The 230686-nt window shown below is 61.1% G+C and carries 201 protein-coding genes, 5 pseudogenes and 1 riboswitch (2 of these 207 cut by a window edge); of the genes and pseudogenes, 89 read left to right on the top strand and 117 right to left on the bottom strand.

Annotation, left to right across the window (positions count from 1 at the left end):
- Nucleotides 1-510: the 5' portion of an NAD(P)H-hydrate dehydratase gene (locus BUE92_RS16025; protein WP_073524878.1), read on the bottom strand. Its footprint begins 351 nt before the window's first position; 510 of the gene's 861 nt are visible here — the first part of the coding sequence; it begins with the start codon at nt 508-510; the stop codon falls past the left edge of the window.
- A gap of 63 nt (nt 511-573) precedes the next feature.
- On the opposite strand from BUE92_RS16025, the gene queG reads away from it, so the two are divergent.
- Entirely contained in the window at nt 574-1638 is a 1065-nt protein-coding gene (queG, locus tag BUE92_RS16020) for a tRNA epoxyqueuosine(34) reductase QueG (protein ID WP_032904047.1), read from the top strand.
- On the opposite strand, the gene BUE92_RS16015 is transcribed toward queG, so the two are convergent.
- Entirely contained in the window at nt 1635-2252 is a 618-nt protein-coding gene (locus BUE92_RS16015) for a trimeric intracellular cation channel family protein (RefSeq protein ID WP_169913170.1), read from the bottom strand. The two genes, queG and BUE92_RS16015, sit on opposite strands and share 4 nt — an antisense overlap.
- A gap of 191 nt (nt 2253-2443) precedes the next feature.
- Nucleotides 2444-2986 (bottom strand): oligoribonuclease, encoded by a 543-nt coding sequence (gene orn, locus BUE92_RS16010; protein WP_003171343.1) that lies wholly within the window; start codon nt 2984-2986, stop codon nt 2444-2446.
- 108 nt (nt 2987-3094) lie between these two features.
- Here orn and rsgA point away from each other — a divergent pair, with 108 nt between their 5' ends.
- On the top strand, nt 3095-4126 hold the full coding sequence (gene rsgA, locus BUE92_RS16005; protein ID WP_003188044.1) for a small ribosomal subunit biogenesis GTPase RsgA: 1032 nt from the start codon (nt 3095-3097) through the stop codon (nt 4124-4126).
- Between the two features lie 170 nt (nt 4127-4296).
- Here rsgA and motB read toward each other — a convergent pair whose 3' ends face one another.
- Nucleotides 4297-5316, bottom strand: coding sequence for a flagellar motor protein MotB (gene motB, locus BUE92_RS16000; RefSeq protein WP_073524876.1), 1020 nt, complete (start codon nt 5314-5316; stop codon nt 4297-4299).
- Between the two features lie 3 nt (nt 5317-5319).
- Complete coding sequence (gene motA / locus BUE92_RS15995) at nt 5320-6171, bottom strand: flagellar motor stator protein MotA (RefSeq protein WP_003188041.1); 852 nt, start codon at nt 6169-6171, stop codon at nt 5320-5322.
- Between the two features lie 166 nt (nt 6172-6337).
- Here motA and BUE92_RS15990 point away from each other — a divergent pair, with 166 nt between their 5' ends.
- From BUE92_RS15990 to asd, 3 genes are read left to right on the top strand one after another with little or no spacing between them, the layout of a single operon-like run.
- Complete coding sequence (locus BUE92_RS15990) at nt 6338-7873, top strand: HDOD domain-containing protein (RefSeq protein ID WP_073524874.1); 1536 nt, start codon at nt 6338-6340, stop codon at nt 7871-7873.
- A gap of 57 nt (nt 7874-7930) precedes the next feature.
- A complete protein-coding gene (locus BUE92_RS15985) occupies nt 7931-8746 on the top strand; it encodes a rhodanese-like domain-containing protein (protein WP_073524873.1) in 816 nt (271 codons plus the stop codon).
- Nucleotides 8747-8761: 15 nt separating this feature from the next.
- Nucleotides 8762-9622, top strand: a complete 861-nt coding sequence (gene asd, locus BUE92_RS15980; protein ID WP_073524872.1) for an archaetidylserine decarboxylase — start codon at nt 8762-8764, stop codon at nt 9620-9622.
- Nucleotides 9623-9752: 130 nt separating this feature from the next.
- On the opposite strand, the gene serB is transcribed toward asd, so the two are convergent.
- Nucleotides 9753-10967, bottom strand: a complete 1215-nt coding sequence (gene serB / locus BUE92_RS15975) for a phosphoserine phosphatase SerB (protein WP_003188034.1) — start codon at nt 10965-10967, stop codon at nt 9753-9755.
- 133 nt (nt 10968-11100) lie between these two features.
- Here serB and BUE92_RS15970 point away from each other — a divergent pair, with 133 nt between their 5' ends.
- On the top strand, nt 11101-12633 hold the full coding sequence (locus tag BUE92_RS15970) for a HAMP domain-containing protein (RefSeq protein WP_073524871.1): 1533 nt from the start codon (nt 11101-11103) through the stop codon (nt 12631-12633).
- Between the two features lie 127 nt (nt 12634-12760).
- Here BUE92_RS15970 and BUE92_RS15965 read toward each other — a convergent pair whose 3' ends face one another.
- The 8 genes from BUE92_RS15965 to BUE92_RS15930 all read right to left on the bottom strand — a co-directional run bounded on the left by BUE92_RS15965 (nt 12761) and on the right by BUE92_RS15930 (nt 21683).
- Nucleotides 12761-13474 (bottom strand): PqiC family protein, encoded by a 714-nt coding sequence (locus BUE92_RS15965; protein WP_073524870.1) that lies wholly within the window; start codon nt 13472-13474, stop codon nt 12761-12763.
- A 173-nt stretch (nt 13475-13647) separates the two neighbouring features.
- Nucleotides 13648-15912, bottom strand: a complete 2265-nt coding sequence (gene parC / locus BUE92_RS15960; protein WP_073524869.1) for a DNA topoisomerase IV subunit A — start codon at nt 15910-15912, stop codon at nt 13648-13650.
- A 70-nt stretch (nt 15913-15982) separates the two neighbouring features.
- Nucleotides 15983-16978 carry an esterase-like activity of phytase family protein gene (locus BUE92_RS15955; RefSeq protein WP_073524867.1) on the bottom strand — a complete coding sequence of 332 codons (996 nt, stop codon included), beginning with the start codon at nt 16976-16978 and terminating at the stop codon, nt 15983-15985.
- Nucleotides 16978-18882, bottom strand: a complete 1905-nt coding sequence (gene parE / locus BUE92_RS15950) for a DNA topoisomerase IV subunit B (RefSeq protein ID WP_073524864.1) — start codon at nt 18880-18882, stop codon at nt 16978-16980. The genes BUE92_RS15955 and parE overlap by 1 nt, the downstream gene beginning before the upstream one ends.
- 46 nt (nt 18883-18928) lie before the next feature.
- Nucleotides 18929-19537 (bottom strand): YqiA/YcfP family alpha/beta fold hydrolase, encoded by a 609-nt coding sequence (locus BUE92_RS15945; RefSeq protein ID WP_073524862.1) that lies wholly within the window; start codon nt 19535-19537, stop codon nt 18929-18931.
- Between the two features lie 178 nt (nt 19538-19715).
- Nucleotides 19716-20528: a 3',5'-cyclic-AMP phosphodiesterase gene (gene cpdA, locus BUE92_RS15940; protein WP_073524859.1), complete on the bottom strand. Its 813-nt coding sequence runs from the start codon at nt 20526-20528 to the stop codon at nt 19716-19718.
- Between the two features lie 97 nt (nt 20529-20625).
- Nucleotides 20626-21075: a DUF1249 domain-containing protein gene (locus tag BUE92_RS15935; RefSeq protein ID WP_073524857.1), complete on the bottom strand. Its 450-nt coding sequence runs from the start codon at nt 21073-21075 to the stop codon at nt 20626-20628.
- Nucleotides 21066-21683, bottom strand: coding sequence for an NUDIX domain-containing protein (locus tag BUE92_RS15930; protein WP_073524854.1), 618 nt, complete (start codon nt 21681-21683; stop codon nt 21066-21068). Before BUE92_RS15930 ends, BUE92_RS15935 begins: the two co-directional genes overlap by 10 nt.
- Nucleotides 21684-21876: 193 nt before the next feature.
- Between BUE92_RS15930 and BUE92_RS15925 the strand changes: the two genes are divergently transcribed.
- Entirely contained in the window at nt 21877-22623 is a 747-nt protein-coding gene (locus BUE92_RS15925; protein WP_073524851.1) for an RsiV family protein, read from the top strand.
- A 154-nt stretch (nt 22624-22777) separates the two neighbouring features.
- Here the strand turns inward: BUE92_RS15925 and thiC are convergent, their stop codons facing one another.
- On the bottom strand, nt 22778-24667 hold the full coding sequence (thiC, locus tag BUE92_RS15920; protein ID WP_073524849.1) for a phosphomethylpyrimidine synthase ThiC: 1890 nt from the start codon (nt 24665-24667) through the stop codon (nt 22778-22780).
- A 149-nt stretch (nt 24668-24816) separates the two neighbouring features.
- Nucleotides 24817-24922, bottom strand: a riboswitch (TPP riboswitch).
- A gap of 196 nt (nt 24923-25118) precedes the next feature.
- Here thiC and BUE92_RS15915 point away from each other — a divergent pair.
- Nucleotides 25119-26558 (top strand): TolC family outer membrane protein, encoded by a 1440-nt coding sequence (locus tag BUE92_RS15915; RefSeq protein WP_032893875.1) that lies wholly within the window; start codon nt 25119-25121, stop codon nt 26556-26558.
- Between the two features lie 136 nt (nt 26559-26694).
- Here BUE92_RS15915 and waaA read toward each other — a convergent pair whose 3' ends face one another.
- Genes waaA through BUE92_RS28935 form a run of 3 tightly spaced genes read right to left on the bottom strand, consistent with a single transcriptional unit; the run spans nt 26695 to nt 29045 of the window.
- Complete coding sequence (gene waaA / locus BUE92_RS15910) at nt 26695-27972, bottom strand: lipid IV(A) 3-deoxy-D-manno-octulosonic acid transferase (RefSeq protein ID WP_073524847.1); 1278 nt, start codon at nt 27970-27972, stop codon at nt 26695-26697.
- 23 nt (nt 27973-27995) lie between these two features.
- Nucleotides 27996-28886 carry a LysR family transcriptional regulator gene (locus BUE92_RS15905; RefSeq protein WP_073524844.1) on the bottom strand — a complete coding sequence of 297 codons (891 nt, stop codon included), beginning with the start codon at nt 28884-28886 and terminating at the stop codon, nt 27996-27998.
- A 36-nt stretch (nt 28887-28922) separates the two neighbouring features.
- A complete protein-coding gene (locus BUE92_RS28935; protein WP_256673973.1) occupies nt 28923-29045 on the bottom strand; it encodes a hypothetical protein in 123 nt (40 codons plus the stop codon).
- A gap of 42 nt (nt 29046-29087) precedes the next feature.
- Between BUE92_RS28935 and BUE92_RS15900 the strand changes: the two genes are divergently transcribed.
- From BUE92_RS15900 to BUE92_RS15885, 4 genes are read left to right on the top strand one after another with little or no spacing between them, the layout of a single operon-like run.
- Nucleotides 29088-29423, top strand: a complete 336-nt coding sequence (locus BUE92_RS15900; RefSeq protein ID WP_003188013.1) for a DMT family transporter — start codon at nt 29088-29090, stop codon at nt 29421-29423.
- A gap of 55 nt (nt 29424-29478) precedes the next feature.
- The gene (locus BUE92_RS15895) at nt 29479-30654 is read left to right on the top strand and encodes an NAD(P)/FAD-dependent oxidoreductase (RefSeq protein WP_073524842.1); all 1176 of its coding nucleotides are present in this window, start codon (nt 29479-29481) and stop codon (nt 30652-30654) included.
- The gene (locus tag BUE92_RS15890) at nt 30651-31463 is read left to right on the top strand and encodes an aldo/keto reductase (RefSeq protein ID WP_073524839.1); all 813 of its coding nucleotides are present in this window, start codon (nt 30651-30653) and stop codon (nt 31461-31463) included. Before BUE92_RS15895 ends, BUE92_RS15890 begins: the two co-directional genes overlap by 4 nt.
- Nucleotides 31464-31504: 41 nt before the next feature.
- Nucleotides 31505-32464, top strand: a complete 960-nt coding sequence (locus tag BUE92_RS15885; protein ID WP_073524836.1) for a metal ABC transporter ATPase — start codon at nt 31505-31507, stop codon at nt 32462-32464.
- 27 nt (nt 32465-32491) lie between these two features.
- On the opposite strand, the gene hldE is transcribed toward BUE92_RS15885, so the two are convergent.
- Complete coding sequence (hldE, locus tag BUE92_RS15880; protein ID WP_073525036.1) at nt 32492-33916, bottom strand: bifunctional D-glycero-beta-D-manno-heptose-7-phosphate kinase/D-glycero-beta-D-manno-heptose 1-phosphate adenylyltransferase HldE; 1425 nt, start codon at nt 33914-33916, stop codon at nt 32492-32494.
- Between the two features lie 229 nt (nt 33917-34145).
- Nucleotides 34146-35951 (bottom strand): lipid A export permease/ATP-binding protein MsbA, encoded by a 1806-nt coding sequence (gene msbA / locus BUE92_RS15870; RefSeq protein ID WP_073524832.1) that lies wholly within the window; start codon nt 35949-35951, stop codon nt 34146-34148.
- A gap of 158 nt (nt 35952-36109) precedes the next feature.
- Between msbA and BUE92_RS15865 the strand changes: the two genes are divergently transcribed.
- Nucleotides 36110-37951, top strand: coding sequence for an O-antigen ligase family protein (locus BUE92_RS15865; RefSeq protein WP_073524831.1), 1842 nt, complete (start codon nt 36110-36112; stop codon nt 37949-37951).
- A gap of 120 nt (nt 37952-38071) precedes the next feature.
- Here BUE92_RS15865 and BUE92_RS15860 read toward each other — a convergent pair whose 3' ends face one another.
- The 6 genes from BUE92_RS15860 to BUE92_RS15835 all read right to left on the bottom strand — a co-directional run bounded on the left by BUE92_RS15860 (nt 38072) and on the right by BUE92_RS15835 (nt 44723).
- Complete coding sequence (locus BUE92_RS15860) at nt 38072-38953, bottom strand: glycosyltransferase (protein WP_073524830.1); 882 nt, start codon at nt 38951-38953, stop codon at nt 38072-38074.
- Entirely contained in the window at nt 38950-40098 is a 1149-nt protein-coding gene (locus BUE92_RS15855) for a glycosyltransferase family 4 protein (protein ID WP_073524829.1), read from the bottom strand. Before BUE92_RS15855 ends, BUE92_RS15860 begins: the two co-directional genes overlap by 4 nt.
- Before the next feature lie 85 nt (nt 40099-40183).
- Nucleotides 40184-41590, bottom strand: a complete 1407-nt coding sequence (locus BUE92_RS15850) for a PIG-L deacetylase family protein (protein ID WP_073524828.1) — start codon at nt 41588-41590, stop codon at nt 40184-40186.
- Nucleotides 41587-42483: a GNAT family N-acetyltransferase gene (locus BUE92_RS15845; RefSeq protein ID WP_073524826.1), complete on the bottom strand. Its 897-nt coding sequence runs from the start codon at nt 42481-42483 to the stop codon at nt 41587-41589. Before BUE92_RS15845 ends, BUE92_RS15850 begins: the two co-directional genes overlap by 4 nt.
- Complete coding sequence (locus BUE92_RS15840; RefSeq protein ID WP_014716634.1) at nt 42484-44241, bottom strand: carbamoyltransferase family protein; 1758 nt, start codon at nt 44239-44241, stop codon at nt 42484-42486. It abuts the gene before it with no gap.
- Between the two features lie 149 nt (nt 44242-44390).
- Nucleotides 44391-44723 (bottom strand): YceK/YidQ family lipoprotein, encoded by a 333-nt coding sequence (locus BUE92_RS15835; RefSeq protein WP_073524824.1) that lies wholly within the window; start codon nt 44721-44723, stop codon nt 44391-44393.
- Nucleotides 44724-44939: 216 nt separating this feature from the next.
- Between BUE92_RS15835 and BUE92_RS15830 the strand changes: the two genes are divergently transcribed.
- Nucleotides 44940-47021, top strand: coding sequence for a TonB-dependent receptor family protein (locus BUE92_RS15830; RefSeq protein ID WP_073524821.1), 2082 nt, complete (start codon nt 44940-44942; stop codon nt 47019-47021).
- Between the two features lie 98 nt (nt 47022-47119).
- On the opposite strand, the gene BUE92_RS15825 is transcribed toward BUE92_RS15830, so the two are convergent.
- From BUE92_RS15825 to glnE, 8 genes are all read right to left on the bottom strand, one after another.
- Nucleotides 47120-48571: a lipopolysaccharide kinase InaA family protein gene (locus BUE92_RS15825; RefSeq protein ID WP_073524819.1), complete on the bottom strand. Its 1452-nt coding sequence runs from the start codon at nt 48569-48571 to the stop codon at nt 47120-47122.
- Nucleotides 48571-49323 carry a lipopolysaccharide kinase InaA family protein gene (locus BUE92_RS15820; RefSeq protein ID WP_073524818.1) on the bottom strand — a complete coding sequence of 251 codons (753 nt, stop codon included), beginning with the start codon at nt 49321-49323 and terminating at the stop codon, nt 48571-48573. The genes BUE92_RS15825 and BUE92_RS15820 overlap by 1 nt, the downstream gene beginning before the upstream one ends.
- Nucleotides 49320-50054 carry a lipopolysaccharide kinase InaA family protein gene (locus tag BUE92_RS15815; protein WP_073524817.1) on the bottom strand — a complete coding sequence of 245 codons (735 nt, stop codon included), beginning with the start codon at nt 50052-50054 and terminating at the stop codon, nt 49320-49322. The genes BUE92_RS15820 and BUE92_RS15815 overlap by 4 nt, the downstream gene beginning before the upstream one ends.
- Nucleotides 50054-50860 carry a lipopolysaccharide core heptose(I) kinase RfaP gene (gene rfaP, locus BUE92_RS15810; protein WP_073524816.1) on the bottom strand — a complete coding sequence of 269 codons (807 nt, stop codon included), beginning with the start codon at nt 50858-50860 and terminating at the stop codon, nt 50054-50056. Before rfaP ends, BUE92_RS15815 begins: the two co-directional genes overlap by 1 nt.
- Nucleotides 50857-51981, bottom strand: a complete 1125-nt coding sequence (locus BUE92_RS15805) for a glycosyltransferase family 4 protein (protein WP_073524815.1) — start codon at nt 51979-51981, stop codon at nt 50857-50859. Before BUE92_RS15805 ends, rfaP begins: the two co-directional genes overlap by 4 nt.
- Nucleotides 51981-53042 carry a lipopolysaccharide heptosyltransferase I gene (waaC, locus tag BUE92_RS15800; RefSeq protein WP_073524814.1) on the bottom strand — a complete coding sequence of 354 codons (1062 nt, stop codon included), beginning with the start codon at nt 53040-53042 and terminating at the stop codon, nt 51981-51983. Before waaC ends, BUE92_RS15805 begins: the two co-directional genes overlap by 1 nt.
- A gap of 1 nt (nt 53043) precedes the next feature.
- Nucleotides 53044-54078, bottom strand: a complete 1035-nt coding sequence (gene waaF / locus BUE92_RS15795) for a lipopolysaccharide heptosyltransferase II (protein ID WP_073524811.1) — start codon at nt 54076-54078, stop codon at nt 53044-53046.
- Between the two features lie 193 nt (nt 54079-54271).
- Nucleotides 54272-57211, bottom strand: coding sequence for a bifunctional [glutamate--ammonia ligase]-adenylyl-L-tyrosine phosphorylase/[glutamate--ammonia-ligase] adenylyltransferase (glnE, locus tag BUE92_RS15790; RefSeq protein WP_073524809.1), 2940 nt, complete (start codon nt 57209-57211; stop codon nt 54272-54274).
- Nucleotides 57212-57594: 383 nt separating this feature from the next.
- On the opposite strand from glnE, the gene aceE reads away from it, so the two are divergent.
- From aceE to msrA, 4 genes are all read left to right on the top strand, one after another.
- Nucleotides 57595-60240 carry a pyruvate dehydrogenase (acetyl-transferring), homodimeric type gene (gene aceE, locus BUE92_RS15785; protein WP_073524806.1) on the top strand — a complete coding sequence of 882 codons (2646 nt, stop codon included), beginning with the start codon at nt 57595-57597 and terminating at the stop codon, nt 60238-60240.
- Nucleotides 60241-60251: 11 nt separating this feature from the next.
- Complete coding sequence (aceF, locus tag BUE92_RS15780; RefSeq protein ID WP_073524803.1) at nt 60252-61898, top strand: dihydrolipoyllysine-residue acetyltransferase; 1647 nt, start codon at nt 60252-60254, stop codon at nt 61896-61898.
- Between the two features lie 393 nt (nt 61899-62291).
- Nucleotides 62292-64985, top strand: a complete 2694-nt coding sequence (locus BUE92_RS15770) for a putative bifunctional diguanylate cyclase/phosphodiesterase (protein ID WP_073524799.1) — start codon at nt 62292-62294, stop codon at nt 64983-64985.
- Between the two features lie 72 nt (nt 64986-65057).
- Complete coding sequence (gene msrA, locus BUE92_RS15765) at nt 65058-65705, top strand: peptide-methionine (S)-S-oxide reductase MsrA (RefSeq protein WP_073524798.1); 648 nt, start codon at nt 65058-65060, stop codon at nt 65703-65705.
- Between the two features lie 10 nt (nt 65706-65715).
- Here the strand turns inward: msrA and BUE92_RS28930 are convergent.
- From BUE92_RS28930 to putP, 5 genes and pseudogenes are all read right to left on the bottom strand, one after another.
- Nucleotides 65716-65802 (bottom strand): annotated as a pseudogene (locus BUE92_RS28930) (outer membrane lipoprotein carrier protein LolA); the annotation flags it as partial.
- Between the two features lie 18 nt (nt 65803-65820).
- The gene (locus BUE92_RS15760; RefSeq protein ID WP_032893901.1) at nt 65821-66657 is read right to left on the bottom strand and encodes a 23S rRNA (adenine(2030)-N(6))-methyltransferase RlmJ; all 837 of its coding nucleotides are present in this window, start codon (nt 66655-66657) and stop codon (nt 65821-65823) included.
- A gap of 96 nt (nt 66658-66753) precedes the next feature.
- The gene (locus tag BUE92_RS15755; protein WP_073524797.1) at nt 66754-67479 is read right to left on the bottom strand and encodes a DUF4123 domain-containing protein; all 726 of its coding nucleotides are present in this window, start codon (nt 67477-67479) and stop codon (nt 66754-66756) included.
- The gene (locus tag BUE92_RS15750; protein ID WP_073524796.1) at nt 67479-69500 is read right to left on the bottom strand and encodes a type VI secretion system Vgr family protein; all 2022 of its coding nucleotides are present in this window, start codon (nt 69498-69500) and stop codon (nt 67479-67481) included. The genes BUE92_RS15755 and BUE92_RS15750 overlap by 1 nt, the downstream gene beginning before the upstream one ends.
- A gap of 216 nt (nt 69501-69716) precedes the next feature.
- On the bottom strand, nt 69717-71201 hold the full coding sequence (gene putP / locus BUE92_RS15745) for a sodium/proline symporter PutP (RefSeq protein WP_073524795.1): 1485 nt from the start codon (nt 71199-71201) through the stop codon (nt 69717-69719).
- Nucleotides 71202-71662: 461 nt separating this feature from the next.
- On the opposite strand from putP, the gene putA reads away from it, so the two are divergent.
- Both putA and BUE92_RS15735 read left to right on the top strand, forming a co-directional pair.
- On the top strand, nt 71663-75616 hold the full coding sequence (gene putA, locus BUE92_RS15740) for a trifunctional transcriptional regulator/proline dehydrogenase/L-glutamate gamma-semialdehyde dehydrogenase (RefSeq protein WP_073524794.1): 3954 nt from the start codon (nt 71663-71665) through the stop codon (nt 75614-75616).
- A 228-nt stretch (nt 75617-75844) separates the two neighbouring features.
- Nucleotides 75845-77647, top strand: coding sequence for an acyl-CoA dehydrogenase (locus tag BUE92_RS15735; protein ID WP_073524792.1), 1803 nt, complete (start codon nt 75845-75847; stop codon nt 77645-77647).
- Nucleotides 77648-77650: 3 nt separating this feature from the next.
- Here BUE92_RS15735 and BUE92_RS15730 read toward each other — a convergent pair whose 3' ends face one another.
- Both BUE92_RS15730 and BUE92_RS15725 read right to left on the bottom strand, forming a co-directional pair.
- Nucleotides 77651-77944, bottom strand: coding sequence for a cell division protein ZapA (locus BUE92_RS15730; RefSeq protein WP_003187971.1), 294 nt, complete (start codon nt 77942-77944; stop codon nt 77651-77653).
- Entirely contained in the window at nt 77941-78171 is a 231-nt protein-coding gene (locus BUE92_RS15725; protein WP_073524790.1) for a hypothetical protein, read from the bottom strand. The genes BUE92_RS15730 and BUE92_RS15725 overlap by 4 nt, the downstream gene beginning before the upstream one ends.
- A gap of 278 nt (nt 78172-78449) precedes the next feature.
- Between BUE92_RS15725 and BUE92_RS29310 the strand changes: the two are divergent.
- From BUE92_RS29310 to selO, 5 genes and pseudogenes are all read left to right on the top strand, one after another.
- Nucleotides 78450-79172 (top strand): annotated as a pseudogene (locus BUE92_RS29310) (MCP four helix bundle domain-containing protein); the annotation flags it as partial.
- A 30-nt stretch (nt 79173-79202) separates the two neighbouring features.
- Nucleotides 79203-80075 carry a methyl-accepting chemotaxis protein gene (locus tag BUE92_RS29305; RefSeq protein ID WP_371915192.1) on the top strand — a complete coding sequence of 291 codons (873 nt, stop codon included), beginning with the start codon at nt 79203-79205 and terminating at the stop codon, nt 80073-80075.
- Between the two features lie 265 nt (nt 80076-80340).
- A complete protein-coding gene (locus BUE92_RS15715) occupies nt 80341-82083 on the top strand; it encodes a potassium/proton antiporter (RefSeq protein WP_057975415.1) in 1743 nt (580 codons plus the stop codon).
- A gap of 49 nt (nt 82084-82132) precedes the next feature.
- Nucleotides 82133-85516, top strand: coding sequence for a mechanosensitive channel MscK (gene mscK, locus BUE92_RS15710; protein WP_073524784.1), 3384 nt, complete (start codon nt 82133-82135; stop codon nt 85514-85516).
- Nucleotides 85517-85564: 48 nt separating this feature from the next.
- Nucleotides 85565-87028 (top strand): protein adenylyltransferase SelO, encoded by a 1464-nt coding sequence (selO, locus tag BUE92_RS15705; protein ID WP_073524783.1) that lies wholly within the window; start codon nt 85565-85567, stop codon nt 87026-87028.
- Nucleotides 87029-87032: 4 nt separating this feature from the next.
- Here the strand turns inward: selO and BUE92_RS15700 are convergent, their stop codons facing one another.
- Nucleotides 87033-87434, bottom strand: a complete 402-nt coding sequence (locus BUE92_RS15700) for a helix-turn-helix domain-containing protein (RefSeq protein ID WP_003187963.1) — start codon at nt 87432-87434, stop codon at nt 87033-87035.
- Nucleotides 87431-87727, bottom strand: a complete 297-nt coding sequence (locus tag BUE92_RS15695; RefSeq protein ID WP_073524782.1) for a type II toxin-antitoxin system HigB family toxin — start codon at nt 87725-87727, stop codon at nt 87431-87433. The genes BUE92_RS15700 and BUE92_RS15695 overlap by 4 nt, the downstream gene beginning before the upstream one ends.
- A 222-nt stretch (nt 87728-87949) precedes the next feature.
- Between BUE92_RS15695 and trxC the strand changes: the two genes are divergently transcribed.
- Nucleotides 87950-88384 carry a thioredoxin TrxC gene (gene trxC / locus BUE92_RS15690; RefSeq protein WP_073524781.1) on the top strand — a complete coding sequence of 145 codons (435 nt, stop codon included), beginning with the start codon at nt 87950-87952 and terminating at the stop codon, nt 88382-88384.
- 137 nt (nt 88385-88521) lie between these two features.
- Here the strand turns inward: trxC and BUE92_RS15685 are convergent, their stop codons facing one another.
- Nucleotides 88522-88740, bottom strand: coding sequence for a DUF6124 family protein (locus BUE92_RS15685; RefSeq protein WP_073524780.1), 219 nt, complete (start codon nt 88738-88740; stop codon nt 88522-88524).
- Between the two features lie 463 nt (nt 88741-89203).
- A complete protein-coding gene (locus tag BUE92_RS15680; RefSeq protein WP_020301660.1) occupies nt 89204-89974 on the bottom strand; it encodes a ParA family protein in 771 nt (256 codons plus the stop codon).
- Nucleotides 89975-90290: 316 nt separating this feature from the next.
- On the opposite strand from BUE92_RS15680, the gene BUE92_RS15675 reads away from it, so the two are divergent.
- Genes BUE92_RS15675 through BUE92_RS15580 form a run of 20 tightly spaced genes read left to right on the top strand, consistent with a single transcriptional unit; the run spans nt 90291 to nt 107602 of the window.
- On the top strand, nt 90291-91010 hold the full coding sequence (locus BUE92_RS15675; RefSeq protein ID WP_073524779.1) for a beta-ketoacyl synthase chain length factor: 720 nt from the start codon (nt 90291-90293) through the stop codon (nt 91008-91010).
- Nucleotides 90986-91798, top strand: a complete 813-nt coding sequence (locus tag BUE92_RS15670; protein ID WP_073524778.1) for a lysophospholipid acyltransferase family protein — start codon at nt 90986-90988, stop codon at nt 91796-91798. The genes BUE92_RS15675 and BUE92_RS15670 overlap by 25 nt, the downstream gene beginning before the upstream one ends.
- Nucleotides 91776-92045, top strand: a complete 270-nt coding sequence (locus BUE92_RS15665; protein ID WP_073524776.1) for a phosphopantetheine-binding protein — start codon at nt 91776-91778, stop codon at nt 92043-92045. The genes BUE92_RS15670 and BUE92_RS15665 overlap by 23 nt, the downstream gene beginning before the upstream one ends.
- 9 nt (nt 92046-92054) lie before the next feature.
- Nucleotides 92055-92309 (top strand): acyl carrier protein, encoded by a 255-nt coding sequence (locus BUE92_RS15660; RefSeq protein ID WP_003187949.1) that lies wholly within the window; start codon nt 92055-92057, stop codon nt 92307-92309.
- Nucleotides 92306-92851, top strand: a complete 546-nt coding sequence (locus BUE92_RS15655) for a hypothetical protein (protein ID WP_073524774.1) — start codon at nt 92306-92308, stop codon at nt 92849-92851. The genes BUE92_RS15660 and BUE92_RS15655 overlap by 4 nt, the downstream gene beginning before the upstream one ends.
- Nucleotides 92848-94518, top strand: coding sequence for an acyl-CoA synthetase family protein (locus BUE92_RS15650; protein WP_073524773.1), 1671 nt, complete (start codon nt 92848-92850; stop codon nt 94516-94518). The genes BUE92_RS15655 and BUE92_RS15650 overlap by 4 nt, the downstream gene beginning before the upstream one ends.
- Nucleotides 94511-95245, top strand: a complete 735-nt coding sequence (locus tag BUE92_RS15645; protein ID WP_073524772.1) for a glycosyltransferase family 2 protein — start codon at nt 94511-94513, stop codon at nt 95243-95245. The genes BUE92_RS15650 and BUE92_RS15645 overlap by 8 nt, the downstream gene beginning before the upstream one ends.
- Entirely contained in the window at nt 95242-96177 is a 936-nt protein-coding gene (locus BUE92_RS15640; protein WP_073524771.1) for an LpxL/LpxP family acyltransferase, read from the top strand. Before BUE92_RS15645 ends, BUE92_RS15640 begins: the two co-directional genes overlap by 4 nt.
- On the top strand, nt 96161-97702 hold the full coding sequence (locus BUE92_RS15635; RefSeq protein WP_073524770.1) for an HAL/PAL/TAL family ammonia-lyase: 1542 nt from the start codon (nt 96161-96163) through the stop codon (nt 97700-97702). The genes BUE92_RS15640 and BUE92_RS15635 overlap by 17 nt, the downstream gene beginning before the upstream one ends.
- Nucleotides 97695-98120 carry an acyl-CoA thioesterase gene (locus tag BUE92_RS15630; RefSeq protein WP_073524769.1) on the top strand — a complete coding sequence of 142 codons (426 nt, stop codon included), beginning with the start codon at nt 97695-97697 and terminating at the stop codon, nt 98118-98120. Before BUE92_RS15635 ends, BUE92_RS15630 begins: the two co-directional genes overlap by 8 nt.
- A complete protein-coding gene (locus BUE92_RS15625; RefSeq protein ID WP_073524768.1) occupies nt 98117-98800 on the top strand; it encodes an outer membrane lipoprotein carrier protein LolA in 684 nt (227 codons plus the stop codon). The genes BUE92_RS15630 and BUE92_RS15625 overlap by 4 nt, the downstream gene beginning before the upstream one ends.
- Complete coding sequence (locus BUE92_RS15620; RefSeq protein ID WP_073524767.1) at nt 98772-101102, top strand: MMPL family transporter; 2331 nt, start codon at nt 98772-98774, stop codon at nt 101100-101102. The genes BUE92_RS15625 and BUE92_RS15620 overlap by 29 nt, the downstream gene beginning before the upstream one ends.
- 33 nt (nt 101103-101135) lie before the next feature.
- The gene (locus tag BUE92_RS15615) at nt 101136-102383 is read left to right on the top strand and encodes an NAD(P)/FAD-dependent oxidoreductase (protein WP_073524766.1); all 1248 of its coding nucleotides are present in this window, start codon (nt 101136-101138) and stop codon (nt 102381-102383) included.
- Nucleotides 102380-103129: a class I SAM-dependent methyltransferase gene (locus tag BUE92_RS15610; protein ID WP_073524765.1), complete on the top strand. Its 750-nt coding sequence runs from the start codon at nt 102380-102382 to the stop codon at nt 103127-103129. The genes BUE92_RS15615 and BUE92_RS15610 overlap by 4 nt, the downstream gene beginning before the upstream one ends.
- A complete protein-coding gene (locus BUE92_RS15605; protein WP_073524764.1) occupies nt 103126-103608 on the top strand; it encodes a hypothetical protein in 483 nt (160 codons plus the stop codon). The genes BUE92_RS15610 and BUE92_RS15605 overlap by 4 nt, the downstream gene beginning before the upstream one ends.
- The gene (locus tag BUE92_RS15600; RefSeq protein ID WP_073524763.1) at nt 103605-104771 is read left to right on the top strand and encodes a beta-ketoacyl-[acyl-carrier-protein] synthase family protein; all 1167 of its coding nucleotides are present in this window, start codon (nt 103605-103607) and stop codon (nt 104769-104771) included. Before BUE92_RS15605 ends, BUE92_RS15600 begins: the two co-directional genes overlap by 4 nt.
- A complete protein-coding gene (locus BUE92_RS15595) occupies nt 104768-105229 on the top strand; it encodes a hotdog family protein (RefSeq protein ID WP_073524762.1) in 462 nt (153 codons plus the stop codon). Before BUE92_RS15600 ends, BUE92_RS15595 begins: the two co-directional genes overlap by 4 nt.
- Entirely contained in the window at nt 105226-105954 is a 729-nt protein-coding gene (gene fabG, locus BUE92_RS15590) for a 3-oxoacyl-ACP reductase FabG (RefSeq protein ID WP_032893932.1), read from the top strand. The genes BUE92_RS15595 and fabG overlap by 4 nt, the downstream gene beginning before the upstream one ends.
- Nucleotides 105954-107180 (top strand): beta-ketoacyl-ACP synthase, encoded by a 1227-nt coding sequence (locus BUE92_RS15585; RefSeq protein WP_073524761.1) that lies wholly within the window; start codon nt 105954-105956, stop codon nt 107178-107180. The genes fabG and BUE92_RS15585 overlap by 1 nt, the downstream gene beginning before the upstream one ends.
- A gap of 26 nt (nt 107181-107206) precedes the next feature.
- Nucleotides 107207-107602: a hypothetical protein gene (locus BUE92_RS15580; protein ID WP_073524758.1), complete on the top strand. Its 396-nt coding sequence runs from the start codon at nt 107207-107209 to the stop codon at nt 107600-107602.
- Nucleotides 107603-107804: 202 nt separating this feature from the next.
- Here BUE92_RS15580 and BUE92_RS15575 read toward each other — a convergent pair whose 3' ends face one another.
- Together BUE92_RS15575 and BUE92_RS15570 are read right to left on the bottom strand one after the other, a co-directional pair.
- The gene (locus BUE92_RS15575; protein ID WP_073524756.1) at nt 107805-108191 is read right to left on the bottom strand and encodes a type II toxin-antitoxin system PemK/MazF family toxin; all 387 of its coding nucleotides are present in this window, start codon (nt 108189-108191) and stop codon (nt 107805-107807) included.
- A gap of 87 nt (nt 108192-108278) precedes the next feature.
- Complete coding sequence (locus BUE92_RS15570; protein ID WP_073524753.1) at nt 108279-109172, bottom strand: LysR family transcriptional regulator; 894 nt, start codon at nt 109170-109172, stop codon at nt 108279-108281.
- 181 nt (nt 109173-109353) lie between these two features.
- Between BUE92_RS15570 and BUE92_RS15565 the strand changes: the two genes are divergently transcribed.
- Nucleotides 109354-110565 carry an MFS transporter gene (locus BUE92_RS15565; RefSeq protein ID WP_371915191.1) on the top strand — a complete coding sequence of 404 codons (1212 nt, stop codon included), beginning with the start codon at nt 109354-109356 and terminating at the stop codon, nt 110563-110565.
- Here the strand turns inward: BUE92_RS15565 and BUE92_RS15560 are convergent.
- From BUE92_RS15560 to pilM, 23 genes and pseudogenes are all read right to left on the bottom strand, one after another.
- Nucleotides 110489-111082 carry a cytochrome b gene (locus BUE92_RS15560; protein WP_073525035.1) on the bottom strand — a complete coding sequence of 198 codons (594 nt, stop codon included), beginning with the start codon at nt 111080-111082 and terminating at the stop codon, nt 110489-110491. The genes BUE92_RS15565 and BUE92_RS15560 overlap by 77 nt on opposite strands.
- Nucleotides 111083-111147: 65 nt before the next feature.
- Nucleotides 111148-111579, bottom strand: coding sequence for a type II secretion system protein GspM (gene gspM, locus BUE92_RS15555; RefSeq protein WP_073524748.1), 432 nt, complete (start codon nt 111577-111579; stop codon nt 111148-111150).
- A complete protein-coding gene (gene gspL, locus BUE92_RS15550; RefSeq protein ID WP_256673972.1) occupies nt 111576-112580 on the bottom strand; it encodes a type II secretion system protein GspL in 1005 nt (334 codons plus the stop codon). Before gspL ends, gspM begins: the two co-directional genes overlap by 4 nt.
- Before the next feature lie 92 nt (nt 112581-112672).
- Complete coding sequence (locus BUE92_RS15545) at nt 112673-113533, bottom strand: general secretion pathway protein GspK (RefSeq protein WP_073524743.1); 861 nt, start codon at nt 113531-113533, stop codon at nt 112673-112675.
- Complete coding sequence (locus BUE92_RS15540; protein WP_073524741.1) at nt 113530-114078, bottom strand: type II secretion system protein GspJ; 549 nt, start codon at nt 114076-114078, stop codon at nt 113530-113532. The genes BUE92_RS15545 and BUE92_RS15540 overlap by 4 nt, the downstream gene beginning before the upstream one ends.
- On the bottom strand, nt 114071-114466 hold the full coding sequence (gene gspI / locus BUE92_RS15535) for a type II secretion system minor pseudopilin GspI (RefSeq protein ID WP_256673971.1): 396 nt from the start codon (nt 114464-114466) through the stop codon (nt 114071-114073). The genes BUE92_RS15540 and gspI overlap by 8 nt, the downstream gene beginning before the upstream one ends.
- Entirely contained in the window at nt 114456-114917 is a 462-nt protein-coding gene (gspH, locus tag BUE92_RS15530) for a type II secretion system minor pseudopilin GspH (RefSeq protein ID WP_073524737.1), read from the bottom strand. Before gspH ends, gspI begins: the two co-directional genes overlap by 11 nt.
- Nucleotides 114918-114921: 4 nt before the next feature.
- The gene (gspG, locus tag BUE92_RS15525; protein ID WP_073524735.1) at nt 114922-115356 is read right to left on the bottom strand and encodes a type II secretion system major pseudopilin GspG; all 435 of its coding nucleotides are present in this window, start codon (nt 115354-115356) and stop codon (nt 114922-114924) included.
- Entirely contained in the window at nt 115357-116562 is a 1206-nt protein-coding gene (gene gspF, locus BUE92_RS15520; RefSeq protein WP_073524733.1) for a type II secretion system inner membrane protein GspF, read from the bottom strand.
- 2 nt (nt 116563-116564) lie between these two features.
- Nucleotides 116565-118013 carry a type II secretion system ATPase GspE gene (gspE, locus tag BUE92_RS15515; RefSeq protein WP_073524732.1) on the bottom strand — a complete coding sequence of 483 codons (1449 nt, stop codon included), beginning with the start codon at nt 118011-118013 and terminating at the stop codon, nt 116565-116567.
- Nucleotides 118010-119878: a type II secretion system secretin GspD gene (gene gspD / locus BUE92_RS15510; RefSeq protein WP_081372190.1), complete on the bottom strand. Its 1869-nt coding sequence runs from the start codon at nt 119876-119878 to the stop codon at nt 118010-118012. The genes gspE and gspD overlap by 4 nt, the downstream gene beginning before the upstream one ends.
- A gap of 4 nt (nt 119879-119882) precedes the next feature.
- On the bottom strand, nt 119883-120380 hold the full coding sequence (locus BUE92_RS15505; protein ID WP_073524731.1) for a type II secretion system protein N: 498 nt from the start codon (nt 120378-120380) through the stop codon (nt 119883-119885).
- 182 nt (nt 120381-120562) lie between these two features.
- Nucleotides 120563-122023, bottom strand: coding sequence for an N-acetylglucosamine-binding protein GbpA (gbpA, locus tag BUE92_RS15500; RefSeq protein WP_073524730.1), 1461 nt, complete (start codon nt 122021-122023; stop codon nt 120563-120565).
- 325 nt (nt 122024-122348) lie between these two features.
- A complete protein-coding gene (gene hemE / locus BUE92_RS15495; RefSeq protein WP_073524729.1) occupies nt 122349-123416 on the bottom strand; it encodes a uroporphyrinogen decarboxylase in 1068 nt (355 codons plus the stop codon).
- A gap of 242 nt (nt 123417-123658) precedes the next feature.
- Nucleotides 123659-125077, bottom strand: coding sequence for an FAD-dependent oxidoreductase (locus BUE92_RS15490; RefSeq protein ID WP_003187920.1), 1419 nt, complete (start codon nt 125075-125077; stop codon nt 123659-123661).
- A gap of 32 nt (nt 125078-125109) precedes the next feature.
- Complete coding sequence (gltB, locus tag BUE92_RS15485) at nt 125110-129555, bottom strand: glutamate synthase large subunit (protein WP_073524728.1); 4446 nt, start codon at nt 129553-129555, stop codon at nt 125110-125112.
- Between the two features lie 352 nt (nt 129556-129907).
- Nucleotides 129908-131485, bottom strand: coding sequence for an SPOR domain-containing protein (locus BUE92_RS15475; RefSeq protein ID WP_073524726.1), 1578 nt, complete (start codon nt 131483-131485; stop codon nt 129908-129910).
- A gap of 9 nt (nt 131486-131494) precedes the next feature.
- Nucleotides 131495-132595, bottom strand: coding sequence for a 3-dehydroquinate synthase (aroB, locus tag BUE92_RS15470; protein WP_073524724.1), 1101 nt, complete (start codon nt 132593-132595; stop codon nt 131495-131497).
- Nucleotides 132596-132721: 126 nt separating this feature from the next.
- Nucleotides 132722-133240 carry a shikimate kinase AroK gene (aroK, locus tag BUE92_RS15465; RefSeq protein ID WP_003187914.1) on the bottom strand — a complete coding sequence of 173 codons (519 nt, stop codon included), beginning with the start codon at nt 133238-133240 and terminating at the stop codon, nt 132722-132724.
- A gap of 4 nt (nt 133241-133244) precedes the next feature.
- Nucleotides 133245-134501 (bottom strand): annotated as a pseudogene (locus BUE92_RS15460) (type IV pilus secretin PilQ); the annotation flags it as partial.
- A gap of 138 nt (nt 134502-134639) precedes the next feature.
- Nucleotides 134640-135611: a pilus assembly protein PilP gene (locus BUE92_RS15455; RefSeq protein ID WP_073524720.1), complete on the bottom strand. Its 972-nt coding sequence runs from the start codon at nt 135609-135611 to the stop codon at nt 134640-134642.
- Nucleotides 135608-136159, bottom strand: coding sequence for a PilN domain-containing protein (locus tag BUE92_RS15450; protein ID WP_073524717.1), 552 nt, complete (start codon nt 136157-136159; stop codon nt 135608-135610). Before BUE92_RS15450 ends, BUE92_RS15455 begins: the two co-directional genes overlap by 4 nt.
- Nucleotides 136156-136812: a type IV pilus biogenesis protein PilM gene (gene pilM, locus BUE92_RS15445; protein WP_073524715.1), complete on the bottom strand. Its 657-nt coding sequence runs from the start codon at nt 136810-136812 to the stop codon at nt 136156-136158. Before pilM ends, BUE92_RS15450 begins: the two co-directional genes overlap by 4 nt.
- Before the next feature lie 233 nt (nt 136813-137045).
- On the opposite strand from pilM, the gene BUE92_RS15440 reads away from it, so the two are divergent.
- Nucleotides 137046-139508, top strand: coding sequence for a penicillin-binding protein 1A (locus BUE92_RS15440; RefSeq protein ID WP_371915190.1), 2463 nt, complete (start codon nt 137046-137048; stop codon nt 139506-139508).
- A gap of 213 nt (nt 139509-139721) precedes the next feature.
- Here the strand turns inward: BUE92_RS15440 and BUE92_RS15435 are convergent, their stop codons facing one another.
- From BUE92_RS15435 to rpmE, 3 genes are all read right to left on the bottom strand, one after another.
- Nucleotides 139722-140990 (bottom strand): malic enzyme-like NAD(P)-binding protein, encoded by a 1269-nt coding sequence (locus BUE92_RS15435; RefSeq protein ID WP_073524709.1) that lies wholly within the window; start codon nt 140988-140990, stop codon nt 139722-139724.
- Between the two features lie 182 nt (nt 140991-141172).
- The gene (locus BUE92_RS15430) at nt 141173-141979 is read right to left on the bottom strand and encodes a thermonuclease family protein (protein ID WP_073524707.1); all 807 of its coding nucleotides are present in this window, start codon (nt 141977-141979) and stop codon (nt 141173-141175) included.
- Between the two features lie 14 nt (nt 141980-141993).
- The gene (rpmE, locus tag BUE92_RS15425) at nt 141994-142224 is read right to left on the bottom strand and encodes a 50S ribosomal protein L31 (protein WP_049710411.1); all 231 of its coding nucleotides are present in this window, start codon (nt 142222-142224) and stop codon (nt 141994-141996) included.
- A 214-nt stretch (nt 142225-142438) separates the two neighbouring features.
- Here rpmE and BUE92_RS15420 point away from each other — a divergent pair, with 214 nt between their 5' ends.
- Nucleotides 142439-144658, top strand: a complete 2220-nt coding sequence (locus tag BUE92_RS15420) for a primosomal protein N' (RefSeq protein ID WP_073525033.1) — start codon at nt 142439-142441, stop codon at nt 144656-144658.
- Between the two features lie 54 nt (nt 144659-144712).
- Here the strand turns inward: BUE92_RS15420 and BUE92_RS27995 are convergent, their stop codons facing one another.
- Nucleotides 144713-144910 (bottom strand): hypothetical protein, encoded by a 198-nt coding sequence (locus BUE92_RS27995; RefSeq protein WP_125969396.1) that lies wholly within the window; start codon nt 144908-144910, stop codon nt 144713-144715.
- Between BUE92_RS27995 and argS the strand changes: the two genes are divergently transcribed.
- The 9 genes from argS to BUE92_RS15375 all read left to right on the top strand — a co-directional run bounded on the left by argS (nt 144881) and on the right by BUE92_RS15375 (nt 155370).
- A complete protein-coding gene (gene argS, locus BUE92_RS15415) occupies nt 144881-146617 on the top strand; it encodes an arginine--tRNA ligase (RefSeq protein WP_073524704.1) in 1737 nt (578 codons plus the stop codon). The two genes, BUE92_RS27995 and argS, sit on opposite strands and share 30 nt — an antisense overlap.
- 1 nt (nt 146618) lies before the next feature.
- Complete coding sequence (locus BUE92_RS15410; RefSeq protein ID WP_073524702.1) at nt 146619-147320, top strand: SPOR domain-containing protein; 702 nt, start codon at nt 146619-146621, stop codon at nt 147318-147320.
- Nucleotides 147321-147575: 255 nt separating this feature from the next.
- Nucleotides 147576-148106, top strand: a complete 531-nt coding sequence (gene hslV, locus BUE92_RS15405; RefSeq protein WP_003171209.1) for an ATP-dependent protease subunit HslV — start codon at nt 147576-147578, stop codon at nt 148104-148106.
- A gap of 37 nt (nt 148107-148143) precedes the next feature.
- Nucleotides 148144-149481, top strand: coding sequence for an ATP-dependent protease ATPase subunit HslU (gene hslU, locus BUE92_RS15400; protein ID WP_044270712.1), 1338 nt, complete (start codon nt 148144-148146; stop codon nt 149479-149481).
- A gap of 150 nt (nt 149482-149631) precedes the next feature.
- Nucleotides 149632-150009 (top strand): gamma-butyrobetaine hydroxylase-like domain-containing protein, encoded by a 378-nt coding sequence (locus tag BUE92_RS15395; protein ID WP_032893968.1) that lies wholly within the window; start codon nt 149632-149634, stop codon nt 150007-150009.
- Nucleotides 150010-150258: 249 nt separating this feature from the next.
- A complete protein-coding gene (phaC, locus tag BUE92_RS15390) occupies nt 150259-151938 on the top strand; it encodes a class II poly(R)-hydroxyalkanoic acid synthase (RefSeq protein ID WP_073524700.1) in 1680 nt (559 codons plus the stop codon).
- A 164-nt stretch (nt 151939-152102) separates the two neighbouring features.
- On the top strand, nt 152103-152948 hold the full coding sequence (phaZ, locus tag BUE92_RS15385; RefSeq protein ID WP_003171205.1) for a poly(3-hydroxyalkanoate) depolymerase: 846 nt from the start codon (nt 152103-152105) through the stop codon (nt 152946-152948).
- A 90-nt stretch (nt 152949-153038) separates the two neighbouring features.
- Complete coding sequence (phaC, locus tag BUE92_RS15380) at nt 153039-154721, top strand: class II poly(R)-hydroxyalkanoic acid synthase (protein WP_073524698.1); 1683 nt, start codon at nt 153039-153041, stop codon at nt 154719-154721.
- A gap of 28 nt (nt 154722-154749) precedes the next feature.
- Entirely contained in the window at nt 154750-155370 is a 621-nt protein-coding gene (locus BUE92_RS15375; protein ID WP_073524697.1) for a TetR/AcrR family transcriptional regulator, read from the top strand.
- 32 nt (nt 155371-155402) lie between these two features.
- Here BUE92_RS15375 and BUE92_RS15370 read toward each other — a convergent pair whose 3' ends face one another.
- Entirely contained in the window at nt 155403-156065 is a 663-nt protein-coding gene (locus BUE92_RS15370; RefSeq protein ID WP_073524696.1) for a response regulator transcription factor, read from the bottom strand.
- 372 nt (nt 156066-156437) lie between these two features.
- Between BUE92_RS15370 and BUE92_RS15365 the strand changes: the two genes are divergently transcribed.
- The 6 genes from BUE92_RS15365 to BUE92_RS15340 all read left to right on the top strand — a co-directional run bounded on the left by BUE92_RS15365 (nt 156438) and on the right by BUE92_RS15340 (nt 162908).
- Nucleotides 156438-157019 (top strand): fimbrial protein, encoded by a 582-nt coding sequence (locus BUE92_RS15365; protein WP_073524695.1) that lies wholly within the window; start codon nt 156438-156440, stop codon nt 157017-157019.
- A 100-nt stretch (nt 157020-157119) separates the two neighbouring features.
- Nucleotides 157120-157887, top strand: a complete 768-nt coding sequence (locus BUE92_RS15360; protein ID WP_256673977.1) for a fimbrial biogenesis chaperone — start codon at nt 157120-157122, stop codon at nt 157885-157887.
- A gap of 8 nt (nt 157888-157895) precedes the next feature.
- Nucleotides 157896-158663 carry a fimbrial biogenesis chaperone gene (locus tag BUE92_RS15355; RefSeq protein WP_073524691.1) on the top strand — a complete coding sequence of 256 codons (768 nt, stop codon included), beginning with the start codon at nt 157896-157898 and terminating at the stop codon, nt 158661-158663.
- A 167-nt stretch (nt 158664-158830) separates the two neighbouring features.
- On the top strand, nt 158831-161419 hold the full coding sequence (locus BUE92_RS15350) for a fimbria/pilus outer membrane usher protein (protein ID WP_073524690.1): 2589 nt from the start codon (nt 158831-158833) through the stop codon (nt 161417-161419).
- A 2-nt stretch (nt 161420-161421) separates the two neighbouring features.
- The gene (locus BUE92_RS15345; protein ID WP_073524688.1) at nt 161422-162366 is read left to right on the top strand and encodes a fimbrial protein; all 945 of its coding nucleotides are present in this window, start codon (nt 161422-161424) and stop codon (nt 162364-162366) included.
- 17 nt (nt 162367-162383) lie between these two features.
- Nucleotides 162384-162908 carry a fimbrial protein gene (locus tag BUE92_RS15340; protein WP_073524685.1) on the top strand — a complete coding sequence of 175 codons (525 nt, stop codon included), beginning with the start codon at nt 162384-162386 and terminating at the stop codon, nt 162906-162908.
- An 84-nt stretch (nt 162909-162992) separates the two neighbouring features.
- Here BUE92_RS15340 and BUE92_RS15335 read toward each other — a convergent pair whose 3' ends face one another.
- The 3 genes from BUE92_RS15335 to BUE92_RS15325 all read right to left on the bottom strand — a co-directional run bounded on the left by BUE92_RS15335 (nt 162993) and on the right by BUE92_RS15325 (nt 164728).
- Complete coding sequence (locus BUE92_RS15335; protein WP_073524682.1) at nt 162993-163913, bottom strand: phasin family protein; 921 nt, start codon at nt 163911-163913, stop codon at nt 162993-162995.
- 12 nt (nt 163914-163925) lie between these two features.
- The gene (locus BUE92_RS15330; protein WP_073524680.1) at nt 163926-164348 is read right to left on the bottom strand and encodes a phasin family protein; all 423 of its coding nucleotides are present in this window, start codon (nt 164346-164348) and stop codon (nt 163926-163928) included.
- A gap of 104 nt (nt 164349-164452) precedes the next feature.
- The gene (locus BUE92_RS15325; RefSeq protein ID WP_073524677.1) at nt 164453-164728 is read right to left on the bottom strand and encodes a polyhydroxyalkanoic acid system family protein; all 276 of its coding nucleotides are present in this window, start codon (nt 164726-164728) and stop codon (nt 164453-164455) included.
- 145 nt (nt 164729-164873) lie between these two features.
- On the opposite strand from BUE92_RS15325, the gene ubiE reads away from it, so the two are divergent.
- The 12 genes and pseudogenes from ubiE to BUE92_RS15270 all read left to right on the top strand — a co-directional run bounded on the left by ubiE (nt 164874) and on the right by BUE92_RS15270 (nt 175009).
- Nucleotides 164874-165644: a bifunctional demethylmenaquinone methyltransferase/2-methoxy-6-polyprenyl-1,4-benzoquinol methylase UbiE gene (gene ubiE / locus BUE92_RS15320; RefSeq protein WP_003171186.1), complete on the top strand. Its 771-nt coding sequence runs from the start codon at nt 164874-164876 to the stop codon at nt 165642-165644.
- Nucleotides 165644-166267 carry a ubiquinone biosynthesis accessory factor UbiJ gene (locus BUE92_RS15315; RefSeq protein WP_019820017.1) on the top strand — a complete coding sequence of 208 codons (624 nt, stop codon included), beginning with the start codon at nt 165644-165646 and terminating at the stop codon, nt 166265-166267. Before ubiE ends, BUE92_RS15315 begins: the two co-directional genes overlap by 1 nt.
- Nucleotides 166264-167868: a ubiquinone biosynthesis regulatory protein kinase UbiB gene (gene ubiB, locus BUE92_RS15310; protein WP_073524675.1), complete on the top strand. Its 1605-nt coding sequence runs from the start codon at nt 166264-166266 to the stop codon at nt 167866-167868. Before BUE92_RS15315 ends, ubiB begins: the two co-directional genes overlap by 4 nt.
- Nucleotides 167869-167909: 41 nt before the next feature.
- Nucleotides 167910-168302, top strand: coding sequence for a phosphoribosyl-AMP cyclohydrolase (gene hisI / locus BUE92_RS15305; protein WP_073524674.1), 393 nt, complete (start codon nt 167910-167912; stop codon nt 168300-168302).
- 2 nt (nt 168303-168304) lie between these two features.
- Nucleotides 168305-168637, top strand: a complete 333-nt coding sequence (locus BUE92_RS15300) for a phosphoribosyl-ATP diphosphatase (protein ID WP_003187881.1) — start codon at nt 168305-168307, stop codon at nt 168635-168637.
- Nucleotides 168638-168663: 26 nt separating this feature from the next.
- On the top strand, nt 168664-168942 hold the full coding sequence (locus BUE92_RS15295) for a twin-arginine translocase TatA/TatE family subunit (protein WP_073524673.1): 279 nt from the start codon (nt 168664-168666) through the stop codon (nt 168940-168942).
- Nucleotides 168943-168952: 10 nt separating this feature from the next.
- Nucleotides 168953-169351, top strand: a complete 399-nt coding sequence (gene tatB, locus BUE92_RS15290) for a Sec-independent protein translocase protein TatB (RefSeq protein WP_073524672.1) — start codon at nt 168953-168955, stop codon at nt 169349-169351.
- Complete coding sequence (gene tatC, locus BUE92_RS15285; RefSeq protein WP_034125559.1) at nt 169348-170139, top strand: twin-arginine translocase subunit TatC; 792 nt, start codon at nt 169348-169350, stop codon at nt 170137-170139. The genes tatB and tatC overlap by 4 nt, the downstream gene beginning before the upstream one ends.
- Nucleotides 170136-170843, top strand: coding sequence for a 16S rRNA (uracil(1498)-N(3))-methyltransferase (locus tag BUE92_RS15280; RefSeq protein ID WP_056782678.1), 708 nt, complete (start codon nt 170136-170138; stop codon nt 170841-170843). Before tatC ends, BUE92_RS15280 begins: the two co-directional genes overlap by 4 nt.
- A gap of 206 nt (nt 170844-171049) precedes the next feature.
- Nucleotides 171050-172108: pseudogene (locus BUE92_RS29300) on the top strand (methyl-accepting chemotaxis protein); the annotation flags it as partial.
- Nucleotides 172094-172966 (top strand): methyl-accepting chemotaxis protein, encoded by an 873-nt coding sequence (locus BUE92_RS29295; protein WP_371915189.1) that lies wholly within the window; start codon nt 172094-172096, stop codon nt 172964-172966. The pseudogene BUE92_RS29300 and the gene BUE92_RS29295, both read left to right, overlap by 15 nt.
- A gap of 135 nt (nt 172967-173101) precedes the next feature.
- A complete protein-coding gene (locus tag BUE92_RS15270) occupies nt 173102-175009 on the top strand; it encodes a methyl-accepting chemotaxis protein (protein WP_073524670.1) in 1908 nt (635 codons plus the stop codon).
- A 113-nt stretch (nt 175010-175122) separates the two neighbouring features.
- Here BUE92_RS15270 and BUE92_RS15265 read toward each other — a convergent pair whose 3' ends face one another.
- The 22 genes and pseudogenes from BUE92_RS15265 to hutC all read right to left on the bottom strand — a co-directional run bounded on the left by BUE92_RS15265 (nt 175123) and on the right by hutC (nt 201635).
- Nucleotides 175123-175857: an amino acid ABC transporter ATP-binding protein gene (locus tag BUE92_RS15265; protein ID WP_073524668.1), complete on the bottom strand. Its 735-nt coding sequence runs from the start codon at nt 175855-175857 to the stop codon at nt 175123-175125.
- Nucleotides 175850-176809 carry an amino acid ABC transporter permease gene (locus BUE92_RS15260; RefSeq protein WP_073524667.1) on the bottom strand — a complete coding sequence of 320 codons (960 nt, stop codon included), beginning with the start codon at nt 176807-176809 and terminating at the stop codon, nt 175850-175852. The genes BUE92_RS15265 and BUE92_RS15260 overlap by 8 nt, the downstream gene beginning before the upstream one ends.
- Before the next feature lie 146 nt (nt 176810-176955).
- Nucleotides 176956-177753, bottom strand: coding sequence for a transporter substrate-binding domain-containing protein (locus tag BUE92_RS15255; RefSeq protein ID WP_073524666.1), 798 nt, complete (start codon nt 177751-177753; stop codon nt 176956-176958).
- Between the two features lie 219 nt (nt 177754-177972).
- Nucleotides 177973-178773 (bottom strand): transporter substrate-binding domain-containing protein, encoded by an 801-nt coding sequence (locus BUE92_RS15250; RefSeq protein WP_073524665.1) that lies wholly within the window; start codon nt 178771-178773, stop codon nt 177973-177975.
- Between the two features lie 179 nt (nt 178774-178952).
- Nucleotides 178953-181531: pseudogene (mdoH, locus tag BUE92_RS15245) on the bottom strand (glucans biosynthesis glucosyltransferase MdoH); the annotation flags it as partial.
- A complete protein-coding gene (locus BUE92_RS15240; RefSeq protein ID WP_073525032.1) occupies nt 181524-183260 on the bottom strand; it encodes a glucan biosynthesis protein G in 1737 nt (578 codons plus the stop codon). The gene BUE92_RS15240 and the pseudogene mdoH, both read right to left, overlap by 8 nt.
- A 267-nt stretch (nt 183261-183527) precedes the next feature.
- Entirely contained in the window at nt 183528-183965 is a 438-nt protein-coding gene (gene dtd / locus BUE92_RS15235) for a D-aminoacyl-tRNA deacylase (protein ID WP_073524663.1), read from the bottom strand.
- Nucleotides 183962-184933, bottom strand: a complete 972-nt coding sequence (gene pip / locus BUE92_RS15230) for a prolyl aminopeptidase (protein ID WP_034125552.1) — start codon at nt 184931-184933, stop codon at nt 183962-183964. Before pip ends, dtd begins: the two co-directional genes overlap by 4 nt.
- Before the next feature lie 103 nt (nt 184934-185036).
- Nucleotides 185037-185966: an alpha/beta hydrolase gene (locus BUE92_RS15225; protein WP_073524662.1), complete on the bottom strand. Its 930-nt coding sequence runs from the start codon at nt 185964-185966 to the stop codon at nt 185037-185039.
- A 74-nt stretch (nt 185967-186040) separates the two neighbouring features.
- Nucleotides 186041-186976: a choline ABC transporter substrate-binding protein gene (locus BUE92_RS15220; RefSeq protein WP_073524660.1), complete on the bottom strand. Its 936-nt coding sequence runs from the start codon at nt 186974-186976 to the stop codon at nt 186041-186043.
- A gap of 212 nt (nt 186977-187188) precedes the next feature.
- On the bottom strand, nt 187189-187989 hold the full coding sequence (gene hutG, locus BUE92_RS15215; protein ID WP_073524658.1) for an N-formylglutamate deformylase: 801 nt from the start codon (nt 187987-187989) through the stop codon (nt 187189-187191).
- 12 nt (nt 187990-188001) lie between these two features.
- Nucleotides 188002-189207, bottom strand: a complete 1206-nt coding sequence (gene hutI, locus BUE92_RS15210) for an imidazolonepropionase (RefSeq protein ID WP_073524656.1) — start codon at nt 189205-189207, stop codon at nt 188002-188004.
- Nucleotides 189208-189222: 15 nt separating this feature from the next.
- Nucleotides 189223-190632: an amino acid permease gene (locus BUE92_RS15205; RefSeq protein ID WP_034125549.1), complete on the bottom strand. Its 1410-nt coding sequence runs from the start codon at nt 190630-190632 to the stop codon at nt 189223-189225.
- Nucleotides 190633-190793: 161 nt separating this feature from the next.
- A complete protein-coding gene (gene hutH, locus BUE92_RS15200) occupies nt 190794-192332 on the bottom strand; it encodes a histidine ammonia-lyase (protein ID WP_143169988.1) in 1539 nt (512 codons plus the stop codon).
- Between the two features lie 26 nt (nt 192333-192358).
- Complete coding sequence (hutH, locus tag BUE92_RS15195) at nt 192359-193867, bottom strand: histidine ammonia-lyase (protein ID WP_073525029.1); 1509 nt, start codon at nt 193865-193867, stop codon at nt 192359-192361.
- A 136-nt stretch (nt 193868-194003) separates the two neighbouring features.
- A complete protein-coding gene (locus tag BUE92_RS15190; protein ID WP_073524655.1) occupies nt 194004-194828 on the bottom strand; it encodes a quaternary amine ABC transporter ATP-binding protein in 825 nt (274 codons plus the stop codon).
- Complete coding sequence (locus BUE92_RS15185) at nt 194825-195676, bottom strand: ABC transporter permease (protein ID WP_043047273.1); 852 nt, start codon at nt 195674-195676, stop codon at nt 194825-194827. Before BUE92_RS15185 ends, BUE92_RS15190 begins: the two co-directional genes overlap by 4 nt.
- 71 nt (nt 195677-195747) lie before the next feature.
- Nucleotides 195748-196713: an ABC transporter substrate-binding protein gene (locus tag BUE92_RS15180; RefSeq protein ID WP_073524654.1), complete on the bottom strand. Its 966-nt coding sequence runs from the start codon at nt 196711-196713 to the stop codon at nt 195748-195750.
- A 69-nt stretch (nt 196714-196782) separates the two neighbouring features.
- Nucleotides 196783-198228: a purine-cytosine permease family protein gene (locus tag BUE92_RS15175; RefSeq protein ID WP_073524653.1), complete on the bottom strand. Its 1446-nt coding sequence runs from the start codon at nt 198226-198228 to the stop codon at nt 196783-196785.
- A gap of 130 nt (nt 198229-198358) precedes the next feature.
- A complete protein-coding gene (gene hutU, locus BUE92_RS15170; RefSeq protein ID WP_073524652.1) occupies nt 198359-200032 on the bottom strand; it encodes a urocanate hydratase in 1674 nt (557 codons plus the stop codon).
- A gap of 335 nt (nt 200033-200367) precedes the next feature.
- Complete coding sequence (locus BUE92_RS15165) at nt 200368-200928, bottom strand: HutD/Ves family protein (protein WP_073524651.1); 561 nt, start codon at nt 200926-200928, stop codon at nt 200368-200370.
- On the bottom strand, nt 200925-201635 hold the full coding sequence (gene hutC / locus BUE92_RS15160; RefSeq protein ID WP_256719619.1) for a histidine utilization repressor: 711 nt from the start codon (nt 201633-201635) through the stop codon (nt 200925-200927). Before hutC ends, BUE92_RS15165 begins: the two co-directional genes overlap by 4 nt.
- 147 nt (nt 201636-201782) lie before the next feature.
- On the opposite strand from hutC, the gene BUE92_RS15155 reads away from it, so the two are divergent.
- Nucleotides 201783-203147: a formimidoylglutamate deiminase gene (locus BUE92_RS15155; protein WP_073524646.1), complete on the top strand. Its 1365-nt coding sequence runs from the start codon at nt 201783-201785 to the stop codon at nt 203145-203147.
- A gap of 124 nt (nt 203148-203271) precedes the next feature.
- Here BUE92_RS15155 and BUE92_RS15150 read toward each other — a convergent pair whose 3' ends face one another.
- Nucleotides 203272-203841 (bottom strand): lipocalin family protein, encoded by a 570-nt coding sequence (locus tag BUE92_RS15150; RefSeq protein ID WP_034117302.1) that lies wholly within the window; start codon nt 203839-203841, stop codon nt 203272-203274.
- A gap of 30 nt (nt 203842-203871) precedes the next feature.
- Complete coding sequence (locus BUE92_RS15145; RefSeq protein ID WP_003187823.1) at nt 203872-204126, bottom strand: hypothetical protein; 255 nt, start codon at nt 204124-204126, stop codon at nt 203872-203874.
- Nucleotides 204127-204346: 220 nt separating this feature from the next.
- Here BUE92_RS15145 and BUE92_RS15140 point away from each other — a divergent pair, with 220 nt between their 5' ends.
- Both BUE92_RS15140 and BUE92_RS15135 read left to right on the top strand, forming a co-directional pair.
- Nucleotides 204347-204619 (top strand): type II toxin-antitoxin system Phd/YefM family antitoxin, encoded by a 273-nt coding sequence (locus tag BUE92_RS15140; RefSeq protein ID WP_003171142.1) that lies wholly within the window; start codon nt 204347-204349, stop codon nt 204617-204619.
- The gene (locus BUE92_RS15135) at nt 204616-204939 is read left to right on the top strand and encodes a type II toxin-antitoxin system RelE/ParE family toxin (RefSeq protein WP_073524644.1); all 324 of its coding nucleotides are present in this window, start codon (nt 204616-204618) and stop codon (nt 204937-204939) included. The genes BUE92_RS15140 and BUE92_RS15135 overlap by 4 nt, the downstream gene beginning before the upstream one ends.
- A gap of 57 nt (nt 204940-204996) precedes the next feature.
- On the opposite strand, the gene BUE92_RS15130 is transcribed toward BUE92_RS15135, so the two are convergent.
- On the bottom strand, nt 204997-206007 hold the full coding sequence (locus tag BUE92_RS15130; protein WP_003187818.1) for a class 1 fructose-bisphosphatase: 1011 nt from the start codon (nt 206005-206007) through the stop codon (nt 204997-204999).
- Between the two features lie 217 nt (nt 206008-206224).
- Nucleotides 206225-208675: a glycogen/starch/alpha-glucan phosphorylase gene (locus BUE92_RS15125; protein WP_073524642.1), complete on the bottom strand. Its 2451-nt coding sequence runs from the start codon at nt 208673-208675 to the stop codon at nt 206225-206227.
- A gap of 237 nt (nt 208676-208912) precedes the next feature.
- Between BUE92_RS15125 and BUE92_RS15120 the strand changes: the two genes are divergently transcribed.
- Complete coding sequence (locus tag BUE92_RS15120; protein ID WP_003187815.1) at nt 208913-209347, top strand: YkgJ family cysteine cluster protein; 435 nt, start codon at nt 208913-208915, stop codon at nt 209345-209347.
- A gap of 198 nt (nt 209348-209545) precedes the next feature.
- On the opposite strand, the gene typA is transcribed toward BUE92_RS15120, so the two are convergent.
- On the bottom strand, nt 209546-211366 hold the full coding sequence (gene typA, locus BUE92_RS15115) for a translational GTPase TypA (RefSeq protein WP_014716526.1): 1821 nt from the start codon (nt 211364-211366) through the stop codon (nt 209546-209548).
- A gap of 139 nt (nt 211367-211505) precedes the next feature.
- A complete protein-coding gene (thiI, locus tag BUE92_RS15110; protein WP_073524640.1) occupies nt 211506-212960 on the bottom strand; it encodes a tRNA uracil 4-sulfurtransferase ThiI in 1455 nt (484 codons plus the stop codon).
- Nucleotides 212961-213294: 334 nt separating this feature from the next.
- On the opposite strand from thiI, the gene glnA reads away from it, so the two are divergent.
- From glnA to ntrC, 4 genes are all read left to right on the top strand, one after another.
- The gene (gene glnA / locus BUE92_RS15100; RefSeq protein ID WP_003187811.1) at nt 213295-214701 is read left to right on the top strand and encodes a type I glutamate--ammonia ligase; all 1407 of its coding nucleotides are present in this window, start codon (nt 213295-213297) and stop codon (nt 214699-214701) included.
- Nucleotides 214702-214899: 198 nt separating this feature from the next.
- On the top strand, nt 214900-215436 hold the full coding sequence (locus BUE92_RS15095; RefSeq protein WP_073524639.1) for a chorismate mutase: 537 nt from the start codon (nt 214900-214902) through the stop codon (nt 215434-215436).
- Between the two features lie 363 nt (nt 215437-215799).
- Entirely contained in the window at nt 215800-216885 is a 1086-nt protein-coding gene (gene glnL / locus BUE92_RS15090; protein ID WP_014716523.1) for a nitrogen regulation protein NR(II), read from the top strand.
- Nucleotides 216882-218318: a nitrogen regulation protein NR(I) gene (gene ntrC / locus BUE92_RS15085; protein WP_073524638.1), complete on the top strand. Its 1437-nt coding sequence runs from the start codon at nt 216882-216884 to the stop codon at nt 218316-218318. The genes glnL and ntrC overlap by 4 nt, the downstream gene beginning before the upstream one ends.
- A gap of 452 nt (nt 218319-218770) precedes the next feature.
- Here ntrC and BUE92_RS15075 read toward each other — a convergent pair whose 3' ends face one another.
- Nucleotides 218771-219211, bottom strand: a complete 441-nt coding sequence (locus tag BUE92_RS15075) for a hypothetical protein (protein ID WP_073524637.1) — start codon at nt 219209-219211, stop codon at nt 218771-218773.
- Between BUE92_RS15075 and BUE92_RS15070 the strand changes: the two genes are divergently transcribed.
- Nucleotides 219210-219665, top strand: coding sequence for a tRNA (cytidine(34)-2'-O)-methyltransferase (locus BUE92_RS15070; protein WP_003171120.1), 456 nt, complete (start codon nt 219210-219212; stop codon nt 219663-219665). The genes BUE92_RS15075 and BUE92_RS15070 overlap by 2 nt on opposite strands.
- Before the next feature lie 118 nt (nt 219666-219783).
- Here the strand turns inward: BUE92_RS15070 and secB are convergent, their stop codons facing one another.
- Genes secB through BUE92_RS15055 form a run of 3 tightly spaced genes read right to left on the bottom strand, consistent with a single transcriptional unit; the run spans nt 219784 to nt 220974 of the window.
- A complete protein-coding gene (gene secB / locus BUE92_RS15065) occupies nt 219784-220263 on the bottom strand; it encodes a protein-export chaperone SecB (protein ID WP_014716520.1) in 480 nt (159 codons plus the stop codon).
- Between the two features lie 41 nt (nt 220264-220304).
- Nucleotides 220305-220559, bottom strand: coding sequence for a glutaredoxin 3 (gene grxC / locus BUE92_RS15060; protein WP_003171118.1), 255 nt, complete (start codon nt 220557-220559; stop codon nt 220305-220307).
- 1 nt (nt 220560) lies between these two features.
- Nucleotides 220561-220974 carry a rhodanese-like domain-containing protein gene (locus BUE92_RS15055; RefSeq protein ID WP_073524636.1) on the bottom strand — a complete coding sequence of 138 codons (414 nt, stop codon included), beginning with the start codon at nt 220972-220974 and terminating at the stop codon, nt 220561-220563.
- Between the two features lie 151 nt (nt 220975-221125).
- On the opposite strand from BUE92_RS15055, the gene gpmI reads away from it, so the two are divergent.
- The 4 genes from gpmI (at nt 221126) to BUE92_RS15035 (ending at nt 226327) form a co-directional block, all read left to right on the top strand.
- The gene (gpmI, locus tag BUE92_RS15050; protein WP_073524635.1) at nt 221126-222652 is read left to right on the top strand and encodes a 2,3-bisphosphoglycerate-independent phosphoglycerate mutase; all 1527 of its coding nucleotides are present in this window, start codon (nt 221126-221128) and stop codon (nt 222650-222652) included.
- Between the two features lie 259 nt (nt 222653-222911).
- The gene (locus BUE92_RS15045; protein ID WP_003187792.1) at nt 222912-224207 is read left to right on the top strand and encodes a murein hydrolase activator EnvC family protein; all 1296 of its coding nucleotides are present in this window, start codon (nt 222912-222914) and stop codon (nt 224205-224207) included.
- A gap of 30 nt (nt 224208-224237) precedes the next feature.
- On the top strand, nt 224238-225551 hold the full coding sequence (locus BUE92_RS15040; protein ID WP_073524633.1) for a S41 family peptidase: 1314 nt from the start codon (nt 224238-224240) through the stop codon (nt 225549-225551).
- Nucleotides 225552-225553: 2 nt separating this feature from the next.
- Complete coding sequence (locus BUE92_RS15035; protein WP_073524630.1) at nt 225554-226327, top strand: divergent polysaccharide deacetylase family protein; 774 nt, start codon at nt 225554-225556, stop codon at nt 226325-226327.
- 103 nt (nt 226328-226430) lie between these two features.
- Here BUE92_RS15035 and BUE92_RS15030 read toward each other — a convergent pair whose 3' ends face one another.
- The 7 genes from BUE92_RS15030 to BUE92_RS15000 form a co-directional block, all read right to left on the bottom strand.
- On the bottom strand, nt 226431-227186 hold the full coding sequence (locus BUE92_RS15030) for a substrate-binding periplasmic protein (RefSeq protein ID WP_073524628.1): 756 nt from the start codon (nt 227184-227186) through the stop codon (nt 226431-226433).
- 66 nt (nt 227187-227252) lie between these two features.
- Nucleotides 227253-228023, bottom strand: coding sequence for an imidazole glycerol phosphate synthase subunit HisF (gene hisF, locus BUE92_RS15025; RefSeq protein WP_003171107.1), 771 nt, complete (start codon nt 228021-228023; stop codon nt 227253-227255).
- Between the two features lie 9 nt (nt 228024-228032).
- Nucleotides 228033-228770 (bottom strand): 1-(5-phosphoribosyl)-5-[(5-phosphoribosylamino)methylideneamino]imidazole-4-carboxamide isomerase, encoded by a 738-nt coding sequence (gene hisA, locus BUE92_RS15020; RefSeq protein WP_016972250.1) that lies wholly within the window; start codon nt 228768-228770, stop codon nt 228033-228035.
- A gap of 39 nt (nt 228771-228809) precedes the next feature.
- Entirely contained in the window at nt 228810-229067 is a 258-nt protein-coding gene (locus BUE92_RS15015) for a DUF2164 domain-containing protein (protein ID WP_073524626.1), read from the bottom strand.
- Nucleotides 229068-229706 carry an imidazole glycerol phosphate synthase subunit HisH gene (gene hisH / locus BUE92_RS15010; RefSeq protein ID WP_073524625.1) on the bottom strand — a complete coding sequence of 213 codons (639 nt, stop codon included), beginning with the start codon at nt 229704-229706 and terminating at the stop codon, nt 229068-229070. It lies immediately after the preceding gene.
- Nucleotides 229706-230302: an imidazoleglycerol-phosphate dehydratase HisB gene (hisB, locus tag BUE92_RS15005; protein ID WP_003187781.1), complete on the bottom strand. Its 597-nt coding sequence runs from the start codon at nt 230300-230302 to the stop codon at nt 229706-229708. Before hisB ends, hisH begins: the two co-directional genes overlap by 1 nt.
- 237 nt (nt 230303-230539) lie before the next feature.
- Nucleotides 230540-230686 carry the final stretch of an OFA family MFS transporter gene (locus tag BUE92_RS15000; protein ID WP_019819976.1) on the bottom strand. Its footprint extends 1515 nt past the window's final position, so 147 of the gene's 1662 nt are visible here — the last part of the coding sequence; its start codon lies off the right edge, out of view — the gene reads right to left on this strand; its stop codon occupies nt 230540-230542.

The raw sequence follows: 230686 nt of genomic DNA, 5'->3' as shown, positions 1-230686 counted from the left end.
GGCTGTCGACAGCCCCAACAAACGCGCAGCTTCGCCCGGATGAGGGGTAATCACACAGTTGGCCGGCAGCTCGACGCTGCCAGTGGCCAGTTGATTGAGCGCATCGGCATCCCACACCTGCGGCACGCTGGCATTGGCCGCGACCGACAACAGGCTCTTGCCCCAGGCGGCATCGCCCAGGCCTGGGCCAATGACGATCACCGAGATTTTTTCCAGCAGGCCCATCAACTGGTTGGCCGAGCTCACGCCGACGGCCATGACCTCCGGCAGCCGAGCCAGAGCGGCCGGCACGTGTTCCGGCCGCGTCGCCAGCGAGACCATGCCGGCGCCGCTGCGCAGGGCACTTTCGGTGCTCAGCAACGCCGCGCCGCCAAAGCCACGGTCACCACCGATGACCAGCAGGTGGCCGAATTGGCCCTTATGGGCGTCCGGGGAACGCGCAGCCAGTTGCGGCAAATGGCCGGGCAACAACAGCTGAACGTCGGTAATTGGGTGTTTTGTCTGAGGCATGCGTCTTCAAGCTCCGATGTCTGGCAGAATTATACGCATCTAACCTGTGGTTTCCCGTGTCTCATGCCTGCTATTACCTCCGATCTGCCCGCCCTTGCCCAATCGATCAAAGACTGGGGTCGCGAGCTGGGCTTTCAACAAGTCGGCATCAGCGGCCTCGACCTGGCTGAGCATGAACAGCACCTGCAACGCTGGCTCGACGCGGGTTACCACGGCGAGATGGAGTACATGGGCGCCCACGGCAGCAAACGCTCCCACCCGGACGAGCTGGTGCCCGGCACCTTGCGCGTGGTGTCACTGCGCATGGACTACCTGCCCGGCGATACCCAAATGGCGCAATTGCTGGCCCAGCCAGAAAAAGCCTACATCTCGCGCTACGCCCTGGGCCGCGATTACCACAAGCTGATCCGCAAGCGCGTGCAGCAACTGGCCGACCGTATCCAGGCGCAGATCGGGCCGTTTGGCTTTCGCGCTTTTGTCGACAGCGCGCCCGTCCTGGAAAAAGCCATCGCCGAACAAGCGGGCCTGGGCTGGATCGGTAAAAACACCCTGGTTCTCAACCGCAAGGCTGGCAGTTATTTCTTCCTGAGCGAACTGTTTGTCGATTTGCCGTTGCCGGTAGACCCGCCCCACGCCACCGAACACTGCGGCCGCTGCACGGCGTGCCTGGACATCTGCCCCACCAACGCCTTCGTCGGCCCTTACGTGCTGGACGCCCGGCGCTGCATTTCCTACCTGACCATCGAACTCAAAAGCGCCATTCCCGAGGACTTGCGCCCGTTAATCGGTAACCGCGTGTTTGGCTGCGATGACTGTCAGATCGTTTGCCCGTGGAATCGTTTCGCCCGACCCACCGCCGAAAGCGATTTCAAGCCACGGCACAATCTGGATAACGCTGAACTGGCCGAATTGTTTATGTGGGACGAGGATAAATTCCTCAGCAGCACCGAGGGCTCGCCCCTGCGCCGCGCCGGTTACGAGCGCTGGTTACGCAACCTGGCGGTGGGCCTGGGCAATGCGCCCTCCAGCATTCCAGTGCTGGAAGCCTTGAAGGCGCGGCGCGACTACCCGTCGGAGTTGGTACGCGAACACGTGGAATGGGCGCTGGAGCAACACGCTGCGCGCTAGTGCACATCGTCGTTGTAGACGAACTTGGGCATTTCCCAGTGAAAACGGATCGCCAGCAGGCGCAACAGGAAGCCACTGAACAGCGTCAGCAGAATCGCTTGCTCGCTGGGCAGCTCCAGGTACAGACACAGCAGGTAGAACCACGCTGCCAGGAAAGACACGCTGGCATACAGCTCGCGGCGGAAGATCAGCGGGATGTCGTTACAGAAGATATCCCGCAGGATGCCGCCGAATACCCCGGTGATGACCCCGCTGACCGACGCCACCAACATGCCGTGGCCCATTTCAAGTGCGGTCATGCAGCCGATCAGGGTGAACGCCACCAACCCCACCGCATCCAGCGCCAGGAACAGCGAGCGCAGGTGGCGCATCAAGGGCGCGATAAAGATCGTCACCAACGCCGCAACGGAGGTCAGCACCAGGTACTCCGGGTGTTTGACCCAGGTCAGCGGGTAGTGGCCAAGCAACACATCGCGCACCGAACCGCCGCCCAAGGCCGTCACGCAGGCGATCAGCACCACGCCAAACCAGTCCATGCCACGCCGGCCCGCGGACAGCGCGCCGGTCATGGCTTCGGCGGTGATGGCGACGAGGTAGAGCATCAGCAACATGATGGCGATCCTGACAGAGAGGCCGGCAGTCTAATCATTTGCCGAGGGCACCAAAAGGGGGCGTTTGGCTAAAGACCGCGTCGCGCCCTTCGCGAGCAAGCCCGCTCCCACACTTGACCGAGTTTTCATGACGAACGGGGAACATATGTGGGAGCGGGCTTGCTCGCGAAGGCGTCGGGCCAGGCGCTACATCTTCAAGCCTTGATGAAATGCTTGCGGTAATGCTGCAACTCGGCAATCGACTCGCGAATATCATCCAGCGCCAGGTGCGTGCTGCCTTTATGGAAGCTGTCCTTGACTTCCGGCGCCCAACGCGCAGCCAGTTCCTTCAAGGTCGACACGTCCAGGTTGCGGTAGTGGAAGTAACTTTCCAGCCCCTTCATGTGCGTATAAAGGAAGCGACGATCCTGGCAGATGCTATTGCCGCAGATTGGCGACTTGCCCTTGGGCACCCATTTTTCCAGGAAGGCGATGGTTTCGGCTTCGGCTTCGGCCATGCTGATGCGGCTGTCGCGCACGCGCTGGGTCAGCCCGGAGTTACCGTGGGTGCGGGTGTTCCACTCGTCCATGGTGGCGAGCACGGCGTCGCTGTGGTGGATGGCGATCACCGGACCTTCGGCCAAGGTGTTGAGGTTGCTGTCGGTGACAATGGTCGCCATCTCGATGATGACGTCGGTGTCGGGGTTCAGACCGGTCATTTCCAGATCGATCCAAATCAGGTTCTGTGGGTTTTGCATGGCTTGATTCTCTTGGCACCTTGGCGTAGCCGGGCAGTTTAGCAGGCGGGGGCGTGCTAGACTCGCGACCGTTTTACCCAACTTTTGCATTATCGACACGGAACACCAATGGCCAAACGCCAGCTCAACCGTCGCCAAAACTGGCGCATCGAAAAGATTCAAGGTGAACGCGCTGCACGCGCCGCCAAACGTGAATCCTCCGCCGTGGAAGCGCTCGAGGGCGGCGACCTGGGGCCCGAACAAACCGGCCTGGTGATCGCGCACTTTGGTGTGCAGGTCGAGGTCGAGGCGCTCGAAGGCGAACTCGCAGGCCAGGTGTTCCGTTGCCATTTGCGCGCCAACCTGCCTGCGCTGGTCACTGGAGACAAGGTCGTGTGGCGTGCCGGCAACCAGGGCATCGGCGTGATCGTCGCCCAGTTGCCGCGCAGCACCGAACTGCGCCGCCCCGACAGCCGTGGGCAGCTCAAGCCGGTGGCGGCCAACGTCGACATGATCGTGATCGTGTTCGCGCCACTGCCCGAGCCCCATGCCAACCTGATCGACCGCTACCTGGTCGCGGCTGAGCATGCCGGCATCCGCCCGCTGCTGCTGCTGAACAAATTCGACCTGATCGACGAGCAGAACGCCCCGGCGCTCAATGCGTTACTGGCGGTCTACCGCACCCTGGGCTACCCGGTGCTGGAAGTATCAGCCCATCACGGCAACGGTATGGAACAACTGCAACAGCAATTGGACGGGCGTATCAGCGTGTTCGTCGGCCAGTCTGGCGTGGGCAAGTCGTCGCTGGTCAACAGCCTGTTGCCGGAAGTCGAAACCCGCGTGGGGCCGCTGTCGGAGCTGTCCGGCCAGGGCACCCACACCACCACCACCGCACGGTTGTTCCACTTCCCGGGCGGCGGCGAGTTGATCGACTCGCCGGGCATTCGTGAGTTCGGCTTGGGCCACGTCAGCCGCAGCGATGTGGAAGCGGGCTTTATCGAGTTCAACGACCTGATCGGCACCTGCCGCTTCCGCGACTGCAAACATGACCGCGAGCCGGGTTGTGCGTTGCTCAAGGCGCTGGAGGATGGCCGCGTGCAGCAGCAGCGGATGAACAGCTATCGGTCGATTATTGCGAGCTTGCCTGAGAGCAGCTACTAACCTACCGCCAGTTCTGTAGGAGCGAGCTTGCTCGCGAAGATCCCAAGCGCAACGCGGGCATCCTGGATACACGCGTTATCGTTGACGTTTTTCGCGAGCAAGCTCGCTCCTACAATGACAGCGCAGATACAAAAAGGCCGCGATCATCGCGGCCTTTTTGTATCTGGAGCTTAGGAGGCCGGTGCAGGCACCGTAGGATCCTTGACACCCCCATCATCAAACAGGTTCAGCTTCTGGCGCAGCTCATGGGCTGGCAGCGGTTCCTGCTCAGGCGGCAGCGCGTTGGGGTCGGCCGGCACTTCGCCTGGCGCACCCTCGCCTTGGGTCGGTGCCGGTGGCGGTGGTTGATCGCCCTCAATCGCACGCTGGGCTTTTTTGGTCAGCACCACGATGTCGATACGGCGGTTGACCGGGTTGAACGGGTCTTGGGGATCAAACAGCTGCGAGGAGGCAAAGCCCACCACCCGCGCCACTTGCGGGTCTGGATAGCTGCCAGCTACCAGCGCACGGCGGGCGGCGTTGGCGCGGTTGGCCGAGAGTTCCCAGTTGCCGAAATCACCCTGGCCCGCGTAGGGCTTGGCGTCGGTATGGCCGCTGATGCTGATCTTGTTCGGCACTGCCTTGATGGTGTCAGCCATGGCCAGCAGGATGTCTTCAAAGTACGGCTTCAAGCGCGCACTGCCAGAGTCGAACATCGGCCGGTTGGCCGCATCGGTGATCTGGATGCGCAACCCCTCGGGTGTGATCTCGAAGGAAATCTGGTCCTTGAACTTCAGCAACTGTGGGTTTTCTTCGACCTTGTTCTGCAATTCTTGCAGCAACAGCTCCAGGCGCTCCTGTTCGACCTGCTCGGCCATGGATTCGACGGTGTCGCGCTCAATCGGGATTTTTTCCTGGGGCGACTCAGTTTGCACTTCTGGATTGATGGTGCGCTCGGGCGCCAGTTCTGGCGAGCCGCCCAGGTCAATGACAAACGGCGTGCCGCTTTCCGAAAAGCCAATCGGGTCCTTGAAGTAGCCAGCGATGGCGATCTTCTGTTCCGGCGTAGCGGTGGACATCAGCCACAGCACCAGGAAGAACGCCATCATCGCCGTGGCAAAGTCGGCGAAGGCGATTTTCCAGGCACCGCCATGGTGCCCCGCAGCGAAGCGCTTGACGCGCTTGATGATGATCGGCTGGTTGTTTTCCATGGCTTAGCGACCGCGAACCGCTTGTTCCAGCTCGGAGAAGCTTGGGCGATGTTTCGGGTACAGCACCTTGCGCCCGAACTCCACGGCCAGCGACGGCGGCATGCCCGAGGCCGATGCCACCAGGCACGCCTTGATCGCTTCGTAGAGGTTGATCTCTTCCTTGGCATCGTGGGCCAGGGAGGTGGCGAGCGGGCCGAAGAAACCATAGGCGGCGAGAATACCGAAGAAGGTCCCCACCAGCGCCGCACCTACGTGCATACCGATGGCCGCCTGATCGCCTTCGCCCAGGGAGGCCATGGTCACCACGATACCCAGTACCGCCGCGACAATACCGAAACCGGGCATGCCGTCGGCGATGCCGGTCACGGCGTGGGAAGGATGCTCCAGCTCTTCCTTAAGGCTGAACAACTCCATGTCGAACAGGCCTTCCAGCTCGTGGGGCGCCATGTTGCCGGAGGACATGATGCGCAGGTAATCACAGATATACGCGGTCATGCGCTCGTCTTTGAGCACGGCCGGGTACTTGGCAAAAATCGGGCTGGCCGCGGCGTCTTCGATGTCGCCCTCGATCGCCATCATGCCTTCGCGGCGGCTTTTGTTGAGGATCTCGTAGATCAGCCCCAGCACTTCCAGATAAAACGTGTGGGAGAAGCGAGAGCTGAACATGCCCAGGGACTTCTTGACCACGTGCATGGTCATATAGCCTGGGTTGGCCTGCAAAAATGCGCCGAACGCGGCACCGCCGATAATCAGCACTTCGAAAGGCTGGATCAGTGCGGCGATTTTACCGTGGGAGAGGACGTACCCTCCGAGCACACTTGCGATGACGACAATGATGCCGATAATTTTAGCCATAGGAGAGGGGTACTTGCGCCGTCGGGTTCATGGACATATGGGGTGTTGCACAAAACTCTTGTTCTACTTATCGGCAAAACTGCGCCAGACTATAGCCCGTTAAGGCGAAAAGCCAATTCGGCCCGTTCCGGGCGTGTTGAACGCAAGTGATGATCGCGCCCCAATCATGGCAATTGAAACGACAGTCCCAACAAACCGCCCCACTACCCTCGCCGCTTGGATCAAGTGCCTGGACGACGTGCTGCTGCCCGTGCCCCAGGCCAGCCATGAACGCGTGTGCAAAGCCATTCGCGATAGCCGCAGTTCATTGCGAGATATTGCTGAGTTGATGCAAAACAGTCCGGCCCTGGTGCTGAGTGTGATGCGCGAAGCCAACAGCCAAGCCCACGGCAGCCTGGCCGAACCTGCGGAAAACCTTGAAGTCGCGCTTAACCGCCTGGGCCTCAAACGTGCCGAGGAGTTGTTGGCGCGCCTGCCTTCGGTACCCGCCCAGGAAATCCCCGTGGCCTTGCGTCAGCTGTTGCTGATCAGCCAGCACGCATCACAGCAAGCCAACGGTTTGTTCGGCAGTCGCCTGGCGCGGCTGTGGCAGGACATCCACTGGGGCAGCCTGCTGTTTCTGTCGCCGCTGTGGCCGATGGCCGTCGCCTACCCCAAGCTCCTGGAGGAGTGGGAGTTGCGGGTGATCCATAAAGGCCAATCGGTGCGCCAGGTCGAGCAACAGCTGTTCGGCGTGCGTTTGCTTGACCTGTGCCTGGGCTTGACCGAAGCCTGGCACCTGCCGATCTGGGTTTCGCAAGGCTACAAGTTGCTGTTGGCCGAGCAACGCCTGCTGGTCAAGGCGCTGCACATTGCCCGTCAAGACGATGCCCTGCGCCACCAGCAATTGCTCGATGCCGAGCCCAACCTGCGGCGCTGGCTGAACCAGCCGGCCAACACCGTGTTGCTGGCCAACGGCCTGGCGATGTCGGCCCAGGAATCCTGGACCTGCCCGCACACCGAGCGCTGGCAATACCTGACGGCGCTGTACCTGCAAACGCCGTTGAGCGATGTGCAACAGCAAGCCCACCAGCAAGCGGTGACCAGTGCTCGTACCACCTTGATGCCCGACCTCTGGCACCCGGCGCTGTCGCTGATCTGGCCGTGGCACGTACAGAAAGTCCATCGCGGCTTGCTGCCTGCACCGCCTCCGACTGCCGAAGCGTTGGCCGTGTGGCGCACGCGTTGCACCGAGCTGCTGGTGGAGCCGAGCCGCTTTGCCAACGCCATGCACCTGACCACTTGCGCCAAGGAAGCCCTGGTCGCCAGTGGCATGCAGCGGGTACTGATATTCATGGCAGATCGCGCCTTGAGCACCTTGCGCGTACACCAAGCCGACGGCCTGCCCAAGGACGCGGCTCACCTGAGCCTGGATGTAATGAACAGCACGTTGCTGCAACGCTTGCTGGAAAAGTCTGCTCAGGTACGCCTGAACCCCGACAACCATGCGCAGTTTTCCGCATTGCTGCCACCGATCCTGCGTCGTCTGTTTATTGGCGAGCACCTGCTGTTGCGCTCACTGAGCTGCAACGGTCGCGTGGTCATGCTGATCGTGGCGGACCAGGGGGGAGGGCCGCTCTCGGAAACCACCGTGCAGGCGTTCGGCAAAACCGCCCAATGCATCGAGAAAGCCCTGCACAGCTTTACCAACCGCAGCGCCTGATGCTTGCGCTACAATCACCGGCCTTTATCGCCAACATTTGTGCCCAGGAGACCTCACATGCCTGACTTCTCTGGCTTGCCGCTGGTGATCGAATCCGCCGACCTGTTGGGTCGCCTCGATTCCAAGCACTTGATACTGGTAGACCTCACCAATGTCGCCCGCTACGCCGAAGGGCATATCCCCGGCGCGCATTTCGTTGACCCCAAGCGCACCCAACTGGGCCAGCCACCGGCACCCGGCCTGCTACCGAGCAAGGCCGACCTGGAAAAACTGTTCGGCGAACTGGGCCACACCCCGGACGCCACCTATGTGGTCTATGACGACGAAGGCGGCGGTTGGGCCGGGCGTTTTATCTGGATGCTCGACGTAATCGGCCACCAGAAATATCACTACCTCGACGGCGGCCTGCTGGCATGGCTGGAGGAAGGACACCCGCTTTCCACCGATGTGCCCCCAGCAGCCGGCGGCCCGGTCAGCCTTACGCTGCACGACGGCCCTACCGCCACCCGCGAATACCTGCAAAGCCGCCTCGGCGCGGCCGACCTGGGGATCTGGGACGCTCGTGGCCCGCTGGAGTATTCCGGCGAGAAAGTGCTCGCAGCCAAGGGCGGCCACATTCCCGGCGCGGTGAATTTCGAATGGACCGCCGGCATGGACAAGGCACGCAACCTGCGTATCCGCCGTGACATGCCGCAAATCCTTGAAGGCCTCGGGCTGACCAAAGACAAAGAAATCATCACCCACTGCCAGACTCACCACCGCTCTGGCTTCACCTACCTGGTGGCCAAGGCGCTCGGTTATCCGCGAGTCAAAGGTTATGCCGGTTCCTGGGGCGAATGGGGCAACCACCCCGACACCCCCGTTGAGATTTAAGGTTTAAGGACAGTTATGAAAAAGCAGTTGTTTATCCTCAGCCAGTACTTGCTGCCGCACCACTTGCTGTCGCGCCTGGCCGGCTGTATCGCCGAGTGCCGCGTGCGCTGGTTCAAGAACGCCTTCACTGCCTGGTTCGCCAAGCGCTACCAGGTGGACATGTCCCAGGCCCTGGTGGAAGACCTGAGCGCCTACGAGCACTTCAACGCCTTCTTCACCCGCGCGTTGAAAGACGGCGCCCGCCCGTTGGATCCAACCCCAGGCGCAGTGCTGAGCCCCGCCGACGGTGCGGTCAGCCAGCTAGGCCCGATCGAACATGGCCGTATCTTCCAGGCCAAGGGCCACAGCTTCAGCGTGCTGGAACTGCTCGGTGGCGATGCGGCAATGGCTGCGCCGTTCATGGGCGGCGACTTCGCGACTATTTACCTGTCGCCCAAGGACTACCACCGGGTGCACATGCCGCTGGCTGGTACCCTGCGCGAGATGGTGTATGTGCCAGGGCGGATTTTCTCGGTCAACCAGACCACCGCCGAAAACGTGCCGGAGCTGTTCGCCCGTAACGAGCGTGTTGTCTGCCTGTTTGACACCGAACGCGGCCCGATGGCCGTGGTGTTGGTGGGTGCGATGATTGTTGCTTCGATTGAAACCGTGTGGGCAGGCTTGGTAACGCCGCCGAAACGTGAGCTGAAAACCTTCCGCTACGACGAAGCGGCCCGTGCGCCGATTCATCTGGAAAAGGGTGCGGAACTGGGTCGTTTCAAACTGGGATCGACCGCCATCGTGTTGTTCGGGCCGGATCAAGTGAAGTGGGCTGAAGAACTGGCAGCGGGTACGCCGGTGCAGATGGGCCAGGGTATCGCACTGCCGAAAGCTTGATCGACACAGTCCCTGTAGGAGCGAGCTTGCTCGCGAAGCACTCAAGAACACCGCGGACATCCAGAATGCCCGGGGAATCGTTGACGATTTTCGCGAGCAAGCTCGCTCCTACAGTGGTTTGTGTGATGCTCTAGAGCTGACCGTCGCGGTCACGCAAGCCCAGCAGATACAGCACGCCATCCAGCCCCAGTGTCGAAATCGCCTGCTTGGCTGACTGCTTGACCAACGGTTTGGCACGGAACGCCACGCCCAACCCGGCAATCGCCAGCATCGGCAAGTCATTGGCGCCGTCGCCGACCGCAATGGTCTGTTCCAGGCGCAAGCCTTCCTTGTGGGCCAATTCCTTGAGCAGGTCGGCCTTGCGCTGGGCGTCGACAATCGGCTCCACCGCGACGCCAGTCACTTTGCCATCCACCACTTCCAGCTCGTTGGCGAATACATAGTCAATGCCCAGCTTGGCCTGCAACTGCTTGGCGAAGTAAGTGAAGCCGCCGGACAGGATGGCGGTCTTATAGCCCAGGCGTTTGAGTTCGGCGAACAGGGTTTCGGCGCCTTCAGTCAGGCGCAGCGACGCGCCGATCGAGTCCAGCACGCCCACGTCCAGGCCCTTGAGCAGCGCCAGACGCTCCTTGAAGCTGGCACGAAAATCCAGCTCGCCGGCCATCGCGCGCTCGGTAATCTCCGAGACTTGCTCGCCTACACCGGCCGCCTTGGCCAGTTCGTCGATGACTTCGGCTTCGATCAAGGTGGAGTCCATGTCGAACACCGCCAAGCGGCGGTTGCGACGGAACAGGGAGTCTTCCTGGAAGGCGATATCGACATTCAGTTCCTGAGCCACGCTCAGGAAATCGGCGCGCAGCGCTTGCGCGTCAGCCGGTTCGCCACGCACGGAGAATTCGATGCAGCCCTTGCCCTTGTCAGCCGGGGTGTCCAATGGCATGCGACCCGACAGACGGTCGATATGGTCGATATTCAATCCGTATTGCGCGGTGATCGAACTGACGCGCTGCAACTGCTCAGCCGTTACCTTGCGGGTCAACAGGGTGACGATATGGCGCTTTTTACCCTGGCCTTCGACCCAGTGCTGGTAGTCAGCTTCGGACACCGGGGTGAAACGCACCTGTTGATCGAGCTTATACGCGGTAAACAGAATGTCCTTGAGCACCGAAGAGGCCTGTTCGGTGCTGGGGATTTCCACCAGGATGCCGAACGACAAGGTGTCGTGGATCACCGCCTGGCCGATGTCGAGAATGTTCACACCACCCTGGGCCAGGACGCCGGTAATGGCTGCGGTGAGACCCGGTCGGTCTTCACCCGTGATGTTGATCAGGACAATTTCGCGCAAAGCGCACCCCCAGGCTGGAAAAAAACCGCATTCTACCCACTTTCAGTGACCATCGGGCACAGCCAGCGCTTTGCCGGCCATGGGCCTGTCGCTATACTGCGCGTCAACTTCACGGACCAAGAGCCGAGCGCAAGTGAACCGGCCCACGCCAGTAAAAACCGATAACTTCTTCCTGCTGATCTTCCGCGCACTGCGTCACCGCCGTGTACCGATCGCATTACGCATCGCCAGCCATAACGTGATCCTGGTCGCTCTGGCCCTGGTGATCTACGCCTGCGTGATGGGTTTGCAGTTCAAGCAGGCCATGCACGAGCAAGCTGACGCCCTGGGCGCGAGCCTGACAACCCAGACTGCCACTTCGGCGACTGAGTTGCTGGTGTCCAACGACATCCTCAGCCTCAACGTGCTGCTTAACAACCTGACCAAGAACCCGCTGGTGGCCCACGCCGCTATCTATAGCGTGGACAACCGGATCATGGCCGAAGCCGGGCAACGCCCGAAGAATGGCCTGTTGGGTGAAGCCGAGGGTCTGTACCAGAGCAACATCACCTTTCAGGATGTGAAGGCCGGCCAACTGCGTATCAGCCTCGACATGCAGCAGTTCCAGCAGCCAATGACCATCAGCCTGCAAAGCATGGGCATTTTGAGTGCGATCCTGCTGGCCCTGGCCCTGGCCTTGAGCCTGCGCCTGGGTCGGCATATCTCCACGCCGTTGATGCAACTGCGCATCTGGCTGCGGGATATCGACGAACACACCCCGGCCACCGATCGCCAGGACGAAATCGGCGACCTCGCGCGCCAGCTCCACGCCAGCTTTGCCCCGGAGCCAAAAGCGCCTGAGATCGAGCCCGAGCCTGAGTATGACGACACCGAGGATTACAGTAACGAGCCTGAGTTTGAAGTGCGCGACCTGCGCGACCCAGGCTTCGACGAAAGCGCCCCGGTGGCCGGCCTCAAGCCTGCGCCGCGCCATGTGATCAAGGCCGAGGAAGATGAACTGGACGACGAAGACCCGTTCGCCGACCTGCGCGACACCTCGGCAGTAGCACCGGTCGCCGCACCGAAACCGGTTGCGGTCAAGAACGCCGAGCCACAGCACAGTGCCGTACTCGCCGTGCAATTGGGTGCCCAGGAACAACTGCGCCGCCTGCCCCGTGCCCGCCTGACCGAACTGCTCGAACGCTACCGCGACTGCCTCGACCAGGCCGCTTCGCTCTACCAGAGCGAACTGCACACCCTGAACGATGGCAGCACGCTGATGCTGTTCCACAGCGAAGACAGCGGCGAGGACTACCTGACCAATGCCATCTGCTGCGGCGAGCTGTTGCGCGCCCTGGGCCATGCCCTGCAGATCGAAGTGGCCGACAGCGGCATTACCCTGCAACTGCAGTTGGGTCTAACCGTGGGTGACGACCTGTTTGGCATCAGCCAGATCGACCTGCTGCTGACCGAAATCGCCCAGGATGCTTTGGCCTTGTCTCAGCACAGCCGCAATCTGCTGCTGGTGGAGCGCAAGATCAGTGAAGATTCGCTGATCCGCCAACGCGCCCGTATCCGCCCGATTGCCAGCCCTGAAGGAGCCAGTTGTGTGGAGCGGTTGATGGAGCCGTATCCGTCGATGCTGGAGCGGCAGTTGGCGCGGATGCATGAGACCCGCAAGCCCTGAGGCTAAGGTTTTTTGTAGGAGCGAGCTTGCTCGCGAAAAACTCACAGACGCCGCGTTCATTCAGGAAGTACAGCCCAACAAAAAGGCCCGCTTATTCAGCGGGCCTTTTATTTGTGCGCCATTCAGATCAGAACCTGAACACTTCCAAGTCCGTACGAATCGGCGTGGCCATCGGCATCTTCGGTTTTTCCGGGGCCGCAGGCTTGGACTGGGCGGGGGCCTGTTTACGCGGCTGCGCTTCGGCAATCGGCGGCTGGTTGGCCAATGGTTTGAGCGCCACCGACAACTGCTGTGCCAAGTGCTGCAACAGCACACCCTGGGCCTGGACCTGGGACGCAGTGGTGCCGGCGTGTTCTTCCTGCAGGTGCACAATGCGGTTGTCCCGCACCTGCCCGCGACGGTCGATCAGGCGCCACTGTGCATCCAGGATCGCCGGTTGCGACTTGCCGGAATCCAGACGCGTAATGGTCAGCAGCACCTGTACATCCGGGGTGAACCCGGAGGGTCCCGGTGCCAGGACCACACGCTGGCTGTCTAACTGGCCGGCGACCTGACGCAACATCAACTGGTTGATATCCGACGACAGGCTACCGGCCCAACGACCATCTGTGGAACCTTGCAGGCTGCCGTCGTTCTGACGTTGAAGCAGGGTTTCGCGTTGCAGGTAATCGGCAACGACTACCGGCCCCAGCAATACTGCCATGCCAGCGGTTTGGGCTGGCTGAGCCGGACTTCCGCTGTCCAGCTGGTACAGCGACACCGGTTGATGTGTGCTGCAACCCGCCAACCCCAAAAGGCCAGCGAGCATCAAAAATAGAGGAAGGCGTGGAGCAGTCATCATCCCATCCAAGTGGCTGCCACAAGGCGAACCACAATGTAATACTAAAAATAACCTGAACACGCTCGGCCACGCCGGCGCTGGAAAGGCCATATCATCCGTGAATATGCGCCATGACTCCAGCGCGAAAGCATCGATCTACGCGTTAAATCGTAGATCGAGGCCTCTAGTACCGCTTAAACCGGTGTTTCGACCAGCAAGGCATCCACTCGCTGGAAGCCTCGTGGCAGTTTGTTACCTCGCCGGCCACGCTCACCCTTGTAGTGTTCAAGGTCGTCAGGGCGCAATGACAACGTGCGCTTGCCGGCCTGGAGCACCAGGGTAGAGCCTTCCGGGACCACGGCGATGTCAGTCACATACTCCTCGCGACTGGCCACGCGGTCACCGGGAATCCCGATAATCTTGTTGCCTTTACCCTTGCCCAATTGCGGCAAGTCGCTGATCTTGAACACCAGCAAGCGCCCTTCGGTGGTCACCGACGCCAGCCAGTTGCTTTCACGGTTATCCACCGGCCTTGGGAGGATCACCTTGGCATTGTTCGGCAGGCTCAACAGCGCCTTGCCCGCCTTGTTCTTGGCCTGCAGGTCTTCACCCTTGACCACGAAACCGTAACCGGCGTCGGAGGCGATGACATACAGCGAATCATCGTCCGGCAACAGCACGCACTCGAAATTCGCCCCCGGTGGTGGCGTGAGGCGCCCGGTCAGCGGCTCGCCCTGCCCCCGTGCAGACGGCAGGGTGTGGGCCGGCACCGAATAACTGCGCCCGGTCGAGTCGATAAACACCGCAAACTGATTGGAACGCCCGGCGGCGGCGGTCTTGAAGCCATCACCGGCTTTGTACGAAAGGCCGGTGGCGTCAATATCATGCCCTTTGGCGGAGCGAACCCAACCCTTTTCCGACAAAACGACGGTAATTTTCTCGTTGGGCAACAGCTCGGTTTCGGTCAGGGCCTTGGCTTCAGCACGCTCGACGATAGGCGAGCGACGGTCATCGCCATAGGTTTGCGCGTCTTTGATCAGCTCACTGCGCACCAGCTTCTTGAGCTTGGCTTCGCTGCCCAACAGGGCTTGCAGCTTGGCTTGCTCCTTGAGTAGTGCATCCTGCTCGTCGCGCAGCTTCATTTCTTCCAGGCGTGCCAACTGGCGCAAGCGAGTGTCGAGGATATAGTCAGCCTGGATTTCGCTCAGCTCGAAACGCGCGATCAGCTCGGCCTTCGGGTGCTCGGCGGTACGGATGATATGGATCACTTCATCCAGGTTGAGGTAGGCGATCAGCAAGCCATCCAACAGGTGCAGGCGGCGCTCGACCTTGTCGAGGCGGAATTGCAGGCGGCGGCGCACGGTCCGTACGCGGAACTCCAGCCATTCCACCAGTAGATTACGCAGGTTCTTCAGCTGCGGCTTGCCGTCCAGGCCGATGATGTTGACGTTGACCCGGTAGCTGGACTCCAGGTCGGTGCTGGCGAACAAGTGCTGCATCAGCACTTCGTGATCCACCCGGCTATTGGTCGGGATGATCACGATGCGGCACGGGTTCTCGTGGTCAGACTCGTCACGCAGGTCGGCCACTTGCGGCAATTTCGACGGCTTGGCCTGCATCAACGCGGCGATCTGCTCCAGCACCTTGGCACCCGATACCTGGTGCGGCAGCGCGGTCACAATAATGTCGCCGTCCTCGATGTGGTACACGGCGCGCATACGCACCGAGCCCTTGCCCGTTTCGTACATCTTCAGCAGGTCGGCGCGCGGCGTGATGATTTCTGCTTCGGTCGGGTAATCCGGGCCCTGGATATGCTCGCAGAGCTGCTCGACCGTAGCCTTGGGCTCATCGAGCAAGCGCACGCAAGCGGTGGCGACTTCGCGCAGGTTGTGCGGCGGCACGTCGGTGGCCATGCCGACTGCAATACCGGTGGTGCCATTGAGCAGGATATTCGGCAAACGCGCCGGCAACACCAGGGGTTCGTCGAGGGTGCCGTCAAAGTTCGGCCCCCAGTCGGCAGTGCCCTGGCCCAGCTCGCTGAGCAGCACTTCGGAATAACGCGACAGCCGCGCCTCGGTGTAACGCATGGCGGCGAAGGATTTGGGGTCATCCGGTGCACCCCAGTTACCCTGGCCGTCCACCAGGGTATAGCGGTAGCTGAACGGCTGGGCCATCAGCACCATGGCTTCATAGCACGCCGAATCGCCGTGGGGGTGGAACTTACCGAGCACGTCACCGACGGTACGCGCCGATTTCTTGTGCTTGGAATCGGCGTCCAGGCCCAACTCACTCATGGCATAGATGATGCGCCGTTGCACGGGCTTCAGGCCGTCGCCGATATGCGGCAAGGCACGGTCCATGATCACGTACATGGAGTAGTTGAGGTAGGCATTTTCGGTGAATTCAGCCAGCGACCGGCGTTCTACGCCATCTAAGCTGTCTGCGAGGATGTCACTCATGCGGGCCTCATCATGGGGTAAGGCACAGCGGAACTGCCGCTGCGCTGATTCAATTCAAAAAAATCTCGACTCATGGCTGGGCACTCCAGCCGCTATCCGGAGCGGCAAAACGATAGACCATCGGACGTTTTTCACCATCTGCACGCGGGCCAAAATTGTTGTCGATCCCGACCCAGGCACCGTCGGCATCCACCAACAGGGCCTCAGCCAGGCCATACGACTGTGGGTAACGTCGCTGTGGCGTCAGGGTTTCGTCGGCAAACGACCAGCACAGCTCAACCTTGGCCGTGAGCGGGTCGCGCCGGCAGATCTGGAACGCATTGCGCTCCAGGGTAAACAGCTTGCCGTTGAACAGCGACAAGTCGGCAAAGTCCTTGGACACGGCCTTGGCGTTGGGGAACTGCGCCGGTTGCACTTCCTGGCCGGCCTCGCTCAACAATACACAACGACCATCGCAATCCCATACGCTCTGCCCACGCTTGATAGAGACCAGGCCACGGCGTTCGCGCTCGGCAGCCAGCCAGATCTGATTGCCTTCAAGGTTTACCGCAAGGCCCTCGAACAAGGCATTAAAGTGCAGCAACATGCCACTGGCCCTGGCTTCGCGCACCATGCCCGGCGCGATTTTCAACCACTCCGGCGCGCCCGTCGCGGGCACCTGCAACACCGCGGCATGGGCTTCGCTGACAATGTAGCGGTTGCCTGCGGCATCACAGCTGATGCCTTCAAAGTCCAGGTCGCCGCCACGTATGAACGAAGCGGCCTTGGTGCGCGAACGCAAGCCCCAAGGCAGGCCGGACTCGGGCACGGGCGGCACGTCGATCTTCAGCGCTTGCGCGCTCCACGTCGGCGCACGGGTATCCAGGCGGTAGATCTGGTCGTCATCGCGGTCCGAAACCGTCCACAGCTCGTTGCCACACAACGCCAGGCCCGACAGGTTCCCACCGCGCATGCCGTCAACCGGGTGTTCCGAGACCAGCTTGAGCTCTGCCACGCCGGCTGCGGCCACCTGGGTGACCGCCAGCGTGCTCAACATCAGGATCGCCAGGGCGAAGCCTGTGCGCATCAGCCCAGAACCTCGGCCAGGTTGCCTTTGGATTCAAGCCAGGTCTTGCGGTCGCCAGCACGTTTCTTCGCCAGCAGCATGTCCATCATTTCCGAGGTGGCGGCGAAGTCTTCCAGGGTCAACTGCACCAGGCGCCGGGTGTTCGGGTCCATGGTGGTTTCGCGCAGTTGCGGCGGGTTCATTTCACCCAGGCCCTTGAATCGCGTGACCTGTGGCTTGCCGCGCTTCTTCTCGGCCACCAGGCGGTCGAGGATACCATCGCGCTCGGCTTCGTCCAGGGCGTAGAAAATTTCCTTGCCCAGGTCGATGCGGTACAGCGGCGGCATGGCGACGTAGACGTGACCGGCATCCACCAACGGGCGGAAATGCTGGACGAACAACGCGCACAGCAAGGTGGCGATGTGCAGGCCGTCGGAGTCGGCGTCGGCGAGGATGCAGATCTTGCCGTAGCGCAACTGGCTCATGTCCGCCGCACCCGGGTCGACCCCGATGGCCACGGCGATGTTGTGCACTTCCTGGCTGGCGAGCACTTCGCTGCCATCGACTTCCCAGGTGTTGAGGATCTTGCCGCGCAGCGGCAGGATCGCCTGGAACTCCTTGTCCCGCGCTTGCTTGGCGGAACCGCCGGCGGAGTCACCTTCGACCAGGAACAGCTCGGAACGCATCGGGTCTTGCCCGGCGCAATCGGCCAGTTTGCCCGGCAGTGCCGGGCCCTGAGTGATGCGCTTGCGCTCGACCTTCTTGCTCGCCTTCAAGCGCCGGCCGGCGTTGTTGATCGCCAGCTCCGCCAGGGCCAGGCCCAGCTCGGGATGCTCGTTGAGCCACAGGCTGAACGCGTCCTTGACCACACCAGAGACAAACGCCGACGCTTCACGGGACGACAAGCGCTCCTTGGTCTGGCCCGAGAATTGCGGCTCCTGCATCTTCATCGACAGCACGAACGCGATACGCTCCCACACGTCTTCCGGCGCCAGCTTGACGCCGCGCGGCAGCAGGCTGCGGTATTCGCAGAACTCACGCATGGCATCCAGCAAGCCTTGGCGCAAACCGTTGACGTGGGTGCCGCCCTGGGCCGTGGGGATCAGGTTGACGTAGCTTTCCTGCACGCTGTCGCCACCTTCGGGCAACCACAGCAGCGCCCAGTCCACCGCTTCTTTATTACCCGACAGGCTGCCGCAGAACGGCTCGTTGGGCAGGCGTTCGAAGTCGCTGACCGAGTCTTCCAGGTAGGAGCGCAGACCGTCTTCGTAGTGCCACTCGACCTTCTCGCCGGTGCCTTTGTCTTCAAAGCTGACCAGCAGCCCCGGGCACAACACAGCCTTGGCCTTGAGCACGTGCTTGAGGCGGCTGATGGAGAATTTGGGCGAATCGAAATACTTGGGGTCCGGCGCAAAGTACACGCTGGTGCCGGTGTTGCGCTTGCCAACGGTGCCGATCACTTCCAGGTCGGTGGCTTTGTAGCCATCGGCGAAAGTCATCTGGTACTCGTTGCCATCGCGCTTGACCTTGACCCGCACCAGGGTCGACAGCGCGTTGACCACGGAAATACCCACGCCGTGCAAACCGCCGGAGAACTGGTAGTTCTTGTTGGAGAACTTGCCGCCGGCATGGAGCTTGGTAAGGATCAGCTCGACGCCCGGCACACCCTCTTCGGGGTGTATGTCCACCGGCATGCCACGACCATCGTCGGACACTTCCAGGGAATGGTCGGCGTGAAGGATGACTTGCACCGACTTGGCGTGCCCGGCCAAGGCTTCGTCGACGCTGTTGTCGATGACTTCCTGGGCAAGGTGGTTCGGCCGACTGGTGTCGGTGTACATGCCGGGGCGTTTGCGCACCGGGTCGAGGCCCGAGAGGACTTCGATGGCGTCGGCGTTATAAGAGCTAGCGCTGGGAGTGGCCATGGGGTCTCGTCGTGAGTCGTTCGATTAAAAAGTGACCTGCGATTTTCTACAGTGACGAAAAATCGAAGGATTGAAACTGATCTGCGCCAATACCGGCAAAGCACAACAGTGCCGGCAATTGCTGGGCGAACCCCTGGTAGCCATGGTCGCCACCGGCCTGGATGCGCAAGGCACAGGCCCGGTAATACTGTTGGGCCAGGCGATAATCCAGGGTTTCGTCCCCGGTCTGCAACCACACCTGATAACGCGCGGCATCCCGGGGAGCCGGTACTTCCAGCTCGGCCAGCGCCGTGACGTGGTCCTGTGTCAATTCCCAGGTCTCATCGGTGTAGAGGTTCTTCTGGGTGCCCAGGTAACCGTCGAACATCCGATGGGGACTGACCGCCGGGTTGACCAGCAGCGCCTTGAGGCCATGGCGTTCGGCAAGATGGGTTGCATAGTAGCCGCCGAGTGAGCTTCCGACCAGCAGTGGCCGGCCCAGTTGCGCAATCGCTTGCTCCAATTGAAGAATCGCCTGACGAGGGTGGTGATGCAGCGCCGGTACGCGTAACTGGTCGGACAGGCCAAGGGTGCCCATCACGGTGGTCAACTGGCTGGCCTTGTTGGAAGCCGGCGCACTGTTGAAACCGTGGATATACAGGATCGAAGCGGACATGCCGGGCTCTCCGTGCTTGGGCCAAAGAGGCGCAGTTTACAGGGAATGCAGGCAGAAGCGGACCCAATGTGGGAGCTGGCTTGCCTGCGATGGCGGCGATTCAGTCAACGAGTCAGCGCCAGGTACACCGCCATCGCAGGCAAGCCAGCTCCCACCCTTTGATCAGTGTTTGCAGGTCTTAATAGCCGTTGCTGCCGTAATCGACGGTGAATGCGAAGCCCACCAAACGCTCCACCCCCGTTTCCAACCGTCCGTCGCCATGCAAGCGCAACCAGCGATAACCCGGCGCCTGCTCGCTGACCTGGAAATCCTCACTCCCCGGCGCAAACTGGATACAGGTGGACGGCGAAGCCAGCAGTCGCACACCGTTGCGGTCGCCGTCGATCTCCTGATGCACATGGCCCCAGAGCAATGCCTTGGTCTGCGGGAAGCGCTCAAGCACGGCAAACAGTGCCTCGGGGTTGCGCAGGCCGATCGGCTCCATCCACGCACACCCAATGGGCACCGGATGATGGTGGAAACACACCAGGTGATGGCGGTCCGGCGCTTCGCTCAAGGCCTGCGCCAGCCGTTGCAGTTGCTCGTCTTGCAAGTAGCCCGGCACCGACCCGGGTACCGCCGAATCCAGCAGGGTGATACGCCAGTTGCCGATATCCACCACCGGTTCGAGCAAATCACTGTGCATGGCAGCCTGGGCCATGACCTGCGGTTCGTCGTGGTTGCCGGGAATCCAGCGCGCCGGGGCGCCAAGGGGAGCGGTCAAATCGCGAAACTGCTGATAGGACGCCAGCGTGCCGTCCTGAGACAAGTCGCCGGTCGCCAGTATCAGGTCGATGGCTGGCTGTTGCGCGCGCACCAGCTCGACCACCCGCTGCAGGCTTTCACGGGTGTTCATGCCCAGCAGCGTGGCGTGAGCGTCGGCAAACAGATGGCTGTCGGACAACTGCACCAGCAACACGGCATCAGGATTCACGGCGGATACGCTCGGCAAGGCGCTCTCCCTGGCAACTACAGGAATGGACATTTGGCGCGATTATGCTGGGACAGGACACAAAGAGGAAACCTAAGGAAGCAGACGCAGTTCACATCTACCGCACCACTTCAAACTCATGGCCCAAGGCCAGGCAGTGGCTGAGCCATTCGCCGAGGAACACATTGAGCTGTGCTTTCTCATCGGGCTGGTGCATGAACACATTCGGGTAAGGATAGATGCTGCGAAAGCGTCGCGCGTGCTCGGCGCTGATCACTTCGGCCATACGGGCGTCGTGGTACACCTGTACCTCCAATTGCGGTACCGGCAACCACGGCAGGCTGTGCTCCTGGCGTACCCGCAGTGTGGTGGTGTATGGGCAGGTGAGAATGACTTCCAGGGTCAGCACGCCAAGCATCTGGTCTCCATGGGTCACGGCGATTCGCCGCGCCTGGGGGGTGTGACGCATGTCCGGGAGCAGGCGCATCAGCCGCGCATAGTTGGCCTCGCAGGCCGCTTGCAGCCCGATCAGGTCAACTCGATAACGTTCCCGTGCCTTTACTGCCATAACCCCCTCACTTCCGCGCGATTAAGCGCAAGCCATTGCAGGGCGATAATGCTGGCTGCGTTGGAAATCTTGCCATCGCGCACCGCCTGCAAGGCATCTTCGAAGGCCCAGGCGGTGACGCGGATATCTTCTGCTTCTTCTTCCAATCCATGGATGCCACCCGCGCCCGAGCTGTCGCATCGGCCCAGGTACAGGTGGACAAATTCGGTACTGCCGCCCGGCGACGGGAAATACTTGGTGATCGGCCACAGCGCGGAGAATGTCAGCCCAGCTTCCTCTTCGGCCTCGCGGTGTGCAACCTCCTCGGGTTGCTCATCCTTGTCAATCAGGCCGGCGACCATCTCCACCAGCCAGGGGTTATCGGCGCGGCCCATGGCGCCGACGCGGAACTGTTCGATCAGCACCACCTCATCGCGCAGCGGGTCGTAGGGCAGCACGCACACGGCGTCATGACGCACGAACACTTCGCGGTTGATCACTCGGCTCATGCCACCGTCGAATTTCTCATGGCGCAGTTGCACGCGATCGAGCTTGTAGAAGCCTTTATAGGCATTGTCACGCTGAACTATCTCGATCTTGTTCGGCGTCGACTTCGCGATGTCCGTCATGGTGTCCCTCGTTAAGCTCGTGCAATGGGCGCCATCCTAACGCGCCGACGCTCGTTGATGCAGCCCCTTTCCGGTTGCCGGGAGAGGCGGCGAGCGTCAAACTCGCTGCAATCAGTTTAGTGGCGAACTGGCGGCCACGTTGGCAGTCCAAGCGCTACTCTTTTCGCTTTCCATCGATTTACGAAGGACACACATGTCGCTTTTAAAAATCGCCTCCGTGGCCTGTATTGCCTTGACCCTGGGTGCTTGCCAGAGCCTGTTCCAACCCGCCTATCTCAAGCCGCTGGACGTTACCACCGACAAATCGGAGCAGATCAAGCCCGGCTGTGAGAGCCCAGCCTGCCCGCTGGTGAACATCGACACCGTGCATTTCCCCAGCGAGCCACAACTCGACAGCCTGGTGGAACAGCGTTTGCTGCAAATGACCCGCACCACGCCTGGCGCCAGCGTACCGGCGAGCCTGAACGCCTACCGGAACACCTTCCTGCGTGAGTCGCCGGACCGCCACGGCATGTACTTGCAAGCCAAGGTACGTGACCAGCATGACGGACTGGTGATCGTTGAAGTATCCAGTTACCTGGACACCGGCATCGCCCACGGCGAGCCAGGCCGCGGGTTTATCAATTATTCACGGATTCTGCACAAGGAACTGACCCTGGCCGACATGCTGCTGCCCGGCCAGGAGCAGGCCTTCTGGAATACCGCGAAAGTTGCCCACAACAGTTGGTTGATCAGCACCAAGATGGACCGCGATCCGGAGTTCGTGAAGAGCTGGCCATTCCAGAAAACCCCGAACGTGGCCCTGACCAGCGGCGGTGTGGTGCTCAAGTACAACGTCAGCACTATCGCCCCTTACGCACAGGGACTGATCGAAATCACCCTCCCCTATACGCGCCTCACCGGCGTGATCAAGCCTGAACTGGTGCCGGCACGCCGCTAACAGTCGGGTATCGCAACGGGGTGATCTCTGAAAGGTAGTTGTTGTTTAGGCGATCGCCTTCGCGAGCAAGCCCGCTCCCACAGTTGGAATGCATTCCAATTGTGGGAGCGGGCTTGCTCGCGAAGAGGCCAGTAAAGGCGCCGACGATCCCGGATCAGACCTTCTTGTAGAGCTGGCTACCTTCCTGCTTGAACCGCTCAGCCTGCTCGGCCAAACCCTTGGCCACATCCACATCCACCGCATCAATGCGCTGGTTGGCCGCGTACTCACGCACTTCCTGGGTGATTTTCATCGAGCAGAACTTAGGCCCGCACATCGAACAGAAATGCGCGACCTTGGCCGAGTCCTTCGGCAGGGTTTCATCGTGGTACGAACGTGCGGTATCCGGATCCAGGCCGAGGTTGAACTGGTCTTCCCAGCGGAATTCGAAACGCGCCTTGCTCAAGGCGTTATCGCGAATCTGCGCGCCAGGGTGGCCTTTGGCGAGGTCGGCCGCGTGGGCCGCGATCTTGTAGGTGATGATCCCGGTCTTCACGTCATCCTTGTTCGGCAGGCCCAGGTGTTCCTTGGGCGTGACGTAGCAGAGCATGGCGCAACCGAACCAGCCGATCATTGCCGCGCCGATACCCGACGTGATGTGGTCGTAGCCCGGCGCGATGTCAGTGGTCAGTGGGCCGAGGGTATAGAACGGCGCCTCGTCGCAGCATTCCAGTTGCTTGTCCATGTTCTCCTTGATCAGCTGCATCGGCACGTGGCCAGGGCCTTCGATCATGGTTTGCACGTCGTGCTTCCAGGCGATCTTGGTCAGTTCGCCAAGGGTCTCCAGTTCGCCGAATTGCGCAGCGTCGTTGGCATCGGCAATCGAACCCGGGCGCAAACCATCGCCAAGGGAGAAGCTGACGTCATAGGCCTTCATGATTTCGCAGATTTCGTCGAAATGCGTGTAGGTGAAGTTCTCTTTGTGGTGGGCCAGGCACCACTTGGCCATGATCGAACCGCCACGGGAGACGATGCCGGTCACGCGCTTGGCAGTCAGCGGCACGTAACGCAGCAATACCCCTGCGTGGATGGTGAAGTAGTCGACGCCCTGCTCGGCCTGTTCGATCAAGGTGTCGCGGAACAGCTCCCAGGTCAGGTCTTCGGCTGCCCCCCCGACTTTTTCCAGGGCCTGGTAGATCGGCACGGTACCGATTGGCACTGGCGAGTTGCGGATAATCCACTCGCGGGTTTCGTGGATGTGCTTGCCGGTGGACAGGTCCATCACCGTGTCCGAGCCCCAGCGAATACCCCAGGTGAGTTTCGCCACTTCTTCTTCGATGGACGAACCCAGGGCGCTGTTGCCAATGTTGCCGTTGATCTTCACCAGGAAGTTACGGCCGATGATCATCGGTTCCAGCTCGGTGTGGTTGATGTTGGCCGGGATGATCGCGCGCCCCCGGGCGATTTCTTCGCGCACGAATTCAGGCGTGATGATTTTCGGCACGCTGGCACCGAAGCTATGACCGGCGTGCTGCTGGTCCAGCAGGCCACTGGCACGGGCTTCTTCAAGCTTCATGTTTTCGCGGATGGCGACGTATTCCATCTCGGCCGTGATGATGCCTTTGCGCGCGTAATGCATTTGCGTGACGTTGGCACCGGCCTTGGCGCGGCGCGGGTTCTTCACATGGGCAAAACGCAGGGCGGTCAGCTCGGCATCGCTCAAGCGTTGCTGGCCGAAATGCGACGTGAGGCCGGGCAGACGCTCGGTGTCGCCGCGTACTTCGATCCACGGCGAGCGCACATCGGCCAGGCCTTTGCGCACGTCGATAATCACATTCGGGTCGGTGTAGGGGCCTGAGGTGTCGTAGACGGTGACCGGCGCGTTGATTTCACCGCCGAAATCGGTGGGCGTCACGTCCAGGCTGATCTCGCGCATCGGCACGCGAATATCCGGGCGGGAGCCCTGCACGTAGATTTTCTGCGAGCGGGTAAACGGCTGCACGGAGCCGGAATCGACCTTGGCCGATTCACTCAGGTGCACGGTATTTTTTAGTTTTGTACTCATCACGGGCTCTCCAACTTATCCAGGCGGTGGATTTTTGTCGGAGCGAACCTGTGACGGACGGACGCACTGGAACCAGTGCTGTGCTTGGCGCACGAGGGCTGTTCGATTGTCGAACAACATCCCGGACGAAGCACAAGAGGACTCGCCGGGTGACGAGAAATCTTGTTCCCTACGCAGGCGCTAACCTGATCAGGTTCAACGGGATCCGGTATTTACCGATCTCAGCCTTCCAACAAGGCACCCCGACAAGAACGCGGCCAGTCTAGACCATGGCGTGGGCAAATTGCCAATAGCGGTGCATTCAGCGTGATGAATGGCGTGATCGTGGGATTGTTGTGTGAAGGTCCGGCCACTACACTCGGGCACGGCCTCAAGGCTTGACGCCAGGCATGGCCAGCCTTAGCCTTGGGCGCTAAATTATCATCGTAATATTCATACTAGGGATCGCCTCATGCTGCGCAAACTCTCACTGGCTGTTGCCGTGTCTTGTGCGACCAACGGACTGGTCTGGGCAGCTGAAGCGCCCTTGTCCGCCAATACCGACCTGGTCAGCGTCTATCAGGAAGCGGCGAACAACAACGCCGACCTGGCCGCTGCCCGTGCCCAGTACGGCGCGCAAAAAGAAGTGGTGCCCCAGGCCCGCGCAGGCTTGCTGCCGAACCTGTCGGCCGGTGCCGACAGCAACAACGTACGCACCCAGATCGACCAACCGGCCGCCACGGCCAACCGTGATGCCCATTCCTGGCGGGCCACCCTGAGCCAGCCGCTGTTTCGCGCCGACCGCTGGTTCCAGCTGCAAGCCGCCCAAGCGGTCAACGAGCAAGCCTCGCTGCAACTGTCGGCCTCCGAGCAGAACCTGATTTTGCAAAGTGCCGAAAGCTACTTCGCCGTGCTGCGCGCCCAGGACAACCTGGCGTCGACCAAAGCCGAAGAAAATGCCTTCAAGCGCCAGCTCGACCAGTCCAACGAACGCTTCGATGTGGGCCTGTCGGACAAGACCGATGTGCTGCAATCCCAGGCAAGCTACGACACTGCCCGAGCCAACCGCATCCTGGCCCAGCGCCAGGTGGACGACGCTTTCGAAGCGCTGATCACCCTCACCAACCGCCAGTACAACTCGATCCAGGGTATCGTCCACACGCTGCCGGTGCTGCCGCCGGCGCCGAACGACGCCAAGGCCTGGGTCGAAACTGCCGGGCGCCAGAACCTCAACCTGCTGGCCAGCAATTACGCGGTAACCGCCGCCGAAGAGACCCTCCGGCAGCGCAAGGCCGGCCACTTACCGACGCTCGATGCTGTGGCGCAGTACGAAAAAGGCGACAACGACGCCCTGGGCTTCAGCAACCCGAATCAGTTGCCCATCCCGTACGGCGGCGATGTGTCGCAACGCACCGTCGGCCTGCGGTTGAACATTCCGATCTATAGCGGCGGCCTCACCAGTTCGCAAGTGCGCGAATCCTATTCGCGCCTCGACCAGACCGAGCAACAGCGCGAAGGCCTGCGCCGCCAGGTGGTGGAAAACACCCGCAACCTGCACCGCGCAGTCAACACCGATGTGGAGCAGGTGCAAGCCCGCCGCCAGTCGATCATCTCCAACCAGAGCGCGGTGGAAGCCACGGAAATCGGCTATCAGGTGGGCACGCGCAACATCGTCGACGTGCTGGACTCACAGCGCCAGCTGTACGCGTCGGTGCGCAACTACAACAACAGCCGCTACGACTACATCCTCGACAACCTGCGCTTGAAGCAGGCGGCGGGCACGCTCAACCCAGGGGATTTGCAGGATCTGGCGCGCTATCTCAAGGCTGACTACAACCCGGACAAGGACTTCCTGCCGCCGGACCTGGCCAAAGCCGCCGCCGAACAGCTCAAGGCCCGCCCCGGCTATTAAAATGTGGGAGCTGGCTTGCCTCTGTAGGAGCGAGCTTGCTCGCGAAAAACTTACAGGCGCCGCGTTCATTCAGCAAACACGCGTTATCGTTGACGTTTTTCGCGAGCAAGCTCGCTCCTACATTGGGTTGGTGTTGTCAGTGTTTGATCAGTCTGTCCAAGCCATCCAGTAAACGCTTTAACGCGCCCTGATTGGCCTGCATCACCTTGAGCCCCGCCTGCGCCATCTTGCGCGCGTCCTGGGGCAATTCGAACAACTGTTGCACCGCCTCCGCCAGCCCATCGGCATCGTCCACCTCTCGCAACGCCCCAGCATCGCGCATCATCGCGGTGATGTCGAGGAAGTTGAAGACATGCGGCCCCATGATCACCGGCTTACCCAGCGCCGCCGGCTCCAGCGGGTTGTGCCCACCCGTCGGCACCAGGCTGCCGCCGACGAATGCGCTGTCGGCCAGGGCGTAAAGAAACAGCAATTCGCCCATGGTGTCGCCAAGCAGCACCGAGGTTTGCTCGGTGACCGGCTCACCGCTGGAGCGACGCACGGTGGCAAACCCTTGCTGCACGCAGCGCTCAAACGTCGGGCCAAAGCGCTCCTGATGACGGGGCACCAGAATCAGCAGTGCATTGGGATAGTTCGCCAGCAACTGGCGATGAGCTGCCAGCACCACGTCGTCTTCACCTTCGTGGGTACTGGCGGCGATCCAGACCGGGCGTTCGCTGGCGCCCCATTGTTCACGTAGGGCGGTGGCGCGGGCCGTCAACTGGGGGTCGATGCTCAGATCGAACTTGATCGAGCCGGTTACTTCCACGGTTTCAGGGCGTGCGCCCAGACTACGCAAGCGTTCGGCCTCGGTCTCGGTCTGTACGGCGAACAAGCTCATTTCTGCCAGCATCGGCGCCGTCAGCTTGGCAAATCGCGCGTACCCCTTGGCCGAACGCGCCGACAGCCGCGCATTGGCCAGCGCCACCGGGATACCGCGCTGGGCGCAGGCATGGATATGGTTGGGCCACAGCTCGGTTTCCATGATCACCGCCAGCGTAGGCTGCACGCGGTTCAAAAAACGCTTGGCGGCGCAGGGCAAGTCGTACGGCAAATAGCAGTGCTGGATGCGCGGTTCGTTGGCGAACAACGCCTGGATCCGCTCGGAACCGGTGGGCGTCATGCAGGTGACGGTAATCGGCAGCTGTGGATAACGCTCCAACAAGCCGCGAACCATCGGGGCGGCGGCAATGCTTTCGCCGACCGACACCGCGTGCACCCAGATCCCGCCGGGCCGCATCACCGGCAAGCCATAGGAAAACCGCTCGCCCACACGCTTGGCATAGGCCGGCGCCTTGCGCGCACGCAACCACAAGCGTAAGGCCACCAACGGCAGCGCCAGGTAAAACAGACAGCTGTAGAGAGTTCTATTCATGGCGGCGGAGTTTATCGGCTTTTTCAGTCGATCGCCTGCAAGCACTCGGCAAAACGTTTGGCCAAGAAGCGAGCGGCGGGCCCAAGGTGTTCGTCGCGGCGCCACACCAGTTCCACCACGAGGGCGGGCGGCGTCCATTCGCTGGTCAATTCGACCATCTGTTGCTGGTAGGTCGGGTATTGCACGATATGCCGAGGCAGCCAGGCCCAGCCCAGGCCACTCATCAGCCACTCGGCCAATACGTAGAAGCTGTCGGCGCGCCACACCAGGGGGCTGGCCGCCTCGCTGCCGGGGTAGACACTGGTCTGGGTCGACATCAGCAACTGCCGAAACTGGGCCAGGTGTTGGCACGTCACGTAATCCTTCTTGGCCAAGGGGTGGTTCACACCGCACACCGTGACCATTTCCACGCTGCCCACCACCCGTCGCTCCAGGGCTTCGGGAATCTGGTCGTGATAGAACAACAGCCCCAGGTCCGCCTTGCGCTCCACCAGTTTGCGTGCCACATCGCCCTGGGCCGCGCTGGACAACTGCACCTCCAGCAGCGGGTATTGCACGGCCAGCGCCTCCAGGCTATCGAGCACAGGCTGGAACAACATCGCCTCATCCTGGGCCAGGCGCAGACAGGCTTCCTCGCCCCGGGTCAACGATAAGGCCCGGCCCGTGAGGCGCTCACACTGGCGCAGCACCTCACGCGCTTCCTCCAGCAACACACTGCCGGCCTCGGTCAGGCGCGGTTGCCGGCCGCTGCTACGTTCGAACAGGACAACGCCCAAGTCCGCCTCCAGCAGGGCAATGCCATTGCTGACCGCCGATTGCGCCTTGCGCTGCCCACGAGCCACGGCAGAAAACGAACGCTGCTCGGCGACGCTGACAAACAGGCGCATCTGCTCCAGATCCCATTGCACGCTCATGGCTCAACCCATCTCAATTCCAGATAGGTAATGACTTTACCCCATCTGGCAGCCGGCTAGAATGCCGACCACTGTAGGAGCGAGCTTGCTCGCGAAGAACTCACAGGCGCCGCGTTTATTCAGCAAGCGCGGGTTATCGTTGACGTTCTTCGCGAGCAAGCTCGCTCCTACAGTTCTTGAAACCACACCGAGGACTTGCCCATGAATGCCGCCTACTATTACTTGGCCATCGCCATCTGCTCGGAAGTGATCGCCACCGTTTCCATGAAAGCCATCAAGGGTTGGAGCACACCTATTCCTCTGTTGTTGGTGATCGTCGGTTATGGCGTGGCGTTCTGGATGCTGACTCTGGTGGTGCGCACTGTGCCGGTCGGCGTGGCCTATGCCGTATGGGCGGGGATGGGCATTGTGATGGTCAGCATCGCGGCGCTGTTCATCTATGGGCAGAAGCTGGATGTGCCGGCGATGCTGGGGATGGGCCTGATTGTGCTGGGCGTGGTGGTGATTCAGCTGTTCTCGAAAACCGCCGGGCACTGACCGCCACTCAACAGCCTGTATACTGCGCCTCTTGTCTTGAACACTGAGGTCGCCGATGCCATCCGTTATTTCCACCGACGTTCTGATTGTCGGCGCCGGGGTTGCCGGCCTCTGGCTCAATGCGCGCCTGCGCGGCCAGGGGTTTTCCACGGTACTGGTGGAAAGCGCCACCCTGGGCGGCGGGCAAAGCCTGAAGTCCCAGGGGATCATTCACGGCGGTGCGAAATACGCCCTGCATGGCGCCCTCACTGGCGCCTCCGAAGCCATTGCCGACATGCCACGCCGCTGGCGTGAAGCCCTGGCCGGCAACGGCGAGCTGGACCTGTCCGGTGTGCGCGTGCTGTCACAGGCGCATTACTTGTGGTCGCCCGGAACGATTGCCGGCAACCTCACCAGCTTTTTCGCCAGCAAGGCCGTGCGTGGCCGCGTCGATCAGGTCAAGGGCGACGAACTGCCCCTGGCGCTGCAGGACCGTCGCTTCAAAGGCAAGGTCTATCGCCTGGCCGAGCTGGTGGTGGACGTGCCCAGCCTGATCAACCGCCTGGCGCAATTGGCCGGTGACGGTCTGCTCGCCGGTCAGCACATCGAACCGTTGCTGGAGGGTGACAGCCTGGTGGGCTTGAGGGTCGATGGCCGTGAGATCCGCGCCCAGCGCATAGTCTTGAGCGCTGGCGGCGGCACGGCAGACTTGCTCGCCGCCCTGGGCCATAGCCAGCCGGCTATGCAAAAACGCCCGCTGCACATGATCATCGCCAAAGGCCCCGGCCTCAAGCCGCTGTACGCCCACTGCCTGGGCGGTGGCACCAAGCCACGGATTACCGTGACCACCCACCCGGCCGCGGATGGCAACTGGGTGTGGTACATGGGCGGCGATATCGCCGAGGCTGACGGCGTGGCACGTACGCCTGAAGAACAGATCGCCACCGCGCAGAAAGAGCTGGCGCAACTGCTGCCCTGGATCGACATGAGCCAGACCCAGTGGGCCACCCTGCGGGTGGATCGCGCCGAGCCGCTGCAAACGGGGCTGAGCCGTCCCGATAACGCTTTCCTCGCCGAAGACGGCCGCCTGCTGGTCGGCTGGCCAACCAAACTGGCCCTCGCGCCGGACTTCGCCGACCGTGTCCTCCACGCCCTGGATCGCGACGGCATCCGCCCAGGCACCAGCACCCCTCTGCCCGACCTGCCAACCCCGGCAATCGGCCAACCCGCCTGGGAGCAGCTGTTGCCATGAGCCTGCCAACCCTGCACGACCTGCATCGCCCCCTGGGCAGCACCGGCCTGCTGGTATCGCCCCTGGGCCTGGGCACCGTCAAGTTGGGCCGCGACCAAGGGGTGAAATACCCCAACGGCTTTCAGATCCCTGGCGACGACGAGGCACGCATGTTGTTGCGCCAGGCCCGCGAACTGGGTATCAACCTGATCGACACCGCGCCGGCCTATGGCATGAGCGAAGAGCGCCTGGGGCCGCTGCTGCGTGGTCAGCGCAAGGACTGGGTCATCGTCAGCAAGGTTGGCGAGGAGTTTTCCAATGGCGTGTCCCATCACGACTTCAGCGCGGCCCATACACGGATGTCGATCGAACGCAGCCTGAAACGACTTGAAACGGATTTTATCGACCTGGTGCTGGTGCATTCCGATGGCAACGACTTGCATATCCTCAACGATTGCGAGGTTTACCAGACCCTGGCGCAGTTGAAGAAAGACGGCAAGATTCGCGGTTTCGGCTTCTCCGGCAAAACCGTCGAGGGCGGCGTGAAGGCGCTGGACCAGGGCGATTGCGCGATGGTCACCTACAACCTCAATGAACAGGCTGAGAAAGCCGTGATCGACTATGCAGCCGCCCATGGCAAGGGCATCCTGGTGAAAAAGGCCCTGGCCAGCGGCCACGTGTGCCTGGAATCGGGAATGGATCCAATTCAGGCCAGTTTCACCTTGTTGTTTGCGCAAACGGGCGTTGCCAGTGCTATTGTCGGGACCATTAATCCGCTGCACCTGGCCCACAACGTAGCAACTGCTGCCCGGGTCATTCGTCAACTCTGATGCCGCCCACGCGGCCGACCCCGTCGCAAGAAGGAGCCGACATGCCGCGAACGCTCATAAGAAAGAACCCCAGCAACTTCAAGACACTGCCGCTGCACGTCGAAGCCACCCCCGAAGGCTTGAGCTACCAGAGCGTCGGCATGCCGCTCAACTTCGCCCAGACCCTGCAACGGCGCAAGCCGGTCGAGGTGCCAGATGCCGAGCGCTTCGCCCTGGAACTGGCGAACCTCGGCGTCTCGGTACGCCTGACCCTGCACTGGCAAAACAAGGATTACTGGGTGCTGGTGCGCCAACGCCGCCAGGACCGTGGCGACGTGGTGCTCAAGCTGATCTCCGGCTACGTCCCGGCCCATGAACTGAACCTGCCGCTGCACACCGCCATCCAGGAAATCGCCGAGGAATGCCTGCTCGAAACCCCTGAAGGCTGGCTCGGCGGGCGCTTTAACGATACCTGGCTGCCTGCGCCCTACTCCGCCGCCCTGCATTACCGCGAGGCCCTGCCGTTTCGCCTCAGCCCGTTGTCCGGTGCCGCTCGTCCGGTACGTTGCGCCACCACCCAATTGATCGAGCGCCCACGGGCCTACGTTCACTTGCCCACTGCATCGCTGCAATTGATTTATGACCTGCGCCTGGAAGTGCCGAAGGAAGCCAAGTCCCTCAGCTTGTTTCATGTGGATGAACGTTTGGAGGGTGACCAGCTGGTGGCGCGCCTGGATCGCCAGCGTCCGGACCTGTACTTGATGCCACTGAAAGACGGCGAACCGCTTGCGCAGCTGTATACCGTCAAGAAGGATCAGCTGTACCCGGCCAGCACACGCGGCTTGTACCTGGCGGAAAGTTTTGCCCAGCAAGAGGGCTGGCTGGTGCGCGATGAGCGCATTCGCTGGAAGGATTGGCTCAGGCAGCAAGGCCTGGCAGAACCGGAAAAAGACTCCAAGTTCAAGCGCTTGACCGGCAAGGCGCGGCAGATGCTGCGCAAGATCGTGCCGAAGAAAATCTAGGGGCGAGCTGGCTCGCCCCACGGGGTATCACTCGTTGTTGCGGATCTTCTCGACAATCGCAGTGGTGGAGCTGTTTTCAACCAACCCCAGCACTTTGACCGTGCCGCCATAGGCACTGACGATGTCCGCACCGACTACCTGGTCGACGGTGTAATCACCGCCCTTGACCAGCACGTCGGGCTTGACCTGGGCCAGCAGGTTTTCCGGGGTGCCTTCGCAGAAGCTGATCACCCAGTCCACCGCGCCCAAGCCCGCGAGTACCGCCATGCGCCGGTCAACACTGTTGATCGGGCGGCCAGGGCCTTTCAAGCGACTGACCGACGCATCATCGTTGACCGCGACGATCAAGCGATCGCCTTGGGCGCTTGCCTGTTCCAGGTACGTCACGTGCCCGGCGTGCAGGATGTCAAAGCAACCGTTGGTGAACACAATGCTTTCGTTGTGGGCGCGGGCATCGTCAATCGCCAGCAGCAATTGCTCCAGGCCCAGCACACCGCGCTCCGAGCCTTCGGAACGCTGGATCGCACGGCGCAACTCAGGTGCGCTGATGGCGGCAGTACCCAGCTTGCCCACCACAATGCCCGCCGCCAGGTTGGCCAAGGCCACGGCATGGGGCAGTTCCTCACCGGCGGCAATGGAGGCTGCCAGAGTGGAAATTACCGTGTCACCGGCACCGGTGACGTCAAACACTTCACGGGCACGCGCCGGCAGGTGCATGGCTGGGTGGCCTGGACGCAACAGGGTCATGCCGTGCTCGCCACGGGTCACCAGCAAGGCGCCCAGGTCCAGATCACTCATCAGCGCCGCGCCCTTGCTCACCAGTTCGTGCTCATCGGCACACCCGCCGACGATAGTCTCGAACTCGCTGAGGTTGGGCGTGAGCAGGCTGGCACCTCGATAAATCGAGAAATCCTTGCCCTTGGGATCGGCCAGCACCGGAATGTTGCGGGCCTTGGCGGCCTGGATCAATACTTGGTGATTCTGCAAGGCGCCTTTGCCGTAGTCGGACAACACCAGCACCTTGATACCGTCGAGCAGCGCGTCGACCTGGTCGCCGAGGGCCAGGGCGTCGGTGGCGAAGGGTTCTTCGAAATCGATACGCAGCAACTGCTGGTGACGGCTCATGACCCGCAGCTTGACGATCGTCGGCTGATGGGCGATGCGCTGGAACAACGCACGCACGCCGGCCCCCTGCAGGCTGTTGGCCAGGCTTTCGGCCGCTTCGTCGTCACCGGTCACACCCACCAGGGAGGCCGGGGCGCCGAGGGCGGCAATATTGAGCGCGACGTTGGCAGCGCCACCTGGGCGGTCTTCGATTTGCTCGACCTTGACGACCGGCACCGGAGCCTCAGGGGAAATCCGTGAGGTACCACCATGCCAGTAACGGTCGAGCATGACATCGCCGACCACCAAGACAGCGGCTTGATTGAATCGCGGCATGGACAACTTCATGGAGCAACCCACATACAAAATGAACAGGGGCGCGATATTAGCACAGGGTTTGCGATGGCTTGCGACCACCGCAGGGCAAATGTGGGAGGGGATTTGCTCTCTGTGGGAGCGAGCTTGCTCGCGAAAAACTCACAAGCGCCGCGTTTATTCAGGAAGCGCGGGTTATCGTTGAGGTTTTTCGCGAGCGAGCTCGCTCCTACATTTCATTTACCCCGTGACGCCGGTTGGATCAGGTGATATCAGCCTGCACCGGTGCATCCAGGCCCATGGCATGCAGGCGGGCGTAGTAACCGTTCTGCGCCAGCAACTCGCCGTGGGTGCCACGCTCGACAATCCGCCCGTCGTCCATCACCAGGATCAGATCGGCCTTCTCGATGGTGGACAAGCGGTGTGCGATCACCAGGGTCGTGCGGCCTTGCATGACCTTATCGAGTGCCGCCTGGATATGCCGCTCGGACTCGGTATCGAGGGCCGAGGTGGCCTCGTCGAGGATCAGCAACGGCGCGTTCTTAAGCAATGCACGGGCAATCGCCAAGCGCTGGCGCTGGCCGCCGGACAACAGCACACCGTTCTCACCCACCTGGGTATCGAAGCCCTTGGGCAACTGATCGATGAAGTCCTTGGCATTGGCATCCGCCGCCGCCGCTTCCACATCGGCACGAGGTGCACCGGCCAGGTCGCCGTAGGCGATGTTGTTGGTCACAGTGTCGCTGAACAGGGTCACATGCTGGGTGACCTGGGCAATGTGTTTGCGCAGGTTGAGCAACTTGTAGTCTTCAATCTCGATGCCATCGAGCAGGATTTCACCGCTTTCATGATGGTAAAAGCGCGGGATCAGGCTGGCCAGGGTCGACTTGCCACTGCCCGAACGCCCCACCAGCGCAATCATCTGCCCAGGCTCGACGGTGAAGCTGATGTCCTTGAGCACATGGCGATCGGTGCCAGGGTAGGTGAAGTTCAGGTGACGCACTTCCAGGCGACCGCTGACCTTGTCGCGTTCGAGAGTGCCGTGGTCGACCTCAACGTCTTCGTCCAGCTGTTCAAAGATGCTTTCGGCGCCCGCCACACCTTTCTGGATGGTCGAGCTGACCTCCGAGAGCTGGCGGATCGGCTTGGGCAGCAAGCCCGCCAGGGTGATGTAGGCCACCATGTCACCCGCCGAGGCGTCGCCACGCAGGTACAGCACCAGGAACATCAGCACGGCCATGGCGGAGTAGATCACCAATTGCAGCGCCGGGGTGTAGATCGCCCCGGTGCGGGTCATGCGCAGTTGCTTGTTGGTGTTGCTCTGGCTGGCCTTGAAGAAGCGCTTCTGTTCGTAGACTTCCCCGCCGAAGCTGCGCACCACGCGGTAGCCCTGGATAGTCTCCGAGGCCACGTGGGTCACGTCGCCCATGGCTACCTGGATTTTCTTGCTCTGCTTGCGGAATTTCTTGCTGGCGGTACTGACCATCACGGCAATCAACGGCAGGATCGCGATCATTACCAACGTCAGGCGCCAGTTCATGTACAGCAAGGAGGCGAACAGAAAGATCACCGTCATGCCTTCGCGGATCACCACCTTGATAGCATCGGTCGCGGCACCCGTGACCATGGTCACGTTGAAGGTGATGCGGGAAATCAGATGCCCGGAGTTGTGATTATCGAAGTAGCGGTTGGGCAGCGTCAGCAGGTTGTTGAACAGTTGCACCCGCAAGTCGTGGACCAGACCCAGGGAGACCTTGGCCAACAGGTAGTTGCCCAGGAACGAACCAAGGCCTTGCCAGGCCGCGATCAGGATGATCAGCAGCGGCACTGCCTGCAGCAATTGCAGGTCGCGCAAAAAGGGCACGGTCGGGAACAGCACCGCTTGCGGATTGGAAAGACCGTCGACAAAGTACTTGAGGATGTAACCCAGCATCGGTTGGGTCGACGCGAAAATCAGAAATCCAAGGATACTCAACGCGAACAAGCCCATATAGGGCTTAACGTAACTGAGCAGGCGGAAGTATATTTTCAAGCTCGAAGGGCTTGCGCTCGGACTGGAGTCGGTCATATCACGCGGCGTTTTGAAAAAGGAGGCTGACTTTAGCACAGCTTCTCTGTTGTACTTGCACCCGGCGTAAGCCGCGGCCCGGTTGGATCCTACCGGCGACATTACTTAGCCACTAGCTTAAGATGGTCGGCTTTCTCTTTCTGGAATGGCTTTACTGTATGCACTCCAAGCGCCTTACCTATGGCTCAAATCGCGTTTTCGACTTCCTGGTCCTATGGATTTTGCCCGTTGGCTTGCTGCTGCTCCTGAGTGCACTGTTCTTTGTCGGCAATCGCAATGTACTGCACCGAATTGTCTACATCCTGTTCAGCGTACCAACCTTGTTTCTGTTGTGCATGCGCCCTCGGGAGTTCAAGGACCTGCTGCGCGAGCCCCTGGCGATCGCGTTCCTGGCGTTCTCCGCCTGGGCATTGACCAGTCTGCTCTGGAGTCCTGAACCCAGTTCCGATACCGACCTGTTCAAGCGGCCGTTGAATACCTTCATGCTGTTTGGTGGCTGCGCACTGCTGCTTCATTATCGCAACGAACTCTTCAAGCCAGTCTTCTTCAGCGCTGCGGTGATTGCGCTGGTGGTGAGCCTGGGTAATCTGGTCGCGTTCGCCAAGGGTTATTCGCCCGGCATGCGCATGATCGGCGGCCTGGGCGCCCTCGATAATCCGTTGCTCAGCTCGCACTTATTTGGCTTTTTCACGGTGTACTGGCTGTATGTCTGCATGACCACCCAGCGTCTCAACATACTGTGGTTCAGCGTGCCGGCCTTGGCAATCATGACCGCCGCGGTGCTGGCGACCGGCTCACGCACGCCGCTGGTGGCGTTGGGGCTGGCCATACTTTGGATGAGCTTTGTCAGCCGTAACCGCCGTGCGGCGCTACTTATCACCGGCATGGTCCTGGGCGCCGCCGGACTCCTGTTGTTCTTCCCCGAAATGATCACTGGACGCGGCAGTTCGTTCCGCATTGAGCTGTGGACTATGACATTGCAGCTTATTGCCGAGCACCCTTGGATTGGGCATAGCTACGATTCCGAGCTTTACCTAATGGTGGCGAATGACTACCAACTGCGCGAACCCCACAGCTTTGCCCTCGGCGTGCTCTATTACGTCGGCATCATCGGTTTCATCCCATGGGCCTTCATGCTCGGCTGGGGCCTGTATAAAGGCCTGCAGCAACGCGCACAGCCGCTGTTCATCCTGGCTTCTTCGCTGCTGGCTTACGGTATCGGCGCGGGCCTGACCGAAGGCGGCGGCATTCTGTCACGGCCCAAGGAACATTGGTTCCTGCTGTGGATTCCCCTGGCAATTATCACCGGCCTGAGCCTCGCCCAGCGCCATCGCAGCCTGCTGCGCATGCCAGTGCAGAACCTCAAGCCCGCCGTGTTTGAACAGCTGTGCAGCAACGCCCATGTGATTGAAGCCGATGGCCTGGGTCCCAAAGTCCTGCGCCTGGAGGACGGCAGTTTCCTCAAGCTGTTCCGCCCACGCCGCTGGTACACCTCCGGCAGCTTCAATCCGTACTCCGAGCGCTTTGCCAGCAACAGCGAGCAACTGCGCACCCTGGGCATTCCTACGCCGCACATCCTCGGGCTCTACCGCCTGAGCGACGCCAGCAGTGCAGTGAGCTACACGCCGTTGCCCGGCCTGACGTTGCGCCAAGCGCTGCAAAGCCTGGACAGCAGCCTGCGTGAATCACTGGTTGAGCGCTTTGGACGGTTCATGGCGCAACTGCACGAGCGCGGTGTGTACTTCCGCTCGCTGCACCTGGGTAACGTGTTGTTGATGGACGACGGTGAGTTCGCCCTGATCGACGTGGCTGACCTGCGCATCTACCCGTCTTCACTGCGTTACGCCTTGCGCCAACGTAACCTGCGCCACATGCAACGTTATCCTCAGGATCGCAACTGGCTGTTCGAAACGCACTTCGAACAACTGGTCAAGGGTTACGCCTCGGTGGCGAGCCCAGCCGCCACTGCAAAAATCCGCGAGCAGGTCCAGAGCCTGTAAACATCTGTAGGAGCGAGCTTGCTCGCGAAAAACTCACCGGCACCGCGTTTATTCAGGAAGCACGCGTTATCGTTGACGTTTTTCGCGAGCAAGCTCGCTCCTACAGGGTTCGGCGTTGGTTCAGTTCTTGAGTGGCGCCAGATACAACCGCACCAGCCCACGCAAGGTCTTGCGCCCCCAGAACTTCAACGGGATCTGCTTGAGAACCTCCCGCGCCAACGGGCGGTCGCGGTCGGCGGTCTTGAGGAACATCGAGTTCAGGAAGTTGTAGCGAACCGCGTCGTAGGCCGGGTGCTCGCTGAACTTGGCGTAGGTCTTGAGAATGTTCTGGATCATGTAGCGGTGGTTCTTGTACGTGTTGCTGGCGTGCTGGCGATACTTGGCCATCACTACATCAAGGGCGTCGATGGTGTAGCCCGCCGCCGTGATCTTCAGTTGGATCAGCAAGTCTTCCAGGGGAATCTGCGGGTCGAAACCGCCGACCTCCTCCAGCACTTCGCGACGAATCAGCATGGTCGGCGCCGGTGGAAACGGCTTGCGGTCCAGGAACAGGTCGTCGAAGTCCAGACGGCGAAACGGCACGTCGCGACGCTGTTTCTTCTCCGGGTGCAGGCTGCCGTCCCCGTCGATCAGCTCGATATTGCCAGCACACATGCCCACCTTCGGCTTGCCGTCCATATACGCCACCTGGGTGGCAATACGGTCCGGCAACATGATGTCATCCGAGCCGAACGGTGCGATCAAGCTACCCTTGGCGCGAGCAATCGCACCGTTCAAGGTAGCGCTGAGCCCTTGGTTCTGCTGCACCTGGAAATCAAAGCCGTGCTCGGCCTGCAAGCGCTGGATGCGTTCGACGCTGTCATCCTTGGAGCCGTCGTCGACCACCAACAGCTCGATATTGGGGTAGGTCTGCCCAAGCACGCTAAGAATGCTTTGCTCGATGTACTGGCCATGGTTGTAGGAAGCGATGATCACCGAGACCAGGGGTTGTTGCTGATTCATGCTCTACCTACTTCACGCAAACCGGTTTCAATCAGGGTCAGGTACTTGTGCTTGAACTCGTCGAGGGTGTGGTTGGCCTCCAGATAGCGGAACACCTCCTCACCCTTGGCGCGCAATTGTTCATCGCTCAAGGCCAGGTAAGTATCCAGGGCCGCAGCCAGTTGTTCGACATTGCCCGGGTCGTGGGACAAGCCGCCCGCGCCCTGCACCAGCGGCAGCATCGCCGGGCCGTTTGAGGCGATCACAGGCAGATGGCCGCTCATGCCTTCCAGCAAGGCCAGGCCCAGGCCTTCGAACAGCGACGGCATGGTCCAGATATCGAAGCCGCGCACGTACTTCATGCCGTCTTCGCGAAAGCCCAGCAAGTGCGCACGGCCGGTCAGGCCCAGGCGCTCGATGTCGGCACGCAGGTCCGCTTCGGCACGGCCGGAACCAATGATGCCCACCTGCGCCTCAGGGTATTTATCCTTGAGCGTGGCGAAGGCTTGCAGCAGATGAGTGTGGCCCTTGATCGGCACCAGGCGGCCCAGGGCGCCGATCATCCGTGCATCCATTGGCAGGCCAAGGGCCTTGCGCGCGTCTTCACGGGACAGTTGCAAGGCTTCTGCCTGAGGAATGTCGATAGCGTTGGTGACGTACGTGGTGTTCTCGTGGGTGAACCCGCAGTTGAGGTCTACCAGGTAGTCCTTGACCGCTTCCGACACACCGACAAAGCGCCACGCCGAGCTGACCCAGCGCTGGGTCTGACGCCGACGGTAACCACGGGCGTACTCGCCAAAGCCGTGGGAGATGCCGACGCACAGCGGGATCTTCAACCAGCGGTTGAGCGACAGCATCATGTTCACCGACTTGAAGCGGTTACAGATGACCACGTCGAACTTCTGCTCGCGGCAGTACTTGTAGATCTGCCACATGGCACCAAAGCGAATGCCCTTGAGGGACTTCTCCGGCAGCTCGAAATAGTGGGAGTGCTCGGCCACGCTCAGCGGCTGGCCAGGCAGCGGGCGCCCGCTGAGAAATCCGGAGGTCACCTCGAAACGCTCAGCCGGCAGGGATTTGACGATCTGCTCCCCCAAGTCCGCGAAGTCATGGGTCTTGACGTTGTAGTCCGGCTGTAACTGCAAAACCTTGAAACGAGGCTTCATAACTCTCCATGCAGCGATCTGGCTACGGGCACGCAGCCCGGTAAAAAGGGCGACAGGCGCATAACGGCCTGCCTTCAATCGGCTCTCAGTCCTGCTTCAGGACCCACAACAGCTCGTGACGGCGCACGGCCTTGCGGAAGAATTCGTTCTCGCCATAGGGCGATGGACTACGGCCCGCCAGCAGTTGCTGCAACCACCTACGCACCCGACGCTTGAACGGCGCTGGCGGCTGCAGGTCGTGCATCATGCCCAGGGCCATCGCCTTGTCCTGCTGCTGGCTCAAGGCGAGGGCGAAACTGCACGGCACCAGTTCCACAGCGCCATCGAAACGCGGCGGCAGCGCCACGCCAGCGCCGGAATCGCCCATGGGCCAGCGGTCGTTATCATGCAGGTGATTGGCGTAGCCGAGCAATGTGTCGGGCTGCCACTCCAGGCCCTGCAAGGCTTCCAGCACTGCCGCGTGGGCGCAGATATGGTCGGCGTGAGGGTCCAGCAACGGCGTGGGCAAGACGATGACCTGGGGCCGCGCCTTGAGCAGCAGTGCCCGCAGGTCGGCGATCAGGTTATGCCAGGTCGGTGCACCATCAGCATCGCCAGGCAGGGCAAAACCGTTGAACTGACGAAACAGCCGCGTATCGGCCAAATCGGCTTCGCGGGAGGCTTGAGGCTGATCCGGCGCAGCCTGCATGGCTTGCAACTGCATGCAGAAGTACCCCAACTGCACGCACTGCGCCTGGGGCACGCCCGCCCAGCGGGGCACGGCGACGCTGTCCCAGGCTCGCAAACGGCCCTTGAGGCGCGCAGCTTCAGCCTTGGGCAGGCCCATGTGCTGATAATGCTCGGCCTCGATTTCACCGGCCGTCAGCGTGACGATCCAGCTTTCAGTCGCCTGGCTGTAAAGGCTGAACGCAGCCAGTTCGGCATCGTCGGCATGGGGCGCGATCACCATCACACGTTGCTGGCGATAGTCCGGCTGGCGAAAGCGCCACAGCGTCGGCTGCCCCTTGATCCGGCAAAAACGCCCGCGCAATGTGAGCTTGCCCGCGGCCAAGGCTTGGGCCGCGCCGGTCAGGTTCAGATAACGACGCCCAGCGACGCCGCGCTCGAAGGCTTGCCGGTCCGGGCTTTGCAGGCCCAAGAGGTCCACCGCAGGGTCGAAAAAACGCCCCAGCCAAGTACTTTTCAATTCAATACCGACGATCAGGGTTTCATCCGCCGCCAACGGCGCATCCAGCAACAGCCGGCCCGCCTCCAGGCGCAAGCCGGGCTGTTCGCTGGCGGCCGGGAACGCATACTCATAGCTGTCTTTGGGCGAGTAAAACAGGTGATCGGCAAACCAGGCTTCATGGGCGGCCCACAGCAGCACCGCGAGGATCAGCGGCAACCACCAGGCGACCAGTACGCCGGTGGCGACCAGCACCAGCACGCCGATCAATAGCGCAATACGCTTGTTACGCCGATGGCGCTTGAGCAGTTGCTGTTTACGGCTCATACACTGAACACCGGCACCGGGTTGCACCAGCGCTCCTTGTATTCACGGTCGGAACGCCCGAAGGAGAAGCGCAGTGACTTGTTCGCCGCCCGCGCCTGTTCCCAGGCACTTTGGGTATTGAGAAAACTCAGCACGCTGCCGGGGCTGAATGCGCGGGTTTCAGGGTCTACGCCGCCGTTGACGTACTCGGCGCTGAACCATTCGTTGGACTGCACCTGATACACCAATTGCACCGCAATCGGCGCGCCGTTCAGAAACAGCACCGAGCCGAAGAGGAATTCCTTGAGCAACTCCAGCACCTCGGCCAGACGCGCCGCGCCCGCCGCCGGGAAACCCCAACGACGCTGGAACAGGTCGCAATAAATCGCCGCCAGTTCTACGCTGGAAAACTCACTGACCGCCCTTACCACGCCGCCCGCCTCTTCCAACAGGCGCAGTTCACGCCGCTGGTTGTAGCGAAACTTCTTCGACAGGTCTTCGGGAGTACGCGCCATGGCCAATTGCTCGGCCTGGGGCTTGAGGGTGCTCACGCGCCCCTCGTTCAGCGCCGAGAGGTAGCGCGCACGATGCCGCAACGGTACCTGCGCATCGGCAGCAATCGGCAGGATGATCTCGGCGTTGCCCAGGTCAAACAGGCCTTTCTTGCCGCTGCGCTTGAGCACATCCTTGGACAGCGCCAGGTCGCGCGCCCAGGTGGCGATCGCCCCCTTGAGTTCACCACCGTGCTCCCAGCCCAGGTAGCGCACAGGTATCTGCGCCAGCCCGGCCAACCGCTCGATCACTTGGGGATGGGTCGCCACACTGCCGCCGTAACGCTGCCAGGCCTGGGCGTAAACCTCGGCCTCGACAGGCGCCCAGCCACGTTCACGCCAGCCCTGGAAGCGGTTCAGCATTTAAACCACGGCGTCATAAGGGTCCACGCCGTCCTTGACCACCAGGATGTCTTCCATGATCAGGTACTGCAGGTCCGAGCCGAAGAACATGTTCAGCGCGTCGGTCGGCGAGCAGATCATCGCTTCGCCACGACGGTTGAGCGAGGTGTTCAGGGACACGCCGTTACCGGTCAGCACTTCCAGCTCTTTCATCATGTCGTAATAGCGCGGGTTGTACTCGCGCTTGAGCACCTGGGCACGGGAAGTACCGTCTTCGTGCACCACTTCCGGTACGCGAGTCTTCCACTCTTCGGCGACTTCGAAGGTGAAGGTCATGAACGGCGCCGGATGATCGACCTTGATCATCTGCGGAGCAACGGTGTCGAGCATCGACGGGCAGAAAGGCCTCCAACGCTCGCGGAACTTGATCTGGTGGTTGATGCGATCCGCCACGCCGGTCGCACTTGGGCAACCGATGATCGAACGACCGCCCAAGGCACGCGGGCCAAACTCCATGCGGCCCTGGAACCAGGCCACCGGATTGCCGTCGACCATGATCTTGGCAATGCGCTTAGGCATGTTCTCGATCTTGCGCCAGTTCGGCTTGCTCTCGTGCTTGGCGCACGCGGCGATCACGTCTTCGTTGCTGTAGGACGGGCCCAGATAGACGTGTTCCATCTTCTCGACCGGTACACCACGAGCATGGGACACGTAGGCCGCCGCACCGACGGCGGTGCCGGCATCGCCGGAAGCCGGCTGTACGAACAGCTCTTTGACGTCGTCACGGGCAATGATTTTCTGGTTCAGCTTGACGTTCAGCGCACAGCCGCCGGCGAAGGCCAGCTTGCCGGTGTCCTTGAGGATATCGCCCAAGTAATGGTCGATCATCTGCAAGGCCAGTTTTTCGAACAGCGCCTGCATGCTGGCCGCGTAGTGGATGTACGGCTCGTCGGCGATGTCGCCTTCGCGTTTCGGCCCCAGCCACTCGATCAGTTTTGGCGAGAAGTAGAAACCCTTGCCCTTCTCTTTGTAGCGGCGCAGACCGATGACGTTGGCGTAGTCGGTGTTGATCACCAACTCGCCGTTTTCAAAGGAGGCCAGGCGCGAGAAGTCGTATTTGCTGGCATCGCCGTACGGCGCCATGCCCATGACCTTGAACTCACCGTCAAGCATCTCGAAACCGAGGAACTCGGTGATTGCGCCGTACAGGCCGCCGAGGGAGTCCGGATCGTAGAACTCCTTGATCTTGTGGATCTTGCCGTTTTCGCCGTAGCCAAAGAAGGTAGTGGCGTACTCGCCCTTGCCGTCAATGCCCAGGATCGCGGTTTTTTCCTGGAAGCCCGAGCAGTGGTAGGCGCTGGATGCGTGAGCCAGGTGGTGTTCTACCGGCTCGATCTTGATTTTCTTCGGATCGAAGCCCAGTTGCTCCAGGCACCAGACGATCTTGTTGCGATAGCGTTTGTAGCGACGGTTGCCCATCAGGATCGCGTCGAGGGCGCGGTCCGGGGCGTACCAGTAACGCTTGGCGTAGTGCCAGCGCGCCTCGCCGAACAGGCTGATCGGGGCGAACGGGATCGCCACCACGTCAACGTCCGAAGGCTTGATGCCGGCCTGCTCCAAGCAGAACTTCGCCGACTCGTAGGGCATGCGGTTCTTTGCATGTTTGTCGCGTACGAAGCGCTCTTCTTCGGCGGCCGCAATCAGCTTGCCGTCGATATACAGGGCTGCGGAAGGATCATGGCTAAGGGCGCCGGACAGGCCAAGAATCGTCAATGCCACTGGGGTCTAGCCTCTTTTAGTCTGCATGCAGGCGCATCGCGCCTGAAAAAAGTGTGTTTCCCGCCGGGGCAAGAAACAGCTAAAGGGCGGGATTATAGCTTAAAAGCAGTGGGAAGCTGTTAGCGGCAAGCGCCAAGCTCAGCAGGCGCTTAGAGTTCAATGCTGCCATCGGCGCTTTGCCGGTAGATGGTGTACGGCAGCAGCAGCGTGTCCGTGATACCGGAGAGAGGGATGTCAATGAGCGTCCAGGGCACACTGTTTACTATCACATCGCTACCGGAGTTCGGCGGGCCATTCAGGACACACAGGTTATAAGTCACCCCGCTGTAGACACGTGGAACGGACTGGCAATAGGTTTTGCTGGCCTTGAGCGACCGAACAGTGACGGCATCGTCACGGAACGCGGTGGTAACAGTTCCGCAGCCAGCCATGGTTAATGCGATGCTTCCCAGCACCAGTAGCTTCATGCTCGTTGTGCGCATGTTTTCGGCTCTTCTTTTTTTGGAGGAACCGAAATCTAGCAGCTCCAGCTTCGCTAACCCAACGAATCAGGAGCCTACAGGCGCCGTCGCAACGCGTGGGAAACTTCCTGTTCCGCCCAGTGTTGTGAATTCGGAAAAAATCCAGGGGAACCGTTAAACTGGCGGCATTTGCGCCTACGCCATTCAGTTGCGCTGCGCCACAGACCCGGCCCCCTCATGACATCATCCACTCCCTCCCGCCTTGCCCTGCTCTTGCTGGGCCTGTGCAGTAATGCCCAGGCCGACGATGCGCCGCTGATACTTGACCCCAGCGTGGTCACCGGCTCACGCAGCGCCAGCCCAACGTTCGATTTGCCCTATTCCGTGGACGGCATCAACCGCGAGCAGATCAGTGACGGCCAGCTGGGCATTAACGCCTCCGAAGCCCTCTCCCGCGTGCCCGGCCTGGTGGTGCAGAACCGCCAGAACTATGCGCAGGACCTGCAAATTTCTTCCCGAGGCTTCGGCGCCCGTTCGGCATTTGGCGTGCGCGGCATCAAGCTGATCGCCGACGGCATCCCCGCCAGCACCCCGGATGGCCAGGGCCAGGCCGCGACGTTCAACCTCGACACGGCCGAGCGCATCGAAGTGCTGCGCGGCCCAGCGGCGACGCTGTATGGCAGCAACGCCGGGGGCGTGATCCAGATGTTCTCTCGCGACGGCGAAGGCCCGCCGCGTATAGGCGCCGAAACCCTGGTGGGCAGCGACGGCCTGAACAAGAACCACCTCAGCGCCGAGGGCGCGGTGAATGGCGCCGGGTTTGTGCTGGACGCCTCGCGCATGGACACCAACGGCTACCGCGATCACAGCAGCGCACGCCGCGACCAGACCTTCGCCAAACTCAACTTCCAGCCGGATGACGACAGTAAGCTGGCCCTGATCTATAGCAGCCTGGAGCAGAACGGTACGCAAGATCCATTGGGGCAGACCTGGGCGGCGTACAAGGCCGACCCGCGTTCGGTAAGCGCCAATGCGCTGAACTACAACACGCGTAAAAGTATCGATCATCAGCAATTGGGGATGAATTACGAGCGGTATTTCGGTGCTGCGACCTTGCAGGTCAATGCCTACACCGGGCGGCGCAGTGTGATCCAATACCTGTCTATCCCCAAGGGCACGCCCGCCAACGAACGCGGTGGTGGCGTGGTGCAATTTGACCGTAAGTTCTACGGCGGCAGCGTGCGCTGGATGCAGCCCATCGAAAGCGCGCCTGGCGAGCTGATGATCATTACCGGCCTGGACTTCGACCAAAGCGAAGACAGCCGCCATGGCTATCAGAACTACAGCGGCAACACCCTCGGCGTGAAAGGCCAACTACGCCGCGACGAAATCGATACGGCTCGCAGCCTCGACCCGTATATCCAAGCCAACTGGGCCCTCGACCGCTGGACCCTGCAAGCCGGCCTGCGCCACAGCACGATGCAGATGGACGTTGACGATCAGTTCCTCAGCAATGGCGACGCCAGCGGCAACAAGACCTACCAGAAAAACACACCTTCGATGAGCGTGATGTATGCGTTCACACCCGACCTGCACGGCTACATCAGCGCAGGCAAAGGCTTTGAAACCCCGACTCAGGCCGAACTGGCCTATGCACCGGGCAACACCGAGGGCTTCAACTTCGGCTTGAAGCCGTCTGAAAGTACGCAATATGAAATGGGTGTGAAAGCGCAACTGAACAACACGCGGATCAACGCCGCCGTTTTCCAGATCACCACCGAGGACGAACTGGTGGTGCAGCAATCCATCGGTGGCCGTACCAGCTACCAGAACGCCGGTCGCACATTGCGCCGCGGCTTCGAACTGGGTGTTGAAAGCCAGCTGAGCGACCACTGGAGCACCAGCCTGGCCTACACACGCTTACACGCAACCTACGACAGCGACTTTGCCAGCGGTGCCAACACCATCGACAAAGGTAACTATCTCCCCGGCGTGCCACAAACCACCCTGTTTGCAGAACTGAACTGGAAACCACGGGACTGGGTCAGCACCGCCATCGAAGGTGTGTACCGCAGCAAGGTTTATGTAGAAGACACCAACCAGCAACATGCCGCACCAGCCTACAGCGTCTTCAACTGGCGCGCACGGTTTGAGCAGAAGGTAAAGCACTGGACCTTTCACCAGACCCTGCGCCTGGATAATCTGCTGGATCGTCAGTACGTGGGGTCGGTGATTGTGGGAGATGGCAATGGCCGCTACTACGAAGCGGCGCCGGGGCGCTCGTGGTATGCGGGGGCTGGGGCGCAGTACCAGTTCTGAATGCAGCGCCTGGACGGGCGCCATCGCGGGCAAGCCCGCTCCCACATTTTGACCGCGTTCACAGATCAAGTGTGGGAGCGGGCTTGCCCGCGATAGGTTTAACTGCCGACACCCGCCTCTTTGGGCAAGCGCTGGTCAATCACCTGGTACAGCGCACTGCCCTGCGGCCAGTTACGCATAAACCTTGCACGGTCTCTGGCATAGGCCGGCGCAAAGCTGGCAGCGGATGAGTGCTGGCACATGGCATCCAGGTCAATCATCGCCCAGCGCCCGTCATTCCAGAACAGGTTATGGCCCTTGAAATCCCCATGGCTGATGCGCTCGCGGATCAAGTCGGCAAACAACTGGTCCAGCGCCTGCAACTCGCTCTCGGGCGCATTGCCGCTTTCCACATACGGCGCAAAGCGTTCGATGATGTCCGGCCCCGGCAGGTATTCGGTGACCAGGTAGGCACGGCTGCGCAACCACAGGAACCGTTTCTCCAGCACCGCCAGCGGCTTGGGTGTGGCAAAGCCCAGGAAGGCCAGGCGGTTGCCTTCACGCCAGGAGTGCCAGGCGCGGCTCGGGCGCCAGAAGCGCTTGAGCCAATGGGCAAAGCCCTTGATGTTGTAGCGCTTGATCACCAGCGGCCGGCCGGCCACGTCGACCTTGGCCACGCTCGCCGCGCCACCGGTCTTGTACAGGTGCCCCTGGTCGAGCAACGCATCGGCTTGCTCAAGCACCGGCACCATGGCGGCTTCTTCTTCGCGGCGGATCGCACGCAAGCCAAAAGCGCCGCGCACCACACTGAACAACGTGCATTCGCGGCCGGTCTTGTCCAGGTAGTCTCTCAAGCGCCAGGCGCTGACTTTACGCACCTGTTTTTCCAAGGCTTGCATTGGCAAGGCGTGTTCGCCGTTGGCCAGCAAGTAATACACCAGCAACTCTTCGGTAAAGGGCTCGAGGTTTTTCGGCAGTTGGGCGAAGAACACACCGAGGTTCTCCAGCACCCGATTGCGCGACAGCGGCTTGCCCGCCTCTTCGACACGAATGCCGGCGCCATCGATCAAATACAGCTTGCCGTCCTTGCGCAACAAGTTGTCCAGGTGCAGGTCTTCTTGCCATAGGCCCTTGGCATGCATCTGGGCAATCGCGCCCAGCGCTTCGGCGAGCACAGCGGTTTGTTCGTCCGCCAACGGCGGCAGGTTTTCGACGGCGAGCCAAGCATCGGACAGGCTTTGGGCCCCCTCGATAAATTCAAACAGCAGCCAACCACCCTCGCCGTCCTGCAAGCCATCGGCCAGCAGCAACGGCGTGGTCAGGCCCTGCTCAGCCAACAGACGCACACCCGTGAGCTCACGCTGAAAATGCCGCGCCGCCTTGCTGCCCACCAACAACTTGGCCAACACCGGGCGCCCACGCCACACAGCGGCACCCACGTAGCGCTGCCCCGGCAACACCCGCAGCAGGCTCAGCAATTGCAATTGCCCAGGGCCGGCGGCATCCGCCAGGTCGAGGGTCAGTGGCAGGCTGGGGGTACGCCCGGCCTTTTTCAGCTCGGATAAACGCATCAGCGGTTCTCCTTGTGGCTACGGCGCGCGGTCAGGCGCTGGTGCCAAGTGGACACCAGGGCACTGTCCTCGGGCTGCTCAAGGTACGCCGCCAGCAGTTGGCGCGCCTGCGCATCCGACCATTGCGGCGCGCGGCGCAGCAGCGGCTCCAGGTCCTTGACCCGGTCACGCCAGCCAAACAACAGCGGGCGGGTTTTCTCCAGGTCGATCAATTGTGCGGCATAACCCTCACCGGCAGGCTGCAGGAAAATATGCTTGGGGTAAAAACAGCCATGCACCTGCCCGACGCTGTGCAGATGACGCGCCAGCTTGCCGCACGCCAACAGGATCGCACTGTGCTGGGCTGCGCTCAATTGCGCCCACTGCTCCAACAACGAATCCAGGTCATTCCAGCCATCCAGCGCACGTGTGAGCAGCATCGCCCGGCGCTCGCCCTTGACCTTGCGCTCACCGAAGAACGCCGCTTGCAGGGCCGGGATGCCGAGCTTTCGATACAGACTGATGTTGCGAAACTCGCGGGCAAAACTGGGCTCGCCAAACGGCCGATGCAGGGTGCGCGTGAGGTAGTTGCTCTGGCGCTTGAGGTAGTAACCCTGCCCCTCAAGCTCCAGGCGATACACGCTGCTCCAACCGTCGCCGCTGGTGTTCGGCTCGTCTACCGCATCCAGTTGCTTGGCCCACAGGGCGTCGAAGGTCGCCAGGCCGTTGCGCTCAAGCAGAGCGCGGTCTTCGGCCGCCAGGAAGTCACTCATTCGCGCCCCTCGAAAAACTTCACCACATGGCGAATTCGCTGTTTGTCCGACGCGGTCAGGTGCGCGCGCTGGCGATATTGCAGGTAGAAGCGCAGGCGCTGGGTGGCCGACAAGTGATACTTGGCGACTTTGTCCAGGCAGGCCAGGTCCTTGGTGATGCGGTACTTGAGCCAGAAACCGCGCCAGAAATCACCGTTGGGGCAGTCGATCAGGTACAGGGTGCGCTGGTCGTCCACCAGCAGGTTGCGCCACTTCAAGTCGTTATGGGTAAAGCGGTGATCGTGCATGGTGCGCGTGTATTCGGCCAGCTGACGGCTGATGCCATCGACCCACCGGGGGTCTTTGAGGCGCTCATCGTGACGCTCGGCCAGCACCGACAGATCTTCGGTCCTGGGCAATTCACGGGTGATCATGGCGCCACGGTTATAGGCCATACCCTTGCGGTCCAGGCCCCAGGCCACCACGTCGGCGGTGGGGATGCCCCACTTGGCGAAGCGCTTGAGGTTCTGCCATTCGGATTTCACCCGCGGCCGGCCCAGGTAACGGCGCAGGCCCTTGCCGGCACCTACGTAGCGCTTGACGTAATAATTGACCCCGCCACGCTCCACCCGAATCACTTCCGACAACGGGTCGCGGGTCAGCCGCTCGCCTTGCAGGGCGAACACCGCGTCCAGGCTTCCAAAGTCATCCGCCAGGGCGGCGTAGGCAGGTTCCAGATTCCAACCCGCCATCAGATCGCATCCCCGTATCGTTGTTTACGCGCATACAGCTTTGCTGCCATGCGTTCCAGCGCAGATAACAACGCGGTTTGCTCCGCCAGGATCTGGCGCAGCGGCTGCTGGAAGTAGGCCTTGAGAAAACGCAGCTTGTCGCGCTGGGTCAAGCCGATCTCCAACGCGGAGTAATACAGGCCGGCCAGGTCTTTGTTGCGCCAGCGCACGGGGATCGTCGCACGCACCTGGGCACGGTGCAGGTCGATTACCGACAGCTTGAGGCTGTCGACGCTGATGGGCCGGTCGGTGTGCAGCAGGAAATGGCAGAGGTAGCAGTCACGGTGGTTGACACCGCCGCGGTGCATCGCGCCGACGGTACGCGCCAGCTCAAGGGTCAAGGCATGCTTGATGGCCGGCACGGGCGGCTGCTTGACCCAGTCCAGGGTCAGGTCTTCCAGGCTGACGATGGGGGTCAGTTCCTGGGTGATGATGAACGAGTGCTGGTCGGCCGGGTTGCTGCCTTTTTCACCGAACGCCACGGCGGTCATGGTCGGTACGCCAAGCGCCTGCAAGCGCTGGATCGCCACCCACTCCTGGCCCGCACCCAGCACCGGCAATTTGGCAGTAACCAGGTTCTTGAGGATTTCGCCCCAGCCGATCCCACGGTGAATCTTCACAAAATAAGGCTGGCCCTCGACCACCGTACGCAACGTACGGCGAGCGGCCAGCTCGCGGAACACCTGGCCTTCCAGCTTCTCGACCTCGGCGAACGCATCGCGTCCGGCCCAGAGGGTCTTGAAGGGTTCGGCTAGAATCAACTTCATCGGTTTGGCTCCGCCAGAATCAGGTCCGCAGCGTACTGCGGCATGCTAAAGAGGTCGGCCGTCTCGGCGAAGGCCAGACCATTGCGACTCCAGGTCGCACGCGCTTGTGGGTCGTCGAGCATATCGACCAGATACTGGTTGAGCTGGGTTTGCTCGAACGGCTCGTCCAACACCCGGCCGCTCTGGGCCTTGTCGATGTAGAACGCATAGCCGCACACCTGGCTCACCAGTACCGGGAGGCCGGCGACCACCGCTTCGACCAGCACCATGCCGGCCGCCTCGTTGTACGCGGGGTGAATCAACAGGTCCGCCCCCAGCAGGAAACGCGGAATATCGTTGCGGCCCTTGAAGAACTGCACCTGGTCGCCCAGGCCCAGCGCCGCGCTCTGCAATTGGAATACTTTGGGGTCGTCCTGGCCGATTACAAATAGCCGGGTGCGTTTCTTCAGCCGCGAAGGCAGTGCGGCCAGCGCCTTGAGGCTGCGGTCGACGCCCTTGGTCTTGAACCCCGAACCGATCTGCACCAACAGCAGATCATCTTCAGCCAAGCCGAATTCAGCGCGGAACTCGGCACGGATTTCGGCGGCGTTCGGCGGGGCGCGGCGGTCGCGGGCGATACCCGGTGGCAACAGGTGGAAACGCTCGGCCTGGGTGCCGTAATACTGGCTGAAAAGCCGCTGCTGATGCTCGGACAACACCATGATCTGCGTCTTGGCGTTTTTATCGAACACGGCGCGCTCGTATTCGGCAAAGTGCTTGTAGCGTCCAAACCAGCGATACATCGGGTTGCGCAGGGTCTGGGCCTTGTCCTCGAACACACCGTCGGCGGCAAAGTACAGGTCCAGCCCCGGCATCTTGTTGAACCCCACCACGCGGTCCACCGGGCGCTTGGCCAGGTCGGCCTGGATCCAGGCGTAGAGCTTTTCGTTGCGGCGGTGGTTGACCAAGGCCTTGACCGGCGCCACCAGCACCTCAAAGCCTGGCGGGATATCACCTTCCCAGATCAGGGTGTACACCCGAATGCTGTGGCCGCGCTGCTGGCATTCCAGGGCGATGCGCATGAAGTCGCGCTGCAGGCCACCGAAAGGGAAGTACTTGTACAGAACAAAAGCCAGTTGCATCAGTGCTGCTCCTCGGCCAGTAACAACGTGCTCAGCCGGCTTGCGACACGCTCAGGGTTCAGGCGCGTGAAGCACAGGGGCGACTCGCGTGTGATGTCGAACCGCCGCAGGTCGTCGGCAGTGGGTTGATACGTGCATTGTTTTTGCAGGCAGGGCGCACATGGCCAGTCGCTGGCCAAGTGGATCTGGCCTTTGCCGTAGGCACCGGTGAGGCCTGGGTTGGTAGGGCCGAACAGGGAAATGGTCGGCACGTCCAGCGCCGCCGCCAAGTGGCCAAGGCCGGTGTCGACGGCCACGCAGGCACGGGCGCTCGCCAAGACACGGGCCACGCCCGCCAGGTTGAGCTTGGGCAACACTTCGGCGTTGGGCAGGCCCAGGGCCAGGCGCTCGGCCCGCGCCTTTTCGGCGGCGTTACCCCACGGCAGCTTTACGTCCACGCCCAGGCGCCCCATGCGTTCGGCCAGTTCGCGCCAATAGGCTTCGGGCCAGTGCTTGGTGTCCCAAGTGGTGCCATGCAGCAGCAATACGAACGGTTTTTTCGGCGGCAGGCCGAGCAGCTTTTCAACGCTCAGGCCGTAGTCGCCCAGCCGTTGGGGCAGGTCGTAGCCCAGCGCCACGGCGAACAGCTGGCGCAAACGCTCCACCGCATGCTGCCCACGGGCCACGGCCAGGCGCCGCGAATAAAAGCGCGCAGCCATAGGTTCACGCGCAGAATCTTTGTCGAAGCCGGCGATGGGCGCCCGCACATAGCGGGTCAGCCAGGCGCTTTTGAGCAAGCCCTGGGCGTCGATCACCAGGTCATATTTGGTCGACTGCACCGCCTGCTTGAAACGCCGCCATTCACCGCTCTTGACGGTTTGCCAGAGGTTTTTGCGCCAGCGGCGAATCGCCACCGGGATCACCTTGTCGACCGCCGGGTGCCAGGTCGGGATTTCGGCAAAGCCTTCTTCCACCACCCAGTCGAACCGAATGCCGGGAATCGCCCGCGCTGCGTCGGTGAGGGCCGGCAAGGCATGGATCACGTCGCCCAGGGATGAGGTCTTGATTACCAGAACCCGCAACTCAGTGAACCTCGACCACGTCGCCCTGCAAACGCTGCAAGGCATCGGTTACCGGCTGGGGCAGCAATTGGCGCAGGCAGTTGTAGTGGCCGAAACGGCAGGTACGGTCAAAGCACGGGCTGCAATCCAGGCCCAGGCGTACCACTTCGACCTTGTCGGCCAACGGCGGAGTGAAGCCTGGAGATGTGGAGCCGTACACGGCCACCAGCGGACGGTTCAGCGCCGCCGCCACATGCATCAGGCCGGAGTCGTTGGACACCACCGAGTCGGCGCACGACAACAGGTCGATGGCCTCGGCCAGGGACGTGTCGCCACTGAGGTTCACCGCCTCTTCACGCAGGCCGGGGATCAGGCGCTGGCGAATGTCTTCACCCACCGAATGATCGTTCTTGGAGCCGAACAACCACACCTGCCAGCCTTCGCGGATCTTCGTCTCGGCAACTTTGGCGTAATGCTCCGACGGCCAGCGCTTAGACTCGCCAAACTCGGCGCCCGGGCACAAGGCCAATACGGGCCGATCCAGAGTGAGGCCGAACTTGGCCAGCGCCGCGTCGCGGGTTATCGGGTCGATCTGCAAGCTGGGGCGCGGGTACGGCATGGGCAATTGCGCGCCCGGCTCGTAGGCCAAGGCCATAAAGCGTTCGATCATCAACGGGTAACGGGCTTTATCCAGGGTGCGTACGTCATTGAGCAGCACATAGCGAAACTCGCCGCGCCAGCCTGTGCGCTTGGGGATACCGGCAAAATACGGCACCAGCGCCGACTTCAGCGAGTTAGGCAGCAGGATCGCCTGGTCGTACTGGCCGGCCATGGACTTGCCGATGCGGCGGCGGGTCGCCAACTCCAGGGCGCCGTGGCCGAGCGGGAAGCTCAAGGCCTTGCGCACCTCGGGCATGCGCTCAAGGATCGGCCGGCTCCACTCAGGGGCGAGCACGTCGATCTGGCAGTCTGGATAGCGCAGGCGCAGGCACTGAAACAGTGTCTGTGCCATCACCATGTCACCGACCCAACTGGGCCCAACGATCAGAATATTCATGTAGTTTCCACAAACGATGCGGGGAGGCCTATGCCTCCCCGCCTCGATAATTACTGTAGATCACGCTTTGTGTGGGAGCGGGCTTGCTCGCGAAAGCATCACCGCGGTCTGCCAGACAGCCCGCGGCGCCTGTTTCGCGAGCAAGCCCGCTCCCACATAGAGCCCAATTCCACATTCGATGGGCGTCACCCAATTAATTTAAGCCCAGCGCTTGCCAGATTCGCATCACCTGTCGCCGCTCGTCGGCGAACTGGTCTCCGGCTACCGTGCCGGCCTCGTTCTGCAAAGCCTGGCGGTGCGCGGCTGAGCGGTAGGCCTTGTACACTTCACGCAGCAAATGGGCATCGGCGGCGGGCATCAGCCCGACCTGCTCCAGGCCCTCAAGAATGCGGATATTGTCGGTGTAGCGCAGCAACGATGGATGTTGCGCAGACCACGCCAAAGCCGCGTATTGCACCATAAATTCAATATCGACGATACCTCCGGCGTCCTGCTTGAGGTCGAACAGCGCCGTGGCCTCGAAGGCATTGGCGCCTCTGCCGGCCGTCGTGGCCTTGGTGCCCAGGTTGTCACGCATTTTGGCACGCATCTCGCTGACCTCCTGGCGCAGCTTCTCCAAGTCCCGTTCACGCCCCAACACGTTAGCCCGTACCTGCTCGAACGCCTGGCCCACATCCTGGCTGCCCACCAGCACCCGCGCGCGGATCAGGGCCTGATGTTCCCAGGTCCAGGCTTCATTTTGTTGATAGCGATCAAACGCACCCAGGGAACTCACCAACAAGCCGGATGCGCCTGAAGGTCGCAGGCGCATGTCCACTTCATACAGCTGGCCGGAGTTGGTCTGGGTGGTCAGCAGGTGAATGATGCGCTGACCCAGGCGTGTAAAGAATTGCGCGCCATCGATCGGCTTGGCACCGTCCGTCTCGGCCTGGGGGTCGCCGTCATGGATAAACACCAGGTCCAGGTCCGAACCATGCCCCAGTTCGATGCCGCCGACTTTCCCATAACCGACAATGATGAACCCAGGATCGCACAGGGTGCCGTCCAGTCGCTGCGGCGAGCCGTGACGGGCGACCGTCTGGCGCCAGGCCAGGGCCAGCACTTGTTCAAGAATCGCTTCGGCCAGCCAGGTGAGGTAGTCGCTGACCTTCATCAACGGCAGGCTGCCCGCGATTTCGGAAGCGGCCACCCGCAGGCGGTGTGCCAGTTTGAAATGGCGCAACGCTTCCATCTGTTGCTCAAGGTCATCTTCAGGAATGCGCGTGAGGCGCTCGCGCAACTCCGCGGCCAGTTCCGGCGCCAGTGGCGGCTTGAACAAGCGGCCTTCGTTGAGCAATTCATCCAGCAACAGCGGGAAACGGGTGATCTGTTCGGCGATCCACGGGCTGGCCGCGCACAATGTGAGCAGGCGACGCAGGGCGTCGGGGTTCTCGGTCAGCAGCACCAGGTAGGCCGAACGTCGGGCCACGGCTTCCACCAGCGGCAACACGCGTTCCATCACCAGGTCAGGGTTGGCATGTTCAACGGCCTGGGCCAGCAGGCGCGGGATAAACGCATCCAGGCGCTCACGCCCAAGGCGCTGCATGGCGCGCAACTGCGGGCTGGCGCGCAGGCTGGCCAAGGCCTTGAGAGCCTTGGGGGCATCGGTGAAACCGCCTTCACTCAGCTGGCGGCACGCGGCGTCGTCATCCTGGGACTCCTCCCACAGCGGCAGCCATTCACCACCGACCACCAATTCGCTTTCTTCGCCCTCTTCTTCATCAGGGTCGGCAATCACTTGACGAAAGTGCCAGTCCACACGGCCACGCCAGTACATCAGGCGCTCGTGAAACGCGGCCCAGTCACTGAAGCCCAGCATAAAGGCAATGCGCGCCTGATCTTCGGGGCTGTCCGGCAGCATTTGCGTCTGGCGGTCGGCAATCGCCTGGATCGCATGTTCGGTGTAGCGCAGGAACTCGTAACCGCTACGCAGCTCGCTGATCACCGCCGCGGGCAAATAACCCTGGCCTTCCAGCGTGCCCAGCACGTTCAACAACGGGCGTTGCTGCAGGCTGAGGTCGCGGCCGCCATGGATCAGCTGGAACGCCTGGGCGATAAATTCCACTTCACGAATGCCGCCCGCGCCCAGCTTGATATTGTCGGCCATGCCCTTGCGCCGCACTTCCTGCTGGATCAGCTGCTTCATGGTGCGCAGCGCTTCGATGGCCGAGAAGTCCAGATAACGGCGATAGACAAACGGGCGCAGCATGTCGAGCAGTTGCGCGCCAGCCACCTGGTCGCCGGCCACCACCCGCGCCTTGATCATGGCGTAGCGCTCCCAGTCCCGGCCCTGGTCCTGGTAGTACTGCTCCAGCGCGTTGAAGCTGAGCACCAGGGCGCCGGCCGAACCGTAGGGACGCAGGCGCATGTCGACGCGAAAGACAAAACCATCGACGGTCATCGGGTCCAGGGCCTTGATCAGTTTTTGACCCAGGCGAATAAAGAACTCCTGATTATCCAGGGCGCGCTTCACCCCCACCGTCTCGCCGCCTTCGGGGTAGGCGAAGATCAGGTCGATATCCGACGACAGGTTCAGTTCCACCGCACCGAGCTTGCCCATGCCGAGGATGACCATGTGCTGTGCCTCGCCGCTGCGTGCGCCGGTCGGCGTGCCGAACTGGGCGCAGTGGCGCTGGTACAGCCATTGATAGGCCTGGTCGATGCAGGCGTCAGCCATGTCGGACAGATCGCGACAGGTTTGCACCAGGTCGGCCTGGCGTGTGAGGTCGCGCCAGATGATGCGCACCTGCTGGCGCGTGCGTTGGCGGCGCAGCACACGGCCCAGTTCATCTTCTGTTTCGGCCTGTTGCACGGCACCGGCTATCTGACTGCATAGCTCGCCGGGCGCAAAACCGCGGTCCAGCTCGCCCCAGGCCACCAGCTCCAGCAACATCAAAGGGTCACGAACACTCTGTTCAATGACAAAATCACTGGCGGCGCACACGCGGGCGAAGTCGGCCCACCGTTGCGGCGTCCACGCAGAAAGGCCATGATCGTCATCCAGCGCGGCCACCGCGTCACGAAATGACTGCTCGGCCCGGCTGGCGTAAGGCAACAGAATGGCCGGCAGTTCGGCCAGCGTTGGAAGGCTCATGGTCTATCCTTGATCGGCGTGTAAATGGCGTGTAGTTGTGAAGGCAAGAGCCATGCTCGGTGAAGGACTGTCGAACAAAGGTTAGAAATAGCTGAAATTAAATTAATCTTGGCAGGCAACATCAAAGCTTCACCTTTTCTTGTTCGCAATAGACCAACAATAACGATTATGCTCACCAGCAAGACCGAGCCATACGCTCAGTCTTGTGTAGTTTTACTACTCGTATATACATTCGAAAGGCTGAAATGGCCGACGATTTGTAGTAAAACTACAGGACGCCGAAGCAACCTTCGGCCATCCAAGAATTTATGTCGTCTGCCCACAAGGCCAGTCGCAAACTTCAGGCAACCGATTCTGGTAGCCTTTCCGCCCTGGAGCAAGCCATGCAAGACCTCGATCCCGTCGAAACCCAGGAATGGCTGGACGCCCTGGAATCGGTTCTCGACAAAGAAGGCGAAGACCGTGCTCACTACCTGATGACCCGTATGGGCGAACTCGCGACCCGCAGCGGCTCGCAACTCCCTTACGCCATCACTACGCCATACCGCAACACCATCCCCGTTACCCACGAAGCACGCATGCCTGGCGACCTGTTCATGGAACGCCGCATTCGCTCGCTGGTACGTTGGAACGCCATGGCGATGGTAATGCGCACGAACTTGAAAGATTCGGACCTGGGCGGTCACATCTCCAGCTTCGCTTCCAGCGCAACCCTGTATGACATCGGCTTCAACTACTTCTTCCAGGCCCCGACCGACGAACACGGCGGCGACCTGATCTACTTCCAGGGCCACACCTCGCCAGGCGTCTACGCCCGCGCGTTCATGGAAGGTCGCATCAGCGAAGAACAGATGAACAACTTCCGCCAGGAAGTCGACGGTCAGGGCCTGTCGTCCTACCCCCACCCTTGGCTGATGCCTGATTTCTGGCAGTTCCCGACCGTTTCCATGGGTCTGGGCCCGATCCAGGCGATCTACCAGGCACGTTTCATGAAGTACCTGGAAGCCCGTGGCTTCATTCCTGAAGGCAAGCAGAAAGTCTGGTGCTTCCTGGGCGACGGCGAGTGCGACGAGCCGGAATCCCTGGGCGCCATCTCCCTGGCCGGCCGCGAGAAGCTCGACAACCTGATCTTCGTCATCAACTGCAACCTGCAGCGCCTCGACGGCCCGGTTCGCGGCAACGGCAAGATCATCCAGGAACTCGAAGGCGTGTTCCGTGGTGCTCAGTGGAACGTGACCAAAGTCATCTGGGGCCGTTTCTGGGACCCACTGCTGGCCAAGGACGTCGACGGTATCCTGCAACGTCGCATGGACGAAGTCATCGACGGCGAGTACCAGAACTACAAGGCCAAAGACGGCGCGTTCGTTCGCGAGCACTTCTTCAACACGCCTGAACTCAAGGCGATGGTTGCCGACCTGTCCGACGACGAGATCTGGAAGCTCAACCGTGGCGGCCACGACCCGTACAAGGTCTACGCGGCGTACCACGAAGCGGTCAACCACAAAGAACAACCCACCGTCATCCTGGCCAAGACCATCAAGGGTTATGGCACCGGTGCCGGCGAAGCGAAGAACACCGCGCACAACACCAAGAAAGTCGATGTCGACAGCCTGAAGTTGTTCCGCGACCGCTTCGACATCCCGGTCAAGGACGAAGAGCTGGAGAACCTGCCGTTCTTCAAGCCGGAGCCAAACAGCGCCGAAGCCCGCTACCTGAGCGAGCGTCGCACCGCACTGGGCGGCTTCGTGCCACAGCGCCGCGCCAACAGCTTCAGCGTACCGACGCCAGACCTGAGCACCCTCAAGGCTATCCTTGACGGCTCGGGCGACCGTGAAATCTCCACCACCATGGCTTTCGTGCGTATTCTGGCGCAACTGGTCAAGGACAAGGAAATCGGCCCACGCATCGTTCCGATCATCCCGGACGAAGCCCGTACCTTCGGTATGGAAGGCATGTTCCGTCAGTTGGGCATCTACTCCTCTGTCGGCCAGCTCTACGAGCCAGTCGATAAAGACCAGGTGATGTTCTACAAGGAAGACAAGAAGGGCCAGATCCTCGAAGAAGGCATCAACGAAGCAGGCGCCATGAGCTCCTTCATCGCTGCCGGTACTTCGTACTCCAGCCACAACCAGCCAATGCTGCCGTTCTACATCTTCTACTCGATGTTCGGCTTCCAGCGTATCGGCGACCTGGCCTGGGCCGCTGGCGACAGCCGCACCCGTGGCTTCCTGATCGGCGGCACCGCCGGCCGCACCACGCTGAACGGCGAAGGCCTGCAACACGAAGACGGTCACAGCCACATCCTGGCTGCCACCATCCCGAACTGCCGCACCTTTGATCCAACCTACGGCTATGAGCTGGCGGTGATCATCCAGGACGGCATGAAGAAGATGACCGAAGAGCAGCAGGACGTTTTCTACTATATCACCGTGATGAACGAGTCCTACCAGCAGCCAGCCATGCCGGCCGGTGTGGAAGAAGGCATCATCAAGGGCATGTACCTGCTCGAAGAAGACACCAAGGAAGCGGCGCATCACGTACAGCTGATGGGCTCCGGCACCATCCTGCGCGAAGTGCGTGAAGCAGCGAAGATCCTGCGCGACGAGTTCAACGTCGGTGCCGACGTATGGAGCGTTACCAGCTTCAACGAACTGCGCCGCGACGGCCTGGCCGTAGAGCGCAGCAACCGTCTGCACCCTGGCCAGAAGCCAGCCAAGAGCTACGTCGAAGAGTGCCTGGCCGGCCGCAAGGGTCCAGTCATTGCCTCTACCGACTACATGAAACTGTTTGCTGAACAAATTCGCCAGTGGGTCCCGTCCAAGGAATTCAAAGTCCTGGGCACCGATGGTTTCGGCCGCAGTGACAGCCGCAAGAAGCTGCGTCACTTCTTCGAAGTCGACCGTCACTTCGTGGTGTTGGCAGCCCTGGAAGCCTTGGCTGACCGTGGTGAGATCGAACCCAAGGTGGTGGCTGACGCTATCGTCAAGTTCGGGATCAACCCGGAAAAACGCAACCCACTGGACTGCTGAGGAGACTTTTTGTGAGCGAACTCATTCGCGTACCTGACATCGGCAGCGGTGAAGGTGAAGTAATCGAGCTGTTTGTGAAGGTCGGCGACACCGTCGAAGCCGACCAGAGCATCCTGACCCTGGAGTCGGACAAGGCGAGCATGGAAATCCCTGCTCCCAAGGCCGGCGTGGTCAAGAGCCTGAAAGTGAAGCTGGGCGACCGCCTGAAAGAAGGCGACGAACTGCTGGAGCTGGAAATCGAAGGCGCTGCTGATGCAGCTCCTGCGGCCGCGGCTCCGGCCGCCGCTGCACCTGCACCTGCTGCTCAAAAGCCTGCCGCTGCCGAGGCTGCTCCAGCCCCGGCAGCCGCACCTGCCGCCGCGACCGTCCAGGACATTCACGTCCCGGACATCGGCTCGTCGGGCAAGGCCAAGATCATCGAGCTGCTGGTCAAGGTCGGCGACACCGTCGAAGCCGACCAGTCGCTGATCACCCTGGAGTCCGACAAGGCCTCCATGGAAATCCCTTCGCCGGCTGCCGGCGTGGTGGAAAGCATTGCGGTCAAGCTGGAAGACGAAGTCGGCACCGGTGACTTCATCCTCAAGCTCAAAGTACAAGGCGCTGCCCCGGCAGCCGCTCCAGCACCGGCTGCAGCTCCGGCCGCCAAGGCTGAAGCCACTCCGGCCGCTGCTGCCCCGGCACCTGCTGCAAAAGCCGAGGCGGCTCCAGCCCCTGCTGCTGCCGCACCTGCGCTGAGCGGTGCCAAGGTTCACGCCGGCCCAGCCGTGCGTCAGTTGGCCCGTGAATTCGGCGTCGAGCTGAGCGCCGTCGCGGCCAGCGGCCCCCATGGTCGCGTGCTGAAAGAAGACGTGCAGGCTTACGTCAAAGCCATGATGCAAAAAGCCAAGGAAGCGCCGGCTGTCGGCGGCGCTACCGGTGGTTCGGGCATTCCGCCGATCCGTACCGTGGATTTCAGCCGTTTCGGCGAAATCGAAGAAGTGCCGATGACCCGCCTGATGCAAATCGGCGCGGCAGGCCTGCACGCCAGCTGGCTGAACATCCCGCACGTGACTCAATTCGACCAGGCCGATATCACCGACCTGGAAGCGTTCCGCGTTGCGCAGAAAGCCGTGGCCGAGAAGGCCGGCGTGAAGCTGACCGTGCTGCCACTGCTGCTCAAGGCCTGTGCACACCTGCTCAAGGAACTGCCGGACTTCAACAGCTCGCTGGCGCCAAGCGGCAAGGCGATCATTCGCAAGAAGTACGTGAATATCGGCTTTGCGGTCGACACCCCGGATGGCCTGCTGGTACCGGTCATCAAGAACGTCGACCAGAAGAGCCTGCTGCAGCTCGCTGGAGAAGCGGCTGCGCTGGCTGCCAAGGCCCGCGACAAGAAGCTCACCCCGGACGACATGCAGGGCGCCTGCTTCACCATCTCCAGCCTCGGCCACATTGGCGGCACTGGCTTCACGCCAATCGTCAACGCGCCGGAAGTGGCGATCCTGGGGGTGTCCAAGGCCACCATCCAGCCTGTGTGGGACGGTAAAGCGTTCCAACCCAAGCTGATGCTGCCACTGTCGCTGTCCTACGATCACCGCGTGATCAACGGCGCCGCGGCTGCGCGCTTCACCCAGCGCCTGAGCCAGTTGCTGAACGACATCCGCACCATCCTGCTGTAAGCCGCAGGGCCTTCCTTTCACCGGGAAGGCCCTCGCCGCACCGATTTCCGAGCGCCACGCTCGTACCTCAACCCCGCCAATTGGCGGGGCTTTTTTTGCCTGTTTTTTGTAGGAGCGAGCTTGCTCGCGAAAAACGTCAGGGCGCCGCGCTTAACCAGAAGACCTGCGTCATCGTTGACGACCTTCGCGAGCAAGCTCGCTCCTACAGAAGACCGACGTAAACCATCGATCACCTCAACTACAGAAATCCCTCGCGCGGCCGATAACAGGCTTATAGCACTTAGCCTTCATCCTCTCTTGTCACTGCGTGCTGCATGATGCAACCTTGCCACAGTCGACAGCCAAGAGGGCGTGAGCCCAGCGCAGTGCGCATTTTCCCAAGCGAGTTTCCCCATGAAAAGCCAACCCGATGTCGCCCGTATGGCGGCCGAGGTAGTGACGCAATTACCGGTGCCTTCGCGCCTCGGTATGCTGCGTTTCGAGCGGCTTAATGAGGCAAGCTGGGCCCTGCTCTACCTCGATCCCAATTGCGAACGCCAGTTCGGCCTGCCGGCGGTTGAACTCTGCGCCTTGATCGGCACGCCCTACGCCAGCCTGATGGAACCCCAGGCGCGCTACCAGTTGCACGATGCGATCCAGCAACAACTGGCCCACAGCCCCCATTATCTGGTGCGCTACAACCTGCACACCCATGACGGCCCGCTGAGCGTGCTGGAGATGGGCGAGGCCTACAAACAACATAACCGCCACCTGGTGCGCGGCTACCTGATGGTGGTCGAGGGGCTGTTCAGCGAGACCAGCGCGCCCGCCCCGACCGTCGACCTGGAAAACCAGAACAGCCGCCTGCAAATCGCTCTGGAACTCAACCAGCGAGCGCAGCAGGAACAGTTGCAACACCTGGAGCGGGTACGTGCCCAGCAGGAATTGATCCTGCTGCTGGCGCGCCAACGCTACACCACGCCCAACTCTCTGCAAGAAGCGGCAGAACTGATCACGCGCAGCGCCTGCGATATCTACCAGATCGACTGCGCCAGCATCTGGAACCTCGAAGGCCATCACCTGGTACCGATCTCCGCCTATCAGCGCGCCGACCAACAACACCACCTGCCCGAAGCCATCGACGCCAGTGGCTTCCCCGATTACCTGGAAGCCCTGCATTCCAGCCGCGCCATCGACGCAACCCACGCCCTGCGCGACCCACGCACCCGGGAAATGGCCGAAAGCCTGCGCGCCAAGGACATCCACGCGATGCTCGACGCCAGCATCCGTGTCGACGGCCAGGTCGTCGGCGTGCTGTGCCTGGAGCAAGGTGGCAGCCCGCGCGCCTGGCAGTCCGATGAGATCGCGTTCGCCGGCGAGCTGGCAGACCAGTTCGCCCAGGTCATCAACAACCACAACCGCCGCACCGCCACCAGCGCCCTGCACCTGTTCCAGCGCGCCGTGGAGCAAAGCGCCAACGCGTTCTTGCTGGTCAATTGCGACGGCGTGGTGGAGTACGTCAACCCCAGCTTCACCGCGATCACCCAGTACAGCGCCGAAGAAGTCCACGGCCATCGCCTGGCCCAACTGCCAGCCCTGGAGAACCTCAGCGAATTGCTGTTCGACGCGCCTTCGGCCCTGGCCAAAAGCAACAGCTGGCAAGGCGAGTTCAAGAGCCGCCGCAAGAACCTGGAACCCTACTGGGGCCAGCTGTCGATTTCCAAGGTGTATGGCGACAACCGCGAGCTGACCCACTACATCGGTATCTACGAAGACATCACCCAGACCAAGCTGGCGCAGCAGCGCATCGAACGCCTGGCCTACACCGACAACCTGACCAACCTGGGCAATCGCCCGGCGTTCATTCGCAACCTCGACGAGCGCTTTGCCCGCGACAGCGACAGCCCGATCAGCCTGCTGTTGGTGGACATCGACAACTTCAAACGCATCAACGACAGCCTCGGCCACCAGACCGGCGACAAGCTGCTGATCAGCCTGGCCCGCCGTCTGCGCAACAGCTTGAGCAGCGGCGGCAGCCTGGCACGCTTTGCCAGTAACGAATTCGCGGTGCTGTTGGATGATACCGACCTGGAAACCGGCCAGCAGGTGGCCAGCCAGTTGCTGACCACCCTCGACAAACCGATGTTCGTCGACAACCAGTTGATCAGCGTCACCGGCTCCGTGGGCCTGGCCTGCGCGCCGCTGCACGGCCGCGACCCGCAGACCCTGATGCGCAACGCGGGGCTGGCCCTTCACAAGGCCAAGGCCAACGGCAAGCACCAGGTGCAAGTGTTTACCGAAGCGCTGAATGCCGAAGCCAGCTACAAGCTGTTCGTGGAAAACAACCTGCGCCGTGCCCTGACCCAGAACGAGCTGGATGTGTTCTACCAGCCCAAGCTATGCCTGCGCAGCGGCCGCTTGCTGGGCATGGAAGCACTGTTGCGCTGGAACCACCCGGAAAAAGGCATGATCCGTCCCGACCAGTTCATCAGCGTGGCTGAAGAGACCGGGCTGATCATCCCCATCGGCAAATGGATCGCGCGCCAGGCTTGCCGCATGAGCCGGCAATTGACGGCCGCAGGCCTGGGCAACTTGCAGGTGGCCATCAACCTGTCGCCCAAGCAATTCTCCGACCCGGACCTGGTGGCCTCGATTGCCACCATCCTCAAGGAGGAACAGCTGCCGGCCAACCTGCTGGAGCTGGAGCTGACCGAAGGCTTGCTGCTGGAAGCCACCGAAGACACCCGCCTGCAACTGGACCAGTTGAAAAGCTTCGGCCTGACCCTGGCCATGGACGACTTCGGCACCGGTTACTCGTCGCTGAGCTACTTGAAAAAATTCCCCATCGACATCATTAAGATTGATCGCAGCTTTATCCACGAAATCCCGGACAACCAGGACGACATGGAAATCACCTCGGCGGTGATCGCCATGGCCCACAACCTCAAGCTCAAGGTCGTGGCCGAAGGCATCGAGACCGCTGAGCAGTTGGCGTTCCTGCGCCGGCACCGTTGCGACGTGGGCCAGGGCTACCTGTTCGACCGCCCGATCCCGGGTGCCGAGCTGATGCAGAGGCTTAAACGCTACCCGCGCGGGCCAATCGCCTGACAGCGCTGTAACACTCGGGCACACTGGCTGTCTGACAATTTACTGTTACTCAACCTGACGAGAGGACTGATCATGGTCTTGCGCTCGGAAATTCTGGTGAACAAAAACGTGCTGCCTACTCAAGAACAAGCGTTGCCTGGTCGTGAAACCCCGATGAAGTTGCCCGAGACGCACTTCGTCAACGGCAACCCACTGCTGGGCCCGTTCCTGGATGACGTCGGCTTTGCGATCTTCGGCCTTGGCTGCTTCTGGGGCGCAGAACGCAAGTTCTGGCAGCACGACGGCGTGGTCAGCACGGTGGTCGGCTACGCTGGCGGCTTTACCCCCAACCCCACTTATGAAGAAGTCTGCTCGGGCCTGACCGGCCATAGCGAAGTGGTGCTGGTAGTGTATGACCAGGCCAAGGTGAAATACGAAGACCTGCTGAAGATGTTCTGGGAACTGCACAACCCGACCCAGGGCATGCGCCAGGGCAACGACATCGGCAGCCAATACCGTTCGGTGATCTACGCCACCACGCCGGAGCAACTGGCGGCGGCCAAAGCCAGTGCCGAGGCTTATCAGCAAGAGCTGAGCAAGGCCGGCCTGGGTGAGATCACCACGGAAATCGAAGAGGCCCCGACGGTGTACTTCGCCGAGGCGTATCACCAGCAGTACCTGGCGAAGAATCCGCAGGGTTACTGCGGGATCGGCGGCACTGGCGTGACCTGCCCGATCTGACGCCGACCTCTGTAGGAGCGAGCTTGCTCGCGAAAAACCTGAGAGCGCCGCAGGGCGTCAGGTTTCCCGCGTTATCGTTAACGATTTTCGCGAGCAAGCTCGCTCCTACAGTTGCTTATTCGGCGATGAGCCAATCCATCTGCCACCCACCCTGGGTCTGGCCCAGTTGCTTGGACAACCACGGCAGCAACTCCCGCAGTTCTTCTTCCAAGCCCCACGGCGGGTTGGCAATCGCCAGGCCCGAGCCGGTGAGGGTATTGGGCGTGTCCAGAGGATGCACCAGCAACTCCACACGCAGCAGCTTCGGCGCACCGGTACCGGCCAGGTCCTGGTAGAAACGGCGCAACATGCGCTGGTCTTTCACCGGGTACCAGATCGCCGCCACCGTCTGGCGCATACGGCTGACGGCTTCCTTGAGGGATGCCGCGCAACGCTGCATTTCGTCGAGTTTTTCAAACGGCGGGTCGATCAGCATCAGCGCGCGCTTTTCCGGCACCGGCAGCAAGGCCCGTGGCACGTGCCAGCCTTCGCCCAGGTGCACTTTGACGCGGCGATCACCCTTCATGTTGTCCTTGAGCAGCACACCATCTTCGGGGTGCTTCTCGTTGAGCAGTACACGGTCCTGGGGCCGCGTGAGGCGGCGCGCCAGTTCCGGCGAGCCCGGGTAGTAGCGCAACTGGCCATCCGGGTTCATCTCGTGCAGCACGCGCATGTAGTCGGCGGTAAGCGGCGGCAGGTCGCTTGCGCCCCACAGGCGGGCGATGCCTTCCAGGTACTCACCGGTGCGGTTGGCCTGGTCGCCCTGCAAGTCGTACAAGCCAATGCCTGCGTGAGTGTCGAGGTAGGCGAACGGCTGTTCCTTGCGCGACATCAGGGCGATGAGGCGGGTCAGGGTCAGGTGTTTGAAGACATCGGCATGGTTGCCGGCGTGAAAGGCGTGACGATAATTCATGGTTGCTCCTGCGCAGGGGGCGAAGTTTACCTTCTACCGGTGCAAAGGTGCAGGGCCGCATGGCGGGCGGCACGGATGTCACGCTATCACCAGGGTTCAACTTAGTTGCCAGGCAAGGTAATCAGCCAATGCCCCATGGCTGATTTGCGGCCCGCGTGCGAAATAGATGACCTTGTGCTGCAAGGTCGCGGGCGTAAACGCGGTATAGAGTTCAGGGCGCTGCTCCTGGAGCCATTGCAGCAGGTTGTCGACCAGCACCTGTGGTGACTGCTGCGCCATAGCCGCCAGCAACGATGCCGGTACCTGCCACCAGGGGCTGGTTGGGGCCGCAGTGACTGGTTTGGGGGCCACCGACAACGGCTGGCCGTTGATCAAGTAGCGCTGGAACACCGGCAACACGCCCGCGGCCTCGTCGCCTAATGATTGCAGGATCGGCAAAAGGTGCGCACCGTCCCAAAAGCGCAAAAACACCGGTTGGCTTTCCGGCAGGTACACCTGGGTCAAACCCTTCAAATGCGCGATCACCACCTCCAGCGGACTGGATGAGACCGCCAGCCAGCCCCAATTCACCCCTTGGGTAGTGGCTATCCAATCGAGAAAGACACTGCTCGGCTCGACGACGCCAACGTAGGGCATGACCTCATCCCAGTCAGCGTAGGCCGTGCCCGCCCAGATCGGTCGCGGCATCTTTGCAGCGGCCGTGGCTTGCCAGGCGGCGAGCGGCTTGGCGTCGCTGGCATTGCCCAGCACGGCGTACAGGTGTTCATCAGGCTGCAGCGGGTAGTGCGCCAGCCAAGCGTAGGGCGTCGAGGGTTCAGGCATCAGGATGCACTCCGTGCATGGGCGACGATGTCGCACTGGCCGTTCTTGCAGCGCTCGCATTCTTCGCAGAACGGCGCGCTGCGTTTCAAGCTGACCACTTGCGCACGGCTTAACGGCGCGGGAACCACCGTCAATAAAGTCTCTTTCAACCCAGGCATTAACGGCGCCGGCGTCGGGGCAGGCGCGCTGCCGAGCTGGATCGGCACACTGCTGAATATCCCGCCCGCTGACAACGTGATCGACTGCCCACCCGCCTGGATCGTCACGCTGGCACCCGCATCAATGATGATGCTTTGCCCGGCCCCCAGCGTAATGGTTTGCCCGGCACGCATATGCTGCGAACCGCCGACCACCAGATGATCATCCTGCTTGAGCTGCGTCAAACGGTTACCGTGGGTGATGCGCTGCTCTTCGCCCTGCAACTCATGGCGCGACTCGCCGCCCACCTGCACGCGACGCTGGTTATCGACCTGTACCTGCTGGTCGTGCAATACATGCTGGGTCCAGTCCCGCTGGGCGCGCAGGTAGATTTCCTCTGAGCCCTTGCGGTCCTCGATACGCAGTTCGTTGTAGCCACCACCGCCAGGGCTGCTCTGGCTACGCCAGAGACTGCGGGTCTTGTCCGCTGGCAGGTCGAGGGGTACTGGCGTGGCGGCGTTGGGCAGGCACCCCACCACCAGCGGCATGTCCATATCACCATTGACGAACCCCACCAGCACCTCCATACCGACCCGGGGGATCAGCACCACACCATAACGGTCATGGGCCCAGCCACTGGCTACCCGCAGCCAGCAACTGGAATGGTCGTTGTGCTCACCGACACGATCCCAGGCCAGTTGCACCTTGACCCGACCGTACTCGTCACAGTGGATCTCACTGTCAACCGGGCCGGTAACCACCGCGTTCTGATACCCCGATACCATCGGGCGCGGCTGCTCTGGCAAGGGCGGACGAAACACCGCATCCCATGGCGCGGCGACAAATGCGTTGCGATACCCCTGGCGCAGCTCCCCACCGTCTTCCTCGGTGACCGCCTCCTCCAGCACCTGGGGCTGTTTGCCTTCATGGCGCACCTGCGTCACCAGCCACAGGTCATTCCAGTCCTCACGGGGGTGCTCGCGCAACTGCAAAAACCGGCCACTGGCCAACGCCAGCTCATCGCCCTGGCCATAGGCACTGCGATAGTCGCTGCGGTGCCGCTCCAGGCCACGCTGGGCGAGGTATCTGCCATGGGCTCGCTCGGAAAAGTTGCCGGGGTAGTGTTGTGCTTCAAGCTTGGGCAATGACTCGTTGACGGCTGCGCTTTGCAGCTCGACATGGGGTTTGCGAAAGTCGTAATCGCGAAGATTCAACGCCGTGGTGCAGGTCGCCAATTGCAAGGTGAAGCGCTTGATCGCAGGGGTAGCGGCGACCATTCCCGAGCCAGGCCGGTACGGCGTGGGCTGATCAGCCTGGGCAAATACGGTCTGGTCATCGCCAAACACCAGCAGGTGCCCTTCGGGGGAATGCTGGAAGTGATAGTGAATACCCAGCTCGGCACACAGGCGCTGGATGAACGCCAGGTCGCTCTCGCCGAACTGCACGCAATATTCACGCTCAGGGTAATCACCGCTCAACCGGAACTCGAAGCGGTCACTGTGAATCCCCTGCCCGGCCAGCACTTGGGCAACAATCTGCGGCACCGTCTTATGCTGGAAAATACGCTGGTGACTGCTGTGCGCCAGGTACGCCAGATGCGGCGCAAGGCTGAGCTGGTAGCGCGTCAGGCGCCGGCCCGAGTCGCCCTGGGCGACCCGATAAACCAGGCCATGAACGCCATGCCCCTGATCGTCGAAACCCAAGTACACCGGGCGATGCAGCAAGCCCTCCAGGTCGATATCCGGCTGCTCGCAGACCAGCTCGAGTTCAAATCGATAGGGCTGGCTGATGGCCTCGGTGCCGTCGAACGCGAACACCTCGAAATCACTGGGCGCCCCGTCCAGGGCCAGGGTAAATGCAGGTTGGTTGGCAGGAGCGAACATCCGGTGTTTCTCTGCGAAGGGTGGGCGACCGATTCTGCACCAGCCGTTCGCCTGGCCGAGCGCTGCGTCGGCAAATAAGTAAGGTCCTACGTGAGCACCGCTGGAGTCCACGGGCATCAACGGCAATTGCATCAATCAGCCCACACAAGAAAGGCCCAGCGTCCTTCGGACGTGGGCCTTTCTTGTTCGCTCAGCAGGCGTTAAACGCCCAGCGAATTACTTGTTCAGGTTGTAGTCTTTTTCCGCAGCATCAAAACGCTCGACCATACCAACCGTCGGTGCGCCCATCTTGCTCACGAAGTAGATCGCCAGGCTGGCGAAAATGAAGCCTGGGATGATTTCGTACAGGCCCAGCAACTCGAAGTGTTTCCACACGATCACGGTGACCGCGCCGACCAGGATGCCGGCCAGTGCGCCGTTGCGGGTCATGTTTTTCCAGATCACCGAGATCAATACCACAGGGCCGAATGCCGCGCCGAAACCGGCCCAGGCGTAGCTGACCAGGCCCAGTACGCGGTTTTCCGGGTTGGCAGCCATGGCGATTGCGATCAAGGCCACGACCAGTACCATCAGACGCCCGACCCATACCAATTCAAGCTGGGAAGCGCCTTTGCGCAGGAACGCCTTGTAGAAGTCTTCGGTCAGGGCGCTGGAGCACACCAGCAGTTGGCAGCTCAGGGTGCTCATCACAGCCGCCAGAATGGCCGACAGCAACACACCGGCAACCCATGGGTTGAACAGGATTTTGGCCAGCTCGATAAACACACGCTCTGGGTTTTCAGTCACCGGGCCTGCCACTTCCGGGTGCGCCGAGAAGTAAGCGATACCGAAGAAGCCCACCGCCACGGTGCCGCCCAGGCACAGGATCATCCAGGTCATGGAGATGCGACGCGCCTTGGCGATCGACTTAACCGAGTCCGCCGCCATGAAACGCGCGAGGATGTGCGGCTGGCCGAAGTAGCCCAGGCCCCAGCCCATCAGCGAGATGATGCCGATGAAGGTGGTGTTTTTCAGCATGTCGAAGTTGGTCGGATCCTTGGCTTCGATGGCCAGGAAGGTGGTGTCCACACCGCCGGTCGCCAGCAGCACGATGATCGGCGTGAGGATCAGCGCGAAGATCATCAGCGTGGCTTGCACCGTGTCGGTCCAGCTGACCGCGAGGAAGCCACCGATAAAGGTGTAGGCAATAGTTGCCGCAGCACCGGCCCACAACGCGGTCTCGTAGGGCATGCCGAAGGTGCTTTCGAACAGGCGGGCGCCGGCGACGATGCCGGAGGCGCAGTAGATGGTAAAGAACACCAGGATCACCACGGCGGAGATAATCCGCAGCAGGCCGCTTTTATCTTCGAAGCGGCTGGAGAAGTAATCCGGCAGGGTCAGGGCGTCGCCGTTGTGTTCGGTCTGCACGCGCAGGCGGCCGGCCACGAACAACCAGTTGAGGTAAGCACCGACGATCAGGCCGATGGCAATCCAGCTTTCCGACAGACCGGACATGTAGATCGCGCCCGGCAAGCCCATCAACAGCCAGCCGCTCATGTCGGAAGCACCGGCGGACAAGGCTGTCACCACGCTACCGAGGCTGCGACCGCCCAGGATGTAATCGGAAAGGTTGTTGGTGGAGCGATAGGCCATCAGGCCGATCAGCACCATTGCTGCGATGTAGATCACGAACGTGATCAGGGTTGGATTACTAACGCTCATAGGAGTGACGCCCTGGCTTTGTTTTTATGTAGCGACGGTCATGGGGACGGCCACCCGTGGATAACCGGATAGACGAACCTGCATGCCGCGCATTTATGACTGGCGTTTCCCCAGGAAAGCCGCCAGCCGATGAACCCACCCTCAGGGTTGGTTGCACCTTGGTGCGCGAATGCTATTCAACAAAGCAAATAAGGTGCAACCAGTTTCTGCCGATTAAGTTGCACCCAAGTATGTTTTAGGACAAACGCGCTTTTTTTGCTCCTTTTCGGAGCAAGAACAGCCGATCTCAGAAGCAAATGCACCAGCGTGAAGCGGATTCCGTCGTGAGTTTATTTTTTTCCGATCAAGCGTCGAAAATTTAACCAACAAAAGGGTTGCACCCGGTTGCACCTCGGGATGGGCAAAGCTAATCTTGCCGCCAGCAGATGCCACTCGGTAGTGGCACCCATGAGGATAAAAAAATGGCAACGACCACCCTTGGGGTCAAACTCGACGACCCGACCCGCGAACGCCTGAAGGCCGCCGCGACCTCCATTGATCGCACGCCGCACTGGCTGATCAAGCAGGCGATTTTCAATTACCTGGAGAAACTCGAGGGTGGTGCAACCCTGTCCGAGCTCAATGGATTGAGCAGCAAGGAGGCCGATGATGCTGGCGAGGTCCAGGCCGATCACGCCCACCAGTGCTTCCTTGAATTCGCCGAGAGCATCCTGCCGCAATCGGTATTGCGTGCCGCGATTACCGCCGCGTACCGCCGCCCCGAGCCGGAAGTGGTGCCGATGCTGATCGAACAGGCGCGCCTGCCGGCACCGATGGCCGAAGCCACCAACAAGCTGGCCGCGAGCATTGCCGAAAAACTGCGCAATCAGAAGAGTGCCGGCGGCCGTGCCGGTATTGTCCAGGGCCTGCTGCAAGAATTCTCCCTCTCGTCCCAGGAAGGCGTGGCGCTGATGTGCCTGGCCGAAGCGCTGCTGCGTATCCCGGACAAAGGCACCCGCGATGCGCTGATCCGCGACAAGATCAGCACTGGCAACTGGCAGCCACACCTGGGCAACAGCCCATCGCTGTTCGTCAACGCCGCTACCTGGGGCCTGCTGCTGACTGGCAAGCTGGTCGCCACCCACAACGAAGCAGGCCTGACCTCGTCCCTTAGCCGCATCATCGGCAAGAGCGGCGAGCCGATGATCCGCAAGGGCGTCGACATGGCCATGCGCCTGATGGGCGAGCAGTTCGTCACCGGCGAAACCATCGCCGAAGCCCTGGCCAATGCGAGCAAATTCGAAGCCAAGGGCTTCCGCTATTCCTACGACATGCTCGGTGAAGCCGCACTCACCGAACATGACGCCCAGAAGTACCTGGCCTCGTACGAACAAGCCATTCATTCCATCGGCAAAGCCTCTCATGGCCGTGGGATCTATGAAGGCCCGGGCATCTCCATCAAGCTCTCCGCCCTGCACCCACGCTACAGCCGTGCGCAGTACGAGCGCGTGATGGACGAGCTGTACCCACGCCTGCTGTCGCTGACCTTGCTGGCCAAGCAGTACGACATCGGCCTGAACATCGACGCCGAAGAAGCCGACCGCCTGGAGCTGTCGCTGGACCTGCTCGAGCGTCTGTGCTTCGAGCCGCAATTGACTGGCTGGAACGGCATCGGCTTTGTGATCCAGGCGTACCAGAAGCGTTGCCCGTATGTGATCGACTACGTCATCGACCTGGCCCGCCGCAGCCGCCATCGCCTGATGATCCGTCTGGTAAAAGGCGCGTACTGGGACAGCGAAATCAAGCGCGCCCAGGTCGAAGGCCTGGAAGGCTACCCGGTGTATACCCGCAAGGTGTACACCGACGTTTCCTACATTGCCTGCGCACGCAAACTGCTGTCGGTGCCGGAAGTCATCTACCCGCAGTTCGCCACGCACAACGCCCACACCCTTTCGGCTATCTACCACATCGCCGGTCAGAACTATTACCCCGGCCAGTACGAGTTCCAGTGCCTGCACGGCATGGGTGAACCGCTGTACGAACAGGTTGTAGGCAAGGTTTCCGAAGGTAAGTTGAACCGTCCGTGCCGTGTATACGCACCGGTTGGTACCCACGAAACACTGCTGGCCTACCTGGTACGCCGCCTGCTGGAAAACGGCGCCAACACCTCGTTCGTCAACCGTATCGCTGACCAGTCCATCTCGATCCAGGAATTGGTAGCCGACCCAGTGGCCAGCATCGAGCAAATGGCAACCCAGGAAGGCGGTTTCGGCCTGCCGCACCCGCGCATCCCTTTGCCGCGTGACCTGTACGGCAGCGACCGCGCCAACTCGGCCGGTATCGACCTGGCCAACGAACATCGCCTGGCGTCGCTGTCCTGCGCCCTGCTGGCGACCGCCCACAACAACTGGAAAGCCGCGCCGATGCTCGGTTGCGCCTCCAGCAATGAAGCGGCACAGCCGGTGCTGAACCCGTCCGACCTGCGTGATGTGGTCGGCCATGTCCAGGAAGCCACCGTCGAAGACGTCGACAATGCCATCCAGTGCGCCATCAGCGCCGCGCCGATCTGGCAGGCCACCCCGCCCGCCGAACGCGCCGCCATCCTGGAACGCGCCGCTGACTTGATGGAAGGCGAGATCCAGCCGCTGATGGGCCTGCTGGCCCGTGAAGCCGGCAAGACCTTCGCCAACGCCATCGCCGAAGTGCGTGAAGCCGTGGACTTCCTGCGTTACTACGCGGTGCAGGCGCGCAACGACTTTACCAATGACGCCCACCGCCCATTGGGCCCGGTGGTGTGCATCAGCCCGTGGAACTTCCCGCTCGCCATCTTCAGCGGCCAGGTAGCTGCAGCGCTGGCTGCCGGTAACCCGGTGCTGGCCAAGCCTGCCGAGCAAACGCCGCTGGTGGCTGCCCAAGCCGTACGCATCCTGCTTGAAGCTGGCATTCCGGAAGGTGTGCTGCAATTGCTGCCAGGCCAGGGCGAAAGCGTCGGTGCCCGCCTGGTGGGTGATGATCGCGTCAAAGGCGTGATGTTCACCGGTTCCACCGAAGTGGCGCGCCTGCTGCAACGCAATGTCGCCGGTCGCCTGGATGCCCAGGGTCGCCCGATTCCGCTGATCGCCGAAACCGGTGGCCAGAACGCGATGATCGTGGACTCCTCGGCGCTGACCGAACAAGTGGTGATCGACGTCGTGTCGTCGGCCTTCGACAGCGCCGGTCAACGTTGCTCGGCCCTGCGCGTACTGTGCCTGCAGGAAGATTCGGCAGACCGTGTAGTCGAAATGCTCAAGGGCGCCATGGCTGAATGCCGCCTGGGTAATCCGGAACGTCTGTCGGTCGACATCGGCCCGGTGATCGACGCCGAAGCCAAGGCCGGCATCGAGAAACACATCCAGGCCATGCGCGACAAAGGCCGCAACGTTTACCAGGTGGCGATTGCCGACGGTGAAGAGATCAAGCGCGGCACCTTCGTGATGCCGACCCTGATCGAGCTGGAAAGCTTCGACGAACTGCAACGCGAGATCTTCGGCCCGGTACTGCACGTAGTGCGCTACAAGCGCAAAGAGATCGACCAGCTCATCGGCCAGATCAATGCTTCCGGCTACGGCCTGACCCTGGGCGTGCACACCCGCATCGACGAGACCATCGCCAAGGTGATCGACAACGTCAATGCCGGTAACGTCTACGTCAACCGCAACATTGTTGGCGCCGTGGTCGGCGTGCAACCGTTCGGCGGCGAAGGCCTGTCGGGCACTGGCCCGAAAGCCGGTGGCCCGCTGTACCTGTACCGCTTGTTGTCGACTCGTCCTACCGATGCGATCGAGCAGTCCTTCGTACGGGGCGACAAGCTGGCCGCGCCGGATGTGCGCCTGCGTGATGCCATGAGCCAATCGCTGACCGCTCTGAAAACCTGGGCCGACGGCAATAAGTTCAGCGAACTGAGTGCCTTGTGCACGCAATTCGCCGCCCAGTCGCAAAGCGGTATCACCCGCCAACTGGCCGGCCCGACCGGCGAGCGCAACAGCTACGCCATCCTGCCGCGCGAGCACGTGCTGTGCCTGGCCGAAGTGGAAGGCGACCTGCTGACCCAACTGGCGGCGGTATTGGCCGTCGGCGGTTCGGCGGTATGGCCGGAAACCGAGCTGACCAAGGCCTTGTTCCCACGCCTGCCGAAAGAGATTCAGGCGAAGATCAAGCGCGTGGCCGACTGGACCAAGGAAGACGTGGTGTTTGACGCCGTGCTGCATCACGGTGATTCCGACCAACTGCGTGCGGTGTGCCAGCAAGTGGCGCAGCGCGGTGGGGCGATTGTCGGGGTGCATGGCATGTCACAAGGTGAAACGGCGATTGCGCTGGAGCGTCTGGTGATCGAGCGCGCGTTGAGCGTTAACACTGCTGCAGCGGGTGGTAACGCCAGCCTGATGACTATCGGCTAACTGACACAACGCGGTAAAAGTGTGGGAGCGGGCTTGCTCGCGAGTGCGGAGTGTCAGTTTTAGATGTACTGACTGATCTACCGCATTCGCGAGCAAGCCCGCTCCCACATTGAGCGCGTTCGCAACGCCCTTATCTCGTTCTGCCCTTCTATCACTTAAATCAATCTTGCTATCCACCCTCCATTCGCGGACTTAGACTCAGGCCAATTCCTTCAAAGGTACGCCGCCATGTCCGAGACGCTGCTCAGTTCCCGCAATCTGGCTTTCGAGCTGTACGAAGTCCTCGATGCCGAGGGCCTGACCCAGCGCGAGCGGTTTGCCGAACACAACCGCGAAACCTTCGATGCCGCCATCAGCACGGCGCGCAACATCGCAGAAAAGTACTTCGCCCCTCACAACCGCAAGAACGACGAAAACGAACCGCGCTATGAAAACGGCCAGGCGATCCTGATCCCGGAGGTCAAACCGGCGGTGGACGCGTTCCTTGAAGCCGGCTTCCTCAACGCAGCACGCAGCTTTGAAGCAGGCGGCATGCAGCTGCCGACCCTGTTGTCCCAGGCCTGTTTCGCGCACTTCCAATCGGCCAACGCCGCCTCGACGTCCTACCCGTTCCTGACCATGGGCGCCGCCAACCTCATTGAGAGCTTCGGCACCGAGGAGCAGAAACAGCGCTTCCTGCAGCCAATGATCGACGGGCGCTTCTTCGGCACCATGGCCCTGACCGAGCCCCATGCCGGCTCCTCCCTGTCGGATATTCGGACCCGTGCAGAACCAGCGGCTGACGGCAGTTATCGGCTCAAGGGCAACAAAATCTTTATCTCCGGTGGCGACCATTCGCTGTCGGAAAACATCGTGCACATGGTGCTGGCTAAATTGCCGGACGCTCCCGCAGGCGTGAAGGGCATTTCGCTGTTTATCGTGCCCAAGTTCCTGGTCAACGATGACGGCAGCCTGGGCGCTCGCAACGATGTGCTGCTGGCGGGGCTGTTCCACAAGATGGGCTGGCGCGGCACCACGTCCACGGCGCTTAACTTCGGCGATAACGGCAACTGTGTCGGGTACCTGGTGGGCAAGCCACACCAGGGTCTGAGCTGCATGTTCCAGATGATGAACGAGGCACGCATTGGCGTGGGCATGGGCGCGGTGATGCTCGGTTACGCCGGTTACCTTTACTCTTTGGACTACGCCCGCGAACGGCCCCAGGGGCGCCTGCCCGACAGCAAAGACCCGAGCACCGCACCGGTGGCGATCATCCAGCATGCCGACATCAAGCGCATGCTGCTGACCCAGAAAGCCTATGTGGAAGGCGCCTTTGACCTCGGCCTCTACGCGGCGCGGCTATTCGATGACACCACCACCCTGCAAACCGACACCGAGCGCAAGCAAGCCCATGAACTGCTCGACCTGCTCACGCCCATCGTCAAATCCTGGCCGTCGGAGTTCTGCCTCAAGGCCAACGAGCTGGCGATCCAGATTCTTGGTGGCCACGGCTACACCCGCGAATACCCGGTGGAGCAGTACTACCGCGACAACCGCCTGAACCCCATCCATGAAGGCACCCACGGCATCCAGTCCCTGGACCTGCTCGGGCGCAAATTGGCTCAGAACGGCGGCGCCGGCTTGAAGCAATTGATCCGCCTGATCGCCGAAACCGGAGCCCGGGCGCAAAAGCACCCTTCACTCACGGCACTGCAAGAGCCTCTGGAGCAACTGGTAAACCGGCTGCAAAGCGTCACGATTGGCCTGCTGACCGATCTCGCCCAAGGCAAGGTCAACAGCAGCCTGGCGAACTCGGCGCTGTACTTGAAAGTGTTCGGGCACACGGTGATTGGCTGGCGCTGGCTGGAACAGGCGATCCGCGCCGAAGAAGGGCTGGCCAACGGCGAAGCGGCTGACGCGGCCTTTTATAAGGGCAAGCTCCAGGCCGCCCGATACTTCCTGACCTGGGAAGTACCGAGCTGCCATCATGAACTGGCGATTCTGGAGGCACGCGACGATACGTGCCTGGGCATGCAAGACGAGTGGTTCTAGCCCTCAGGGCTGGCCAATCACCTTGGAGATCACATCGACCGTGGCGCTGACTTGCTCTTGGTAACGGTCGAGTTCCTGCTGGTGAGCCTGTTGCATTTCAATCTGCTCGGCGCACAGGTTCAGCGCGGCCAATACCAATAGCTTGTCACCGATCAGGGTCGGGTACTTTTTCTTGGTAACAGCCAGGGAGGCCTTGAGCATGGTCACGGCATGCATCAGGGTCTGATCTTCGCCGGCCGGTGCCTTGATCGAGTAATCCTCTCCGAGAATCGAAACGACCTTTATGCCCTCACTCATGCGCTGACAGGCCCTGCGCTTACACGCTCAACCAGCGCCTGGATGCGGGCGGCGGTGGCGCCGTGCTTTTCTTCCTGTTCCATCAGGTTCAGTTGCAAGCTGTCGTTTTCGTCCTTGGCGCGGGCCAGCTCGGCCTTGAGGGATTCGTTGCTGCCCAGCAGTTCTTGATTCTGCTGTACGAGGTTGCTGACCAGTTGTTCCAATTGGCTGAGGGATGCTTCTAACATTTTGATTTCTCGGGCTTTTAAAAAGGGCGGTGACGATAAAGAAAATTCACCTCGGATGCCAGGGATATCCCCGGCGTGCAGCCCGTTTTATCAGGGCCGGGCCGCACTTTCGAGCCTTAGTGACTGCAATTACCCGATCTGGTTCCTCCAATCCCTCCACCCCTTCGTCAGATGCGACAAAAGCGCGCAGCCTCTTAAGACTTTAGTCGCAGGGCCGATAACGCAGGCACACCTCGTCTCATGGCCGCACGGATCGCGCTTCCCTCCAGGATTCCAGCATGTCTCTTCGTAATATGAATATCGCCCCGAGGGCCTTCCTCGGCTTCGCGTTTATTGGCGCCCTGATGTTGTTGCTCGGTGTGTTCGCCCTGAACCAGATGAGCAAGATTCGCGCAGCCACCGAAGACATCACCTCGGCCAGTGTGCCGAGCATTCGTGCCCTCGACGAATTCACCCAACTGACCCTGCGCCTGCGCGTGCTGTCGTACCGCTTACTGACCAACCGCGAACCGGATGTACAGCAAAAGACCCTGGAAGCCTTCGAGTTGCGCAATCAGCAGATTCGCACAGCCCAGGACATCTACGAAAAACTGATCACCAGCACCCAAGAGCGCAACGCCTACGACGAATACGTGCGCCTGCTGGGCCAGTACCGCCAGATTGAAGAGCGCATGAAGAGCCTGTCGCGCGCCAATCAGGTTGACGAGCTGCGCAGCCTGCTGAACACCGAGTTGCTGAACAACTCCGAGCAGGTCAACGCAGTTCTGACCCGCTTGCTGGATATCAATAACGACGACGCCAACGCCACCAACCAGCGCGCCAAAGACCAATACGACATGGCCTTTGACCTGGTGGTAGGCCTGCTGGTGGTTGCCACGGCGCTGACCCTGTTGTTCGCCTGGCTGCTGACCCGCAGCATCACCCTGCCCATCGCCCGCGCCCTTGAAGCCGCCGAAGCAGTGGCCGAAGGCAACCTGACGCGCCCGATCACCGTGGACGGCAACGACGAAGCCGGGCGCCTGCTCGCGGCCATGGCCAAGATGCAACACAAACTGCGCGACACCCTGCAACGTATCGCCGGCTCCGCCACCCAACTGGCGTCTGCCGCTGAAGAGCTCAATGCGGTCACCGACGAAAGCGCCCGTGGCCTGACCCAGCAAAACAATGAAATCGAACAGGCCGCCACTGCCGTCAACGAGATGACCAGCGCAGTGGAAGAAGTCGCACGCAATGCAGTGAGCACCTCCGAAGCCTCGCGCAACGCCACCACCTCTGCCGGTGATGGCCGTGACCTGGTGCAGGAAACCGTCAGCGCCATCGAACGCATGAGTGCCGACGTGCAGGCCACCGCCTCCCTGATTGGCGACCTGGCCAATGAGTCGCGGGATATCGGCAAAGTGCTGGACGTGATCCGTGGCCTGGCCGACCAGACCAACCTGCTGGCCCTGAACGCCGCGATCGAAGCAGCCCGAGCCGGGGAAGCCGGGCGTGGTTTCGCCGTGGTGGCCGATGAAGTGCGGGCGTTGGCCCATCGCACCCAGCAGTCCACCAGCGAAATCGAGCGCATGATCGGCAGCATCCAGACAGGCACTGAACACGCGGTAGATTCGATGCGCAACAGCACTGAACGCGCCGAATCGACACTCAACATCGCCCGAGGCGCGGGCCTGTCGCTGGACACCATCAACACGGCGATTGTGGAGATCAACGAGCGCAACCTGGTGATCGCCAGCGCGGCGGAAGAACAGGCCCAGGTGGCGCGGGAAGTGGACCGCAACCTGGTGAATATCCGTGACCTGTCGGTGCAATCGGCCACAGGCGCCAGCCAGACCAGTGCGGCGAGCGGTGAGTTGTCGCGGTTGGCGGTGGATCTGAATGGGATGGTCGGAAGGTTCCGTCTCTAACCCCAAAGCCCGCTCAACCCTTGTAGGAGCGAGCTTGCTCGCGAAAAATGCCAACGATAACGCGCGCCTCCTGAATAAACGTGGCGCCTGGGAGTTTTTCGCGAGCAAGCTCGCTCCTACAGAGGGCAAGCCCCTACCAGATTTACCTGTGCGCGAATCAGAAAAAGCTTTTTGACAGCGCAGCAATTCAACAGGTTAGAATCCCTGGCACGCAGACTGCATGGTCAGTTTGCGCCCTGTCTTCCTCTGCCCCGGAGTACTGCCTTTGAATGCGACGACCATCAACAGCCTGTTCTTGATCGGCGCGTTGCTGGTGACTGCGAGCATTCTGGTGAGTTCGCTTTCGTCACGCCTGGGCATCCCCATCCTGGTGATTATCCTGGCCGTGGGCATGACCGCCGGAGTTGATGGCGGTGGCATCATTTTCGATAACTACCCGACCGCCTACCTGGTGGGCAACCTCGCCCTCGCCGTGATCCTGCTTGACGGTGGTTTGCGCACCCGCGTAGCGAGCTTCCGCGTGGCGCTGTGGCCGGCCTTGTCCCTGGCCACGGTGGGGGTGTTGATTACCACCGGCCTCACGGGCATGGCCGCGGCCTGGCTGTTCGACCTCAATATCATCCAGGGCTTGCTGATTGGCGCCATCGTCGGTTCCACGGACGCCGCGGCGGTGTTCTCGCTGCTGGGCGGCAAGGGCCTCAACGAGCGGGTCAGCGCCAGCCTGGAAATCGAATCGGGCAGTAACGACCCGATGGCGGTGTTCCTTACCGTCACCTTGATCGACATGCTCGCCAGCGGGCAGACCGGCCTGCACTGGAGCCTGCTCACGCACCTGATCCGCGAATTCGGCATCGGCGGCCTGGTAGGCCTGGGCGGCGGCTGGCTGATGCTGCAACTGGTCAACCGCATCAACCTGGCCAACGGCCTGTACCCGATCCTGGTGATCGCCGGCGGCCTGTTCGTCTTCGCCCTGACCAACGCCCTGCACGGTAGCGGCTTCCTCGCCGTGTACCTGTGCGGGCTGGTGATCGGCAACCGCCCGGTGCGCAGCCGTCATGGCATTTTGCACATGCTCGACGGCATGGCCTGGCTGGCGCAGATCGGGATGTTTTTGGTACTGGGCCTGCTGGTCACGCCTCACGATTTGCTGCCCATCGCCCTGCCCGCCCTGGGCCTGGCGCTGTGGATGATCCTGTTTGCCCGGCCACTGTCGGTGATGGTTGGCCTGCTGCCATTCAAGGCATTCCACGGGCGCGAAAAAGCTTTTATCGCCTGGGTCGGCCTGCGCGGCGCGGTACCGATCATCCTCGCGGTGTTCCCGCTGATGGCCGGCCTGCCCCATGCACAGCTGTACTTCAACCTGGCGTTCTTTATCGTGCTGGTCTCGCTGTTGGTGCAGGGCACCAGCTTGCCGTGGGTGGCCAAGTTGCTCAAAGTCACCGTACCGCCAGACCCGGCACCGATCTCCCGCGCGGCCCTGGAAGTGCACGTCACCAGCGAGTGGGAGTTGTTCGTCTACCGCCTGGGCGCGGAAAAATGGTGCATCGGCGCGGCCCTGCGCGAGCTGAAAATGCCCGAAGGCACGCGCATCGCCGCGCTGTTTCGTGGCCAGCAACTGCTCCATCCGTCGGGTAGTACGGTGTTGGAAGTCGGCGATTTGCTCTGTGTGATCGGCCATGAACACAACCTGCCGGCCCTGGGCAAACTGTTCAGCCAGGCACCGCAACGGGGCCTCGATCTGCGCTTCTTCGGCGACTTCGTACTGGAAGGCGACGCCCAGCTGGGCGCGGTTTCGGCCTTGTACGGGCTCAAGCTTGAAGGTATCGACCCGGACATGCCATTGAGCCGCTTCATTACCCAGAAGGTTGGCGGTGCACCGGTAGTCGGCGACCAGGTGGAGTGGAACAACACCATCTGGACCGTCGCCGTCATGGACGGGAACAAGATTGGCAAAGTCGGCGTCAGATTCCCCGAAGGAAGTCGCCCGGGCCCCGGACTCTTCCTCTAAACTGCGGGACAACCACGCCCCGATTCTTCACTTTGCAAGACCGGTCTCTATGCCAACCCTGCGTACTTTTCTCGCCACTGCCCTGCTGGGCCTGACCCTTTGTGTTGGCAGCGTATACGCCGCCGACCCGCCCAGCGCCGAAGCCGTCCAGCAAAGCCTGGATAAACTGCCCGACCGCAAGCTGCCTGACGCCGACATGAAGGCGCTGCAGGCGACCCTGCAACAGACCCTGACCTACCTGGGCAATCAGCAGGACTACGAGCAGCGCCTGGCCGACCTCAAGCGCCAGTTGGAAGAGGCCCCGCGCCAGACCAATGAGAACCAGCGTGAGCTGGCGCGCCTCAAGGCCACCAAAATCATCCCGGTGGCCCAACGCTACGCCAGCCTGCCGGTGCCGCAGCTTGAGCAGTTATTGGTGCAACGCAGCACCCAGCAAGGCGACCTGCAAAAAGAACTGGCCGACGCCAACAGCCTGACCATCGCCGCCCAGACCCGCCCCGAGCGCGCCCAGACCGAGATCAGCAGCAGCCAGACACGTATCCAGCAGATCAACGCGACGCTCAAGCTCGGCAAAGACAATGGCAAACCCCTCAGCGGCGACCAGCGCAACCAGCTCAACGCCGAACTGGCGGCCCTTAATGCCTTGATTCCCCTGCGCCGCCAGGAATTGGCCGGCAACAGCCAGCTGCAAGATTTGGGCAACAGCCAGCATGACTTGATCCAGGAAAAAACCGCACGCCTGGAGCAAGAAATCCAGGACTTGCAAACCCTGATCAACCAGAAACGCCTGGCCCAGTCCCAGCAGACGGTGACCCAACAGTCCATCGAAGCGCAGAAAGCCGGCGGCAGTAGCATCCTTGCCAAGGAAAGCGCAGACAACCTGAAGCTGTCCGACTACCTGCTCAAAAGCACCGACCGCCTCAACGACCTGACCCAGAAAAACCTGCAGACCAAGCAGCAACTGGACACCGTGACCCAAAGCGATTCGGCCCTGGACGAGCAGATCAACGTGCTCAAGGGCAGCCTGCTGCTGTCCAAGATTCTCTATAAACAAAAGCAGGCCCTGCCGCGTCTCACCGTGGACAAAGACCTGGCCGACGACATCGCCAACATTCGCCTGTACCAGTTCGAGGTCAACCAACAGCGTGAGCTGATCACCTCTCCCAGCGCCTATGTGGACAACCTGCTGGCCAACCAGCCGCCAGATGAAGTCACCCCGCAACTGCGCCGCACCCTGCTGGAAGTGGCGATCACCCGCAGCGACCTGCTGGAACGCCTGAGCCGCGAACTGAGTGCGCTGCTGAACGAATCCATCACCCTGCAACTGAACCAGAAACAATTGCTCAGCACCGCCAGCACCCTGCGCGCCACACTCGACGAGCAAATGTTCTGGATCCCCAGCAACAAGCCGCTGGACACCGAATGGCTGGAAACCGTACCGGCGCACCTGAGCAAGCAGGTCACCACCCTGCCCTGGGCGTCCAGCGTCAGCGAGCTGTATGACGGCCTGACCCAACGCCCACTGCTGTTCCTGCCGTTGCTGTTGCTGATCGGCGCGCTGCTGTGGCGGCGCAATGCGCTGTATGTGCGCCTGAAAAAGGTCCACCAGGACATCGGCCACTTCAAGCGCGACAGCCAGTGGCATACGCCGCAGGCCATTCTGATCAACATCCTGCTGGCGATGCCCGTGGCCCTGGGCCTGGCACTGTGCGGCTATGCGTTGCAGATCGACGCCCGCGGGCAAAACGCCAACCTGGGCGCGGCCTTGTTGCAGATCGCCCAAGCCTGGCTGGTGTTCTACACCGCCTACCGCATCCTGGCGCCGGGCGGCGTGGCGGAGCTGCACTTTCGCTGGGAAAGGCCTCAGGTCGAATTCCTGCAAGGCTGGATACGCAAGCTCGGGCTGGTGGTACTGGCGTTGGTGGCCGTGGTCGCGATTGCCGAACATCAACCGGCGGCGCTGGCTGACGACGTGTTGGGTATCGCCGTGGTACTGACCTGCTACGGGCTGATGGCCTGGCTGCTGGGCCGCCTGCTGCTGAACAGCCCTACCCACGAAAAGGCCTCGCTGTTTCGCAAAGCTATCGGCGTGGTGTTCACCGCCCTGCCCATCGCGCTGTTTATTGCCGTGTGCTTTGGCTATTACTACACCGCGCTGAAACTCAGCGACCGGCTGATCAATACCCTGTACCTGCTGATGTTCTGGCTGGTGATCGAAGCTACCTTCGTGCGCGGCCTGGGTGTTGCCGCACGGCGCCTGGCCTACGCCCGCGCCCTGGCCAAACGCCAGGCAGCCAAGGAGGCCGGTGACGGCGAAGCGGTCATCGAAGAGCCGACCCTGGACATCGAGCAGGTCAACGAACAGTCCATGCGCCTGATCCGCCTGGCCCTGCTCGGCGGCTTTATCGCCGCGCTGTACTGGGTGTGGTCGGACCTGATCTCGGTATTTTCCTACCTGGACAACGTCACCCTGTACGAATACACCAGCGGCACAGGTGCGAATATCAGCATGGTGCCGATCAGCATCGGCGACCTGCTCGGCGCGTCGATCATCATCGGTATCACCTTCGCCCTGGCGCGCAACCTGCCCGGCCTGCTGGAAGTCCTGGTGCTGTCCAAGCTCGACCTGGCCCAGGGCAGCGCCTACGCCACCACCACCTTGCTGTCCTACATCATTGCCGGCGTGGGCTTTGTCACCACGCTCTCTACCCTCGGCGTGAGCTGGGACAAGCTGCAATGGCTGGTCGCGGCACTGTCGGTGGGCCTGGGGTTTGGCATGCAGGAGATCTTCGCCAACTTCATCTCCGGCATCATGATCCTGTTCGAACGCCCGGTGCGCATTGGCGACACCATCACCATCGGCAACCTGTCGGGTACGGTGAGCAAGATCCGCATTCGCGCCACCACCATCACCGACTTCGACAACAAGGACATCATCGTCCCCAACAAGACCTTCATTACCGGGCAACTGATCAACTGGTCGCTGACCGACACCATCACCCGTGTCACCCTGAAACTGGGCGTGGACTACGGCTCCGACCTGGACCTGGTGAAGGAATTGCTACTCAAGGCCGCGCGAGAAAACCCACGGGTGCTGAAAGAGCCAGAACCCCACGTGTACTTCCTCAACTTCGGCGAAAGCACCCTCGACCACGAACTGCGCATGCATGTTCGCGACCTGGGCGACCGTAATCCGGTGCTGGACGAGGTCAACCGCTATATCAATCGTGAGTTCAAGAAACAGCACATCAACATCTCGTTCCGGCAGATGGAAATCTACCTGAAGAATCTTCACGGCCAGGAATACAAATTGGTGCCGGCCGAAGACGAGCGCAAGACTATTGCCACGCCCCTCGACAAACCCGCCGCCCCGGAGCCACCCGCAGGCAAAGTGGTGGATGCGCCGGAGCCGCCACCCAGCAAACTCGACTAAATGCCCTATCCCCAGCAGAATACTCGGACATTCTGCTGGAGATGGCCGGTGAAAGCCCTCGACGAACTGACCTTCGACAACCGCTTCGCACGCCTGGGCGATGCGTTCTCGACCCACGTATTGCCAGAGCCCCTCGACGAGCCGCGCTTGGTTGTCGCGAGCAAGGCCGCCATGGCCCTGCTTGACCTCGACCCGGCCGTGGCCCAAACCCCGGTATTTGCCGAGCTGTTTGGCGGCCACAAGCTGTGGGCCGAGGCAGAACCACGGGCGATGGTGTATTCCGGGCATCAATTCGGCGGCTATACCCCGCAGCTGGGCGACGGACGCGGGTTATTGCTGGGCGAGGTCTATAACGAGGCCGGCGAGCATTGGGATTTGCACCTCAAGGGCGCTGGGATGACGCCTTACTCGCGCATGGGCGACGGGCGTGCCGTGTTGCGCTCTTCGATTCGTGAATTCCTCGCCTCCGAAGCCCTGTATGCGCTGGGCATCCCCACCAGCCGTGCCCTCTGCGTGATCGGCTCCAGCACCCCGGTATGGCGGGAGAAACAGGAACGCGGCGCCATGGTTTTGCGCCTGGCCCACAGCCATATCCGCTTCGGGCATTTCGAGTATTTCTACTACACCAAGAAACCCGAACAGCAGGCCGAGCTGGCCGAACACGTGCTGAACCTGCACTACCCCGAATGCCGCGAGCAACCCGAGCCTTACCTGGCGATGTTCCGCGAAATCGTCGAGCGCAATGCCGAGATGATCGCCAAATGGCAAGCTTATGGTTTTTGCCACGGCGTGATGAACACCGACAACATGTCGATCCTGGGCATTACTTTCGACTTCGGGCCCTTCGCGTTTCTCGATGATTTCGACGCGCACTTCATCTGCAACCATTCCGATCATGAAGGCCGCTACTCCTTCAGCAACCAGGTGCCGATCGGGCAGTGGAACCTCAGCGCGCTGGCCCAGGCGCTCACGCCGTTCATCAGCGTTGACGCGCTCAAAGAAGCCCTTGGCCTGTATCTGCCGCTGTACCAGGCGCACTACCTGGACCTGATGCGCCGCCGCCTGGGCCTGACCACCGCCGAAGACGCCGACCAGCAGTTGGTGGAGCGCTTGCTCAAGCTGATGCAGAACAGCGGCGTGGACTACACGCTGTTCTTCCGGCGTCTGGGGGATGAATCCGCGGCGCTGGCCGTGACGCGTTTGCGCGACGACTTTGTCGACATGGCCGGGTTTGATGCCTGGGCCGAGCAGTACAAGGCCCGTGTTGCACGGGATGGGGATGACACCCAGGAACAGCGCCGTGAGCGCATGCACGCGGTCAACCCGCTGTACATCCTGCGCAACTACCTCGCGCAAAACGCCATTGCCGCCGCCGAGGCCGGGGACTACAGCGAAGTACGGCGGCTGCATGAGGTGCTTTCCAAACCGTTTGAGGAACAAGCGGGGATGGAGCAATACGCGCAACGGCCGCCGGATTGGGGCAAGCATTTGGAGATTAGTTGTTCGTCGTGACCCCTTAGATAAAGGTCTCCACCGACACCCCGAAACGCTCGGCCAGCCAACGAATCTGGCGCACGTTGAGCTGGCGTTTTCCGCTCAATATCTCCGAGACAACTGATTGCGCCCCAACGCCAGGAAGGTCACTCTGGGTGAGATTGTGCTCGCGCATCATGTAGCGCAGCACATCGACCCCGCTAGCGACGGGCATTGGGCGATGCTCACGATCATAAGCTTCGATCCAGTCGCTCAGAATGTCGACCAGGCTCATTAGCGGGCTGTCCTCGTCTTCACCCACCAGGCTCAATAGCTCATCCAAGCCGCACACCAGTGCGTCGTAGTCTGCGTCGTTTTCCGGCTTGCGCAGCACAGGCGAAACGAACTGCCAGTGCTCCGCCGCCACTCGCATAAGTGCGCTCATCTGATTTTTTCCTTCCATTTGTTCTTCTCATAATCACGGTGGTCAAGCAGGTGTTTGATGTAAACGCGCTGCATTCGATACTGCACCGACGCAATCAACCTCAGCTTGTTACCGCCAATATCAAATACATGAAATTCACCTACCTTGTCGGTGGCGGGAAACATGGCTTTCATTGCGGCAAAGTCCTGGGGGGCGTTGCGTTTGATCACGCGATACCACTGATCCAGAGCCGTTGCCGAGCGTGGCCATTTTCCTTTTGCTTCCCAGATCCTGCTTTCACTGATGACTCGCATGCAACGTCCTTATCGCATCTTGCTATGAAGGTTAAACCTGAATTCGAACTATCGCAATTTGCTATAGCTGCAAACAGACCGGTGGCGCACAACAAAAAGCCTAGTCACACGATTTATCCCAGCGCGGGCGAAACTGTGAGCGAATAAGTCCCCTGACCCAACCTTGATAAACCCCAGTTCCGGCACCAAATACATCTATTGGCCAAACCCCAGGAGCCCCCGATGTCCGAACCTCTTGTCATCCCCTGCCCACATTGCAACGGCCTCAACCGCATCCCCGGCGAACGCCTGGGTGATGCGACCAAATGCGGGCGTTGCAAGCAGCCGGTGTTGTTGAATAAACCCTTTGAGTTGAAACAAAGCGACTACGCCAGCCAGATCAAGGGCGACCTGCCGTTGCTGGTGGATGTGTGGGCCGACTGGTGCGGGCCGTGCAAGTCGTTTGCGCCGGTATTCGAGCAGGCCGCCGGGCAGCTTGAAGGCAAGTGCCGGTTGGCGAAGCTGGACAGTGAGGCTAACCAGCAGCTGTCGGCGCAGTTGGGGATTCGCTCGATTCCCAGCTTGATCCTGTTCAAGAACGGCCGCGAAGTGGCGCGCCAGAGTGGAGCATTTCCGTTGCCGCAGTTGATGAGTTGGTTGCGTAGCCAAGGGATATAACTGGATCTACAAAACAACACTGGCCAAATGTGGGAGCGGGCTTGCTCGCGAAAGGGGTGGGTCAGTCAGCTTGTACGGCGACTGGCACGGCGCATTCGCGAGCAAGCCCGCTCCCACATTTGGATCGCGCTTTACCTTTAGGTCAGCGGGGCTTCGCGGTCCATCATCTGGCCGACCAGCATGACGCCCAGTTCGCTTAGCTGGTGGATGGCCAGCGCTACGTCACGGTGTTCGCCGGTGAGGTCGTTGGACAGGTTGAGTAACAAGGTGCGGACTGAGGAGAAGGTTTCGTAGCTGTTGAGCACGAGGGTTTCGGTGGGGAGGTTGGGTGAAACATTGAAAAGACGGATAGACATGCATTTGTTCCCTGATAGGGCCACTACCGTTTCGCTACTAAACGAAGGGTGGCAGCTGTACGCAGGTTAGTAGACCGGGGAACAAAGCAAAGACCGGCGCACCCGAAGGTGCCCTGCGCACAGCCACCATCAGATAGGCGATAAACGCCATGCTTTTGGAGCAGGTGCACATGCTTTGGTCGGTCGGGCTACTAAACCCGATCACTGAACATTCAGCGACCGGCAAACCTTAGAGACGCCCATCCAGACGCACAAGCCGGCGGATTCTGGCGTAGCTGTAGGCAAGGTTACAAGGCACAAGCCCAATTGCCAGAGCAGTCCTACAGACCCTGTGGGACAAATCCAACTCACCTGCCGAAATGCAAAAAATGTGGGAGCGGGCTTGCTCGCGAATGCGCAGTGTCAGTCGCCGTATAAGCTGACTGACCCACCGCTTTCGCGAGCAAGCCCGCTCCCACAGGAATCAGGCGTTCTCAAGTAAGTTATGCAACTCCACAAACTGCTGCGTCAGCTTATGCCGTGGGTCCAGATGAATCAGCGGCTTGCTCTCCTGGTGCGACTCGCGCATACGCACGGAGCTGGCCAGGTACACCGGCAGTACCGGCAGCCCTTCGGCAATCAGCTCATCAAGAATCTGCTGCGGCAGGCTCGCACGGGCCTGGAATTGGTTGACCACGATGCCTTCCACTTCCAGGCCTTCGTTATGGTCATCCTTCAGTTCTTCGATTTCAGCCAGCAGGCCATACAGGGCCTGGCGCGAAAAGCTGTCGCAATCGAATGGAATAAGCACACGGTCAGCGGCAATCAGCGCCGAAACCGCATAGAAGTTCAACGCGGGTGGGGTGTCGAGGTAAATCCGGTCGTAATCCTCGCTCAACTCATCCAGCAGCTTTCGCAGCTTGTTGATCTTGTGCTTGGCTTCGAGCTTGGGCTGCAGGTCTGCCAGCTCGGCGGTGGCGGTGATCACGTGCAGGTTGTCGAACGGCGTTTCGTAGATATCCACCTTGTTCTTCTTCGAAAACGGTCCGGAAGACAACGTTTGCTTGAAAAAGTCCGCGATCCCCATGGGGATGTCGTCGCCCGTCAGCCCGGTGAGGTACTGGGTTGAGTTGGCCTGTGCATCGAGGTCCACCAACAGGGTTCGATAACCTTCGCTGGCGCTGACCGCCGCCAGGTTGCAGGCGATGCTGGACTTGCCCACGCCGCCTTTTTGATTGAACACCACGCGCCGCATGGAAAAACCTCCGTGTATCAATGAATCCCCCGAGTGTAGAGCGCAAAAGCGCCAGTTAGCTACCTCGTTCATCCTTACGCGTTGCCTGGCCCACAAATGAATGGAAACCGCGCAACAATCGAGTCCGGCCTTCGATCGCCGATAATTTGTAAATTCTTCCAACTTATTTGTGATCAATAGTGAACAAACTTTCACCACTATTTGCTAGAACCCCACGGCACCGGGATAATGCGCGCCATACGGCCATTGCTCCCTGTCCCGGAATCCGGGGCCATTGGCCGCACATGGAAGCCCGCAGGGGCGGGATAACTTCTCAGTGATCAACTTCAACATCGCCCAATGGCGCGCCTGGGCTCCTGGCCTTGAGAGTGCGGACGACTGGTACGCCTGGTGCCGGGACCCGGTGTTGCCGCCTGTCAGCGAAGCGTCCCCCGATGTGTCATTTTTGCCAGCCATGCAGCGCCGCCGTCTGAGCCGGCTGGCGCGCATGGCGTTCAGCGTCGGCTGGCCGCTGGCCGAGGGCCTTGAAGACCTGCCACTGGTGTTTATTTCCCGCCACGGCGAAACCCCGCGCACCCTGGACATCCTCAGCGACCTGGCCAACGAGCAGCCGCTGTCGCCCACTCAGTTCAGCCTGTCGGTGCATAACGCGGTGATTGGCCTGTGGTCGATCCTGCGCAATGAAACCAGCGAGATGACCGCCCTCGCCGCCGCCGGCGATGGCCTCGAACACGGCCTGCTCGAAGCCGCCGCGTTGCTCAACGAAGGCGCCGCCGCCGTATTGCTGGTAATCACCGAAGAACAACCGCCCCACGCCTACGCCAGCTGGATTACGGATGTGCCCTTCCCCTATGCCCTTGGCTTGTTGCTCACGCCGGGCGACGAGTGGCAACTGGAACTCACCACCGGCACTGTCCAACTCACTCAAACCCAGTGGCCCCACGCCCTGAACCTGCTGCGCACCCTGCTGACCGAACAGGGCGCCTGCCAACATGCCTGGAAGAACCGAGTATGGAACTGGCAACGCAAGCCCTGACCCACAAACCACGGCAGGCCTATTATTGGCGCCTGTTCGCCACGGCCCTCAGCTTTTGCCTGTTTGGCCTCGGCGGGCTGTGCCTGCGTTTGCTGGTGTTTCCGCTGCTCAGTTGCCTGCCGGGCGACGCCACCCAGCACCAACGGCGCGCACGCCACACCATCAGTTGCCTGTTCTGGTTTTTCATTCGCCTGATGAAGGGCCTGGGCATTCTCACCTACAGCGTCGAGGGTGCCGAAAAGCTTGGCCGCCCTGGCCAGATGATCGTCGCCAACCACCCGTCGCTGATCGACGTGGTGTTCCTGATCGGCCTGATGCGCCAGACCAACTGCGTGGTCAAACAGAGCCTGTTCCAGAACCCCTTCACCCGCGGGCCGGTGCGTGACGCCGGCTACATCAGCAACGACGGCAGCGCCGACATGCTCGATGCGGCTGCCGATGCCCTGCGCGCCGGCCAGACGCTGATCATCTTTCCAGAAGGCACCCGCACCACGCCGGGCGCGGCTCCGGCCTTTCATCGCGGCGGCGCGGCCATTGCGCTGCGTGGTGCGACAATCGTCACGCCAGTGGTGATCAAGGTCAGCCCCACCACCCTGACCAAGGCCGAACCCTGGTATCGCATCCCCCACCGTCGATTTCACTTCAGTTTGCGCGTGGGTGCCGATATAGAGCCACAAGCGTTTGCCGCAGTCGGGCCTGCGCCCCAGGCTTCACGCAAGCTCAACGATCACCTGCATCACTATTTCATTAAGGAGCTCGCCGAAGATGAGCGACCAACACCGCCTTGAGCACGACATAAAGGCGCTGATCATCGAGGCCCTGGGCCTGGAAGACATCAGCCCCGACGATATTGGCAGCGACCAGACCCTGTTTGGCGAAGGTCTGGGCCTGGATTCAGTCGATGCGCTGGAATTGGGCCTGGCGATCCAGAAAAAATACGGCATCAAAATCGATGCCGACGCCAAGGACACCCGCAATCACTTCACCAACGTGGCCAGCCTTGCGGCGTTCGTCACGGCCCGACAGGCAGCTTGAGACCGTACCATGCAAACTCGTGACGATATCTTCAACACCCTGCGCGACGCCTTGGTGGAACTGTTTGAACTGCCCCCGGAACGCGTCACCCTCGACGCCAACCTGTACCAGGACCTGGAAATCGACAGCATCGACGCCGTGGACCTGATCGACCACATCAAGCGCCAGACCGGCAAGAAAATCGCCGCCGAAGAGTTCAAGGCGGTACGCACGGTGAACGACGTGGTAGAGGCGGTGTACCGTCTGGTCCAGCCCGCCGCATGAGCCGGTTGATCGGCCTTGGCCTGTTATTGGCGGGGCTGCTGTACCCCTTCGCGGTGTATTACGGCACCGAGCACTTTGCACCTTGGCAGTTCGGCTTGCTGCTGGGCAGCCTGTGGCTGTTGCGCGCGCTCACCGCTGCGCGGCGCCCGGGCAGCCGTTGGATGGCGGTGGTGGTGATCGTGTTTTGCCTGGCACTGGCATGGTTCGATAACCCCCAGTGGCTGCGTTGGTACCCGAGCCTGGTCAGTGCGTTCATGCTGGCGCTGTTCGGCCTGAGCCTGAGATACGGCCCGCCGATGGTCGAGCGCCTGGCGCGCATGACCGACCCGCACCTGCCGCCCCACGCGGTTGTGTATACCCGCCGGGTCACCCTGGTGTGGAGTGTGTTTTTTCTCTGTAATGGCCTGCTCGCCGCCGCGCTCACCCTATGGGCGCCGCTGAGCTGGTGGACGTTGTACAACGGCCTGATCGCCTACGGGCTGATGGGGCTGTTGTTTGCCGTGGAATGGCTGGTACGACAAAGGGTTCGAGGCCGCGTATGAAAGGGTTGAAACTTGAGCACTTGCTGCTTGAGCCACTGCAAGATCGCGGGGTGACCGCCGAGCCCCTCATGAATCACGCGCAACTGTGCGAGCACTCCCTGAGCCTCGCCGCAGGCCTGCAGGCCCGGGGTATCCGGCGCCTGGCCGTACACCTGGAAGACGCCGGCCTGCTGGCGATTGCGCTGCTGGGCGCCTGGCGGGCCGGTGCGAGCGTACTGCTGCCCGCCGACCTGCAACCCCAGACGCGCCAGCGCTGGGCCGACGCCGTGGATGCCTGGCTGGTCGAAGCCAGCGACCTGGACGCGCTGTATCAAGCGCCCTTGAGTGCCGCCGCCCTCGACCTGGACAACTGCCAACTGAGCCTGTGCACCTCCGGTTCCAGCGGCGAGCCCAAGCGCATCGACAAGTCCCTGCGCCAGTTGGCCAATGAGGTGGAGGCGCTGGAAGCCCTGTGGGGGAAAGGTCTCAAGGACGCCTGCATCATCGGTAGCGTCGCCACCCAGCACATCTACGGTTTGCTGTTTCGCGTGTTGTGGCCGCTGTGTGCCGGCCGCATTTTTGTGCGCAAGCAACTGGCGTTCCCCGAAGACATGCAGCGCGCCAGCCGTGAGCACCCGCAATTTGCCTGGGTGGCCAGCCCGGCGCTGCTCAAGCGCATGGGCGACAACCTCGACTGGCCGGCACTGAGCCAGGTTGCACGGGTATTTTCCTCCGGTGGCGCGTTGCCTGTTGACGCCGCGAGTAGCCTCTACGACCGCTTGCAGCAATGGCCGACCGAAATCCTCGGCAGCTCGGAAACCGGTGGCATCGCCTGGCGCCAGGGCGCGCAACCCTGGCAGCCGTTTGCCGATGTGCAACTGAGCCAGGATGCCGACGGTGCTTTACGCATCGCCTCAAAGTACTTGCCCGAAGGGCATGTCGAACAGACCGCCGACGCCGTTCGCCTGCATGCCGATGGGCGCTTCGAACTGCTGGGCCGCCTGGACCGTATCGTCAAGCTGGAAGAAAAACGCATCTCCCTGCCAATGCTGGAACAGGCGTTGATCGCCCATGAATGGGTGGCCGACACCCGCCTGGGCGTGGTGCAGGAAAACCGTGCGTCCCTGGGTGCCGTAGTGGTGCTCACCGACGCGGGGCTGCATGCCCTGCGCAACCAGGGCCGACGCACGCTCACCCAAACCCTGCGCCAGCACCTGAGCCAACATTGCGAAGCCCTGGCCTTGCCACGCCGCTGGCGCTTGTTGCGCCAACTGCCGCTGAACAGCCAGGGCAAATTGCCCCAGGCCGATATCGAAGCCTTGTTGCTGGCGCCTCGCCCCAAGGGGCCCGAGGTGTTGGCGCAAGTCGAAACCAAAGGTGAATGGACCTTGCAACTGAGCATCCCACCGGACCTGGCCTATTTCAGCGGGCACTTCCCGGTCACCCCGGTATTGCCGGGGGTGGTGCAGGTGGAATGGGCGTTTAACCTGGGCCAACAGTTGCTCGACCTGCCAACCAGGTTCGCCGGCATGGAAGTGCTCAAGTTCCAGCAGCTGGTGCGCCCTGGCGATCACATCGAACTGCACCTGCGCTTTGATCGGGAGCGTAGCAAGCTGTACTTCGCCTATCGCAATGGGGTTGCAGCGTGCTCAAGCGGGCGGATCGTGCTGGAGGCCGCGCATGCATAACCCCTGCGCCCTGATCCCGGTGTACAACCACGAAGCCGCCGTGCCGGCCGTGGTCCACAGTGTGCTGAAGAGCGGCCTGCCCTGCCTGCTGGTCGACGATGGCAGCAGCGCCGCCTGCGCAGCGGTGCTGGCGCAGTTGGCGACGCTGGATAACGTCACCCTGCTGACCCTGCCCAGCAACCAGGGCAAGGGCGGTGCCGTGATGGCCGGTTTCCGCGAAGCGGCGCGCCTGGGCTATACCCACGCCCTGCAAGTGGACGCCGATGGCCAGCACGACCTGCGCGAAGTCGAGACCTTTATCCACACCTCACGCCAGCACCCCGACGCCGTCATCTGCGGCTACCCCGAATACGACGACAGCGTGCCCAAGGGCCGCCTGTACGCACGCTACCTGACCCACGTGTGGGTCTGGATCAACACCCTGTCGCTTGAGATTCGCGACTCGATGTGCGGCTTTCGCGTGTACCCGCTGGCGCCGACCCTGGCGCTGATGGACTCGGCCTACATCGGCACGCGCATGGATTTCGACTCGGACATCCTGGTGCGCCTGGCCTGGCGCAACCAGCCGATGCGCTGGCTGCCGACCCAAGTGCACTACCCCGCCGATGGCCTGTCGCACTTTCGCTTGTTGCGCGACAACCTGCGCATCAGCGCCATGCACACACGCCTGTTCTTCGGCATGTTGGTGCGTGCGCCGATGATCCTGTGGCGGCGGTGGCAGGTATGAACGACAGCACCAAGCATTGGGCCGACCGCGAAGAACGCGGCAGCTTCTGGCTGATGAAATTCACTGCGGTCGCGGTAAAAGTCCTCGGCCGTCGCCTGTTGAGCCCGTTGCTCTACAGCATCGTCTTTTACTTCTTCCTGTTCGGCCGCACTGCACGCCACAGCGCCTGGCAATACCAGCAGCGCCTGGCGCAGTGGAGCGGGCGCGATGACCTGCTGCCCACCCATCGGAAAGTCTTCGGCCAGTTCATGGCCTTCGCCGACTCCCTGCTCGACAAACTCGACGTATGGAACGGCAAGCTGCGCCTGGAGCAAATCGAGATCAACGACCCGGCGCAGTTGCGCAGCCAACTGCGGGGGGAACGCGGGCAGATGCTGGTGGGCGCGCACCTGGGCAACCTGGAAGTGTGTCGCGCTCTGGCGGAGATCGGTGAACAGGTCACCATGAATGTGCTGGTGCACACCAAGCACGCCGAGCGTTTCAACCGCCTGCTGGGCGAGGCCGGCGCGACCCATTTGCGCCTGATTCAGGTCAGCGAATTGGACCCGGCGACCATGCTGCTGCTCAGCCAGCGCCTGGACGACGGCGAGTGGCTGGCGATTGCCGGCGACCGTATTCCGTTGCACGGCGGGCGCACGGTGCGCGTGGACTTCCTCGGACACACGGCGGCATTTCCCCAAGGCCCATGGCTGCTGGCGGGCTTGCTCAAGTGCCCGGTCAATCTGCTGATGTGCCTCAAGCACCAGGGCCGCTATCGCCTGAGCATCGAGCCCTTTGCCGACGTGATCGAATGGAAGCGCAGCACCCGCGAGCAGGTCATCGCCCTGTGGACCGCACGCTACGCCGCACGCCTGGGCCAGTTTTGCCTGCAAGCGCCCCAACAATGGTTCAACTTTTACCCTTTCTGGAAGACCGATGACGACGCCTCTTGAGCCCATCACCTTTGGTGAACGCCCCCTGCGCATCGAAGACGTGCTGGCCCTGGCCAACCGCCAGGTGCCCACTCGCCTGCAGGACGATACCGCGTACCGCCAGCGCATCGCCAAGGGCGCGCAGTTTCTCGATTCGCTGCTGGACAAGGAAGGCGTGATCTACGGCGTGACCACCGGCTACGGCGACTCCTGCGTGGTGGCGGTGCCGCTGGAACACGTCGAAGCCTTGCCGCGTCATCTGTACACCTTTCACGGTTGCGGCCTGGGCAAGTTGCTGGATGCCCAGGCCACCCGCGCCGTACTGGCGGCGCGTTTGCAGTCGCTGTGCCATGGCGTGTCCGGGGTGCGCGTGGAACTGCTGGAACGCCTGCATGCCTTCCTCGAAAACGATGTGCTGCCACTGATCCCGGAAGAAGGCTCGGTGGGTGCCAGCGGTGATCTGACGCCGCTGTCCTACGTGGCCGCGACCTTGTCCGGCGAGCGCGAAGTGCTGTTCCGTGGCGAACGTCGCCCGGCAGCAGAAGTACACCGCGAACTGGGCTGGGAGCCACTGGTACTGCGGCCCAAGGAAGCCCTGGCCTTGATGAACGGCACCGCCGTGATGACCGGCCTGGCCTGCCTGGCCTTCGCCCGCGCCGACTACCTGTTGCAATTGGCCACGCGCATTACCGCGCTCAATGTGGTGGCGCTGCAAGGCAACCCGGAGCACTTCGACGAGCGCCTGTTCGCTGCCAAGCCGCACCCCGGGCAGATGCAAGTCGCTGCGTGGCTGCGCAAGGACCTGGCCATCGACGCGCCCACCGCACCGCTGCATCGCCTGCAAGACCGCTATTCGCTGCGCTGCGCCCCCCATGTGCTCGGCGTATTGGCGGACAGCCTGAACTGGCTGCGATCCTTCATCGAGATCGAACTGAACAGCGCCAACGACAACCCGATCATCGACGCTGAAGAAGAACGCGTACTGCACGGCGGGCACTTCTACGGCGGGCATATCGCCTTCGCCATGGACAGCCTCAAGACCCTGGTCGCCAACGTTGCCGACCTGCTCGACCGCCAGCTCGCACTGCTGGTGGACGTACGCTACAACCATGGCCTGCCGAGCAACCTCTCAGGCGCCCCGGCTGACCGCGCGATGATCAACCACGGCTTCAAGGCCGTGCAGATCGGCACCAGCGCCTGGACCGCCGAAGCGCTGAAAAACACCATGCCGGCCAGCGTGTTCTCGCGCTCCACCGAGTGCCACAACCAGGACAAGGTGAGCATGGGCACCATCGCCGCCCGCGATGCCATCCGCGTGCTGGAGCTGACCGAACAGGTCGCCGCCGCGACCTTGCTCGCCGCCAACCAGGGCGTGTGGCTGCGCGCCCAGGCCGAGGATGCACGGCCGCTGCCACCAGCATTGGCCGCAATGCACGCAGAACTGGCCCAGGACTTTGCGCCGGTCATCGAAGACCGCGCCCTGGAAGGCGAGCTGCGTCTGTGCCTGCAACGCATCGCTGCGCAACACTGGAGGCTGCATGCGTAGCCCCGGCGTGTTGCACAGCGACACTGAAATCCTCGTGCCGTTTTTCGACATCGACACCATGAACGTGGTGTGGCACGGGCATTACGTGAAGTACCTGGAAGTGGCGCGCTGTGCGTTGCTGGACCAGATCGGCCATAACTACACGGCGATGCTCGAAGCCGGCTACGCCTGGCCAGTGATCGACATGCAGCTACGCTATGTGCGCGGCGCGACCTTCGGCCAGACGATCAACGTGCGCGCCAGCCTGGTGGAATGGGAGAACCGTTTGAAGGTGAACTACCTGATTACCGACCTGGCCAGCGGCGAGCGCTTGACCCGCGCCAGCACCGTGCAAGTGGCGGTGGAAATCGCCAGCCGCGAGATGCAGCTTGCCTCCCCCAAAGTCTTCACCGACGCCGTCGAAAGGGCCCTGAAATGAAATCCCCTGTAGGAGCGAGCTTGCTCGCGAAGATCGCCCATAAAAACGCGGGCCACCTGCCCCCCCGTGGCGCCCTCAGTTTTTTCGCGAGCAAGCTCGCTCCTACAGTGGCTGCGTTGTTGATGAGCTTCAGCGCCCACGCCTTCGACCTGCAGCAGTTGAGCGATCAGCTTGCCAAACCCTCCGTGATCCACGGCAACTTCACCCAGGAAAAACACCTGCGTGCCCTGCCCCAGCCGTTGGTGAGCAAAGGCACCTTCGTGCTCGCCAAGGATCACGGCCTGCTGTGGCTGTTGAAAACCCCGCTGCACCAGGACTACCGCATCACCTCCCAAGGCATTGCCCGCCGCGATGCCAATGGCTGGCAACTACTGCCAGACAAGAGTGCCGGCGCCGAACAGAATCGTTTGTTCCTGGCGGTACTGCAGGGCGACAGCAGTGGCCTGCAGCGCGACTTCGACCTGCATCTGCAAGGCGACGCGCAACAGTGGAAGCTCAGGCTGACCCCGCGTTCGCTGCTGCTCAAGCAAGTGTTCACCCAGATCAATATCGACGGCGGCGCGCTGGTGCACACCATTGAACTGCTGGAAACCCAGGGCGACAGCACGTTGCTGCGCATGCAGGACAGCACGGCCGACCAGCCCCTGAGCGATGCGGAGCAACACGACCTTGCCCAGTGAACGCCTGCTGCCGCGCCTGTTCCTGATCCTGCTGGTGGCCGTGCTGGCCCTGGCAGGCTGGCAATGGCGCGACGGCGCGCCGTTGTCGGCCAACCTGATGGAACTGGTGCCCGGCAGCACGCCGGACGCCTTGGAGCTGCAAGCCGAACAGCGCATGCAAGAGCCGCTCAACCGCGAAATGCTAGTGCTGGTGGGGCATGCCGACCGCCAGCAAGCGGTGGCCGTGGCGCAGCAACTGGGTGAGCGCTGGCAGGCCAGCGGCCTGTTTGAAAAGGTGCAGTGGAACCTGCAAGCCGACTTGCCGGCGCTGCGCGAACAACTGCTGCGTGGGCGCTTGTCGATGCTCTCGGCCAAGGACCGCGAGCAACTGATCGAACAGCCTGACGCGTTCATCCAACAACGCGTGCAATCGCTGTTCGACCCCTTCACCGGCTTCAGCCTGGTGCCAAGCCAGGACGATTGGCTCGGCCTGACCGGGCGCATCCAGAACAGCCAACCGCAACACGGCGCGGTGCAAATGGACATCGGCAGCGGCGCCTTGATCGCCGATGCCGACGGCAAGAGTTGGGTGCTACTGCGGGCGCGCACCACCGGCAACGCCTTCGACATGAAGCTGCCGCTGCAAGTGGCGGACTTGCTGAAGGCCAGCCGCGAGCAAGCCAGCGCACACGGCGCGCAACTGCTCGCCGCCAGCGGTTTGCTCTATGCGGCCAACGGGCAACAGCAGGCCACTCGGGAAATGACCTGGGTCGGCGGCGGCGCCACCCTGGGCATCCTGTTATTGCTGCTGCTGGCGTTCCGACGCTGGCGGGTGTTGCTGGCTTTCGTGCCGGTGCTGGTGGGCATGCTGTTTGGCGCGGTGGCGTGTGTGGCGCTGTTTGGGCATATGCATGTGATGACACTGGTGCTGGGCTCCAGCCTGATCGGCGTGGCGGTGGATTACCCACTGCACTACCTGTCCAAAAGCTGGAGCCTGCAGCCGTGGCGCAGTTGGCCGGCGTTGCGCCTGACCCTGCCGGGCCTAAGCCTGAGCCTGGCCACCAGTTGCATCGGCTACCTGGCGCTGGCCTGGACACCGTTCCCGGCGCTGACCCAGATTGCGGTGTTCTCGGCTGCCGGTTTGGTCGGTGCCTATTTGTGTGCGGTGTGCCTGTTGCCCGCGCTGCTCAAGGGCGTGGAACTGCGCCCGGCGCAATGGCCGCTGCGTGTCGCCCAAAGCCTGTGGCAGCTGCGCACGGCCCTGCTCAAACGCGTGCCCAGTTCGGTACTGCTGGTGTGGGTGCTGCTGTTCTGTGCTGCGGGCCTGTGGCAACTGAACACTAAAAACGATATCCGCCAATGGATCGGTGCGCCGCCGCAGTTGCTGCAGCAAGCCCAGGCCGTGGCGCGCATCACCGGGTTCCAGCCCACCAGCCAGTTTTTCCTGGTGCGAGCGGACAATCAGCAGCAGTTGCTGGAGCGCCAGGCCGCCCTGGGTAAACGCTTGGATCAGTTGGTGCAGATGGACAAGCTCCAGGGCTACCTGGCGCTCAATCAACTGGTCAACCTCCCCGCCGAACAACAACAGCTGCGCGAGGCGCTGAACAACCTGGCGCCACACTGGCAACCGCTACTGGACCTCGGCGTGCCCCTCAGCGCCCTGCAAGCCGAAGTGGCGCAGTTGCAGGCGCTGCCTACCGCAGACATCGACGCCGCACTGCAAGGCCCGCTGGCCGAGCCCTGGCGCACGCTGTGGCTGGGCCCGGTGGACGGCGGCGTGGCGGCCATGGTCAGCCTGCAAGGCTTGAACAACCCGGCGCTGCTGCGGGTGCAGGCACTGGACTTGCCCGGCGTGCAGTTGGTGGATCGCCTGGGTGACTTGAACCGGGTGTTTGCCGACACGCAGATCAGCGCTGCCGAATTGAAGTTGCTGTCTTGCGTGCTGATCGTGCTGTTGCTGATTGCGCCCTTCGGCTTTGGCGGCGCCTTGCGTATCGTCGCCCTGCCGCTGCTGGCCGCGCTGTGTAGCCTGGCCAGCCTCGGTTGGCTGGGCCAGCCACTGACCCTGTTCAGCCTGTTTGGCCTGTTGCTGGTCACGGCCATCAGCGTCGACTATGCGATTTTGATGCGCGAGCAGATCGGCGGCCCTGCCGTCAGCCTGTTGGGAACACTGCTGGCAGCACTGACGACCTGGTTGTCGTTCGGCCTGCTGGCGGTCTCCAGTACACCGGCCGTGAGCAATTTCGGCTTGTCGGTCAGCCTGGGCCTGGCGTTCAGCTTTATGCTGGCGCCCTGGGCCGGCCAACAGAAACACACCTTATGAATGCGATTATCGCCCATGCGGCAAGGAGCCCTCGTGCCTATAGTTGAAATGGAGCGTCGCCAGGTGGTGGTGATCGGTGCCGGGCCTTCCGGTGCCATCGCGGCCGCGCTGTTAAAGCGCAAAGGGCATGATGTATTGATCATCGAGCGCGAGCATTTCCCGCGTTTCTCGATTGGCGAAAGCCTGCTGTCGCACTGCATCGACTTTATCGAAGAAGCCGGCATGCTCGACGCTGTGCAAGCTGCAGGCTTCCAGGTAAAAACCGGCGCGGCCTTCGCCTGGGGCGAGCGCTACAGTGCCTTTGATTTCAGCGACACCTTCAGCAACGGCAAGCCCACCACCTTCCAGGTGCAGCGCGGCGAGTTCGACAAATTGCTGGCCGACCAGGCGGCACTGCAAGGCGTGGAAATCCGCTATGGCCAAACCATTGTCGGCGTGGATTTTTCTGCCGAGAGCCGGTATTTGCATGTGCGCCGCCAGAATGGCAGCGAGTACCACCTCAAGGCCAGGTTCGTGCTCGATGCCAGCGGCTATGGCCGCGTGTTGCCACGCCTGCTGGACCTGGAAGCACCGTCGAATTTCCCGCTGCGCCAGGCCGTGTTCACCCACGTCGAAGACCGTATCGAACACCCAGGCTTTGACCGCAGCAAAATCCTGGTGACCACTCACCCGACCAAGCGCGATATCTGGTTCTGGACCATCCCGTTCAGTAACGGCCGTTGCTCGGTGGGCGTGGTCGCGGCCAAGGAGCATTTCGAGGGCGCCGACAACGACCTCGACGCCTGCCTGCGCAGCTTCATCGATGAAACGCCAAGCCTGTCCACCGTGCTGCAAAACGCCGTATGGGACACCCCGGCGCGCACCATCGGCGGCTACTCGGCCAACGTCAAAACCCTGCACGGTCCAGGCTTTGCGCTGCTGGGTAACGCGGCGGAATTCCTCGACCCGGTATTCTCTTCCGGCGTGACCATCGCCATGCGTTCAGCCAGCATGGCCGCAGCGGTGCTGCACCGCCAATTGAACGGCGAAACGGTGGACTGGCAAACCGAGTTCGCCGAACCGCTCAAGCGCGGTGTCGATACCTTCCGTTGCTACGTCGAGGGCTGGTATGCGGGCACGTTCCAGGACGTGATTTTCCATCCTGGCAGTTCACCGGAGATTCGCCGCATGATCAGCTCTATCCTGGCCGGTTACGCCTGGGATGAACGCAACCCGTTCGTCAGCGAGCCCAAGCGGCGCTTGCGGATGCTGTCGCAAATCTGTGCGAGTGAGCCGGTATGAGCAGCCCTGGGGTTGAAAAAAACTACCTGAGTCAAAACTACGTCGAAGAAACCAAGTTCGGCTTCTGGTTCCTGCGCAGCCACACCTGGCAGCATCACGTGCTGCGCGTGGCGATCAACGACCTGCGCAGCCTGTTCAGCGAGCCGCTGCCGGTGGCGCCGGTGTTGCTGGATGCCGGTTGCGGCCAGGGCAAATCCTTCCAGTTGCTGCATCAGGTGTTTGCGCCTTCGCGCCTGATCGGCCTGGATGCCGATCCTCACAGCCTGGCACTGAGCCGCGCAGAAGCCGTGCGCCTGGGCCTGGACGTCGAGCTGATCGGCAGCGACTGCGCTACCCTCAACCTACCGGATGCCAGTGTCGATATCCTGTTCTGCCACCAGACCTTCCATCATCTGGTGGAACAACATCGCGCACTCAAGGAGTTCTATCGGGTGCTCAAGCCGGGCGGCTATTTGCTGTTTGCCGAGTCCACCGAAGCCTACATCGACACCTGGGTGATTCGCTGGCTGTTCCGCCACCCGATGCATGTGCAAAAGAGCGCCGAAGAGTACCTGGAGATGCTGCGCGAGCAGGGCTTTGAATTCGGTGCACAGAACATTTCGTACCCCTACTTGTGGTGGAGCCGTTCCAGCGACTTCGGCCTGCTGGAACGCTGGGGCCTGCGCAAGGCGCCGCCGGTGGGCCAGCGTGAGGAAACCCTGGTCAACTGCGTCGCGCGCAAACCTTTGGAGACCGCCGCCCCATGATGCGCCAGCTGTTAATGGGCTGCCTGTTGCTGCTGAGCGCCTGCGCCAGCCAGGCACCGTTGCCGGAAAAAATCCCCGCCCTGGCCTTGCCGATGCAATTGCATGTGCAGCGCCTGGCGGACGGCCAGAGCCAGGATTGGCTGCTGGTGATCCAGCGCGAAGGCCGCGCGATTCGCTGGTCGATGATGGACCCGCTGGGCATTCCCCTGGCCCGGCAGAAACTGCTCGATGGGCAGTGGCAGGCGGACGGTTTGCTGCCGCCCAATCCCCAGGCGCGCACGCTGTTCGCCGCGCTGCTGTTTGCCCTGACCTCGCCCGGTGACGTACCGACGTTGTATCCCACTGCCCAGGCGATGGACCTGACGCGTACGCTGCCGGGCCACTGGCAGATCGTCTATCAGTCTTCCCAGGTGTTCAGCGTGAACATGGCCGACCAGCCGTTGAGTTACCGCATCACCCCGCTGGGTGCCAGCCGATGACCGCCTACCTCAATGCCCTCGGTGTGATCTGCGCCCTTGGCCGCGGCCAGGCCGAAGTCAGCCGCAATCTGTTTGCCGGCGACTGCTCAGGGATGCGCGCCGAAAGCGGCTGGGTGCCGGAGCGGGTGGTGCCCGTGGCCGCCGTACGCGGCGAACTGGCAAGCCTGCCCCCGGAACTGGCAGAGCAAAGCAGCCGCAATAACCAGTTGCTGCTGGAGGCGGCGCTGCAGATCGAAGATCAGATCCGTCAGGCCGTCCAGACCTACGGCCCTGACCGGGTCGGGATTGTGCTCGGCACCAGCACCTCGGGCATTGACGAAGCCAGCCGTGGCATTGCCCATTACCTGCAGAACACGCAGTTCCCCGCTGACTACGATTACCAGCAACAGGAACTCAGCGCCCCGGCCAACTTCCTCGCCGATTGGTTGAACGTGAGCGGCCCGGCCTATGTGATTTCCACCGCCTGCACCTCCAGCGCCCGAGCATTGATGAGCGCCCAGCGCCTGTTGGACCTGGGGGTGTGCGATGCAGTGATCTGTGGCGGCGTGGACAGTCTGTGCAAGCTGACCCTGAACGGTTTCACCGCATTGGAGGCGGTCTCCAGCGAGCGCTGCAATCCGTTCTCAGTGAACCGCAACGGCATCAATATCGGTGAAGCGGCGGTGCTGTTCCTCATGAGCCGCGAGCCGGCCCCCATAGCCTTGCTGGGCAGCGGTGCCAGTTGCGACGCGCACCATATCTCCGCGCCCGAGCCCAGCGGCAAGGGCGCGTTGCTGGCCATGCGCAAGGCCTTAGCCTGCGCGAAGCTTTCGCCCGAGCAGATCGGCTACCTGAACCTGCACGGCACCGCGACCCAACACAACGACGCCATGGAAAGCCTGGCGGTCGCCAGCCTGTTTCCCGGCGGCGTGGCCTGTTCGTCGACCAAACCCATGACCGGCCACACCCTCGGCGCGGCCGGAGCCCTGGAAGCCGCGTTCTGTTGGCTGAGCCTCACCCATCGCCTGTTGCCACCCCACGTATGGGACGGCCACCCCGACCCGGCGCTGCCCGCGTTGCAATGGGTGCGCAGCGGCGACACCTGGAAAAAACCCTGCCTGATGAGCAACTCGTTTGCCTTCGGCGGTAACAATGTCAGCCTGATAATCGCAGAGGCCCCATGATCGATTGGCCACTTGCCGAACTGCTGCCCCATGCGGGCGACATGATCCTGATCGACCAGGTGCTGTCGTTCGATGAAGAGCAGATCCACACCCGCGTCACCGTCAAGTCCGGCGGCCTGTTCAACCGTGCCGACGGCAGTCTGCCGGCCTGGGTCGGTATCGAGCTGATGGCGCAAAGCGTCGCCGCTTATGCCGGTTGCCATGCGCGCCAGCAAGGCAAGGCCGTGGAGCTGGGTTTCCTGTTGGGCACACGTAAATTTGAGTGCAACGTGGAACACTTCCCGGCCGGCGCCGAACTGAACATCCACGGCCTGCGCTCCCTGGAAGACGACAACGGCATGGGTGTGTTCGAATGCCACCTCACCGGCGACGGCATCCAGGCCAGCGCGCGCTTGAACGTATTTCGACCGCCCCAGGCGGCCAACTATTTAGATGAATCGAAGGACGAAACGCCATGACTGAATCCGTACTGGTCACCGGCTCCAGCCGTGGCATCGGCCGCGCCATTGCCTTGCGCCTGGCCCAGGCCGGCCATGACATCGTGCTGCATTGCCGCAGCGGTCGGGCCGAAGCCGACGCGGTACAGCTCGAGGTCCAAGCCCTGGGGCGCAAGGCACGCGTGCTGCAGTTCGACGTGGCAGATCGCGCTGCGTGCAAAGAGATCCTTGAGGCCGATGTGGAGCAGCATGGCGCCTATTACGGCGTGGTGCTCAATGCCGGCCTGACCCGCGACGGCGCCTTTCCTGCTTTGTCGGAAGACGACTGGGATGTGGTGATGCGCACCAACCTGGATGGTTTCTACAACGTGTTGCACCCGGTGATGATGCCGATGATTCGCCGCCGCGCCGCCGGGCGCATCGTGTGCATCACCTCGGTGTCCGGGCTGATCGGCAACCGCGGCCAGGTCAACTACAGCGCGTCCAAAGCCGGCTTGATTGGCGCAGCCAAGGCGCTGGCCATCGAGCTGGGCAAGCGCAAGATTACCGTCAACTGCGTGGCGCCGGGCCTGATCGACACCGCGATGCTGGATGAAAACGTGCCGGTAGAAGAACTGATGAAAATGATCCCGGCCCAACGCATGGGCACGCCGGAAGAGGTGGCTGGCGCGGTGAATTTCCTGATGTCGGCTGAAGCCGGCTATATCACGCGCCAGGTGCTGGCCGTGAACGGAGGCTTGTGCTGATGAAGCGCGTCGTCGTCACCGGCATGGCCGGCGTGACCTCCCTGGGCAGCGACTGGAACACCATCGCCGCGAACTTTCGCGCCAACCGCAGTGGCATCCGGCGCATGGATGAGTGGGACCGCTTTACCGAATTGAACACGCGCCTGGCCGGCCCTATCGACGATTTCGTCGTGCCCGCTCACTGGACGCGCAAGCAACTGCGCAGCATGGGTCGCGTCTCGCGCCTGGCCGTGTGGGCGGCGGAACAGGCCTTGCAGGACGCCGGCTTGCTCGGTGACGAGTCGATCAAGGACGGGCGCATGGGCGTGGCCTGTGGCTCGTCCACCGGCAGCACCGATGAGATCAAGGCGTTCGGCAATATGCTGCTCAACTCGGTGGCCGAGGGGCTCAATGCCAACTCCTATGTGCGCATGATGCCCCACACCACAGCGGCGAATATCAGCATCTTCTTTGGCCTCACGGGCCGGCTGATTCCCACCTCCAGCGCCTGCACCAGCGGCAGCCAGGGCATCGGCTACGCCTATGAGGCGATCAAGTTCGGGCGCTTGCCGTTGATGCTCGCCGGCGGCGCAGAAGAACTGTGCCCCACCGAAGCCATGGTGTTTGATGCGCTGTACGCCACCAGCCTGAAAAACGATGCGCCGCAAACCAGCCCGCGTCCCTACGACAGCGGCCGCGACGGTCTGGTGATCGGTGAAGGTGGCGGCATGTTGGTGCTGGAAGACTTGGAGCACGCGTTGGCGCGGGGCGCGCATATTCACGCTGAACTGGTTGGCTTCGGCAGCAACGCCGACGGCCAGCACACCACCCGTCCGGAACAGAAAACCATGCGCCGCGCCATGGAGCTGGCCCTGGAAGACGCAGGTCTTGAACCGTCCGCCATCGGCTACGTGAACGGCCACGGCACGGCCACCGATCAGGGCGACATCGCTGAAACCCTGGCCACCAGCAGCCTGTTTGGCAGCCGTATGCCGATCAGTTCGCAGAAAAGCTTCCTGGGGCACACCTTGGGTGCGTGCGGGGCGTTGGAATCGTGGTTCAGCATCGAGATGATGAACCGCGACCAGTACGTGCACACCTTCAACCTGGACGCGGTCGACCCGCAATGCGGCGAGCTGGACTACCTGCAAGGTGGCTTTCGCCAGATGCACAACGACTACGTGATGAACAACAACTTTGCCTTCGGCGGCGTCAACACCTCGTTGATCTTCCGCCGCTGGGCCTGACTTTTTAATCGACTGGAGAAAACGGAATGTCTTCCCTGCTACGCGCTACCCTGATCACCCTGGCCCTGCTGACCACCGCCGGGTGCACCAGCAAACCGGTGCTCAACACCCAGCACCAGTTGCCGACCACGAGCCAGGTCAGCGAAGAAAAGATGAAGCAAGTGATCGTCGCCGCTCTGCAAAAACGCGAGTGGACGGTACAACGGCTGAGCCCGCAACTGGTGCAGGCCGAGATCACCGTGCGCGGCCAGTTCTACGCCGCCATCGACATCCGCTACACCCGCAACAGCTACGCCATCACCTACCGCGACAGCCGCGACCTGGGCTACAAGGACGGCAAGATCCATCGCAACTACAACCGTTGGGTGAGCATGCTGGATCGGGATATTCTGGCGGGGTTGCGCTCGGCCGGAATGCAGTAAGGCCAGAAACGACAAAGGGCGCCTTTCGGCGCCCTCTTCACAAACAGGTTGGCTTGTCATCGCCGCTTCCTGCCTGGCTCTGCGATGGCTGGTTACCCAGGATCCTCAGAGTCTCACAAGCCCCTTTCGGGAACTCGGCCAGTATGCCTGAAAACAGATTACCTGCAATCAGTGGCAAAACGCCGCCCATCCGTATCCCGCTTTATCGCAACCCAAGCGCGCTGCGCACCGCCGCTTTTATCGCCGAAAACTGATCATGGGTAAGTTCGGCTATTTTGTAAGTTCGTTTGCCATGACGATCTTTACTTTTGATTCGGTCCAATCGGCCCAAGCTTACTGTCGCGACAATATCGCATTTAGCCCAGCAGCTCGGGTTCGCTCCGTGAAGGTGGCTATCAAGCTGCAAATGATGCTCCAGCATCTGCTGTGGAGCGGTAGTACTCAGGGGGACCACCGTTACGAGCAGCTTATTGGTTCGGTGTTTGCGTATCACAATAACGGGTCGAATCTTGATGATTTCCGGCACCTCATAGCCACGAAAATCACAAATCAACACGCTGCCCTCCTTGGGCTGATAGAGAAGTGCCATCCGTATCCACTCGCCTGAAAAAAGCGATTTTGCGCAAATTTAGAGCAAATAACTAAGCTGGTTGCGTTACCTGATATGTGACCCGGCCTACACCGACGCCCTACGCGTCAACAACTCCACAAACCCCTTCGCCATCGGCGTTTGCGCGCCCTTGCGCTGTACCAGCCATACCGCTGTCATCGCCTCTGGGTCCAGCAAGGTGCGATAGACCACGCCATCGATGCGGATGCGCTGGTATGACGCCGGCAATACCGACACCCCCAACCCCGCCGCTACCAGGCCGATGATGGTCATCGCCTCCCCCGCTTCCTGGGCAAAGTGTGGGCTGAACCCGGCGTCGCGGGCCAGGTTGAGCAACTGCGCGTACAGACCGCTGCCGTAACTGCGCGGGAAGAACACAAAAGGCTCTTCGGCCAACTGTGCCAGGTGCAGGCCGCGCTCACTGCCTTGCGCCAACGGGTGGCCGGCGCTCAGTACCGCGACCAAGGGTTCGCGCATCAGCTCGACCACGCTCAACGAGTCCGGCAAGGGCAAAGGCCGCATCAGCCCGACCTGGATCGACTCATCCACCAGCGACTCAGCCACTTGGGTGCTGCTCATTTCTTGCAGGTTCAGATGCACCGCCGGGAACGCCTGGCGGAAGGCAAAGATCGCCCTGGGAATGCTGGCGTTGAACGGCGCAGACGAGGTGAAGCCGATCTTCAACTCACCCAGTTCCCCCAACTGCGCACGCCGCGCCACATCTGCCGCCTTGTCGACCTGGGCCAGCACCAGCCGTGCCTCTTGCAAGAACAAACGCCCGGCCTCGCTCAGCTCGACCCGACGATTGGTACGCTCGAACAAGCGTGCGCCCAGCTCGTGTTCCAGCGCCTGGATCTGCTGGCTCAGGGGCGGCTGCGAGATGCCCAGCACCTGCGCGGCGCGGCCGAAGTGCAGCTCTTCGGCAACGGCGATGAAGTAGCGCAAATGGCGAAATTCCATGCAAGCCTCATTAGGTCGTAAAAGCTATCAAACAGGTCGAACAATATATTGGAAAGAATCATTAGCCAGCTATATTCTTTTTCGTATTGTCAGTCCTGGCAGACTTTCCTCCCCGAGGTCCCTCGTGAATCCTGCTGTTGCTCCACTTGCCCAACACACCCCGCCCTCAGCCCTTGATGACGTGGTGGCGCAGCTCAACGGCGCGTACATCGAAAAAGGCACGCCGATGTTCATGCGCACCGTGCTCGCGCTGTTTTCCGGCGGCTTCGCCACGTTCGCCCTGTTGTATTGCGTACAGCCGATGATGCCGGCGCTGTCCCATGAGTTTTCCATCAATGCGGCGCAAAGCAGCCTGATTCTGTCCGTCGCGACCGCGATGCTCGCTTGCGGCCTGCTGATCACCGGGCCGATATCCGACAGGCTGGGGCGCAAGCCGGTGATGGTCGCGGCGTTGTTCTGTGCGGCGCTGGCCACCATCGCCAGCGGCTTGATGCCGAGCTGGGAGGGCATCCTGTTGATGCGCGCACTGGTGGGCCTGTCCTTGAGCGGCCTGGCCGCCGTGGCCATGACCTATCTCAGCGAAGAGATCCACCCGCAGCACATCGGCCTGGCCATGGGCCTGTACATCGGCGGCAACGCGATTGGCGGCATGAGCGGGCGCCTGATCATCGGCGTGTTGATCGACTTCGTCAGTTGGCACACTGCAATGCTGATCATCGGCGCCCTGGCATTGATCGCTGCCACGGTGTTCTGGAAGATCCTCCCCGAATCGCGCAACTTCCGCGCCAGCAGCCTCAAGCCACGCAGCCTGGTGGACGGCTTTGTCATGCACTTCAAGGACGCCGGCCTGCCGTGGCTGTTTCTCGAAGCCTTCCTGCTGATGGGCGCCTTCGTGACGATGTTCAACTACATCGGCTATCGCCTGCTGGCCTCCCCCTACGATCTGAGCCAGGCGGTGGTCGGCCTGCTGTCAGTGGTGTACCTCTCGGGCATCTACAGCTCGGCCAAGATCGGCTCCCTGGCCGACCGCCTCGGCCGCCGCCGCGTGCTATGGGGCACCATCGTGCTGATGCTCGCCGGCATGGCCCTGACCCTGTTCACATCGCTGTGGCTGGTGGTGCCGGGCATGCTGGTGTTCACGTTTGGATTCTTCGGCGCCCACTCGGTGGCCAGCAGCTGGATCGGCCGCCGCGCGGTCAAGGCCAAGGGGCAGGCGTCTTCGCTGTACCTGTTTTGTTACTATGTGGGGTCGAGTATTGCCGGCACGGCGGGAGGCTTTTTCTGGCACTTTGCCGGCTGGAACGGGATTGGCGCGTTCATCGTCGCTCTGTTGGTTGGCGCCTTGCTGGTGGCGTTGAAGCTGGCGAAGTTGCCGCCGCTGGCCTCAGCCTGAGGTCCTCGGCGAACGACATCCTGGCCATCACCCGATTGCCCCGAAGCTCATGCAGAACAACCGCGCCGATATGCGCCATCAGCACCAGCAGCAATACCACGCAGGACAAGACATGCACGCGAGTGAACGCGGCAATCTCGGCCGGGTCACTGTCGAACGGTGGAATGAAGACCAGATTAAAGATATTGATCGCACGATCCATCATCAACACGCCAGTCACCAGCACCACACCCAATACCCCATACATAGCCTTATGAACCAAGAGCGCCAGCCACTCCTGCGGCGAACGTTTGACGAATGCATCCAGACCGTGGGTAAAGGAGCAATAAACCCTCAAGACAAATACGGGGATATAGAGGGCGGTCAATGACACCTTGAAGAACCCGACCCACGCTTTGACCGATTCAGGAACAGTAAACACAGCTACGTAGAAGCCGGACAGCAATGACCACAGAATGACGATGGCCGAGACCCAATGCAGCCATTTTTGAGTCGCTGAATAACGGGAAGTTTTCATCGTTTGATCACCTGACAATTTCATCCAAGTACACCTGTAAAAATCCAGCCCATAGTTGCCACGAGCTACAGCTCAATGTGAGCCTCAAGACGATCTGCGCGCTTCACCAGCGTGAGCACCTCGAAGGTACCCACGTCTCGCTCCAATACTGCCAACCAGTTGAGCAATGCCTCTGCCTCGCCGTTGAGGCTCAAACGCAGGCGCTCGTTTTGTACCTCGACCTGGGTAACATCAAGCCCCGACGCTTCGGCGCTGTCGTTGATACTCGATGCCGAAGGCTGGACGGCCGCGGGCCCGGTAAGCTGCGGCTGGGCGCGTTGAACCTGCTGCGCCAACAGCAATTGTTGCTGGTGATACCGTTCAGCGTTGGCCAACCGCTCCCGACCAGGTAGCCATAGCGTCTGGAGCAGCAGCACACCGATCAAAAACACTGCCAACCCTTTGAGCAGAAAACGGTCACGCGACGACAATGCATTCCAGGCTTGCAGCCCCCTCATGACGGGTCCTCCAGCATCAGCACGGCTTGAACACGATTACCTTCCTTGCTGGCGCTGCCCATGCGCACCGGCATGCCGCTCTGGCGTCCTTGTTCCTGCAAGCGGGCAAGCGCGCCGAGGTCATGGGCTGTCAACTGGATCTTCCAGCCATCGCCACGCCGAAACTCCATGCGGTGGACTTCCACGTCGGCGCCGCCAATAACCTGTTCGACGAGGCTGACCAGGCGTACCAGCGGCGTCTTTGCCTCGCGCAGGTTCTGGCCCTGCACGGCCTTGAGTTGCGCGGCGAGATCGACAATACGGGCCTGCTGCGGGTACAGCGCCTGGAAGCGCGCCACACTCTGCGCGTAAAGCTGCTGGGCTTGCCCTTCGACGTACTGGATACGCAGCTGCGTGAAGCCCCAATCGAGCACGCACGCCAGGGCTGCCGCCAACACGACGGTTGACCAGGGCCAGGCATATCCGACCCGGCGAAACTCACCTTGCAGCAAATCGATCGTTTGACCCGGGTTGCCCCATAGCGCGCGTTCGATATGAACCCGGCTCTGCTCTTCGTCAGGCCATTGCAGGGGTGCTTCCAGCAATGGCTCCAGCGCCTTGAGGGCCGGAACGGACATCGCCAGGCGCACGGGGTCGCCCACGACCCGACGGCCATACCACTGCACCGCGACCTGGCCGCCATCGCCAAGAAGGTCGGCGTCGACATGCACACTGCGCACCTTGATGCCCAACGTTGCCAGTTCATCCAACAGCGCCTTGAAACGTGCCTTGTGGGTCACCAGCACCGTGAAGCAACCCATTGCGTCACGCTGAGCGAGCCCGGCATGCACGGCCTCCAGCTCTTCGCCCAACTGGTCTTCTATGGCGTAAGCAACAGCCTGGGGGCCGGGCTGGCGCTTGGAGGGCCATGCCTGGCTGCGTAACGCACTGCACATTTCCATTGGCAACAACAAGTGAACAGGCTGCCCTTCCAGGTCGCGAACCGCGTCAGCCAAATGCATCGGTCGACAGTCATCCGGCGCTCGCCAGACACAGCAAGGCCATTCGCCCAACGTTCCCACACGGCCCTCGGGGCTTAAATGAAGCCAGGTTTTCATGATGAGGTCTCGCTCAGTGACGGCGCAGGAAAGCGACGTTGTACGACGCGCCAGCGCCCGGTTTTAAGCTCGCGCTCCACCTCGCTGGCCAGATGAAAGCGGCCGGTGCCCAGGCGCACGTCCACCTTGATCCGAAACCAGCGACTGCTGACGCCCAGCCCATGGCCGCTCACGCCCAACCCGGCAATCAGCGGGTCACGGGTGAATGCCTGCACACTCGCGTAGCCGGTAGCCGGGCGTTGGCTGGCCAAGGCGACGGCAGTGGGTGGCGAGACACCCTCCAGGGTCGCCAGCATCTGCGGCAAGGCGGTGTTGATGTTCAAGCTAGCGTCCCTGGGCAGCAGCGCTACCCACGGATCCAGTCGTCGTAGCGTCTGGCCGTCAATGCCCGGCAGCAGGCGCAACTGGCTGAGTTCACGTTGCGCCGGCACGTCACCTGCGGCCCGCAGGTCCAGCGCCGGTAACCCCAGGGAGGCGAGCAAACGCAACCAGCGCTGCTCGATGACTTGATCCACTTGCCCCGTGCCAAGCAGGGCATTGATGTTCAAGCGTGCAGAAAGGTCTTCGATCTCAAGCGTGACGCGCGCGCCGTGCGCATCAAAGGGCCAGGACGCCCTTGACCATGCCTGGCCGTGGTGGGTCAACGATGATGCGTCATCGTGCGGCGCCATCAGTGTCACCATGGCCCACGCCTCGGCCGACAACGCCAACTGGCGCAGCTGCAACTGGTGGATCTGCCGGGCACTGCTCTGCACCATCAAGTGATGGCTGCGCAGCATGCCCGCAGTGAGCAGCAACGCCAGACTCATGACCAGCAACACGCTGAGTAGGGCGACACCGCGCTGCCGCTGTCTCATGGCGGCCCCTGGGGCAGAAGCAACACGCGGCGTATCTGCTCGAAGCGGCCGACCGACAACACCAGTTCGAGTGCCTGAGGAGGCGTCTGGGCAGCGCCCCTGCCCACCGGCCACACATTGCTCCAGCCGGTGTCGGGGTCAAACAGGCGCCAATTCAACAAGCGCACGTCCTCCAGCAACTTCTGGCGCTCGACCCTTGACGACTCCAAGCCTCGGCTTTCACGCCACAGCACCTGATTGTCCAGGCGATAGAGCACTTGCTGGCGCTCACTGCGTGGCAAGTCCTGCGGGTTACGCCAGTGAGTGCGCAGCAGTTGCAGGGTGGTGGGGCCAAGGGCAAACACCGAGGAAGCCACTTGCAAGGCATCCCGCTCGATGACCGCAATGGCGCGCTGCAGGCGACGCAGTTCCTGTTCATGACTGGCCGTGCCTTGTTGCGCCCGCACCACGGTGTCGAACAGACGCCCGCTGGCCAGCCCAAGCAGGGCGAAAATGGCCAATGCGATCACCAGTTCCAATAGGGTGAAACCCGCCTGCTTATTCATCCTCGGCGCGTATCCAACCCTGGGTGTGATAGACCGGCAAATCACTGCCGACGGGACTCACGCTGATATCGACTTTGAGCAGGCGAGCATCAGTGGTCGGGGTTATCGCCTGGTCGACGAGCCAATCGCGCCCATCGAAGCGCCGCAGCAGTTGCTGATGTCCCGACGCGGCTGGCTGCAAACGCAGTTCAGTCAGTTGGTTGTCCGCCACCCAGGCACACTGTGTCTGCTCTTGCAGTCGTGCATTCTGGCGCAACGAGTAGTGACTGGCGGTGATCACGGCGCCCGCCAGTGTGGCGAAGATCACCAAGGCGATCATGACTTCCAGCAAGGTGAAACCACGATCGCTCGCGTGGTGACTGCGACGCCGCCGGTGCTTAGCTTTCAATGGACAACGCTCCGATCCCATCACTGATAATGCGCGTCCACACCTGCCCTTCGGATACGAAGGACAAGACAAACGCGCTGACTTCATCGCTGCTGAGCATCAGCACTTGCGGCGCGAAGCTTTCAAGGCTCGAACGCCGCCCTTCCTGTTCAAGGTGCAACTGCACGCCTTCCACCAGCCGCTGGACCCCACCCGCAGGGCGCCAACCCTCGGGGTCGAGGCGATAGGCCTGATACTCGTCGCGCTGCACGCGAATGCCGTATTCATGCCCTTCGATCACCGCTTGCTCGCGCAAATGCTCGATCAGTTGCACCAACTGCGAAGCCTCCTGCCGCGCCTGACGGGCGGGGTTATTTCCGGCCACCAGGCTTATCGCGCCCAGCACGATGCCGATCAGTGCAATCACCACCATCAGTTCCAGCAAGGTAAAACCACGGCTATACCTGGGCACTGGATCAGTCTCCCCAGTTACCGATATCGGCGGCATGCCCCTCGCCGCCTGGCGCGCCATCGGCGCCGAGGGAATACAGGTCGTAGCCACCATTGACGGTACGCACGCCCGGGTTCAGGTATTGATAGGGCGTACCCCACGGGTCGACCGGTACACTTTTCAGGTAGCCCTGGGGGTTCCAGTGCCTCGGCGATGGGCTGCCCGCGGGCCGTTTGCTCAAGGCCTCGAGGCCTTGCAGGGTCGACGGGTAGTGCCCATTGTCGAGGCGGTACATCTCCAGGCTGGTGGCGACGGCCTGCACATCGGTCCTGGCCGCGGTCACCTTGGCCTGATCAGGCCTCCCCATGAACTGCGGCACCACAATGGCCCCCAGCACCCCGATAATGACCACCACCACCATGATTTCGATCAGGGTAAAACCGCGTTGTCCCTTGGGCATTCAGTTCACCAGTTGGTTAAGGCTGAGGATCGGCAACAGAATGGCCATGACGATCAGCAGCACCACGCCGCCCATCACCACCAGCATTGCCGGTTCGAACAGACTCACCACCAGCGTGATGCGGGCGGCGAGGCTTTTTTCCTGTTGCTCGGCGGCGCGCGCCAGCATCCTGTCGAGCTCACCGGCGCGTTCGCCGCTGGCAATCATGTGCAGCATCAGCGGCGGTATATCCCCACCGGCCTCGAGGCCTCGGGTCAACGTGCCGCCCTCTCGCACCGACCGCGCGACATCGCACATGCGGCTGCGGATAGTCACGTTACCGATGACCGCCGCGGCAATTTCCAGCGCATCCACCAAAGGCACGGCACTTTTGCCAAGGATGGCCAAGGTACTGGCGAACCGGGCCGCCTCCATCTCACGAAACACACCCCCCAACAACGGCAGGCGCAGCACCAGGCGGTGCCACTGCCAGCGCCAGTGCGGCTGACGCAGGCTCCAACGCAGCAGCAGGCCTGCGCCCGCCAGCATCAGCGCAAGTACCCAGGCATATCCGCGCACACCCTGGCTGAGGGTGATCATCGCGTGGGTCAGCCAGGGCAACGGCTGGCCACTGTCGACGAAGATCTTCACTACATCCGGCACCACATAGCCGAGTAGGAAACCGACGATGGCCACGCAGGCGAACATCAACAGCGCCGGATACACCAGCGCCAACTGGATCTTCTGCCGCGACGCCTGACGGGCTTCGGTATACGCCGCCAACTGCTCGAGGACATGCCCCAAGTACCCAGAGCGCTCACCCGCCGCAATGGTGGCGCGCAACACATCAGGAAAAGCCCTGGGATAGGCGCCGAGGGCCGACGCCAGGGATTGCCCCTCCATCACCCGGTCGCGTACCTGCGAGAGCACCGTGCTGACCCGGCGCTTCTGGCTTTGCTGGGCCACCGCTTGCAGTGCCTGTTCCAGCGGGAGCCCGGCCTGGACCAGGGTCGACAACTGCAAGGTCAGCAGCGCCAGGTCCGCAGCGCTCATTCTCGTCGCCCCGCCCACTCCAGCCCCCATGCGTTCGCTTGCCAGTCGCATGCGGCTCGGCAGCAGGCCACGCTCACGTAGCAATTGCCGGGCATGGCGCGGGCTGTCGGCCTCTTGGCGCCCCTTGCATGAACGGCCAGATCGGTCATGGGCGCGATAGTCATAAGTGGGCATGGCTAGTCTTCCTGGGTTACCCGCAGCAACTCATCCACGCTGGTCAGCCCTTCAAGCACGCACCGACGACCATCCTCGAACAAGCTGCACGAGTACCGCCGTGCCTCGGCCAGTAGCGCCTGCTCACTGGCCCCCTGATGAATCAATGCGGACAGTGCCGGCGTAACCGTGACCAGTTCGTAGATACCGATACGCCCGCAGTAACCCTCGCGGCAGTTTTCGCAGCCCACTGCCTTGAACACACGCGGCGCCTGGGCAGGTTCGAGCCCCAGCCGGCGGCACACCTCGGCATCGGCCACCACGGCGGTCTTGCAGGCGGGGCACAACGTGCGTAACAAGCGCTGCGCCAGTACGCCCACCAGGGACGAAGCCAGCAGGTAAGCGTCTACGCCCATATCCACCAGGCGAGTGACGGCGCCAATCGCGCTGTTGGTGTGCAGCGTCGACAGCACCAGGTGCCCGGTGAGGGAAGCCTGAACTGCAATTTCGGCGGTTTCACTGTCCCTGATCTCGCCCACCATCACAACGTCCGGATCCTGGCGCAGGATCGCTCGCAAGCCACGCGCAAACGTCATGTCGACCTTGGGGTTGACCGGCGTCTGGCCGATGCCCGGCAGGTGATATTCAATCGGGTCTTCCACCGTAAGGATGTTGCGGGTCTGGTCATTGAGATGGGCCAGCGCGGCATACAAGCTGGTGGTCTTGCCCGAACCGGTAGGGCCGGTCACCAGGAAGATCCCGTGAGGTTTGCAAAGCAACTGCTGCAACTGACCGAGGGTACTCGCCGACATCCCCAGGCGCGCCAGTTGCAGGCGCCCGGCATGCTTGTCGAGCAGGCGCAGTACCACACGTTCGCCGTGAGCCGAAGGCAAGGTGGATACCCGTACGTCCACCTCATGCCCTGCCAGGCGCAGCGCCATGCGGCCGTCCTGCGGCACACGCTTTTCGGTGATATCCAGGCGTGCCATGACTTTGATTCGCGACACCAGCAAGGTCGCCAGCTCACGCCGTGGCCGCAGCATTTCGCGCAGTTGCCCATCAACGCGCATGCGTACCACCAGCGTGTGCTCGAAGGTTTCCAGGTGGACATCCGAGGCCTTTGCCCGCACGGCCTCGCTGAGCAATGCGTTGATCAACCGAATGATCGGTGCATCCCCTTGCTGCTCCAGCAGGTCGGCCGTCTGCGGCACCTGGTCCACCAGGCTGAACAAGTCCAGTTCCTCGTCCAAGCCTTGGGCGACCTGCTCGGCTGCCGCCTGCCCCTCGCTGTAAATCCTGGCCAACGCCAGGGCAAACGCTTCGTCAGTCACCAGGCGCGGCGGCAGTTCTTGCTCACACAGGCGCAGGGCCTCGGTAATCGCGCTCAATGGCGTAGCGCCGCGGACCATTAAATGTCCATCGTCGATCAGTACACCAAAACGCCGGGCAAACCCGAAGGGCAATGGCTTCATTGGCTGACCCCGGGACGCTGGCGCAGGTCGAACAATTGCGCCGCTTCATCGGGCAATTGCAGGGCGCCAGGTGGACGCTCGCCGCGCAAGTCCTGATAGCGTTCCTGGCTGAGCCGGGACAAGTCCTGGCCACTGCGTACGATCGTCGGGCGCAGGAAGACCATCAGGTTGCTCTTGACCTGGGTATCACGGCTCCAGCGAAACAACGCGCCCAGGTAAGGAATGTCACGCAACAGCGGCACACCGCTGGTCTGCGTTCGTACGCTGTCCTTGATCAGGCCACCGATCACGATGATCTCGCCATCATCCGCCAGGATCGTGCTTTTGAGCGCGCGCTTGTTGGTGATCAGGTCAGAGGAGTCGACGCCGGCGACCGCAGGCGCGATATCGGACACCTCTTGCGCGACTTCCAGGCGCAGGGTCGAGCCCTCGTTGATATAGGGCTTGATCTTGAGGCTGATCCCGACGTCCTTGCGCTCCACCGTAGTGAAGGGATTATCCGCACCACTGCTGTTGGTCGCGTAGGAGCCGGTCTTGAACGGCACGTTCTGACCGACAATGATTTCCGCCTCTTGGTTGTCCAGGGTCAGCAGGCTCGGCGTTGATAACAGATTGCTACGCGTGTTGCTGGCCAGGGCGGATACCAACGCACCGAATCGATCGCCACCCAGCTTGAGCAGGCCTCCTTCCGGCGCGACGGTTTTATCATCGAACTTGAGCGCGCCCAGGATCGGAATGCCGGTACCGGGGAAATTCACCAGCCCTTGGCTACCACCGCGATTGAAGGCCCATTGCACACCGAGCGCCTCGCTTATATCACCGCTGACCTCAACGATGGCGGCGTGAATCAATACTTGGGCGCGCGGCTGGTCCAGTTCGCGCACGATGCCCTCAAGGGTGGCCAGTTGTACCGCTTCGGCAACGACCACCAGGGCATTCTGGCTTTCATCGGCCCTGACCATGAAAGGCACGTTGGCCGTCGAGTCTTTCAGGGCTGCGCCGGAGGGTTGGGTTTTCATCCCTTGCCCCATGGAGTCCAGCACCTCGGCCAATTGCTTGGCGTCGCTGTAGCGCAGGCGGATGACGCGGGCATTGTCCAGGCGGGCGGGAGTCGCCGTATCCAGGCTACGCGCCAGTTGTACCAAGCGCTGGCGTGCAGCCATCGTCCCCACGACAACCAGACGGTTGCTGCGCGTGTCGGCCAAGACCTGAATGGGGCTGTCGGCACTCTGCTTGCCGATGGACGCCTCCATCAGGCGCGCAATGTCTGCCGCCACTCCGTGCTGCAAGACCACCAGTTCATGCGCATTCTTCGCACCGGAATCCAACTGCCGGACAACATCGCCAATACGACGCACATTGCGAGCGGTATCCGTGATCACCAACGCATTGGCTGATACCGAAGGACCGACGTAACCGTTGGCCGAAATCAATGGCCGCACCAGTCCCGCCAGATCTGCTGCGTTGCTGGCCCCCAAGGCAATGACTTGAGTGACGAACTGCTGTGCAGCCGATACCTGCGCGTCGGCATCACCGGCCTGGCTCTTGGCCTGGGCTGCCGGAATGATGAGCAACTGGTCGCCTTGGTCGATCACCGTAAAATCATGGGCATCGAGCACACTGTAAAACAGTCGTCGCACACCCTCGCGATCCAACGCCTGACGCGACACCACGCTGATGCGTCCCTGGACTTTTGGGTCCAGGATCACCGTGGTGTCGAGGATACTCGACATCTCCTCCACGACATCGCGCAGCTCGGCATCGTTCATCGCCAACTGCCAGCGTTGCTCTGCTGCCAGCGATTGCCCGGCATACCACAACATGCCGAGCATGAACGCCCCGACAGCGCCTTTGAGGGTACTCATGGGCCTAGTGACTCCTGGTTTTTTCGACCGTAGGCCGTAAATGAACGGTGGCGGCCGGGCTCTGCGCCTGCGCAAGCTGAAGAAAACGCCCGGTGCTTGCCCTGTGCAGGTTCAGCGACTCTTCACGCCCCTGGCGCCACAACACCACCTGCGCCGTCTCGATGCGACGCAGCACGCTGCCTCCCGGCAAGCGCTCGCCGGTACGGTAAAACCGCGCCCCGTCAGGGCCGTCCAACAGCGCGCGCGAATCGCTGTCGTTGGCAACCACGATGGCCCGCAGTGTCAACGGCTCGGTACTGTTCAAGCGGCTGCTTTGGGTCGCCAGGCCAAACACTGTCGCCACTGCAAGGGTATTGAGCGTGACGGCCTGCGGTGCCGCGGCCACTGGCACAGGCGCCGTCGGCACAGATGTAATCGACGCTTGGCGCAACTGCCATTCTTGATAGGCGAGCGTGAGCCCATAGCTCAAAGGCAATAGCAGCAACAATACGGTCGGCTTCATAGCGAGAAATCAGCACCTTGGAACAAATAGCATCAAGTAACAGAGGCCCATGAAAGTCCTGGCCGCGGACCAACCCAAGGACGCCATCAATTAATGCAGCCTGTTAAAACAAAAAGTATTCATCCAAAAAAAACACCCAGGCAAGTTCAATACAACTTGCCTGGGTTTAGTCGACTAATGAATCAAAGTTGATCCCACGCCGTCTGCCAGTGATGGCCTACCCCCGGTTCGAAGCCGTTGGCAGTGGGCAGGTATTGTTTGCAGTAACCCGACGCAGGGAACGGTTTGCACTCATAAACTTCACCCGTTTTCGAATGCAATACGCGGGTACCCGCTTCGTAGCTTGCCAGCCCTTCAGGGAAGACGAAGTGATAGTCCTTCGCCCCACCTTCACCCGTCAGGTTCACAGGTTGAGTGTCCTGGCGCGTGGTTCGCCCATCAATCGTGGTGCCCAACAGCGTCATATAATGCGTGCCCGGCTCGCTACGCACATCCATCTCCAGCCAATTGCTGGTGCCCTGCGCGAGGGTCTTGAGCGTGCCGACCGACTTGTTGTTGGCATTGAACAGCGTGGCTTCGACATTCATGTCGCGGTTGGCGATCATGGCAACGCGTACCTTTGCGCGTCCCTTGTCCAATACGTATTCGCTGGCGATTGCGGACAACGCCATGCGCGCCTGCGTGTCCTCCTTGACGTCCAGGGTCAGCTCATAACGAATAACACCGCTGTCCTTTTGAGCGAACAGATTGTTGCTGCCTTTGACAGGGGCGATATTACCTTGCTCATCGCGAATGCCCGCCTGGATCAGGGTCTGGGACTGATTGACCTTTTCAGCCAGCTTGAACGACCAGTTCTGCGGTTGACCCTCGTCGACGCTATCAATCGTGATTTCAACCGAATAGGCCGCGCTCTCGCCAGTAGCAGTGAAAGCCCGGGCCTTGACCTTGTCACCCACCAGCAACGTAGCGGATGGCGCGATGCTGCCAACGGCACTCCAACCGCCCGGCAACTCGGGCTCCGCCAGGATGTTCACATCGACCACGTTATAGAAGGCCGCGTCGGTATCACCGACCGTCCAGACGCCGAGGATCACATGTGGCCCACTCTTATCCTGGGGGATCACACAGGCATGCTTGTCGCCACTGACAGGAAGCACATTGCCACCATCCACCACACAGAATGGCGTACCGTCAAACGATGCACGCTTGAGCGGTTCGTTGGGGTTCCAGCCATTACGGGTAATGAAGTACTCATGTTTGGTGGCCGGGTGAGCCGCCGTGTATTTCCAGTCGAAGTTGATGTTTCTGTCTTTGATTTCGGTCTGGTACCAACGATTGGCGGATTGGGCGTCCATGGCCGAGAACAGGCCGATACCACCGCTGGCGATCTTGCCGTCCACAGGGCCCTGCAACGGAGCACCACCTACGCCGGCGGGAAACCCTTTGAAGGTTTCACCCACACTTTGCGGCTCGTATTGCGCGCCGCCGCAATCTTTGTTCAGGCCTTTCTGGCACTGGAAGGCGCGTGAAGGTGGATCATTCAGATAACCATGCGCCTGTGCACTCTGAGCAGGTATCAACAATGCACTTAACAACGCCAGCGAAGAAACACCGCCCCAACGTGACAGGTCTTTTTTAATCATTAAATTCGAGCCCTACTTAACCAGACAATAAAACCCATATCCGAAAATATGGAATACGTTTTTTAAGGTTTTTGTACTACGAGCGGGATCGAATTTTACGGATATAGAAATTAATTGATGTAGGAATAGTTGAATAATGCCAATCGAATTCTCTCAAAAAACAAAAACACCACGTCAGAACAGGAATAGTCCTAAGCACTTAAACAATTTAAACCAACTGTGGCCAGGCGATGAGAAATCCGCCCAGCCATAAACAGTTTATTCAGGTGACCAGTGACAACATCACCCTCTTGTTGAAAGAGGGTGATGACGTAAATCCTTGGGACTACACGTGATATTGCGCGGACAACTCATGCACCGCCTGCAAGAAAGCCCCGGCATGTTCAGGATTCACTTCCGGCGTAATGCCATGACCGAGGTTAAACACGTGACCGGTGCCCTTGCCATAGCTGGCCAGGATGCGTCCGACTTCGGCGCGGATCGCTTCTGGCTTGGCGTACAGCACGGTGGGGTCCATGTTGCCTTGCAGGGCAACATGGTTGCCGACGCGACGGCGCGCTTCGCCGAGGTCGCAGGTCCAGTCCAGGCCCAATGCATCGGCGCCCGCGTCAGCGATGCTTTCCAGCCACAGGCCGCCGCCTTTGGTGAACATGATCACCGGAACCTTGCGGCCTTCGTGTTCTCGGATCAGGCCGCTGACGATCTTGCGCATGTAGGCCAGGGAGAACTCCTGGTACGCCGCCGCCGACAGGTTGCCGCCCCAGGTGTCGAAGATCTGTACCGCTTGGGCACCCGCCATGATCTGGCCGTTGAGGTAGGACGTGACCGACTGCGCCAGCTTGTCCAGCAACAGGTGCATGGCTTGCGGGTTGTCGTAGAGCATGGCCTTGGTCTTGCGGAAGTCTTTCGACGAACCGCCTTCGACCATGTAGGTGGCCAGGGTCCATGGGCTACCGGAGAAACCGATCAGCGGCACGCGGCCGTTGAGCTCGCGGCGGATGGTGCTCACAGCATCCATCACGTAGCCCAGGTCTTTGTGTGGGTCAGGGATCGGCAGGGCTTCGATATCGGCCAGGGTACTGACGACTTTCTTGAAGCGCGGGCCTTCGCCGGTTTCGAAGTACAGGCCTTGGCCCATGGCGTCTGGGATGGTGAGGATATCGGAGAAGAGGATGGCCGCATCCAGTTGTGGGTAGCGGTCCAGCGGCTGCATCGTGACTTCGCAGGCGAACTCCGGGTTCATGCACAGGCTCATGAAATCACCGGCGTTGGCGCGACTGGCGCGGTATTCCGGCAGGTAGCGACCGGCTTGACGCATCATCCACACCGGGGTGACGTCTACGGGTTGCTTGAGCAGGGCACGAAGGAAACGGTCGTTCTTGAGGGCAGTCATGTCGGCATCCGCAAAAAAAGTGCGGGCATTTTCTCAGAGCGCGACGCAAAAGGCACGGAATGCGCCCTGCCTTTTGTCTATCGAGTTGATTTGCAGCAATGTCTTGAAACTGTACAAATCAAATGTGGGAGGGGGCTTGCCCCCGATAGCGGTGTGTCAGGCAACTAAATTGTTGCTGATGTACAGCTATCGGGGGCAAGCCCCCTCCCACATTTTGATCCCGTTTCAACCTGGGATCGGGATCAGACTTGCAGGTAGTCCAGGATCCCTTCAGCGGCGTTACGGCCCTCGAAGATCGCGGTTACCACCAGGTCCGACCCGCGCACCATGTCGCCACCGGCGAAGATCTTCGGGTTGCTGGTCTGATGCTTGTACTGGCCTTGTTCCGGGGCCACGACACGGCCCTGGCTGTCGGTCTGGATTTCGAACTGCTCGAACCACGGCGCCGGGCTTGGGCGGAAACCGAAGGCGATGACCACGGCGTCAGCCGGGATGATTTCTTCGGAACCCGGAATCGGCTCGGGGCTGCGACGGCCACGGGCGTCCGGTTCGCCGAGACGGGTCTCGACCACCTTCACACCTTCCACACGGTCTTCACCGACGATGGCAATCGGCTGGCGGTTGTAGAGGAATTTCACGCCTTCTTCTTTAGCGTTCTTCACCTCTTTGCGCGAACCGGGCATGTTGGCTTCGTCGCGACGATACGCACAGGTCACCGACTTGGCACCCTGGCGAATCGACGTACGGTTGCAGTCCATCGCGGTGTCGCCACCGCCTAGCACTACGACCTTCTTGCCCTTCATGTCGACAAAATCTTCCGGCGACTTTTCAAAGCCCAGGTTGCGGTTGACGTTGGCGATCAGGAAGTCGAGCGCGTCATACACGCCCGGCAAGTCTTCACCGGCAAAGCCGCCCTTCATGTAGGTGTAGGTGCCCATGCCCATGAACACGGCATCGTATTCGGCGAGCAGTTGCTCCATGGTGATGTCTTTGCCGATTTCGGTATTGAGGCGGAACTCGATACCCATGCCGGTGAACACTTCACGACGGTGGCTCAGTACGGTTTTTTCCAGCTTGAACTCAGGGATACCGAAGGTCAGCAAGCCACCGATTTCCGGGTTCTTGTCGAACACCACTGGGGTCACGCCGCCACGCACCAACACGTCGGCACACCCAAGGCCCGCCGGGCCCGCGCCGATGATCGCGACGCGCTTGCCGGTTGGCTTGACCTTGGACATGTCCGGGCGCCAGCCCATGGCGAACGCGGTGTCGGTGATGTACTTCTCCACCGAACCGATGGTTACCGCGCCGAAACCGTCGTTGAGGGTGCAGGCACCTTCACACAAGCGGTCTTGCGGGCACACCCGGCCGCAGACTTCCGGCAGGGTGTTGGTCTGGTGCGACAGCTCGGCGGCGGCGAGGATGTTGCCCTCGGCCACCAATTTGAGCCAGTTGGGAATGAAATTGTGCACCGGGCACTTCCATTCGCAATACGGGTTACCGCACCCCAGGCAGCGGTGGGCCTGGTCGGCCGAGTGCTGGGGTTTGAAGGGTTCGTAGATTTCCACGAACTCTTTCTTGCGTTGACGCAACAGTTTCTTCTTCGGATCTTTGCGCCCGACATCGATGAACTGGAAGTCGTTATTCAGACGTTCAGCCATGTTAAAACCTCATCAAACTGTTCAGGCGCATATCACTGCGGGTTGGCACGGATGCTGGAAAGCAACGATTTCAGGTTGGCAGCCTTGGGCTTGACCAGCCAGAAACGACGCAGGTAATCATCGAGGTTTTCGGCGAGGTTACGACCCCATTCGCTGCCGGTTTCCTCGACGTACTCGTCCAGCACGTGCTGCAAGTGGTTCCGGTAGGACTCCATGGCTTCGCCGCTGATGCGCTGGATCTCGACCAACTCGTGGTTGACCTTGTCGACGAAGGTGTTGTCCTGGTCGAGCACGTAGGCGAAACCGCCGGTCATGCCCGAACCGAAGTTGTAACCGGTCTTGCCCAGTACCGCGACAAAGCCTCCGGTCATGTACTCGCAGCAGTGATCGCCAGTGCCTTCCACCACGGTGTGAGCACCGGAGTTACGCACGGCGAAACGCTCACCGGCAGTACCTGCGGCAAACAGCTTGCCACCGGTGGCGCCGTACAGGCAGGTGTTGCCGATGATGGCACTGTCCTGGGTCTTGTACACGCTGCCAGCCGGCGGAACGATGACCAGTTTGCCGCCAGTCATGCCCTTGCCCACGTAGTCGTTGGCGTCGCCTTCCAGGTACATGTGCAGGCCGCCGGCGTTCCACACGCCGAAGCTCTGGCCCGCAGTGCCCTTGAAGCGGAAGGTGATCGGCGCTTTCGCCATGCCCTGGTTGCCGTGCTTGCGCGCGATTTCGCCGGAGATGCGTGCGCCGATGGAACGGTCGCAGTTGCAGATATCCAGGGCGAATTCGCCACCGCTGGCGTCGTTGATCAAGGAGCCGGCCATTTCGACCATTTTCTCGGCCAACAGGCCTTTGTCGAACGGTGGGTTGCGGTCCACTTGGCAGAATTGTGGCTTGTCTGCCGGGATGTGATCGCTGCCCAACAGCGGTGTGAGGTCCAGATGTTGTTGCTTGGCGGTCTGGCCTTCGAGGATGTCCAACAGGTCGGTGCGACCGATCAGCTCTTCCAGCGAACGTACGCCCAGCTTGGCCAGCCACTCACGGGTTTCTTCGGCGACGTAGGTGAAGAAATTCACCACCATGTCGACGGTGCCGATGTAGTGATCCTTGCGCAGTTTTTCGTTCTGAGTCGCCACGCCGGTGGCGCAGTTGTTCAGATGGCAGATACGCAGGTATTTGCAGCCCAGGGCGATCATGGGCGCAGTGCCGAAGCCGAAACTTTCGGCGCCGAGGATTGCGGCCTTGATCACGTCGAGGCCGGTTTTCAGGCCACCGTCGGTCTGCACCCGCACCTTGCCGCGCAGGTCGTTGCCGCGCAGGGTCTGGTGGGTTTCGGCCAGGCCGAGTTCCCAGGGTGCACCGGCGTATTTGATCGAGGTCAGCGGCGAAGCGCCGGTGCCGCCGTCGTAGCCGGAGATGGTGATCAGGTCGGCATAGGCCTTGGCCACACCGGCAGCAATGGTGCCGACGCCAGCTTCTGCTACCAGCTTCACCGAGACCAGGGCCTGCGGGTTGACCTGTTTCAGGTCGAAGATCAGCTGCGACAAATCTTCAATCGAGTAGATGTCGTGATGCGGCGGTGGCGAAATCAGGGTCACGCCCGGTACGGCGTAACGCAGCTTGGCGATCAGGCCGTTGACCTTGCCGCCTGGCAGCTGGCCGCCTTCACCGGGCTTGGCGCCCTGGGCGACCTTGATCTGCAGCACTTCGGCGTTGACCAGGTATTCCGGGGTCACGCCAAAACGGCCGGTGGCCACCTGCTTGATCTTCGAGCTTTTGAGCGTGCCGTAGCGCGCCGGGTCTTCGCCGCCTTCACCTGAGTTGGAACGCGCGCCCAGGCGGTTCATGGCTTCGGCCAGGGCTTCGTGAGCTTCCGGCGACAAGGCGCCCAGGGAAATACCGGCGGAGTCGAAGCGCTTGAGGATCGACTCCAGCGGCTCGACCTGGCTGATGTCCATCGGCGTGTCCAGGGTCTTCACTTTGAACAGGTCGCGGATCATCGACACCGGGCGGTTATCCACCAGGCTCGTGTATTCCTTGAACTTGGCGTAGTCGCCCTGCTGCACAGCGGCTTGCAGGGTGTTGACCACGTCCGGGTTGTAGGCATGGTATTCGCCACCGTGCACGAACTTGAGCAGGCCACCTTGCTGGATCGGCTTGCGCGCGCTCCAGGCTTCGGCGGCCAGGGCTTTTTGCTCGGCTTCGATGTCGACGAAACGCGCACCCTTGATGCGGCTCGGTACGCCACGGAAACTCAGCTCGCAGACTTCTTCGGACAGACCGATGGCTTCGAACAACTGAGCGCCACGGTACGAGGTGACCGTGGAGATACCCATCTTCGACAGAATCTTCAGCAAGCCCTTGGTGATGCCCTTGCGGTAGTTCTTGAACACCTCATAGAGGTCGCCCAGCACTTCACCGGTACGGATCAGGTCACCCAGCACTTCGTACGCGAGGAACGGGTACACCGCCGAAGCGCCGAAACCGATCAGCACCGCAAAGTGATGCGGGTCGCGGGCAGTGGCGGTCTCCACGAGGATGTTGGAGTCGCAGCGCAGGCCTTTTTCGGTCAGGCGGTGGTGCACCGCACCGGTCGCCAGGGACGCGTGGATCGGCAACTTGCCAGGCGCGATATGGCGGTCGGTCAGTACGATCTGGGTACGACCGGCACGCACAGCTTCTTCAGCCTGGTCTGCGACGTTGCGCACAGCGGCTTCAAGGCCCAGGCTCTCCTCGTAGTTCAGGTCGATGATCTGGCGGTCGAAGCCCGGACGCTCCAGGGTCATCAGCGAGCGCCACTTGGCCGGGGAAATGACCGGCGAGCTGAGGATCACGCGGGAGGCATGCTCAGGCGATTCCTGGAAGATGTTGCGCTCGGCACCGAGGCACACTTCCAGGGACATCACGATGGCTTCACGCAGCGGGTCGATCGGTGGGTTGGTCACCTGGGCGAACTGCTGGCGGAAATAGTCGTACGGCGTGCGCACGCGCTGGGACAGCACGGCCATGGGCGTGTCATCGCCCATGGAGCCGACGGCCTCGTAGCCTTGCTCGCCGAGCGGGCGCAGTACCTGGTCGCGCTCTTCGAACGTGACCTGGTACATCTTCATGTACTGCTTGAGCTGGTCGACGTCATAGAAAGCCGAACCGTGGTCGTTGTCTTCCATGGTCGCCTGGATACGCAGGGCGTTCTTGCGCAGCCACTGCTTGTACGGGTGACGGGACTTCAAGCGGTTGTCGATAGCGTCGGTGTCGAGGATCTGCCCGGTCTCGGTGTCCACGGCCAGGATCTGGCCAGGGCCGACACGGCCTTTGGCGATCACGTCTTCAGGCTTGTAGTCCCACACGCCGATTTCCGAGGCGAGGGTGATGAAACCGTTGGTGGTGGTCACCCAACGCGCCGGGCGCAGACCGTTACGGTCGAGCAGGCACACCGCGTAGCGGCCGTCGGTCATGACCACGCCGGCCGGGCCGTCCCACGGTTCCATGTGCATCGAGTTGTACTCGTAGAACGCACGCAGGTCCGGGTCCATGGTCTCGACGTTCTGCCACGCTGGCGGAATGATCATGCGCACGCCACGGAACAGGTCGATGCCGCCGGTGACCATCAGTTCGAGCATGTTGTCCATGCTGGAGGAGTCGGAACCCACGCGATTGACCAGCGGGCCGAGCTCTTCGAGGTCCATCAAATCGTTGGCGAACTTGGTGCGACGGGCCACAGCCCAGTTGCGGTTGCCGGTGATGGTGTTGATCTCGCCGTTGTGGGCGAGGAAGCGGAATGGCTGGGCCAGCGGCCATTTCGGCAGGGTATTGGTGGAGAAGCGCTGGTGGAACACGCAGATTGCGGTTTGCAGGCGCTCATCGCTCAGGTCTGGATAGAAGGCGGTGAGGTCCGCCGGCATCATCAGGCCTTTATAAATGATGGTCTTGTGGGAAAAGCTGCAGATGTAGTGGTCGGTGTCGGCGGCGTTGAGCACCGACGAACGACGACGGGACGTGAACAGCTTGATCGCCATGTCCTGGTCGCTCAGGCCATCGCCTGCGATGAACACTTGTTCAATCTGCGGCAGGCGCTCCAGGGCCAGGCGGCCGAGTACGCTGGTGTCGATGGGCACTTTGCGCCAGCCGACGAGTTGCAGGCCGGCGGCGGCGATCTCGCGGTTCATGTTCTCGCGAGCGGCTTCGGCTTTTACCGGATCCTGGTTGAAAAACACCATGCCCACGGCGTACTGCTTGGGCAGTTCGACCGCGAATTGCTCTTTGGCGACAGCGCGCAGGAACTGGTCGGGCTTTTGAATCAGCAAGCCACAGCCGTCACCGGTCTTGCCGTCGGCGTTGATCCCACCGCGGTGGGTCATGCAGGTCAGGGCCTCGATGGCCGTTTGCAAAAGGGTATGACTGGGCTCGCCCTGCATGTGGGCTATCAGGCCGAAACCGCAGTTATCCTTGAATTCATCGGGTTGGTACAGACCTGCTTTCATAGACACTTTCTCACCAGGCTGCCTCTTATATCGAGACAAATTTCTTTTCAATTCAACCGGTTACCTTCCACGCCGAACGTACGCCGGCTTAGCGGGGGCAAAAGGGAGGTCATTGTACACACCGACACAGACGCTCACAAATTTAGCGACGACATGTCGCAAATCTATGTCGCATTTATGAAAGGTTTAAAGCGATATGCTGTGCTAGTCAAAACTTTTTTAATTCTGACCGCTACGACTCAAAAGCCACTGTGACGCAGACACCACAAAGCGCGCGGTCTCGGGAGACTGCACGCACTTGCGGATTTTTTTGAGGTGCCGGGAGGGCGGCCTGGGTAAGGCCGCCGGATCTTCAGCGAGTTGCTGCCAGTTCTTGTTGAACGCTGGCAACAGTGCGAGGCCAAGGTTTACCAGCCTGAACCTTCGCTGGCAAGGCCTTGATGGCAGAATCGGCTGCGGCGCGGCTTGGGAAGCTGCCGTAGGTGATCACGTAGAGAGGCTTGCCGTTGAGCACTTTCTTGAAATAACGGTACTGGCCGCCCTGCTCTTTGACGAACGCCTGGGCGTTGGCTTCGGAGCTGGTGCCGAGGATCTGCACCACAAAGTTACCGGTAGGCTGGCTGCTGTACCAGCTGCTGCCAGCAGCGCCGGCCTTGGCAACGGTGGCGGCTGGTTTTTCCGCAGGCTTGGCGGCCGGGGCTGGTTTGGCGGCTGGCGCTGGTGCGACAGGCTTGGTCACCGGAGCAGGCTTGGCGGTAGCAACGGTGGGCGCCGGCGTCGGAGCCGGCTTGGCGACCGGAGCAACCGGCGTCGCTGGCACACCGGCCGGTACGCCTGCAGGTGGTGCGGTGGTGGTCACGGTCGGCGGCGTGGCGCTGGAGCCTTCCACCGGCACACCGTCGTCACCTTCGGAGATGCCACCGGCTTCTTCGGCCAGAGGGCCGCGCATCACAGGTTGGCCGACCATCGGTAGGTTGGTCGGTTGGCCGGAGTTGGCAAATTCGACGTTTGGCGTGGGCTTGCCCAGTGGCAACTGCGCCTGTTCGGTTGGCGCGCCGGTGGTTGTCGGTGCTTTGTTGCGGCCCGGGATCAACCAGGCGGCGGCAACAGCGACCACGACAACGGCGGAAATAGCCAATACGTGCTTTTTAGGCATAGTGAACCCCATCTTTGGACGCTTGACCGCAGAGCGGCTGGCAATCATGGCTTCGATCATGGCATCGCGGGCAACCTGGTTGATGTTTCCAGGCCAGCCATCGGAGCTTTCGTGAATATCAGAGATCTGCGCAGCGGTGAAAAGTTCGATACCCGCCCCTGCGCCTTCAAGACGTTGTGCCAGGTATTCGCGGGTTTCTTCCTCTTCGTACGGCTGCAACTCGATGACGTGAAACAGCTCCTGCTCACCGCTGATCTGCTCCAGATCGGCGATCAACGACGACTCACCGAACAGGAACACATGCGGGCGACCTTCCGGCGTACCCGCTGCCAACGCCAGCAGGGCTTCCAGGGCGGATTCGTCGAGCTGCTCGGCGTCGTCTACCAGCAGGTAGACTTCCTGGCCGGTCAGGCCCAATTGCACCACCTGCTTGAGAATCGCGTTCGGCTCGGCGCTGGAGACGCTCAACGCTTGCGCCACCTCGCGCAGTACGCCGGCCGCATCACCGGCACCGCGGGCCGATACCACCACGCTCTGCACCGATTGTTTATTGGTGCTGGCCACCAGCGCCTGGCGCAGCAAGGTCTTGCCGCTGCCCAGAGGGCCGGTCACCACCAGCAGCAACTGACTGTAGCGCGCGAGGTGATGCAACTGCCCAAGTACCGGCTTGCGCTGGGCGGGGAAGAACTTGAAACCCGGCACCCGTGGAGCGAAGGGGTCGTGGCTCAAGTGATAATGGCCGAGGAACGCCTCGTCGGCATGCAAACTAGTCATCGGGTCTTATTAACCTTTGAGCTGGGCCAGGGCGCGGTAATCCGCTCCCAGCGTGGCCTGTAGAATCTCTTTTGGATAATCGTCGGTCACCACGGCTTCGCCGATATGGCGCAACAGTACCAGTCGAAGTCGACCGTCGATCACTTTCTTGTCTATCGCCATATGTTCAAGGAAGTCCGCCTCGGTCATCTCCGTGGGCGGAACGACCGGCAAACCGGCACGCTGGAACAGGCGGATACCGCGATCGCGCTCCTGGGCGCTGATCCAGCCCAGGCGCTGCGACATATCCAGTGCCATCACCGTACCAGCCGCCACGGCCTCCCCATGCAACCACACACCATAGCCCATGTGCGTTTCGATCGCATGGCCGAAGGTGTGGCCCAGGTTCAGCGTGGCCCGCACGCCGGACTCGCGCTCGTCGGCATTGACTACCAGTGCCTTGGCCGCGCAGGAGCGGGAGATCGCTTCGGTCAGGGCTACCTGATCGAGGGCGCGCAAGGCGTCCATGTGTTCTTCCAGCCACGTCAGGAACGGCTCATCGCAAATCAGGCCGTACTTGATGACTTCCGCCAGGCCCGCCGACAGCTCGCGCGGCGGCAAGGTGTTGAGGGTAGCGGTGTCGATCAGCACAGCCTGGGGCTGGTAGAACGCGCCGACCATGTTCTTGCCCAGCGGGTGGTTGATACCGGTCTTGCCACCCACCGACGAGTCGACCTGGGACAGCAAGGTGGTCGGCACCTGGATAAAATCCACGCCGCGCTGGTAGCAGGCCGCGGCAAAACCAGCCATGTCGCCAATCACACCGCCGCCCAGGGCGACCACAGTGGTTCGACGATCATGGCGCGCGGTCAGCAGCCCATCAAAGATCAGTTGCAGGGTTTCCCAGTTTTTGTGGGCTTCGCCGTCAGGCAACACCACGCAGGTCACCGAGTACGCCGCCAGGCTGCGGCTCAAACGCTCAAGATACAGCGGCGCGACCGTTTCGTTGGAGATGATCGCCACCTGTCGGCCGGCAATATGCGGCGCAAGCAGTTCGGGCTGGTCCAACAGACCTGCGCCAATGTGGATCGGGTAGCTGCGCTCGCCTAGATCGACCTTAAGTGTCTGCATGTGTCCCCGCGTTGAAGATGGAGTGACGACCGGCACTGTCGATATCTCGACACCGCCTGATGGCTCTACGCCATACCTCACAAGGTCATGGCGCGCCGCCGAGAATAGCGCATTTCGGGCCAGGCTTTAACGGGGTGGCAACCGTTGCAGGCGCTCAAGAATGTCGAGCACGACCATCCGAGGCGGCCGCTCATCGGTTTCCACCACCAGATCGGCGATTTCCCGATACAGCGGATCGCGCAGCGCCAGCAGGTCCCGCAGGGTCTTGGCCGGGTCGGCGGTGCGCAGCAACGGGCGATTGCGATCACGGGCAGTCCGGCCCACCTGCTGTTCGACCGACGCGTGCAGATACACCACCCGACCACCGGCATGCAGCGCCCGACGGTTTTCATCGCGCATGACGGCGCCACCGCCGGTCGCCAATACCACGCCATCGCAGCCGCACAGCTCGGCAATCATCGCCTGCTCGCGGTCACGAAAGCCCAGCTCGCCTTCTTTATCGAAGATCCATGGGATATTGGCACCCGTGCGCAATTCAATTTCCTTGTCGGAATCTTTGAACGGCAGGCGCAGCTCTTTGGCCAGCAAACGGCCGATGGTGCTTTTTCCAGCCCCCATCGGCCCTACAAGAATCAAATTTCGCACAGAATCAACGACTCACAGCAATCGCCTGGTTATTCATGATACGCGGAGTCAGGAATACCAGCAGCTCGGATTTTTTCTCCGCCAGCACATCGCGCCGGAAAAGGCGGCCAAGATACGGCACATCGCCCAAAAATGGCACTTTATCTACCACTTTGCTTTGGGTATTGGAGAAAACCCCGCCAATGACGATGGTCTCGCCATCCCTGACCAGAACCTTGGCGTTGACCTCGTTTTTCTTGATCGGCGGCACGTCATTGAGCCGGTTCAGGTAGTCGGGCTCATCCTTGGTGACCTTGACAGCCATGATCACATGGTCGTCGGGCGTGATTTGCGGCGTGACCTCCAGCGACAGCGAAGCCTCCTTGAACGACACAGAGGTCGCGCCCTGGGAGGTGGATTCCTGGTAAGGAATCTCGGTGCCTTTGAGGATGCGTGCAGTCTCTTTGTCGGAGGTGACGACCTTGGGCTGCGAGACGATCTCACCGTTGCCGGTTTTTTCCATGGCGGTCAGCTCAAGGTCCAGCAACAGGTTGTCGGTGATATAGGTGATCCCCAGGCCCGAGGTTCCGGCCAGCGCCCCCAAGTCAACAAAGGGTGAACTGGGTGGGTTTTGCGGCGGCTCGGCACCCTCCGCCAACGGCTTGGCAACACCGCCAACGCCGCCGTTGCCGCGGGTGAGCCGCCCACCCCAGCGCACACCCAGGCTTTTGTCGTAGTCGACATTGGCCTCCACAATCCGCGCCTCGATCATGACCTGGCGTACCGGGATATCCAGTTGCGCCACAATGCGCCGCAACTCTTCGAGCCGCTCGCCAGTCTGGTAGGCGATGATGTTGTTGGTGCGGTCATCCACTGCCACCGAACCGCGCTCATCGGTGGCGCCCTCAAAGCCGGTCACCGACTGAAACAGCTTGGCCAGGTCGGCGGCCTTGGCGTAATTGACCTGCAGCAGCTCCCGACGCAAGGGCGCCAGCTCGGCCATCTGCTTGCGCGACTCCAGCATCAACAGCTCGCGAGCAGCCAATTCATCGGCGGGCGCCACCAGCAACACGCCCGCCTTGACTCGCTTGTCCAAGCCCTTGGTTTGCAAAACCAGGTCAAGCGCCTGGTCCCAGGGCACATCCTTGAGCCGCAGGGTGATCGAGCCCTGCACCTCATCGCTGGTCACCAGGTTGAGCCCGGCGACATCGGCAATTTGCTGCAAGACCGCGCGCAGGTCGATGTCCTGGAAATTGAGGGTCAGTTTGGCGCCTGTATAGCTGACCGGCTGGGCACTGTCGGGCGGCGGCAGTTGGATAAGGTCCAGGCGATTGGGCACAGCAGCAGCCATCGGTGCCGTGAACGCTATCCATAGCGCCACACCGAAGGACGAGAAGGTCCTTTTCATTGTTTGATTCCGTTATGAGTTGACGTTCAGCACAAAGGTTCGCGGGCGTTCCAGCCAGGCGCCCTGACCATCGGGAAACCGCTCGACCAGCTCGACAGCAGCGTCTTGAATGGCCGTGACCTGGCCATGGTCCGGCCCCAGGTAATCACCCACCGCCAGCCGATACACCCTGGCCCCAGCCCGCAGCAAGGCAAAGGCCTGCGCACCACGGGACAACGTGCCGACCATTTCGAACTGATCGAGGCGCATACCCTCCAACAGTCCCCGTGGCCGGGTGAAATCCGGGGCAAGGGCCGGCCGCCCCGGCACGTGGGCTGCCTGCAAGGCGGGCGGCGTGAAGGGGTCGCGCAAGGACGAGGGCTCGTAGACAAATTGCGGCCTTGGGTCGAGCACCTGACGGGCCTTGCCGTTTTTCAGGGTGCTGCGATAGGTCTTGGCGAGCATGTCCAGACGCAGCAAGGCGCCCTGATGCCCAAGCGCAACATCCTGCACGGTAACGACCCGCGGCAACCCACCCAAGGCACTGACAAACGTCGCCAGGTCGTGGTAAACCCCGGAGGCGCTTATCTGCATGGGTTGTTCGATATAAAGCTGCCGAGGCGCTTCATCCTGCACAGTGATGCCTTCGACCCACACCCCATGGGCAGCCGCCAGCCGGGCGATGTCTTCCAGCACGGCAGGTACTTCGGACTCGCTGGGCAATTGCCCTAGAAGGCTGGCAAGGTTGTCTTCCATGCTCCGGACTTGCTGGGTGCGCAGCTCAAGGCTCGCAGCCAGGCCGGTCTTTTCTGTGAGTTGCTGCTGCAGCGCCTGCTCCCGCGCCTCAAGCCCGTGCAATCGCTCCCGCTGCGCGCCCCCATGCGAAACCTCGCCTATCACCAGCACCAGGCCGGCCAGCGCACAGCCAAGCAGCACCTTGCCCGGCAGGGACCATTTGGCAGCGTTGTAAGAGAGCGTGGAAAAATCGAGCCTGGGCAGGCTCATGGTTGCGCCTCGCTGGATTCTCCCTGGCGCACCATCAGCTGAAATTCACTCTCGCCGCGCGCACCTTCGGCCTGCACGCGCTGCAGACGGGTCGAACTGGAACCGTGGGTTGGCTTGAGCTGCTGCATCAAACGGGCGATATCCTGGTTGCTTTCAGCCGTGCCGCGAATGCTGATGGTGTCGCCGTTCGCAACCACCTCATGCAGATGGACACCTTCAGGCACCGCGCGAGCCAATTGCTCGAACAATCGGGCCCCGGAAGAGCGGGCATCGTGCAGGTCCTGAACCACCTTCATGCGTTCGGCCAGTTGCTGGCTTCGCTCCTGCAAGTCGTCGATGGTCCTGATCCGCGAGTCCTGGGTAGCGATGTGCTCTTCCAGGCGGCTGTTGCGGCTTACCTGCCGGTCTATCGCCTGATCGATCACTTGATCAGCCAACCACAGTGCCGCGAGCGCCACGCAGGCAAACGCCAGCAACAGCACCAACAGGTATTTGCGTCTGCGCTCCGCCAGGGCCTGGCGCCAAGGCAAAAGATTGATTCGTGTCATCCAGCGAAACTCCTCAGGGCCAGCCCGCAAGCCACTCCCATCCCTTGGGCATCCAAGGCCCATTGTGCACCATCGACTCTGTGACCCGGCGTGAAGCTGGCAAAATCCTGAAGGCAAGCGCGCTCCAATGCAAACCCTTCTACATCGACCACCCGCGGCACCAGCCCCGCCAGGGCCAAAACCGCCTCGCGCGCTTCGACCTGCTCACGCAGGCACGCCGCCAGCATCACCTCTACCCACTGCGGGCCTTGAGCCGATGGCCCTTGAACCTGAAAGTCGATGGCCACCTCGTCCAATGGATAGGGGATGAACTGGTCGGCTTCCATCTGGATCTTCCAGGCCATTTCCTCATCACTGAGGCCGGCGTCCATGTCAGTCAGCCGGGTAATTACCGACGGGCCCGCAACCGCCACGGCGGCGTACCGGGCCGAGGTACCCAGGCGCGACAGTGCCTGTTGCAGCACACGGCCCACACCCTCAAGGTCCAGCAGGGTGCCGTCCACCACCGCCTGGGGCGGCAGCATTTGCATAACGTAGCCCTGGACGCTGAAACCGCCCGATGAACGGCCCAGCTCGATCAGCTTGATGCCGCTGTCATTGATATCGACCCCCAACACCGTGTCGACTTTTCGCCTGAAAAATCCCTTTCCCATAAAACTCCCCAAAACTTTCCCTGTCATACCGGCTGTCATCTCGCCTGATTGCTGCCAGGCACCTTGCATTCGGTCGGCTTGTTCAAGGCTCGCGAATGACGCCCCAAGCCGAAAAATGCTTTAATGCCCAGCGTTTTTTCCCGCTTTTTATCTGCTGCCCGGGTCGATCCATCGTTTGCCATGCATGCCCCGACGCGTAACTCTTTCTTTTCTCTGGAAATCCAAAAGCCTTGATTCGTCTGCTGAAGTTTTTCGGGTACTCCATTGTCGCCATCGTCTGCGGGCTGCTGCTCGTATTCAGCGGGGCCTACCTCTACCTTAGTCCGGGTTTGCCCTCCGTAGAGGCCCTCAGAAGTATCCAGTTGCAGATTCCTTTGCGGGTCTACAGCAGCGATGAAAAACTGATCGCGGAGTTCGGCGAAATGCGCCGCACACCGATCCGTTTCGCCGACATTCCACCCAATTTCATCAGCGCCTTGCTGTCTGCCGAAGACGACAATTTCGCCAACCACTACGGCGTAGACCCCAGCAGCCTGGTGCGTGCAGCCACGCAATTGGTAAAAAGCGGACACATTCAATCGGGCGGCAGCACCATCACCATGCAGGTGGCGAAGAACTTCTTCCTCACCAGCGAGCGCAGCTTTTCCCGCAAGGCCACCGAAATCCTGCTGGCGCTGCAGATCGAACGCCAGCTGACCAAGGATGAAATCCTCGAGCTGTACGTCAACAAGATCTATCTGGGTAACCGCGCCTACGGCATCGAGGCCGCGTCCCAGGTCTACTACGGCAAGTCGATTCGTGACGCCAGCCTGGCGCAGATGGCCATGATTGCCGGCCTACCCAAGGCACCGTCGCGCTTCAACCCGCTGGCCAACCCGGCGCGCAGCAAAGAACGCCGTGACTGGATCCTGGGGCGCATGTACAAGCTGGGCAAGATCGACCAGGCCGCGTATGAAAGTGCCGTGGCCGAGCCACTGAACGCCAGCTATCACGTGCCGACACCGGAAGTGAATGCACCCTATATCGCCGAAATGGCCCGCGCCGAGATGGTTGGCCGTTATGGCAGCGAGGCCTACACCGAAGGCTTCCGCGTCACCACGACGGTGCCGAGCAACTTGCAGGAAATCGCCAACCACTCGGTACATGAAGGCCTGATCACTTATGACCAGCGTCACGGCTACCGCGGTCCCGAGTCGCGCCTGCCGGGCAAGACCCTGAGTGCCTGGACCACCGAATTGGGCAAACAGCGTTCGATCAGCGGCCTGGACCCGGCCATCGTTACCCAGGTATCGAAAGAGGGTATCCAAGTGCTGACCCGCTCTGGCGAAGCCCACGTAGCTTGGGACAGCATGAAGTGGGCACGTCCGTTCCTGAACACCAACAGCATGGGCCCGATGCCCAAGCAGCCATCCGACGTGGTCCAGGTGGGTGATTTGATCCGCGTGCAACGCCAGAAGGATGACAGCCTCAAATTCAGCCAGGTGCCGCTCGCCCAGGGCGCCCTGGTGTCCCTGGACCCGCAGAACGGTGCGATCCGCGCACTGGTCGGCGGCTTTGCCTTCGAGCAGAGCAACTACAACCGCGCTACCCAGGCCAAGCGCCAGCCAGGCTCCAGCTTCAAGCCGTTTGTCTATAGTGCCGCGCTGGACAACGGCTACACCGCCGCCAGCCTGGTCAACGATGCACCAATCGTGTTTGTCGATGAATACCTGGACAAGGTCTGGCGCCCGAAGAACGACACCAACACCTTCCTTGGCCCGATCCGCATCCGCGAGGCGCTGTACAAGTCGCGCAACCTGGTGTCGATCCGCCTGTTGCAGGCGATGGGCGTAGGCAAGACCATCGACTACATGACGCGCTTTGGCTTCGCCAAGTCGGACCTGCCGCCGAACCTGTCCCTGGCCCTGGGTACCGCGACCCTCACGCCGATGGAAATCGCCACCGGCTGGAGCACCTTTGCCAACGGCGGCTACAAGATCGCGCCGTACCTGATCGACAAGATCGAAAGCCGCAATGGCGACACCCTGTTCACCGCCAACCCGCCACGGGTACCCGGCGATGTGGTCAATGGCGTGGTCGCAACCGACGGTCTGGCGGCACCGGACAACGGCGGTATTACCATCGAGCCGACGCCAGGCACGCCATCGGCTGCAAACGCCAGCGCACCGACAGAACCTCAAGCGCCAGCGGTTGCCGAGCGCATCGTGGATGGCCGTACTACCTACATCCTCAACAGCATCCTGCAAGACGTGATCAAGAAGGGCACCGGCCGCCGCGCACTGGCCCTGGGCCGTGCGGATATCGCTGGCAAGACCGGTACCACCAACGAGTCCAAGGACGCCTGGTTCTCCGGCTACAACGGCGACTACGTGACCACCGTGTGGACCGGCTATGACCAGCCTGAAAGCCTGGGCCGCCGCGAGTTTGGTGGCACCGTCGCCCTGCCGATCTGGATGAGCTACATGGGCGCAGCGCTCAAGGACAAGCCGCTGCACACCCAGCCAGAGCCAGAAGGCATCCTCAGCCTGCGCATCGACCCGATCAGTGGCCGTGCAGCTTCACCGAGCACGCCGAATGCGTACTTCGAGCTGTTCAAGAGCGAAGACACACCGCCGTCGGTCAACGAACTGGGTAATGGCGTGGCGCCGGGCAGCCCGCTGCCGGCGGATGAAGGCGCGCCGATCGATTTGTTCTGACGGGATCTGCGGCCTGGCACAGACCTAATGTGGGAGCGGGCTTGCTCGCGAATGCGGTGTATCAGTCGCTGGATTTATTGCATGACACTCCGCATTCGCGAGCAAGCCCGCTCCCACACTTGGATCCGCACAAGACTCGAGTGAATCGCCAGCCACAAAAAAGCCCCGACTGATCATTCAGTCGGGGCTTTTTTGTGAGTGCGCTACAACGGCTTAGCCGTTGAACACATCATCCACGCTTTGCAGCGGGTAGTGCTTCGGATACGGCAGAGTAGCCACGCCAGTCTCGATAGCGGCCTTGGCCACGGCATCGGAGATCAGGGTGATCAGGCGCTTGTCCATTGGCTTTGGAATGATGTACTCACGACCAAATTCCAGCTTGGCGCCACCGTAGGCGTCGCACACGTCCTGAGGTACCGGCAGCTTGGCCAGTTCACGCAGGGCGTTGGCGGCAGCCACTTTCATCTCTTCGTTGATGCGCTTGGCGCGAACGTCCAGGGCGCCACGGAAGATGAACGGGAAGCCCAATACGTTGTTGACCTGGTTCGGGTAGTCCGAACGGCCGGTGGCCATGATCACGTCGCTGCGAGTGGCGTGGGCCAGCTCAGGAGAGATTTCCGGATCCGGGTTGGAGCAGGCGAACACGATAGGGTTCGGCGCCATGGATTTGAGGCCTTCCGCGCTCAGCAGGTTCGGGCCGGACAGGCCAACGAACACGTCGGCACCGTCGAGGGCGTCAGCCAGGGTGCGCTTGGAGGACGGATGGGCAAACATCGCCTTGTACTGGTTCAGGTCGGTACGCTCGGACTGAATCACGCCCTTGCTGTCGACCATGTAGATGTTTTCCAGCTTGGCGCCCATGCTGATGATCAACTTCATGCAGGAAATGGCCGCGGCACCGGCGCCCAGGCAGACGATTTTCGCCTCGCCCAGGGTTTTGCCAGCAATTTCCAGGGCGTTGATCATGCCGGCTGCGGTAACGATCGCAGTGCCGTGCTGGTCATCGTGGAATACCGGAATGTCGCACTGCTCGATCAGGGCCTTTTCGATCTCGAAGCACTCAGGTGCCTTGATGTCTTCCAGGTTGATGCCACCGAATGTGATGGAAATACGCTTGACGGTGTCGATGAAAGCCTGCGGGCTTTCGGAATCGACTTCGATGTCGAAAACGTCGATGCCGGCAAAGCGCTTGAACAGCACGCCCTTGCCTTCCATGACTGGCTTGGAAGCCAACGGGCCGAGGTTACCCAGGCCCAGAATCGCGGTGCCATCGGAAATCACTGCAACCAGGTTGCCTTTGCCGGTGTACTTGTACGCCAGCTCTGGATCACGGGCGATTTCACGTACGGGTTCGGCAACACCAGGGCTGTAGGCCAGCGACAGGTCGCGGGCAGTGGCAGTGGCTTTGGTGAGCTCTACACTCAGCTTTCCTGGACGAGGATTGGCATGGTATTCGAGAGCGGCAGTTTTCAAATCAGACATATCGGCATTCCGCTTTTACTGTTGGTCGACGGACCGCCGAGGATACGCGTGTCGTAAAGTCCCTACAAGACTGGGCAGTCACAGGTGTCAAGGGCCCTGGGCTACGACTTTTGGCCAAGAGCCACGGGATACAAGGGCTAAACTGTTCACAATCGAAATAAAAAATGTCTACAGTTTTTTATTCAAAGCATCGATTTCAGCATGCCGGGATCGGTTATTGGCAGCAGCCAGCGTGATTGGCCTTTTTTCAGACCGCCACGGCGGGCCCGATCCTGCACCCAGCCACGCGCCTCAACGGTGCGGCCTTGCAGACTATTGAGCAGGTCCGTATCGAACTGGCTGATCAGCTCGGGCGCAATGCGCAATACCAGTGAACCCTGCATTTCAATCCAGATTCCGCCACGATTGCGCTCGACCTTGCTGACCCGACCAGCCACCAGCGCAAACCCGGAGCGCTTGAGATTCGCCACGCTTTGCACCGGGGATTGGCGCCACAGGCCGAGCCGTGCCTGGCGGGCGCTGTTTTCGGCCGCCTGCTGGCAGGCAACCAGGTCGACATTCGGCGCCACGCCCACTTGGTACCCCAGGCCCTCGGCCAGCAGTTGCGCCTCCAGGTTCTCGCCATTGGCGCCGTAGAGATGAGCCAGGGTGCGCCCGTAATGATCTTTGCCTTCGCGCCCCGGCACCAGGCCGACACGCCCATTACTGGCCTGCACCAACGCCTGTAGACGCTGGCGCGCGGCGACGGCAAATGGCTCGTCTGGCCGGCCCTTCTTGCCGGTTTCCGGCGCGTTGAGGCCGATCATGCGTACGCTGCGACCGTCCTTGAGGCGCACCGTGTCGCCATCTACCACGCGCTGCACCTCTACCCGCGCCATGGACGCTGGCGCTGGGCAGAATACCGCAGCCTGAGCGGTCGCCAGCCAAATCCCAGGCACAAAAAAGGCGCCCACAAGGGACGCCTTTTTCAACAGCGGGTAAAAGCCCATAAGGCTCTTGAACCTTACTCTGCTGGAGTAGCAGGCTTCTTGCCGAAAGCACCAAAGCGATCTGCGAAGCGCTGTACGCGGCCGCCGGTGTCCAGAGTTTTCTGCTTACCGGTGTAGAACGGGTGGCACTCGTTGCATACGTCAGTACCCAGTGGCTTGCACAGGTTCGAACGGGTTTCGAACTTGTTGCCGCAGCTGCAGGTAACTTCGATGGTTTCGTACGCTGGATGGATATCGGCTTTCATGGCACTTCCTCGGGCTAGCGTGCCGCCACTCGACACTATTGTCGAATACCGCACGTAATTAGGCCGCGGATTCTACCAGACCTTTTTAAACGCGCAAGCGGCGGTAATGGTCGAAAACCTCCTTTCATCAGAAAACCGTGGCATACCCAAGCCCTCCCCGCTCTGCTAGGCTCGCGCCCCTGCACCACTGCCTGCCTTATATGAGATGCCCCGCGTGCCCGACGCCATTTTGCGCCTAGCCCTGCCCTCGCCCCTGCGCCGCCTGTTCGATTACCGGGCCCCGCCCGGCGTGTCGCGTGCTCAGTTGCAACCGGGCATGCGCGTGCGCGTGCCGTTCGGGCGCCGGGAAATGATCGGCATTCTGGTGGAAGTCACCGATCACAGCGAAGTGCCTGCCGAAAAGCTCAAGCCGGCAATTGCCCTGCTCGACGCCACACCGCCGCTGCCGCCCGCGCTGTTCAAGCTGTGCCTGTGGACCGCGCAGTATTACCAACACAGCCTGGGCGATACCTTGAGCTGGGCGCTGCCTGTGCTGCTGCGCCAAGGGGAACTTGCCGAAGCGCGCCAGGAGCGTTTCTGGTCGATGGTACCCGGCGCACGCCTCGACGACCCGCGCATCGCCCGCGCCCCGCGCCAGCGTGAGGCCCTGACCACCTTGGCGCAGCATCCACACGGCGTGGCCCATCAGCTATTAAGCAAGCTGATGCTGAGCAAAGACAGCCTCGACCTGCTGCTGGCCAAGGGCCTGGTGCAGGTGGACATCCGCAAGCACGCCCCGGACCCGCGCCACGAACACTGGCTGGCCCAGCCGGAGTTACCGCTGAACCCCGAGCAACGCGCCGCGTATGAGGCGATTCGCGCCGGTTTCGACAGTTTCCACGCCTTCCTGCTGGCCGGCGTCACCGGCAGCGGCAAGACCGAAGTCTATTTGCAGCTGATCCGCGAAACCCTTCAGGCGGGCAAGCAGGCACTGGTACTGATCCCCGAAATCAACCTGGGCCCGCAGACCGTGGCGCGTTTCGAGCAACGCTTCAATGCCCGGATCGCCTTGGTGCACTCAGCGGTCAATGACCGTGAACGCCTGGAGTCGTGGCTGGCGGCGCGGGACGGCGAGGCCGACATTATTATCGGCACTCGCTCGGCGCTGTTCACGCCGATGAAAAACCCCGGGCTGATCATCGTCGACGAGGAGCACGATGGCTCCTATAAACAGCAGGAAGGTTTGCGCTACCACGCCCGCGACCTCGCGCTGGTGCGCGCCCGCCAGGAAGACATCCCGATTGTGCTGGGCTCGGCCACGCCTTCCCTGGAAAGCCTGCATAACGCCTACACCGGCCGTTACGGGCTGCTGCGCTTGAACGAGCGCGCTGGCGGCGCCAAACAACCGCGTTTCCTGCGCCTGGACGTGAAAAGCCGTCCGCTGGACAGCGGCATTTCCGGCCCGATGCAACAGGCTATCGGCCAGACCCTGGCCGCCGGCCAGCAGGTATTGGTGTTTCTCAACCGCCGCGGCTTTGCCCCGACGCTGCTGTGCCATGACTGCGGCTGGATGTCCGGGTGCGAGCGCTGCGATGCGCGCATGACCGTGCACCAGCGCCACGGCGAGTTGCGCTGCCATCACTGCGGCCATGTGGAACGGGTACCGCGCCATTGCCCGCAATGCGGCAAGGTGGACCTGCGCCCGGTGGGCGCCGGCACCGAGCGTGCCGAAGAACGCCTGGGCATTCTGTTCCCGGATTACCCGGTGCTGCGGGTCGACCGCGACAGCACATCGCGCAAAGACGCCATGAACCAACTGTTCGCCACTATCCACAAGGGCCAACCGTGCATTCTGGTGGGCACGCAAATGCTCGCCAAAGGGCATCACTTCCCACGGGTGACCCTGGTGTCGATCCTGGATGCCGATGGTGGACTGTTCTCCGGGGATTTTCGCGCCAGCGAACGCATGGCGCAGCTGATCGTGCAGGTGGCGGGGCGCGCCGGGCGGGCCGAAGAGCCAGGCAGGGTGATTATCCAGACGCACCTGGCCGACCACCCGCTGCTGATTCAGCTGACGGAGCAAGGCTACTTTGCCTTCGCCGAACAGGCCTTGAGCGAACGCCGCGCCGCCGGTCTGCCGCCTTTTGCGCACCTGGCGCTGCTGCGCGCCGAAGCCCACAAACCCGGGCAGGCCGAAGGCTTTCTTGATGAGGCCTGCAGCGCCGCCGAACGTTTACTGGGCGAACTGGCCCTCAGTGGCATCGAACTACTCGGCCCGGTGCCAGCGCCCATGGAGCGGCGCGCCGGACGTTATCGCGCTCAGCTACTCTTGCAGGCAACCTCCCGCGCGCCGCTGCATCGGCTATTAAGTCGCTGGATGCTTGAGCTGGAGCAACTGCCCAGCGGTCGGCAGGTGCGATGGTCGTTGGATGTAGACCCGGTAGATTTGTATTGATCCACCCACCACTGTAGGAGCGAGCTTGCTCGCGAAAAACTCAGGAACACCGCGTTAAATCAGGAAGCCCGCGTTATCGTTGACGATTTTCGCGAGCAAGCTCGCTCCTACAAAATGCTCCACAGGTCCGGAACGGTTGGCAAGCCCGCCCTCGCCACGGATAATGCCCAGTTTTTCCACCTGCGCATCGCGCGCCGCCGCTTGCGGTCGAAAGAGAACACCATGAAAGACACCATTCGCCAGCTGATCCAACAAGCCCTCACCCAACTCGTCAACGAAGGTGTGTTGCCTGAAGGCCTGTCGCCGGCGATCCAGGTGGAGAACACCCGCGACAAGACCCATGGCGACTTCGCCAGCAACATCGCGATGATGCTGTCCAAGCCGGCCGGCATGAAGCCGCGTGACCTGGCCGAAAAAATCATCGCCGCGCTGCCGGCTGACGCCAGTGTCACCAAGGCCGAAATTGCCGGCCCAGGCTTTATCAACTTCTTCCAGAACACCCAGGCCCTGGCGTCGCGCCTGGATGCCGCCCTGGCCGATGCCCGCATCGGTGCACGCAAGGCCGGCGACAGCCAGCGCGTAGTCGTTGACCTGTCGGCGCCGAACCTGGCCAAGGAAATGCACGTGGGCCACCTGCGCTCCACCATCATTGGCGACGGCGTGGCACGGGTGCTGGAATTCCTCGGCGACACCGTGATCCGTCAGAACCACGTAGGCGACTGGGGTACCCAGTTCGGCATGCTGATGGCCTACCTGCAGGAAAACCCGATCACCAGCAACGAGCTGGCCGACCTGGAAAACTTCTACCGCGCCGCCAAAAAGCGTTTCGACGAATCCGAAGAGTTCGCCGACCGCGCCCGTGGCCTGGTGGTCAAGCTGCAAGCCGGCGACGAAGAGTGCCTGGCGCTGTGGAACCGCTTCCGTGAAATTTCCCTGTCCCATTGCCAGGAAATCTACGAGCTGCTCAACGTGAAACTGACCATGGCCGACGTGATGGGCGAAAGCGCCTATAACGACGATCTGATCAACGTGGTCAACGACCTCAAGACCAAGGGCCTGCTGGTCGAAAGCAACGGCGCCCAGTGCGTGTTCCTCGAAGAATTCAAGACCGCCGACGGCGAGCCGCTGCCGGTGATCATCGTCAAGGCCGACGGCGGCTACCTCTACGCCACCACCGACCTGGCCGCCGTGCGTTACCGCAGCGGCGTGCTCAAGGCTGACCGTGCGCTGTACTTCGTCGACCAGCGCCAGGCCCTGCACTTTCAGCAGGTGTTCGAAGTGGCGCGCCGCGCCGGCTTCGTCACCCACCCGATGCACATGGAGCACATGGGCTTCGGCACCATGAACGGCGCCGATGGCCGCCCGTTCAAGACCCGCGACGGCGGCACCGTGAAGCTGATCGACCTGCTGAACGAAGCCCAGGAGCGTGCCTACAGCCTGGTGAAGGAAAAGAACCCGGAGCTGGCCGAGGCCGACCTGCGCAACATCGCCCGCGTGGTGGGCATTGGCGCGGTGAAATACGCCGACCTGTCCAAGCACCGCACCAGCGACTACAGCTTCAACTTCGACCTGATGCTCAACTTCGAAGGTAACACCGCGCCGTACCTGCTGTATGCCTACACCCGCGTGGCCGGGGTGTTCCGCAAGCTGGGCAAGGACTTCAGCGAAGTCGAAGGCCAGATCGTGCTGGACGCAGCCCATGAACAGGAACTGGCGGCCAAGCTCGCGCAATTTGGCGAAGTGCTCAATAGCGTTGGCGAAAAAGGCACGCCGCACATCCTGTGCACCTATTTGTACGAAGTGGCCGGCCTGTTCTCCAGTTTCTACGAGAACTGCCCGATCCTGACCGCCGACGACGAAGCCCAGAAACAAAGTCGCCTGCGTCTTGCCGCATTGGCTGGGCGCACCCTCAAGCAAGGCCTGGAACTCTTGGGCCTGGAAACTCTGGAGCGTATGTAAGTTGGCTGCCAAGAAAAAACCTGCACCCAAGCGCGGCGCCAGCCGCTACCAGGCCCCGGCGAAGCAACCGATTCCGGGTTGGTTGTGGATGGCCATCGGCCTTACGGTCGGCGCATTTATCGTGTTCCTGATGAAGCTGGAGCCCGGCCAGGGCGATGACGTCAAGCGCGTCAAACAGGAGCAGCAAAAGGCCACCAAAATCGCCGAAGCCAACAAGACCGCGCCGAGCCCGACTGCACCGGTAAAGCCCAAGTACGACTTCTATACGCTGCTGCCGGAATCGGAAGTGATCGTGCCGCCTGACGCCGTGCCGGAAAAAACCCTGCCGACGCCCCAAGTGCCGACCACGCCGGTAACCCCAGCGGAAGCGGCGAAAATCGACACGGCGCGCGCCCAGGCTGCGCTGGCCGGTATCACGCCACCGCCAGCACCGCCAGTGGCTGCAACCAAGGCTGCGCCTGTGACCAAGTTCTTCCTGCAAGCGGGCTCGTTCCCGAAACAGGCGGATGCGGACCGTGTACGCGCACAGATCATTCTGTTGGGCCAGTCGGTGACGGTGGAGTCGGGTACCGTGAAGGAAGCAACCTGGTATCGCGTGTTGGTGGGGCCGTTCAGCAACCGCGAGCAGCTGACCGTGGCGCAAAAGCAATTGGCCGGCGCAGGCTTTAGCAACCTGTTGTTACAACAACGCCAGAGCCGCTGATCCAGCAGCCAACCCGGTTTTAATGTGGGAGCTGGCTTGCCTGCGATAGCGGTGTAACAGTCAATGTTTGGGTGACTGACACACCGCTATCGCAGACAAGCCAGCTCCCACATTGGTTTGCAGCGTGTTCAAGTAGGTGTCGAACCCATAAACACCACTCGTCCGCCCTGCCTTCCTACGGTTGAAATCCCCCTCGCCACCCCCATATGAGTTTCCATCAGGGCATTTTCGCCCCGCTGCGTGGAGACTCTCCCCTTGACCACCATCGTTTCAGTACGTCGCCACGGCAAAGTTGTCATGGGCGGCGACGGCCAGGTTTCCCTGGGCAACACCGTGATGAAAGGCAACGCCAAGAAAGTGCGCCGCCTGTACCACGGCCAGGTGCTTGCCGGCTTCGCAGGCGCAACCGCCGACGCCTTTACTCTGTTCGAGCGTTTCGAAGGCCAGCTTGAGAAACACCAGGGCCACCTGGTGCGCGCCGCTGTCGAACTTGCCAAAGAATGGCGCACCGACCGCTCCCTCAGCCGCCTGGAGGCCATGCTCGCGGTTGCGAACAAAGACGCTTCCCTGATCATCACCGGCAACGGCGACGTGGTTGAACCCGAGCATGGCCTGATCGCCATGGGTTCCGGTGGCGGCTACGCCCAGGCTGCGGCCAGCGCGCTGCTGAAGAAAACCGACCTGTCGGCCCGTGAAATCGTCGAGACCGCCCTGGGTATCGCTGGCGATATCTGCGTGTTCACCAACCACAACCAGACCATTGAGGAGCAGGACCTCGCCGAATAAGCCCTGGGCTTATTCAGGCTTGAGGCCGCCAAACACTATGTCCATGACTCCCCGCGAAATCGTCCATGAACTCAACCGCCATATCATCGGCCAGGACGATGCCAAGCGCGCCGTTGCCATTGCGCTGCGTAACCGCTGGCGCCGGATGCAACTGCCGGAAGAACTGCGCGTTGAAGTAACGCCCAAGAACATCCTGATGATCGGCCCTACCGGCGTCGGCAAAACCGAGATCGCCCGGCGCCTGGCCAAATTGGCCAATGCACCGTTCATCAAGGTCGAAGCGACCAAATTCACCGAAGTCGGCTATGTGGGCCGCGATGTCGAGTCGATCATTCGCGACCTGGCTGACGCCGCCCTGAAGATGCTGCGCGAACAGGAAGTGACCAAGGTCAGCCATCGCGCCGAAGACGCCGCTGAAGAGCGCATCCTCGACGCCCTGCTGCCACCGGCACGCATGGGTTTCAACGAAGACGCCGCACCGTCGTCCGATTCCAACACCCGTCAGCTGTTCCGCAAGCGCCTGCGTGAAGGCCAGCTGGATGACAAGGAAATCGAGATCGAAGTGGCCGAAGTGTCCGGCGTGGATATCTCTGCCCCGCCTGGCATGGAAGAAATGACCAGCCAGTTGCAAAACCTGTTTGCCAACATGGGCAAGGGCAAGAAGAAAAGCCGCAAGCTCAAGGTCAAGGATGCGCTCAAGCTGGTGCGCGACGAAGAAGCCGGGCGCCTGGTCAATGAGGAAGAACTCAAGGCCAAGGCCCTGGAAGCGGTCGAGCAGCATGGCATTGTGTTCATCGATGAGATCGACAAGGTGGCCAAGCGTGGCAATTCCGGCGGCGTGGATGTCTCCCGCGAAGGCGTGCAGCGCGATCTGCTGCCGCTGATCGAGGGCTGCACGGTCAACACCAAGCTGGGCATGGTCAAGACTGACCACATCCTGTTTATCGCTTCCGGTGCCTTCCATCTGAGCAAACCCAGCGACCTGGTGCCCGAGCTGCAAGGCCGCCTGCCGATTCGGGTGGAGCTCAAGGCACTGACGCCGGGCGACTTCGAGCGCATCCTCAGCGAGCCGCATGCCTCGCTCACCGAGCAGTACCGCGAGCTGCTGAAAACCGAAGGGCTGGGTATCGAATTCCAGGCAGACGGTATCAAGCGCCTGGCGGAGATCGCCTGGCAGGTCAACGAGAAGACCGAGAACATCGGTGCCCGTCGCCTGCATACCTTGCTTGAGCGCCTGCTTGAGGAAGTGTCTTTCAGCGCCGGCGACATGGCCGGTGCGCAGAATGGCGAAGCGATCAAGATCGATGCTGACTACGTCAACAGCCACTTGGGCGAATTGGCGCAGAACGAAGACTTGTCTCGTTATATCCTGTAAGCCTTAACGCGAAACCGCTTCGCTTAAATGTGGGAGCGGGCTTGCTCGCGAAAGCGGTATATCAGTACCAGATGTGCTGGCTGACACACCGCTTTCGCGAGCAAGCCCGCTCCCACAGGGTTGAAGCCGGTTCCTTCAGGATTATCTCCAATGGCCAAGTTTCCGACTGCTGTAAACCTGCACAAAACCTCCAACACCCTCGGCCTGACCTACGGGCCGGACGAAACCTACCAGTTGCCCGCCGAATTCCTGCGGGTGCACTCCCCTTCCGCCGAGGTCCAGGGCCACGGCAAACCCATCCTGCAGTTCGGCAAGCTCAATGTCCGGTTGATCAAGCTGGAACCGGCCGGCCAGTACGCACTGAAATTGACCTTCGACGACGGTCATGACAGCGGACTGTTCACTTGGGACTATCTCTATCAGCTGGCCGTACGTCAGGACGCTCTATGGGCCGACTACCTGGCCGAGCTCAAAGCCGCTGGGAAAACCCGCGATCCGAGTGAGTCGGTCGTGCGGCTGATGCTCTAGCACAGGCTTCTTGGCGTTTAGAACGCATTTTCTAATTTCATCTGCTTGAATGCCCTGTCGCGTGGCCAACGATTGGCCCGCTTGCGAAAAAAAATAAACTCGGGTAACCAATGGAGCTGGCAAGTTCCCTGCATTTGACGATGCGGTATCAACGGTCACCCGAGTCGCAGTACCAGGCTGGTGTCGTGTATCGAAATTGGGTGCGCAGCAATCGCCGGTACTCGTCTTTCGGACAACGGAGCGTCGTAGATGAGTAACAAGAATAACGATGACTTGAAACGCCAGGCCTCGGAAAACACCCTGGGGTTGAACCCGATCATCGCGTTACGCAAAAAGGATTTATTGGCCTCGGCCAAGATGGTGCTGACCCAAGCCATCAAGCAACCGTTGCACAGCGTCAAGCACGTCGCCCACTTTGGCGTTGAATTGAAGAATGTGATGTTCGGCAAATCCGCGCTGGTGCCCGAGGGCGACGACCGTCGCTTCAACGACCCGGCCTGGAGCCAGAACCCGCTCTACAAACGTTATTTGCAGACTTACCTGGCGTGGCGCAAGGAGCTTCACGACTGGATCGACGACAGCAACCTGTCGGCACAAGACATCAGCCGCGGCCACTTCGTGATCAACCTGATGACCGAAGCCATGGCCCCCACCAACAGCGCGGCCAACCCGGCGGCGGTCAAACGCTTCTTTGAAACCGGCGGCAAAAGCCTGCTCGACGGCTTGTCCCACCTGGCCAAGGACATGGTGCACAACGGCGGCATGCCCAGCCAGGTCAACATGGGCGCCTTTGAAGTCGGCAAGACCCTGGGCACCAGCGAAGGCGCGGTGGTGTTTCGCAACGATGTACTGGAGCTGATCCAGTACAAGCCCATCACCGAACAGGTGCACGAGCGCCCGCTGCTGGTGGTACCGCCGCAGATCAACAAATTCTACGTCTTCGACCTGTGCCCGGAGAAAAGCCTGGCGCGCTTCTGCCTGCGCAATGGCCAGCAGACCTTTATCGTCAGTTGGCGCAACCCCACCAAGGCCCAGCGCGAATGGGGGCTATCCACCTATATCGAGGCGCTGAAGGAAGCGGTCGATGTGGTCACGGCAATTACCGGCAGCAAAGACGTGAATATGCTCGGCGCCTGCTCCGGCGGCATCACCTGCACCGCGCTGTTGGGCCACTATGCGGCGCTGGGGCAGAAGAAGGTCAACGCCCTGACCCTGTTGGTGAGCGTGCTGGACACCACCCTGGACACCCAGGTGGCACTGTTTGTCGATGAGCAGACCCTGGAAGCGGCCAAGCGCCACTCCTACCAGGCCGGCGTGCTGGAAGGCCGCGACATGGCCAAGGTATTTGCCTGGATGCGCCCCAACGATCTGATCTGGAACTACTGGGTCAACAACTACTTGCTGGGCAACGAACCGCCGGTGTTCGACATCCTGTTCTGGAACAACGACACCACGCGCTTGCCGGCGGCGTTCCATGGCGACCTGATCGAGCTGTTCAAGAACAACCCACTGGTACGCCCCAACGCCCTGGAAGTGTGCGGCACGCCCATCGACCTCAAGCAGGTCACCGCCGATATCTACTCCCTGGCCGGCACCAACGACCACATCACACCATGGCAGTCCTGCTACAAGTCAGCGCAGTTGTTCGGCGGCAAGGTCGAGTTTGTGCTGTCCAGCAGTGGGCATATCCAGAGCATCCTCAACCCGCCGGGCAACCCCAAGGCCCGCTACCAGACCAGCGAGGGCCTGGCCGGCAGTGCGCTGGACTGGCAGGAGAATGCGACCAAGCACACCGATTCGTGGTGGCTGCATTGGCAGGTGTGGCAGGCGGAGCGGGCGGGGAAGCTGAAGAAGGCGCCTGTGACCTTAGGCAATAAAACCTACGCCGCAGCCGAAGCGGCGCCAGGTACTTATGTACATGAACGCTAGGCATTTTTGTAATTGAAATGAGATCAGTGTGGGAGCTGGCTTGCCTGCGATAGCGTCGGGTCTGCTAACTAATCGCTGCCTGACAGAATGCAATCGCAGGCAAGCCAGCTCCCACACTGACCGAGTTCCTACAGACGAATAGCACCACTCCACAGGGCTTGAGCATGCCGCAACCGTTCATCTTCCGTACCATCGACCTGGATGGCCAGACCATCCGCACGGCGGTGCGTCCGGGCAAGCCGCACTTGACGCCGCTGCTGATCTTCAACGGCATCGGCGCCAACCTTGAGCTGGTGTTCCCGTTCGTCCAGGCCCTGGACCCGGACCTGGAAGTGATCGCCTTCGACGTGCCCGGCGTGGGCGGTTCCTCGACGCCGAACCGACCCTATCGCTTCCCCGGCCTGGCCAAACTCACCGCACGTATGCTCGACTACCTGGATTACGGCCAAGTGAATGCCGTGGGCGTGTCCTGGGGCGGAGCGCTGGCCCAGCAATTTGCCTATGACTACCCCGAGCGCTGCAAGAAGTTGATCCTGGCGGCCACGGCGGCCGGTGCCTTCATGGTGCCAGGCAAACCGAAGGTCTTGTGGTTGATGGCAAGCCCCAGGCGCTATATCCAACCGTCCCACGTGGTGCGCATTGCTCCGATGATTTACGGCGGTTCGTTCCGCCGTGATTCCAAACTGGCCGCCGAGCACGCCAGCAAAGTGCGCTCGGCCGGCAAGCTGGGCTACTACTGGCAGCTGTTCGCGGGCCTGGGCTGGACCAGCATTCATTGGTTGCACAAGATCCGTCAGCCCACCCTGGTGCTGGCCGGGGACGATGACCCGCTGATCCCGCTGGTCAACATGCGCATGCTCGCCTGGCGCATCCCCAATGCACAGTTGCACATCATCGATGACGGCCACCTGTTCCTGATCACCCGGGCCGAAGCCGTGGCGCCGATCATCATGAAGTTTCTGGAGGAGGAGCGCCTGCGCGCCGTGATACATCCGCGACCGGCGGTGTGAAGGAACACACCACCGCGCAACTTGCCAGGAACCGACTATGGTTCTGGATTGGCGTGCCTGCTTGATGACTTGACGAAGGAGTGTTGGCTCATGCGAGAAAGACCCGTGACGAACCCGGCGCCCACCCCCGCTGCGTTCATCAACGCGCAAAATGCGATCACCGGCCTGCGCGGCCGGGACTTGCTGTCGACCCTGCGTACCGTCGCCGCGCACGGCCTGCGCAACCCGGTGCACACCGCCCGCCACGCCTTGGCCCTGGGCGGCCAGCTGGGCCGCGTGCTGCTGGGTGAGAGCGTGCACGAACCCAACCCCAGGGATCATCGCTTCAGCGACCCCACCTGGAAGCTCAACCCGCTGTACCGGCGCAGCTTGCAAGCCTATCTGAGCTGGCAAAAACAGACACGGCAGTGGATTGATGACAGCACCCTCAGTGACGATGATCGCGCCCGCGCGCAGTTCGCCTTCGCCCTGCTCAACGATGCCGTGTCCCCTTCCAATACCCTGCTCAACCCGCTGGCGATCAAGGAGCTGCTCAACTCCGGCGGCAACAGCGTGGTGCGCGGCGTGAGTAACCTGTTCGAAGACCTGCTGCACAACAACGGTTTGCCACGCCAGGTCAGCAAGCACGCCTTTGAAGTGGGCAAGACCGTGGCGACCACGCCCGGTTCGGTGGTGTTTCGCAACGAGCTGCTGGAGCTGATCCAGTACAAGCCCATGAGCGAAAAACAGTACGCCAAGCCACTGCTGGTGGTGCCGCCGCAAATCAACAAGTACTACATCTTCGACCTGAGCCCGGCCAACAGCTTTGTGCAATACGCACTGAAAAACGGCCTGCAGACCTTTATGGTCAGCTGGCGCAACCCGGACGTGCGGCATCGCGAATGGGGCCTGTCCACCTACGTGGCGGCGCTGGAAGAAGCGCTCAACGTATGCCGTGCCATCACTGGCGCCCGCGAGGTCAACCTGATGGGCGCCTGCGCCGGGGGCCTGACCATCGCCGCGCTGCAAGGCCACCTGCAAGCCAAGCGCCAGTTGCGGCGCATCTCCAGTGCCAGTTACCTGGTGAGCCTGCTGGACAGCCAGATCGACAGCCCCGCGACGTTGTTCGCCGATGAACAAACCCTGGAAGCCGCCAAGCGCCGCTCCTACCAGCAAGGCGTGCTGGACGGTCGCGACATGGCCAAGGTATTTTCCTGGATGCGCCCCAACGACCTGATCTGGAATTACTGGATCAACAATTACCTGCTGGGCAAGGAACCGCCGGCATTCGACATCCTGTACTGGAACAACGACAACACGCGCCTGCCCGCCGCCCTGCACGGCGACCTGCTGGATTTCTTCAAGCACAACCCCCTGAGCCATCCCGGTGGGCTGGAGGTATGCGGCACGCCCATCGACTTGCGCAAGGTCTCGGTGGACAGCTTCAGCGTGGCCGGCATCAATGACCACATCACGCCGTGGGACGCGGTGTACCGCTCCACTCAACTGCTGGGCGGCGAGCGGCGCTTTGTGCTCTCCAACAGCGGGCATATCCAGAGCATCCTCAACCCACCGGGCAACCCCAAGGCCAACTACGTCGAGAACCCCAAGCTGAGCAGCGACCCACGGGCCTGGTATTACGACGCCCAGCACGTCGAAGGCAGTTGGTGGCCACAATGGCTGGAGTGGGTACAAAAACGCTCCGGAGTACAACGCGAAACCCTCACCGCCCTGGGCAACCAGAACTACCCACCGATGGAAGCGGCGCCGGGCACTTACGTGCGCGTGCGCTGAGCTCAGCGATCAACGTTAAGAAGACTGGATGAAGACCCGCGACCGTATCCTTGAATGTGCCCTGCATCTGTTCAACCACAAGGGCGAACCGAACGTATCGACCATGGAGGTGGCCAATGAAATGGGGATCAGCCCCGGCAACCTCTACTATCACTTCCACGGCAAGGAGCCATTGGTGCTCGGGCTGTTCGAGCGTTTTCAGTGTGAGCTGGCGCCACTGCTGGACCCTCCCTCCGATGCGCAACTGGAGGCCGAGGACTACTGGCTGTTTTTGCACCTGATTGTCGAGCGCATGGCCCACTACCGGTTTCTGTTTCAGGACCTGTCGAACCTGGCCGGGCGCCTGCCGAAGCTGGCCAAGGGGATCCGCCATCTGCTCACGGCGCTCAAGCGCACCCTGGCTTCATTGCTGGCGCGACTGAAAGCGAAGGGCCATCTGGTCAGCAGCACCCAGGCCTTGGGACAGTTGGTGGAGCAGATCACCCTGACACTGCTGTTTTCGCTGGATTACCAGCGGATTCTCGACCGTGCTGGCGAGGTGCAGGTGGTGGTCTACCAGATCATGATGCTGGTCGCGCCGCATCTAATGTTGCCTGCACGCCAGGCTACCGAGCGATTGGCATTACGCTATCTGGACGATCAGGATTAACAATCGAGCGTTTGATAGACCTTATCGTTTATTTACCTGGACATTCGAAAATGGCCAGTAAATTTGAATAATTCATTATCACTACTGATACCAAGTTTTCGATAAGCCGATTGTTTGTGTGTACTGATCGTACTTGCACTGCGCGAGAACTTTGCCGCAATTGAACTCACTGACATTCCATCAAGAAAACAGCGTAGCACTTCCTGTTCTTTAGGCGTGAGGCAAGCGTTCAAAGGTAACGAAGTTGAAAACTTCATATTCGAGTGCTTATACAGATTATCGAGCATTGATTGCATTCCTTGCAGTGCTGGCACCATACAAGGCTGCACATAGATTCGACCTTGGGCGACCGTCCGAACGGCCGTAATCAACTCGGTCAGGTTCTGGTTTTTGCCCAACACCCCCCAGCATCCAGCCTTCAACGACAGCGAAACCGTTGCAGGGGTGTAATGCGAACATAGGATCAACGGCCTGCACTGGCTAAAGCGTCTGCTCAGCGACTGGATCAGGCTCAGACCATCACTGTCAGTTGGCGCCAGGATAAAATCCATTACCACGACATTCGCTGGCCGCCGGGCGAGCGCTTCCAGCAATTGCACCGCCGTACCGAAGGAACCGATCACATCAAGGTCAGCCGCGCCGTTCAAGCCTAACTCGATCCCCTGCCGAACCATTTCATGGTCATCTAAAAGCATAACAGTGTATTTACTAGACATAGAAGTAGGCATCGAAGAGACCGCATAAGTAAGCACAACATCTACCCTTAAACGCCAGTGCTGTACTTACGGTATACCGAGCTATCTGCCCGAAGCAATACGACAAGGTAGGAAGTCTCCGCCTTTCAGCGTATTCCCCACATAAAAATATTAATCCCACAAGAAAGCGCCAAGCCATAAGTAAGACCTCGAACATTCACGAGATAAAACTCAGCGTTTTTCTATAGATGAAACTCGCGCAACCCGACAAATTATCCCTTCCGCCATTTGCGGCATTGCTCGACACAAGCTACAGGCACCACGCCTTAGCCTGCGGCGGGTTTCTTTTACAAACCCACAAACGGGATGACCATGAAAATTACCGCTTTCTCCACTGTTGCATCAGCACTCGCCCTGACCGCAGCACTCTCACAGCCTGCACTCGCCGCCAACGACGGCACCATCAACTTCACTGGCCTGGTGACCGATGTGACCTGCACCATCGAGGGTGCAGCCCCGGGCACAGGCGCTGTCGTCAAGGACGTAAACCTGGGTGGCGTCTCTGCTTCACGCCTTGCCACAGCGGGTAGTCGCGCCAACCTGACCGGTTTCACCATTCGCATTGGCGGGCCTGGAGAAGGCAGTTGCACCAACGGTCGCACTGCCATGGTGGCTTTCGACCCTACCAGCCCCGCCATTGACGTGGCCACTGGCCGCTTGAACATCGACGGCTACGACGACCCAGCCGACACCACTACCGCCAAGAATGTACAGGTCGAAGTGACCAATCGCGATGGCTCCCCGATCAACGTCTATACAGAGAAATCCGAAGGCGTGGTGATCGCCGATAACCAGGCCGTTATTCCACTGGCAGCCCAGATGTATGCCAGCGGCCCTGCGACCGAAGGCACGGTAAAAACGCGTGTCGGCTTCCTGGTCGTGTACGCCGAGTAAAGGTGGGCAAGCCTGCTCCCGCAGATCTTGTACGCCCAGGGCCCGCACTCGCGCTGCGGGTCCACTCCCAGACTCGAAGAGACCCCAGATGATTAAAAGAATGGCTCGCCGCGCGCTCATCACCTGTGCTTTTGGGCTGATATCGCTACACGCGCTAACCGCCCAGGCTGGCGTGATTATCCATGGCACGCGTGTGATCTACCCCGCAGAGCAGCAAGAGGTCGTCGTGCGGCTGGAAAACAAGGGCAGCCGCCCAGCGCTGGTGCAGACCTGGCTGGATACCGGCGACCAAAGCTCCACCCCGCTGACTGCGCAGACACCGTTCACTCTGACGCCGCCGTTATTTCGCATCGAACCCCATCAACAACAAGCGTTGCGCCTGCGCTATTCCGGTGAGCCGCTACCCACGGACCGCGAAAGCCTGTTCTGGCTGAACGTATTGGAAGTACCACCGGTTTCCGCAGACGCCGCGCAAAACAACCAGATCGAATTATCGTTCCGTACCCGTCTACGGGTATTTCTACGCCCAGAAGGGTTGCCATATTCCGTCGCCAGCGCCGCATCAAAACTGCAATGGAAGTTGGTACCCCACGGCAGTGGATTCGCCCTGCAAGCCACCAACCCCACGCCTTACCACGTTTCGCTCGCCGCGGTCGACTTGCTGAGCGAGGGCAAACGGTTCAGCAAAGCAGCGAGCAAGGAAGCCAACGACGGACTGTTAATGCCTGCCGGTGACATAAAACTGTTTGTGTTACCGCAACTGCGCAATCGCCCTCACGGCACACCCAAGGTCGAGTTCACCACCGTCAGCGATTTCGGCGCCCGGGTGCGTCACTCGGCTGACGTCACCCCTTCATCCGCAGGATGACCCGCCGTATGAAAGTGACTTTGATTTTACATTGGTTAACCCGGTTTGCAGCGTTGACACTTGCACTGCTCAGTCCGGTGTTGACGCAAGCAAGCGTTGTGATCAATAGCACCCGTATTATTTACCCGCAGCAGGACAAGGAGGTGACGATACGACTCGAGAGCAAGAATCAGGCACCGGTCCTGCTGCAAGTATGGCTGGACGACGGCGACGAGCACTCGACACCGGACGTCGGCGCAATGCCCTTTGTTGTCACACCACCGATCTTTCGCATCGAGCCGGGCAAGCAACATGTGGTGCGTATGGCATACACCGGCGAAACGCTGCCATCGACGCAGGAGAGCCTGTACTGGTTCAACCTATTGGAAGTGCCCGCACAGGCGCCAAGCGCCGAGCAAGCCAACCAATTGCAACTCGCCTTCCGCACCAGGATCAAGGTTTTTTTCCGCCCGCCCGACCTGCCCTACCCGGTCGAGGCAGCGCCCGCAAAGCTGCAATGGCGTAGCCTGGTAACCGAGCGAGGCCCGACGCTGGAAGTCTATAACCCAACCCCCTACTACTTGAATTTCGACCAGATCGAAGTGGTCGCGCAGGGGCAGCGCCATGCTCGTGAGCCTGCTGCGTCGAGTGCTGACAACATGGTGGCGCCCCATAGCCGCAACCAGTTCCAACTGCCCGGGCTCAAGTCATTGCCGGCGAGCAAGATGACTGTCGAATTCCAGTCCCTCGACGACTTTGGGCTCACGACTTCACACAGCGCCAAGGTGTCGTCATGACCGTCCCGCCATAGCGTCGCCAGGCCTGCCCAGTACCTTTTCGGGCTGATCAGCAGGCCCCCGTAAATCAACCACGTCCGTTAAGTGCCAGTCCGTCGGGACAGGGACGCGCTTTGCCGCGATTCGGACAACACCTATTCCCGTGGACGGTATTCATGAGTTCGAAAATGCCTGCCAGGACCAAAGACTGGCCCCTGGCCCCTCACCGATTGACGTTGATTGCCCGAAGCCTCTTGCTCGTGGGCGGCACCCACGCCGCAGTTGCACAGGGTACCGAGCAGGTTGTATTCAACCCAGCCTTTTTCCCCGATGGGGCGAAGGGCTTGCAGATCGACATTTCAAAGTTCAGTCAAGGCAATGTCGTCCTGCCGGGATCCTACCGTTCTGACGTTTACCTCAATGGCCAATGGCTAGGCCGAGAGACGCTATCCTTCCGGGCAAAGGAAGGCCAGGACACGGCACAACTGTGCCTGGAGCGTGACGCACTGCTAAGGATTGGCATCGACATGGATGCCATCGAAAAACCCTCCGCCGGTGAAGTACTTTCCAGCTGTTCCGATATTTCCAGCTACCTGCCCGGTACCAGCAGCCAATTCGATGCTGGCGAAAGCCGCTTGGACCTGTTGGTCCCGCAGATATACCTGACGCGCAAGCCGCGCGGTTATGTCGACCCAAGCCATTGGGACGGTGGCGTCGATGCCGCCTTTGTGCGTTATAACGCCAACGCCTTCCAGACCCAGGCCAATGGTCGGTCGGTCAGCTCCAACTACCTGGGTTTGAACACCGGGCTCAACCTGGGCAGTTGGCATTGGCGTCACAACGGCAGTTACAGTCAGTCGGCAGTTGGCTCGGGTTACCAGAGCAGCAGCACCTACGTGCAGCGCGAATTGCCTGCACTGCAATCGCAGTTGATGGTAGGTGAAATCTACACGCCCGGTGAGCTATACGATAGCGTGCGACTGCGGGGGGCGAGCCTGTTCAGTGACGACCGGATGCTGCCCGACTCCCAGACCGGTTTTGCCCCCGTTGTACGCGGCGTTGCCGAGACCAATGCCCGGGTTACCGTGCGCCAGCGCGGCGTATTGCTGGACGAGGTGTCGGTCGCACCCGGCCCATTCGTCCTCAATGACCTGTTCCCCACCGGCTATGGCGGCGACCTGACCGTAACCATCACCGAAGCAGATGGTCGTCAACGCGAGTTCGTTGTCCCCTTCGCTTCCAACGCCAACCTGCTGCGACCTGGCCACCACCGCTATTCACTGAGTATCGGCCAGCTCGATGAAGTTGGCCTGCGACACCCTCCTACACTGATGCAGGCAACCTACCAGCATGGTCTTAGCAATTTGCTGACCGGCTACACCGGGACGGTGATGGGACAGGATTACAATTCGCAATTGCTGGGCGCGGCGTTCAACACTCCGTTGGGGGCGCTGTCCTTTGACGTGACCCATTCAAACGCCAACCTGCCAGGGCAAGGTTCCCGCGAGGGGCAAAGCCTGCAATTTCGCTACAGTAAAAACTTCGCAGACACAGGAACTCACTTCGCACTCGGCGCCTATCGGTACTCCACTGAAGGATTCCTGAGTGTGGGCGACGCCGCACGGGTACGCGACCTGGCCATCGACGGGCTCAGCCTCGACACCGTTTCGCGCCTGCGTGACAGGATGGATATAAGCCTCAACCAAAGGCTGGGCAACGGCACCGTATACCTGAACGGCTCGTCGCAAAACTATTGGAACCGCGCAGGTGGCAACCTGACTTTCGCCACAGGATACAGCGGATCCTGGAAAGGCCTTCACTACACCGTCAGTGCACAACGTACCCGCGATTTGCTCAGTGACCGGGTCGATAAACAAGTGGATGTGACCTTGAGCCTGCCGCTCGGCAGTGGCGCACGCAGACCAACCCTGACCACCACCGCCTATCGCGGCGACCAAAGCAGCGGCGAGCGCATGAGCCTCGGCGGTAGCCTGGGCGAACGTGGCGAAATGACCTACGGCCTGGGTGCCAGCCGGACTCACGGCGCTGGTAACGCAACAAATGCCGACGTGAGATACCAGGCAAGTCACGGCGTCATGTCCGCAGGCTACGGGCAAAGCAACGACTACCGCTCGTTATCACTTGGCATGACCGGGGGGATCGTTGCCCACGCTGGCGGCGTGACCTTCGCGCCGGAGCTGGGCGACACCATCGGTATCGTCCAGGCACCTGAAGCAGAGGGGGCGCGAATCAACGGTAATCACAGTGCACAAATCGGTAAGGGCGGCTACGCAGTGGTGCCTCACCTCACGCCGTACCGCCAGAACGTCGTGGAACTGGACCCCAAAGACCTTTCCGTCAATGTTGAACTCAAGACAGCCGCCCTGAACGTAGCCCCCCGCTCCGGTTCGGTCGTGAAGTTGCAGTTCGAGACAGTAAGCGGCCAGGCGCTGTTGATTACGGCATTGCGCCAGGACGGCAGACCGCTGCCGTTCGGTGCCGACGTGTTCGATGAGGACGGCGCGAGCGTCGGGGTTGTAGGGCAAGGTGGCAAGGCATTTGTCCGCGTACCTCGTAACCAGGGGCAGTTGACGGTCAAGTGGGGAGCCGGCGATTCGGCGATGTGCCGCATTCAATACGAACTGGAATCGGCGCCGCTTGCCAAGGATTCGCAACGGTTGCTTCAACTGGACGGGGGGACTTGTCAGGACATTGCCGACCTCGTCGTACAGGCTCCCGCCAATGGACGGGCCCTCTCTCTTTCATCGCGGAACTGAAGATGAAGTACTCGATTAAACTCATACCGGTACTACTGACTTTCGGCGTATCGATCACCGCTCAAGCGGCATGCGAGCGATACCCTAATTCTTACCATACGCTCACCATGGACTCGACTGTCATCGTACCGGATAGCCTTCCTGTTGGTGGCCTGATAACCCGGAAGGCATTTAGCGGCACTGCCCCCGGCTTTTCATATCGTTGCCCTACCTATACCCAGAGAACCATCACTGGAAGATACACAACTTGGTTTCCAGGTACGCAAATCTATCGAACCGAAGCGGCTGGCATAGGCGCCCGTCTTTATCTAAGAGAACCCAATGGCAGGGTCAATGCCTACTCAATGCGCAGTGCTACTGTTCTGACAAACCCTGGAACTTACACAAGCTTCACAAACGCGGAGATCGAGTTTTACAAAATCGGGCAAGTGTCAGGAGGGATCATAAATGCAGGTGACTTCTATACTGACAAAATGGGGCACGGCTCAGACAGGTTTATGCTCCGGCTCGGCCACTCGATACGGTTTGTCAGGCCCGCAGCCACCTGCGACCTGGCTACCGGCGATGTCAATCGAACGATCCCGCTCGACCCTATCAACGCCAGCGCCCTTCAAAACGCCACCTTCCTCGGTCAACGCAACTTCGAGCTGACCGCAAACTGCAGCAACGCCGCCAACGTCACGTTTCGCTTTACCGGCACACCCTCTCCAGGCCACACCACGCTGTTCGCCAATACCGGCACCGCTCGCGGCGCCGGGCTGTGGCTGTTTTCACGCATCGGTGGGGCGAACCAAACCATTGGCGCCGATGGCAGCACCAACACGCGCACGGTCGCGGTCTCCGGCAATCGTGCGGTTCTACCGCTCGGCGCGGGTTATCACAAAAATGGCACGGTCAGCGCGGGTACGTTTGCCAGCACCGCCACTGTCAACATCACCTACAACTGAAGTTCAAGGACTGTTAGATGACCATTCGAACGCTACCCCTACTGCTCGCAATCACCGCCAGCCTGGCCGTCAACGCAGCACTCGCCGCTACCACCGGCACATTGCACTTTACAGGCCAGATCAACGCCGGTACTTGCAACCTGGCTGCCGGTGATGTGAGCCGCACGATCACACTACCTGCCGTGAAGATTTCCGACTTTGACAAGAGTGTCTACGCAGGCTCACACGATTTCGACGTCTCTGCCGACTGTGAATCGGACATACGCAACGTGATCTTCCTGTTCTCGGGTACGCCGTCCACCGGAAACGCCGCGCTGTTCTCCAATACGGGAACCTCGGGTGGCACGGCTCTCTGGCTGTCAAGCCGCAGTCCCACTGCGAGTATCCCTGCTAACGGTACCGCCGCCCAGCGCAGCCGTACCGTTGCGACAAGCAGCAACAAGGCCGTGCTGGGGCTCAGCGCGCACTACCATAAAACCGGTGCCGCCATCACTCAAGGCACCCTGGTCAGCGCCGTGACCGTTTCTATCACTTACAACTGATGGAGCCTGGCGTTACTGTCACCTGATGACCCTATAAAAAAGCCCGACCTTCGCAGGCCGGGCTTGTTTATACATCCCGAACAGTCAGGACTGGCTGGAGGACGACGGGGTTGCCGACGATGCAGCCGCGGTGGTAGCAGCCGCTTGCGGTGCGGACACCGAGTTAGCTGCCGAAGCAGTCGGCGCTGGCACGGTTGCTGGCTTGGCTGCAGCTGGTTTTTTCGCGACTGCTGGCTTCTTGGCAACGGCAGGTTTCGCCGCAGGCTTGGCTGCTGCTTTGGCCGCCGTCGGCTTGGCTGCTGGTTTCGCAGCAATTGGCTTGACGGCCGGTTTAGCCGCCGGTTTCGCTGCGGCCTTAGCGGCCACTGGCTTAGCGGCAGGCTTGGTGGCAGCGGTTTTCACTGCAGGCTTGGCCGCCGGTTTAGCCGCCGCGGTTTTAGCCACAGGTTTGGCAGCAGTTTTGGCTGGAGCCCTAGCCGCTGATTTGGCGGGAACCTTGACCAGAGGCTTGGCAGCAGTTTTCGCGGCGGGTTTTGCAGCGGCGGTTTTAGCCGCAGGTTTAGCGGCCGGTTTTGCTGCAGGCTTGGCTGCGGCGGTCTTGGCGGGAGCCGCTTTGGCGCCGGTGAGTTTTTCGATTTGCTTGGTCAAGGTATCGACCTTGCTGTGCAGCGTCTTCAACTCCGCCTTGCTCGGTACGCCCAGTCGCGAAATAGCACTGTTGAGGCGTTTGTCGAACGTTTCTTCCAACTTGCCCCAGGTATCCGAAATGCTCGACTTGGCGGAACCCGCACTCGCCTTGGCGGCGTCGACTTTTTTACCAACCGTGCTCTTGGTCAACTTCTCGGCCTTCTCGCCGTCCTTGACCAGAGTCTCGAAGTATTTGCCGCCGTCACTGCTAACCTTCGAATACACGCCTAAACCAGCAAGCCAGATTTTGCGGGAATATTTTTCAACTTCCCCAACCCACGAGCTGCCTTCTTTCTGAGTAGTCTTTTTAACAGCCATCCCGATGTCTCCTTAGTGTTTACGCGCGACACGTTCGAGCAATGCCGTCAGCTCTTCGAGCTTAGCAGAGAGTGTCTCCACGTCATGTTTAGACGCAATGCCGATTCGATTCAAGGCACTTGCAACACGCGTGTCAAAAGCTTTTTCAACTTTATCCAGCTGAACTTCAACCAAGCCCCTGACGCCGGAGACATTACTCTTTACTTGGTCAATCTGACTGTTGGCGGCATCAAGTTGTTCAACTACAACTTTTTTGCCTTTACTTTCAACACGTTGACCGCTTCTAACGAGTTCCTTGAAGTACTCGCCGCCCTCGCTGCCGACCTTGGCATAGGCGCCAAGACCCGCCAGCCAGATCTTGCGGGCATAGCTTTTAACCTCACTCAGGGGGGTGGTCTGAACGTCGATTTTTTTCTTCAAAATAACTTTGGCCATGGTGCACCTCACACAGAATTGGGTGGCGGACGGCCCGCAGGAGTTGAGGGCTTGGGCACAAAGTAGGGTTTAAAATTAGAATCGGCACCCTAAGCACAGCCGTATCAGGCCAACGCCTTATCCAATGCCTTCTCGATTTCGGACTTGATCGTGCCACTCATGGCCGACATCAGCAGGCCAAGTTCCACATCAATGCGCAGCGAATCATCGGCCACCAACACCGTGCCTTTGACCCCGGAGCGCTTGAGCTTCAGGGTGTCGCCAGCCCACGAAGACTCCACCCCATATTTACCTTCGAGTTTGCGCGCCAATTGCTCCGCCTTGGCCCGCGCCTGTTCTTTTCCCAGAGTATGTTCACGCTCAACGGTAATACGGGCCATTGCAATGACTCCTCTTTATAACGACTCAGAACACCCGCCATGCGGCAAAAGGTCTCGATGAGCACCTATCTTACCTGCAGCCTTGCCAAGACAAAGCAGGCCTTGGGGATTATCATGTCCCGCATTCTCTTTTGGTGACAGCGATATGACTGATCAGCGCAAAGGCAGCGATGCCGAACCCACCACTCACTTCGGCTTCAAGAACGTCCCGGAAAGCCAAAAGGCGGAAAAAGTCGCTGAGGTGTTCCACTCCGTGGCGGCCAAGTACGACCTGATGAACGACGTGCTCTCCGGCGGCATGCACCGCCTGTGGAAGCGCTTCACCATCGAGTTGTCAGGCGTACGCACCGGCAACCGGGTGCTGGACATCGCCGGTGGCACAGGCGACCTGGCAGCCAAGTTCTCCAAGCTGGTTGGCCCGACCGGCCAGGTGGTATTGGCCGATATCAACGGCTCGATGCTCAAGGTTGGCCGCGACCGCCTGCTCGACAAAGGCGTGGCCGGCAATATCGAGTTCGTCCAGGCCGACGCTGAGAAGCTGCCGTTCCCCGACAACCATTTCGACTGCGTGACCATTGCCTTCGGCCTGCGCAACGTGACCCACAAGGAAGACGCGATCCGCTCGATGCTGCGCGTGCTCAAGCCGGGCGGCCGCCTGCTGGTGCTGGAGTTCTCCAAGCCGACCAACGCGCTGATGTCCAAGGTCTACGACACTTACTCGTTCGCCTTCATGCCGTTGATGGGCAAGTTGATCACCAACGACGCCGAGAGCTACCGCTACCTGGCCGAATCGATTCGCATGCACCCGGACCAGGAAACCCTGAAGTCGATGATGGTTGAGGCCGGTTTCGACCGTGTGACCTACCACAACATGACGTCCGGCATCGTCGCCCTGCACCGCGGTATCAAGCCCTGATGCTGCTGCAAGGCCTTCTCGCCAGCGTCGAGCACGGCCTCAACCGTGTACTGCGCCTGGACAGCACCGCCCTGGCGCGGCTCGCGCACCTGACCGGCAAAGTCATTGCCGTCGATTGCCGCAGCCCCGCCTTGCAGCTGTTTATCCTGCCCAGCGATGAAGGCCTGCTGCTCGCCACTCAATGGGCCGCTGAGGCCGATTGCACCCTGCGTGCACCAGCCTCAAGCCTGTTGCACCTGGCACTGAGCCGCAACAAGACTGCCATCCTCCACAGCCCCGAGGTGGAACTGGAAGGCGACAGCGCGGTGCTGATGGACCTGGCCGCCGTGTTGCAAGACCTGGAGCTGGACTGGGAATACGAACTGTCGCGCTGGATTGGCCCCGTCGCCACCCAGTTGATCAGCGGGCACCTGCGCAGCCGCTCGCGCTGGTACCAGCAAGGTTTCGCCAGCCTCAACCAGAACCTTGCCGAATACCTGAGCGAAGAATCGCGCACCCTGGTCGGGCAACGGGAAGCGCAAGCGCGCTTTCGCGAGCTCGACAAGGCCAAAATCGACCTGGAACGCCTCGAGGCCCGCTTCGAGCGCTTGAGCCGTTCCCTTGATCCAAGCGATAACGCATGAAGCTGCTCGCCGTCCGCCGTTTGTTTCGTATCCAGCGCGTCGTAATCCGCTACCGTCTCGATGACCTGCTGTTTGCCCTGCCCTTGCCGTGGTTCCTGCTGGCGGTGCGTTATGTGCTGCCGTGGCGCTGGTTCCCGCGCAAGCCGTCGCCGTTGAGCCGTGGCGCCAGCCTGCGCCTGGCGTTGCAGGATCTGGGGCCGATCTTTATCAAGTTCGGGCAGATCCTCTCCACCCGCCGCGACCTGTTGCCCGAAGACATCGCCGACGAGCTGATGCTGCTGCAAGACCGCGTGCCGCCGTTCGATTCGCAGCAATCGATGGCGCTGATCGAAGAACAGCTGGGCCAGAAGATCAGCGAGGTGTTCAGCCGCTTCGATGTCGAACCGCTGGCCTCGGCCTCGGTCGCACAGGTCCACGCCGCGCAGCTCAAGACCGGCGAAGAAGTGGTGGTGAAAGTCATTCGCCCGGGCCTCAAGCCGATCATCGGCCAGGACCTGGCGTGGCTGTTTATCCTCGCACGCGCCGCCGAACGCTTCTCCGCCGATGCGCGCCTGCTGCATCCGGTGGATGTAGTTGCCGACTACGAAAAAACCATCTACGACGAACTCGACCTGCTGCGCGAAGCGGCCAACGCCAGCCAATTGCGACGCAACTTCGAAGGCTCGCAACTGCTGTATGTGCCGCAGGTGTATTGGGACTGGTGCCGACCAAAAGTGCTGGTGATGGAGCGCATCTACGGCGTGCAGGTCACCGACCTCGCGACCCTGGCCGACCAGCGCACAGACATGAAGATGCTGGCCGAACGCGGTGTGGAAATCTTCTTCACCCAAGTGTTCCGCGACAGTTTCTTTCACGCCGACATGCACCCGGGCAACATCTTCGTCAGTACCGTCAACCCGTGGAGCCCGCAGTACATCGCCATCGACTGCGGCATCGTCGGCAGCCTCACCCCGGAAGACCAGGATTACCTGGCGCGCAACCTGTTCGCCTTCTTCAAGCGCGACTACCGCCGCGTGGCGCAGTTGCACATTGATTCAGGCTGGGTGCCGGCGGAAACCAAGCTCAACGAATTCGAAGCGGCGATCCGCACCGTGTGTGAACCGATCTTTGAAAAACCGTTAAAGGATATTTCCTTCGGCCAGGTACTGATGCGCCTGTTCCAGACCGCGCGCCGCTTCAATATGGAAGTGCAGCCGCAACTGGTGCTGTTGCAAAAGACCCTGCTGAACATCGAAGGCCTGGGCCGCCAGCTGTACCCGGACCTCGATTTGTGGAACACCGCACAACCCTTCCTGGAACGCTGGATGCGTGAGCGGATGAGCCCGAAAACCATGCTGGGCAACCTGCACAGCCAGTTCGAACAGCTGCCGCACCTGGCCAACATGACCCGTGACCTGCTGGAGCGCATGTCCCAGCCCCACGCCAAGGACCCGGCGCCACCGTGGCGCAAGCGCAAGGACGATTGGTTCCTGCGCCTGCTCGGCGCCGCGCACCTGGTGGGCGGCGTGATGCTGGCGGTCGGCGGGCCATTGAACCAACTTGGCCACTGGCCAGCCGGCATCATGGTCGCCGTGGGCGTTTATCTGATCGTGCGTCGATAGCCTATCCGGTTATACACTGTCGCAAATTGCCGGAGCCGAACATGAAAGACTGGCTGGATGAGATCAAGTGGGACAGTGACGGCCTGGTGCCGGCCATTGCCCAGGACTACAAGACCGGGCGCGTGCTGATGATGGCCTGGATGAACCGCGAGGCCCTGAGCCTCACCGCCGTCGAGCAGCGCGCCATCTACTGGTCACGTTCGCGTGGCAAACTGTGGCGCAAGGGCGAAGAGTCCGGACACGTGCAGACCCTGCACGAGCTGCGCCTGGACTGCGACGGCGACGTGGTGATCCTCAAGGTCGAACAGATCGGCGGCATCGCCTGCCACACTGGCCGCCACAGTTGCTTCTATCGCGTGTTCGAGAATGGCGAATGGAAGGTTGTGGAGCCGGTGCTCAAAGACCCGCACGCCATCTACCCAGCAGGACACTGAACATGAGCGATACCCTGAACCGTGTGGCCCAGGTGCTGGAAGACCGCAAAGGTGCGGATGCCGACAGCTCCTACGTCGCCAGCCTGTACCACAAGGGCCTGAACAAGATTCTGGAAAAACTCGGCGAAGAATCCGTCGAGACCATCATTGCGGCCAAGGACGCGCAAATCAGCGGTGATTACAGCGATGTAATCTATGAGACCGCTGACTTGTGGTTCCATAGCCTGGTGATGCTCGCCCAACTGGGGCAGCACCCACAGGCCGTGCTGGATGAACTGGACCGGCGCTTCGGCTTGTCCGGGCACGCCGAGAAGGCCTCGCGCCCGTCCGCCTGAATAACTAAGACTTGAGGATTTGAAGCATGGGCATTTTTGACTGGAAACACTGGGTCGTCATTCTGGTGGTGGTGGTATTGGTGTTCGGTACCAAGAAGCTCAAGAACCTGGGCACCGATGTGGGCGAGTCGATCAAGGGCTTTCGCAAAGCCATGAACGATGATGAAAAGCCAGCCGAGCCAAGCGCCAACCCGGTGCCACCGGCCCAGCCTGCTCACCCGCAGGCCACCCAGCCGATCACCGAGCGCCGTACCTTCGACGTGCAGGCTGAAAAGGTCCAAGAGCCGACCCGCAAAGACTCGTGAGCACTGACTAATGTTTGGTATCAGCTTCTCTGAACTGCTGCTCGTCGGCTTGGTGGCCCTGCTGGTACTGGGGCCGGAACGCCTGCCCGGTGCCGCTCGCACCGCCGGCCTGTGGATCGGGCGCCTCAAGCGCAGTTTCAACGCGATCAAACAGGAAGTTGAACGGGAAATCGGTGCCGACGAAATCCGCCGGCAATTGCACAACGAACATATCCTGTCGTTGGAGCAGGAGGCGCGCAAGATTCTCTCCCCGGTGCAGGAGCCAGCCAAGCCGGTCACACCGGTGGCCGAGCAGAGCATCGCGCCGGCACCTGCTGCCCAAGCCGTGCCCGCCCCGACAGAGCCCGCGCCGACGCCCGTTGCGTCGCCCGCGCCCCATGACCCTACATTGCCGCCGCGAGCCCCATGAGCGCTGATAAACCGGAAAACGACCAGCACATGCCGCTGGTCTCGCACCTCACCGAGCTGCGAACCCGCCTGCTGCGTTGCGTGGCGGCGATCTTCATCATCTTTGCCGGGTTGTTCGCCTTTACCCAGCAGATCTACACCTTCGTCTCGACGCCCCTGCGCCAATACCTGCCGGCCGGCGCGACGATGATCGCCACCGATGTGTCGTCACCGTTCCTGACGCCCTTGAAGCTGACCATGATGGTTTCGCTGTTCCTGGCGATCCCGGTGATCCTGCATCAGATCTGGGGCTTTATCGCGCCGGGCCTGTACAAGCACGAGAAGCGCATCGCGGTGCCGTTGCTGGTGTCGAGCATCCTGCTGTTCTACACCGGCATGGCCTTCGCCTACTTCCTGGTGTTCCCACTGATCTTCAAGTTCTTCGCCGCCGCCACCCCGGCCGGAGTGGAAATGATGACCGATATCACCAGCTACCTCGATTTCGTGATGACGCTGTTCTTCGCCTTTGGCGTGGCGTTCGAAATTCCGGTAGCGGTCGTGTTGCTGGTGTGGATCGGCGTGGTCGACGTCAAGTACCTGAAGAAGATCCGCCCGTACGTGATCATTGGCTGCTTCGTGGTCGGCATGATCCTCACGCCGCCAGACATCTTCTCCCAGACCTTGTTGGCGGTGCCGATGTGGATGCTGTTCGAAGTGGGCATCCTGTTCAGCGGCTTGATCAGCAAGCGTGGCGAACACCCGGATGATGCGCCTGCCGACGACGACCAGCCGCCAGCGACCCAGCCGTGAACCTGCTGCTGCTCGAAGAGGCCGACTTCATCGCGGCCGACCGTGTAGTGCTGCGTGATCGGCGCCTGGTGCATATGCAGGAGGTTCACCGCGCCGCCGTCGGTGACACCCTGCGTGTGGGCCGCATTGGCGGGCTGATGGGCAATGCCCAACTGCTGCGCCTGGAAGCCGCTGAAGCCGAACTGCAAGTAAGCTTCGACCAACCGCCACCGAGCAAACTACCCCTGACCTTGCTGCTGGCCCTGCCCCGCCCGAAGATGCTGCGCCGGGTGCTGCAAACGGTGGCGGCCATGGGCGTGCCCAAGGTGGTACTGGTCAACAGCTACCGCGTGGAAAAAAGCTTCTGGCAAACCCCTTTCCTGGAGCCTGAAGCGGTGCGCGAGCAACTGATTCTCGGCCTGGAACAAGCGCGGGACACGGTGCTGCCCGAGATCATTATCGAAAAACGCTTCAAGCCGTTTGTGGAAGATCGTCTGCCAGCCATGGCGGCTGGCACCTTGGGCCTGATCGGCCATCCGGGCGATTACCCAGCCTGCCCCCGAGCCCTCGAGGAACCGGTGACCCTCGCGATCGGCCCGGAAGGCGGCTGGATTCCCTATGAAGTGGACCTGCTGGCCAAGGCCGGTTTGCAGCCAGTGCAACTGGGTGCGCGTATTTTGCGCGTCGAAACCGCCGTAACGGCCCTGCTCGCACGCCTGTTCTAGCATTCATCTAAATGTAGGAGCGAGCTTGCTCGCGAAAAACTCACAGGCGCCGCGTTTACTCAGGAAGCACGCGTTATCGTTGACGTTTTTCGCGAGCAAGCTCGCTCCTACAGCATTAGCGTTCAGATGTGCATAGCTACAGAATCCCGCACCCGTGCCGATAGCCTTTGAATAAGTCCAAGCCTTGTTCCAGGGGAGTTCGCAGCATGTATCGTTGGTTAGCCGAGAAGTTGGGGAATGTAAGCGTCAACCGCAAGCTGAGCGTGGGCTTTGGCCTGGTGTTGCTCCTGACGCTGTTGATCACCTTTACCGGCTGGACCGGCCTGGGGGATGTGATCAGTCGCGGCGACAAACTGGGCTTCATTTCCAGCCTCAATGGCCTGACCAAAGACCTGCGCCTGGCACGCCTGGACTTCGATATGCGCCGTGGCGAGCAAGGCACGGACAAGGTCGACGGCCTGCTCGCCCAACTCGACAGCGGCCTGAAGACCGCCGCCGAGCTGATCGAGCAACCTGACGACAAAGCCCTGGTCGAGCAACAGCAGGAAGCCTTGAACCAATACAAAAAGGCCTTCGCCGCCATGGTCCAGGCGGGCCTTAAACGTGAGGGTGCGCGCAGCAAGCTCGGCGACACCGCCGACAATGCCGTCGCCAAGATCAACGAAATCGAAAAAGCCCTGCTGCAAGGTGACAGCGTCGCCCAGTTCAACAGCGTGGTCGAGCAGAGCAAGCTGATCCAGCAAGCACGCTTCCAGGTACGCGGCTACACCTACAGCGGCAAGGTCGAAGCCGAGCAACCGGCCCTGGATGCCATCGACAACGCCCTGAAGAAAATCACCGAACTGCAAGGCCAGTTGCCTGCGCAATACCAGGCCAACCTGCAAGAAGCCGGGGCTTCACTGCAAGCCTACCGCGCCGCCGTCAGCCAGTATCGCGATTCCCAGGTCGCCAGCGCAGCAGCGCTGAAAACCATGATCACCCAAGGCGACATCCTGCTGGGCCACAGTGAAAAACTCACCGTCTCCCAGACCGCCGTGCGTGACGCAGATGCCGCGCAGGCCAAATACCTGCTGCTGCTTGCCACCGTGCTGGCACTGATCGTCGGCATCGTCGCGGCCTGGGCCATCACCCGCCAGATCGTCATCCCCCTGAATCAGACCCTCAAAGTCGCAGAGCGCGTGGCTTCCGGCGACCTGAGCCATAACCTGGAATCGGGCCGCCAGGACGAACTGGGCCAATTACAGCGCGCCATGCAAAGCATGACCGTGGGCCTGCGCGAGTTGATCGGCGGGATCAGCGACGGGGTCACCCAGATCGCCAGCGCCGCTGAGCAGTTGTCGGCCGTGACCGAACAAACCAGCGCCGGGGTCAACAGCCAGAAGGTCGAGACCGACCAGGTGGCCACCGCCATGAACGAGATGGCGGCCACCGTGCAAGAAGTGGCGCGCAACGCCGAAGAGGCCTCGCAAGCTGCCGTGGCTGCCGACCAGCAAGCCCGTGAAGGCGACCAGGTGGTGGGTGAAGCCATCGCCCAGATCGAGCGCCTGGCCACCGAAGTGGGTAATTCCACGGTGGCCATGGGTGAACTCAAGCGCGAAAGCGACAAGATCGGCAGTGTGCTCGACGTGATCAAATCCGTGGCCCAGCAAACCAACCTGCTGGCCCTTAACGCCGCCATTGAGGCGGCGCGTGCCGGTGAGGCCGGGCGTGGCTTTGCGGTGGTGGCCGACGAGGTGCGCAGCCTGGCCCAGCGCACGCAGAAGTCTACTGAAGAGATCGAAGAGCTGATCGTCGGCCTGCAAAGTGGTACCCAGCAGGTGGCAACCATCATGGACAACAGTCGCGGGCTGACCGAGAGCAGTGTTGAGCTGACGCGCCGGGCCGGCCACGCGCTGGGCAATATCACCCGCACCGTCTCGACCATCCAGGCCATGAACTCGCAGATCGCCACCGCCGCCGAGCAACAAAGCGCAGTGGCTGAAGAGATCAACCGCAGCGTGTTGAATGTGCGCGACATCTCCGAGCAAACCTCGTCGGCCAGCGAAGAAACTGCGTCCTCCAGTGCCGAACTGGCGCGCCTGGGGATCTACCTGCAGACCCTGGTCGGACGCTTCCGAGTCTGAATTACCCTACGCGGCGGCTTACCAAAGCCGCCGCAACTTGTGAAATTTCCTACGCAGTTATCAGCCCTCCACGGCCCCGAATCGAATTAGCGTTTCATGTGTTGCGAAACGCTTTCTCTGATTCGGAGGTTCACCATGTTTTCTCGGCTGACCCGCGTGCTGGTCAATGCCAGCGTCCGCCTCAAGCTCGCCCTGGGTTTTGGCCAAGTGCTGATCCTCAGTTTCCTGATCGCCGCTACGGGCTGGCAAGCCTTGAGCGCCGTGCTTTACCGATCCAATAGCCTGACGACCCTGGGCCATCTGGCTGTCGAAGCCGAGGCCATGCGCGCCGACCGCATCGTGTACCGCACGCTGATGGACAGCAACAGCCTGGGCAAGATGAACCAGAGGATTGAACAGATCGGCCAGTATCTGACCGACCTTTCGAGCCGCTTGCGAGCCCCCACCGACCGACAATGGCTGGAAGAAGCGGCTCTCTTGGTGTCGGGCTCGAAAGCCGCGCTCGTACAGTTGCCACCGTTGCTGGCCGCGCGCGAGCAGATCCGTCCGGCGCTCAAGAAGTCCGCCCTGCAGGCCAGCGACACCCTCGCTCAACTGGCCAGTGACTTGCCCGATCAAAATGACGAGAAGGCCCTCGACGCCATCGAGAACCTGCGCCAGGCCATGGAGCAAGCCGAAGACCGAGCGCAGAGCCCCGCCTGGGCGGCCGATACATTAAAGGCCTACGCCGATGCATTCGACCAGTCGCTTGATGAACTGCAGGCCGCGCTGGCTTCCGTCACCGCGCTCCCGGTGGACTCGACGCTGCTCAAGACCGATTTGGCCAACTACCGTGAGCAACTGATAAAGCTCAAGCAAGCCCAGCTCGATACCGAAACCGTGCAAAACAGCTTCGAACAGCAACTCAACGAGCTGCGGGACAAGAGCAATCTGCTGAGCCAGAGCCAGAACGCCAAGCGCAACAACGAGGCGGACCAAACCCGTACGTTGCTGATCAGCGTGACAGTGGCCGCCCTGGCACTGGGCGCGCTGGCCGCCTGGTGGATCGCCCGGCAGATTGCGGCGCCATTGCGGGAGATCCTCGGCGCCGCCCATCGCGTTGCCGAGGGCGACCTCAGCCATGACATGGCGGTCGACCGTCGCGACGAACTCGGCCAGTTGCAGCAAAGCATCGGGCAAATGACCCGCAGCCTGCGTAGCCTGATCAGCAGTATCGGTGACAGCGCCCGGCAGATCGCCGGAGCGGCCACGCAGTTATCCACCGTCACCGAGCAGACCCGCAGCGGGCTCAACGAGCAGAAAGATGAAACCGACCAGGTAGCGACGGCAATGAATGAAATGCTCGCCACTGCCCAGGAAGTGGCGCGCCACGCCGAACGCGCCTCGGTGGCGGCCAATGAAGCCGACCAGCAGGCCGGCGCCGGTGAGCAGGTGGTCACCCAGGCCGTGGAGCAGATTGGCAATCTGGCCAGTGAAATGGCGCTGTCGGGCCGTGCGATGCTCGCGCTGCAACAGGAGAGCCAGAAGATCGCCAGTGTGCTGGACGTGATCAAGTCTGTTTCTCAGCAGACCAACCTGCTGGCCCTGAACGCCGCCATCGAAGCGGCGCGTGCAGGCACTGCCGGCCAAGGCTTTGCCGTGGTCGCCGACGAAGTGCGCAGCCTGGCCCAACGCACTCAGGAATCGGCAGAGGAGATCGAAGGGCTGATCCTCGGCCTGCATAACGGCACCCAACAGGTGGCAGACATCATGGACAGCAGCCGCAACCTGACCGACAACAGCGTCGCCCTGACCCGCGACGCCGGCGACGCCTTGGCGGCGATTGCCCGCACGGTATCAATCATCCAGGAGATGAACCCGCAGATTGCCGCCGCCGCCGAGCAGCAAAGCGCGGTGGCCGAAGAGATCAATCGCAGTGTGCTGAAGGTACGGGACGTATCGGAACAGACCGCCGCCGCCAGCGAGGAAACGGCAGCGGCGAGTGTGCAGTTGACGAGGTTGAGCCTGGATTTGCAGACGCTGGTCGACAAATTCAAGCTCTGAAACACCACCACTGTAGGAGCGAGCTTGCTCGCGAAAAACCCAAGGCCGCCGCGTTCATTCAGGGTGCGCTGCGTTATCGTTGACGTTCTTCGCGAGCAAGCTCGCTCCTACAGTTATAGGACCTGGCGCAGGAAGGCCTGGGCACGCGGGTCTTTTGGCGAATTGAAGAACTCGGCCGGGGCGGCGTCTTCCAGCAGTTTGCCGTGATCGAAAAACAACACCCGGTCTGCCACTTCCCGAGCAAAGCCCATTTCGTGAGTGACGCAGACCATGGTCATGCCTTCCAGGGCCAGGGTCTTCATCACGTCGAGCACTTCACCGACCATTTCCGGGTCGAGGGCCGAGGTGGGCTCGTCAAACAGCATCACCTTGGGCTCCATGGCCAGGGCTCGGGCAATGGCGACCCGCTGCTGCTGACCGCCAGACAGACGCGATGGAAACTCGTGGGCCTTCTGCGCAATCCCGACCTTTTCCAACAGCGCCAGGGCCTTGGCTTCGCGCTCTTGCTTGCCGCGCTTGCGCACGACCTTTTGCGCCAGGCACAGGTTTTCCAGCACGGTCATGTGGGGGAACAGGTTGAAGTGCTGGAACACCATGCCGACTTCACGGCGGTAGGCGTTCACGTCTGTCTTAGGGTCAGCCAATTGCAGGCCATCGATGCTCACCGAACCCGAGTCGAATTCCTCCAACCCATTAAGGCAGCGCAGGAAGGTGGACTTGCCGGAGCCCGACGGGCCGATCACCACCAGTACTTCGCCCTTGGCCACTTGGGTGGTGACGTGATCCACCGCGCGCACCACCTGCCCACGGGTATCGAAGACTTTTACCAGATCGCGCACTTCAATCACTTTGGGCGAGCCTCCGCTCAAGCCGGCTGGCCATCTTCGACAGCGGCAGGTTGATCAGCAGGTACAAGCCCGCCACACAGAACAGGATTTCAAACGGCGAGAACGAAGTGGTGATCACCTCGCGGCCGCTCTTGAGCAACTCGGTAATCGCGATCACCGACACCAGGGAGGTGTCCTTGACCAGGCTGATAAATTGCCCGGCCAAGGGCGGCAGCACACGCTTGAACGCCTGCGGCAATACCACATGGCGCATCGACTGGCTGGCGCTCAAGCCCAGGGAGCGCGCCGCTTCGTCCTGGCCACGGGTGATGGACTGTACGCCAGCGCGCACGATCTCTGCCACGTAGGCGCCGGTGAACAACGACAGCGCGGCGATCCCGGCGAACTCCCGGGACAGGTTGAGCACCGTGCCGATAAAGAAATAGAAAATGAAGATCTGCACCAGCAGCGGCGTACCCCGCACCAGCTCGACATAGATCGTCGACAGGTCGCGCAAGGTGGGGTTTTTCGACAGCCGGCACAACCCCGTCGCCAAGCCAATCGCCAAACCCAGGATGCCGGACACCACCGACAGCCACAGCGTGGTCCACAAGCCCCACATCAACGGCCCCAGCGCCCATTGCCGAGTCACGCCGACCACATCGCCTTCAGCCACATCGTCGCCGCGCGCCACTTGCAGGCTGTTATCGGCAACGGTGAGCGTTTGCTCGACTCCGGCGTCGTTGCGCAGGGTGACTTCAGCCGTATCGCCTTTACGCACCAGTTCTACCACCGTGGAAATATCCGCGGCGCGCTGGGAAGTCTCGGCTTGATAGGCGAAGTATTGGGGGACGCGGTTCCAGCGCCATTCGTAAGACATCAATGACGTGGCGTAGTACAAGGCACCCGCCAGGCCGACCAGCACGACCACCGTCAGCAGGTGCCAGGGCCATTGGGCTTTTTTCTGTTTCATTTCACTTTCCAGTTTTTTGTCGCCTGTCCTGCCGCCTTCGCGAGCAAGCCCGCTCCCACATTTTGACCGCATTCTCATGTTGCAACTCGGTCAAATGTGGGAGCGGGCTTGCTCGCGAAGGGCGCGACGCAGTGTTCAGTCAGGCCTTATTCCATGTCCTTGAGCCACTCGGAGCTCTTGAACCACTTGTCATGGATGCGATCGTAGGTACCGTCGTTACGAATCTGGTGCAGGAAGTTGTTGATGAAGTTGATGCTGTCGTAATCGCCTTTCTTCAAACCGAACGCCAGGGGTTCAAACGTGAAGGGTTCTTCCAGAAACACCAGCTTGCCGTTACCGACTTTCTTCTCGGCCACCACGTTGTACGGTGCGTCGTAGACGAACGCATCAGCCTTGCCGTTGACCACGTCGAGCACGCCTTCCTGCTCATTGTCATAGCCGTGGTACTTGGCCTTGGAGATCAGCTTCTTGGCCACCATTTCACCAGTGGTGCCGAGCTTGGAGGTCAGGCGGTATTTCTCGTCGTTCAGGTCTTTGTAGGACTTGATGGTGCCTTCCAGTTCCTTGCGGATCAGCAGCGTCTGGCCGACCACGATGAAGGGTTCGCTGAAATTCAGGCGCAGGTTGCGTTCCTGGGTCAGGGTCATGCCGCTGCCGATCATGTCGAACTTGCCGGTCAGGAAGGCCGGGATGATGCCGTCGTAACCGGTGGACACTAGCTCCAGCTTGACGCCCATGGACTTGGCCATGGCCTTGAGGATGTCAACCTCGAAACCGATGATTTCACCGCGCTTGTCGGTCATTTCGAACGGCATGTAGGTGGGGTCCATGCCGACCTTCAACGTGCCACGCTTGACTGCCTCATCAATGGCGCCGGCCTGGGCCGCGGTGGCGGCGAGCAGCGCGGTGACGCCGAGCATCAGCATCGAAAGATACTTTTTCATCATCAAGACCCCTGAACGATTCTTATAAGGTTGGCGCACAAGAGGGCTGCGCCATTTCGGGGTGCGATCCTAACCCACTCGTTGTCCGCCACAAAGGTTTCACCGGTAAATGTTATCGACGTGTGTCGGAAAACACTCACAGCGACCCGGCCAAGCACAGGCCCAGACGCTTCAGCGCGGCCTCTCGATTAGGGATTGATGTGTAAGCAGTTATGACGATCAGTCGATCTCGGCTATCCAGGCCGTATCCCTGAACCACTTGTCATGCAGGCGATCGTAGGTGCCGTCCTGGGCGATCTGGTTGAGAAAATGGTTGATCCAATTGAGGCTGTCGTAATCCCCTTTTTTCAGGCCAAACGCCAAGGGCTCAAAGGTGAAGGGTTGCTCCAGTGCCAATAATGCACTGTTCTGTGGCCGACTCATCGCGATCAGGTTGTAGGGCGCATCATGGATAAAAGCATCGGCCTTGCCTTCAACGACCTGCCGCACGCCTTCTTCCGGGTTGGGCACACTGCTGAGCCGCGCGGATACGAGAAAGCGTTGCGCTGCGGCTTCACCGGTGGTGCCTTGGGTGGTAACCACCTGGTAACTGGCGTCGTCCAGTTCTTCAATACTGGAGACCTTCCCGGCCAGGCGTGGGTGCAGCAGCACCGTCTGGCCCACCACGACAAACGAGTCACTGAAGTTGAGTTTGAGGTTGCGCTCTTGAGTGACCGTCATGCCGCTGCCAATCAGATCAAACTTGTTCGCCATCAGCCCCGGCAATAGATCCGTGTAAGGCACTGCCACCAATTCAAGCTCTACGCCAAGTGCACGGCTCATGGTATGGAGCAAGTCAATCTCAAAGCCGACGATGCGCCCCTGCTTATCGAGCATTTCGAAAGGGACGTTATTGGGGGTGGTGCCGACTTTAAGCACGCCACGGCGCACAGCGTTGTCCAGCGCGCCCGCGTAAAGCAAACCTGCGTGCCCCCCCAGGAAGAAGCCCATCAGCAATGCCAAACAATACCTTTTGATCATGAATGCCCCCGTGGCGAGTCGAATTTGGGGGGCGATCCTAACCCAGCCGCAGGCACGGAAATACGCTTCGAACAAAGGTCTTTTGTTTCGAAATAACAAGGAGTTAGGAATAAAAAGGAAGAGGCGAAAAACGCTGTAGGACCCGCGATTGAAACACCCCCGAAGCGAGCCTTCGGGGGTGCCTGAATCAGGCCGGTTGGGCCTGGGGCGACTGTGGTTGCAGGGGCAGCAATGGCGCGTGCGGATCAGCCTTGATCGAGGCACGCCAAGCGCCTAGCCACTCGGCGTGACCTTCGCTCCACACCTGCTCATGCAGACGAGCCAGGGCCACCGGATCGCTGAGCAAGGCCAGGCGTTCGCTGTTGTTGAGGCCGGCCGGACCGACTTTCAACGCGTGGCGAACACGCTCCATGCGCAGGTACTCGATGGGCTCGGCCTCACGGTGCCGCGAGGTCGCCAAGGCGCAGGCCAGGGCGTTCTGCTGCGGGTCTACCACCGAACGCACAAAGCCGTCGTTGAGGGCGTGCCAACGGTTTTCGTGGGTGTATTTCTCGGTCGACAGCAGGGCTTGCGGCGGGTTGTATTCCTCAGGGATCAGGAACAGGCTCTCGTCGCGGGACTTGAGGCCCAGCTTGACCCGGCTGGAAATCACCGACACCGGGATCGACAGCATCAGCGAACCGACGATCGGCACCAGCCACCACAGGAAGCTTGGGTTCAGCCACACCACCAGCAGCGCCCACAGGAAGCCCAGCAGGGTTTGCGGACCATGACGCTTGACCGCTTCGCTCCATGGCGTGGAGTCATCGTCACGTTGCGGCGAGTTCCAGGTTGCGGCCCAGCCGAGGAACGCGGCGAGCACAAAGCGGGTGTGGAAAATCATCCGCACCGGCGCCAGCAGCATGGAGAACAACATCTCCAGCAGCATCGACAGGGTCACCTTGAACTTGCCACCGAACTCTTTGGCGCCCTTGGCCCAGATCAAGATGATGCTGAGCAGTTTAGGCAGGAACAACAGCACGATGGTGGTGGAGAACAGCGCCACCGCCTTGTCCGGGTGCCATTGTGGCCACAGCGGGTACAACTGGCGCGGGGCCATGAAGTATTGCGGTTCCATCAGGGTGTTCACCGCCAGCAAGGCCGTGGACAATACCAGGAAGAAGAACCACAACGGCGCCGACAGGTAGGACATCACGCCGGTGAGGAACACCGCACGGTGCACCGGGTGCATGCCTTTGACCAGGAACAGGCGGAAGTTCATCAGGTTACCGTGGCACCAACGACGGTCACGCTTGAGTTCGTCCAGCAGGTTCGGCGGCAGTTCTTCGTAGCTGCCCGGCAGGTCGTAGGCAATCCACACGCCCCAGCCGGCACGGCGCATCAGCGCGGCTTCAACGAAGTCGTGGGAAAGGATCGCACCGGCAAACGCGCCTTTACCGGGCAACGGCGCCAGGGCGCAGTGCTCGATAAACGGCTTCATACGGATAATCGCGTTGTGGCCCCAGTAGTGGGATTCACCCAACTGCCAGAAGTGCAGGCCTGCGGTAAACAACGGGCCGTAGACGCGAGTGGCGAACTGCTGCATGCGCGCATACAGGGTGTCCATGCCCGACGCACGCGGCGCGGTCTGGATAATCCCGGCATCCGGCGTGGCTTCCATCAGGCGCACCAGGCTGGTAAGGCACTCGCCGCTCATCACGGAGTCAGCGTCAAGAACGACCATGTACTTGTAGTCACCGCCCCAACGACGGCAGAAGTCATCGAGGTTGCCGCTCTTGCGCTTAACGCGACGGCGGCGACGGCGATAGAAGATCTTGCCGAAACCACCCGCTTCGCGGCATACGTCGAGCCAGGCTTGCTGTTCGGCGATGCAGATGTCGGCGTCGTTACTGTCGCTGAGCACGAAGAAATCGAAGCGATCCAGGTCACCGGTCGCGGCCACCGATTCGAACGTTGCACGCAAGCCGGCGAATACACGCGGCACGTCTTCGTTACAGATCGGCATCACCAGAGCGGTGCGCGCATCCTTGGGAATCGGCTCGTCACCGGCACTTTTACCGGAGATACGGTATTTATCGTGACCGGTCAGCAGCTCCAGGAAGCCCATGAGCGCAGTCCAGAAACCGGCCGACACCCAGCAGAACAGAATCCCGAACATGATCAGAATGCTGGTTTGCAGCGCGTAAGGCAGTACCTGGGTAGCGGTTTGCAGCAGGGTCTGGTTGCGGATCTCGTCGAAGTCGACCAGCGACCAGCCCTGGTACGGCATGATGCCTTTCATGTACCAGCCGGCCACGATGGTCTGGCCCAGCATCAGCACCAACAGGATGTAACGACGGATCGAGCCCACGGTACGCCAGCGCGCAGCCGGCAGTACCCGCTCGTCTTTCGGTGGCTTGGGCGGGTTTGTGCGGCCGGTCATCCGGCGCCAACCGCGCACCAGGATGTTGGTACGCCAAGGCTCGGGCACCACTTTGGTCCGTCGAATCGGCGGCGTGGCCTTGAGGCACACACGACCGCTGGCATCGAGCGCCAGCATCTCGGCGTCTTGCAGTTCTTCGGCGCTGTTGAGGGTCAAGCGGCGGCCAACCGACGCTTGGGCAGCGTCGGTCGGTGCGTCGAAGGTCTTGGACGACAGGCGTTCGTGCAACTCGCTGAAGGACTTGCAGCCCGCCAGCTCGGCGCGCTGCTCAGCCGTCATGGGTAGATGCGCCAGGTACTCGGACAGAGTCTCTGGCTTGACTTGAGAATTACTCATCGGCAGGCAACTGATAGCTCCAGGTTTCGGTCAGGACTTGCTCGGTCTTGATCGGCTCCGGTGTGGCTGGGGCAGCCTCAGGCTGTTTGGCTTCCTTGTCCTTGGCGTCTTTCTTGGCCTGTTTCTCATGCTGCTTGGCCAAGACTTTATCGGCCTTGAGCACATGGTTGGAAACCGACTCAGGCTCAGGCTGCACGATATCCTGCACCAGTGCCGCACGCATTTCGGTCGGTTTGCTTGCGTCCTTGATTTTCATACGCAGGGTCAGGCGCCAGCCTTTGGTGTGTTCGTTGTAGCGCACGCTGTTTTCAACCAGTTCAGCGTTATCACCCACGCTTACCTGGCTACGTACCGGGGCGTCCGGCAGCAGTTTCTTCAGGGACGGGCCCTCGAAGTCCACCAGGTAGGCCACGCTGCCATCCGGCTGACGGATCAGGTTCGACTGCTTCACGTCACCCGTGGAGCGCAGGGTCTGCTTGACCCAGGCACTGTCTGGCGAATGGAAAGCCGCGTCGTCCAATGTCCAGTGCAGGCGGTAGGCCACGTCCAGCGGCTTGCCGACTTCCGGCAGTTCGGCCGGGCTCCAGAAGGCCACGATGTTGTCGTTGGTTTCATCGGCGGTCGGGATCTCGACCAGGTCGACAGAGCCTTTGCCCCAGTCACCTTCAGGCTCGATCCAGGCGCTTGGGCGCTTGTCGTAGTTGTCGTCCAGGTCTTCGTAGTGGCTGAAGTTGCGACCACGCTGCAGCAGGCCGAACCCACGCGGGTTCTCGACGCTGAAGTTGCTGACCGACAGGTGTTTAGGGTTGTTCAGCGGACGCCAGATCCACTCGCCATTGCCGGCGTGAATCGACAGGCCGCTGGAATCGTGGAGCTCGCGACGGTAGTTGAGGACCTTGGACGGCTGGTTGGCGCCGAACAGGAACATCGAGGTCAACGGCGCAACGCCCAGTTTGCTGACTTTGTCACGCAAGAACATCTGGGATTTGACGTCCACTACAGTGTCGGTGCCAGGACGCAGAATCAGACGATAAGCGCCAGTGGCGCGTGGCGAATCCAGCAGCGCGAAAATCACCAAGTGCTTGTCACCCGGCTTTGGTCGCTCGATCCAGAACTCGGTGAAACGCGGGAATTCTTCGCCAGACGGTAACGCGGTGTCGATCGCCATGCCACGGGCAGACAGGCCATACACCTGGTCCTTGCCCACGACGCGGAAATAGCTGGCGCCAAGCATGGTCATGATTTCGTCTTGCTTGTCGGCCTTGTTGATCGGGTAAAGCACACGGAAACCGGCATAACCCAGCTGTTCGGTGGCTTTAGGATCAAATTTCACGTCGCCGAAATCGAAACGCGTCGGGTCGTACTTGATTTCGTGCACGCTGTCGGCGGTGACTTCGTTGATTTTCACCGGGGTGTCGAAATGCATCCCCTGGTGATAGAAAGACAGCTTGAACGGGGTGTTCTGATCGGCCCACTCGGCTTTTTCATTGCGGAAACGAATTTTCTGGTAATCCGCGAATTTCATTTCGCGAAATTCGTTCGGCAGATTGCTGCGCGGAGCTTCGTACTTCTGCCCGGCCAGCTCTTTTGCCTTGGCCGACACATCATCCAGACTGAACGCCCACAGTTGACCCGCGCCGAACAGGCAAAACAGGGCAGAGCCCGTCACCAGTGCGTTTCGTAACCGTTTGGCAGACAATTTTGGTGCATTACAGGGACTAACAATCACGAGCAACCCTCGCCGAAAACAGATCAAAAAACCAACGGCCAGCTATCTATATGCCAGGTTGGCGAGCAATGTTCCGACTCCTCTGGGGCAAAATGATTCCCCACGGGGTTGTCGGACAAGGCTCTACCTAAGTCAAAAATGGACCAAACAACGCTGATCCCCGTAGCGCGCGATTATCTAGTAGCCCGCGAGACAACGCATCAGGGACAGTGAAGTATTTGTAGCGAAACCCTGCGTTTTTAGGCATTAACGTCGCTTTTCATACATTCATGTCTGTAAGAGGAAGGTCACAGGGCCATCATTGACCAAGTACACCTGCATATCCGCGCCAAAACGCCCTGACGCCACCTTGCCATGCAATTGTTGCGCTTGTAACAACAAGTGATCAAAAAGCGCCGCCCCCAGGGCCGGTGGAGCCGCTGTGGAGAAACTGGGCCGCAGCCCGCTTTTGGTATCCGCCGCCAGGGTGAACTGCGACACCAGCAGCAAACCGCCGCCGACGTCCTTGAGGGACAGGTTCATCTTGCCCTCCTCGTCACTGAACACCCGATAGTTAAGCAGCTTGTGCAACAGTTTGTCGGCGCTCTCGGGCGTATCTGAAGGCTCGACGGCGACCAGCACCAGCAAACCCTGGTCAATCGAGCCTACCACCTCCCCTGCGACCTCAACCCGGGCGCCACGCACCCGCTGCAACAGGCCCTTCATGCTTCTTCAGGCGGCAGGTCGAGCAGGCGCCGGGCCATTTCGCCGGTTGCACGCACCAGTGCATCGGTGATGCCCGGCTCGGACGCCGCGTGCCCTGCTTCGCGGATGACCTGCAACTCGCTGTTGGGCCAGGCCTGATGCAGCTCCCAAGCGTTATCCAGCGTGCAGATCATATCGTAGCGGCCATGGATGATGACGCCAGGCAGATGGGCGATCTTGTGCATATCGCGAATCAGCTGGTTGGGTTCCAGGAAGGAGTTGTTGGTGAAGTAATGGCATTCGATACGTGCGATAGACAAGGCGCGCTGCGGCTCGGAAAACCGCTCCACATGCTGCGGGCTCGGGCACAGGCCCAACATACGGCCTTCCCAGCCCGACCAGGCTTTGGCCGCATGCATCTGGGCGATCTGGTCGTTGCCGGTCAGGCGCTTGTGGTAAGCGGCAATCATATCGTGGCGCTCTTCCACCGGGATCGGTGCCACATAGTCCTGCCAGTAATCCGGGAACAGGCGGCTCGCGCCCTCCTGATAGAACCAGCGAATATCCTGCGGGCGGGCGAGGAAGATGCCGCGCACGATCAGGCCGTGCACACGCTCGGGGTGGGTTTGCGCGTAGGCCAGCGCCAGGGTCGAGCCCCACGAGCCGCCGAACAGCACCCACTTGTCGATGCCCAGGTGCTCGCGGATGCGTTCAAGGTCAGCGACCAGATCCCAGGTCGTGTTGTTCTCGAGGCTGGCCCTCGGCGTGGAGCGGCCGCAGCCACGCTGGTCGAAGGTCACAATATGGTAGAGGTTCGGGTCGAAATAGCAGCGGCTCTGGGCGTCGCAACCGGAGCCGGGGCCTCCATGGATAAACACGACAGGCAAGCCTTCGGGGGAGCCACTTTCATCGACATACAGGGTGTGGGTGTCATCGACAGCCAGATCGTGCCGGGCGTAGGGTTTGATCTGCGGGTACCAAGTCTGCATTGCGCGCTCCGTAGGGTGTCGGGTTCATCCCAGTGGGGACGTCTATTATTTTGCCGTCCCGCATCATAAACCCGAATTGTGCAATGAGCATGTCCTTGAGCACTTAGACCTGTGTCAGCAGTTCGCGCCTCAGGTAACCCAACAGATAGTCATACAGCCGATCCACCTCTGGCACCTGGCCGCGTGCACGCAAACAACCGTGGACCAACCCCTTGCCGGGATACAGCACGGTTTCCACGCCAGCGGCTTGCAGGCGTTCGGCGTAAAGCCGGCCGTCATCGCGCAGCGGGTCGAACTGGGCTACGGCGATCAACGCCTTGGGTAACCCGCTGAACGTCTCGGCCAGCAGGGGCATGGCGTAGGGCGAAGGTATGCGTATGTCACCCAGGTATAACGCCAGGTAGTCCTGGGTGTCGGCACGGCTGAGCAACGGTGCATCCCAGCAATCAGCCCGCGAGGGCAAGTCGGCGGGGCCACCCAAGCCTGGGTAAACCAGTATCTGGGCGCGGGGCATTGCTTGCTGGTCATCACGCAGCCCCAGGCACAACGCTGCCGCCAGGTTGCCGCCGGCGCTGTCGCCCATCACTACCCGCCATTCGAGGTTGATGGCATGCGGCCCCTCGCCTGCCTGGATCGCCCGCCATACCGCCCGGCAATCGTTGTAGGCCGCGGGGTAAGGATGCTCAGGTGCCAAGCGGTAGTCGATGGCGATCACCAGCACTTGCAGGGTAGCGGCCAGTTCAAGGCAGATGAAATCGTGGGAATCCAGCCCACCGACGACCCAGCCGCCGCCGTGTATATAAAGGAGGCAGGGCCAGCCTTCTGATGGATCAGGCGCCTGGGGCCTATAGGTGCGCACGCTGACGCCGCCGACAGAAAAATCCGCGACGTGCAGCCCGGCGGGTACGGGCGGGGTGAAGGCCTGGCACATGCGGTCATAGGCTTGGCGCAGTCCAGCCAGCGATGAGTCATCGCTGGTAAAGGCTTCGGTCTTGGCGACAAAGGCGCGCATCTGCGAAGAAATAGGATACATGTGCACACCTTATTCACGATGGAGATCAGTGTGGGAGCTGGCTTGCCTGCTCCCACATTGGCCCGGTGGTGTTTTCAAGGTTTCAGGCTGGCCTGTATGGCAGCGACACCGTCGCTGCCATCAAAGGCTGTCACCCCGGCCAACCAGCGCTGCAGATCCTCGGGATGCTCGCGCAGCCATTTTTTCGCCACTTCCTGCGGCGACTGGCGCGCCATGATCGGCACCATCAACTTACTTTCCTGGGCGGCGGTGAAGGTCAGGTTGGTGAGCAGCCGGTTGGCGTTCGGGCAGCGCTCGGCAAAGTCCGGCGCTGTCACCGTAGAAACCGTGGCCCGACCTTCGTTGGGGCCGAACACGTCTTCACTGCCGGTGAGGTAGGCCATTTTCATGTTGAGGTTCATCGGGTGCGGGGTCCAGCCAACGAACACCACGAACTCCTTTCGATTCACCGCACGTTGCACGGCGGCGAGCATCCCCGCTTCACCGGACGCGACCAGCTTGAAGCCGCCCAGGCCAAAGCGGTTGGTGTCGATCATTTTCTGAATATCGGTATTGGCGCCACTGCCCGGCTCGATGCCATAGATCTTGCCGCCGAGTTTGTCCTTGAAGCGGGCAATGTCGGCAAAGGTCTTCAAGCCGGCATCGGCCACGTATTGCGGCACTGCCAGGGTGGCCTGGGCGTCAGCGAGGCTCGGCATGTCGAACACCTTGACCTGCCCGGCCGTCAGGAACGGGGCGATGTTGTTGTCCATCGCCGGTTTCCAGTAGCCGAGGAAGATATCCAGGCGCTTGTCGCGGATACCGGCAAAGATGATCTGCTGTACGGCGCTGGTCTGCTTGCTGTCGTAGCCCAGGCCACTGAGCAGCACGTCCGCCATGCCGGAGGTGGCGACCACGTCGGTCCAACTGACTACACCCATGCGGATGGTTTTGCAGGAAGCCGGTTCGGCGGCCATGGCATGGCTGCTCACATAGCCACTGAGCATGAGGGTCAACAACAGTCGTTTCATGGAATTGGTCTCACTCGGCAGTTTTTATTGTGGGGATGGCGTCTGATGCGCCCTATTCACAACCTTACCCAGCAAAACCCTGATGAACTCGGCCTGTGGCGACCGGCAATTGCACTGTGGCGACTGTTGAGCCGTCATCGCAGGCAAGCCAGCTCCCACACTGAATGTATTCACACATCAAAGGTGGGTTCAGCTTGCCTGCGATAGCGACTTCAGCCGTAGCGCTTTTGTCCCCAGGTCAACAGCCCTTCCAGCAACTGCCTCAACACCACCCGAGTCGGCTCGGCCAAATCAGGGCGATAACGGAACGGTTCGAACTCCTCCATATAGGTGCTCTGGCACAACTCCAGCTGCACCGCGTGGATATCCTGCGCCGGGTTGCCATAGTGACGGGTGATATGGCCGCCCTTGAAGCGCCCGTTCAGCACATGGGTGTATTGCGGATGCTGGGCGCAGATGGCTTCCAACTGACTGGCCAATTCTGGATCGCAGGCGGCGCCGTTGAAGGTGCCCAGGTTGAAGTCCGGCAATTTGCCGTCGAACAGGTGCGCGATCACCGAGCGGATCGAGTGCGCATCGAACAGCAACGCATAGCCGAATTCGGCCTTGAGGCGCGCCAGCTCCTCTTGCAGCGTGCGGTGATAAGGGCCCCAGACCTTCTGCAGGTAAGTGGCGCGCTCTTCTTCGGACGGCGCCCGGCCTTCAAGGAACAACGGCACGCCATCGAACAGCGTCTCTGGGTACAGGCCAGTGGTAGCGCCGGCATACAGCGGCGTGTTGTCGGAGGGGCGGTTCAGATCAATGACAAACCGCGAGTACTCCGCCGCCAGGGTGCTGGCGCCCAGTGCTTCGGCAAAGTCATACAACAGGGGTATATGCCAGTCGGTATCCGGCAGGCTTTGCGCCTCGGGGATCAACCCGGCCTCGACCGCAGGCGTGAGGCGCAGGCCGGCGTGGGGCATGCTGATCAGCAGCGGTACGCGGCCTTGTTTGAACGTCAGAACCTTATCCACAACAGCATCCTCTCAAACAGTGACGTCGACGCCGTGGCGCACGACGCGTTTATCCAGTTCGCCACCCAGCCAGTAGGCCAGGTCGGCGGGGCGGTCGATCTGCCAGGCGACAAAATCCGCGACCTTGCCCACTTCCAGGGAACCATGGGTCTCGCCCAAGCCCAACGCGGTGGCCGCGTGTTGCGTGGCGCCGGCCAGGGCTTCTTCCGGGGTCATGCGAAACAGGGTGCAGGCCATGTTCAGCATCAAACGCACCGACAGCGCCGGCGAGGTGCCGGGGTTGAGGTCGCTGGCGATGGCGATCTTCACGCCGTGCTTGCGCAGGGCGTCCATGGGCGGCAACTGGGTTTCACGCAGGAAGTAAAAAGCCCCCGGTAGCAACACGGCAACGGTGCCGGCAGCGGCCATGGCGATGGCGTCTTCTTCGGTCATGAACTCCAGATGGTCGGCCGACAGCGCGTGATAGCGCGCCGCCAGGCTTGACCCATGCAACGACGAGAGTTGCTCGGCGTGCAGTTTCACCGGCAAGCCAAGTTGCTGGGCGACCTTGAATACCCGCTCAACCTGCTCGGGGGAAAACGCCAGGTATTCACAGAAGGCATCGACCGCATCCACCAACCCCTCGGCGGCCAGGGCCGGCAGCATCTGGCTGCAGATGTGCTCGATGTAATCGTCGGCGCGGTCCTTGTACTCCGGCGGTAACGCGTGGGCGGCCAGGCAGGTGGCGCGCACGCTGACCGGCAGCGCTTCACCCAGGCGCCGAGCCACGCGCAGCATCTTGCGTTCGTTGGCCAGGTCCAGGCCGTAGCCGGACTTGATCTCCACCGTGGTCACGCCGTCACGCAGCAAACTGCGCAGGCGCTTTTCGGCGCTCAAGAACAGCTCATCTTCGCTCGCCGCACGGGTTGCGCGCACAGTGCTGGCAATGCCGCCGCCCTTGGCCGCGATCTCGGCGTAGCTGACACCTTCAAGGCGCTGCTCGAATTCGCCGCTGCGATTGCCACCGAACACCGTATGGGTGTGGCAATCGATCAGCCCGGGGGTGACCCACGCGCCTTGCAGGTCATGCACCTGGGCGTAATCCGCGGTTGGCGCCTGGCTGCGGGGGCCGACCCACTCGATGAGCGAGCCGGCAGTCACCATGGCGGCATCCTCGATGATCGAGTATTTGCCGTTGGTCATGGTTGCGACGTGGCAGTGTTGCCAAAGCGTTTTCATCAACACCTCCCTAAGTTATCGATGAGACAAAACCGGGTCGTAATCGACCTTGGCCGTTTGCCCGGCGGCAGGCTTGACCCACAGCCAGTAGGCGATGATCAGCAGCACGATCCACACCGCGCCCACCATCAACGCCGCCTGGGTATCCGGGAAGTAACCGAGTACACCAAACACAAACAGCATGAACACAATGGCCGCTGCCGGCGCATAGGGCCAGAACGGCACCGGGAATTTCAGTTCGGCGATCTGCGCCTTGGTCATCGAGCGACGCATGGCGACCTGGGTAAACAGGATCATCAGCCATACCCACACGGTGGCGAAGGTGGCAATCGAGGCGATCAGCAAGAACACGTTTTCCGGGATCAGGTAGTTGAGCACCACACCGCCGAGCAAGGCGGCGCCCATGACCACCACGGTCATCCATGGCACGCCTTGTTTGGACAATTGCGCGAAGCCCTTGGGCGCCTGCCCTTGTTGAGCCAGGCCGTACATCATGCGCCCGGCGCCAAAGATGTCGCTGTTGATCGCCGACACCGCCGCCGAGATCACCACAATGTTGAGGATGGTTGCCGCCGAGCCAATCCCCAGGTTGCTGAAGATCTGCACGAACGGGCTGCCCTGGCTGCCGATCTGCGGCCACGGGTAGATGGCCATCAACACGAACAGGGTCAGCACGTAGAACAACAGGATACGCAGCGGCACCGCGTTGATCGCCTTGGGGATCACGCGCTGCGGGTCCTTGGCTTCACCGGCGGTGATGCCGATGATTTCGATGCCACCAAAGGCAAACATCACCACCGCAAACGAGGCGATCAGCCCACCAATGCCGTTGGGCATGAAGCCGCCGTGGGCCCACAGGTTGCTCAGGCCGCTGGCCTGGGTTTCGCCCGCCGAGTGAATGCCAAACAGCATGATGCCGAAACCGCCGAGGATCATCGCCACGATGGCGCCAACCTTGAGCAGCGACAGCCAGAACTCCATCTCGCCAAAGACCTTGACGTTGCACAGGTTCAGGCCGCCGATCAGGAATACGATGCCCAGCACCCAGACCCAACGGGCCACTTCGGGAAACCAGAAGCCCATGTAGATGCCGAACGCGGTGACGTCGGCGAGGCAGACGATGATCATTTCAAAGGCGTAGGTCCAACCGAGGATAAACCCGGCCATGGGGCCCAGGTAGGTGCTGGCGTAGTGGCCGAAGGAACCGGACACCGGGTTGTGCACGGCCATCTCACCGAGGGCACGCATCACCATGAACACAGCGGCGCCGCCGATCAAGTAGGCCAGGAGCACGGCAGGGCCGGCCATCTGGATGGCGGAGGCAGAGCCATAGAACAGCCCGGTGCCGATCGCCGAACCCAGGGCCATGAAGCGAATATGGCGGGCGTTGAGCCCGCGTTTCAAACCTTTTTCTGGCTGATGCATTTCTCTTCCCTAATTATTCTTATCCGAGAAAAACGCGCCCTCACCTGTAGGAGCGAGCTTGCTCGCGAAAAACCTGAGAGCGCTGATGGGTGTCAGGTTTACCGCGTAATCGTTGGCGATTTTCGCGAGCAAGCTCGCTCCTACAGTGGGGCGGCGGCGTGTTAGAGGCTTGGCAGCAACTTGGCCGGCACCAGCTCATTCAGGCAGCGGCTGGCGAGCAGTTCGCTGGCAGCGTTGATGTCCGGGGCGAAGAAGCGGTCCTTGTCATAGAACGCCACCTTGTCACGCAGGATGCCACGGGCTTTTTCCAGCTTGGGCGAGGTCTTCAGGCCGTCGCGCAGGTCCAGGCCCTGGCACGCCGCGAGCCATTCCACCGCGAGGATGCCCCGGGTGTTCTCGGCCATTTCCCACAAACGCTTGCCCGCAGCCGGTGCCATGGACACGTGGTCTTCCTGGTTGGCCGAGGTCGGCAAGCTGTCCACGCTATGGGGATGGGCCAGCGCCTTGTTCTCACTGGCGAGCGCGGCGGCGGTCACCTGGGCGATCATGAAACCGGAGTTCACCCCGCCATTGCCCACCAAGAACGGCGGCAGTTGCGACATGTGCTTGTCCATCATCAACGAGATACGTCGCTCGCTCAGGGAGCCGATTTCGGCAATCGCCAGCGCCATGTTGTCGGCGGCCATGGCCACCGGTTCGGCGTGGAAGTTGCCACCGGAAATCACGTCGCCTTCAGCGGCAAAGACCAGCGGGTTATCCGACACTGCGTTGGCCTCTACCACCAACACCTCGGCGGCCTGGCGCAGTTGAGTCAGGCACGCACCCATAACCTGCGGCTGGCAACGCAGGGAATACGGGTCTTGCACCTTGTCGCAGTTCTGGTGCGATTGGGACACCTGGCTGCTCTCACCGAGCAGGTCACGATAGGCCGCTGCCGAGTCGATCTGGCCACGCTGGCCACGCGCCGCATGAATACGCGCATCGAACGGCGAGCGCGAACCCAGTACCGCTTCCACAGTGAGGCCGCCGCAAGCGAGGGCGCCGGCGAACAGGTCTTCGCCTTCGAACAGGCCACGCAGGGCATAGGCCGTGGACACCTGGGTGCCATTGAGCAGGGCCAAGCCTTCTTTGGCGGCCAGAGTCAGCGGCGTGAGGCCGGCGATTTTCAGCGCTTCGGTGGCTTCCAGCCATTCGCCCTTGTGGCGTGCCTTGCCTTCACCAAGCAGGACAAGGGACATGTGCGCCAACGGCGCCAGGTCACCGGATGCACCCACCGACCCCTTGAGCGGAATGTGCGGGTACACCTGGGCGTTGATCAGCGCGATCAGCGCGTCGATCACCTGGCGACGAATCCCGGAGAAGCCACGGCTCAGGCTGTTGACCTTGAGCACCATGACCAGTCGCACCAGTGCATCGCTGATCGGCTCACCGACGCCGGCGGCGTGGGACAGCACCAGGGAGCGCTGCAGGTTTTCCAGGTCTTCGCTGGCGATGCGGGTCGATGCCAACAGGCCAAAACCGGTGTTGATGCCGTAGGCGGTGCGGTTCTCGGCGAGAATCTGCTCCACGCAGGCAACGCTGGCTTCGATCTGGGCCGAAGCGCTGTCATCCAGGCTGAGGGTTACCGGCTGCTGGTAGATGGCACGCAGTTGGGCGAGGCTCAGTTGGCCTGGAATCAGGTTTAGCGCAGTCACATTCATACTCCTTGTGAATTGTTCTTAGGTGTTCAGTGCAAATTCGGTAAAGCAGTGTTTTTAAGCAACTGGGCAGCGGCGGCAATATCCGGCGCCAGCCAGCGGTCCTGTTCATACGCGGGGACCACTTCGCGCAGCAAACGCCAGGCGCGGTCGGTACCAGCGCCGAAACGCTGGTCCTTGAGAAACTCGAAAGCCTGGGCCGCCAGCAGGTACTCGATAGCAAGAATCTGGGTGACGTTGGCCAGCACCTGGTGCAGCTTGAGCGCGGCGTTGGTGCCCATGCTCAAGTGGTCTTCCTGCAGGCCCGAGGTGACGAAGTTGTCGAGCACTGCAGGTTGCGCCAACTGGCGGTTTTGCCCACACAAGGACGCGGCGACGTACTGCACGATCATCATTCCGGAGTTGACGCCCGGGTTGCTCACCAGGAAGGCTGGCAGGCCGCTGACATGCGGGTTGACCAGGCGGTCCAGGCGGCGCTCGGCCACCGAGCCGATCTCGGCCATGGCGATGGCGAGCATGTCGGCCGCCAACGCCACGGACTGCCCGTGGGGGTTGGCCTGGGACACCACGCGGTAGTTATCCGGCGTGCCCAGCACCAGCGGGTTGTCGGTGGCGCTGTTGAGTTCGGTCTCGATCTGGCGCGTGGCGTGTTCCACCTGGTCGCGGGCCGCGCCGTGAATCTGCGGGATCGAGCGAATGCTCAAGGCGTCCTGGGTGCGAATGCCTTTGCTGCTGGCAATCACCTCACTGCCGTCGAGCAGGGCGCGCAGGTTGATACCTACTTGCTGCATGCCCGGGTGTGGCTTGAGGGCAATGATGGCTTCGTCGAAGGCGTCGATCTGGCCGCGCTGGGCTTCGAAACTCATGGCACCGATCACGTCGGCCCATTGCAGCAAGTGATGCGCATCGGCCAGGGCCAGGCAGCTCAGGCCGGTCATGCACGGCGTGCCATTGACCAGGCACAGGCCGTCCTTGGCGCCGAGCACCACGGGCTGCAAGCCTTCTTCGCTGAGGGCTTGTTGCGCCGGGACGATACGGCCCCGGTAGCTCACATTGCCAACCCCCAGCAGGGCCACGCCGATATGGGCCATGTGGGTCAGGTACCCCACCGAGCCTTGGGACGGTACCTGCGGGGTGATGCCATGGTTGAGCAGTGCCAGCAGCGCGTGAACCACTTGTGGATGCAGGCCGGACTTGCCATGGCTGTAGTTGATGATCGCCGCGCAGATGATCGCGCGGGTTTGTTCATCGCTTAGCACCGGGCCGACGCCGCAGGCGTGGCTCAACAGCGTATTGCGCGACAGTTGGCTCAGTTGCTCGGTCTTGAGCGAGACGTTGCACAGCGCGCCCAGGCCGGTGTTGACGCCATAGGCGCGCTCGCCGCTGGTGACGATGCGCTGCACGATGGCCTGGGCATTGTCGATGCGCGCCCAGGCGTGGCCCGAGAGTTCGAGCACGGCGCCGTGGCGGGCGACGGCGGTGACGTCCTGCCAGCGCATTGGGGTGTCGGCGATGATGATTTTGGTTGCCTGGGACATCTTCATACCTTCTTCAATTCTTAGGCAGCTTTATCGGCCTCTTCGCGAGCAAGCCCGCTCCCACAGGGGAAAGCATTCCAAATGTGGGAGCGGGCTTGCCTGCGATGGCGCCAGCAGCCGCGCCACACAGCCCGGATCAGACCACCGCCGCCCGCCGCTGAACAAAGCGGTCCACATACTCATCCGCCGGAGAATGCAGAATCTCTCGCGGGGTGCCGACCTGGATCAGCTTGCCGTCCTTGAGGATCGCAATGCGGTTGCCGATGCGCACGGCCTCGTCGAGGTCGTGGGTGATGAACACGATGGTCTTGTGCAGGGTCTTTTGCAGCTCGAGCAACTGGTCTTGCATCTCGGCGCGGATCAACGGGTCGAGGGCGCTGAAGGCTTCGTCCATCAGGATGATGTCCGTGTCGGCCGCCAAGGCGCGAGCCAGGCCCACGCGCTGGCGCATGCCGCCGGAAAGCTGGTGCGGATATTTGTTTTCGTAGCCCTTGAGGCCCACGGTTTCGATCCAGTGCAGGGCACGCTCAGCACACACCTGTTTGGTCTCGCCACGCACTTTCAGGCCGTAGGCAACGTTGTCGAGCACGCTCTTGTGGGGCAGCAGGCCGAAGCTCTGGAACACCATGCTGATCTTGTGCCGACGGAATTGGCGCAGGGCGTCCATGTCCAGTTGCAGGATGTCTTCGCCGTCCACCAGGATCGCGCCGCTGGTGGGGTCGATAAGCCGATTGAAGTGGCGCACCAGGGTGGATTTGCCCGAACCCGACAAGCCCATGATCACGAAGATCTCACCGGTACCGATACTCAAGGACAGGTCATTGACGCCGACCACGCAACCGGTCTCAGCCAGTACCTGGTCCTTGGTCTTGCCCTGGCCGACCATGGCCAGCGCATCCTTGGCGCGTGCGCCGAAAATCTTGAAGACGTTTTTGACTTCGATTTTGCTGACAGTAGTCATTTGCTCGCCTCATGTCGTGGACGACCATAGGCCTGGGTAATGCGGTCGATGACCACTGCGAGAATCACGATCGCCAGCCCGGCTTCAAGGCCACGGCCGACGTTGAGGGTCTGGATGCCGACGAGCACGTCTTCACCCAAGCCACGGGCACCGATCATCGAGGCGATCACCACCATCGACAGCGCCATCATCGTGGTCTGGTTGATCCCGGCCATGATGCTCGGCAGCGCCAGCGGCAATTGCACGCCGAACAGTTGCTGCCAGCGGTTGGCGCCGAAGGCGTTGATGGCTTCCATGACTTCGCCATCGACCTGGCGGATACCCAGGTCTGTCAGGCGAATCAGCGGCGGCGCGGCGTAGATCACCGTGGCGAAAATCGCCGGGACCTTGCCCAGGCCGAACAGCATCAGCACCGGGATCAGGTACACGAAGCTGGGCATGGTTTGCATGATGTCCAGCAGCGGCATCAGCACCGAACGCAGGCGATTACTGCGGGCCGACAGGATGCCCAAGGGGATGCCGATCAGCACCGAGATCACCGTGGCAACCATCATCAATGCCAGGGTTTGCATCAGTTTGTCCCACAGGCCGACGGCGCCCACCAGGAACAGCAAACCAACAATCACTGCGGTGGTCACCAGCTTGCGCGTGGCGTGCCAGGCGATGCCCCCGACAATGGCCAGCATCAGCCACCAGGGCGCCATGCGCAGCAGGCCTTCCAGGTTGACGATGGCCCACAGCAGCGTATCGGAGATGTGCCGGAACACATCGCCGTAGTTGGTGACCAGTGCGTCCACCCAACCGTTGACCCAGTCGGCGATGGAAAACGTAAAACTCTCAGGAAACATATCGTGCTCTCGATCCAGTGGGTTGTGGCCAGCCGCCCGGCCACCCCTGAGGGTAGCCGTGCACACTTGGCCTACAAGGCCGCGTCGATTTTCTTGGCTGCGTCTTCGCTCACCCAGGCGTGCCAGACTTCAGGATGTTCCTTGAGGAATATTTTCGCCAGTTTCGGCGACTCGATCCGCTCCTTGGCCATGCGGCCCAGGTTCTGGTTCAGCAGGTCGATGGGCAGGTTGACCTTTTCCAGCACGGCCACCAGTTCCGGCGCTTGCTCGTGGAAAGTCTTGGAGAGGCCGACCTTGATGCTCACGGTTTTATCCACGCCGGGCTTTTCTTCCAGCTTGACCAGGTCGACCTGGCCCATCAGCGGCGTCGGTGACCAGTAGTAGAACAGGATCGGCTCGCCGCGCTTGTAGCTCGACAGCACCGCAGCATCCAGCGCTGGGCCGGTGCCTGGGCGGAAGTTGGTGTAGGTGGTTTCCAGGCCGTAGCTCTTGAGCATTTCGCTGTTGTCCAGCTCGCAGGTCCAGCCGGCCGGGCAGTTGTAGAAGCGGCCCTTGGACGGTTCTTCCTGGTCCTTGAACACCGAGGCGTACTTGGCCAGGTCGGCGATGTTTTTCAGGTCCGGGGCCTTGGGTTCGAGTTTGCGCTTGGCGTCGCCTTCGATCACATAGCGCGGCACGTACCAGCCTTCGACCGCGCCGACCACCGGAGCCCCGACGCCGACGACTTTGCCGGCCTTCTCGGCTTTGTTCCAGACCTCGCTGCGGCCTACCCACTCCTCGGCGAACACTTGGATGTCGTTGCTGCCCAGGGCGTTTTCCATGGTGATGGAATTGCCCGGCAAGCTGTCGGTTTTGCAGTCGTAGCCTTTTTCCAGCACGGTTTGCAGGATGTCGGTGAGCAACATGCCGCTTTCCCAATTCAGGCCGGCGAATTTCACCGGCTTGCCGGATTCACACCAGCCGGCCGCCTGGGCGCCAGCACTTGCCAGCACGCCAGCTGCGAACAAAGTAGCCAGCAAGGTCTTATTCATAGTCATTGTTGTGACGCTCCCAATCATGAAATGGATTACGGCAGTCAGTAGGCGTCCTGCCCTGTCCACGTCCCATCAGGCTTGTGCAGCCAGCTCGTTTGTTATGGGTGAAGCGCCCTGCTCTTTTGGCAGGATCAGGTGATCGGGTACCGTGCCGTGCCATTTTTTCGCACACACGTAATACAGGGCCGCCGGCAGTACCAGGCCGATGATCCAGGAGATATCCACATCACCCAGCGCGGCCACCAGGGGGCCGGTGTAGAACTTGGTGGAGATGAACGGCAACTGCACCAGCACGCCGAATACGTAGACGCTGATGCCCAGCAGGTTCCAGCGGCCGTAGCGACCGTTCGGATCGGCCAGCGCCGGCACGTCATAACGCTCGCGGGTGATGCAGTAGTAATCCACCAGGTTGATCGCGCTCCAGGGCGTAAAGAACGCCAGCAGGAACAAGATGAACGACTTGAATGCACCGAGGAACGAATGCTGGCCGAGCAACGCGATCAGCGTGGCCGTGCCGACGATCATCAACACGAACACCAGACGCTGCAGACGCGTGACCTCCAGACGCCCACGAAAGCCGCTGATGATAGTGGCGATGCACATGAAGCTGCCGTAGGAATTGAGCGTCGAGATGGTGACCTTGCCGAACGCGATGCTGAAGTACAGCAGCGCAGCGGTGGCCCCCGTGCCGCTCAAGCCAACGATATAGGCCACTTCATGCCCGGCGAATTGGCCGTTGGACATGGCCGCGGCGAACACACCGAGCACCATCGCCACTTGGGCACCGATGACCGAGCCTGCGCCAGCAGCGAGGAAGGTTTTCACCGATGACGTGTGGCTCGGCAGGTAACGCGAGTAATCCGCCACGTAAGGGCCGAAGGCTATCTGCCAGGAAGCCGCAAGCGACACGGCCAGCAGGAAACTGCTCCAGCTGAAGTGGCGAATCTGCAGGAGTGCGCCAACGTCGGTCTGGCTCATCAGGCGACTGAACAGGTACACAAAGGCAATCACACCGATGATGCTGGCGACACGGCCGATGAAGTGGATCACCCGGTAACCCAGCACCGTGACCAGTACGATGACACTGGCGAAGATCAGGATGCCGACGCTGTCGCTGACCCCGAACAACTGGCCCAGCGCCTGGCCCGACAGCACGGTGCCGGTGGCGGTGAAGCCCAGGTACATCAAGCACACCAGCACGATCGGAATGGCCGCGCCATACACGCCGAACTGCACCCGGCTGGAAATCATCTGCGGCAGGCCAAGCTTGGGGCCTTGCGCCGCATGCAGCGCCATGACGCCACCGCCGATCAATTGACCGATGAGCAAGCCGATCAACGACCAGAACACATCACCGCCCAGCACCACGGCCAACGCCCCGGTGACAATCGCAGTGATCTGCAGGTTGGCACCCATCCACAGGGTGAATTGACTGAATAGACGACCATGTCTTTCCGCTTCCGGGATGTAGTCGATCGAACGTTTCTCGATCAACGGGGTGGTGTCGTTTGCAGCCATGTTGTTCAACCTCTGATGGATTGTTCGATGCTTTTCTGTAGGAGCGAGCTTGCTCGCGAAAAACGTACATTCAACGCAGCGATGCGCCTGGAATACCTTCGCGAGCAAGCTCGCTCCTACAGTGGGTGCGTCAGCCGTTGATCATCGGCAGGTTAAGGCCCTGTTCCTTGGCGCAGTCGATAGCAATCTGGTAACCCGCATCGGCATGGCGCATCACCCCGGTCGCCGGGTCGTTGTGCAGCACGCGGGCAATCCGCTCGGCCGCTTCGTCAGTACCGTCGCAGACAATCACCATCCCCGAGTGCTGGGAGAAGCCCATGCCCACGCCACCACCGTGGTGCAGCGAGACCCAGGTGGCGCCGCTCGCGGTGTTGAGCAAAGCGTTGAGCAATGGCCAGTCGGACACAGCGTCGGAGCCGTCCTGCATGGCTTCGGTTTCGCGGTTCGGGCTGGCGACCGAGCCGGAGTCCAGGTGGTCACGGCCGATCACGACCGGCGCGGACAGCTCGCCGCTGCGCACCATTTCGTTGAACGCCAGGCCCAACTTGGCACGCTGGCCCAGGCCGACCCAGCAGATACGGGCCGGCAGGCCCTGGAAGCTGATGCGCTCGCGGGCCATGTCCAGCCAGTTGTGCAGGTGGGCGTCGTCCGGGATCAGTTCTTTGACTTTGGCGTCGGTCTTGTAGATGTCCTGCGGGTCGCCGGACAGGGCCGCCCAACGGAACGGGCCGATGCCACGGCAGAACAGTGGGCGGATGTAGGCCGGTACGAAGCCTGGGAAGTCGAACGCATTTTCCACGCCTTCTTCCTGGGCCATCTGGCGGATGTTGTTGCCGTAGTCGAAGGTCGGGATGCCTTGCTTCTGGAATTCCAGCATGGCTTTGACATGTACGGCCATCGACTGCTTGGCGGCCTTGATCACGGCGGCCGGCTCGGTCTTGGCACGAGCGCGGTATTCGTCCCAGGTCCAGCCGGCCGGCAGGTAGCCGTTGAGTGGGTCGTGGGCGCTGGTCTGGTCGGTGACCATGTCCGGGCGCACGCCACGCTTGACCAGTTCCGGCAGGATCTCTGCGGCGTTGCCCAGCAGGGCGATGGAAATGGCCTTGCCTTCCTTGGTGTACTTGGCGATACGCGCCAGGGCGTCGTCGAGGTCGGTGGCCTGCTCGTCGACGTAGCGGCTGTTCAGGCGGAAGTCGATGCTGACTTGCTGGCACTCGATGTTGAGCGAGCAGGCGCCGGCCAGGGTCGCAGCCAATGGCTGCGCGCCGCCCATGCCGCCGAGGCCGGCGGTGAGCACCCAACGGCCGGTCAGGTCGCTGTTGTAATGCTGGCGGCCGGCTTCCACGAAGGTTTCGTAGGTGCCTTGAACGATGCCCTGGCTGCCGATGTAGATCCAGCTGCCGGCGGTCATCTGGCCGTACATGGCCAGGCCCTTGGCATCCAGTTCGTTGAAATGCTCCCAACTGGCCCAGTGCGGCACCAGGTTGGAGTTGGCAATCAGCACGCGCGGGGCGTTGCTGTGGGTCTTGAACACGCCGACCGGCTTACCGGATTGCACCAGCAGGGTTTCGTCGTCGTTCAGGTGAGTGAGGCTCTCGACGATCTGGTCGTAGCACTCCCAGTTGCGCGCCGCACGGCCGATACCGCCGTACACCACCAGTTCTTTGGGGTTCTCGGCCACTTGCGGGTCGAGGTTGTTCATCAGCATGCGCAGCGGCGCTTCGGTCAGCCAGCTTTTGGCGGTGAGCTTGTTACCGCGGGCGGCGCGGATTTCGACGTCACGGTATTTTGTAGGCTTGGTCACAGCTAGGACTCCTCGGCGATCGATGCGCGGACATAGATGGTGCGAGGTCTTACGCACACACCTTTACTTGTATGTACAAGCATATGCAATCGAGCGGCCAACTTTAGCCGGGAGTGGTTGGGATTTTTTTGCACGGGACGTGCGAGCCTTGTAAATCAAGGCTTCAAAGCTTGATGAAATTTCTTACGGAAGTTTTATGCAGCAAGGGGAATTTGTCACGGCAGCGAAGCTTTGCGTCACGCTGGGGCATTCGGTAACAAATTGGTGCGCGGAGTGGAAACAGATTTTGTGAACAATGCAAAAACAAATGTGTGGCTTGCCAGCTCCCACAGTTTTTAACCGAGTGCGGTCAGTTCGATGATGCAGCAGCGGCCTGTGACCGATATTTCCAGCAACCCAGTGTTACCGTCCACTTGCAGGCAATCGTGGTGGCCAAGCTTCTCGCCCAGCACCTTCACTTCGTCCGCCACGCTGAACACCAGCACCGTCTGCGCGGTGCTGAAAAACTGCTGCATGCCATCCACCCACTGCAAGCGTGCATGGTAACGCTCGGGCGAATAGATCAGATTGAAGTCGCGAATCGGCCCTGTGATCAAACGGCATGACACCTGGCTTTCGCCCTTGAACGCGAACGGCTGCAACGGTAACAACCCGCGTTGCTCCTCACCGTCTACGGTCAGCACCATGCCCGCGCCCTTGATCACCGTAATCACGCGCTGGTAACCGGTGAAGGTGGAAAATCCACCCGACTCGGCGATATCGGCAATCGACAAACGCCAGCCGAAACCCTCCAGGCCGGTGCCCGCATCACGGGCGATTTCTTCAGTGCTGCCGCCGCCGTTCTTCCACGGCATGCGCACGTAGTCGGCGGCGCGCCAGACGTTGATCTCACTCATTTACTGAAGCGTCCTTCGAGGCTGTGACGGGAACCGGGGTGGATCAACCGCGCCGCAGTCACCGGCTGGCGACCCGACCAGGTGCGTCGGCGAATCAACAGGCACGGCTCGCTCGGCTCGATCTGCAACAACTCGCACTCGGCGGCATCGGCGAGAATCGCCTCAACCACATGCTCGCCCTCAGTCAACGGCGCGACCTGGTTCAAATAGGCATACGGGGTTTGCTGGGTGAAGTCCTGCTGCAGGTATTGCGGCGCGACCAGGGCGTTGACGAAACGGTCTTCGATTTGCACGGGAATGTCGTTCTCGTAATGCACGATCAACGAGTGAAACACCCGCCCGCCTTCGCGCATTTCCAAGGCGACGGCGCGCTCGGAACCAGCAGCCTCTTCGCCCAGGGTGATGACCTGGCAAGTGTGCCGATGCCCGCGGGAGGCGATTTCATCGGCGATGTTGTGCACTTCAAACAGGGCCGACTGGCTCTTAGGCTCGGCCACGAAGGTCCCCACGCCTTGCATACGCACCAACAGGCCTTCGGCGGTCAGCTCGCGCAGGGCGCGGTTGATGGTCATGCGGCTGAAGCCCAACTCGCTGACCAGCTCGCTTTCCGACGGCACGCGGTAATGGGGCGGCCAGTTGCCGTTGAGGATCTGCTGGCTGATCATCTGTTTGACGCGGGCATACAAGGGCGCCGGACTTTCGTCCATGTGGGCAGCCAGCGAAGAGTTGGCGGGCGGAGTCGGCACAGGGAATCCTTGCAGGGGAAAAAGATGCATAGATTGCCGGAGTTTACCGAGCAGGCAAACGTCTGTATATGTATATACAAATAAACACACGACCGGGGTGCCTTGATCATGTCCGCTTTCTTTGCCGAACGCGCACTGCTGCCTAATGGATGGGCCAACGATATACGTCTTGAAGTCAGCGCCGATGGCCTGCTGACAAAGGTTGAGCCCAATGCCAGTGCAGAAGGCGCCGAACGGCTCAGGGGCCCGGTGTTGGCGGGCATGCCGAACCTGCACTCCCATGCCTTCCAGCGCGCCATGGCGGGCTTGGCCGAAGTGGCCGGCAACCCCAATGACAGCTTCTGGACCTGGCGCGACTTGATGTACCGCATGGTCGGCAAGATCACCCCTGAGCAGTTACAGGTCATCGCGCGCCAGCTGTATATCGAAATGCTCAAGGCCGGCTACACCTCGGTGGCCGAGTTTCATTACGTGCATCACGATCTCAGCGGCCAGCCCTATGCCGACCGTACGGAACTGTCCCGCCAGATCAGCCAGGCGGCCGCCAGCAGCGGGATCGGCCTGACCTTGCTGCCGGTGCTCTACACCCACGCAGGCTTTGGCGGCCAGGCACCGAATGAAGGCCAGCGACGGTTTATCAACAGCACTGAAAACTACCTGGACCTGCAAGCGCGCCTGCAGCCCATTCTGGCGGCACAACCGGCGCAGCAACTGGGCCTGTGCTTCCACTCCCTGCGCGCCGTAACCCCCGAACAAATCCATACCGTGCTGGGCGCCAGTGACAAAAGCTGCCCCGTGCATATCCACATTGCCGAACAGCAAAAGGAAGTCGACGACTGCCTGGCCTGGAGCGGCAAGCGCCCGTTGCAGTGGCTGTATGACAACGTCGAAGTGGATGATCGCTGGTGCCTGGTGCATGCCACCCATGTCGATGCCGACGAAGTGACACGCATGGCCAACAGCCGAGCAATTGCCGGTTTGTGCCTGACCACGGAGGCCAACCTGGGCGATGGGATTTTTCCGGCGGTGGACTTTCTCGCCCAGGGCGGCCGCATGGGCATCGGTTCCGACAGCCATGTGTCACTGAGCGTGGTGGAAGAACTGCGTTGGCTGGAATACGGCCAGCGCCTGCGCGATCAACGGCGTAATCGGTTGTATCGCAGTGACCAACCGATGGTGGGTCGCACGCTGTTCGATGCTGCGCTGGACGGTGGCGCACAAGCGCTGGGCCAGCCGATTGGTCGACTGCAAGTGGGCGAGCGTGCGGACTGGATAGTGCTGGACGGTAGCGACCCGTACTTGGCGACGGCCCGTGAGGATGGGATTCTCAACCGCTGGCTTTTTGCCGGTGGTGATCGGCAAGTGCGCGATGTAATGGTCAATGGCAAATGGGTGGTGCGAGATGGGCATCATGCTGGCGAAGAAGACAGCCGCCGGGCATTCACCCAGGTCCTGAAGGACTTGCTGAACTAACGGCCAACCCATAACAAATGTGGGAGCTGGCTTGCCTGCGATAGCATCAACCCGGTGTAACTGGTGCACCGAGGTGTCTGTATCGCAGGCAAGCCAGCTCCCACATTTGATTGGGGGGGGCGAATTACTGAGACGTCTTCGCCATTTGCTTATCCGACGTACGCCAGATCAACCGCGTGGTGTCATACCCTTGCTGTCGCGCCCTGCTCAGCAGGTCTTCGCGGGTATCGGCACTCACCGTCGGCGTGCGCGACAGGATCCACATATAGCGGCGGCTCGGGCTGCCGACGATGGCGGTCTTGTAGTCATCGCTGACATACAGCACCCAGTAGTCGCCCTTGGCTACGCCCGGCAACAGTGATGTAAACCAGTTGTTGAATTCCACCCACAGCTTGTCGGTCTTGCCTGGTACCTGTGGGGTGGCAGTGCCTTTGGCCTCTTGCCACTTCCACTCAGGCGTCAGGCAGCGGTTGAACACCGACATGTCACCATCAGGCAGCAAGGTATAGCGGGCTTCGGATTGCGCACAGTTGCGCTGGAAGTACATCGGCAACCGGGCCAACTCATACCAGGTGCCCTGGTAACGCTTGAGGTTGACGTTGCTCGCAGTCTTGGGTTGCAGATCATCGCCAGAATGGCTGGCGCAGCCCGCCAAAAACAGGCTGGCGCAAAGGAACAAAACAAAACGCATCATTCTTCTTCTCCCGCAGGCTCGCGCCCCGGTTTACTTCAGGCCTTGCCCGGAAAACATCAGAACTTTGTCACCGGCGTACTGCACGCTGATAAAGCTGTTTTTATCGCCCCAGGTGCAGCTGGACATGCCCAGTGCGCCGGAACAATCGGTTGGCTTGCCCAGCAACGACTCCACCTCGGCCTTGGCCATGCCGGCTGAGAGCTTTTGGTAGTTTTCTTGGGTGACCTTGCTGCAAGCGGCTAAGAGCACGCAAAAAGCCAGCAGGGCGAGACGGCGTATAGACATGGAAAAGCTCCTGGAGAGACAAAGCAGCTGGGGTATCTGCCAGAAGCTTAGAAGGGAAAAGGGGTGTCTGGTTCCCGACGGGGGGCGCTATTTATTTTTTATGTGAACTGGCCCCTTGAAGCGTATTTTCGGATGGAAAACCACAGCCTTTCATCAGTTGCTTTCTGCCGAAGACCAAATTAGGACTAAAATCAGCCCCACCTTGAGCAAGGGCCATCCCATGAAATTTTCTTCCCAGATAAAGCCAATCAGCTACTTGAAAAGCCATACCGCCGAGATCGTCAAAACACTCACTGAAAGCCGCGAACCACTGGTCATCACACAAAATGGCGAAGCGAAGCTGGTGGTGATGGATGTGAAGAGTTTTGAAGAACAGGCAGAAACCATGGCCTTGTTAAAGCTATTGGCCTTGGGCAACCGGCAGATTGAATTGGGGCAGTTTCAAGACATGGAGGATGTGTTCGCCGAGCTGGACAAGGACGACGCTCAATGACATTCAAGGTTGTGATTCTTCACTCGGCAAAACGCGACCTTAAAGACATCAAGTCATACCTCATTCGGCAGTTCTCGACATCGACCTGGCAGCAGTCCTACGACGCGATGAAACAGGCAATGCGACTGCTTGAATCTCAACCCTATGCTGGCTCGATACCGGAAGAGATCGAGAGGTTGAATCTCAGCCAATATCGACAGGTTGTCTGTGGCATGAATCGGATCATCTACGAAATTCGAGACCCGATCATTTACGTCCACATCATCGCCGACACTCGGAAAAACCTGCAGGCGTTGCTGCTGAGAAACCTTATTCAATAAAAACAAAAGCCCCGAAGCGCTGACCGCATTTCGGGGCTTTTTAGTTACCGCAAGATCTTACTTCTTGTGATAAGCCGTCACGCGCTCAACTTCTTCCTTCGAACCCAGGAACACCGCCACACGCTGGTGCAGGCCTTCTGGCTGGATGTCGAGGATGCGCTGATGGCCGTCGGTAGACGCACCGCCTGCCTGTTCAACCAGGAACGACATCGGGTTGGCTTCGTACATCAGGCGCAGCTTGCCTGGCTTGGACGGCTCGCGGCTGTCGCGTGGGTACATGAACAGGCCACCACGGGTCAGGATGCGGTGCACGTCGGCAACCATCGCGGCTACCCAGCGCATGTTGAAGTTCTTCTTCAACGGGCCTTCTTCGCCTTCCATCAGCTCGTTGACGTAGCGCTTCACCGGTTCTTCCCAGTGGCGCTGGTTGGACATGTTGATCGCGAATTCCTGAGTGGAAGCAGGGATCGAAATATCTTCGTGGGTCAGCACGAAACTGCCCATTTCACGGTCCAGGGTGAAGCCCTTGACGCCGTCGCCCAGGGTCAGCACCAGCATGGTCTGTGGGCCGTAGATCGCATAACCGGCAGCCACTTGCTCGGTGCCTGGCTGCAGGAAGGCCTTTTCGTTCAGGGCCTCATTCTGGCTCAGGTATTCGTTCGGGCAACGCAGTACCGAGAAGATGGTGCCGACCGGTGCGTTGATGTCGATGTTGGACGAACCGTCCAGTGGGTCGAATACCAGCAGGTATGCGCCTTTCGGGTATTTGCCTGGGATCTGGTAGGCATTGTCCATTTCTTCGGACGCCATGCCGGCCAGGTGACCGCCCCATTCGTTGGCTTCGAGCAGGATTTCGTTGGACAGCACGTCCAGTTTCTTCTGCACTTCGCCCTGCACGTTTTCAGTGCCCATGCTGCCCAGGACACCGCCCAGTGCGCCTTTGGAAACGGCGTGGCTGATTTCCTTGCAAGCACGCGCCACCACTTCGATAAGGAAGCGCAGATCGGCAGGCGTGTTGTTGCTGCGGGTCTGCTCGATCAAATAGCGACTCAAGGTAACGCGGGACATGGACGGCTCCGGAGAATGGGGGGGCTAAAAACCCGCGCAGTTTAGCGCGAGTCGGGGCTGATTTCCTCTAATCAGAGGATTTAACGCCAATAGAGTTCACGACCCGGCTTGATGTGGGAGGGGGCTTGCCCCCGATTGCGGTCATTCAGTCAATGCATGAGTGACAGATCAACCGCTATCGGGGGCAAGCCCCCTCCCACATTTTTAACCGCGGCGGTCAGTCGAGGGCTTTCCAGATCTCGGTGGCGTATTCGCGGATGGTGCGGTCCGAGCTGAACCAGCCCATGCGTGCTGTGTTGAGCACCGCCGAGCGCCACCAGGCCTTGGAGTCGTGCCAATGCGCCTCGACCCGCGCCTGGGCGTCCCAGTAGGCGTCAAAGTCGGCACACACCAGGAAGCGGTCATAGTCGATCAGCCCATCGACCAGGCCCACATAGCGTCCCGGGTCATCGGGCGAGAACACCCCGCCGCGGATCGCTTGCAGCACGTCGTTCAAGCGATGGGACGCGGCGATGTCCGGCCCGGCGTTGAACTCACCAGCGTGCTTGCGGGCTTCCACCTGCTGGGCACTGAGGCCGAAGATAAACATGTGCTCGGCGCCGACCCGCTCATGCATCTCCACGTTGGCGCCGTCCATGGTGCCGATGGTCAGCGCACCGTTGAGGCCGAACTTCATGTTGCTGGTACCCGACGCTTCGAAGCCGGCAGTGGAAATCTGCTCCGACAAATCCGCTGCCGGAATGATGCTTTCCGCCAGGCTGACGTTGTAGTTGGGCAGGAACACCACCTTGAGCAGACCGCGTACGGTCGGGTCGTTGTTGACGGTGCGGGCGATGTCGTTGGTCAGCTTGATGATCAGTTTGGCCTGGTGGTAGCTGGCCGCTGCCTTACCCGCGAAGATTTTCACCCGAGGCACCCAATCGATGCCCGGCTCGGCACGGATCGCCTGGTACAGCGCCACGGTGTGCAGCAGGTTGAGCAGTTGGCGTTTGTATTCGTGGATGCGCTTGACCTGCACGTCGAACATCGCCGCCGGGTTGATCGCAATGCCCAGGCGCTCATGGATGATCTGCGCCAGTGCGCGCTTGCTGTGCAGGCGCTGCTCAGCGAACGCTTTGCGGAAGGCCGGTTTCTCGGCAAAGGGTTCCAACTCGATAAGACGCTGCTCGGGCTGGTCGAGAATATCCGGGCCCAGGGCTTCCACCAGCATATCGGTCAATTTGGGGTTGGCCTGGTACAACCAGCGACGGAAGGTAATGCCGTTGGTTTTGTTGTTGATGCGCTCGGGGTAGAGCTTGTGCAGTTCGGAGAACACCGTGCTGCGCATTAGCTGGGTATGCAAACCGGACACGCCGTTGACGCTATGGGAGCCCAGGAACGCCAGGTTGCCCATGCGCACGCGGCGGCCGTTGTCTTCTTCGATCAGCGACACAGCGCGCAAAACATCAAAGTCGTGGATGCCTTTGGCACGCAGCGAGTCAATGTGCTGGGCGTTGATCAGGTAGATGATCTGCATGTGCCGCGGCAGCATGCGTTCCATCAAACCTACCGGCCAGGTTTCCAGCGCCTCGGGAAGCAAGGTGTGGTTGGTGTAGGAAAGGGTCTCGACGGTGACATCCCACGCCGCTTCCCAAGGAATGTCATGCAGGTCGACCAGCTGGCGCATCAACTCGGCTACGGCGATGGACGGGTGGGTGTCGTTGAGCTGGATGGCGGCGTGTTCGCCCAGGCTGAGCACCGAACCGTGCATGTTCTTGTGGCGGCGCAGCAAATCCTGCAGGGAGGCGGAGACGAAGAAATATTCCTGGCGCAGGCGCAGCTCCTGCCCTGCTTCGGTGCTGTCGGCCGGGTAAAGCACTCGGGAGATGCTTTCGGCACGGGCTACTTCGGCGACGGCACCCAAATGGTCACCGGCGTTGAAGCGCTCCAGGTGCAGGTCTTCTACGGCCCGTGCACGCCAAAGGCGCAGGGTGTTGACGCTGGCGCCGCGCCAACCGACGACCGGCGTGTCGTAGGCAACGGCACGTACGGTTTCGTTGGGCGACCACACCTGGATCATCTTGCCCGAGGCGTCCGCAACGGTTTCGACGCTGCCGCCAAAGCCAATCGGGTAAATCACTTCAGCGCGCTCGAATTCCCAAGGGTTACCGAAATCCAGCCAGCGTTCGGTCTGTTCCTGCTGCCAACCGTCAACAATCGCCTGGCGAAACAAGCCGTGTTCATAACGAATGCCGTAACCGTGGCCGGCAACGCCCAGCGTCGACATGCTTTCCATAAAGCACGCCGCCAGCCGGCCCAGGCCACCGTTGCCGAGCGCCGCGTCGGGCTCCAGCAGACGGATGCGTTCCAGATCCACGCCCAGCTCCGACAGCGCTTCGCGAGCGATCTCCAGCACACCCAGGTTGCTCAGGCTGTCGTAGAGCAAGCGGCCGATGAGAAATTCCAGGGACAGGTAGTAAACGCGCTTCTGGCCTTTACGATAAATACGCCGCGTGTGGTCCATCCAGTGATCGACCATCTGGTCGCGTGCGGCCAGGGCAATGGCTTCGAACCAGTCATGGTCGAAGGCGTGATCCGGGTCCTTGCCCACCGCGTAGGTGAGTTTGGTCAAGACAGCATCGCGGAATGCGGCTACCTCTGCTTCTCGTGCAAGCGGTTCCTGAGACATCGGTGCGACCTCGGGCGAGATTGAAGGAGTTGCTAGAGCCTAGTCGGTCTGACAGACGGTAGACGTGCTGGTTCGGCAGTTTTTTAACTCATTGGCCTATGGCTGAATTTGATGCAGGGGTCGTGCCCGATCAGACCGTGGCCAAACCTTTGAGCTGAAACCTGCAAAATGTTGTTCAAAAAACCACCAATCCCGGTATGATCGCGCGCCCGGATAACGCCCCACCTTGGAACCTTGATGAAGCCTCAACTGATCGCCGCCGCGGAACTCGACCGTCTAGAGACCTGGCAGAAATACTCCGCCCATATGTGCGGCGGCTGCGTGTCCAGCTGCTGCACGCTGCCGGTGGAGGTGAAGATCAAGGACCTGATCCGCATTGGCATCGTCGATGAGTTCGAGCGCGGCGATCCGCCGAAGAACATCGCCAAGCGTTTGCAGAAAGAAGGCATCGTCGAGCGGTACAACAACAAGTCCGAAATTTTTACCCTGCAGCGCATGAGCAACAACGACTGCCTGTACCTGGATCGTAAGACGCGCTTTTGCACTATTTATGACAAGCGCCCGGATACGTGCCGCAACCACCCGAAAATCGGGCCGCGGCCGGGGTATTGTGCGTATAAGCCCAAGGAAGTGGTGCGCGAGACTAACTTCAAGACCCTCGACAAGTTCTAAGTTTTTATTGTTCGGACCAGCGCTTTCGCGAGCAAGCCCGCTCCCACACTTGACCGCATCCATCCTGAAAAAACGCGGTCGAATGTGGGAGCGGGCTTGCTCGCGAAGAGGCCGGCACAATCACTACACATTCTGCAGGCATAAAAAAACGCCCCCGGCCTTTCGACCGGGGGCGTTTTTCATTCAGCCTGAGTTAACTCAGTTCTTGGCTTTCTTGGCAGCGCGGGTACGCTCGCCTTCGTCAAGAATCTTTTTACGCAGACGAATGGACTTAGGAGTCACTTCGCACAATTCATCGTCCTGGATGAATTCCAGGGCCTGTTCCAGGGTGAAGCGAACAGGTGGAACCAGAGCGATGGTTTCGTCTTTGCCCGAAGCACGCATGTTGTCGAGCTTCTTGCCTTTGGTTGGGTTGACGCCCATGTCGTTGTCACGGCTGTTCAGACCAACGATCTGGCCGTTGTAGATCTCTTGACCGTGTTCAACGAACAGCTTGCCACGCGCCTGGAGGGTTTCCAGGGAGTAGGTCAGCGCCTTGCCGGTTTCTACCGACACCAGAACACCATTCTGACGGCCGGACATGTCGCCGGACTTCATGGTGTCGTAGCGATCGAAGATCGAGGTCAGGATGCCAGCACCGTTGGTCAGGGTCAGGAACTGGTTACGGAAACCGATCAGACCACGAGCAGGGATGTTGTATTCCAGACGCACACGGCCTTTGCCATCCGGCACCATGTTGGTCAGGTCGCCCTTACGCAGGCCCATCTCTTCCATGACCTTGCCCTGGGATTCTTCAGGGGTGTCGATGGTGACGTTTTCGAACGGTTCCTGCTTCACGCCGTCAACCTGACGGATGATCACTTCCGGACGACCAACACCCATTTCGAAGCCTTCGCGACGCATGGTTTCGATCAGTACCGAGAGGTGCAGCTCACCGCGGCCGGAGACCTTGAACTTGTCAGCCGAGTCGCCTTCTTCAACGCGCAGAGCAACGTTGTACAGCAGCTCTTTGTCCAGACGCTCCTTGATGTTACGGGAGGTCACGAACTTGCCTTCTTTACCGCAGAAAGGCGAGTCGTTTACCTGGAAGGTCATGGAAACGGTTGGCTCGTCAACGGTCAGAGGCTTCATCGCCTCGACGTTGTCCGGCTGGCACAGGGTGTCGGAGATGAACAGCGAGTCCATACCGCTCACGCATACGATGTCGCCAGCGAAAGCTTCTTCAACGTCGATGCGGTGCAGGCCGTGGTGACCCATCAGCTTCAGGATACGACCGTTACGCTTCTTGCCGTCGGCGCCGATAGCGACAACCGGGGTGTTCGGCTTGACGCTACCACGAGCGATACGGCCAACGCCGATAACACCCAGGAAGCTGTTGTAGTCCAGTGCCGAGATTTGCATCTGGAACGGGCCTTCACGGTCGACTTTCGGTGCTGGAACGTTGTCGACGATCGACTGGTACAGCGGAGTCATGTCTTCAGCCATGTCGGTGTGGTCAAGACCAGCAATACCGTTCAGGGCCGAGGCGTAGATGACCTGGAAGTCCAGCTGTTCTTCGGTGGCACCCAGGTTGTCGAACAGGTCGAAGATCTGGTCCAGAACCCAGTCCGGGCGCGCGCCTGGACGGTCAACCTTGTTGATGCACACGATCGGACGCAGGCCGGCTTCGAAAGCCTTCTTGGTCACGAAACGGGTTTGCGGCATAGGGCCGTCTTGAGCGTCAACCAGCAGCAGAACGGAGTCAACCATCGACATTACGCGTTCTACTTCGCCGCCGAAGTCGGCGTGGCCCGGGGTATCCACGATGTTGATGTGGTAGCCGTTCCAGTTGATAGCGGTGTTTTTTGCCAGGATGGTAATACCGCGCTCTTTTTCCTGGTCGTTGGAGTCCATCACGCGCTCGTCGTTGAGCTCGTTGCGCTCCAGGGTGCCGGATTGACGCAGGAGTTTGTCTACCAGGGTGGTTTTACCATGGTCAACGTGAGCAATGATGGCGATGTTACGTAGATTTTCGATCACTTGTGTATCTCGATCAGAGGATTCGGTGTGCTGACAGGTCGTGGCAGCGATTAACAGTAGAGTCAGGCCTTGCCGTTACAGCTTGACGGCAGAGTCGGGGGGCCGGTGACGCAGGCCACAGGCAAACAGCCCCGGGCTCTTAGCTCGGTCGATAAACGCGCACATTGGCATGCCCCTCACTGAGCAAATGGTGGGCATGCAGGCGACTCATCACGCCTTTGTCGCAATACAACAGGTACTGACGGCTGTTATCCAGTTCCTTGAAACGCGCGTTCAGTGCGTAGAACGGCAGCGTTTGCACGTCGATGCCAGCGATTTCCAGCGGCTCATCTTCAGCGGCATCCGGATGACGGATGTCGATGACGATCTGGCCGGCCAGGGCTTCGCTGACTTCTTCGATCTGCACATCCTGGCCCAATTCATCGATCACTCGATCGATTGGCACCAGCTTGGCGTTCTCGAGCGCACGCTCCAGAATCGCCATGTCGAATTCTTTCTCTTCATGCTCCACGCGGTGACGCTTGGCGTGGGTCTTGGGGTTCACCGAAATGACCCCGCAATACTCAGGCATATGCTTGGCGAAGTCGGCGGTGCCGATTTCTTCTGCCAGGTCGATGATGTCCTGCTTGTGGCTGGCGATCAGCGGGCGTAGCACCAGCTTCTCGGTCACGCAGTCAATGATCGACAGGTTCGGCAGCGTCTGGCTGGAAACCTGGGAAATCGCTTCGCCGGTCACCAGGGCGTCGATCTGCAATTGATCGGCGATTCGGGACGCCGCGCGCAACATCATACGCTTCAATACTACGCCCATATGACTGTTATCGACTTTGCCGAGAATTTCGCCCAGCACTTCCTCGAACGGTACGCTTACAAATAGCACGCGTTGGGAGCTGCCGTATTTCTTCCAGATAAAGTGCGCGACTTCCATCACGCCCAATTCATGTGCACGCCCGCCCAGGTTGAAGAAGCAGAAGTGGCTCATCAGGCCGCGGCGCATGATCTGGTAGGCCGCTACCGTGGAATCGAAACCGCCGGACATCAATACCAGGGTCTGTTCCAGGGCACCCAGCGGATAGCCGCCTATGCTGTTGTGCTGACTGTGGATCACGAACAACCGTTGGTCGCGAATTTCCATGCGCACTTCAATTTGTGGCGCCTTGAGGGAAATTCCAGCGGCACCGCACTCGCGACGCAGCTTGCTGCCGACGTATTTCTCGACGTCCATGGAGCTGAACAGGTGCTTGCCGGCACGCTTGCAACGCACCGAAAAAATCTTGCCTTCAAGCGCACTGCCGTAGTGCTGCTTGCACTTTTCGGTGATGTCGTCGAAGTCGCCCAGCGGGTACTCATCCACCTGCAGGAAATGCGCGATGCCCGGCATGCAGCTCAGGCGCTCGGTCATGTCCTTCAAGGCTTTGGCGTCGGTAATACGGGTTTCCAGCTCGAGGTTGTCCCACACGCCGTTCACCACCACAGCCGGGTCCAGGTCACGGAGCACGGCACGGATGTTCTTGGCCAACTGACGGATGAAACGCGTCCGTACCGGTCGGCTCTTGATGGTGATCTCGGGGAAGACTTTAACGATTAATTTCATGGAAACAGCGCGCGCCGGGCCTGCTGAAAAAGGGGGGCGCGGATTATAGCGGAAATCGCTCAAGGTTTAACCAGTTAATATGCATCGCATACGCAATGCACCAAAACAGGTCATTTGCACAAATAAACGCTACATTGCAGTGCGCGATTTATGCCGTTTTTACCAATTGCACCGTTATAGGGGCCATTTTGAGGCAAAACGGCCATGTTGGCGCACTGGCATGCAATTTGCTCTCTTGTGAGGCAGGTTGCCTTGGCGGAGTATCCGCGCCGGCATCACCCAAATTCTAAGGGCTAACTCCACTACCCAAGCCCGAAGCCACCCGGAGGACACCATGTCGAAGTCGGTTCAACTCATCAAAGATCATGACGTTAAATGGATTGATCTGCGCTTCACGGACACAAAAGGCACTCAGCACCACGTGACCATGCCGGCTCGCGATGCGCTGGAAGATGACTTCTTCGAAGTCGGCAAGATGTTCGACGGTTCCTCCATCGCCGGCTGGAAAGGCATCGAAGCCTCCGACATGATCCTGCTGCCAGACGACAGCACAGCCGTACTCGACCCGTTCACCGAAGAGCCGACCCTGATCCTGGTGTGCGACATCATCGAGCCTTCGACCATGCAAGGCTATGACCGCGACCCACGCGCCATCGCCCACCGTGCCGAGGAATACCTGAAGTCCACCGGTATCGGCGACACCGCATTCTTCGGCCCTGAGCCAGAGTTCTTCATCTTCGACTCGGTGAAGTTCAAATCCGACATCTCCGGCTCCATGTTCAAGATTTTCTCCGAGCAAGGCTCGTGGATGTCCGACCAGGACGTGGAAGGCGGCAACAAAGGCCACCGCCCAGGCGTGAAAGGCGGCTACTTCCCAGTACCACCGTTCGACTTCGACCATGAAATCCGTACCTCCATGTGCAACGCACTGGAAGAAATGGGCCAGACCGTTGAAGTTCACCACCACGAAGTGGCGACTGCCGGCCAGAACGAAATCGGCGTGAAATTCAACACGCTGGTGAAGAAGGCTGACGAAGTTCAAACCCTGAAATACTGCGTGCACAACGTTGCCGATGCCTATGGCCGCACCGCTACCTTCATGCCTAAGCCGCTGTACGGCGATAACGGCTCGGGCATGCACGTTCACGTATCGATCTCCAAAGACGGCAAGAACACCTTCGCCGGTGAAGGCTATGCCGGCCTGTCCGACACCGCCCTGTACTTCATCGGCGGCATCATCAAGCACGGCAAGGCCCTGAACGGCTTCACCAACCCGTCGACCAACTCCTACAAGCGTCTGGTCCCAGGTTTTGAAGCGCCGGTGATGCTGGCCTACTCGGCACGCAACCGCTCCGCCTCGATCCGTATCCCTTACGTCAACAGCCCTAAAGGCCGCCGTATCGAAGCACGCTTCCCAGACCCGGCTGCCAACCCTTACCTGGCCTTCGCCGCCCTGATGATGGCCGGCCTGGACGGTATCCAGAACAAGATCCACCCTGGCGACGCCGCCGACAAAAACTTGTACGACCTGCCGCCTGAAGAGGCCAAAGAGATCCCACAAGTGTGCGGCAGCCTGAAAGAAGCCCTGGAAGAGCTGGACAAAGGCCGTGCGTTCCTGACCAAAGGCGGCGTTTTCAGCGACGACTTCATCGACGCTTACATCGCCCTGAAAAGCGAAGAAGAAATCAAAGTACGCACCTTCGTACACCCACTGGAATACGAGCTGTACTACAGCTGCTGATCCGGTAGCGCTGCTTGAGGTAGCGTGATGAAAAAGACCTCCTTCGGGAGGTCTTTTTTTTGCCTGAGATTATTTACTCCCTTTCCTGTAGGAGCGAGCTTGCTCGCGAAAAACCCAAAGACACCGCATTTTTTTCAACATTGGCGCGTTATCGTTAGCGACCTTCGCGAGCAAGCTCGCTCCTACAGAGGATCGCCCTTGAAAAATCGACTTGTATTTGCCCTGCTGTTCATCAGTGCCAGTGCGAGCGCAGCGCCGCCTACGCTGGAACCCCTGCTCAACAGCATCGCCGAACGCCTGGAGATCGCCGACCAGGTGGCGCTGAGCAAGTGGGACAGCCACAAGCCCGTGGAGGACAAGAAGCGCGAACAAGAGGTGATCGCCAGCGTTACTGCCCAGGCTCCCAGCTACAAGCTGGACCCGGCCGCTGCCGAGCAGTTTTTCGCCGCACAGATCGAAGCCAATAAACTGGTGCAATACACCCACCTGTCCGACTGGCAGTTCCAGGGCAAAGCTCCCGACGACCCGCGCCCGGACTTGGTCCAGCAGATCCGCCCGCAGTTGGACGAGCTGCAAAAAAAGCTGCTGCAGCAGCTGGCCGACTTCACGCCCCTGCGCACTGACCCCGAATGCCCCCAATGGCTGGCCGAGGCCGTGCACGAACCGCTGAATGATCCGCTGCGCCAACTGGCGATGATCCGCGCCACCGCCGAGCTTTGCATCTACAAAGGCTGAAAGGACTGCAAATCCAATTAAAAATGTGGAAGCTGGCTTGCCTGCGATAACGGTGTTGAATGCACCGCAGCTATCGCACGCAAGCCAGCTCCCACACTGACAGCGATTCGCCTTTAATCTGCAGTTGCTGAACAACCTTCACAAAATCGCACTATATTGGTGCGACAACCTGCACCCTTCTCAATTGCCCAGCCCATTTTGGTTCGAAACTTCCCGTTGAGGCTGGCAGAACGCCACAGTTTCGCGCCTGAATCCCTTATTTCAGGGCATTAGCGCTTCTTTTCGGAGCCTTGGTTTGGTTTTTGCATTTTCCTTGTATCAGCGTGTGCCTCAAGCCTGCGCCTTGCTCCAAAAGAGGTCCCGATGACCATCAGCGATGCACTGCACCGTTTGTTACTCGACAACCTGACCACCGCGACCATCCTGCTCAATGCCGACCTGCGCCTTGAGTACATGAACCCGGCGGCGGAGATGCTCCTGGCGATCAGCGGCCAACGCAGCCATGGGCAGTTCATCAGCGAATTGTTCACCGAGTCGGCCGAAGCCTTGAGCTCGTTGCGCCAGGCCGTGGAGCAGGCACATCCATTTACCAAGCGCGAAGCGATGCTCACCGCGCTGACCGGGCAGACGCTGACCGTCGACTACGCCGTGACCCCGATCCTGAGCAATGGCGCGACCCTGCTGCTACTCGAAGTCCACCCCCGCGACCGCCTGCTGCGCATCACCAAGGAGGAAGCGCAGCTGTCCAAGCAGGAAACCAGCAAGATGCTGGTGCGCGGCCTGGCCCATGAGATCAAGAACCCGCTGGGCGGCATTCGCGGCGCGGCACAGTTGTTGTCCCGCGAGCTGCCGGACGAGCACCTCAAGGACTACACCAACGTCATCATCGAAGAAGCCGACCGCCTGCGTAACCTGGTGGACCGCATGCTCGGCTCCAACAAGCTGCCGTCCCTGGCGATGACCAACGTGCATGAGGTACTGGAGCGCGTCTGCCAACTGGTCGAGGCCGAAAGCCAAGGCTGCATCACCTTGGTGCGCGACTACGACCCAAGCATTCCCGATGTGTTGATCGACCGCGAGCAGATGATCCAGGCGGTGCTCAACATCGTGCGCAACGCCATGCAGGCCATCAGCAGCCAGAACGAGCTGCGCCTGGGCCGCATCAGCCTGCGCACCCGCGCCCTGCGCCAGTTCACCATTGGCCATGTGCGCCATCGCCTGGTGACCAAGGTCGAGATCATCGACAACGGCCCCGGCATTCCTGCAGAGCTGCAGGAAACCATCTTCTTTCCCATGGTCAGCGGCCGCCCGGACGGTACCGGGCTGGGCCTGGCCATTACCCAGAACATCATCAGCCAGCATCAGGGCCTGATCGAATGTGAGAGCCACCCCGGCCACACCACGTTCTCGATCTTCCTGCCATTGGAACAAGGAGCCCCCACGACATGAGCCGTAGTGAAACTGTCTGGATCGTCGACGACGACCGTTCTATCCGCTGGGTCCTCGAAAAAGCCTTGCAACAAGAAGGCATGACCACCCAGAGCTTCGATAGCGCCGATGGGGTGATGAGCCGCCTGGCACGTCAGCAACCGGACGTGATCATTTCCGATATCCGCATGCCTGGGGCCAGTGGCCTGGACTTGCTGGCGCGCATTCGCGAGCAGCACCCGCGCTTGCCGGTGATCATCATGACCGCCCACTCGGACCTGGACAGCGCTGTCGCGTCTTACCAGGGCGGCGCCTTTGAGTACCTGCCCAAGCCATTCGATGTGGATGAGGCGGTGGCGCTGGTCAAACGCGCCAACCAGCACGCCCAGGAACAACAGAACCAGGAAGCGCCGCCGATCCTGACCCGTACCCCGGAAATCATCGGGGAAGCGCCGGCGATGCAGGAAGTGTTTCGCGCCATCGGGCGCTTGAGCCACTCCAACATCACCGTACTGATCAATGGCGAATCGGGGACCGGTAAAGAGCTGGTGGCTCATGCCCTGCACCGCCACAGCCCACGGGCGGCCTCGCCGTTTATCGCGCTGAACATGGCGGCGATCCCCAAGGACCTGATGGAGTCCGAGCTGTTCGGCCATGAAAAAGGCGCGTTCACCGGGGCAGCCAACCTGCGTCGCGGACGCTTTGAACAGGCCGACGGCGGCACGCTGTTCCTCGATGAAATCGGCGACATGCCGGCCGATACCCAGACTCGCTTGCTGCGCGTGCTGGCTGACGGCGAGTTCTACCGCGTGGGCGGGCATACGCCGGTGAAGGTGGATGTGCGCATCATCGCGGCCACCCACCAGAACCTGGAAACCCTGGTGCATGCGGGTAAATTCCGTGAGGACTTGTTCCACCGCCTCAACGTGATCCGCATCCACATCCCGCGCATGTCGGACCGTCGCGAAGATATCCCCACCCTCGCCCGCCACTTCCTCAGCCGCGCCGCCCTGGAGCTGGCCGTAGAGCCCAAGCTGCTCAAAAGCGAGACCGAGGAATACCTCAAGAACCTGCCGTGGCCCGGCAACGTGCGCCAGCTGGAGAATACCTGCCGCTGGATCACCGTAATGGCGTCCGGGCGCGAAGTGCACATCAGCGACCTGCCGCCGGAGCTGCTGAGCCTGCCGCAGGACTCGGCCCCCGTGACCAACTGGGAACAGGCGCTGCGCCAATGGGCGGACCAGGCCTTGGCACGCGGCCAGTCGAACCTGCTGGACAGCGCGGTGCCGGCGTTCGAGCGGATCATGATCGAGACCGCCCTGAAGCACACTGCCGGCCGTCGTCGCGATGCCGCCGTACTGCTGGGTTGGGGGCGCAATACCCTGACGCGCAAGATCAAGGAATTGGGGATGAAGGTAGATGGTGGGGATGATGATGAGGGTGATGAGGCCTGATCACATTTTCCCAAACCCACTGAAGATCCAATGTGGGAGCGGGCTTGCTCGCGAATGCAGTGTGTCAGTCGCCGGATGTATTGGCTGGCCCACCGCCTTCGCGAGCAAGCCCGCTCCCACATTTGGATTTTCATAAAGCTCGGGTTTGTGCACCGCTTCAATGCACGATGAACCGGCATTGAGCACAGACCAGAAAACCTGCATATCGCTTTCGCTACAAATTTCTTGGCAGCAGAAACAAACAAAGCCCCGTATTCCGGGGCTTTGCGCTTTTTGGCATTTTTTTCCAGCAGCAATTGCAAGTTTTGGCACGCCCCCTGCAACAACCCCAGTACTACCCAGTTTCGGGGACCTTGGTACAGGCAGGCCGAGAATCCCCTCTTTAACACCGAAGCCTTAGGCTTCACCCCGTTTTGGGAGCCCTGGTACAGGCAGGCCGGGAACTCCCTCTTTTATTGCTCTTGGAGATGGATCTCCAGCCGCCAGCGGCCATCAACCTCTGCACCGCTCCACTCCCCACGCAACGGCCGAGCCGCCACCAGGTTCAGCAGCAAGCCAGCGTCGGTCTTGCGTATGCGCCAATTCACGTCCTTGTGATTGACCTTGAACTGCCCGTTGGCAGCCTTGCCCTGGGCGTCAAACAGCAGCGCCACGGTGCCGTCGATATGTTCGCCGTGCAGCTTGGGTTCGTTGTTGAACCACACCACCAAACCATCCGTCGCTGGTTCTACCTGCTGCAGCTCCAGCGGTTGCGGGGTGGTCAAGCGGCCGATCATCAAGCCAATCATCAAGCCGACAATCGCCAATGAGCCCAACACCCTCGGCAATAGCTTCGGTCTCGGGTCGTCTTCAGGGGTAGAATGCAGCGCATCTTTGCCTTCGGAGCCGTGCATGTTTCACGTCATCCTTTTTCAACCAGAAATTCCGCCGAATACCGGCAACGTTATCAGGCTGTGCGCCAACAGTGGCTGCCACCTGCATTTGATCGAGCCGTTGGGCTTTGACATGGACGACAAGCGCCTGCGTCGGGCCGGGCTGGACTACCACGAGTATGCCACCCTCAAGCGTCACGCCGACCTGGCCAGTTGCCTGGAAAGCCTGGGTCATCCGCGCTTGTTCGCGTTCACCACCAAGGGTTCGCGCCCGTTTCACGATGCCAGCTTTGCCGAGGGCGATGCCTTCCTGTTCGGCCCGGAAAGCCGCGGCCTGCCGGCCGAGGTGCTTGACGCATTGCCCGATGGCCACCGCCTGCGCTTGCCGATGCGTGAAGGCTGCCGCAGCCTGAACCTGTCCAACACCGTAGCCGTCGCCGTCTACGAAGGCTGGCGCCAACTGGGCTTCAAGTAATACGTAAAACAAATGTGGGAGGGGGCTTGCCCCCGATGGCGGAGTGTCAGTCATCACTTATGTGACTGGTCCACCGCTATCGGGGGCAAGCCCCCTCCCACATTTTTACCGCATCGACTTACTGAACGGTCGGCGCGCCTTCTTGTTGCATGCGCTGCAGCTCTTGGGCGTACAGGGCATCGAAGTTCACCGGAGCCAGCATCAGGGCCGGGAACGAGCCACGGGTGACCAGGCTGTCCAGGGTCTCACGGGCATACGGGAACAGGATGTTCGGGCAGAACGCGCCCAGGGTGTGGCTCATGGACGCCTCGTCCAGGCCCTGGATCAGGAAGATACCGGCCTGTTGCACTTCAGCGATGAAAGCGACTTCTTCGCCATTCTTGACGGTGACCGACAGGGTCAGCACGACTTCGTGGAAGTCACCTTCCAGCGCTTTTTGACGGGTGTTCAGGTCCAGCGCAACGCTTGGGGTCCATTCCTGACGGAAGATGGCCGGGCTTTTTGGCGCTTCGAACGACAGGTCACGCACGTAGATGCGCTGCAGCGAGAACTGTGGGCCTTGGGCCTCTGCTGCTTCGGTGTTCTGTTGATCAGTCATCGCAGATCCTTCTTTATCTTGGGTTCTTAAGGGTTTAGACGTCAGGCGGACAGCAGCGCATCAAGTTTACCGGCGCGCTCCAGAGCGAACAGGTCGTCGCAACCACCGATATGCCGGGTGCCGATCCAGATCTGCGGGACCGACGTGCGGCCAGCCTTCTGGGCCATTTCGGCGCGCACCTGGGGCTTGCCATCGACCTTGATCTCTTCGAAGGCAACGCCCTTTTTCTCAAGCAAGGCCTTGGCCCGCATGCAGTAAGGGCACCAATCGCTGGAATACACGACAACCTGGCTCATATCACTTCACCAACGGCAGGTTATCGCCACGCCAGCTGCTGATACCACCCGACAGCTTGGCGGCGGTAAAGCCGGTCTTGAGCATCTCCCGGGCGTGGGTGCCGGAGTGCTGGCCTTGGGCATCGACCAGGATGATGGTCTTGGCCTTGTGCTTTTCCAGTTCGCCCAGACGCGCAATCAGCTTGTCCTGGGGAATGTTCAGGGCGCCAACGATGTGGCCGGCGGCATAATCCTTGGCCGGGCGAATATCGACGACGACGGCCTCATCCTTGTTGACCAGCGCGGTCAGCTCCGACGTGCTCAGGCTGCGACCACCGCGGCTCAGTTCATGAGCGATCAGCAGCGCCAGCAGGATGACGAAGGCGCCCACAAGCAGGTAGTGGGCAGTGGCAAATGCAATCAGGTGATCAACCATCAAGGAGGTTCCAGGGCGTTAAAATGGCGGTAAGTATACACAGCCGCCAGGGGGGGCCAACCCCCGTAAAGCGGTGACGTGGTTGGAACTTCGCTTTAAACTGCCACTCCCTTTTCAATTGTCTTCCTTTATTAGCGCCGCGAGAGGATCTATGACTACCACGCCTAAACCTTTGGTCCTGATAATTCTCGATGGCTTCGGACACAGTGAAAGCCACCACGACAACGCGGTATACGCGGCGCGCAAGCCCGTGCTGGACCGCCTCACCGCCACCGTGCCCAACGGCCTGATCTCAGGCTCCGGCATGGACGTGGGCCTGCCGGACGGCCAGATGGGCAACTCGGAAGTCGGCCACATGAACCTCGGTGCCGGACGAGTGGTGTACCAGGACTTCACTCGTGTCACCAAGGCGATCCGCGATGGCGAGTTCTTCGAGAACCCGACCATCTGCGCCGCGGTGGATAAAGCCGTTGCCGCCGGCAAGGCCGTGCACTTCATGGGCCTGTTGTCGGACGGCGGCGTACACAGCCATCAGGATCACTTGGTCGCCATGGCCGAACTGGCGTTCAAGCGCGGCGCTGACAAAATCTATCTGCACGCCTTCCTCGACGGCCGCGACACGCCGCCTAAAAGCGCGCAATCCTCCATCGAACTGCTGGATACCACCTTCGCCGCCCTGGGCAAGGGCCGTATCGCCAGCCTGGTGGGCCGTTACTTCGCCATGGACCGCGACAACCGCTGGGACCGTGTCTCCCAGGCCTACAACCTGATCGTCGACGGCCAGGCCGAATTCAATGCGGCCACAGCCCAGGAAGGCCTGGAAGCCGCCTACGCCCGTGGCGAAAGCGATGAATTCGTCAAGGCCACCACCATCGGCGAGCCGGTGAAGGTCGAAGACGGCGACGCCGTGGTGTTCATGAACTTCCGCGCCGACCGCGCCCGTGAGCTGAGCCATGTGTTCGTCGATGAAGGCTTCAAGGACTTCGAACGCGCGCGCCAGCCGAAGGTCGAGTTCGTCATGCTCACCCAATATGCCGCCAACATCCCGGCCCCGTCGGCTTTCGCCCCGGGCAGCCTGGAGAACGTGCTGGGCGACTACCTGGCCAAGAACGGCAAGACCCAACTGCGCATCGCCGAGACCGAGAAATACGCCCACGTGACGTTCTTCTTCTCCGGTGGCCGCGAAGAGCCGTTCCCTGGCGAAGAGCGCATCCTGATCCCGTCGCCAAAAGTCGCTACCTACGACCTGCAGCCGGAAATGAGCGCACCGGAAGTCACCGACAAGATCGTCGACGCCATTGATAACCAGCGTTATGACGTGATCGTCGTCAACTACGCCAACGGCGACATGGTTGGCCATAGTGGCAACCTGGAAGCCGCGGTGAAGGCTGTTGAATGCCTGGACCTGTGCGTTGGCCGCATTGTCGACGCCCTGGAAAAAGTCGGCGGCGAAGCGCTGATCACTGCTGACCACGGCAACTGCGAACAGATGTCCGACGAATCCACCGGCCAGGCACACACGGCTCACACCACCGAACCGGTGCCGTTCATCTATGTCGGCAAGCGCGACCTGAAGGTACGTGACGGTGGCGTGCTGGCGGACGTGGCACCGACCATGCTGAAACTGATGGGGCTCGAGCAGCCGAAGGAAATGACCGGGACCTCGATCCTGGTCTGACACCCGCATCACTGCGAAACCATGTGGGAGCGGGCTTGCCCGCGAATGCGGTAGTTCAGTCAATATCTTCAGCGACTGACACACCGTATTCGCGGGCAAGCCCGCTCCCACATTGGTTTGTGGCGCTTTGAGAGATATCTTTTTGCCATACCAGCACCACTCGGCACCTAACTTGACCGCCAGCCCCAATTGGGCGTTTTTTTTGCAGCGCTTGGCGGGCATACTAGGCCGTCCTTTTCCCCTGGTGTCGCCCGCCTCTATGCTTCGCGCCTTGATAACCCTTGCTCTTGTCTGCCTGCTCCAACCGGCGTTTGCCGATGAGCGTGCACAAACCCAACAACAGTTGGACGCTACGCGTCAGGACATTACCGAGCTGAAAAAGCTGCTCGGCAAGCTCCAGGAAGAAAAGTCCGGGGTGCAGAAAGACCTGCGCGGCACGGAAACCGAGATGGGCAAGCTGGAGAAACAGGTCCAGGAGCTGCAAAAAGAACTAAAGAAGAGCGAGTCGGAACTGGAGCGACTCGACGCTGAGAAAAAAAAACTCCAGAGCGCACGCGTTGAACAGCAACGCCTGATCGCGATCCAGGCCCGCGCCGCGTACCAGAGCGGCCGCCAGGAATACCTCAAGCTGCTGCTCAACCAGCAGAACCCGGAAAAATTCGCCCGTACCCTCACCTATTACGATTACCTGAGCCAGGCGCGCCTGGCGCAATTGAAGGGGTTTAACGAAACCCTGCGCCAATTGGCCAATGTCGAGCAGGAAATCGCCGACCAGCAATCGCAATTGCTCGACCAGAAAACCGCCCTCGACACCCAGCGCGACCAGCTCGATAAAGTACGCAAGGAGCGCCAGCAGGCCCTGGCCAAGCTCAACAGCGACGTAAAAGCCCGCGACGCCAAGTTGCAGGCCCGCGAGCAAGACCAGGCCGACCTGGCCAAAGTTCTCAAGACCATTGAAGAAACCCTGGCCCGCCAGGCACGCGAGGCCGAAGAAGCGCGGCAAAAAGCGCTGATCGCCCAGCAGGAAGCCGAAAAAAAGCGTCAGCGTGAGGCCGAACTGGCTGCCACCACCGACGCTCCGGCCCCGCGTAAACCGGCGCGTGCAGCGCCTGGCCCGCTGGTTTCGAGCAGCGGCGAGTCCTTCGGCGGCCCTTTTGCTTCAGCTCGGGGCAAACTTCCATGGCCGGTTGATGGTCGATTACTGGCACGCTTTGGGGAAACCCGTGGCGATGACACCCGCGCCAAGTGGGATGGCGTGATGATCAGCGCCTCTGCCGGCAGCCAGGTCCACGCTGTGCATGGTGGCCGTGTGGTGTTCGCCGATTGGTTGCGGGGCGCCGGCTTGCTGGTGATTCTTGACCACGGTAATGGCTATTTGAGCCTTTACGGCCACAATCAGACATTGCTCAAGTCGGCAGGTGATGTTGTAAAAGCCGGTGAGTCCATCTCCACTGTCGGTAACAGTGGTGGCCAGGACACCCCGGCGCTGTACTTCGCTATTCGTCAGCAGGGCCGCCCGAGCGATCCTGCACAATGGTGCCGGTCCCAAGGATAGGGTCGCATCTACATTAGGAGTTCGTTCGACATGCTGCATTTGTCCCGCCTCACTTCGCTGGCCCTGACGATCGCCCTGGTGATCGGCGCGCCTCTGGCTTTTGCCGACCAGGCCGCACCGGCTGCACCCGCCATGGCTGCGACGACCAAGGCGCCATTGCCGCTGGACGAGCTGCGCACCTTTGCCGAGGTCATGGACCGGATCAAGGCAGCTTATGTCGAACCCGTAGACGACAAGGCCCTGCTGGAAAATGCCATCAAGGGCATGCTCAGCAACCTCGACCCGCACTCCGCCTACCTGGGCCCGGAAGATTTCGCCGAGCTGCAGGAAAGCACCAGCGGTGAGTTCGGCGGCCTGGGCATCGAAGTGGGCTCCGAAGACGGCCAGATCAAAGTGGTCTCGCCTATTGACGACACCCCAGCGTCCAAGGCCGGCATCCAGGCCGGCGACCTGATCGTGAAGATCAACGGCCAGCCGACCCGTGGCCAGACCATGACCGAAGCCGTCGACAAGATGCGCGGCAAGCTCGGCCAGAAGATCACCCTGACCCTGGTACGCGACGGCGGCAACCCGTTTGACGTGACCCTGGCCCGCGCGACCATCACAGTCAAGAGCGTGAAGAGCCAGCTGCTGGAGTCGGGCTATGGCTATATCCGTATCACCCAGTTCCAGGTCAAGACCGGCGACGAAGTGGCCAAGGCCCTGGCCAAGCTGCGCAAAGACAACGGCAAGAAGCTCAACGGCATCGTGCTTGACCTGCGCAACAACCCAGGCGGCGTGTTGCAGTCGGCGGTGGAAGTGGTCGACCACTTCGTCACCAAAGGCCTGATCGTCTACACCAAGGGTCGTATCGCCAACTCCGAGTTGCGCTTCTCGGCCACCGGCAACGACCTCAGCGAGAACGTGCCACTGGCGGTATTGATCAACGGCGGCAGCGCCTCGGCCTCGGAAATCGTTGCCGGCGCCCTGCAAGACCTCAAGCGCGGCGTGTTGATGGGCACCACCAGCTTCGGCAAAGGCTCGGTGCAGACCGTATTGCCGCTGAACAACGAGCGTGCGCTGAAAATCACCACGGCGCTGTATTACACGCCGAACGGCCGCTCGATCCAGGCGCAGGGCATTGTGCCGGACATCGAAGTACGCCGCGCCAAGATCACCAACGAGACCGATGGCGAATACTACAAAGAGGCCGACCTGCAAGGCCATCTGGGCAATGGCAACGGCGGCGCCGACCAGCCAACCGGCAGTCGCGCCAAGGCCAAGCCGATGCCGCAGGACGATGACTACCAACTGGCCCAGGCACTCAGCCTGCTCAAGGGCTTGAGCATCACCCGCAGCCGTTGATCATGCGCCTTGCCCTGATCATCGCTGTGCTGTGCAGCCTGGCAGGGGTCGCTCAAGCGGCCCCTGCCGGCGAACCGCACAAAGCCTACCTGACGCTTATCATCGACGACCTGGGGCAAAACCTGCCTAGGGATCGCCGCGTGCTTGCGCTACCCGGCCCGGTGACCGCCGCCATCATGCCGGACACGCCCCACGCCGCCGAATTTGCCCGTGAGGCCCACAAGGCTGGCAAGATCGTGATCCTGCACATGCCCATGGACCCGGCCACCGGCCCATTCGCCTGGCACCCGCAGCTTTCCATCGAGGAACTGGGCAAGCGCCTGGATGCCGCGCTCGATGCCGTGCCCTACACCACAGGCATCAACAATCACATGGGCAGCCGCATGACCGCACAACCGGTGGCGATGGCTTGGCTGATGGGTGAGTTGCAACGGCGCCACAAGTTCTTCGTCGACAGCCGCACCAGCGCACAAACCGTCGCCGCCGCCGAGGCGCAGAAGATCGGCCTGGCCCATGTCTCACGGGATGTATTCCTCGATGACGAACGCACCGAGGCAGCGATTACCGCGCAACTGCAGACCGCGATCAAACTGGCGCATAAACAGGGCTCGGCGGTCATGATCGGGCATCCTTACCCACAGACGCTGGCGGTGCTGGAACGCGAATTGCCCAAGCTCAAGGCCCAGGGCGTGGAGTGGATCGATATCAAGTTGATGATCAGCGTGCGCAGTAACCGGGCGATGGCCGGGCATGGCAAGAACGGCATTTACCGCTGACGCCCCCCCGTAGGAGCGAGCTCGCTCGCGAAAAACTTGAAGCCGCCGCGCGCGCCCTGGATACCCGCGTCATCGTTGACGTCCTTCGCGAGCAAGCTCGCTCCTACAGGTAGTTGGCCATGATCTGGTCGATACGGCCTTCTTCGCGCAACTGGTCCAGCGCAGCCTGGAGCCTGGCCACCAGCTCATCCGGCACGTCCTTGTTCAACGCCAGGTAAAGCTGCGCACTGTTGAAGCGCAATACCGTCTTGAGCCCGTTCACCCCCACCTGCCGCGCGAGGTAACGCCCGGCAGGATCGCCGGTGGCCCACAGGTCGATCTGGCCTTCCATGAGCTTTTGCGCATTGTCCTGATCGCGCAAAGCGACAACCGGCTTGAGCCCCTGCTTGTCCAGGCTCTCGGCAATGGCATCGCCTTTGTAGGCACCGATCTTGTAGCGGCGCGCCTGCGCAAGGTTTTCCAGCTGGATCTTGCTGTCTGCCTTGGCCAGCAGCACCCAATCGTCCGGGCCGATGGGGCCGACCCATTTGAACAGGCCTTCACGGTCTGGCAGCCGCGCCATCACAAACACACCGTAACCCGGCTGTTCCAGGGCGAGCTTGTAGATTCGTTCCCAAGGGAAACGCAGGGTCAGGTTGTAGGAAATGCCGGCGTGCTTGAAGGTTTCGCGCATGATGTCTACGGCGATGCCTTCGATGTTCTCGTCCTTGGCGAAGTTCTTGCCGTTTTTCGCCATGTTGTAGGGCGGGAAATTTTCCGTCAGCAACACCAGGGAGGCATCAGACGGTTGTTCGGCGTGTGCCGTAGCCACCATGAGCATGGAGGAACTGGCGAGGGCGAGCAGCAGGTGCTTGAACATGAAGGCTACCGGAATCCATGGCAAGCGCAGAGAGTGCCGCGGGCCTGCCATGGTGTCCAGCAGCGTTTAGCGCACGACGATACCGCGCGCCGCCATGTAGGCCTTGGCCTCGGGCACAGTGTATTCGCCAAAGTGGAAAATACTCGCCGCCAGCACCGCGCTGGCGTGGCCTTCGATGACGCCATCGGCCAAATGCTGCAGATTGCCGACGCCGCCGGAGGCGATCACCGGGATACCCAGTGCATCGCTGATGGCACGCGTCACGCCCAGGTCGAAGCCGTTTTTCATGCCATCCTGGTCCATGCTGGTCAGCAGGATTTCACCGGCGCCCAGGCCTTCCATCTTCATCGCCCACTCCACCGCGTCCAGCCCGGTAGGCTTGCGTCCGCCGTGGGTGAAGATCTCCCAGCGCGGGGTTTCACCCGGGCCGGAAACCTTCTTGGCATCGATAGCCACCACGATGCATTGCGAGCCGAAGTGTTGCGCGGCTTCGCCGACAAACTCGGGGTTGAACACGGCAGCGGTATTGATCGAGACCTTGTCCGCACCGGCGTTGAGCAGGTTGCGGATGTCTTGCACGGTACGCACGCCACCGCCCACGGTCAGCGGGATGAACACCTGGCTAGCCATGCGCTCAACGGTATGCAGCGTGGTATCGCGGCCATCGACGCTGGCGGTGATGTCGAGAAAGGTAATCTCGTCGGCACCTTGCTCATCGTAGCGACGGGCGATTTCCACCGGGTCGCCGGCATCACGGATGTTCTCGAACTTGACGCCCTTGACCACACGACCGTTGTCGACGTCCAGGCAAGGGATGATGCGTTTGGCCAGCGCCATGGTCAGTCCTCAGCCGTTGTAGGCGTCGCAGTAAGCCTGAGCTTCGGCGACGTCCAGAGTGCCTTCATAAATTGCGCGGCCGGTGATGGCGCCGATGATGCCGGGGGCCTTGGCGTCCAGCAGTGACTTGATGTCACCCAGGTTGTGAATGCCGCCGGAAGCGATCACCGGAATCTTCGTGGCCGCTGCCAGGGCGGCGGTGAACGGCACGTTGCAGCCCTGCATCATGCCGTCTTTGGCGATGTCGGTATAAACAATGGCGGACACGCCGTCGGCTTCGAACTGCCTGGCAAGGTCGATCACCTGCACGGTGCTGATTTCAGCCCAGCCGTCGGTGGCAACAAAGCCGTCCTTGGCATCCAGGCCGACGATAACCTTGCCGGGGAACGCGCGGCAGGCTTCGGCGACGAAGGCCGGGTCTTTGACGGCCTTGGTGCCAATGATCACGTAGCTCACGCCCGCTTTCACGTAGTGCTCGATGGTTTCCAGGGAGCGAATGCCGCCGCCGATCTGGATCGGCAGGTTCGGGTAGCGCTTGGCGATGGCGGTGACCACCTCGCCATTGACCGGCTGGCCTTCGAAGGCGCCGTTCAAGTCCACCAGATGCAGGCGACGGCAGCCCCCCTCTACCCATTTGGCAGCCATGCTCACCGGGTCATCGGAGAACACGGTGGAATCTTCCATGCGGCCCTGGCGCAGACGGACACAAGCGCCGTCCTTGAGATCGATAGCGGGAATAATCAGCATCTGGCAAACCTTATTCGATATTCAGCAATGCTTGGGAAATCAGGGTTTCTCAAGCGACCACAAGTCGCTTTCGATGCTTTCGAACCTTTCTTTAAGGAGCGTCTGCGTGTCGAAAATCGCCCTGTTGTAATAATGCGGCGCCACTTCGGTGGTGAACAGCTCAAGAATCTCGGCAACCTCGAACGAGCCCAGCTTGAGCTCGAAGCGGTCCTCCATGAAACGCTTGATCTTGTCGGCAGCCTCACGCTCCTGCTCGGGCGCGAGGTTCAAGATCGGCGGCTTCGGTTTCCTGGCCATTTACCAGCGTCCATCCCACGCGGCGAAGTTCTGCAGCAATTGCAGGCCATGGGTATGGCTCTTCTCCGGGTGAAACTGCACGGCAAAGCGCGAACCATCGGCCAGCGCGGCGGCAAAATCGACGCCGTAATGCCCGCCACCCACTACCTGGCGCGGGCTACCGGCGGCGATGTAGTAGCTGTGCACGAAGTAGAAACGCGCCATGTCCGGAATGTCGTGCCACAGCGGGTGGTCGACGGTGCGGCGCACTTCGTTCCAGCCCATGTGCGGGACTTTGAGGTGCTCGCCGTCTTCATGCAGGTCTTTGCCGAAGAACTTCACCTGGCCCGGAAACAGCCCGATGCAGTCGACACCGCCGTTCTCTTCACTGCTGTCGAGCAAGGCTTGCATGCCCACGCAAATACCGAGGAACGGGCGATCCTGGCTGACTTCGCGCACCAGGCTGTCAAAGCCCAGGCGGCGGATCTCGGCCATGCAATCGCGAATCGCACCCACACCGGGGAACACCACGCGGTCGGCTTCGCGAATCACGTTGGCATCGCTGGTGATCAGCACCTTGCCGGCGCCTACATGCTCAAGGGCCTTGGCCACCGAGTGCAGGTTACCCATGCCGTAATCGATAACCGCGACCGTCTGCATTACAGGACGCCCTTGGTCGACGGCATTTGCCCGCCCATGCGCTCATCGACTTCCACGGCCATGCGCAGTGCGCGGCCGAAAGCCTTGAACACGGTTTCGATCTGGTGGTGAGTGTTGGTGCCGCGCAGGTTGTCGATGTGCAGGCTGACCAGTGCGTGGTTGACAAAGCCCTGGAAGAATTCCTGGAACAAATCCACGTCAAAGCCACGGCCCACGTTCGCGCGGGTGTAAGGCACGTGCATCTGCAAGCCGGGGCGACCGGAGAAGTCGATGACCACGCGGGACAGCGCTTCATCCAGCGGGACATAGGCATGGCCGTAGCGACGGATGCCTTTTTTGTCGCCGATGGCCTTGGCAAACGCCTGGCCAAGGGTGATGCCCACGTCTTCCACCATGTGGTGGTCGTCGATGTGCAGGTCGCCCTTGCCGACGATATCCAGGTCGATCAGCCCGTGACGGGCGATCTGGTCCAGCATGTGCTCAAGAAAAGGTACACCGATATCAAATCGGGCCTTTCCGGTGCCATCCAGGTTGATCGAGGCTTTGATCTGGGTTTCCAGAGTGTCGCGCTCGACAGATGCCTTACGTTCGGCCATCACCAGCTCCGCAAAATCATTGGGCGAAAAAGGCAGCCATTATAGGGGCGCGGGCGCTAAACAGAAACAACGAAGGGGATAAGACTGACGAGTTGGAGCGAGGAATGTCGGGGATAGACATGTGCATACAACTGTGGGAGCGGGCTTGCTCGCGAAGGCGATGTGTCAGTCACTGAAGATGTTGACTGTTACGCCGTCTTCGCGAGCAAGCCCGCTCCCACAGGGGTTATGCGGTGTTTAGTGGAACAGTACCGCCGTCTTCTGCAGGGTCACCCACACACCCCACGCCAACGGAATACCCACCACCAGCCAAGCGGCGATCGCGAGCGGCTTGCTGGCGGCGGAGGCCTTCCACTCCAGCACGGTGGTGGCATCTGCACCTTT

The organism is Pseudomonas fluorescens (assembly GCF_001902145.1).
GTDB classification, from domain to species: Bacteria; Pseudomonadota; Gammaproteobacteria; order Pseudomonadales; family Pseudomonadaceae; genus Aquipseudomonas; species Aquipseudomonas fluorescens_BV.
The sequence above is the reverse complement of the archived record's forward strand: the minus strand, read 5'-3'. Positions and strand labels throughout refer to the sequence as shown.

Coding starts and splice junctions, on each gene's coding strand:
- queG (WP_032904047.1), top strand. CDS start 574: ATGCCTGCTATTACCTCCGATCTGCCCGCCCTTGCCCAATCGATCAAA.
- orn (WP_003171343.1), bottom strand. CDS start 2,986: ATGCAAAACCCACAGAACCTGATTTGGATCGATCTGGAAATGACCGGT.
- rsgA (WP_003188044.1), top strand. CDS start 3,095: ATGGCCAAACGCCAGCTCAACCGTCGCCAAAACTGGCGCATCGAAAAG.
- motB (WP_073524876.1), bottom strand. CDS start 5,316: ATGGAAAACAACCAGCCGATCATCATCAAGCGCGTCAAGCGCTTCGCT.
- motA (WP_003188041.1), bottom strand. CDS start 6,171: ATGGCTAAAATTATCGGCATCATTGTCGTCATCGCAAGTGTGCTCGGA.
- BUE92_RS15990 (WP_073524874.1), top strand. CDS start 6,338: ATGGCAATTGAAACGACAGTCCCAACAAACCGCCCCACTACCCTCGCC.
- BUE92_RS15985 (WP_073524873.1), top strand. CDS start 7,931: ATGCCTGACTTCTCTGGCTTGCCGCTGGTGATCGAATCCGCCGACCTG.
- asd (WP_073524872.1), top strand. CDS start 8,762: ATGAAAAAGCAGTTGTTTATCCTCAGCCAGTACTTGCTGCCGCACCAC.
- BUE92_RS15965 (WP_073524870.1), bottom strand. CDS start 13,474: ATGATGACTGCTCCACGCCTTCCTCTATTTTTGATGCTCGCTGGCCTT.
- parC (WP_073524869.1), bottom strand. CDS start 15,912: ATGAGTGACATCCTCGCAGACAGCTTAGATGGCGTAGAACGCCGGTCG.
- BUE92_RS15955 (WP_073524867.1), bottom strand. CDS start 16,978: ATGCGCACAGGCTTCGCCCTGGCGATCCTGATGTTGAGCACGCTGGCG.
- parE (WP_073524864.1), bottom strand. CDS start 18,882: ATGGCCACTCCCAGCGCTAGCTCTTATAACGCCGACGCCATCGAAGTC.
- BUE92_RS15945 (WP_073524862.1), bottom strand. CDS start 19,537: ATGTCCGCTTCGATCCTGTATATCCACGGTTTCAACAGTGCGCCGGCT.
- BUE92_RS15935 (WP_073524857.1), bottom strand. CDS start 21,075: ATGGCAGTAAAGGCACGGGAACGTTATCGAGTTGACCTGATCGGGCTG.
- BUE92_RS15930 (WP_073524854.1), bottom strand. CDS start 21,683: ATGACGGACATCGCGAAGTCGACGCCGAACAAGATCGAGATAGTTCAG.
- BUE92_RS15925 (WP_073524851.1), top strand. CDS start 21,877: ATGTCGCTTTTAAAAATCGCCTCCGTGGCCTGTATTGCCTTGACCCTG.
- thiC (WP_073524849.1), bottom strand. CDS start 24,667: ATGAGTACAAAACTAAAAAATACCGTGCACCTGAGTGAATCGGCCAAG.
- BUE92_RS15915 (WP_032893875.1), top strand. CDS start 25,119: ATGCTGCGCAAACTCTCACTGGCTGTTGCCGTGTCTTGTGCGACCAAC.
- waaA (WP_073524847.1), bottom strand. CDS start 27,972: ATGAATAGAACTCTCTACAGCTGTCTGTTTTACCTGGCGCTGCCGTTG.
- BUE92_RS15905 (WP_073524844.1), bottom strand. CDS start 28,886: ATGAGCGTGCAATGGGATCTGGAGCAGATGCGCCTGTTTGTCAGCGTC.
- BUE92_RS15900 (WP_003188013.1), top strand. CDS start 29,088: ATGAATGCCGCCTACTATTACTTGGCCATCGCCATCTGCTCGGAAGTG.
- BUE92_RS15895 (WP_073524842.1), top strand. CDS start 29,479: ATGCCATCCGTTATTTCCACCGACGTTCTGATTGTCGGCGCCGGGGTT.
- BUE92_RS15890 (WP_073524839.1), top strand. CDS start 30,651: ATGAGCCTGCCAACCCTGCACGACCTGCATCGCCCCCTGGGCAGCACC.
- BUE92_RS15885 (WP_073524836.1), top strand. CDS start 31,505: ATGCCGCGAACGCTCATAAGAAAGAACCCCAGCAACTTCAAGACACTG.
- hldE (WP_073525036.1), bottom strand. CDS start 33,916: ATGAAGTTGTCCATGCCGCGATTCAATCAAGCCGCTGTCTTGGTGGTC.
- msbA (WP_073524832.1), bottom strand. CDS start 35,951: ATGACCGACTCCAGTCCGAGCGCAAGCCCTTCGAGCTTGAAAATATAC.
- BUE92_RS15865 (WP_073524831.1), top strand. CDS start 36,110: ATGCACTCCAAGCGCCTTACCTATGGCTCAAATCGCGTTTTCGACTTC.
- BUE92_RS15860 (WP_073524830.1), bottom strand. CDS start 38,953: ATGAATCAGCAACAACCCCTGGTCTCGGTGATCATCGCTTCCTACAAC.
- BUE92_RS15855 (WP_073524829.1), bottom strand. CDS start 40,098: ATGAAGCCTCGTTTCAAGGTTTTGCAGTTACAGCCGGACTACAACGTC.
- BUE92_RS15850 (WP_073524828.1), bottom strand. CDS start 41,590: ATGAGCCGTAAACAGCAACTGCTCAAGCGCCATCGGCGTAACAAGCGT.
- BUE92_RS15845 (WP_073524826.1), bottom strand. CDS start 42,483: ATGCTGAACCGCTTCCAGGGCTGGCGTGAACGTGGCTGGGCGCCTGTC.
- BUE92_RS15835 (WP_073524824.1), bottom strand. CDS start 44,723: ATGCGCACAACGAGCATGAAGCTACTGGTGCTGGGAAGCATCGCATTA.
- BUE92_RS15830 (WP_073524821.1), top strand. CDS start 44,940: ATGACATCATCCACTCCCTCCCGCCTTGCCCTGCTCTTGCTGGGCCTG.
- BUE92_RS15825 (WP_073524819.1), bottom strand. CDS start 48,571: ATGCGTTTATCCGAGCTGAAAAAGGCCGGGCGTACCCCCAGCCTGCCA.
- BUE92_RS15820 (WP_073524818.1), bottom strand. CDS start 49,323: ATGAGTGACTTCCTGGCGGCCGAAGACCGCGCTCTGCTTGAGCGCAAC.
- BUE92_RS15815 (WP_073524817.1), bottom strand. CDS start 50,054: ATGGCGGGTTGGAATCTGGAACCTGCCTACGCCGCCCTGGCGGATGAC.
- rfaP (WP_073524816.1), bottom strand. CDS start 50,860: ATGAAGTTGATTCTAGCCGAACCCTTCAAGACCCTCTGGGCCGGACGC.
- BUE92_RS15805 (WP_073524815.1), bottom strand. CDS start 51,981: ATGCAACTGGCTTTTGTTCTGTACAAGTACTTCCCTTTCGGTGGCCTG.
- waaF (WP_073524811.1), bottom strand. CDS start 54,078: ATGAATATTCTGATCGTTGGGCCCAGTTGGGTCGGTGACATGGTGATG.
- glnE (WP_073524809.1), bottom strand. CDS start 57,211: ATGAGCCTTCCAACGCTGGCCGAACTGCCGGCCATTCTGTTGCCTTAC.
- aceE (WP_073524806.1), top strand. CDS start 57,595: ATGCAAGACCTCGATCCCGTCGAAACCCAGGAATGGCTGGACGCCCTG.
- BUE92_RS15770 (WP_073524799.1), top strand. CDS start 62,292: ATGAAAAGCCAACCCGATGTCGCCCGTATGGCGGCCGAGGTAGTGACG.
- msrA (WP_073524798.1), top strand. CDS start 65,058: ATGGTCTTGCGCTCGGAAATTCTGGTGAACAAAAACGTGCTGCCTACT.
- BUE92_RS15760 (WP_032893901.1), bottom strand. CDS start 66,657: ATGAATTATCGTCACGCCTTTCACGCCGGCAACCATGCCGATGTCTTC.
- BUE92_RS15755 (WP_073524797.1), bottom strand. CDS start 67,479: ATGCCTGAACCCTCGACGCCCTACGCTTGGCTGGCGCACTACCCGCTG.
- BUE92_RS15750 (WP_073524796.1), bottom strand. CDS start 69,500: ATGTTCGCTCCTGCCAACCAACCTGCATTTACCCTGGCCCTGGACGGG.
- putP (WP_073524795.1), bottom strand. CDS start 71,201: ATGAGCGTTAGTAATCCAACCCTGATCACGTTCGTGATCTACATCGCA.
- putA (WP_073524794.1), top strand. CDS start 71,663: ATGGCAACGACCACCCTTGGGGTCAAACTCGACGACCCGACCCGCGAA.
- BUE92_RS15735 (WP_073524792.1), top strand. CDS start 75,845: ATGTCCGAGACGCTGCTCAGTTCCCGCAATCTGGCTTTCGAGCTGTAC.
- BUE92_RS15730 (WP_003187971.1), bottom strand. CDS start 77,944: ATGAGTGAGGGCATAAAGGTCGTTTCGATTCTCGGAGAGGATTACTCG.
- BUE92_RS15725 (WP_073524790.1), bottom strand. CDS start 78,171: ATGTTAGAAGCATCCCTCAGCCAATTGGAACAACTGGTCAGCAACCTC.
- BUE92_RS29305 (WP_371915192.1), top strand. CDS start 79,203: ATGGCCAAGATGCAACACAAACTGCGCGACACCCTGCAACGTATCGCC.
- mscK (WP_073524784.1), top strand. CDS start 82,133: ATGCCAACCCTGCGTACTTTTCTCGCCACTGCCCTGCTGGGCCTGACC.
- BUE92_RS15700 (WP_003187963.1), bottom strand. CDS start 87,434: ATGAGCGCACTTATGCGAGTGGCGGCGGAGCACTGGCAGTTCGTTTCG.
- BUE92_RS15695 (WP_073524782.1), bottom strand. CDS start 87,727: ATGCGAGTCATCAGTGAAAGCAGGATCTGGGAAGCAAAAGGAAAATGG.
- trxC (WP_073524781.1), top strand. CDS start 87,950: ATGTCCGAACCTCTTGTCATCCCCTGCCCACATTGCAACGGCCTCAAC.
- BUE92_RS15685 (WP_073524780.1), bottom strand. CDS start 88,740: ATGTCTATCCGTCTTTTCAATGTTTCACCCAACCTCCCCACCGAAACC.
- BUE92_RS15680 (WP_020301660.1), bottom strand. CDS start 89,974: ATGCGGCGCGTGGTGTTCAATCAAAAAGGCGGCGTGGGCAAGTCCAGC.
- BUE92_RS15670 (WP_073524778.1), top strand. CDS start 90,986: ATGGAACTGGCAACGCAAGCCCTGACCCACAAACCACGGCAGGCCTAT.
- BUE92_RS15665 (WP_073524776.1), top strand. CDS start 91,776: ATGAGCGACCAACACCGCCTTGAGCACGACATAAAGGCGCTGATCATC.
- BUE92_RS15660 (WP_003187949.1), top strand. CDS start 92,055: ATGCAAACTCGTGACGATATCTTCAACACCCTGCGCGACGCCTTGGTG.
- BUE92_RS15655 (WP_073524774.1), top strand. CDS start 92,306: ATGAGCCGGTTGATCGGCCTTGGCCTGTTATTGGCGGGGCTGCTGTAC.
- BUE92_RS15650 (WP_073524773.1), top strand. CDS start 92,848: ATGAAAGGGTTGAAACTTGAGCACTTGCTGCTTGAGCCACTGCAAGAT.
- BUE92_RS15645 (WP_073524772.1), top strand. CDS start 94,511: ATGCATAACCCCTGCGCCCTGATCCCGGTGTACAACCACGAAGCCGCC.
- BUE92_RS15640 (WP_073524771.1), top strand. CDS start 95,242: ATGAACGACAGCACCAAGCATTGGGCCGACCGCGAAGAACGCGGCAGC.
- BUE92_RS15635 (WP_073524770.1), top strand. CDS start 96,161: ATGACGACGCCTCTTGAGCCCATCACCTTTGGTGAACGCCCCCTGCGC.
- BUE92_RS15630 (WP_073524769.1), top strand. CDS start 97,695: ATGCGTAGCCCCGGCGTGTTGCACAGCGACACTGAAATCCTCGTGCCG.
- BUE92_RS15625 (WP_073524768.1), top strand. CDS start 98,117: ATGAAATCCCCTGTAGGAGCGAGCTTGCTCGCGAAGATCGCCCATAAA.
- BUE92_RS15620 (WP_073524767.1), top strand. CDS start 98,772: ATGCGGAGCAACACGACCTTGCCCAGTGAACGCCTGCTGCCGCGCCTG.
- BUE92_RS15610 (WP_073524765.1), top strand. CDS start 102,380: ATGAGCAGCCCTGGGGTTGAAAAAAACTACCTGAGTCAAAACTACGTC.
- BUE92_RS15605 (WP_073524764.1), top strand. CDS start 103,126: ATGATGCGCCAGCTGTTAATGGGCTGCCTGTTGCTGCTGAGCGCCTGC.
- BUE92_RS15600 (WP_073524763.1), top strand. CDS start 103,605: ATGACCGCCTACCTCAATGCCCTCGGTGTGATCTGCGCCCTTGGCCGC.
- BUE92_RS15595 (WP_073524762.1), top strand. CDS start 104,768: ATGATCGATTGGCCACTTGCCGAACTGCTGCCCCATGCGGGCGACATG.
- fabG (WP_032893932.1), top strand. CDS start 105,226: ATGACTGAATCCGTACTGGTCACCGGCTCCAGCCGTGGCATCGGCCGC.
- BUE92_RS15585 (WP_073524761.1), top strand. CDS start 105,954: ATGAAGCGCGTCGTCGTCACCGGCATGGCCGGCGTGACCTCCCTGGGC.
- BUE92_RS15580 (WP_073524758.1), top strand. CDS start 107,207: ATGTCTTCCCTGCTACGCGCTACCCTGATCACCCTGGCCCTGCTGACC.
- BUE92_RS15575 (WP_073524756.1), bottom strand. CDS start 108,191: ATGGCACTTCTCTATCAGCCCAAGGAGGGCAGCGTGTTGATTTGTGAT.
- BUE92_RS15570 (WP_073524753.1), bottom strand. CDS start 109,172: ATGGAATTTCGCCATTTGCGCTACTTCATCGCCGTTGCCGAAGAGCTG.
- BUE92_RS15560 (WP_073525035.1), bottom strand. CDS start 111,082: ATGAAAACTTCCCGTTATTCAGCGACTCAAAAATGGCTGCATTGGGTC.
- gspM (WP_073524748.1), bottom strand. CDS start 111,579: ATGAGGGGGCTGCAAGCCTGGAATGCATTGTCGTCGCGTGACCGTTTT.
- gspL (WP_256673972.1), bottom strand. CDS start 112,580: ATGCATTTGGCTGACGCGGTTCGCGACCTGGAAGGGCAGCCTGTTCAC.
- BUE92_RS15545 (WP_073524743.1), bottom strand. CDS start 113,533: ATGAGACAGCGGCAGCGCGGTGTCGCCCTACTCAGCGTGTTGCTGGTC.
- BUE92_RS15540 (WP_073524741.1), bottom strand. CDS start 114,078: ATGAATAAGCAGGCGGGTTTCACCCTATTGGAACTGGTGATCGCATTG.
- gspG (WP_073524735.1), bottom strand. CDS start 115,356: ATGCCCAAGGGACAACGCGGTTTTACCCTGATCGAAATCATGGTGGTG.
- gspF (WP_073524733.1), bottom strand. CDS start 116,562: ATGCCCACTTATGACTATCGCGCCCATGACCGATCTGGCCGTTCATGC.
- gspE (WP_073524732.1), bottom strand. CDS start 118,013: ATGAAGCCATTGCCCTTCGGGTTTGCCCGGCGTTTTGGTGTACTGATC.
- gspD (WP_081372190.1), bottom strand. CDS start 119,878: ATGAGTACCCTCAAAGGCGCTGTCGGGGCGTTCATGCTCGGCATGTTG.
- BUE92_RS15505 (WP_073524731.1), bottom strand. CDS start 120,380: ATGAAGCCGACCGTATTGTTGCTGCTATTGCCTTTGAGCTATGGGCTC.
- gbpA (WP_073524730.1), bottom strand. CDS start 122,023: ATGATTAAAAAAGACCTGTCACGTTGGGGCGGTGTTTCTTCGCTGGCG.
- hemE (WP_073524729.1), bottom strand. CDS start 123,416: ATGACTGCCCTCAAGAACGACCGTTTCCTTCGTGCCCTGCTCAAGCAA.
- BUE92_RS15490 (WP_003187920.1), bottom strand. CDS start 125,077: ATGGCTGAACGTCTGAATAACGACTTCCAGTTCATCGATGTCGGGCGC.
- gltB (WP_073524728.1), bottom strand. CDS start 129,555: ATGAAAGCAGGTCTGTACCAACCCGATGAATTCAAGGATAACTGCGGT.
- BUE92_RS15475 (WP_073524726.1), bottom strand. CDS start 131,485: ATGACTAGTTTGCATGCCGACGAGGCGTTCCTCGGCCATTATCACTTG.
- aroB (WP_073524724.1), bottom strand. CDS start 132,595: ATGCAGACACTTAAGGTCGATCTAGGCGAGCGCAGCTACCCGATCCAC.
- BUE92_RS15455 (WP_073524720.1), bottom strand. CDS start 135,611: ATGAGCCTGCCCAGGCTCGATTTTTCCACGCTCTCTTACAACGCTGCC.
- BUE92_RS15450 (WP_073524717.1), bottom strand. CDS start 136,159: ATGACACGAATCAATCTTTTGCCTTGGCGCCAGGCCCTGGCGGAGCGC.
- pilM (WP_073524715.1), bottom strand. CDS start 136,812: ATGGGAAAGGGATTTTTCAGGCGAAAAGTCGACACGGTGTTGGGGGTC.
- BUE92_RS15435 (WP_073524709.1), bottom strand. CDS start 140,990: ATGTCTGATTTGAAAACTGCCGCTCTCGAATACCATGCCAATCCTCGT.
- BUE92_RS15430 (WP_073524707.1), bottom strand. CDS start 141,979: ATGGGCTTTTACCCGCTGTTGAAAAAGGCGTCCCTTGTGGGCGCCTTT.
- rpmE (WP_049710411.1), bottom strand. CDS start 142,224: ATGAAAGCCGATATCCATCCAGCGTACGAAACCATCGAAGTTACCTGC.
- argS (WP_073524704.1), top strand. CDS start 144,881: ATGAAAGACACCATTCGCCAGCTGATCCAACAAGCCCTCACCCAACTC.
- hslU (WP_044270712.1), top strand. CDS start 148,144: ATGTCCATGACTCCCCGCGAAATCGTCCATGAACTCAACCGCCATATC.
- BUE92_RS15395 (WP_032893968.1), top strand. CDS start 149,632: ATGGCCAAGTTTCCGACTGCTGTAAACCTGCACAAAACCTCCAACACC.
- phaC (WP_073524700.1), top strand. CDS start 150,259: ATGAGTAACAAGAATAACGATGACTTGAAACGCCAGGCCTCGGAAAAC.
- phaZ (WP_003171205.1), top strand. CDS start 152,103: ATGCCGCAACCGTTCATCTTCCGTACCATCGACCTGGATGGCCAGACC.
- phaC (WP_073524698.1), top strand. CDS start 153,039: ATGCGAGAAAGACCCGTGACGAACCCGGCGCCCACCCCCGCTGCGTTC.
- BUE92_RS15375 (WP_073524697.1), top strand. CDS start 154,750: ATGAAGACCCGCGACCGTATCCTTGAATGTGCCCTGCATCTGTTCAAC.
- BUE92_RS15370 (WP_073524696.1), bottom strand. CDS start 156,065: ATGCTTTTAGATGACCATGAAATGGTTCGGCAGGGGATCGAGTTAGGC.
- BUE92_RS15365 (WP_073524695.1), top strand. CDS start 156,438: ATGAAAATTACCGCTTTCTCCACTGTTGCATCAGCACTCGCCCTGACC.
- BUE92_RS15360 (WP_256673977.1), top strand. CDS start 157,120: ATGGCTCGCCGCGCGCTCATCACCTGTGCTTTTGGGCTGATATCGCTA.
- BUE92_RS15355 (WP_073524691.1), top strand. CDS start 157,896: ATGAAAGTGACTTTGATTTTACATTGGTTAACCCGGTTTGCAGCGTTG.
- BUE92_RS15350 (WP_073524690.1), top strand. CDS start 158,831: ATGCCTGCCAGGACCAAAGACTGGCCCCTGGCCCCTCACCGATTGACG.
- BUE92_RS15345 (WP_073524688.1), top strand. CDS start 161,422: ATGAAGTACTCGATTAAACTCATACCGGTACTACTGACTTTCGGCGTA.
- BUE92_RS15340 (WP_073524685.1), top strand. CDS start 162,384: ATGACCATTCGAACGCTACCCCTACTGCTCGCAATCACCGCCAGCCTG.
- BUE92_RS15335 (WP_073524682.1), bottom strand. CDS start 163,913: ATGGCTGTTAAAAAGACTACTCAGAAAGAAGGCAGCTCGTGGGTTGGG.
- BUE92_RS15330 (WP_073524680.1), bottom strand. CDS start 164,348: ATGGCCAAAGTTATTTTGAAGAAAAAAATCGACGTTCAGACCACCCCC.
- BUE92_RS15325 (WP_073524677.1), bottom strand. CDS start 164,728: ATGGCCCGTATTACCGTTGAGCGTGAACATACTCTGGGAAAAGAACAG.
- ubiE (WP_003171186.1), top strand. CDS start 164,874: ATGACTGATCAGCGCAAAGGCAGCGATGCCGAACCCACCACTCACTTC.
- BUE92_RS15315 (WP_019820017.1), top strand. CDS start 165,644: ATGCTGCTGCAAGGCCTTCTCGCCAGCGTCGAGCACGGCCTCAACCGT.
- ubiB (WP_073524675.1), top strand. CDS start 166,264: ATGAAGCTGCTCGCCGTCCGCCGTTTGTTTCGTATCCAGCGCGTCGTA.
- hisI (WP_073524674.1), top strand. CDS start 167,910: ATGAAAGACTGGCTGGATGAGATCAAGTGGGACAGTGACGGCCTGGTG.
- BUE92_RS15300 (WP_003187881.1), top strand. CDS start 168,305: ATGAGCGATACCCTGAACCGTGTGGCCCAGGTGCTGGAAGACCGCAAA.
- BUE92_RS15295 (WP_073524673.1), top strand. CDS start 168,664: ATGGGCATTTTTGACTGGAAACACTGGGTCGTCATTCTGGTGGTGGTG.
- tatB (WP_073524672.1), top strand. CDS start 168,953: ATGTTTGGTATCAGCTTCTCTGAACTGCTGCTCGTCGGCTTGGTGGCC.
- tatC (WP_034125559.1), top strand. CDS start 169,348: ATGAGCGCTGATAAACCGGAAAACGACCAGCACATGCCGCTGGTCTCG.
- BUE92_RS29295 (WP_371915189.1), top strand. CDS start 172,094: ATGCAAAGCATGACCGTGGGCCTGCGCGAGTTGATCGGCGGGATCAGC.
- BUE92_RS15270 (WP_073524670.1), top strand. CDS start 173,102: ATGTTTTCTCGGCTGACCCGCGTGCTGGTCAATGCCAGCGTCCGCCTC.
- BUE92_RS15260 (WP_073524667.1), bottom strand. CDS start 176,809: ATGAAACAGAAAAAAGCCCAATGGCCCTGGCACCTGCTGACGGTGGTC.
- BUE92_RS15255 (WP_073524666.1), bottom strand. CDS start 177,753: ATGAAAAAGTATCTTTCGATGCTGATGCTCGGCGTCACCGCGCTGCTC.
- BUE92_RS15250 (WP_073524665.1), bottom strand. CDS start 178,773: ATGATCAAAAGGTATTGTTTGGCATTGCTGATGGGCTTCTTCCTGGGG.
- dtd (WP_073524663.1), bottom strand. CDS start 183,965: ATGAAGGGCCTGTTGCAGCGGGTGCGTGGCGCCCGGGTTGAGGTCGCA.
- pip (WP_034125552.1), bottom strand. CDS start 184,933: ATGCAGACTTGGTACCCGCAGATCAAACCCTACGCCCGGCACGATCTG.
- BUE92_RS15225 (WP_073524662.1), bottom strand. CDS start 185,966: ATGTATCCTATTTCTTCGCAGATGCGCGCCTTTGTCGCCAAGACCGAA.
- BUE92_RS15220 (WP_073524660.1), bottom strand. CDS start 186,976: ATGAAACGACTGTTGTTGACCCTCATGCTCAGTGGCTATGTGAGCAGC.
- hutI (WP_073524656.1), bottom strand. CDS start 189,207: ATGAAAACGCTTTGGCAACACTGCCACGTCGCAACCATGACCAACGGC.
- BUE92_RS15205 (WP_034125549.1), bottom strand. CDS start 190,632: ATGCATCAGCCAGAAAAAGGTTTGAAACGCGGGCTCAACGCCCGCCAT.
- hutH (WP_143169988.1), bottom strand. CDS start 192,332: ATGAATGTGACTGCGCTAAACCTGATTCCAGGCCAACTGAGCCTCGCC.
- hutH (WP_073525029.1), bottom strand. CDS start 193,867: ATGTCCCAGGCAACCAAAATCATCATCGCCGACACCCCAATGCGCTGG.
- BUE92_RS15190 (WP_073524655.1), bottom strand. CDS start 194,828: ATGACTACTGTCAGCAAAATCGAAGTCAAAAACGTCTTCAAGATTTTC.
- BUE92_RS15185 (WP_043047273.1), bottom strand. CDS start 195,676: ATGTTTCCTGAGAGTTTTACGTTTTCCATCGCCGACTGGGTCAACGGT.
- BUE92_RS15180 (WP_073524654.1), bottom strand. CDS start 196,713: ATGACTATGAATAAGACCTTGCTGGCTACTTTGTTCGCAGCTGGCGTG.
- BUE92_RS15175 (WP_073524653.1), bottom strand. CDS start 198,228: ATGGCTGCAAACGACACCACCCCGTTGATCGAGAAACGTTCGATCGAC.
- BUE92_RS15165 (WP_073524651.1), bottom strand. CDS start 200,928: ATGAGTGAGATCAACGTCTGGCGCGCCGCCGACTACGTGCGCATGCCG.
- hutC (WP_256719619.1), bottom strand. CDS start 201,635: ATGGACGAAAGTCCGGCGCCCTTGTATGCCCGCGTCAAACAGATGATC.
- BUE92_RS15155 (WP_073524646.1), top strand. CDS start 201,783: ATGTCCGCTTTCTTTGCCGAACGCGCACTGCTGCCTAATGGATGGGCC.
- BUE92_RS15150 (WP_034117302.1), bottom strand. CDS start 203,841: ATGATGCGTTTTGTTTTGTTCCTTTGCGCCAGCCTGTTTTTGGCGGGC.
- BUE92_RS15145 (WP_003187823.1), bottom strand. CDS start 204,126: ATGTCTATACGCCGTCTCGCCCTGCTGGCTTTTTGCGTGCTCTTAGCC.
- BUE92_RS15140 (WP_003171142.1), top strand. CDS start 204,347: ATGAAATTTTCTTCCCAGATAAAGCCAATCAGCTACTTGAAAAGCCAT.
- BUE92_RS15135 (WP_073524644.1), top strand. CDS start 204,616: ATGACATTCAAGGTTGTGATTCTTCACTCGGCAAAACGCGACCTTAAA.
- BUE92_RS15130 (WP_003187818.1), bottom strand. CDS start 206,007: ATGTCCCGCGTTACCTTGAGTCGCTATTTGATCGAGCAGACCCGCAGC.
- BUE92_RS15125 (WP_073524642.1), bottom strand. CDS start 208,675: ATGTCTCAGGAACCGCTTGCACGAGAAGCAGAGGTAGCCGCATTCCGC.
- BUE92_RS15120 (WP_003187815.1), top strand. CDS start 208,913: ATGAAGCCTCAACTGATCGCCGCCGCGGAACTCGACCGTCTAGAGACC.
- thiI (WP_073524640.1), bottom strand. CDS start 212,960: ATGAAATTAATCGTTAAAGTCTTCCCCGAGATCACCATCAAGAGCCGA.
- glnA (WP_003187811.1), top strand. CDS start 213,295: ATGTCGAAGTCGGTTCAACTCATCAAAGATCATGACGTTAAATGGATT.
- glnL (WP_014716523.1), top strand. CDS start 215,800: ATGACCATCAGCGATGCACTGCACCGTTTGTTACTCGACAACCTGACC.
- ntrC (WP_073524638.1), top strand. CDS start 216,882: ATGAGCCGTAGTGAAACTGTCTGGATCGTCGACGACGACCGTTCTATC.
- BUE92_RS15070 (WP_003171120.1), top strand. CDS start 219,210: ATGTTTCACGTCATCCTTTTTCAACCAGAAATTCCGCCGAATACCGGC.
- BUE92_RS15075 (WP_073524637.1), bottom strand. CDS start 219,211: ATGCACGGCTCCGAAGGCAAAGATGCGCTGCATTCTACCCCTGAAGAC.
- secB (WP_014716520.1), bottom strand. CDS start 220,263: ATGACTGATCAACAGAACACCGAAGCAGCAGAGGCCCAAGGCCCACAG.
- grxC (WP_003171118.1), bottom strand. CDS start 220,559: ATGAGCCAGGTTGTCGTGTATTCCAGCGATTGGTGCCCTTACTGCATG.
- BUE92_RS15055 (WP_073524636.1), bottom strand. CDS start 220,974: ATGGTTGATCACCTGATTGCATTTGCCACTGCCCACTACCTGCTTGTG.
- gpmI (WP_073524635.1), top strand. CDS start 221,126: ATGACTACCACGCCTAAACCTTTGGTCCTGATAATTCTCGATGGCTTC.
- BUE92_RS15045 (WP_003187792.1), top strand. CDS start 222,912: ATGCTTCGCGCCTTGATAACCCTTGCTCTTGTCTGCCTGCTCCAACCG.
- BUE92_RS15040 (WP_073524633.1), top strand. CDS start 224,238: ATGCTGCATTTGTCCCGCCTCACTTCGCTGGCCCTGACGATCGCCCTG.
- BUE92_RS15035 (WP_073524630.1), top strand. CDS start 225,554: ATGCGCCTTGCCCTGATCATCGCTGTGCTGTGCAGCCTGGCAGGGGTC.
- BUE92_RS15030 (WP_073524628.1), bottom strand. CDS start 227,186: ATGTTCAAGCACCTGCTGCTCGCCCTCGCCAGTTCCTCCATGCTCATG.
- hisF (WP_003171107.1), bottom strand. CDS start 228,023: ATGGCGCTGGCCAAACGCATCATCCCTTGCCTGGACGTCGACAACGGT.
- hisA (WP_016972250.1), bottom strand. CDS start 228,770: ATGCTGATTATTCCCGCTATCGATCTCAAGGACGGCGCTTGTGTCCGT.
- BUE92_RS15015 (WP_073524626.1), bottom strand. CDS start 229,067: ATGGCCAGGAAACCGAAGCCGCCGATCTTGAACCTCGCGCCCGAGCAG.
- hisH (WP_073524625.1), bottom strand. CDS start 229,706: ATGCAGACGGTCGCGGTTATCGATTACGGCATGGGTAACCTGCACTCG.
- hisB (WP_003187781.1), bottom strand. CDS start 230,302: ATGGCCGAACGTAAGGCATCTGTCGAGCGCGACACTCTGGAAACCCAG.